Source organism: Pseudomonas sp. P9_35 (genome assembly GCF_034008205.1).
Classification (GTDB): Bacteria; Pseudomonadota; Gammaproteobacteria; order Pseudomonadales; family Pseudomonadaceae; genus Aquipseudomonas; species Aquipseudomonas kilonensis.
Window position 1 is genome coordinate 5,950,001 of record NZ_CP125373.1, and the last position, 230,686, is coordinate 6,180,686.

The 230,686-nt window shown below is 61.2% G+C and carries 195 protein-coding genes, 1 tRNA gene, 1 rRNA gene, 3 pseudogenes and 1 riboswitch (2 of these 201 cut by a window edge); of the genes and pseudogenes, 106 read left to right on the forward strand and 94 right to left on the reverse strand.

All coding sequences use genetic code 11. The features are described from left to right. Both QMK47_RS26540 and tyrS read right to left on the reverse strand, forming a co-directional pair. Positions 1-662 (reverse strand): 16S ribosomal RNA (locus QMK47_RS26540); it reaches 875 nt to the left of the window's first position. Between the two features lie 550 nt (positions 663-1,212). Continuing rightward, positions 1,213-2,412, reverse strand: coding sequence for a tyrosine--tRNA ligase (gene tyrS / locus QMK47_RS26545; RefSeq protein ID WP_253469870.1), 1,200 nt, complete (start codon positions 2,410-2,412; stop codon positions 1,213-1,215). Between the two features lie 212 nt (positions 2,413-2,624). On the opposite strand from tyrS, the gene QMK47_RS26550 reads away from it, so the two are divergent. Continuing rightward, entirely contained in the window at positions 2,625-4,043 is a 1,419-nt protein-coding gene (locus QMK47_RS26550) for a peptidoglycan DD-metalloendopeptidase family protein (protein ID WP_258691277.1), read from the forward strand. A 2-nt stretch (positions 4,044-4,045) separates the two neighbouring features. Further along, positions 4,046-5,137 carry an anhydro-N-acetylmuramic acid kinase gene (locus QMK47_RS26555; protein ID WP_320389532.1) on the forward strand — a complete coding sequence of 364 codons (1,092 nt, stop codon included), beginning with the start codon at positions 4,046-4,048 and terminating at the stop codon, positions 5,135-5,137. Between the two features lie 66 nt (positions 5,138-5,203). Here QMK47_RS26555 and erpA read toward each other — a convergent pair whose 3' ends face one another. Together erpA and argC are read right to left on the reverse strand one after the other, a co-directional pair. Further along, positions 5,204-5,554, reverse strand: a complete 351-nt coding sequence (erpA, locus tag QMK47_RS26560; RefSeq protein ID WP_003206114.1) for an iron-sulfur cluster insertion protein ErpA — start codon at positions 5,552-5,554, stop codon at positions 5,204-5,206. A gap of 148 nt (positions 5,555-5,702) precedes the next feature. Next, a complete protein-coding gene (argC, locus tag QMK47_RS26565) occupies positions 5,703-6,737 on the reverse strand; it encodes an N-acetyl-gamma-glutamyl-phosphate reductase (protein ID WP_320389533.1) in 1,035 nt (344 codons plus the stop codon). A 135-nt stretch (positions 6,738-6,872) separates the two neighbouring features. Here argC and hemJ point away from each other — a divergent pair, with 135 nt between their 5' ends. The 6 genes from hemJ to coq7 all read left to right on the forward strand — a co-directional run bounded on the left by hemJ (position 6,873) and on the right by coq7 (position 11,322). Beyond that, the gene (gene hemJ / locus QMK47_RS26570) at positions 6,873-7,304 is read left to right on the forward strand and encodes a protoporphyrinogen oxidase HemJ (RefSeq protein WP_003206117.1); all 432 of its coding nucleotides are present in this window, start codon (positions 6,873-6,875) and stop codon (positions 7,302-7,304) included. A 35-nt stretch (positions 7,305-7,339) separates the two neighbouring features. Next, entirely contained in the window at positions 7,340-8,308 is a 969-nt protein-coding gene (locus QMK47_RS26575) for an NAD(P)H-dependent flavin oxidoreductase (RefSeq protein ID WP_253469882.1), read from the forward strand. A 51-nt stretch (positions 8,309-8,359) separates the two neighbouring features. Then, positions 8,360-9,328, forward strand: coding sequence for a DUF805 domain-containing protein (locus QMK47_RS26580; protein WP_320389534.1), 969 nt, complete (start codon positions 8,360-8,362; stop codon positions 9,326-9,328). Positions 9,329-9,390: 62 nt separating this feature from the next. Then, positions 9,391-10,179, forward strand: coding sequence for an SDR family NAD(P)-dependent oxidoreductase (locus QMK47_RS26585; RefSeq protein WP_214509833.1), 789 nt, complete (start codon positions 9,391-9,393; stop codon positions 10,177-10,179). An 81-nt stretch (positions 10,180-10,260) separates the two neighbouring features. Next, complete coding sequence (locus QMK47_RS26590; RefSeq protein ID WP_003316306.1) at positions 10,261-10,599, forward strand: histidine triad nucleotide-binding protein; 339 nt, start codon at positions 10,261-10,263, stop codon at positions 10,597-10,599. Positions 10,600-10,674: 75 nt separating this feature from the next. Further along, positions 10,675-11,322, forward strand: coding sequence for a 2-polyprenyl-3-methyl-6-methoxy-1,4-benzoquinone monooxygenase (coq7, locus tag QMK47_RS26595; protein ID WP_014340488.1), 648 nt, complete (start codon positions 10,675-10,677; stop codon positions 11,320-11,322). Between the two features lie 114 nt (positions 11,323-11,436). Here the strand turns inward: coq7 and QMK47_RS26600 are convergent, their stop codons facing one another. Beyond that, positions 11,437-11,859 (reverse strand): OsmC family protein, encoded by a 423-nt coding sequence (locus QMK47_RS26600; protein ID WP_003206127.1) that lies wholly within the window; start codon positions 11,857-11,859, stop codon positions 11,437-11,439. Positions 11,860-12,095: 236 nt separating this feature from the next. Here QMK47_RS26600 and crp point away from each other — a divergent pair, with 236 nt between their 5' ends. After that, positions 12,096-12,740 (forward strand): cAMP-activated global transcriptional regulator CRP, encoded by a 645-nt coding sequence (gene crp, locus QMK47_RS26605; RefSeq protein ID WP_060740379.1) that lies wholly within the window; start codon positions 12,096-12,098, stop codon positions 12,738-12,740. Here the strand turns inward: crp and QMK47_RS26610 are convergent. The 4 genes from QMK47_RS26610 to QMK47_RS26625 are packed head-to-tail and all read right to left on the reverse strand — an operon-like array spanning position 12,737 to position 15,927. Beyond that, the gene (locus QMK47_RS26610; protein WP_253469887.1) at positions 12,737-13,438 is read right to left on the reverse strand and encodes a biotin/lipoate A/B protein ligase family protein; all 702 of its coding nucleotides are present in this window, start codon (positions 13,436-13,438) and stop codon (positions 12,737-12,739) included. The two genes, crp and QMK47_RS26610, sit on opposite strands and share 4 nt — an antisense overlap. A 3-nt stretch (positions 13,439-13,441) precedes the next feature. Next, positions 13,442-14,278, reverse strand: a complete 837-nt coding sequence (gene trpC, locus QMK47_RS26615; protein ID WP_214509835.1) for an indole-3-glycerol phosphate synthase TrpC — start codon at positions 14,276-14,278, stop codon at positions 13,442-13,444. Next, the gene (gene trpD / locus QMK47_RS26620) at positions 14,275-15,324 is read right to left on the reverse strand and encodes an anthranilate phosphoribosyltransferase (RefSeq protein ID WP_253469893.1); all 1,050 of its coding nucleotides are present in this window, start codon (positions 15,322-15,324) and stop codon (positions 14,275-14,277) included. Before trpD ends, trpC begins: the two co-directional genes overlap by 4 nt. 9 nt (positions 15,325-15,333) lie before the next feature. Continuing rightward, entirely contained in the window at positions 15,334-15,927 is a 594-nt protein-coding gene (locus QMK47_RS26625; protein WP_063324125.1) for an aminodeoxychorismate/anthranilate synthase component II, read from the reverse strand. Positions 15,928-16,338: 411 nt separating this feature from the next. Here QMK47_RS26625 and estP point away from each other — a divergent pair, with 411 nt between their 5' ends. Further along, positions 16,339-18,246 carry an esterase EstP gene (estP, locus tag QMK47_RS26630; protein WP_253469897.1) on the forward strand — a complete coding sequence of 636 codons (1,908 nt, stop codon included), beginning with the start codon at positions 16,339-16,341 and terminating at the stop codon, positions 18,244-18,246. A 174-nt stretch (positions 18,247-18,420) separates the two neighbouring features. Here estP and trpE read toward each other — a convergent pair whose 3' ends face one another. From trpE to QMK47_RS26680, 10 genes are all read right to left on the reverse strand, one after another. Further along, positions 18,421-19,902, reverse strand: coding sequence for an anthranilate synthase component I (trpE, locus tag QMK47_RS26635; RefSeq protein WP_253469900.1), 1,482 nt, complete (start codon positions 19,900-19,902; stop codon positions 18,421-18,423). A 70-nt stretch (positions 19,903-19,972) separates the two neighbouring features. Beyond that, positions 19,973-20,791 carry a phosphoglycolate phosphatase gene (locus QMK47_RS26640; protein ID WP_214509839.1) on the reverse strand — a complete coding sequence of 273 codons (819 nt, stop codon included), beginning with the start codon at positions 20,789-20,791 and terminating at the stop codon, positions 19,973-19,975. After that, positions 20,788-21,462, reverse strand: a complete 675-nt coding sequence (gene rpe / locus QMK47_RS26645; protein ID WP_057449607.1) for a ribulose-phosphate 3-epimerase — start codon at positions 21,460-21,462, stop codon at positions 20,788-20,790. Before rpe ends, QMK47_RS26640 begins: the two co-directional genes overlap by 4 nt. Positions 21,463-21,540: 78 nt before the next feature. Continuing rightward, positions 21,541-22,689, reverse strand: a complete 1,149-nt coding sequence (locus QMK47_RS26650; RefSeq protein ID WP_253469902.1) for an iron-containing alcohol dehydrogenase — start codon at positions 22,687-22,689, stop codon at positions 21,541-21,543. A gap of 203 nt (positions 22,690-22,892) precedes the next feature. After that, a complete protein-coding gene (locus QMK47_RS26655) occupies positions 22,893-23,717 on the reverse strand; it encodes an ABC transporter permease (protein ID WP_057449609.1) in 825 nt (274 codons plus the stop codon). A 13-nt stretch (positions 23,718-23,730) separates the two neighbouring features. Then, complete coding sequence (locus QMK47_RS26660) at positions 23,731-24,978, reverse strand: ABC transporter permease (RefSeq protein ID WP_214509842.1); 1,248 nt, start codon at positions 24,976-24,978, stop codon at positions 23,731-23,733. A 204-nt stretch (positions 24,979-25,182) separates the two neighbouring features. Continuing rightward, the gene (locus QMK47_RS26665; RefSeq protein WP_214509843.1) at positions 25,183-26,226 is read right to left on the reverse strand and encodes an ABC transporter substrate-binding protein; all 1,044 of its coding nucleotides are present in this window, start codon (positions 26,224-26,226) and stop codon (positions 25,183-25,185) included. 49 nt (positions 26,227-26,275) lie between these two features. Next, entirely contained in the window at positions 26,276-27,400 is a 1,125-nt protein-coding gene (locus tag QMK47_RS26670) for an ABC transporter ATP-binding protein (protein ID WP_214509844.1), read from the reverse strand. Positions 27,401-27,745: 345 nt separating this feature from the next. Continuing rightward, entirely contained in the window at positions 27,746-28,375 is a 630-nt protein-coding gene (locus tag QMK47_RS26675; protein WP_122566692.1) for a response regulator transcription factor, read from the reverse strand. A 123-nt stretch (positions 28,376-28,498) separates the two neighbouring features. Next, complete coding sequence (locus QMK47_RS26680; protein ID WP_320389535.1) at positions 28,499-30,895, reverse strand: PAS domain S-box protein; 2,397 nt, start codon at positions 30,893-30,895, stop codon at positions 28,499-28,501. Positions 30,896-30,969: 74 nt separating this feature from the next. On the opposite strand from QMK47_RS26680, the gene QMK47_RS26685 reads away from it, so the two are divergent. Further along, the gene (locus tag QMK47_RS26685; RefSeq protein WP_320389536.1) at positions 30,970-31,962 is read left to right on the forward strand and encodes an alpha/beta hydrolase family protein; all 993 of its coding nucleotides are present in this window, start codon (positions 30,970-30,972) and stop codon (positions 31,960-31,962) included. A 216-nt stretch (positions 31,963-32,178) separates the two neighbouring features. Here the strand turns inward: QMK47_RS26685 and QMK47_RS26690 are convergent, their stop codons facing one another. From QMK47_RS26690 to QMK47_RS26700, 3 genes are read right to left on the reverse strand one after another with little or no spacing between them, the layout of a single operon-like run. After that, a complete protein-coding gene (locus tag QMK47_RS26690) occupies positions 32,179-32,946 on the reverse strand; it encodes a TerB family tellurite resistance protein (protein WP_253469910.1) in 768 nt (255 codons plus the stop codon). A 1-nt stretch (position 32,947) separates the two neighbouring features. Further along, the gene (murU, locus tag QMK47_RS26695) at positions 32,948-33,619 is read right to left on the reverse strand and encodes an N-acetylmuramate alpha-1-phosphate uridylyltransferase MurU (protein ID WP_258689539.1); all 672 of its coding nucleotides are present in this window, start codon (positions 33,617-33,619) and stop codon (positions 32,948-32,950) included. Beyond that, the gene (locus QMK47_RS26700; protein WP_320389537.1) at positions 33,616-34,641 is read right to left on the reverse strand and encodes an aminoglycoside phosphotransferase family protein; all 1,026 of its coding nucleotides are present in this window, start codon (positions 34,639-34,641) and stop codon (positions 33,616-33,618) included. Before QMK47_RS26700 ends, murU begins: the two co-directional genes overlap by 4 nt. A gap of 130 nt (positions 34,642-34,771) precedes the next feature. Here QMK47_RS26700 and QMK47_RS26705 point away from each other — a divergent pair, with 130 nt between their 5' ends. The 11 genes from QMK47_RS26705 to QMK47_RS26755 all read left to right on the forward strand — a co-directional run bounded on the left by QMK47_RS26705 (position 34,772) and on the right by QMK47_RS26755 (position 48,831). Continuing rightward, positions 34,772-37,540, forward strand: coding sequence for an LPS-assembly protein LptD (locus QMK47_RS26705; protein WP_253469919.1), 2,769 nt, complete (start codon positions 34,772-34,774; stop codon positions 37,538-37,540). Further along, a complete protein-coding gene (surA, locus tag QMK47_RS26710; RefSeq protein ID WP_152667581.1) occupies positions 37,521-38,837 on the forward strand; it encodes a peptidylprolyl isomerase SurA in 1,317 nt (438 codons plus the stop codon). The genes QMK47_RS26705 and surA overlap by 20 nt, the downstream gene beginning before the upstream one ends. Then, complete coding sequence (gene pdxA / locus QMK47_RS26715; protein ID WP_214509851.1) at positions 38,834-39,823, forward strand: 4-hydroxythreonine-4-phosphate dehydrogenase PdxA; 990 nt, start codon at positions 38,834-38,836, stop codon at positions 39,821-39,823. The genes surA and pdxA overlap by 4 nt, the downstream gene beginning before the upstream one ends. Beyond that, complete coding sequence (rsmA, locus tag QMK47_RS26720; RefSeq protein WP_018607222.1) at positions 39,820-40,638, forward strand: 16S rRNA (adenine(1518)-N(6)/adenine(1519)-N(6))-dimethyltransferase RsmA; 819 nt, start codon at positions 39,820-39,822, stop codon at positions 40,636-40,638. Before pdxA ends, rsmA begins: the two co-directional genes overlap by 4 nt. Positions 40,639-40,753: 115 nt before the next feature. Next, entirely contained in the window at positions 40,754-41,134 is a 381-nt protein-coding gene (gene apaG / locus QMK47_RS26725) for a Co2+/Mg2+ efflux protein ApaG (protein WP_214509852.1), read from the forward strand. Continuing rightward, positions 41,134-42,009: a symmetrical bis(5'-nucleosyl)-tetraphosphatase gene (locus tag QMK47_RS26730; RefSeq protein WP_253469922.1), complete on the forward strand. Its 876-nt coding sequence runs from the start codon at positions 41,134-41,136 to the stop codon at positions 42,007-42,009. The genes apaG and QMK47_RS26730 overlap by 1 nt, the downstream gene beginning before the upstream one ends. A gap of 32 nt (positions 42,010-42,041) precedes the next feature. After that, on the forward strand, positions 42,042-42,371 hold the full coding sequence (glpE, locus tag QMK47_RS26735) for a thiosulfate sulfurtransferase GlpE (RefSeq protein ID WP_253469925.1): 330 nt from the start codon (positions 42,042-42,044) through the stop codon (positions 42,369-42,371). 300 nt (positions 42,372-42,671) lie between these two features. Then, a complete protein-coding gene (locus tag QMK47_RS26740) occupies positions 42,672-44,594 on the forward strand; it encodes a PrkA family serine protein kinase (RefSeq protein ID WP_253469928.1) in 1,923 nt (640 codons plus the stop codon). A gap of 113 nt (positions 44,595-44,707) precedes the next feature. Further along, positions 44,708-45,979, forward strand: coding sequence for a YeaH/YhbH family protein (locus tag QMK47_RS26745; RefSeq protein WP_014340517.1), 1,272 nt, complete (start codon positions 44,708-44,710; stop codon positions 45,977-45,979). Further along, on the forward strand, positions 45,976-47,541 hold the full coding sequence (locus tag QMK47_RS26750) for a SpoVR family protein (protein ID WP_253469931.1): 1,566 nt from the start codon (positions 45,976-45,978) through the stop codon (positions 47,539-47,541). The genes QMK47_RS26745 and QMK47_RS26750 overlap by 4 nt, the downstream gene beginning before the upstream one ends. Positions 47,542-47,604: 63 nt before the next feature. Beyond that, positions 47,605-48,831: a multifunctional CCA addition/repair protein gene (locus QMK47_RS26755; protein ID WP_320389538.1), complete on the forward strand. Its 1,227-nt coding sequence runs from the start codon at positions 47,605-47,607 to the stop codon at positions 48,829-48,831. Positions 48,832-48,982: 151 nt separating this feature from the next. On the opposite strand, the gene folK is transcribed toward QMK47_RS26755, so the two are convergent. Both folK and folB read right to left on the reverse strand, forming a co-directional pair. After that, positions 48,983-49,501 carry a 2-amino-4-hydroxy-6-hydroxymethyldihydropteridine diphosphokinase gene (gene folK, locus QMK47_RS26760; RefSeq protein ID WP_253469937.1) on the reverse strand — a complete coding sequence of 173 codons (519 nt, stop codon included), beginning with the start codon at positions 49,499-49,501 and terminating at the stop codon, positions 48,983-48,985. Beyond that, complete coding sequence (gene folB, locus QMK47_RS26765; protein WP_253469940.1) at positions 49,492-49,845, reverse strand: dihydroneopterin aldolase; 354 nt, start codon at positions 49,843-49,845, stop codon at positions 49,492-49,494. The genes folK and folB overlap by 10 nt, the downstream gene beginning before the upstream one ends. A gap of 74 nt (positions 49,846-49,919) precedes the next feature. Here folB and plsY point away from each other — a divergent pair, with 74 nt between their 5' ends. After that, entirely contained in the window at positions 49,920-50,489 is a 570-nt protein-coding gene (plsY, locus tag QMK47_RS26770; protein WP_249877205.1) for a glycerol-3-phosphate 1-O-acyltransferase PlsY, read from the forward strand. An 8-nt stretch (positions 50,490-50,497) separates the two neighbouring features. Here plsY and tsaD read toward each other — a convergent pair whose 3' ends face one another. Beyond that, a complete protein-coding gene (tsaD, locus tag QMK47_RS26775; protein ID WP_253469943.1) occupies positions 50,498-51,523 on the reverse strand; it encodes a tRNA (adenosine(37)-N6)-threonylcarbamoyltransferase complex transferase subunit TsaD in 1,026 nt (341 codons plus the stop codon). Between the two features lie 199 nt (positions 51,524-51,722). Here tsaD and rpsU point away from each other — a divergent pair, with 199 nt between their 5' ends. The 10 genes and pseudogenes from rpsU to QMK47_RS26825 all read left to right on the forward strand — a co-directional run bounded on the left by rpsU (position 51,723) and on the right by QMK47_RS26825 (position 64,299). Continuing rightward, positions 51,723-51,938, forward strand: coding sequence for a 30S ribosomal protein S21 (gene rpsU / locus QMK47_RS26780; protein WP_002551877.1), 216 nt, complete (start codon positions 51,723-51,725; stop codon positions 51,936-51,938). Positions 51,939-52,417: 479 nt separating this feature from the next. After that, a complete protein-coding gene (dnaG, locus tag QMK47_RS26785) occupies positions 52,418-54,376 on the forward strand; it encodes a DNA primase (protein WP_253469946.1) in 1,959 nt (652 codons plus the stop codon). A gap of 67 nt (positions 54,377-54,443) precedes the next feature. Continuing rightward, positions 54,444-56,291, forward strand: coding sequence for an RNA polymerase sigma factor RpoD (rpoD, locus tag QMK47_RS26790; RefSeq protein ID WP_258689541.1), 1,848 nt, complete (start codon positions 54,444-54,446; stop codon positions 56,289-56,291). A 124-nt stretch (positions 56,292-56,415) separates the two neighbouring features. Beyond that, positions 56,416-60,159, forward strand: coding sequence for a bifunctional diguanylate cyclase/phosphodiesterase (locus QMK47_RS26795; RefSeq protein ID WP_253469949.1), 3,744 nt, complete (start codon positions 56,416-56,418; stop codon positions 60,157-60,159). A gap of 15 nt (positions 60,160-60,174) precedes the next feature. After that, positions 60,175-60,251, forward strand: a tRNA-Ile gene (locus QMK47_RS26800). 321 nt (positions 60,252-60,572) lie between these two features. Further along, on the forward strand, positions 60,573-60,815 hold the full coding sequence (locus tag QMK47_RS26805; RefSeq protein ID WP_214509862.1) for a hypothetical protein: 243 nt from the start codon (positions 60,573-60,575) through the stop codon (positions 60,813-60,815). Positions 60,816-60,882: 67 nt separating this feature from the next. Next, positions 60,883-60,990 (forward strand): annotated as a pseudogene (locus QMK47_RS26810) (DNA-binding protein); the annotation flags it as partial. A 10-nt stretch (positions 60,991-61,000) separates the two neighbouring features. Further along, positions 61,001-61,288, forward strand: a pseudogene (locus tag QMK47_RS26815) (PIN domain-containing protein); the annotation flags it as partial. A 77-nt stretch (positions 61,289-61,365) separates the two neighbouring features. Further along, positions 61,366-63,801, forward strand: coding sequence for a sulfite exporter TauE/SafE family protein (locus tag QMK47_RS26820; RefSeq protein ID WP_413817786.1), 2,436 nt, complete (start codon positions 61,366-61,368; stop codon positions 63,799-63,801). Between the two features lie 36 nt (positions 63,802-63,837). Next, a complete protein-coding gene (locus tag QMK47_RS26825; protein WP_018607342.1) occupies positions 63,838-64,299 on the forward strand; it encodes an Lrp/AsnC family transcriptional regulator in 462 nt (153 codons plus the stop codon). Positions 64,300-64,342: 43 nt separating this feature from the next. Here the strand turns inward: QMK47_RS26825 and QMK47_RS26830 are convergent, their stop codons facing one another. Then, on the reverse strand, positions 64,343-64,657 hold the full coding sequence (locus QMK47_RS26830) for an XRE family transcriptional regulator (protein WP_024616743.1): 315 nt from the start codon (positions 64,655-64,657) through the stop codon (positions 64,343-64,345). Continuing rightward, the gene (locus tag QMK47_RS26835) at positions 64,650-65,015 is read right to left on the reverse strand and encodes a type II toxin-antitoxin system RelE/ParE family toxin (RefSeq protein WP_320389540.1); all 366 of its coding nucleotides are present in this window, start codon (positions 65,013-65,015) and stop codon (positions 64,650-64,652) included. Before QMK47_RS26835 ends, QMK47_RS26830 begins: the two co-directional genes overlap by 8 nt. Before the next feature lie 363 nt (positions 65,016-65,378). On the opposite strand from QMK47_RS26835, the gene QMK47_RS26840 reads away from it, so the two are divergent. The 9 genes from QMK47_RS26840 to QMK47_RS26880 all read left to right on the forward strand — a co-directional run bounded on the left by QMK47_RS26840 (position 65,379) and on the right by QMK47_RS26880 (position 75,796). Beyond that, positions 65,379-67,061: a flavin monoamine oxidase family protein gene (locus tag QMK47_RS26840; protein WP_320389541.1), complete on the forward strand. Its 1,683-nt coding sequence runs from the start codon at positions 65,379-65,381 to the stop codon at positions 67,059-67,061. A gap of 12 nt (positions 67,062-67,073) precedes the next feature. Then, positions 67,074-67,868 carry a carbon-nitrogen hydrolase family protein gene (locus QMK47_RS26845; protein ID WP_258689545.1) on the forward strand — a complete coding sequence of 265 codons (795 nt, stop codon included), beginning with the start codon at positions 67,074-67,076 and terminating at the stop codon, positions 67,866-67,868. Positions 67,869-67,930: 62 nt separating this feature from the next. Continuing rightward, positions 67,931-70,372, forward strand: coding sequence for a pyrroloquinoline quinone biosynthesis protein PqqF (gene pqqF / locus QMK47_RS26850; RefSeq protein ID WP_320389542.1), 2,442 nt, complete (start codon positions 67,931-67,933; stop codon positions 70,370-70,372). 170 nt (positions 70,373-70,542) lie between these two features. Further along, positions 70,543-70,617, forward strand: a complete 75-nt coding sequence (gene pqqA, locus QMK47_RS26855) for a pyrroloquinoline quinone precursor peptide PqqA (protein ID WP_003177660.1) — start codon at positions 70,543-70,545, stop codon at positions 70,615-70,617. An 80-nt stretch (positions 70,618-70,697) separates the two neighbouring features. Further along, on the forward strand, positions 70,698-71,609 hold the full coding sequence (gene pqqB / locus QMK47_RS26860) for a pyrroloquinoline quinone biosynthesis protein PqqB (protein WP_053189961.1): 912 nt from the start codon (positions 70,698-70,700) through the stop codon (positions 71,607-71,609). 226 nt (positions 71,610-71,835) lie between these two features. Next, a complete protein-coding gene (gene pqqC, locus QMK47_RS26865) occupies positions 71,836-72,588 on the forward strand; it encodes a pyrroloquinoline-quinone synthase PqqC (protein WP_253469969.1) in 753 nt (250 codons plus the stop codon). Next, positions 72,585-72,860 carry a pyrroloquinoline quinone biosynthesis peptide chaperone PqqD gene (pqqD, locus tag QMK47_RS26870; protein WP_320389543.1) on the forward strand — a complete coding sequence of 92 codons (276 nt, stop codon included), beginning with the start codon at positions 72,585-72,587 and terminating at the stop codon, positions 72,858-72,860. The genes pqqC and pqqD overlap by 4 nt, the downstream gene beginning before the upstream one ends. Then, positions 72,832-74,001, forward strand: coding sequence for a pyrroloquinoline quinone biosynthesis protein PqqE (pqqE, locus tag QMK47_RS26875; protein ID WP_320389544.1), 1,170 nt, complete (start codon positions 72,832-72,834; stop codon positions 73,999-74,001). Before pqqD ends, pqqE begins: the two co-directional genes overlap by 29 nt. Continuing rightward, positions 73,967-75,796, forward strand: a complete 1,830-nt coding sequence (locus tag QMK47_RS26880) for a S9 family peptidase (protein ID WP_320389545.1) — start codon at positions 73,967-73,969, stop codon at positions 75,794-75,796. The genes pqqE and QMK47_RS26880 overlap by 35 nt, the downstream gene beginning before the upstream one ends. Before the next feature lie 142 nt (positions 75,797-75,938). Here the strand turns inward: QMK47_RS26880 and QMK47_RS26885 are convergent, their stop codons facing one another. The 11 genes from QMK47_RS26885 to bioB all read right to left on the reverse strand — a co-directional run bounded on the left by QMK47_RS26885 (position 75,939) and on the right by bioB (position 89,065). Continuing rightward, a complete protein-coding gene (locus QMK47_RS26885) occupies positions 75,939-76,097 on the reverse strand; it encodes a YqaE/Pmp3 family membrane protein (RefSeq protein ID WP_003177654.1) in 159 nt (52 codons plus the stop codon). A 344-nt stretch (positions 76,098-76,441) separates the two neighbouring features. Further along, positions 76,442-78,220, reverse strand: a complete 1,779-nt coding sequence (locus tag QMK47_RS26890; protein WP_258689550.1) for an acyl-CoA dehydrogenase C-terminal domain-containing protein — start codon at positions 78,218-78,220, stop codon at positions 76,442-76,444. A gap of 217 nt (positions 78,221-78,437) precedes the next feature. Beyond that, the gene (locus QMK47_RS26895; RefSeq protein WP_253469982.1) at positions 78,438-80,234 is read right to left on the reverse strand and encodes an acyl-CoA dehydrogenase C-terminal domain-containing protein; all 1,797 of its coding nucleotides are present in this window, start codon (positions 80,232-80,234) and stop codon (positions 78,438-78,440) included. Positions 80,235-80,325: 91 nt separating this feature from the next. After that, entirely contained in the window at positions 80,326-81,615 is a 1,290-nt protein-coding gene (locus QMK47_RS26900) for a GGDEF domain-containing protein (protein ID WP_253469985.1), read from the reverse strand. A 347-nt stretch (positions 81,616-81,962) separates the two neighbouring features. After that, positions 81,963-83,768, reverse strand: a complete 1,806-nt coding sequence (locus QMK47_RS26905) for a phenylacyl-CoA dehydrogenase (RefSeq protein WP_253469988.1) — start codon at positions 83,766-83,768, stop codon at positions 81,963-81,965. 276 nt (positions 83,769-84,044) lie between these two features. Continuing rightward, positions 84,045-84,341 (reverse strand): pyrroloquinoline quinone biosynthesis protein PqqE, encoded by a 297-nt coding sequence (locus QMK47_RS26910; protein ID WP_214509874.1) that lies wholly within the window; start codon positions 84,339-84,341, stop codon positions 84,045-84,047. Between the two features lie 121 nt (positions 84,342-84,462). Then, positions 84,463-85,143, reverse strand: a complete 681-nt coding sequence (bioD, locus tag QMK47_RS26915; RefSeq protein WP_253469991.1) for a dethiobiotin synthase — start codon at positions 85,141-85,143, stop codon at positions 84,463-84,465. Beyond that, a complete protein-coding gene (gene bioC / locus QMK47_RS26920) occupies positions 85,140-85,952 on the reverse strand; it encodes a malonyl-ACP O-methyltransferase BioC (RefSeq protein WP_320389546.1) in 813 nt (270 codons plus the stop codon). Before bioC ends, bioD begins: the two co-directional genes overlap by 4 nt. Then, on the reverse strand, positions 85,945-86,676 hold the full coding sequence (locus QMK47_RS26925; RefSeq protein ID WP_253469995.1) for an alpha/beta fold hydrolase: 732 nt from the start codon (positions 86,674-86,676) through the stop codon (positions 85,945-85,947). Before QMK47_RS26925 ends, bioC begins: the two co-directional genes overlap by 8 nt. Next, positions 86,669-87,847, reverse strand: a complete 1,179-nt coding sequence (gene bioF, locus QMK47_RS26930) for an 8-amino-7-oxononanoate synthase (protein WP_253469998.1) — start codon at positions 87,845-87,847, stop codon at positions 86,669-86,671. The genes QMK47_RS26925 and bioF overlap by 8 nt, the downstream gene beginning before the upstream one ends. Before the next feature lie 162 nt (positions 87,848-88,009). Next, positions 88,010-89,065, reverse strand: a complete 1,056-nt coding sequence (gene bioB / locus QMK47_RS26935; protein WP_063324077.1) for a biotin synthase BioB — start codon at positions 89,063-89,065, stop codon at positions 88,010-88,012. Positions 89,066-89,155: 90 nt separating this feature from the next. On the opposite strand from bioB, the gene QMK47_RS26940 reads away from it, so the two are divergent. The 5 genes from QMK47_RS26940 (at position 89,156) to rarD (ending at position 94,918) form a co-directional block, all read left to right on the forward strand. Further along, complete coding sequence (locus tag QMK47_RS26940; protein ID WP_258689556.1) at positions 89,156-89,896, forward strand: ComF family protein; 741 nt, start codon at positions 89,156-89,158, stop codon at positions 89,894-89,896. Positions 89,897-89,954: 58 nt separating this feature from the next. After that, positions 89,955-90,719, forward strand: a complete 765-nt coding sequence (locus QMK47_RS26945; protein ID WP_320389547.1) for a TOBE domain-containing protein — start codon at positions 89,955-89,957, stop codon at positions 90,717-90,719. Positions 90,720-90,785: 66 nt separating this feature from the next. Then, complete coding sequence (locus QMK47_RS26950; RefSeq protein WP_214509882.1) at positions 90,786-92,687, forward strand: PhoX family protein; 1,902 nt, start codon at positions 90,786-90,788, stop codon at positions 92,685-92,687. Between the two features lie 163 nt (positions 92,688-92,850). Further along, on the forward strand, positions 92,851-93,825 hold the full coding sequence (locus QMK47_RS26955; protein WP_003206247.1) for a serine/threonine protein kinase: 975 nt from the start codon (positions 92,851-92,853) through the stop codon (positions 93,823-93,825). Positions 93,826-94,030: 205 nt separating this feature from the next. Further along, the gene (gene rarD, locus QMK47_RS26960; RefSeq protein WP_253470010.1) at positions 94,031-94,918 is read left to right on the forward strand and encodes an EamA family transporter RarD; all 888 of its coding nucleotides are present in this window, start codon (positions 94,031-94,033) and stop codon (positions 94,916-94,918) included. Between the two features lie 217 nt (positions 94,919-95,135). Here rarD and QMK47_RS26965 read toward each other — a convergent pair whose 3' ends face one another. Further along, complete coding sequence (locus tag QMK47_RS26965; protein ID WP_253470013.1) at positions 95,136-95,654, reverse strand: glycine cleavage system protein R; 519 nt, start codon at positions 95,652-95,654, stop codon at positions 95,136-95,138. Positions 95,655-96,193: 539 nt separating this feature from the next. Between QMK47_RS26965 and QMK47_RS26970 the strand changes: the two genes are divergently transcribed. After that, positions 96,194-98,371, forward strand: coding sequence for a malate synthase G (locus QMK47_RS26970; protein WP_077507263.1), 2,178 nt, complete (start codon positions 96,194-96,196; stop codon positions 98,369-98,371). Positions 98,372-98,577: 206 nt separating this feature from the next. Here QMK47_RS26970 and QMK47_RS26975 read toward each other — a convergent pair whose 3' ends face one another. Beyond that, positions 98,578-99,024: a response regulator gene (locus QMK47_RS26975; protein WP_003206256.1), complete on the reverse strand. Its 447-nt coding sequence runs from the start codon at positions 99,022-99,024 to the stop codon at positions 98,578-98,580. Positions 99,025-99,282: 258 nt separating this feature from the next. On the opposite strand from QMK47_RS26975, the gene QMK47_RS26980 reads away from it, so the two are divergent. The 9 genes and pseudogenes from QMK47_RS26980 (at position 99,283) to QMK47_RS27020 (ending at position 110,047) form a co-directional block, all read left to right on the forward strand. Further along, complete coding sequence (locus tag QMK47_RS26980; RefSeq protein WP_320390556.1) at positions 99,283-101,217, forward strand: putative nucleotidyltransferase substrate binding domain-containing protein; 1,935 nt, start codon at positions 99,283-99,285, stop codon at positions 101,215-101,217. After that, positions 101,214-101,921: a PolC-type DNA polymerase III gene (locus QMK47_RS26985; RefSeq protein ID WP_253470018.1), complete on the forward strand. Its 708-nt coding sequence runs from the start codon at positions 101,214-101,216 to the stop codon at positions 101,919-101,921. Before QMK47_RS26980 ends, QMK47_RS26985 begins: the two co-directional genes overlap by 4 nt. A gap of 224 nt (positions 101,922-102,145) precedes the next feature. Beyond that, a complete protein-coding gene (locus QMK47_RS26990; RefSeq protein ID WP_053126008.1) occupies positions 102,146-102,664 on the forward strand; it encodes an RNA polymerase sigma factor in 519 nt (172 codons plus the stop codon). Beyond that, positions 102,661-103,635 (forward strand): annotated as a pseudogene (locus tag QMK47_RS26995) (FecR domain-containing protein). Before QMK47_RS26990 ends, QMK47_RS26995 begins: the two are co-directional and overlap by 4 nt. Positions 103,636-103,865: 230 nt before the next feature. Then, positions 103,866-106,304 (forward strand): TonB-dependent siderophore receptor, encoded by a 2,439-nt coding sequence (locus QMK47_RS27000; RefSeq protein WP_253470021.1) that lies wholly within the window; start codon positions 103,866-103,868, stop codon positions 106,302-106,304. A 220-nt stretch (positions 106,305-106,524) separates the two neighbouring features. Further along, a complete protein-coding gene (locus QMK47_RS27005; protein WP_320389548.1) occupies positions 106,525-107,655 on the forward strand; it encodes a PepSY-associated TM helix domain-containing protein in 1,131 nt (376 codons plus the stop codon). Continuing rightward, positions 107,652-107,831 (forward strand): hypothetical protein, encoded by a 180-nt coding sequence (locus QMK47_RS27010; protein WP_253470025.1) that lies wholly within the window; start codon positions 107,652-107,654, stop codon positions 107,829-107,831. The genes QMK47_RS27005 and QMK47_RS27010 overlap by 4 nt, the downstream gene beginning before the upstream one ends. 204 nt (positions 107,832-108,035) lie before the next feature. After that, the gene (locus QMK47_RS27015) at positions 108,036-109,334 is read left to right on the forward strand and encodes an MFS transporter (protein ID WP_253470027.1); all 1,299 of its coding nucleotides are present in this window, start codon (positions 108,036-108,038) and stop codon (positions 109,332-109,334) included. A gap of 83 nt (positions 109,335-109,417) precedes the next feature. After that, entirely contained in the window at positions 109,418-110,047 is a 630-nt protein-coding gene (locus QMK47_RS27020; RefSeq protein ID WP_253470029.1) for a glutathione S-transferase, read from the forward strand. Between the two features lie 183 nt (positions 110,048-110,230). Here QMK47_RS27020 and creD read toward each other — a convergent pair whose 3' ends face one another. The 5 genes from creD to QMK47_RS27045 all read right to left on the reverse strand — a co-directional run bounded on the left by creD (position 110,231) and on the right by QMK47_RS27045 (position 115,479). After that, complete coding sequence (gene creD, locus QMK47_RS27025; protein WP_258689561.1) at positions 110,231-111,604, reverse strand: cell envelope integrity protein CreD; 1,374 nt, start codon at positions 111,602-111,604, stop codon at positions 110,231-110,233. Positions 111,605-111,658: 54 nt separating this feature from the next. After that, positions 111,659-112,633, reverse strand: a complete 975-nt coding sequence (locus tag QMK47_RS27030; protein WP_320389549.1) for an alpha/beta hydrolase — start codon at positions 112,631-112,633, stop codon at positions 111,659-111,661. Between the two features lie 171 nt (positions 112,634-112,804). Continuing rightward, positions 112,805-114,223: a two-component system sensor histidine kinase CreC gene (gene creC, locus QMK47_RS27035; RefSeq protein ID WP_320389550.1), complete on the reverse strand. Its 1,419-nt coding sequence runs from the start codon at positions 114,221-114,223 to the stop codon at positions 112,805-112,807. Next, positions 114,223-114,903: a two-component system response regulator CreB gene (creB, locus tag QMK47_RS27040; protein ID WP_024618700.1), complete on the reverse strand. Its 681-nt coding sequence runs from the start codon at positions 114,901-114,903 to the stop codon at positions 114,223-114,225. The genes creC and creB overlap by 1 nt, the downstream gene beginning before the upstream one ends. Positions 114,904-114,972: 69 nt before the next feature. Next, a complete protein-coding gene (locus QMK47_RS27045) occupies positions 114,973-115,479 on the reverse strand; it encodes an ATP-dependent zinc protease (RefSeq protein WP_024618699.1) in 507 nt (168 codons plus the stop codon). 341 nt (positions 115,480-115,820) lie between these two features. On the opposite strand from QMK47_RS27045, the gene QMK47_RS27050 reads away from it, so the two are divergent. After that, complete coding sequence (locus QMK47_RS27050) at positions 115,821-116,714, forward strand: acyltransferase (RefSeq protein WP_320389551.1); 894 nt, start codon at positions 115,821-115,823, stop codon at positions 116,712-116,714. A gap of 169 nt (positions 116,715-116,883) precedes the next feature. Beyond that, on the forward strand, positions 116,884-117,276 hold the full coding sequence (locus tag QMK47_RS27055) for a DUF3757 domain-containing protein (RefSeq protein WP_258689564.1): 393 nt from the start codon (positions 116,884-116,886) through the stop codon (positions 117,274-117,276). Between the two features lie 37 nt (positions 117,277-117,313). On the opposite strand, the gene QMK47_RS27060 is transcribed toward QMK47_RS27055, so the two are convergent. Continuing rightward, entirely contained in the window at positions 117,314-117,892 is a 579-nt protein-coding gene (locus tag QMK47_RS27060; protein WP_053182592.1) for a DUF2780 domain-containing protein, read from the reverse strand. A gap of 301 nt (positions 117,893-118,193) precedes the next feature. Here QMK47_RS27060 and QMK47_RS27065 point away from each other — a divergent pair, with 301 nt between their 5' ends. The 4 genes from QMK47_RS27065 to QMK47_RS27080 all read left to right on the forward strand — a co-directional run bounded on the left by QMK47_RS27065 (position 118,194) and on the right by QMK47_RS27080 (position 120,473). Next, positions 118,194-118,616: a DUF3757 domain-containing protein gene (locus QMK47_RS27065; protein ID WP_253470040.1), complete on the forward strand. Its 423-nt coding sequence runs from the start codon at positions 118,194-118,196 to the stop codon at positions 118,614-118,616. 105 nt (positions 118,617-118,721) lie between these two features. Beyond that, complete coding sequence (locus tag QMK47_RS27070) at positions 118,722-119,297, forward strand: hypothetical protein (RefSeq protein WP_253478324.1); 576 nt, start codon at positions 118,722-118,724, stop codon at positions 119,295-119,297. A 500-nt stretch (positions 119,298-119,797) separates the two neighbouring features. Further along, positions 119,798-120,070 (forward strand): hypothetical protein, encoded by a 273-nt coding sequence (locus QMK47_RS27075; protein WP_018603560.1) that lies wholly within the window; start codon positions 119,798-119,800, stop codon positions 120,068-120,070. A 190-nt stretch (positions 120,071-120,260) separates the two neighbouring features. Continuing rightward, the gene (locus tag QMK47_RS27080; protein ID WP_024619756.1) at positions 120,261-120,473 is read left to right on the forward strand and encodes a cold-shock protein; all 213 of its coding nucleotides are present in this window, start codon (positions 120,261-120,263) and stop codon (positions 120,471-120,473) included. Positions 120,474-120,481: 8 nt separating this feature from the next. On the opposite strand, the gene QMK47_RS28850 is transcribed toward QMK47_RS27080, so the two are convergent. Beyond that, a complete protein-coding gene (locus QMK47_RS28850) occupies positions 120,482-120,739 on the reverse strand; it encodes a hypothetical protein (RefSeq protein WP_413817788.1) in 258 nt (85 codons plus the stop codon). Between the two features lie 6 nt (positions 120,740-120,745). On the opposite strand from QMK47_RS28850, the gene QMK47_RS28855 reads away from it, so the two are divergent. Further along, positions 120,746-121,612, forward strand: a complete 867-nt coding sequence (locus tag QMK47_RS28855) for an RHS repeat-associated core domain-containing protein (RefSeq protein ID WP_408980876.1) — start codon at positions 120,746-120,748, stop codon at positions 121,610-121,612. 100 nt (positions 121,613-121,712) lie between these two features. Here the strand turns inward: QMK47_RS28855 and fdhA are convergent, their stop codons facing one another. The 8 genes from fdhA to QMK47_RS27125 all read right to left on the reverse strand — a co-directional run bounded on the left by fdhA (position 121,713) and on the right by QMK47_RS27125 (position 131,857). Further along, positions 121,713-122,912, reverse strand: coding sequence for a formaldehyde dehydrogenase, glutathione-independent (gene fdhA / locus QMK47_RS27090; protein WP_003177608.1), 1,200 nt, complete (start codon positions 122,910-122,912; stop codon positions 121,713-121,715). Between the two features lie 181 nt (positions 122,913-123,093). Beyond that, positions 123,094-123,951 carry a formyltetrahydrofolate deformylase gene (gene purU, locus QMK47_RS27095; protein WP_014340578.1) on the reverse strand — a complete coding sequence of 286 codons (858 nt, stop codon included), beginning with the start codon at positions 123,949-123,951 and terminating at the stop codon, positions 123,094-123,096. 224 nt (positions 123,952-124,175) lie between these two features. Beyond that, positions 124,176-124,808, reverse strand: a complete 633-nt coding sequence (locus QMK47_RS27100) for a sarcosine oxidase subunit gamma (RefSeq protein ID WP_253470042.1) — start codon at positions 124,806-124,808, stop codon at positions 124,176-124,178. A gap of 159 nt (positions 124,809-124,967) precedes the next feature. Further along, a complete protein-coding gene (locus QMK47_RS27105; RefSeq protein ID WP_320389552.1) occupies positions 124,968-127,985 on the reverse strand; it encodes a sarcosine oxidase subunit alpha in 3,018 nt (1,005 codons plus the stop codon). Continuing rightward, positions 127,982-128,311, reverse strand: coding sequence for a sarcosine oxidase subunit delta (locus tag QMK47_RS27110; RefSeq protein ID WP_003206305.1), 330 nt, complete (start codon positions 128,309-128,311; stop codon positions 127,982-127,984). The genes QMK47_RS27105 and QMK47_RS27110 overlap by 4 nt, the downstream gene beginning before the upstream one ends. A gap of 14 nt (positions 128,312-128,325) precedes the next feature. Beyond that, positions 128,326-129,576 (reverse strand): sarcosine oxidase subunit beta, encoded by a 1,251-nt coding sequence (locus QMK47_RS27115; RefSeq protein ID WP_003177603.1) that lies wholly within the window; start codon positions 129,574-129,576, stop codon positions 128,326-128,328. Between the two features lie 21 nt (positions 129,577-129,597). Further along, the gene (glyA, locus tag QMK47_RS27120) at positions 129,598-130,851 is read right to left on the reverse strand and encodes a serine hydroxymethyltransferase (RefSeq protein WP_320389553.1); all 1,254 of its coding nucleotides are present in this window, start codon (positions 130,849-130,851) and stop codon (positions 129,598-129,600) included. A gap of 301 nt (positions 130,852-131,152) precedes the next feature. Next, a complete protein-coding gene (locus QMK47_RS27125; RefSeq protein ID WP_320389554.1) occupies positions 131,153-131,857 on the reverse strand; it encodes a TraX family protein in 705 nt (234 codons plus the stop codon). A 194-nt stretch (positions 131,858-132,051) separates the two neighbouring features. Here QMK47_RS27125 and QMK47_RS27130 point away from each other — a divergent pair, with 194 nt between their 5' ends. After that, positions 132,052-133,092, forward strand: coding sequence for a threonine aldolase family protein (locus tag QMK47_RS27130; protein ID WP_046063303.1), 1,041 nt, complete (start codon positions 132,052-132,054; stop codon positions 133,090-133,092). Positions 133,093-133,226: 134 nt separating this feature from the next. Here the strand turns inward: QMK47_RS27130 and gbcB are convergent, their stop codons facing one another. Next, on the reverse strand, positions 133,227-134,327 hold the full coding sequence (gene gbcB / locus QMK47_RS27135; RefSeq protein ID WP_024618931.1) for a glycine-betaine demethylase subunit GbcB: 1,101 nt from the start codon (positions 134,325-134,327) through the stop codon (positions 133,227-133,229). 442 nt (positions 134,328-134,769) lie between these two features. Here gbcB and gbcA point away from each other — a divergent pair, with 442 nt between their 5' ends. Continuing rightward, positions 134,770-136,062 (forward strand): glycine-betaine demethylase subunit GbcA, encoded by a 1,293-nt coding sequence (gene gbcA / locus QMK47_RS27140; RefSeq protein WP_253470047.1) that lies wholly within the window; start codon positions 134,770-134,772, stop codon positions 136,060-136,062. A 102-nt stretch (positions 136,063-136,164) separates the two neighbouring features. Here gbcA and QMK47_RS27145 read toward each other — a convergent pair whose 3' ends face one another. From QMK47_RS27145 to QMK47_RS27185, 9 genes are all read right to left on the reverse strand, one after another. Further along, entirely contained in the window at positions 136,165-137,412 is a 1,248-nt protein-coding gene (locus tag QMK47_RS27145) for a metallophosphoesterase (protein WP_253470050.1), read from the reverse strand. A gap of 27 nt (positions 137,413-137,439) precedes the next feature. After that, positions 137,440-139,308 carry a hypothetical protein gene (locus QMK47_RS27150; RefSeq protein ID WP_320389555.1) on the reverse strand — a complete coding sequence of 623 codons (1,869 nt, stop codon included), beginning with the start codon at positions 139,306-139,308 and terminating at the stop codon, positions 137,440-137,442. A 147-nt stretch (positions 139,309-139,455) separates the two neighbouring features. Continuing rightward, entirely contained in the window at positions 139,456-142,908 is a 3,453-nt protein-coding gene (locus QMK47_RS27155; RefSeq protein ID WP_320389556.1) for a GMC oxidoreductase, read from the reverse strand. Positions 142,909-144,090: 1,182 nt separating this feature from the next. Then, complete coding sequence (locus QMK47_RS27160) at positions 144,091-144,861, reverse strand: electron transfer flavoprotein subunit beta (protein ID WP_253470056.1); 771 nt, start codon at positions 144,859-144,861, stop codon at positions 144,091-144,093. 13 nt (positions 144,862-144,874) lie between these two features. Continuing rightward, the gene (locus QMK47_RS27165) at positions 144,875-146,095 is read right to left on the reverse strand and encodes an electron transfer flavoprotein subunit alpha/FixB family protein (protein ID WP_320389557.1); all 1,221 of its coding nucleotides are present in this window, start codon (positions 146,093-146,095) and stop codon (positions 144,875-144,877) included. Further along, positions 146,095-148,044 (reverse strand): dimethylglycine demethylation protein DgcB, encoded by a 1,950-nt coding sequence (gene dgcB / locus QMK47_RS27170; RefSeq protein WP_320389558.1) that lies wholly within the window; start codon positions 148,042-148,044, stop codon positions 146,095-146,097. Before dgcB ends, QMK47_RS27165 begins: the two co-directional genes overlap by 1 nt. 170 nt (positions 148,045-148,214) lie before the next feature. Further along, the gene (gene dgcA, locus QMK47_RS27175; protein ID WP_014340592.1) at positions 148,215-150,275 is read right to left on the reverse strand and encodes a dimethylglycine demethylation protein DgcA; all 2,061 of its coding nucleotides are present in this window, start codon (positions 150,273-150,275) and stop codon (positions 148,215-148,217) included. Between the two features lie 15 nt (positions 150,276-150,290). Continuing rightward, positions 150,291-150,821, reverse strand: coding sequence for a DUF5943 domain-containing protein (locus tag QMK47_RS27180; protein WP_320389559.1), 531 nt, complete (start codon positions 150,819-150,821; stop codon positions 150,291-150,293). Between the two features lie 79 nt (positions 150,822-150,900). Then, on the reverse strand, positions 150,901-151,878 hold the full coding sequence (locus QMK47_RS27185) for a dipeptidase (RefSeq protein ID WP_014340593.1): 978 nt from the start codon (positions 151,876-151,878) through the stop codon (positions 150,901-150,903). A gap of 235 nt (positions 151,879-152,113) precedes the next feature. Between QMK47_RS27185 and QMK47_RS27190 the strand changes: the two genes are divergently transcribed. Both QMK47_RS27190 and QMK47_RS27195 read left to right on the forward strand, forming a co-directional pair. Continuing rightward, positions 152,114-152,515 carry a lysozyme inhibitor LprI family protein gene (locus QMK47_RS27190; protein ID WP_253470064.1) on the forward strand — a complete coding sequence of 134 codons (402 nt, stop codon included), beginning with the start codon at positions 152,114-152,116 and terminating at the stop codon, positions 152,513-152,515. A 57-nt stretch (positions 152,516-152,572) separates the two neighbouring features. Continuing rightward, on the forward strand, positions 152,573-152,989 hold the full coding sequence (locus tag QMK47_RS27195; RefSeq protein WP_320389560.1) for a DUF3010 family protein: 417 nt from the start codon (positions 152,573-152,575) through the stop codon (positions 152,987-152,989). A 206-nt stretch (positions 152,990-153,195) separates the two neighbouring features. On the opposite strand, the gene QMK47_RS27200 is transcribed toward QMK47_RS27195, so the two are convergent. Together QMK47_RS27200 and QMK47_RS27205 are read right to left on the reverse strand one after the other, a co-directional pair. Further along, on the reverse strand, positions 153,196-154,371 hold the full coding sequence (locus QMK47_RS27200) for an AAA family ATPase (protein ID WP_320389561.1): 1,176 nt from the start codon (positions 154,369-154,371) through the stop codon (positions 153,196-153,198). Between the two features lie 68 nt (positions 154,372-154,439). After that, positions 154,440-155,399, reverse strand: coding sequence for a GlxA family transcriptional regulator (locus QMK47_RS27205; RefSeq protein ID WP_253470070.1), 960 nt, complete (start codon positions 155,397-155,399; stop codon positions 154,440-154,442). 186 nt (positions 155,400-155,585) lie between these two features. On the opposite strand from QMK47_RS27205, the gene QMK47_RS27210 reads away from it, so the two are divergent. The 6 genes from QMK47_RS27210 to QMK47_RS27235 all read left to right on the forward strand — a co-directional run bounded on the left by QMK47_RS27210 (position 155,586) and on the right by QMK47_RS27235 (position 161,255). Beyond that, the gene (locus QMK47_RS27210) at positions 155,586-156,530 is read left to right on the forward strand and encodes a choline ABC transporter substrate-binding protein (RefSeq protein ID WP_013694418.1); all 945 of its coding nucleotides are present in this window, start codon (positions 155,586-155,588) and stop codon (positions 156,528-156,530) included. 227 nt (positions 156,531-156,757) lie between these two features. Further along, a complete protein-coding gene (locus QMK47_RS27215) occupies positions 156,758-157,645 on the forward strand; it encodes a 3-keto-5-aminohexanoate cleavage protein (protein WP_214509921.1) in 888 nt (295 codons plus the stop codon). A 162-nt stretch (positions 157,646-157,807) separates the two neighbouring features. Next, positions 157,808-158,773, forward strand: a complete 966-nt coding sequence (locus QMK47_RS27220) for an L-carnitine dehydrogenase (RefSeq protein ID WP_253470072.1) — start codon at positions 157,808-157,810, stop codon at positions 158,771-158,773. A gap of 179 nt (positions 158,774-158,952) precedes the next feature. Beyond that, a complete protein-coding gene (locus tag QMK47_RS27225) occupies positions 158,953-159,429 on the forward strand; it encodes a thioesterase family protein (protein ID WP_258689582.1) in 477 nt (158 codons plus the stop codon). A 20-nt stretch (positions 159,430-159,449) separates the two neighbouring features. Next, a complete protein-coding gene (locus QMK47_RS27230; RefSeq protein ID WP_320389562.1) occupies positions 159,450-160,610 on the forward strand; it encodes a gamma-butyrobetaine dioxygenase in 1,161 nt (386 codons plus the stop codon). A 381-nt stretch (positions 160,611-160,991) separates the two neighbouring features. After that, positions 160,992-161,255 (forward strand): hypothetical protein, encoded by a 264-nt coding sequence (locus QMK47_RS27235; protein ID WP_018612353.1) that lies wholly within the window; start codon positions 160,992-160,994, stop codon positions 161,253-161,255. A gap of 523 nt (positions 161,256-161,778) precedes the next feature. On the opposite strand, the gene QMK47_RS27240 is transcribed toward QMK47_RS27235, so the two are convergent. Then, positions 161,779-162,882 carry a GlxA family transcriptional regulator gene (locus QMK47_RS27240; protein WP_003177576.1) on the reverse strand — a complete coding sequence of 368 codons (1,104 nt, stop codon included), beginning with the start codon at positions 162,880-162,882 and terminating at the stop codon, positions 161,779-161,781. A gap of 584 nt (positions 162,883-163,466) precedes the next feature. After that, on the reverse strand, positions 163,467-164,843 hold the full coding sequence (locus QMK47_RS27245) for an L-serine ammonia-lyase (RefSeq protein ID WP_214509925.1): 1,377 nt from the start codon (positions 164,841-164,843) through the stop codon (positions 163,467-163,469). Positions 164,844-165,267: 424 nt separating this feature from the next. Between QMK47_RS27245 and QMK47_RS27250 the strand changes: the two genes are divergently transcribed. The 12 genes from QMK47_RS27250 to yccS all read left to right on the forward strand — a co-directional run bounded on the left by QMK47_RS27250 (position 165,268) and on the right by yccS (position 183,120). Continuing rightward, entirely contained in the window at positions 165,268-166,215 is a 948-nt protein-coding gene (locus QMK47_RS27250) for a choline ABC transporter substrate-binding protein (RefSeq protein WP_214509926.1), read from the forward strand. A gap of 71 nt (positions 166,216-166,286) precedes the next feature. Beyond that, on the forward strand, positions 166,287-167,132 hold the full coding sequence (gene choW, locus QMK47_RS27255) for a choline ABC transporter permease subunit (RefSeq protein ID WP_003206355.1): 846 nt from the start codon (positions 166,287-166,289) through the stop codon (positions 167,130-167,132). Next, positions 167,129-168,307: a choline ABC transporter ATP-binding protein gene (gene choV / locus QMK47_RS27260; protein WP_214509927.1), complete on the forward strand. Its 1,179-nt coding sequence runs from the start codon at positions 167,129-167,131 to the stop codon at positions 168,305-168,307. The genes choW and choV overlap by 4 nt, the downstream gene beginning before the upstream one ends. A 358-nt stretch (positions 168,308-168,665) precedes the next feature. After that, complete coding sequence (betI, locus tag QMK47_RS27265; RefSeq protein WP_003206359.1) at positions 168,666-169,286, forward strand: transcriptional regulator BetI; 621 nt, start codon at positions 168,666-168,668, stop codon at positions 169,284-169,286. Positions 169,287-169,366: 80 nt separating this feature from the next. Beyond that, complete coding sequence (gene betB / locus QMK47_RS27270) at positions 169,367-170,839, forward strand: betaine-aldehyde dehydrogenase (RefSeq protein WP_024619087.1); 1,473 nt, start codon at positions 169,367-169,369, stop codon at positions 170,837-170,839. Between the two features lie 219 nt (positions 170,840-171,058). Beyond that, a complete protein-coding gene (betA, locus tag QMK47_RS27275) occupies positions 171,059-172,762 on the forward strand; it encodes a choline dehydrogenase (RefSeq protein ID WP_214509928.1) in 1,704 nt (567 codons plus the stop codon). A 435-nt stretch (positions 172,763-173,197) separates the two neighbouring features. After that, a complete protein-coding gene (locus tag QMK47_RS27280) occupies positions 173,198-174,640 on the forward strand; it encodes a TldD/PmbA family protein (RefSeq protein ID WP_053182646.1) in 1,443 nt (480 codons plus the stop codon). Position 174,641: 1 nt separating this feature from the next. Beyond that, positions 174,642-175,979: a TldD/PmbA family protein gene (locus QMK47_RS27285; protein ID WP_320389563.1), complete on the forward strand. Its 1,338-nt coding sequence runs from the start codon at positions 174,642-174,644 to the stop codon at positions 175,977-175,979. A 218-nt stretch (positions 175,980-176,197) separates the two neighbouring features. Then, a complete protein-coding gene (gene mdtD, locus QMK47_RS27290; protein ID WP_253470082.1) occupies positions 176,198-177,625 on the forward strand; it encodes a multidrug transporter subunit MdtD in 1,428 nt (475 codons plus the stop codon). 320 nt (positions 177,626-177,945) lie between these two features. Then, a complete protein-coding gene (gene dbpA / locus QMK47_RS27295; RefSeq protein WP_232199893.1) occupies positions 177,946-179,283 on the forward strand; it encodes an ATP-dependent RNA helicase DbpA in 1,338 nt (445 codons plus the stop codon). A 179-nt stretch (positions 179,284-179,462) separates the two neighbouring features. Continuing rightward, on the forward strand, positions 179,463-180,641 hold the full coding sequence (locus QMK47_RS27300) for an NAD(P)/FAD-dependent oxidoreductase (RefSeq protein WP_253470088.1): 1,179 nt from the start codon (positions 179,463-179,465) through the stop codon (positions 180,639-180,641). A gap of 295 nt (positions 180,642-180,936) precedes the next feature. After that, positions 180,937-183,120, forward strand: coding sequence for a YccS family putative transporter (gene yccS / locus QMK47_RS27305; RefSeq protein ID WP_253470092.1), 2,184 nt, complete (start codon positions 180,937-180,939; stop codon positions 183,118-183,120). 136 nt (positions 183,121-183,256) lie between these two features. Here yccS and QMK47_RS27310 read toward each other — a convergent pair whose 3' ends face one another. Beyond that, the gene (locus QMK47_RS27310) at positions 183,257-183,994 is read right to left on the reverse strand and encodes a substrate-binding periplasmic protein (protein ID WP_253470094.1); all 738 of its coding nucleotides are present in this window, start codon (positions 183,992-183,994) and stop codon (positions 183,257-183,259) included. 260 nt (positions 183,995-184,254) lie between these two features. Between QMK47_RS27310 and QMK47_RS27315 the strand changes: the two genes are divergently transcribed. Beyond that, positions 184,255-184,707, forward strand: a complete 453-nt coding sequence (locus QMK47_RS27315; RefSeq protein WP_253470097.1) for a GNAT family N-acetyltransferase — start codon at positions 184,255-184,257, stop codon at positions 184,705-184,707. A 107-nt stretch (positions 184,708-184,814) separates the two neighbouring features. Here QMK47_RS27315 and QMK47_RS27320 read toward each other — a convergent pair whose 3' ends face one another. From QMK47_RS27320 to QMK47_RS27330, 3 genes are read right to left on the reverse strand one after another with little or no spacing between them, the layout of a single operon-like run. Continuing rightward, positions 184,815-185,111 carry a winged helix-turn-helix domain-containing protein gene (locus tag QMK47_RS27320; RefSeq protein ID WP_258689590.1) on the reverse strand — a complete coding sequence of 99 codons (297 nt, stop codon included), beginning with the start codon at positions 185,109-185,111 and terminating at the stop codon, positions 184,815-184,817. A 4-nt stretch (positions 185,112-185,115) separates the two neighbouring features. Next, positions 185,116-185,619, reverse strand: a complete 504-nt coding sequence (locus tag QMK47_RS27325; RefSeq protein WP_024619094.1) for a M48 family metallopeptidase — start codon at positions 185,617-185,619, stop codon at positions 185,116-185,118. Positions 185,620-185,660: 41 nt separating this feature from the next. Further along, a complete protein-coding gene (locus tag QMK47_RS27330) occupies positions 185,661-187,784 on the reverse strand; it encodes a putative bifunctional diguanylate cyclase/phosphodiesterase (protein ID WP_320389564.1) in 2,124 nt (707 codons plus the stop codon). A 322-nt stretch (positions 187,785-188,106) separates the two neighbouring features. Here QMK47_RS27330 and QMK47_RS27335 point away from each other — a divergent pair, with 322 nt between their 5' ends. From QMK47_RS27335 to QMK47_RS27350, 4 genes are all read left to right on the forward strand, one after another. Next, positions 188,107-188,772 (forward strand): polysaccharide lyase family 7 protein, encoded by a 666-nt coding sequence (locus QMK47_RS27335; protein WP_253470103.1) that lies wholly within the window; start codon positions 188,107-188,109, stop codon positions 188,770-188,772. A gap of 280 nt (positions 188,773-189,052) precedes the next feature. Continuing rightward, positions 189,053-189,724, forward strand: a complete 672-nt coding sequence (locus QMK47_RS27340) for a polysaccharide lyase family 7 protein (RefSeq protein WP_253470105.1) — start codon at positions 189,053-189,055, stop codon at positions 189,722-189,724. Positions 189,725-190,066: 342 nt separating this feature from the next. Then, on the forward strand, positions 190,067-190,735 hold the full coding sequence (locus QMK47_RS27345) for a polysaccharide lyase family 7 protein (protein ID WP_258689591.1): 669 nt from the start codon (positions 190,067-190,069) through the stop codon (positions 190,733-190,735). 460 nt (positions 190,736-191,195) lie between these two features. After that, complete coding sequence (locus QMK47_RS27350) at positions 191,196-191,480, forward strand: fructose-bisphosphate aldolase (protein WP_258689592.1); 285 nt, start codon at positions 191,196-191,198, stop codon at positions 191,478-191,480. Between the two features lie 956 nt (positions 191,481-192,436). On the opposite strand, the gene fba is transcribed toward QMK47_RS27350, so the two are convergent. The 6 genes from fba to tkt form a co-directional block, all read right to left on the reverse strand. Next, positions 192,437-193,501, reverse strand: coding sequence for a class II fructose-bisphosphate aldolase (gene fba, locus QMK47_RS27355; protein ID WP_003177554.1), 1,065 nt, complete (start codon positions 193,499-193,501; stop codon positions 192,437-192,439). Positions 193,502-193,771: 270 nt separating this feature from the next. After that, positions 193,772-194,104 carry an MliC family protein gene (locus QMK47_RS27360; protein ID WP_320389565.1) on the reverse strand — a complete coding sequence of 111 codons (333 nt, stop codon included), beginning with the start codon at positions 194,102-194,104 and terminating at the stop codon, positions 193,772-193,774. 56 nt (positions 194,105-194,160) lie between these two features. Next, positions 194,161-194,385, reverse strand: a complete 225-nt coding sequence (locus QMK47_RS27365; protein WP_214509942.1) for a hypothetical protein — start codon at positions 194,383-194,385, stop codon at positions 194,161-194,163. A gap of 31 nt (positions 194,386-194,416) precedes the next feature. Further along, a complete protein-coding gene (locus QMK47_RS27370; protein ID WP_320389566.1) occupies positions 194,417-195,580 on the reverse strand; it encodes a phosphoglycerate kinase in 1,164 nt (387 codons plus the stop codon). A 24-nt stretch (positions 195,581-195,604) separates the two neighbouring features. Further along, entirely contained in the window at positions 195,605-196,660 is a 1,056-nt protein-coding gene (gene epd / locus QMK47_RS27375) for an erythrose-4-phosphate dehydrogenase (protein WP_320389567.1), read from the reverse strand. Positions 196,661-196,811: 151 nt separating this feature from the next. Further along, entirely contained in the window at positions 196,812-198,809 is a 1,998-nt protein-coding gene (gene tkt, locus QMK47_RS27380) for a transketolase (RefSeq protein WP_253470115.1), read from the reverse strand. Positions 198,810-199,102: 293 nt separating this feature from the next. On the opposite strand from tkt, the gene QMK47_RS27385 reads away from it, so the two are divergent. Beyond that, the gene (locus QMK47_RS27385; protein ID WP_214509945.1) at positions 199,103-200,098 is read left to right on the forward strand and encodes an ArsR/SmtB family transcription factor; all 996 of its coding nucleotides are present in this window, start codon (positions 199,103-199,105) and stop codon (positions 200,096-200,098) included. Between the two features lie 19 nt (positions 200,099-200,117). After that, complete coding sequence (gene metK, locus QMK47_RS27390; RefSeq protein WP_258689595.1) at positions 200,118-201,308, forward strand: methionine adenosyltransferase; 1,191 nt, start codon at positions 200,118-200,120, stop codon at positions 201,306-201,308. A gap of 254 nt (positions 201,309-201,562) precedes the next feature. Here metK and QMK47_RS27395 read toward each other — a convergent pair whose 3' ends face one another. After that, a complete protein-coding gene (locus tag QMK47_RS27395) occupies positions 201,563-202,183 on the reverse strand; it encodes a LysE family translocator (RefSeq protein WP_014340629.1) in 621 nt (206 codons plus the stop codon). A 206-nt stretch (positions 202,184-202,389) separates the two neighbouring features. Between QMK47_RS27395 and ligB the strand changes: the two genes are divergently transcribed. Next, a complete protein-coding gene (ligB, locus tag QMK47_RS27400; protein ID WP_320389568.1) occupies positions 202,390-204,063 on the forward strand; it encodes an NAD-dependent DNA ligase LigB in 1,674 nt (557 codons plus the stop codon). A 90-nt stretch (positions 204,064-204,153) separates the two neighbouring features. Further along, positions 204,154-204,549 (forward strand): DUF1090 domain-containing protein, encoded by a 396-nt coding sequence (locus QMK47_RS27405; RefSeq protein WP_212797954.1) that lies wholly within the window; start codon positions 204,154-204,156, stop codon positions 204,547-204,549. Between the two features lie 82 nt (positions 204,550-204,631). On the opposite strand, the gene QMK47_RS27410 is transcribed toward QMK47_RS27405, so the two are convergent. Then, the gene (locus QMK47_RS27410) at positions 204,632-205,081 is read right to left on the reverse strand and encodes a c-type cytochrome (protein WP_003206409.1); all 450 of its coding nucleotides are present in this window, start codon (positions 205,079-205,081) and stop codon (positions 204,632-204,634) included. Between the two features lie 125 nt (positions 205,082-205,206). Between QMK47_RS27410 and QMK47_RS27415 the strand changes: the two genes are divergently transcribed. Further along, positions 205,207-206,394, forward strand: a complete 1,188-nt coding sequence (locus QMK47_RS27415) for a murein transglycosylase A (protein WP_214509949.1) — start codon at positions 205,207-205,209, stop codon at positions 206,392-206,394. 136 nt (positions 206,395-206,530) lie between these two features. Here the strand turns inward: QMK47_RS27415 and QMK47_RS27420 are convergent, their stop codons facing one another. Both QMK47_RS27420 and QMK47_RS27425 read right to left on the reverse strand, forming a co-directional pair. Continuing rightward, positions 206,531-206,914, reverse strand: coding sequence for an MAPEG family protein (locus QMK47_RS27420; RefSeq protein ID WP_253470121.1), 384 nt, complete (start codon positions 206,912-206,914; stop codon positions 206,531-206,533). 52 nt (positions 206,915-206,966) lie between these two features. Further along, positions 206,967-207,800, reverse strand: a complete 834-nt coding sequence (locus QMK47_RS27425; protein ID WP_214509951.1) for an EamA family transporter — start codon at positions 207,798-207,800, stop codon at positions 206,967-206,969. A gap of 329 nt (positions 207,801-208,129) precedes the next feature. Between QMK47_RS27425 and QMK47_RS27430 the strand changes: the two genes are divergently transcribed. Next, positions 208,130-209,290: an MFS transporter gene (locus QMK47_RS27430; protein ID WP_320389569.1), complete on the forward strand. Its 1,161-nt coding sequence runs from the start codon at positions 208,130-208,132 to the stop codon at positions 209,288-209,290. Positions 209,291-209,345: 55 nt separating this feature from the next. Here QMK47_RS27430 and QMK47_RS27435 read toward each other — a convergent pair whose 3' ends face one another. Next, the gene (locus tag QMK47_RS27435) at positions 209,346-210,227 is read right to left on the reverse strand and encodes a formate/nitrite transporter family protein (RefSeq protein WP_320389570.1); all 882 of its coding nucleotides are present in this window, start codon (positions 210,225-210,227) and stop codon (positions 209,346-209,348) included. A 189-nt stretch (positions 210,228-210,416) separates the two neighbouring features. Beyond that, positions 210,417-210,818, reverse strand: a complete 402-nt coding sequence (locus QMK47_RS27440; protein ID WP_320389571.1) for an acyl-CoA thioesterase — start codon at positions 210,816-210,818, stop codon at positions 210,417-210,419. Positions 210,819-211,010: 192 nt separating this feature from the next. After that, positions 211,011-211,118: riboswitch (S-adenosyl-L-homocysteine riboswitch) on the forward strand. Between the two features lie 23 nt (positions 211,119-211,141). On the opposite strand from QMK47_RS27440, the gene ahcY reads away from it, so the two are divergent. The 5 genes from ahcY to QMK47_RS27465 all read left to right on the forward strand — a co-directional run bounded on the left by ahcY (position 211,142) and on the right by QMK47_RS27465 (position 217,752). After that, entirely contained in the window at positions 211,142-212,551 is a 1,410-nt protein-coding gene (ahcY, locus tag QMK47_RS27445) for an adenosylhomocysteinase (RefSeq protein WP_258689597.1), read from the forward strand. Between the two features lie 184 nt (positions 212,552-212,735). Next, complete coding sequence (metF, locus tag QMK47_RS27450; RefSeq protein ID WP_018605035.1) at positions 212,736-213,581, forward strand: methylenetetrahydrofolate reductase [NAD(P)H]; 846 nt, start codon at positions 212,736-212,738, stop codon at positions 213,579-213,581. Positions 213,582-213,665: 84 nt separating this feature from the next. Continuing rightward, positions 213,666-214,748: a hypothetical protein gene (locus QMK47_RS27455; RefSeq protein WP_253470132.1), complete on the forward strand. Its 1,083-nt coding sequence runs from the start codon at positions 213,666-213,668 to the stop codon at positions 214,746-214,748. 89 nt (positions 214,749-214,837) lie between these two features. Further along, positions 214,838-215,614, forward strand: coding sequence for a substrate-binding periplasmic protein (locus QMK47_RS27460; RefSeq protein ID WP_408980826.1), 777 nt, complete (start codon positions 214,838-214,840; stop codon positions 215,612-215,614). A gap of 266 nt (positions 215,615-215,880) precedes the next feature. Next, positions 215,881-217,752: a DEAD/DEAH box helicase gene (locus QMK47_RS27465; RefSeq protein WP_253470134.1), complete on the forward strand. Its 1,872-nt coding sequence runs from the start codon at positions 215,881-215,883 to the stop codon at positions 217,750-217,752. Between the two features lie 246 nt (positions 217,753-217,998). Here the strand turns inward: QMK47_RS27465 and QMK47_RS27470 are convergent, their stop codons facing one another. The 4 genes from QMK47_RS27470 to QMK47_RS27485 all read right to left on the reverse strand — a co-directional run bounded on the left by QMK47_RS27470 (position 217,999) and on the right by QMK47_RS27485 (position 222,017). Further along, the gene (locus tag QMK47_RS27470) at positions 217,999-218,595 is read right to left on the reverse strand and encodes a YceI family protein (protein WP_003206427.1); all 597 of its coding nucleotides are present in this window, start codon (positions 218,593-218,595) and stop codon (positions 217,999-218,001) included. Between the two features lie 32 nt (positions 218,596-218,627). Then, positions 218,628-219,179, reverse strand: a complete 552-nt coding sequence (locus tag QMK47_RS27475; protein WP_253470136.1) for a cytochrome b — start codon at positions 219,177-219,179, stop codon at positions 218,628-218,630. Positions 219,180-219,700: 521 nt separating this feature from the next. Continuing rightward, positions 219,701-219,850 carry a hypothetical protein gene (locus QMK47_RS27480; RefSeq protein ID WP_253470139.1) on the reverse strand — a complete coding sequence of 50 codons (150 nt, stop codon included), beginning with the start codon at positions 219,848-219,850 and terminating at the stop codon, positions 219,701-219,703. A gap of 412 nt (positions 219,851-220,262) precedes the next feature. After that, the gene (locus tag QMK47_RS27485; RefSeq protein ID WP_253470140.1) at positions 220,263-222,017 is read right to left on the reverse strand and encodes a flavin monoamine oxidase family protein; all 1,755 of its coding nucleotides are present in this window, start codon (positions 222,015-222,017) and stop codon (positions 220,263-220,265) included. Positions 222,018-222,264: 247 nt separating this feature from the next. Here QMK47_RS27485 and QMK47_RS27490 point away from each other — a divergent pair, with 247 nt between their 5' ends. Together QMK47_RS27490 and QMK47_RS27495 are read left to right on the forward strand one after the other, a co-directional pair. Continuing rightward, a complete protein-coding gene (locus QMK47_RS27490) occupies positions 222,265-223,671 on the forward strand; it encodes an adenosylmethionine--8-amino-7-oxononanoate transaminase (protein WP_253470141.1) in 1,407 nt (468 codons plus the stop codon). A gap of 206 nt (positions 223,672-223,877) precedes the next feature. Next, the gene (locus QMK47_RS27495) at positions 223,878-224,597 is read left to right on the forward strand and encodes a 16S rRNA (uracil(1498)-N(3))-methyltransferase (protein WP_253470142.1); all 720 of its coding nucleotides are present in this window, start codon (positions 223,878-223,880) and stop codon (positions 224,595-224,597) included. A gap of 111 nt (positions 224,598-224,708) precedes the next feature. Here the strand turns inward: QMK47_RS27495 and QMK47_RS27500 are convergent, their stop codons facing one another. Both QMK47_RS27500 and QMK47_RS27505 read right to left on the reverse strand, forming a co-directional pair. Beyond that, entirely contained in the window at positions 224,709-225,611 is a 903-nt protein-coding gene (locus tag QMK47_RS27500; RefSeq protein WP_320389572.1) for a transporter substrate-binding domain-containing protein, read from the reverse strand. A 21-nt stretch (positions 225,612-225,632) separates the two neighbouring features. Further along, on the reverse strand, positions 225,633-226,874 hold the full coding sequence (locus QMK47_RS27505; protein ID WP_253470145.1) for a D-amino acid dehydrogenase: 1,242 nt from the start codon (positions 226,872-226,874) through the stop codon (positions 225,633-225,635). Between the two features lie 105 nt (positions 226,875-226,979). On the opposite strand from QMK47_RS27505, the gene QMK47_RS27510 reads away from it, so the two are divergent. Beyond that, positions 226,980-227,903, forward strand: a complete 924-nt coding sequence (locus QMK47_RS27510; protein ID WP_258689604.1) for a LysR family transcriptional regulator — start codon at positions 226,980-226,982, stop codon at positions 227,901-227,903. On the opposite strand, the gene trhA is transcribed toward QMK47_RS27510, so the two are convergent. Next, positions 227,900-228,517 carry a PAQR family membrane homeostasis protein TrhA gene (trhA, locus tag QMK47_RS27515; protein ID WP_018609564.1) on the reverse strand — a complete coding sequence of 206 codons (618 nt, stop codon included), beginning with the start codon at positions 228,515-228,517 and terminating at the stop codon, positions 227,900-227,902. The genes QMK47_RS27510 and trhA overlap by 4 nt on opposite strands. A gap of 252 nt (positions 228,518-228,769) precedes the next feature. On the opposite strand from trhA, the gene QMK47_RS27520 reads away from it, so the two are divergent. Next, on the forward strand, positions 228,770-229,684 hold the full coding sequence (locus QMK47_RS27520; RefSeq protein WP_014340651.1) for a LysR substrate-binding domain-containing protein: 915 nt from the start codon (positions 228,770-228,772) through the stop codon (positions 229,682-229,684). A 111-nt stretch (positions 229,685-229,795) separates the two neighbouring features. Here QMK47_RS27520 and madM read toward each other — a convergent pair whose 3' ends face one another. Together madM and madL are read right to left on the reverse strand one after the other, a co-directional pair. Next, on the reverse strand, positions 229,796-230,560 hold the full coding sequence (gene madM, locus QMK47_RS27525) for a malonate transporter subunit MadM (protein WP_320389573.1): 765 nt from the start codon (positions 230,558-230,560) through the stop codon (positions 229,796-229,798). Position 230,561: 1 nt separating this feature from the next. After that, on the reverse strand, positions 230,562-230,686 hold the 3' end of the coding sequence (gene madL, locus QMK47_RS27530; RefSeq protein WP_072405887.1) for a malonate transporter subunit MadL. The gene runs 292 nt beyond the window's last position; 125 of the gene's 417 nt are visible here — the last part of the coding sequence; its start codon lies beyond the right edge, outside the window — the gene reads right to left on this strand; the stop codon is at positions 230,562-230,564.

The following is a 230,686-nucleotide window of genomic DNA, read 5'->3' on the forward strand; positions in this document are numbered from 1 at the left end:
CCCTCTACCATACTCTAGCTCGACAGTTTTGAATGCAGTTCCCAGGTTGAGCCCGGGGATTTCACATCCAACTTAACGAACCACCTACGCGCGCTTTACGCCCAGTAATTCCGATTAACGCTTGCACCCTCTGTATTACCGCGGCTGCTGGCACAGAGTTAGCCGGTGCTTATTCTGTCGGTAACGTCAAAACACTAACGTATTAGGTTAATGCCCTTCCTCCCAACTTAAAGTGCTTTACAATCCGAAGACCTTCTTCACACACGCGGCATGGCTGGATCAGGCTTTCGCCCATTGTCCAATATTCCCCACTGCTGCCTCCCGTAGGAGTCTGGACCGTGTCTCAGTTCCAGTGTGACTGATCATCCTCTCAGACCAGTTACGGATCGTCGCCTTGGTGAGCCATTACCCCACCAACTAGCTAATCCGACCTAGGCTCATCTGATAGCGCAAGGCCCGAAGGTCCCCTGCTTTCTCCCGTAGGACGTATGCGGTATTAGCGTCCGTTTCCGAGCGTTATCCCCCACTACCAGGCAGATTCCTAGGCATTACTCACCCGTCCGCCGCTCTCAAGAGGTGCAAGCACCTCTCTACCGCTCGACTTGCATGTGTTAGGCCTGCCGCCAGCGTTCAATCTGAGCCATGATCAAACTCTTCAGTTCAAACATCTTTGGGTTTTGAGAAAACCCTAAACTTGGCTCAGCAATCGTTGGTTACATCTTTGATTTCTCGCGGAGTAACTTGTGATGCTGATAATCTGTTGACTAGCAGTCTGACTCCACAAGCACCCACACGAATTGCTTGATTCAGTTGTTAAAGAGCGGCTGGCTGAGTCTTTCGTCTCAACCGAGGCGCGCATTCTACAGCGCCCCGTGTATCTGTCAAGCGGTTATTTTCAGAAGTTTTCAAAGTTTCCTTTGCAACTTCAACCACTTGCGCTTCCGATCTCTCGTTAGCGGGAGGCGAATTCTACAGCGTTACTCGCTGCTGTCAACACCTCTTTTTCACCGCTTTCGACCGAGAAGATCGAACCGCCGATAGAGCCAAACAACACCGCTCTACCTGCTCCTTCCGGGCCTCGATGAACTGAAGCCCAACACCTTCGAAACCTACTTAACTCATTGAATCTCAAGGAGTTTTCCGTTTCGACTGCGCCGGAAGTGGGGCGAATTATAGACTTCCAGAATCTGCCGTCAACACCTTTTTTCAGCTTTATTCGGATTTCAGCGTAATACGCGCGAAAGCCTTCTTGCCGGCCTGACATACATGAGTAGAACCCAGCACATATATATAGGTGCGATCCACAACCTCACCATCTATACGCACGCCGCCCGAACCCAGGAGATCTCGCGCCACCGCTGCGTTCTTGACCAGGCCTGCTTTATTAAGGACTGCCGCAATCGGCATATCCTCGGCAGCAGTCAACTCGATCTCCGGCAGATCATCCGGCAACTCACCGTCCTTCATGCGATTACCCGCCGCACGATGAGCATTGGCCGCAGCCTCCTCACCGTGGAAACGAGCAACAATCTCTTCGGCCAGCTTGATCTTGATGTCTCGCGGATTGGCCCCCGCCTCGACATCGGCACGGAACGCATTGATCTCATCCATGGATCGGAAGCTCAACAGCTCGAAGTAACGCCACATCAGCACATCAGGAATGGAGACCAGTTTGCTGTACATGACGCCTGGCGCTTCCTGGATACCTACGTAGTTGCCCAGCGACTTGGACATCTTCTTCACGCCATCCAGACCTTCCAGCAATGGCATGGTCAGAATGCACTGCGCCTCCTGACCATAGCCGCGCTGCAACTCACGCCCCATCAACAGGTTGAACTTCTGGTCAGTACCGCCGAGCTCAACGTCCGCGCGCAACGCGACCGAGTCATAACCCTGTACAAGCGGGTAGAGGAACTCATGAATGGCAATTGGCTGATTGGATTTATAGCGCTTGTCGAAATCATCGCGCTCGAGCATACGAGCCACGGTGTATTGAGACGTCAGGCGAATGAAATCCGCCGGCCCCATCTGATCCATCCAAGTGGAGTTGAAAGCCACTTCAGTCCTGGCCGGATCAAGAATCTTGAAAACCTGAGTCTTGTAGGTCTCGGCGTTATCGAGAACCTGCTCACGAGTCAGCGGTGGGCGCGTAGCACTCTTGCCGCTTGGATCACCGATCATCCCGGTGAAGTCACCTATAAGGAAGATGACCTGATGCCCCAGATCCTGGAACTGGCGCAGCTTATTAATAAGCACGGTATGACCCAGGTGCAGATCGGGCGCCGTCGGATCGAAGCCAGCCTTGATACGCAGCGGCTGCCCGCGCTTGAGCTTTTCGATCAGCTCGGACTCGACCAACAGTTCTTCCGCACCACGTTTGATCAGCGCTAGCTGCTCTTCAACCGACTTCATAACAGACCCGTAAGGCTCAGATTCAAAGGGCCCCAACCATACAAGATCGCGCACCAAATACAAGGTTTGCCCGGCGCGCGGACGCCAATCCACAGAACAGAGCGTTCGCGGGCTTGCTTCGCAGGGGTTTTGGTTATATTTTATACAGTTATTTCATCTTCATCATGTCATTCATCTTTTCCAATTCATCTTTTCAAAAGTCAAAATTACTTATGACCACAGAACCGTCTAAAGCGCCACCGCTTTACCCAAAGACCCACCTGCTTGCCGCAAGTGGCATCGCAGCCCTCCTTAGCCTGGCGCTCCTGGTGTTTCCCTCCAGCGATGTTGAAGCCAAAAAGACGACTCTGAGTCTTGAACTGGAAAGCCCTGCTGAACAACTGACACAAGAACAAGACGCCGCCGAAGCCGTTCAAGCCACAAACGAACCGGCCGCCTCTCCTTTTGCGCAGATTGAAAACAGCCCGCAAGACACCGCCGAGGCCGCCACCCAAGTAGAAGCGCCTGTAGCAGAAGAGAAGAAGGGACCAGACCATCGCGAAGTGATTGTTGCCAAGGGCGACACACTTTCCACCCTCTTCGAAAAGGTTGGCCTGCCCTCGACTTCGGTCCATGAAATCCTGGCCAGCGACAAGCAAGCCAAGCAGTTCACTCAACTGCAGCGCGGCCAGAAACTCGAATTCGAACTCAATCCAGACGGACAGCTGACCAACCTGCACACCAAGCTGAGCGACATGGAAAGCATCACCCTGACCAAAAACGACAAGGGTTATGTATTTAACCGCGTCACCGCCAAGCCTACCGTTCGCTCGGCCTACGTTCATGGCGTCATCAACAGCTCATTGTCCCAGTCGGCGGCTCGTGCCGGCCTTTCCCATAGCCTGACCATGGACATGGCCAGTGTATTTGGCTACGACATCGACTTCGCCCAGGACATTCGCCAGGGTGACGAATTCGACATCATCTATGAGCAAAAAGTGGTCAACGGCAAGAGCGTCGGCAACGGTCCGATTCTTTCCGCGCGCTTCACCAACCGCGGCAAGACGTACACCGCAGTGCGCTACACCAACAAGCAAGGCAACAGCAGCTACTACACTGCCGACGGCAACAGCATGCGCAAGGCCTTCATCCGTACACCGGTTGATTTCGCCCGTATCAGCTCGAAGTTCTCCGCCGGTCGCAAGCATCCAATCCTGAACAAGATCCGCGCCCATAAAGGCGTCGACTACGCCGCCCCCCGTGGTACGCCAATCAAGGCTGCTGGCGACGGCAAGGTATTGCTGGCCGGACGTCGTGGCGGTTATGGCAACACCGTGATCATCCAGCACGGCAATACCTATCGCACGCTGTACGGCCATATGCAGGGCTTCGCCAAAGGCGTGAAGACCGGCGGTACTGTCAAGCAAGGGCAGGTGATCGGCTACATCGGCACTACCGGCCTGTCCACCGGCCCACACTTGCATTATGAGTTCCAGGTCAACGGCGTCCACGTCGATCCACTAGGCCAGAAACTGCCGATGGCCGATCCGATCGCCAAGGCCGAGCGCGCGCGCTTCCTGGCCCAAAGCCAACCCCTGATGGCTCGCATGGATCAAGAGAAAGCCACCATGCTGGCCTCGAGCAAGCGTTAAGCATGGCGCTCTATATCGGTGTGATGTCCGGGACCAGCCTGGATGGCTTGGATATCGCACTGATCGAACTGACCCCGGCGATCAAGTTGATCGCCACGCACTACATTCCGATGCCCGCCGTCCTGCGCACCGAATTGCTCGGATTGTGCAGCAGTGGGCCCGATGAAATCGCCCGCTCCGCCATTGCCCAGCAAAGCTGGGCAAAGCTCGCTGCACAGGGTATCCATACCCTGCTCAACGAACAGAAACTCAAGCCTGAAGACATCACGGCGGTCGGCAGCCACGGCCAGACCATCCGCCATGAACCAGCCCGCGGGTTTACCGTACAGATTGGCAATCCGGCCTTGTTGAGTGAGTTGACCGGCATCGCCGTCGTCAGCGATTTCCGCAGCCGCGACGTCGCCGCCGGTGGACAAGGCGCCCCGCTGGTTCCGGCATTTCACGAAGCACTGTTCGGAGAACGAGTCGGTAATCGCGCCGTGCTGAATGTCGGCGGTTTCAGCAATCTCAGCCTGATAGAGCCCGCAAAACCAGTAGCCGGTTTCGACTGTGGCCCAGGCAACGTATTGCTCGATGCCTGGATACACCAACAACGAGGCGAGCATTTCGATCGCGACGGCCAATGGGCTGCCAGCGGGAAGGTCGAACCAGTTTTACTCAAGACACTGCTCAGCGATCCCTTCTTTGTCACCAAGGGTCCGAAAAGTACCGGGCGTGAGGTATTCAACCTGCCTTGGCTGATACAGCATTTGTCGCAGTTGCCAGCCTTCGCCCCGGAAGACGTGCAGGCAACGCTGCTCGAACTGACAGCCCTGACCATCGTCGAATCCCTTCAACATGCCCAGTCCAATACTCAAGAGTTGCTGGTCTGTGGCGGCGGCGCGCACAACCAGACGCTCATGCGGCGCCTGGCTGACTTGCTGCCGGATGCCAAAGTCAGCAGTACGGCGGTGTACGGCGTAGACCCGGATTGGGTTGAAGCCATGGCCTTCGCCTGGCTTGCCCATTGTTGCCTTGAAGGTATTCCCGGCAACCGCCCAAGTGTCACCGGCGCACGCGGGCTACGCGTACTCGGCGCCATCTACCCGGCCTGAATCCAATAATGACGGACACAAAAAAGCCGCAGGGCCCTAAGGCGCTGCGGCTTTTTATTGAAGTACTCAGATCGAGAACGAAGAACCGCACCCACAGGTCGTGGTCGCGTTTGGGTTCTTGATCACGAATCGCGAGCCTTCCAGGCCTTCCTGATAGTCCACCTCGGCACCTGCCAGGTACTGGAAGCTCATCGGATCGACCACCAGGCTGACCCCTTCGCGCTCGACGATGGTGTCGTCGTCGGCCACTTCTTCATCAAAAGTGAAACCGTACTGAAAACCGGAACAACCGCCGCCCGTGACAAACACGCGCAGTTTCAAACGATCATTGCCCTCTTCATCGACCAGGCTCTTCACCTTGTGCGCGGCACCGTGGGTGAATTGCAAAGCCGTGGGGGTGAAGGTTTCGACGCTCATGCTGAATATCTCCCGGCGCTTACGCCGCCATAATGCGTGATGGCAGGCATTATCCGCTTCTCCTAGAAAATCGGTCAACTATTTAGAAGAGCAGCGGCGACTACAAGCCTCAAGCTTGTAGTTGCCAACTGAAAGCGTGTGACTGCCGTTACGGCAACATCCCTGCATGGGACAGCCCCAGGCGCTCATCCAGCCCGAACAGGATGTTCATGTTCTGCACTGCCTGGCCGGACGCGCCCTTGACCAGGTTATCGATGACCGACAACACCACCACCAGATCACCGTCCTGCGGACGATGCACGGCGATCCGGCAAACGTTCGCACCGCGTACGCTGCGGGTTTCCGGATGGCTGCCTGCTGGCATTACGTCGACGAACGGCTCGTTGGCGTAACGCTTTTCAAACAACGCCTGCAGGTCCACCGAACGATCGATGACGGTTGCATAAAGAGTGGAGTGGATACCACGAATCATCGGCGTCAGGTGCGGCACGAAGGTCAGGCCGACCTCCTTGCCCGCGGCCCGACGCAACCCCTGGCGAATTTCCGGCAGGTGACGATGCCCCTTGACCGCGTACGCCTTCATGCTTTCCGACGTTTCGGAGTACAGCGAACCGACACTGGCGCCACGCCCGGCCCCACTGACACCGGACTTGCAGTCGGCAATCAGACGCGAAGCATCGGCAAGACCGGCCTCGAGCAGCGGCAGGAACCCCAGCTGAGTTGCCGTCGGATAGCAACCTGGCACCGCGATCAGTCGGGCCTGCTTGATTTTCTCGCGATTGACTTCCGGCAATCCATAGACTGCCTCGTCGAGCAGATCCGGCGCGCCGTGAGGTTGACCGTACCACTTGGCCCATTCATCGGCGTCCTGCAGGCGGAAGTCCGCCGACAGGTCGATGACCTTGGTCCCGGCGGCCAGCAGTTCACCCGCCAGGGCGTGGGCGACACCGTGGGGCGTGGCGAAGAACACCACATCGCAAGCGCCGAGGGTCTTGATGTCCGGAACACTGAACGCCAGGCCGTCGTAATGACCTCGCAGGTTCGGGTACATGTCGGCGACGGCCAGGCCGGCCTCGGATCGGGAAGTGATGACCACCACCTCAGCTTGCGGATGCTGTGCCAACAGACGCAGCAGTTCGACACCGGTGTACCCCGTGCCGCCGACGATACCGACCTTGACCATAAACCTGCCCTCAACGAACCCACTGGAAAGCCGTCGATGATAGGGGCCGCAGGGCCCGGCGACAACCGCCAAGGTGACGTGCGGACGCTCTAACCTCTACTATCGGGCTACCGTGAATCCTGGGAATAACTAAAAATGCTCTATCTGTGGCTCAAAGCACTTCACATCGTCAGCATGGTCTGCTGGTTCGCCGGCCTGTTCTACCTGCCTCGCCTGTTTGTCTATCACGCCCAAAGCGAGGACAGCGTCAGCAAGGAGCGTTTCAGCGTCATGGAGCGCAAGTTGTATCGCGGCATCATGGGCCCGGCGATGATTGCCACCCTGGTATTCGGCATCTGGCTGCTCAGTCTCAATGCCGGCGCCTACTTCACCCAAGGTGGCTGGATGCACGCCAAGCTGACCCTGGTCGTGCTGCTGATCGGTTACCACCATATGTGCGGCGCCCAGGTAAAACGCTTCGCTCGTGGCGAAAACACCCGCAGCCATGTCTTTTATCGCTGGTTCAATGAAGTGCCGGTCCTGATATTGCTGGCTATCGTAATTCTGGTTGTCGTCCGACCGTTCTAATCTCCAATCAGCGTCCATTATCCGGGGTACTTGCGATGTCGTTGCCCGCTCTGCTTGAACAACGCTTGCGCCTGCCCGTCGTGGCAGCGCCAATGTTCCTGATTTCCAATCCGCAACTGGTGCTGGCCTGCTGCCGTAACGGCATCGTCGGTAGCTTTCCGGCGTTGAACCAGCGCGAAAGCAGTGGCTTCAAGGCCTGGCTGGAGGAAATCGAAGCAGGCCTGGCAACCCTGGAAAATCCGGCACCCTACGCTGTGAACCTGATCGTCCATCACAGCAACCCGCGGCTTCAAGCCGACTTGGCCATCTGCATCGAACACAAGGTGCCGATTGTCATCACCAGCCTTGGCGCGGTGAAGGAGTTGGTGGATGCCGTCCATGCTTATGGCGGACTGGTGTTCCATGATGTGACGACCCGGCGTCATGCCGAGAAAGCCGCCGAAGCCGGTGTCGATGGCTTGATCGCCGTTGCCGCCGGTGCAGGAGGACACGCCGGGACCTGGAGCCCGTTTTCATTGATTGCCGAGATCCGGCAGTTTTTTGATAAGACCTTGCTGCTTGCAGGATGCCTGAACCACGGTCATCAGATTCTGGCCGCACAATTGCTCGGCGCCGATCTGGCCTACTTCGGTACGCGCTTTATCGCTACGAGCGAAAGCCACGCCCCTGACGCTTATAAAGAGATGTTGCTCACATCCAGAGCCGCAGACATCGTGCATACTCCCGCTGTATCCGGAGTGCCGGCCAGTTTCATGCGCCAGAGCCTGGAGAACGCCGGTTTCGATCTGGCCGCTCTGCAGAACAAGGGCGAGGTGGATTTTGGCTCGAAACTCAAACCGCTGAACGATGAAGCCAAGGCCTGGAAAACCGTATGGTCCGCGGGCCAGGGCGTGGGTGAAATCAATGATTTGCCCAGCGTCGATCAGTTGGTGGCACGCCTGGATGAAGAATACCGTCAGGCACATGCCCGGGCGGCGCAGCTTGGCGGGCAATGGCCCCGCTGAAGCAACCCCAAAACAACAGTTACTTAACTTTCAGAGACAAGGATGCCGGGCATGAGCGAAACCCGTTTCAACATCGTATTCGACGGAGGCCTGATGCCGGGCGTCGATACCACCACAGCCAAACTCAACCTCGCCGAACTGTTCAAAAGCGACATCAGCGCCATTGAACGGCTGTTCACCGGGCGCAAGGTTGCCCTTAAAAGCAACCTGTCCCAGAGCGAAGCCCAGCAGTACCTGGAAGCGCTCAACAAGAGCGGAATCGACGCCCGAATCGAAGCCGAACCTGCCGCCCTCCAACTGAGCCTTGGCGAAGTACAGGATTCGCCGCAACAGCCGGGTGGACGCCATCCAGAGTCGATCGTCGACCCCGTCTCGCCGTACGCGCCTCCCCGCGCCGAAGTGGGTGAAGCGCTCGCCGAGTACAGCACGCTAAAACCCTTCAGCTTCGATGGGCGTATCGGGCGTTTGCGCTACCTGGCCTGGACCATGGTGTTGACCCTGGCCATGCTGCCCTTGGTCGGCCTGGGCTTCTGGTTGGCCACGGCCTGGCTGCTGGCTTCCAACTCGATAGCTGCACTGATTGTCGGCGGCCTGCTCGGCGCAGCCGTTGTACTTGCCTTTGCCTTCGTGAGCATCCAGTTCAACGTCCAGCGCCTGCATGACCTCGGCTGGTCGGGGTGGTTGTGGCTGATCAACCTCGTTCCATTCGTGGGCAGCATCTTCCCGTTCATCCTGATCATCGCCCCAGGCAATACCGGTGCAAACCAGTATGGTCCGCCGCCACCGCGCAATACCACGGCAGTCAAACTGCTGGCGTCGCTTTGGCTTGTGATGATCGTCCTGATTTTCCTGGCTACCTTTGCCGGCATCTTCGGAGCCCTCCAGGAGGATTACGACAGCAGCAGCCTGAGCAGCTATGAAAGCAGCGAGTCCAGCAACGAAACCACCGAAGAACCCGCTGTCGAGGCAGCCGAGCCCGCCTCGCCTTCTGTAGACTATGAGGAAGAAGAGGAACAATAAGCGCGCTTCATGCCGGTGACAGCCCAGTCAACTGGCGGCGGGCTGTTGCGATGGAGAACTGCATGACCCGTTACGCACTGATCACTGGCGCTTCCAGCGGCATTGGCCTGGCCATGGCTGAAGCGCTGGCCCGGCGCGGCCGCAACCTGATACTGGTGGCTCGACAGCGTGATCGGCTGGAAAGTATTGCAATCGAACTGACTCAGCGGTTTGGCGTAGAGGTGTTGTTCCGGGCCTGCGACCTGGGAGAACCGCTGAGGCTTTCAGGCTTTCTCCTGGAACTGGAGGAAGGCGAGCGGCAGATTGATCTGCTGGTCAATTGTGCTGGCATCGGCACCAGCGGGCCGTTCCTGGGCCAGGACTGGATGACCGAGCAGGATCTGATCGAAGTCAACATCCTCGCCCTGACACGGCTTTGTCATGCCATCGGTAACAGCATGGCGCTGCTTGGCGGCGGCCAGATCCTCAACGTCGCCTCGACTGCCGCGTTCCGGCCCGGCCCCTGGATGAGTACCTATTACGCCAGCAAGGCCTATGTGCTGCACTTCTCCGAAGCCCTGCGGGTCGAGCTGAAGAAATGCGCGATCAAGGTTTCGGTGCTTTGCCCTGGCCCGACCCGGACCGGCTTCTTTTCCAGGGCGCAGATGGACGAACAGAAACTCATCGACAGCAAGTTGCTGATGAGCCCGGAAGAAGTGGCCCTGTACGCCGTGCGCGCACTGGACCGCAACCGCGCCATCATCATTCCCGGACGCCGCAACCGCTGGCTGGCCGCACTGCCGCGACTGGGGTCGCGATGGCTGGTACGAACCATCGCCGGCATGATCAACAAGGCTTATTGCCCGCGCTGACCCCTTCAAGTTGAATAACCAGGCGCCTCAACCGGAGCCTTCACGCCCCCGACCTCGACGAACCCAACGGAGAAAACAGCTGTGGATACTCTGTTTACCAAGATTATCAACCGGGAAATCCCGGCGAAGATCATTTACGAGGATGACCAGGTATTGGCCTTCCACGACATCGCCCCGCAGGCGCCTGTACATTTTTTGGTCATACCGAAAAAACCGATCCGCACCCTCAATGACCTGACCGAGGAAGACAAAGGCCTGGCTGGACACATTTTGTTCACTGCTCAGCGCCTGGCACTTGAATTGGGCTGTGAAGAAGGTTTTCGCGTGGTGATGAATTGCAATGAACTGGGTGGGCAAACGGTCTATCACATTCATATGCATGTGCTGGGGCAGCGCCAGATGAACTGGCCGCCGGGCTGATACCCCTGACCCAACGCAAATCTTCGGCGGTCGATTGGGTTAAACTGGCCGCTGTGATTTTTCCCGGAGGTAAGCATGACTACCCAACGTCACTACTCGCCGATTGACCGTCTGTTGCTGCAAGCTGATACCGCGATGCGCACGCTGCTGCCCTTCAGTGGCCAGCCGTACCGCCCATCACCGGCTATCGTGCAGCCAGACGCGCAACTGAGTGACGAGCAAACCCGCCACGTCGCCGGACTGATGCGCATCAACCACACCGGCGAAGTCTGTGCCCAGGCGCTGTATCAGGGCCAGGCGCTGACAGCGAAGCTACCGCAAGTGCGTGAGGCAATGGAGCATGCCGCCGAGGAAGAAATCGACCATCTGGTCTGGTGTGAACAACGGATTCGCCAGCTGGGCAGCCATACCAGCGTCCTGAACCCGCTGTTCTATGGGATGTCATTCGGGATCGGCGCCGTTGCCGGGTTGATCAGTGACAAAGTCAGCCTCGGTTTCGTTGCGGCGACCGAGCATCAAGTGTGCAAGCATTTGAATGAACACCTCGAACAACTGCCAGCCGAGGATGAAAAATCCCGGGCGATCCTTGAGCAGATGCGCGTGGATGAGGAACACCACGCCGAGAGTGCGCTTGAGGCCGGTGGCTTCCGTTTTCCGGCCCCGGTGAAGTTCGGCATGAGCCTGCTGGCCAAGGTCATGACCAAAAGCACTTATCGGATTTGACGGCAATTGGGGACTGACTAGCTCATTCCCACGGAAATTAAAAAGGCGACGTCCCCCTAGGGAAGTCGCCTTTTTTCTGTCCGAAAACTTCAATACGGCCCGTCAGCTATCGACTCAACCCAACTCGATGATTTCATAATCGTGGGTGATTTCGACCCCGGCGGCGCCAAGCATGATCGAAGCCGAGCAGTATTTCTCGGCGGACAGCTCAATGGCGCGCTTGACCTGGGCTTCCTTCAGGGCCCGCCCCTTCACCACGAAGTGCATGTGGATCTTGGTAAACACTTTGGGATCTTCAGTGGCGCGCTCTGCCTCCAGGAAAGCTTCGCAGCTTTCGACCGCCTGGCGGGATTTTTTGAGAATGCTGACCACGTCGAAGTTGCTGCAACCGCCCACGCCCAGCAGGAGCATTTCCATCGGCCGAACACCCAGGTTCCGCCCACCGGCCTCTGGCGGGCCGTCCATGACGACCACATGACCACTGCCTGACTCACCGAGGAACATGGCTTCACCAGCCCATTGGATGCGTGCCTTCATCGCCAAGACTCCACTGTTAAAAAAAGGGTCGCCAGCTTAGCACAGCGCTCCGGCATGACCGCTCTGCGTCTTAGGAGACCTGACCTACCAGCACGTAGGTAAATTCTCAAATCAATTAAGGACGCCTCTGTTAAGCTGGCCATACGCCAACTCGCTGGCGCATGGCCAGCTTTTAGCGATAGCCATTCGCGTCTATAAAAAAACCAAATCACTGCGCAGTCTTTCGGGATACAACCATGGTTGCCATTACTCCCACGTTCAAGATCAAGAATCTCGACAAACTCTTGATGCATTGCCAGCGCCGCCGCTATCCAGCCAAACACAACATCATTTGTGCGGGAGATCGTTCCGAGACGCTGTTTTTCATCATCAAGGGGTCGGTCACTATCCTCATAGAAGATGATGACGGTCGGGAAATGATCATCGCCTACCTCAATTCCGGGGATTTTTTCGGCGAGCTGGGGTTATTCGAACAGGCGGGCAAGGAACAGGAACGCAGTGCCTGGGTGCGGACCAAGATTGAATGTGAAGTTGCGGAAATCAGCTACGCAAAATTCCGAGAACTGTCCCTGCAAGACCCAGACATTCTTTACGTTCTCAGCGGACAAATCGCACAGCGCCTGCGCAATACCACCCGCAAGGTCGGCGATCTCGCATTTTTCGATGTCACCGGACGAGTCGCACGCTGCCTGTTGGAACTGTGCAAGCAGCCCGATGCCATGACCCACCCGGACGGCATGCAGATCAAGGTGACCCGCCAAGAGATTGGGCGGATTGTCGGCTGTTCGCGGGAAATGGTCGGTCGCGTTCTCAAGGATCTGGAAGAGCGCAACCTGGTCAGTGTCAAAGGCAAGACCATGGTGGTGTTCGGAACGCGTTAGGCGCCCAGCAGATTGCTCAGCAGCTCCCGGTACAAAGCGTCGAGCCGCTCCAGCGCGTGAGGCGCCGGGAATTTTTCATGCAGGGCAATATGGCTCTCAGCTCGCACTCGCTGCTCCAGGCCGCAAGCCTCATTGAAGCGATTGACTGCCGCGACCATGGACTCGCGCTCGTTCTCCAGCAAAAGCGCGCCATGAACCAGCCCCACCGGACGTTGGCCACCCTTGCTCTGGCGCCAGCGCTGAGCGGTGCCCACCATTTTCCGGCCGTCGAGGTTGACGTTGAAGCGCCCGTCACAAAAAGCCCCTTCCACCTCTCCCAGCGAAGCTACCCCGCCCAACTCGTCCAACAGCTGACAGATGGGATCGCACAACCGGCGATACCCGGTTTCGATACGTCCGTGGTCACCTTCACTGCGCGGTGGTGCGTAGACCAAGGCGATATTGACCGTAGCGGCTGACTGCGGCACCGGTTCGCCGCCCGTTTCGCGCAACAGCACCGGCCAACCGTTGGCGGCCGATACTTCACAGGCGTGTTCAAACCCCGGCAGGCGACTCAAGCGACGCGGCATAACCAGCGCACGGTCGTTGGGCTGCCAGAACAGCAGGCCGAACTCGGCGTCGCCCGCGCAGATGCTGGCCAACAGATCCTGTTCGGCTTGCAGGCCAGCTTCGACGGTGAGGGAAATCACAGGCGACATGGATCAGTCCAGCGTCGAGCCGCTCACCGGCAGACCACGCTCAGGAAAGAACAGTCGCTGCAATTCCGTACCCGGGTTCTCGGCGCGCATGAACGCTTCGCCCACCAGGAACGAGTACACATCGCTGACTTCCATCAGCTCGACATCGGCCCGGTTGAGGATCCCGCTTTCGGTGATGACCAAGCGATCGCGCGGAATGCGCGGCAACAGGTCCAGGGTGGTTTCCAGGCTCACTTCGAAAGTGTGCAGGTTGCGATTGTTCACGCCGACCAGTTTGGTATCGAGGGTTTTCAGGGCTCGCTCCAACTCGTCACCGTCGTGGACTTCCACCAGGACGTCCAGCCCGACGCTTTTGGCAACGGCCGCCAGCTCGGCCATTTTCACGTCGTCCAAGGCGGAAACGATCAACAGTACGCAGTCGGCGCCCAGCGCACGCGCCTCGATGATCTGGTACGGGTCGATCATGAAATCCTTGCGGATCACTGGCAGCTTGCATGCCGCCCGCGCCTGCTTCAGGTAATCGTCGGCCCCTTGGAAAAAGTCGACGTCGGTCAGCACCGAGAGGCAGGTAGCACCGCCCTTCTCGTAGCTTCGCGCGATCTCGGCCGGGACAAAGTGCTCGCGAATCACGCCCTTGCTGGGGGACGCCTTCTTGATTTCGGCAATCACCGCCGGCTGTTTTTTCTTGGCCTGATCGATCAGAGCCTGGGCAAAGCCGCGCGGCGCATCCGCTGAACGCGCCAGGCTTTCCAGCTCGGCCAGACTGACCCGAGCGCTGCGCTCGGCCACTTCCTGGGCCTTGCGAGCCAGAATTTTTTCCAGAACCGTTGGCACGCTCATCCTTCGTTCTCCACTTTGAATACGGCGGTAAATGCACCCAACTCTTCGAGCTTTTCCCTGGCCAGCCCTGTGTGCAGTGCATCATGGGCCAGTTCCACGCCTTGCTTGAGGCTGCTGGCGTGGTCGGCGGCGTACAACGCGGCACCGGCATTGAGCACGATCATCTCGGCGGCTTTCTGGCCATTCTCGGTCTTGCGACGCCCCAGGGCATCACGAATCAGCTCCAGCGACTGGGCCGGGCTGTCGACTGCCAGCCCGTGCAGGCTCTGGCTCTTCATGCCGAGGTCTTCAGGTTCGACCCAATACTCGCTGATCTGATCATTTTTTAGTTCGGCCACGAATGTAGGCGCCGCCAGGCTGAACTCATCCAGCCCATCCTTCGAATGGACCACCAGTACGTGCTTGCTGCCCAGGCGTTGCAAGACTTCAGCCAATGGCCGGCACAACGCCTGGCTGAACACACCGACTACCTGATGTTTCACGCCGGCCGGATTCGTAAGCGGGCCGAGCATGTTGAACAGCGTACGCAGGCCCAGCTCGCGGCGCGGCGCGGCGGCGTGTTTCATGGAGCTGTGATGGTTTTGGGCAAACATGAAGCCGATGCCGACATTATCAATGCAACGGGCCACTTGGATCGGCGTCAGGCTCAGGTAGATACCGGCCGCCTCCAGTACATCGGCGCTGCCACTCTTGCCAGAGACGGCGCGATTGCCGTGTTTGGCCACCGTGCACCCAGCTGCCGCGACGACAAATGCCGAGGCGCTGGAAACGTTGAAAATATTAGCGCCGTCACCACCGGTGCCCGCTACATCCACTACACCGTCCAGCGTCTTGAGTTCGACCTTGTCCGCCAGCTCACGCATCGCCGAAACCGCACCCACGATTTCATCGATGCTCTCACTCTTCATGCGCATGGCCATCATGAACGCGCCGATCTGCGCATCCGAGCATTGGCCGGTCATGATTTCGCGCATCACGTCGCGCATCTCGTCGGTGCTCAGGTCGAGATGGCCGACGATACGGCTCAGGGCTGTCTTGATATCCATGAAAAGTCCTTAGCGCGTGCCGCCGGTTTGTTTGAGAAAGTTGGCGAACAGTTCGTGGCCCTGTTCGGTGAGAATAGACTCGGGATGAAATTGCACACCCTCGATATTCAGCGTCTTGTGGCGCAGCCCCATGATTTCATCGACCGAGCCATCTTCAAACTGGGTCCAGGCGGTCAATTCCAGACAGTCGGGCAGAGTTTCGCGCTTGACCACCAGGGAATGGTAGCGGGTTACGGTAAGCGGATGATTCAGCCCCTCGAACACGCCCTTGTCCTCGTGGAATACCGGGCTAGTCTTACCGTGCATGACTTGTCGGGCACGCACCACGTCGCCGCCGAACGCCTGGCCGATCGACTGATGTCCCAGGCAAACACCGAGGATCGGCAGCTTGCCGGCGAAATACTTGATGGCGTCGATGGAAATGCCCGCTTCGGTCGGCGTGCACGGGCCGGGCGAAACCACGATTCGCTCAGGCTTGAGGGCTTCGATTTCGGCGATGGTCAATTCGTCGTTGCGCACGACCTTGACCTCGGAGCCCAGCTCGCCGAGGTACTGCACAACGTTGTAGGTAAAAGAGTCGTAGTTATCGATCATCAGCAACATGGCGTAAGCAACCTATTGAATTCACTGACTTTAAATACAGCCTTCAGAGAGAGACCCGCACGCTGCTGCGCTTGGCGAGGCAAGTGATGCCCCTGCGAAGCGGCTCTACGAGCGGGTAAAGAAGGCAAATCGGTACAGGTCCGGCGAGGCCGGCGGAGAATGTTCAGGCGCGCCAACGCCAGCGGGCGTGAGCCTTGATCATTTGATCCAGAAGTTTGCTGACAATCGACACAGGGAAAGTCTCGTTCATACGTCCCGGCACAGTAGCTTAGCTGGGCGGAGCACGCAATATGAGCGATCCCGAAGGGCTTTGAAACAATCGCGACGTTCAAGATGGATGGCAAAATGCCGGAAGTTTTTGGTACTGTCGTTTCGTTTTCTAACAAAAATAAGATAAAAACGGACTTCCTCATGATCAAAAAAACGCTGTTCGTACCGATTGCCGGTTGCCTGCTGGCGATGGCCTGCGCCCAGGCGAGCGCCGCCCCCAACCCTTATTCCAAGTTCATCGTGTTCGGCGACAGCCTCAACGACGCTGGCCAGTTTGCCGACCCGAATGGTCCACCCGGCTCGACCGAGCGTTATACCAACCGAACCGGTCCGATCTACACCGACGGCAGCGGCGAGGCCTACTCCGCCAACTCCACCCAGTTGCTCGGTGGGCGCCTGGGTTATTCCGCCGACGAGACCGCCGCTTCCACTTCGGCGGTCCGCGCCAGCGAGGGGCTGGCGGACGGCAACAACTGGGCAGTGGGCGGTTATCGTACCGACCAGATCCTCGAATCGATTACTGGCGTGTCCGACACCGGCGAGCGCAGCCGTCCCGGCTACTTGCAGTCCAATGGCCTGCGCGCCGATCCGAATGCGCTGTATTACATTTCCGGTGGTGGCAACGACTTCCTACAAGGTCGGGTGCTGACCCCCGAACAAGCGAACGCCGCCGCGGACCGCCTGGCCGACAGCGTCCAAGTGCTGCAAACGGCCGGCGCGCGCTATGTGATGGTCTGGTTGTTGCCCGACCTGGGCCTGACCCCGGCCCTCAACGGCGGTCCTTTGCAAGACGCCTTTTCGCAACTGGGCAACCAGTTCAACCAACAACTGATCACACGACTGCAAGGCATCGACGCTGAAATCATTCCATTGAACATTCCGCTTCTGCTGAAGGAAAGCTTCGCCGACCCAGCAAGATTCGGCCTCGCCACCGGTGAGAATCTCACCGCGACCTGCTTCAGCGGCAACGGCTGCACGGAAAACCCCACCTACGGCATCAACAGCGCCACGCCTGATCCCACCAAGCTGATCTACAACGACGCGGTCCATCCGACCGAAACCGGGCAAAAACTGATCGCCGACTACGCCTATTCCCTGCTCGCGGCACCATGGGAGCTGACGCTGTTGCCGGAAATGGCCCACTCGACCCTACGCGCCCATCAGGACGAGTTGCGCAGCCAATGGCAATCGGACTGGGAGAACTGGCAGGCCGTCGGCCAATGGCGAGCCATCGTCGCAGGCGGCGGCCAGCATCTGGACCTGGACAGCCAGAGCGGCGGCGCCAGCGCCGACGGCAGCGGCTACAGCCTGAACATCGGCGGTAGCTATCGCCTCAACGACGCGTGGCGCGTGGGTGTCGCCGCCGGTTTCTATCGCCAGGACATGGAAGCAGGCCATAACGACTCGGACTACAAGCTCAACAGCTACCTGGCGACCGCTTTCGCCCAGTTCCAGCAAAACCGCTGGTGGGCCGATGCAGCGCTGACCGGCGGCAAGCTCGACTATGACAACCTGGAGCGCAAGTTCGACCTGGGCGTCAACGAAGCGCAGGAGAAAGGCGACACGGACGGCCATCTATGGGCATTCAGCACGCGGGTGGGCTACGACATCGCCCAGCCGGGCAGCGAATGGCACCTCTCGCCGTTTGTCAGCGCTGATTATGCGAAGGTGGAAGTCGACGGCTATTCGGAAAAGAGCAGCCGCTCCACAGCCCTGACCTTCGACGACCAGACCCGCGATTCGAAACGCCTGGGCATTGGCTTGCAGGGTAAATACAACATCACCCGCCAGACCCAGGTGTTTGGCGAATATGCCCACGAACGCGAGTACGAAGACGACACGCAAAAGGTCAACATCGCTCTCAACAGCCTGCCGGCCAACGACTTCACACTGGAAGGCTATACGCCACAGAGCCACCTCAATCGCCTGAGCCTGGGGGTCAGCCACAAGTTGACCAACGACTTGGCGCTACGGGGTGGCTATACACTGCGCAAGGATGATGACATGACCCAACAAGGGGTAAGCCTGGGGGTCAGCCTGGATTTCTGAGCGAGAAAACCTGTGGGAGCGAACTTGCTCGCGATAGCGGACTGTCAGTCGACCTATGGGTTGAATATGACGGCCTCATCGCGAGCAAGCTCGCTCCCACATGTTGATCGAGTTGCCTGAACGAACTGTGGCGAGGGAACTTGCTCCCTCGCTACAGTTGTTTGTTCGAGGGCTTCAGTCGTTCGAGGTCTGCTCGGCAAGCGCCACGGCGCGGAACATGGCCCGGCGCTTGTTCAGGGTTTCTTCCCACTCCAGCGCCGGCACCGAGTCGGCGACGATACCGCCGCCGGCCTGTACGTGCAGTTCACCGTTCTTGATGACGGCGGTGCGAATGGCAATGGCGGTGTCCATATTGCCGTTCCAGGCGAAGTAACCCACGGCCCCGCCGTACACGCCCCGCTTGACCGGCTCCAGTTCGTCGATGATTTCCATCGCGCGGATTTTCGGCGCGCCAGACAAGGTGCCCGCCGGCAGGATCGCCCGCAAGGCATCCATCGCCGTCAGCCCGGCCTTCAACTGGCCGGTGACGTTGGAAACGATGTGCATCACGTTGGAGTAGCGCTCGATGACCATCTTCTCGGTGAGCTTCACCGAGCCGATTTCCGAGACCCGCCCGGTGTCGTTGCGCCCCAGGTCAATCAGCATCAAGTGCTCGGCGATTTCCTTGTCGTCTGACAGCAGGTCCTCTTCCAAGGCCCGGTCAGCTTCCTCCGTGGCGCCACGGGGACGAGTGCCGGCGATCGGCCGCACCGTGATCAGGTTGTCTTCGACCCGCACCAGCACTTCCGGCGAACTGCCCACGACATGGAAGTCGCCGAAGTTGAAGAAATACATGTAGGGCGTCGGGTTGAAACAGCGCAGCGCCCGATAGAGATCGATGGGCGCTGCCTTGAAGTCGATGGACATCCGTTGCGACGGCACGACCTGCATGCAGTCACCGGCGAGGATGTACTCCTTGATGGTATCGACGGCCCGTTCGTAATCGTCCTGGGTGAAACTGGAACGAAACACCGGATCGGCCGCCGACTGCTTGCTGAAGTCCAGGCCAGGACGCGGAGCGATCGGCTGACGCAACTTTTCCAACAGTGCTTGCAGGCTTTGTTGACCTTGCTCGTAGGCATCTTCCTGGGACGGATCGGCCAGGACGATGGCGTGCATCTTGCCGGCAAGGTTGTCGAAAACGACGACCGCGTCGGACACCATCAGCAAAATATCCGGCACGCCCAGCGGATCGGGGTTCGGGCAGGTGCCCAGGCGTTTTTCCACGTAGCGCACGCAGTCGTAGCCGAAATAACCCACCAGGCCACCGTTGAAACGCGGCAGGCCGGGGATGGTCGGTACGTTGTAGCGGGCCTTGAAGGTTTCGACGAACGCCAGCGGGTCTTCGACTTCGAGGCTTTCGATTTCGACACCGTCGTGGGTCACGCTGACGCGATGGTCATGGACCCGCAGCACCGTGCGGCACGGCAAGCCGATGATGGAATAACGGCCCCATTTTTCGCCGCCCTGTACCGATTCGAGCAAGTAGGAGTTGGGCTGGTCGGCCAACTTGAGGTAGATCGACAGCGGCGTGTCGAAGTCGGCCAGGGTTTCACAGGCAAGGGGGATGCGGTTGTAGCCGGCAGCGGCTAGACGCAGGAATTCTTCGCGGATCATGGGGTGCCTCGTGGCAAGAGGAGCTGACAGTCAGGTATGCAAACGCGCCGGATAACCGGCCAGGATCATGTCAGGTGCGCCAACGCCAGCGGGCCAGGGCCTTCATGACTTTCATCCAGAGTTTGCGAGTGACCACCACGATGGCGTTTCCAGAAGAGGATTGAACAGCGTCGGGCAACGTTATCTCAGCGGCCGGGTCCAGGCAACCGGGAATTAACAGGCGCAAATCGTCAATCACCAGCGTCGGAAACTCTTCGGCGATTGGCCGGCCGTGGTTGTAGCCGTAACTCAGTGCCACGCACTTGACCCCTGCCGCCTTGGCCGCCAGCACGTCACTGCGCGAGTCGCCGACGAACAAGGATTGAGAGGCCGGGATGTTGGCCATTTTCATCACGAAAAACAGCGCGGCCGGATCCGGTTTTTTCTGCGGCAAGGTATCGCCACCGATGATCCAGCGAAAATAGCGGCCGATTTTCATCTGGTCCAGCAACGGCGCAACGAAGCGCTCCGGCTTGTTGGTAATCAGGGCCATTTCCACGCCCTGCTTTTGCAGCCACTTGAGGGTGGAACGCACGCCGGGGTAGACCACCGTCAGCTGGTGATTGTCTTCGTAGGCTTCATTGAACAACTCCAGCGCCCGCTCGACCTCGGCATCATCGACACCTTGGGCGTCGATGTCATTGGCCAGGGCCCGGCGCACCAGCATCGGCGCGCCATTGCCGACCCAGTGGCGCACCGAATCGAGGCCGGCAGGCGGGCGTCCAAGCTTGAGCAGCATCGTGTCCACCGCCGCCGCGAGGTCCGGGACCGAATCGACCAATGTGCCATCAAGGTCGAACATCACCAGACGCGGCAAACTGCCGGGGAACAGCTGCTCGAAGCCGCTCATGGGCGCGCCAGGGCCAGTTCGGCGCGCATTTGTGCAATCACCTCTTCGTAGTTCGGTGCGTTGAAGATCGCCGAACCCGCGACGAACGTATCGGCGCCGGCCGCGGCGATTTCACGGATATTCTTCACGTTCACGCCACCGTCGATTTCCAGGCGAATATCACGGCCCGAGGCATCGATCAGCGCACGGGCTTCGCGCAGCTTGTCGAGCGTGCCCGGGATGAACTTCTGCCCACCGAAGCCTGGGTTGACGCTCATCAGCAGGATCATGTCGACCTTGTCCATCACGTACTTGAGCACGTCCAGGGGCGTTGCCGGGTTGAACACCAGGCCGGCCTTGCAACCGCCTTCGCGGATCAACTGCAGGGAACGGTCGATGTGCTGCGTGGCTTCAGGGTGGAAAGTGATGTAGGTAGCGCCGGCTTCGATGAAGTCACCGACGATGCGGTCCACCGGGCTGACCATCAGGTGCGCATCGATCGGCGCGGTGACGCCGTACTTGCGCAGCGCCGCGCAAACCATCGGGCCGATGGTCAGGTTGGGCACGTAGTGGTTGTCCATGACATCGAAGTGCACGATGTCGGCCCCGGCGGCCAGAACGTTGTCCACTTCCTCGCCCAGGCGGGCGAAGTCGGCAGAGAGAATCGACGGAGCAATAGCGAAGGGCTGCATGACGCACCTGTTTTGAGCGAAATCACGATGGCGCGCATTGTATACCTCAAGATTTGGCGCGCCCACCGTGGCAATCGATCAATACGCCGCGCGGTAGATCTTCTCGATATCGGCGGCGCTCAGTTTGCGTGGATTGTTGCGCATTAGCCGTTCTATTCCCGCCGCTTCCACCGCCATGGACGGAATCACGTCCTCGGTCACGCCCAGGCTGCTGAGGCCCTTGGGTATTTCCACGGCGGCGCACAACGCAACCATGGCCTCCACGGCTTCGTCGGCCGCTTCAAGATCGCTCAGGTGAGCGGTCTTGAGGCCCATGGCCTCGGCGATGTCACGCATGCGCTCGACACAGGCCATCTTGTTCCAGGTCATGACGTACGGCAGCAACAAAGCATTGGCGACGCCGTGGGACACGTGAAAACGCCCGCCCAACGGATAGGCCATCGCATGCACCGCCCCGACCCCGGCATTGCCGAACGCCATGCCGGCCATCAGGCTGGCCGTGGCCATGTCTTCCCGGGCTTGCAGGTGAGCCGGGTTGGCATAGGCCTTGGGCAGCGCGCGGCTGATCAGCTTGATTGCGCCGATGGCCAGGGCATCGGTGATGGGCGAAGCATTGAGCGACAGGTAGGCCTCGATGGCGTGTGCCAGCGCATCAACGCCACTGGCAGCCGTGACGCCGCGCGGGCAGGTGAGGGTCATTTGCGGACTGACCAGCGCCACATCCGGCAACAGATAATCGCTGACGATACCTTTTTTCAGCTGCGCAGCCTTGTCGGAGAGAATCGCCACGTTGGTGACTTCCGAACCAGTACCGGCCGTGGTGGGGATGGCAATCATGGGCGGGCCTTTGCGCGGCACCTGATCGACACCGAACATATCCTGCAGCTCGCCGTGGTAACCGGCATAGACGCCCACGCACTTGGCAATGTCGATGGCACTGCCACCACCGAGACCGATCAGGCCATCATGACCACCGTCGCGATAGGCTTGCATGCAGTCCTCGACAATGGCGATTTCCGGGTCCGGCATGACCCGGTCGAAAATTTCGTAGTCCCGTCCGCCCAGATGTTGCAGGGCCAGTTCCACGGTGCCGGACTTGACCAACGCCGCATCGGTCACGATCAGCGGGTTGTCGACGTCCAGGCGCGTCAACTCCGCGGCCAGTTGCTCGATGGCAGCGGCGCCGGTGATCAGTTTATGGGCGATTTTGAATGAGGAAAGACTCATGTGCGCGGCCTCTTATTCGAGTATGAGCTGGCACAAGGATAGCTCGGTATTGAGGGTTGTCTGCCATTCAGCGCATGAATACACCTCAGCCCCCCTGTGGGAGCGAGCTTGCTCGCGATGAGGCCATCACATCCAACATTGATGCTGGCTGACACACCGCTATCGCGAGCAAGCTCGCTCCCACACTGGTTTTGCATGGGTCGTCAGACTTGGGTCGTACGCAGCTTCTCGCTACGCCCACGCAACCACTCCAGGGTCAGCAACAGGATCACCGAGAAGGCAATCAGCAGCGTCGCCGCCGCCGCGATGGTGGGGCTGAGGTTTTCGCGAATGCCACTGAACATCTGCCGTGGCAAGGTTGCCTGCTCGGGGCCGGCCAGGAACAGGGTCACCACCACTTCATCGAACGACGTCGCGAAAGCGAACAGTGCCCCGGAGATCACGCCCGGGGCGATCAACGGCAGCGTCACCCGACGAAACGCCGTCAGTGGCGAAGCCCCAAGGCTGGCAGCGGCCCGAACCAGGTTGTGGTTGAACCCCTGCAGGGTCGCCGACACAGTGATGATCACGAACGGTACACCCAGCACGGCGTGGACCACGATCAGCGAGAAGAAGCTGTTGCCCAACCCCAGCGGTGCGAAAAACAGGTAACTGGCCACGCCAATGATCACCACAGGCACCACCATCGGCGAAATCACCAGGGCCATCACCAACGCCTTGCCTGGGAAGTCACCCCGGGTCAGGCCGATGGCCGCGAGCGTGCCGAAGACCATCGCCAGCAACGTCGCCGCCGGGGCGACGATGATGCTGTTTTTCAGCGCTCGCATCCATTCGGCCGAGGCGAAGAAATCGTGGTACCACTGCAGCGAAAAGCCCTGCAACGGGTAGACCAGGAAGCTGCCGGAGTTGAACGACAGTGGAATGATCACCAGCACCGGCAGGATCAGGAACAACAGAATCAGCCCGCAGAGTGTGCGCAAGCAGTAGAACCACACCCGCTCGACGGGGGACATGTAAGGACTCACCATTTTCGATCTCCCCTTAGCTCAGGCGCAGGCGACTGGCGCCCACCAGCCAGCTGTAAATCAGATAAAGCACGATGGTCGCCAGCAACAGCAGCCCGCCGAGCGCCGTGGCCATGCCCCAGTTGATGCTGGTGTTGGTGTAGAACGCGACGAAGTAGCTGACCATCTGATCGTTCGGGCTGCCCAGCAGCGCCGGCGTGATGTAGTAGCCGATGGCAAGGATGAACACCAACAGGCAACCGGCACCGACCCCGGCATAGGTCTGCGGGAAGTACACCCGCCAGAAACTGGCGAACGGGTGGCAGCCCAGGGAAATCGCCGCACGCATATAGGTTGGCGAGATGCCCTTCATCACGCTGTAGATCGGCAGGATCATGAACGGCAGCAGGATGTGGACCATGGAGATGTATACGCCGGTGCGGTTGAACACCAGCTCCAGGGGCTTATCGATGACGCCCATGGCCATCAGCGCACTGTTGATCAGGCCACCGGACTGCAGCAACACGATCCATGCGGCGACGCGTACCAGGATCGAGGTCCAGAACGGCAGCAGCACCAGGATCATCAGCAGGTTGCTCTGGCGCGATGGCAGGTTCGCCAGCAGGTAGGCCAACGGATAGGCCAGCACTAGGCAGATCGCGGTGATCACCAGGCCCATCCAGAAGGTACGGGCAAAGATGTCGAGGTAGATCGCCTGGTCAGGGGTGGCCGTGGCCAGTTCGCCGAGGTCATCGATGCGGTGATCGACGGCCGCCAGCAGGTAATATGGGGTGACGTTGCTGGTGTTGCGGCGGATCACCTGCCAGTACGCTGGGTCCCCCCAACGCTCATCGAGGTTTTCCAAGGCTTCTTTATAGGAAGCCGGCTCGGTGGCAAACGGCAACGCCCGAGCGGTCTTGGTCAGCAGGCTGCGATAGCCGGCCAGTTCCATGTTCAGGCGCTTGGACAAGTCGCCCAGGGTCTGATTCTTGCGGGCGTCGGCCAGGTCTTCGCTGGCAGCCTTGTACACTGGCTCGCCCGGCAAACCACGTCCGTCCCAGGCAGCGACGGCGGCGACAGTGCGCGGCATCGCGCTCACCACTTCCGGGTTGCTGACGCTTTTGAACAGCAGCGCCACGATCGGTACCAGGAACACCAGCAACAGAAACAGCACCAGCGGCGCGATCAAGGCCTGGGCCTTCCAGCGGTTGATCCGCTCGGCGTGCTTGAGCCGTTGCTTGAGGGTGGGGCTGGTGCCCGCGTTCAGTGGAACGGCGATGGCCATGGCGAACTCCGCAAATCTTTTTGATCGTTACAGGGGCGGCGGGCCGCCTCTGTTCTTTTGAAACACCCGGGTCGATGAAAGAACCTGTGGGAGCGAGCTTGCTCGCGATGGCTGCGGCACATTCAAGATTGATGTGCCTGACAGACCGCTATCGCGAGCAAGCTCGCTCCCACATGGATCTCATCCGGTTTCAGACCGTCGGGGTTACTTCGCAGCCCAGGAGTTGAAGCGCTGCTCCAGTTGCTCACCGTTGTCAGCCCAGAAGCTGACGTCGATCTGCACCTGGTTGGCGATGTTTTCCGGGGTGGTCGGCATGTCCTTCAGGACATCCTTGGCCAGCAACGGTACAGCCTGGGTGTTGGCCGGACCGTAGGCGATGTTTTCCGAGTAGGTCTTCTGCTGCTGCGGCGCCACCGAGAAGGCGATGAATTTCTTCGCAGCTTCGGCGCGGGTCTTGTCCAGGCCGCGTGGGATGGCCCAAGCGTCGAAGTCGTAGATGCCGCCGTTCCACACCACTTTCAGGTTGCTTTCTTTCTGTACCGCGGCGATCCGGCCGTTGTAGGCCGAGCTCATGACCACGTCACCTGAGGCCAGGTACTGCGGCGGCTGGGCACCGGCTTCCCACCACTGGATGTTCGGCTTGAGCTCATCGAGCTTCTTGAAGGCGCGATCCTGGCCATCTTTGCCAGCCAGCACTTTGTAGACGTCTTTCGGCGCTACGCCATCAGCCATCAAGGCGAATTCCAGGGTGTACTTGGCGCCCTTGCGCAGGCCGCGTTTGCCCGGGAATTGCTTGGTGTCCCAGAAGTCCGCCCAGCTGGTCGGCGCGGTCTTCAGTTTGTCGGCGTTGTAGGCCAGCACGGTCGACCACACGAAGAAGCCCACGCCGCAAGGCTGGATGGCGCCCTTGACGTAGTCTTCGCTCTTGCCGAACAGCTTCGGATCGAGTTGTTCGAACATGTCTTCGTCACAACCACGGGACAGTTCCGGGGACTCGACTTCTACCAAATCCCAGGAAACGCTCTTGGTATCGACCATGGCCTTGACCTTGGCCATTTCGCCGTTGTACTCGCCAGCCACGATCTTGCCATTGCCGGCCGCTTCCCACGGTGCGTAGAAGGCTTTGACCTGAGCCGCCTTGTTCGCCCCGCCGAAAGACACCACGGTCAGGTCCGGGCCCGCCGCCATCGCGCTTGCCGCACCCATCATGCCCAGTGTCAGGGCTGTGAACTTCAGGGATCTCAACATTTATTGTTCTCTCCACGTGCAGGGTTGGTGTTGGTACAGCAGGGGGCGATCAATTCGCCTCTAGAAGGGGATCGAGCGCACGCACATGCTCGACTTGCCAGCCAAGCGGAACCACGTCCCCGACGGCGAGCGCGGGATCGAGCTCGGCAATCGGCTGTTTCACGAAGAAGTCGGTCTTGCCGCAGACTTCCAGGCGAACCCGGACGTGGTCGCCCAGATAGATGAATTCCGCCACCCTCCCTGAGAAGCGGTTGACACATTGTTCGCTGACGCCGTTGAGGCTCACCCGTTCCGGACGGATCGACAGGGTCACCGGCTCGCCGGGCTGGCCGACGTTCACCGCCAGGGCCTCGACCTTCTCGCCACGCCCCAGCTCCACCAGGCAACGGTCGCCGGTGTGACTGTGCAGACGACCGTTGAGACGGTTGTTTTCGCCGATGAAGTTGGCGACGAAGGTGTTTTTCGGCTCTTCATACAGTGTGCGCGGTGGGGCGATCTGCTGGATCTCGCCCTGGTGGAATACCGCCACGCGGTCGGACATGGTCAGGGCTTCGCCCTGGTCGTGAGTCACGTAGACCACCGTCACGCCCAGGCGCTGGTGCAGGTGTTTGATTTCCATCTGCATGTGCTCGCGCAATTGCTTGTCCAGCGCACCCAGGGGTTCGTCCATCAGCACCAATTGCGGCTCGAACACCAGCGCCCGGGCCAAGGCCACCCGTTGTTGCTGGCCGCCGGACAATTGCGCCGGGTAGCGTTGGGCGAAGCTGTCCAGCTGGACCATGCTCAAGACGCGCTTGACCCGATCACTCACGTCGCTCTTGTTCAGGCCACGCACCGTCAGCGGGAACGCCAGGTTCTCGGCGACGGTCATGTGCGGGAACAAGGCGTAGTTCTGGAACACCATGCCGATGTCGCGCTTGTGCGGCGGCACATTGTTGATCGAGCGCCCGGCCAGCAGGATCTCGCCGGCGGTGGGGGTTTCAAACCCGGCGAGCATCATCAGGCTGGTGGTCTTGCCGGAGCCGGAAGGCCCGAGCAGGGTCAGGAACTCGCCTTTGCGAATATCCAGGTTGAGGTCTTTGACGATCAGGTTCTCGCCGTCGTAGCTCTTTTGCACACCACGAAAGCTGACCAGCACATCACTGGCCCCCGCGCTTGAATCGACCTGGCTCATACCCGCACCTTTTGTTTTGATGACTGCTTGTGAGTCAAGCCTAGTGGAGCCTGGGGCCTGCGCAAATCGGGACGCAGGAGAGAATCACCTCAGCCGGATGGAAGAGTCGGGGTAGGGATTGCCCTACAGGGATGGCGGGATTGGGTAAATGCAGTGGCGCGTTTTAAGCGGCAAGCAGCAAGTAGGGGCAAAAAGCGCTGTTGGGGCGTGTCGCAAATGGATATGCCAACACGAAACCCTGTGGGAGCGAGCTTGCTCGCGATAGCGGAGTGTCAGCCAACATCAATACTGAATGTGCTGCCGCCATCGCGAGCAAGCTCGCTCCCACAGCGGGAGTGGTGAAGCTCAGAGCAACTTGTGCTCCATCGCATATTTCACCAGCTCCGCCAACGAAGTGATGTTGAGCTTCTGCATCAGCCGTGCCTTGTGGGTGCTGATGGTCTTGCTGCTCAGGGCCAGTTGCTGGGCGATATCGTTGACGTTGGCGCCCTGGGCCAGGCGTTCGAAGACTGAGAATTCACGCTCGGACAGCAGCGAGTGCAGCGGTCGTGCGTCGGTCAGGCCGACTTCGAAGACCATGCGGTCGGCCAGGTCCGGGTCGATATAGCGTCCGCCGGCGGCGACCTTGCGAATCGCCATGAGCAGCAGGGCCGGATCACTGTCCTTGGTCGCGTAGCCGGCGGCACCGACTTTCAGGGCGCGGGCAGCCATTTGCGCTTCGTCATGCATCGACAGCACCAGGATGGCCGGCGGATTGTTCAGCGCCCGGATCCGTGGGATCGCCTCCAGGCCGTTGACGCCGGGCATGGAGATATCCAGCAGCACTACTTCGCAGGGCACATGCCGCAAGGTTTCGAGCAACTGCTCACCATTGCTCGCCTCCCCTACCACCACCAGATCCTTGGCCAGGCCGATCAGCTGCTTGATGCCTTCACGGACGATGGTGTGGTCTTCGGCTACCAGTACACGGATCACATTGTTCTCCAGATTCAGGATCTCATCGCGAGCAAGCTCGCTCCCACAGGGTGTATGTGTACATCTGAATCAATGTGGGAGCGAGCTTGCTCGCGATTGGGCCCGTCCAGGCAACCCACCCCATCAGGCCTCACGCAACGGCACCCGCACCGACAGGGTCGTCCCCTCCCCCGGCTCACTCTCCAGGGTCAACTGCCCGCCCATGATCAATACCCGTTCACGCATGCCGACCAGGCCAAAGGAGGTTGGCCGACCCGTATCGGCAATAAATCCTACACCGTCGTCGCTGACGGTCAGGCACAATTCGTCGCCCTCCTGAACCAGCGTCAGCTCTACAGTATGCGCTTGGGCATGGCGCATCACGTTGGTCAGCGCTTCCTGGAGAATCCGGAACAGGCCAATGGCCTTGGCGTCGCTCAGGGCCGGCAGGTTGTCCGGCACCTGCACCAGGCATGGGATCTGCGTACGCGCCTCGAAACGCCGAGCCTGCCATTCGATGGCCGAGGCAATGCCAGCATCCAGGATCGGCGGGCGCAGCGCCGTCGCCACGTCCCGCACCAGCTGGAACAACTGGGCAATCAGGCGCTTCATGCTATTAAGCCGCTCATGCAGGCCCGGGTCGAGTTGCGCGTAGGCCAATTCACACATGGATGTTTCTAGCTTCAACACCGTCAGCATCTGGCCCAACTCGTCGTGGACCTCCCGGGCAATGCGCGCCTTTTCCTCTTCCCGCACGCTTTCCAGGTGCGCCGACAACTCGCGCAACTGTTCCCGGGAGCTGGCCAGCTCCAGTTCGATGCGCTTGCTTTCGGTGATGTCCCAGACGATTCCGTCCCAGACGTAGGCGCCATCTTCGAGACGACGGGTGATCGCCTTGATCTCGGCCCAGCGCTCCAAGCCTTCACGGGTCAGGATGCGGCCCTGCCATGACCAGTCACTGTCGGTGTCCAGCGCCTGGTCCTGAGTGCGGTGGTAATCGGCCTTGTCCTGCGGGTGCACCAGGCTGCGCAGCCCGGTGTCGCTGCGGGCCAGGGTTGCAGGGGAATAACCCACCAGGCTTTCGCTGCCTTCGCTGATGTAGGCAAAGTCGATCTGGCCACTCACCGGCGCCCGCTCCAGGCGAAAGACCAGACCCGGCACGTTGGCGGCGATGCCTTGCAACCGCGCTTCGCTTTCGCGTAGCGCCGCCAGCGCACGTCGGCGTTCGGTCACGTCGTTGAGATAGACCACCAGGTATTCGGCGTCGCGAAAACGCAGGAAGCTCAGGGAAACGTCAGCCGGCAAGATGCTGCCATCGGCTCGCACGCATTCGGTTTCGAAACTCTGCGGCCCATCTTCACTGGCCCGGGCACGCTTCCACAGGTTCAGCCAGCGATCCATGTGCAAGCCCGGCTCGAAGTCGATCAACGGGCGGTCGATGATGGCGCCCGAGGCATAACCGAGCATGGTTTCAGCCGCTCGGTTGGCATAACGCACGTGGCTGTCCCAATTGACCCAGAGGATGCCGACCGTACTTTGATCGATGGAAAACTGCGTCAGGCGCAAGGCTTCTTCGCTGGCAGTACGCTGGGCGATGTCCTCCCTCGCGGCACGCAGACGACGCTCCAGCGCGCGTTGCTGGCGGCGCTGCCAGAACACGATGGCGACGCTGCTGAGCAGCAGGGCCAGAATCAATAGGGTCAAGTTCTGCCAGAAGCCCGGGGTCTCGGTCAGACGTGGATATTTTGGCTTGAGCCAACGGCTGTGCAGTTGCTCCAGCTCCTTGGCCGGGATCGCCTGCAAACCGCTGTCGATGATTTCGGCCAGTTCCGGCCAGTCCCGGCGCGTGGCAACCCGCAGCAACTGCGGCAGGCCGATGTCGCCCACCACCGCCAGCTCGGCGAATTCGGGCTCGACCATCAACCGCCCGAGCTGTGCCTCATCGACCACCGCGTATCGGGCCTGCTGGGTCAACAGCAATTGCAGGGCCTCGCGCTCCATCGGCACACCTTGCAGATTCAGCGTCGGGTAGTTGCTGCGCAGGTAATCGGCCGTCGCGCTGGGCATGCGCACCGCGACCCGAGCCTGGCTGTCGAGTTTCTCCAACTCCACCCCTTCGGCGCCCTTCTGCGCGCCGACGATCAGTTGCGGCACGCGCATATAGGGATCGGAAAACTGCCAGAGCTTGAGCCCGCCCGGGGATTGGGTCAGGCCCGGAGCAACGTCCACCTCACCGGCACGCACCGCTGCTTCCAGTTGTGCCAGGTCCTGGAAATTGCGCCAGGTGAGCTCGACGTTCAACGCCTTGCCCAGCCATTGCATCAACTCGACGTTAGTGCCGGACAAACGCTGCAGGCGCCGGTCGTATTGGGCATAGGGCGCCTGCAATACCAGGCCGACCCGCCATTGCGGATGTTGCACCAACCACTGGCGCTGGCCTGCATTCAATTGCACCCCATGCGCCGACGGCGCGGGCGCGGCCCACGCCATCAAGGGAAGCCATAAACAGCCGATAACCCACAGGCAGCAAAAACGCATCATCGAAGTCTCATGCACTGACAAATACTGACCAACCCATTAGGCTGCCGGAAATACTTCTGGTCATGGAATATCCGATGCCCTCTGTTTATCGCCTGGCGTTGCCAGCATTGTGCCTGTCGCTGATCCTGCCAAGTGCCTTTTCCGTACAGGCCAGCGAAACGGCGCCCGCCGTGCAGCAACCTGCCGAGGAAAAACCCGTCGAGCGCCAACCCTTGCTCGAGCGTAGCCAGGAAGAAGCGACCGCACTTGAACGAACCGTCCCAGCCCAGGAACAACAACAGTTACAGACCGGCAGCGATGCCTTCCTGGCGCTGTGGAAACCGGCCAATACCGGCGATCCCAGGGGCGCAGTCATCATAATCCCCGGTGCTGGCGAAACAGCTGACTGGCCTCAAGTTATCGGCCCTTTGCGGAAAAAGTTGCCCGATGTCGAATGGAGCAGCCTGAGTATCACCCTGCCGGACTTGCAAAGCGACGTCATTGCACCGCGCGTAGTGGAAGCACCGCCCGCGACCAAGCCGGCCGACACCGCTGCCGCAGCACCGGACGCCACCACGGCGGCGCCGATCGAACAGGTCGCAGGCGGCGAAGCCGATGCGGCAGATCCAGTCGTCGCCCAAACCGATGAAGAACATGCCAAGGCCGACGCCGAGCGTATCTTCGCCCGTATCGATGCAGCCCTGGCCTACACCGAACAGCAAAGCGCACGCCGCATCGTGCTGCTGGGCCATGGCACTGGCGCCTATTGGGCTGCACGTTACCTGAGTGAAAAGCAGCCCTCGCAGGTCGAACGTTTCGTGATGGTGGCCGCCCAGACTCCAACCACCGCCAAGCCGGCCCTGGCCGAACTGACCTCGACCTTGAAACTGGCGACCGCCGACATTTTCTACATGGACAAGCCGCTGGATAGAAACGCGGCGCTGGAGCGCTTGCAGGCGAGCAAACGCTTGAAAGGCTCGACCTTCAGCCAGGTGTCCCTCAAGGCCCTGCCGAACCCGTCGGCGGAGCAGGAGCAGCTGTTTCGTCGGGTTCGGGGCTGGTTGAATCCGCAGAAGGCAGGGGAGTAAGGGCTGGCTCAACGTTGTGTTTCGGTGCCATCCACCGTGGCGAGGGAGCTTGCTCCCGCTGGACCGCGCTGTAGGAGCTGCCGAGCGAAGCGAGGCTGCGATCTTTCCAAGACCAGTTGAATATCAAGCGAAAGATCAAGATCAAAAGATCGCAGCCTTCGGCAGCTCCTACCGCAGCCGAGCGGGAGCAAGCTCCCTCGCCACAGGGTCAGTGGGCTAGCGAAAATCCCGTCGCTCGCGAATCAACCGATAGGCGTTATGCAATTCTCGGGTTTTGTCGGTGGCTTCACGCACCTGCAAGGGCGTTGCCCCGCTGCCGGCAATCTTGTCCGGGTGATGACGACTGAGCAGGCGTCGGTAAGCGCGCTTGATCTGTGACGGTTCGCTGGTGGCCGAAACCCCCAGCAAGCGCAAGGCTTCCTGATAGGTCACCCCACTGTTGGGCCGCGACAGTTTCTGCGGCTCGTAATCAGCCGCCAGCGCCTGGACCTGTTGCGGTGTCCAGCCCAACCATCGCCCCCACTGGGCCACCAGTTCTCGCTCGCTGATACCGGCGCGCCCATCGGCCCAGACCATCCGCCAACACGCGCGCAATACCCCTTCAGCCGCATGCGGCTGGACAGCCAGGCGGCGCATGTAACCGCGCAAGCGATCGTTCCCGGACTTGCCCCGGTTGAACGCTGCGATCGCCCGGCGTTGCGCCGGCTCGCTCAAGTCCAGCGCACGCATTTCCTGGCGAGCCTGCTGGATGTGGCCATCGACCACGCGGCCATCGCTTTTCGCCAGCCGCCCCAGCAATACAAACAACAATTCATCATTGCGTAACGCCGGGCGTCCACCCAGGCGCTCACGTACCTGCGCCCAGCCCTGCAGGTTCATGCGTCGATCCAGCGCCTGTCCCAACAATGCCCCAAGCATGGCCCCCGGAATGCTGGCTATGGCAAAGCCCGCCCCGGCTCCAATCAGAGTCCCTGGCCACCACATATCAACCGCTCGCTTCTATCAAGGTTTCGACCTGCGCCAAACGTTCATGGGTGCCGACATCGACCCAATGCCCTTTGAGGTGCTCGCCACTGACGCGCCCCTCGGCCATGGCCGCGCGCAACAGCGGTGCAAGCTTGAACGCACCGTCCGAGCAACCGTCGAACAACCGCGGATGCAGGACGGCAATGCCGCTATAGGTCAGGTTGTCGGCAGGCGCGTGCCTATCGTGAACCTTTCCGTCGACCAGGACGAAATCGCCGTCTGGGTGATGCTCGGGATTATCGACGAGCACCAGGTGCGCCAACCCTTCGAGCGGCCGGCGCAAAGCGTTGAAGTCGTAGTCGGTCCAGACATCGCCGTTCACCACCACAAACGCTTCATCGCCCAGCAGCGGCAAGGCCCGGAAGATTCCACCGCCGGTTTCCAGCGGCTCGCCTTCAGGGGAAAACCGAATGCTCACGCCAAACCGTGAACCATCCCCCAGGTGATCTTCGATCTGCTGACCGAGCCAGGCGTGATTGATCACGATCTCGGTGAATCCGGCCCTGGCCAGCGCCCGCAAGTGGTATTCGATCAAGGGAACACCACCGACGCGAATCAACGGCTTTGGCGTGGTAAGGGTCAAGGGCCGCATGCGTTCGCCCTTGCCCGCCGCCAGAATCATCGCCTTCATGCCGTTGCTCCGGCCGATTGCCGCAGGCTGCCCAGAAGCTCATCGAGCGGTGCCAGCTCCGGACGACGGGCAATGACCGCTTCTATATAAGCAAAGAATCGCGGCACATCGCCGAGGTAGCGTGGCTTGCCATCACGATGACAAATGCGCGCGAAGATCCCGATGACCTTGAGATGACGCTGCACGCCCATCAAATCGCTGGCGCGCAGGAAGTCCTCGAGGTCCGGCTGAACGGGAATGCCGAGGGCGCCGGCCTGCTGCCAGTAACTCTCCAGCCAGCCGCGCACGCGCGCCTCGGGCCAACTGAGGAAGGCGTCCTTGAACAGGCAGGTCACATCGTAGGTGACGGGACCATAGACGGCATCCTGAAAGTCCAGCACGCCGGGGTTCGGCACGCTGAGCATCAGGTTGCGAGGCATGTAGTCCCGGTGCACCAGAACTTTGGGCTGGGCCAGGGCGCTGTCGATCAGCAGCTCACTGGCCTGTTGCCAGAGTTGCTGCTGGGCCGAATCCAACTCGATACCCAGCTCGCGCTTGACGTACCACTCGGGGAACAATTCCAGCTCCCGACGCAGCAGCGCGACATCGTAGCTCGGCAGCGGCGCAACCATTGGCAATTGCTGGAAAGCCAACAAGGCTTGCAGGGCATCGCGGAATAAATCGTCGGCATTTTCGCCGCTGATCACGTCCAGATAGGTCTGATTGCCCAAGTCATTGAGCAAAAGAAAGCCGCGATCGAGGTCTTCGGCATAAATTTTTGGCACGTTAATGCCGGATTTCGCCAGTAAAAAAGCAATATCCACGAAGGGTTTGCAGTTTTCCTGGGGCGGTGGCGCATCCATTACGATCAAACTGCGACCCTCGCCTTCCCAGCGGAAATAACGCCGGAAACTCGCGTCACTGCTGGCGGCGGTCAACGTGGCCGGGGGTACGACGCCCCAGCCCTGTTGAGTGAAAAGGATCGGCAGTTGTTCATCGAGCCAAACTTTCAGGTGTTGCAAGCGTACATCTTGGTCGGGCATTGCAAGGGTCTCCGACGGCGCTAGCCGTCAAGCGGGTCATGCTTTATTATCCAGCATCTTTTTCAGACCATCGAGAGGCGTGCGGCCCACACCGCGGGCAGATGGCACGCAGGAAGCCCGGACTAATAAGATGGCATTGAAATCCCCCGCGTTTCGTAAAAAATTTCCGTTGCTGGTCACCGGCAGTCTGCTGGCCCTGCAACCCCTGGCCTCTTCATTCGTCGTCGCGGCGCAGCAGTATGACTGCTCCGTCTCCGCTTCGGGTGCCTGGGACTGTGCGCCCAAGACACCGGCCGCCGCGTTGCCGCCGCGTCCCGTGCATGATGGCAGTGCGGTTTCCGACAGCGGCGCCGCTGCGGCCGACAGCAGCTCGGGCGAGGAAGCCGGCGAAAAGCCGATGCTCGTTACCGAAGCCAAGGGCCGTGGCCTGAAGTCACGCAGTGCAGACTACAGTCACCTCGATTGGGTTCCACGGGAGAACCTCACCCCGGCGCAATTGGCTGAAACCGGCCCTTACTGCTCGGGTGCCTATATCGAGCCAACCCGTCCTGGCATGAACGACAAGACGGCCAAGAGCGACGCTCCTACCTTCCTCGGCGCCAAGGCTTCACGCTATCAGCAGGAAGAACAGGTGGCGACCCTGGCCGGCGATGTGGTCATGCGCCAGGGCAGCATGCAGGTCGAGGCCGACGAGGCCAGCCTGTACCAGGCCGAGAACCGTGGTGAGCTGAGCGGCAACGTGCGGGTTCGCGACAACGGCGCACTGATCGTCGGCGACCATGCCGATGTACAGCTGGACACCGGCGAAGCCAAGGTCGACAACGCCGAATACGTCATGCACAAATCGCGCATCCGTGGTAACGCGCTGTACGCCAAGCGCGCCGAGAACGCGATCATCCGCCTCAAGGACGGTACGTACACCACGTGCGAACCGAACAGCAACGCCTGGACGCTCAAGGGCAACAACATCACCCTGAACCCGGCCACCGGCTTCGGTACCGCGACCAACGTGACGCTGCGGGTCAAGGACATTCCAGTCCTGTACACGCCTTACATTTACTTCCCGATCGACGACCGTCGCCAGTCCGGCTTCCTGCCGCCGACCATCGGCAGCGGCAGCGATACCGGCTTCCTGCTGGTTACCCCGTACTACTTCAACCTGGCACCGAACTACGATGCCACGTTGTACCCGCGATACATGGGCAAGCGTGGCCTGTTGATGGAAGGCGAGTTCCGCTACCTGACCAAGTCCAGCGAAGGTCAGTTCGGCGCGGCGTACCTCAACGACGAAGACGATGAGCGCAGCGGGCAGACCGACTACGACAAGACGCGCTACATGTACAACTGGCAGCACAAGGGCGGTCTCGATTCGCGCGTGCTGACGGAAGTCGACTACACCAAGATCAGCGATCCTTACTATTTCCAGGATCTGCAGACCGATCAGATCGGTGTCGAGTCCAGGGACTTCGTGAACCAGCAAGGTGTAGTCAGCTATCGCGGCGATAATTATGTCGCCCGCTTGAATGCCCAGGCTTACCAGATGGCGACGATTTCGAAGATCACGCCCTATAATCGCCTGCCCCAGATCACCTTCAATGGCTCCCTGCCCGAACATCCGTATGGCCTGGATTTCGCGTACAAGACAGAGTTGGTGCGATTTGATCGTGATTTGCGGACCGGTAACTACACCGACGAAGACGGTAATACTGAGCCCTTCCTCGATACTCGCGTCGCAGGCTTGGCACGGGCCAACGGCGACCGCATGAACCTGGCGCCAGTTATCAGCCTGCCGATGACCGCGTCCTACGGCTATATCAAGCCATCCCTCAAGTACCAGTACACCCAATACGATTTGGATCTGGATGGTAGGGGCAAGAGCGCCGTTGGGAACAGCTACGACAGCACGCCAAACCGCAGTGTTCCTATCGCCAGCGTCGACAGCGGCCTGTACTTCGATCGCAACACACAATGGTTCGGTACCAACTATCGCCAGACCCTGGAACCACGCCTGTTCTACCTCTATGTACCGGAGAAGGATCAGAGCGATATCCCAGTCTTCGATACCAGCGAATCGACTTTCAGCTATTCCTCGCTGTTCCGCGACAACCGCTTCACCGGCTCCGACCGTGTCGGGGACGAAAACAAGCTGTCCCTGGGCGTAACCAGCCGCTGGATTGAAGACAACGGCTTCGAACGCCAACGTGTCGCCGTTGGCCAGGCGTTCTATTTCAAGGATCGCAAGGTCCAACTGCCTGGCATCGACTTCGAGACCCGCGAAGACGCCAAGTCGGACGTCTCTCCATACGCGCTGGAATACGAATACCGCTGGAACCGCGACTGGCGCACCACCGCCACCTACAACTGGGATCCGGACACCCGCAGCCCTCGTTCGGGCAGCGCGATGTTCCACTACCAGCCGGAAGACAACCCGAACAAGGTCATCAACGCCGGTTATCGCTATCGCAACGACCAGGTCCGTTACGACGAGACCACTGGTCAATGGCAAGTGGGGGGTGGCGACTACGGCAGGCCGGGTGATCCGAACTACGTGAAGGACTACTACAAGATCAAGCAGCACGACTTCTCGGTCATCTGGCCGATCGTGCCGCAGTGGAACGCAATCAGCCGCTGGCAGTATGACTACAACCGCAACCGCACCCTGGAAGCCTTCGGTGGTTTCGAATATGACAACTGCTGCTGGAAACTGCGCCTGATCAACCGTTACTGGGTCGACTATGAAGAGTTCAGTCAAGCCGCCCCGGAAAACGAAAAAGGCGACCACGGCGTCTTCCTCCAAATTGTTCTGAAGGGACTCGGCGGCCTTACTGGCGCCAAGGTAGAGAGCTTCCTCGACAAAGGCATCCAAGGTTATCGTGAACGTGAAGACCAAGCTTTCTGATTGTCTGCGCCCGCTGATGCTGGGCGCGCTGTTCCTGGGTACCGCGGCCAACGCCGCGGTACAGTCCATCGATAAAGTGGTGGCCATCGTCGACAACGACGTGGTCATGCAGAGCCAGCTGGACCAGCGCGTCCATGAAGTGCAGCAAACCATCGCCAAGCGCGGCGGTGGCCAGCCGCCACCAGGCGTACTGGACCAGCAAGTGCTCGAACGCCTGATCGTCGAAAACCTGCAGTTGCAGATTGGCGAACGCTCCGGCATTCGCATTACCGATGAAGAACTGAACCAGGCCGTTGGCACCATTGCCCAGCGCAACAACATGAGCATCGACCAGTTCCGGGCCGCCCTGGCTCGCGACGGCCTCTCCTACGAGGACGCCCGCGATCAGATCCGCCGCGAAATGGTCATCAGCCGTGTGCGTCAGCGCCGTGTGGCCGAACGCATCCAGGTGTCGGAGCAGGAAGTGAAGAACTTCCTCGCTTCCGACCTGGGCAAGATGCAGCTTTCCGAAGAACTGCACTTGGCGAACATCCTGATTCCGACGCCGGAAAGCGCCAACTCCGAAGCGATCCAGAGCGCTTATCGCCAGGCAATGGATGTCTACCAGCAGCTCAAGCAAGGCGCTGATTTCGGTCAGATGGCCATTGCCAAGTCGGGCAGCGACAACGCCCTGGAAGGCGGTGACATGGGCTGGCGCAAGCCCGCTCAACTGCCGCCTCCGTTCGACCGCGAACTGAGCGCCATGGCCGTGGGCGACATCACCCAACCAGCGCGTACGCCAGGCGGCTTCATCATCCTGAAAGTGCTGGAGAAGCGCGGTGGTGGAACCCAGGTCCGTGACGAAGTGCATGTTCGCCACATCCTGATCAAGCCAAGCGAGATTCGCAGCGAAGCCGAGACCAAGCGCCTGGCGGAGAAACTCTACGACCGCATCGAAGCGGGTGAAGACTTTGCTGAACTGGCGAAAAATTTCTCGGAAGACCCGGGCTCTGCCCTCAACGGCGGCGACCTGAATTGGGTTGACCCCAATGCACTGGTTCCCGAGTTCCGCCAGGTCATGGCCGACACGCCGCAAGGCCAGCTGTCCAAACCGTTCAAGAGCCCTTATGGCTGGCACGTGCTGGAAGTCCTTGGCCGCCGCGCCACTGACAGCACCACCCAGGCTCGCGAACAGCAGGCAATGACTGTCTTGCGCAACCGCAAATACGACGAAGAGCTGCAAACCTGGCTGCGTCAGATTCGCGACGAAGCCTACGTTGAAATCAAACTTCCTGGTGCAGACCAGGCAGCGCAGTGAAACCCAAGCGTTTCGCGCTGACTCCCGGCGAACCAGCCGGCATCGGTCCCGACCTGTGCCTGCTGCTCGCCTCGCAAGCCCAGCCACATCCCCTGATAGCCATCACCAGTCGCGACCTGCTCCTTGAGCGGGCCGCGCAACTGGGGGTGGTCGTCAACCTGTTGCCCGTGACACCGCAGGCCTGGCCGGACGTCCCGGCGCCCGCCAACAGCCTGTATGTCTGGGATACGCCCCTGGGCGCTCCGGTCGTCACAGGGCAGTTGGACAAGACCAACGCCGCGTTCGTCCTGCAAACCCTGACCCGCGCAGGCGAAGGCTGCCTGGACGGGTCGTTCGCAGGCATGATCACCGCACCGGTGCACAAGGGTGTGATCAACGAGTCCGGGATTGCCTTTTCCGGGCACACCGAGTTCCTGGCTGAGCTGACCCACACCGAGCAAGTAGTGATGATGCTCGCCACCCGTGGCCTGCGAGTGGCCCTGGTGACCACTCACCTGCCCTTGCGGGACATCGCCGACGCCATCACCCCGGAACGCCTGGAGCGGGTCACGCGCATCCTGCACGCCGACCTGCAGGAAAAATTCGGCATCGCCCGGCCACGCATCCTCGTCTGTGGGCTCAACCCCCATGCCGGTGAAGGCGGACACCTGGGCCGTGAAGAAATCGACATCATCGAACCCACCTTGGAGCGCTTGCGCAGCGAGGGCATGGACCTGCGTGGCCCGCTGCCTGCCGACACTCTGTTTACCCCAAAATATCTGGAGCACTGCGACGCGGTGCTGGCGATGTACCACGACCAGGGCCTGCCCGTGCTGAAGTACAAAGGTTTCGGCGCGGCGGTCAACGTGACGCTGGGCCTGCCGATCATCCGCACCTCCGTGGACCATGGCACTGCCCTGGACCTGGCCGGCAGCGGCAAGATCGATACCGGCAGCCTGCAAGTCGCGCTGGAAACCGCCTACCAGATGGCCGAGACCCATTTATGACCGAGCAATACCAACACCGCGCGCGCAAGCGTTTCGGCCAGAACTTCCTGCATGACGCCGGCGTGATCGATCGCATCCTGCGCTCGATCCGGGCCAAGCCCGACGACCGCCTGCTGGAAATCGGCCCGGGCCAGGGCGCCCTGACCGAGGGTCTGCTCGATAGCGGCGCGCAACTCGATGTGGTGGAACTGGACAAGGACCTGGTCCCGATCCTCAACCAGCAGTTCGCCGGCAGGAGCAATTTCAGCCTGCACCAGGGCGACGCGCTGAAGTTCGACTTCAATAGCCTGAACGCCGCGCCGAACAGCCTGCGGGTGGTGGGAAACCTGCCGTACAACATCTCCACGCCGCTGATCTTCCACCTGCTGAGCAACGCCGGCCTGATCCGCGACATGCACTTCATGCTGCAAAAGGAAGTGGTCGAGCGCCTCGCCGCCGGCCCTGGCGGTGGTGACTGGGGTCGCCTGTCGATCATGGTCCAGTACCATTGCCGGGTCGAACACCTGTTCAACGTAGGCCCGGGTGCGTTCAACCCGCCGCCGAAAGTCGACTCGGCCATTGTCCGCCTGGTACCCCATGCCGTCCTGCCGCACCCGGCCAAGGATCATCGCCTGCTGGAGCGGGTGGTACGTGAAGCGTTCAACCAGCGTCGCAAGACCTTGCGCAACACCTTGAAACTATTGCTCAGCAGCACCGAAATCGAAGCCGCCGGCGTCGATGGCAGCCTGCGCCCAGAGCAGTTGGACCTGGCTGCGTTCGTGCGCCTGGCCGACAAACTCAGTGAACAGGTCGCCCCGCAAGTCGACGCCAACTGAACGGGTGACGATCGCTATCGGGCAGTACGCCAGTCTGGTCTACTACCCGATACTTGGCCTAGACTGATCCCTTGAGTCGCGCCCGCGTCCCGCTTCGTTTTTAAGGCCTTTTTGCATGTCCGATCCTCGTTACCAGGTCGACGTCAGCGTCACCACCCGTTTTCTGGCAGAACAGTCGCAACCCGAGCATGACCGCTTCGCTTTCGCCTACAGCATTACCGTGCGCAATAACGGCTCCTTGCCGGCCAGGCTGCTGTCACGGCATTGGATCATCACCGACGGCGATGGCCATGTCGAAGAAGTGCGTGGCGAAGGTGTGGTCGGCCAGCAGCCGTTGATCGAGGCAGGCAAAAGCCACAGCTACAGCAGCGGCACGGTGATGACGAGCAAGGTCGGCACCATGCAGGGCACCTACCAGATGCTGGCCGAGGACGGCAAACGCTTCGACGCCGTCATCAAGCCCTTTCGCCTGGCCGTGCCCGGAGCCCTGCACTAATGGCCACGTATGCGGTCGGCGACCTGCAAGGCTGCCTCGACCCGCTCAAATGCTTGCTGGAGCGCGTTGCTTTCGATCCTCAAAAAGACACGCTGTGGCTGGTGGGCGACCTGGTCAACCGTGGCCCGCAATCCCTCGAGACCTTGCGCTTTCTCTACAGCATTCGTCAGTCGCTGGTGTGCGTGCTCGGTAACCACGACCTGCATCTGCTGGCTGCCTGGCAGAACATCGAGCGCCTGAAAAAGTCCGACACCTTGAGCGAAATCCTCGACGCACCCGATTGCGTTGAATTGCTGGAGTGGTTGCGCCAGCAGAAGCTCATGCACTACGACGAGGCGCGCAACCTTGCACTGGTCCATGCCGGCATCCCGCCCCAGTGGTCCCTGCGCAAGGCGCTCAAGTGCGCTGGCGAAGTCGAACAGGCATTGCGCGACGACAACCTGTTCGCCCCCTACCTGGATGGCATGTACGGCAACGAGCCGGTCAAGTGGGACAACGACCTCACTGGCAGCGCTCGTCTTCGCGTCATCACCAATTATTTCACGCGCATGCGCTTCTGCACCCGCGACGGCAAGCTCGATCTCAAGGGCAAGGAAGGCATCGAGACGGCGCCGCCCGGCTACGCCCCCTGGTTCAAGCACAGTGAGCGCAAGACCCGTAACCTAAAGATCATTTTCGGGCACTGGGCGGCACTGGGCGGACAATCCGACGAACCTGGCGTCTTCGCCCTCGATACCGGTTGCGTATGGGGCAGCGCCATGACCCTGATGAACGTCGACACTGGCGAGCAACTGCATTGCGATTGCGATGAACAGGGCCACGCCAAAACCTATCACCCGACCACTGCACCATTGCCGGCCGGCACTGCCGTTTGACCGGCGTTGCGCTTCAGCTACAGGAGCCCCTCATGAGCGAATTCAAACGCATCCCCCCGGAACAGGCCAAGGCCCTGCGCGAGCAAGGCGCGGTCGTCGTCGATGTCCGCGACCCAGCCACTTTTGCGGCTTCGCATATCAGTGGCTCCCGGCATCTGGACAACCATTCCATCGCCGACTTCATCCGTGCCGCCGACCTCGATGCGCCTACGGTCGTGGTCTGCTATCACGGCAACTCCAGCCAGAGCGCGGCCGCCTATCTGGTCAGCCAGGGCTTCAGCGACGTCTACAGCCTGGACGGCGGTTTTGAATTGTGGCGTGCGACTTTTCCTTCAGAAACAGCGCAAGACAATCACGAATAATTTTTTATGCCGCCCAAGCCCGCGTGAACCGTGGGCTTGAGCGATGGCAGACGAACGGTCTGCCATAACTAATTACGTATTCCACCTTTACCTCCGCGATTCCGAACTATCCTTAGCCTCAGGCCATCCAAAACAGGGGAGAGCCGGTACACCGGCGCGCGGGTCATCGGGAGTCAGCTTTCAAGAGCCTGCATTCTTGAAAGCATTCTGGGGGGTAAAACGGCAACTGGGTTCCCAGCGGCTGTCCAGCATCGACTGATTGATCCGACACCGGCTCCACGTATCGAGCGAGGTGACGTCATGAGCATTTTTAGCCACTTCCAGCAACGTTTCGAGTCCACGCGGCAGGAGGAATACTCGCTGCAGGAATACCTCGAACTCTGCAAGCAGGACCGCAGTGCCTATGTATCGGCTGCGGAGCGTCTGTTGCTGGCAATCGGAGAACCGGAGCTGCTGGATACCTCGACCAACTCGAGGCTCTCGCGAATCTTTTCCAACAAGGTGATTCGCCGCTATCCGGCCTTTGCGGACTTCCACGGGATGGAAGAATGCATCGAACAAATCGTGTCCTATTTCCGCCACGCCGCCCAAGGCCTGGAAGAGAAGAAACAAATCCTTTATCTGCTCGGCCCCGTGGGTGGTGGTAAATCGTCCCTGGCCGAGAAGCTCAAGCAACTGATCGAAAAAGTGCCCTTCTACGCCATCAAGGGCTCGCCGGTGTTCGAATCGCCTCTAGGGCTTTTCAACGCCACTGAAGATGGCGCGATCCTCGAGGAAGACTTCGGCATTCCACGCCGCTATCTCAATACCATCATGTCGCCATGGGCAACCAAGCGCCTGGCCGAGTTCGGCGGTGACATCAGCCAGTTCAAGGTGGTCAAGCTCTATCCATCGATCCTCAACCAGATCGCGGTGGCCAAGACCGAACCGGGTGACGAAAACAACCAGGATATTTCCGCCCTGGTGGGCAAGGTCGATATCCGTAAACTGGAAGAATTCCCACAGAACGACGCCGACGCCTACAGCTATTCGGGTGCGCTGTGCCGGGCCAACCAGGGCCTGATGGAATTCGTCGAAATGTTCAAGGCGCCCATCAAGGTGCTGCACCCGCTGCTGACCGCCACTCAGGAAGGCAACTACAACAGCACCGAGGGCCTGGGGGCCATTCCGTTCACCGGCATCCTGCTGGCCCACTCCAACGAATCGGAATGGCATACCTTCCGCAACAACAAGAACAACGAGGCCTTCATCGACCGAATCTACATCGTCAAGGTGCCGTACTGCCTGCGAGTGAGCGATGAGGTGAAGATCTACGACAAGCTGCTGTTCAACAGTTCGCTGTCCAAGGCTCATTGCGCACCCGACACCCTGAAGATGCTTGCCCAGTTCACGGTACTGTCGCGCCTCAAGGAGCCGGAAAACTCCAACATCTATTCGAAGATGCGCGTGTACGACGGTGAAAACCTCAAGGACACCGATCCGAAGGCCAAGTCGATCCAGGAATACCGCGACAACGCGGGGGTCGATGAAGGGATGAACGGGCTGTCCACACGTTTCGCGTTCAAGATCCTGTCCAAGGTCTTCAACTTCGACCCCCACGAGATCGCGGCCAACCCGGTTCACCTGCTGTATGTGCTGGAACAGCAGATCGAGCAGGAGCAATTCCAGGCCGAAACCCGCGAGCGCTACCTGCGTTTCCTCAAGGAATACCTGGCCCCGCGCTACATCGAGTTCATCGGCAAGGAAATCCAGACGGCGTACCTGGAGTCCTACAGCGAGTACGGCCAGAACATCTTCGACCGCTACGTGCTGTACGCAGACTTCTGGATCCAGGACCAGGAATACCGCGACCCGGAAACCGGCGAAATACTCAATCGCGTGGCCCTCAACGAGGAACTGGAAAAAATCGAGAAACCGGCGGGCATCAGCAATCCGAAGGACTTCCGCAACGAGATCGTCAACTTCGTATTGCGCGCCCGGGCCAACAACAACGGCAAGAACCCAACCTGGCTCAGCTATGAAAAGCTGCGGGTGGTCATCGAGAAGAAAATGTTCTCCAACACCGAAGACCTGCTGCCAGTCATCAGCTTCAACGCCAAGGCCAGCAAGGAGGACCAGCAAAAACACAACGATTTCGTCACACGCATGGTCGAACGTGGCTACACCGACAAACAGGTACGACTGCTCTCCGAGTGGTATCTGCGGGTCCGGAAATCGCAGTAAGCAGCGGCAAGCTTCTAGCTACAGCCTGCAAGGGAACGGCGTTGAGCCCATGGCTCGACGCCACGCTCCTTGCAGCTTGAGGCTTACGACTTGAAGCTCCCCCGGAGGGGCCTATGAGCTATGTGATCGACCGACGCCTTAATGGCAAGAACAAGAGCACGGTGAACCGCCAGCGGTTTCTGCGGCGTTACCGTGACCACATCAAGAAGGCCGTCGAAGAGGCGGTCAGCCGTCGTTCCATTACCGACATGGAACACGGCGAACAGATCAGTATCCCCGGTCGCGACATCGACGAGCCGGTGCTTCACCATGGTCGCGGTGGCAAACAGACCGTCGTGCACCCCGGCAACAAGGAATTCACCAGTGGCGAGCACATCCCCCGTCCCCAGGGCGGAGGCGCCGGCAAGGGCCCCGGCAAGGCCGGCAACTCCGGCGAAGGCATGGATGAGTTCGTGTTCCAGATCACCCAGGAGGAATTCCTGGAGTTCATGTTCGAGGACCTGGAGCTGCCAAATCTGGTCAAGCGCAACCTGACCGGTACCGACACCTTCAAGACCGTGCGTGCCGGTATCAGCAACGAAGGCAATCCGTCACGCATCAACATTATCCGCACCCTTCGCTCAGCCCACGCCCGGCGTATCGCGCTGTCGGGCAGCAGTCGCGCAAAACTACGCGAGGCCAAGGAAGAACTGGCCCGCCTGAAACGCGAAGAACCCGACAATTTTGGCGACATTCAGGACCTTGAAGCGGAAATCGAGAAACTCAGCGCCCGCATCCATCGCGTACCGTTCCTCGACACGTTCGACCTCAAGTACAACCTGCTGGTGAAACAGCCAAACCCCAGCTCCAAGGCGGTGATGTTCTGCCTGATGGACGTCTCCGGTTCCATGACCCAGGCCACCAAGGACATCGCCAAGCGCTTCTTCATCCTGTTGTACCTGTTCCTGAAACGGAACTACGACAAGATCGATGTAGTGTTCATCCGCCATCACACCAGCGCCCGGGAAGTGGACGAAGAGGAATTCTTCTATTCCAGGGAAACCGGCGGCACCATCGTCTCCAGCGCCCTGAAGCTGATGCAGGAGATCATGGCCGAGCGCTACCCCGCCAACGAATGGAACATCTATGCAGCCCAGGCGTCGGACGGTGACAACTGGAACGACGATTCGCCGATCTGCCGTGACATCCTGATCAACCAGATCATGCCGTTCGTCCAGTACTACACCTACGTGGAAATTACTCCACGCGAACACCAGGCCTTGTGGTACGAATACGAACGGATTGCCGAAGCTTTTTCCGACACATTTGCCCAACAGCAATTGGTCTCGGCCGGGGATATCTACCCGGTCTTCCGTGAACTCTTCCAGCGCAGGTTAGTGACATGACCGCCAAAAAAGAGCAGAAGCGCCAGCCTATTTCCACCGGCTCCGAATGGACATTCGAGCTGATCAAGGCCTACGACCGCGAAATCAGCCGTATCGCGGACCGTTATGCCCTCGACACCTACCCGAACCAGATCGAGGTGATCACCGCCGAGCAGATGATGGACGCCTACGCGTCGGTCGGCATGCCGCTGGGCTATCACCACTGGTCCTACGGCAAGCACTTCCTCAGCACCGAGAAATCCTACAGCCGGGGCCAGATGGGGTTGGCCTATGAGATCGTCATCAACTCCGATCCTTGCATCGCCTACCTGATGGAAGAAAACACCATCTGCATGCAGGCCCTGGTGGTGGCGCATGCTTGCTATGGGCACAACAGCTTCTTCAAGGGCAACTACCTGTTCCGCACCTGGACCGATGCCAGCTCGATCATCGATTACCTGGTGTTCGCCAAGCAGTACATCATGCAATGCGAGGAACGCCATGGTATCGACGCGGTGGAGGACCTGCTGGACTCCTGCCACGCCCTGATGAACTACGGCGTGGACCGCTACAAGCGGCCGTATCCGATTTCCGCCGAAGAAGAACGTCGGCGCCAAAAGGATCGCGAAGAGCACCTGCAAAAACAGATCAACGATCTGTGGCGCACCATTCCCAAAGGTGCGGACAAGTACAACGAAAAAGACAATGCCCGGTTCCCTGCCGAGCCCCAGGAAAACATTCTCTACTTCATTGAAAAACATGCGCCGCTGCTGGAGCCGTGGCAGCGGGAAATCGTGCGCATCGTGCGCAAGATCGCCCAGTACTTCTATCCACAGCGCCAAACCCAAGTGATGAACGAAGGCTGGGCCACGTTCTGGCACTACACGCTGATGAATGATCTGTACGACGAAGGCCTGGTCACCGACGGCTTCATGATGGAGTTCCTGACGTCCCACACCAGCGTGGTATTCCAACCTGGCTTCGACAGCCCGTACTACAGCGGTATCAACCCCTACGCACTGGGTTTCGCCATGTACCGCGATATCCGGCGCATGTGCGAAAACCCTACCGAAGAAGATCGTCACTGGTTCCCGGAAATCGCCGGTTCGGACTGGTTGTCCGCCATTAAATTCGCCATGAGCAGCTTCAAGGACGAAAGCTTCATCCTGCAGTACCTCTCGCCCAAGGTGATCCGCGACCTGAAACTGTTCAGCATCCTCGATGACGATCAGAAAGATGACCTGGTGGTACCTGCCATTCACGATGAGGGCGGCTATCGCATCATTCGCGAAACCCTGGCGGCGCAGTACAACCTGGGCAATCGCGAGCCCAATGTGCAGATCTACAGCATCGACCGCCGCGGGGATCGCTCGCTGACCCTGCGGCACCAGGCGCACAACCGCAAACCACTGGGCGACTCCACCGACGAAGTGCTCAAGCACTTGCATCGCCTCTGGGGTTTCGACATCCACTTGGAAACCCTGCAAGGCGACCAGGTGATGAAAACCCATCACGTGCCACCCAGAGGCGAACAAGCCGAAGGAGACTACGGTCGCCTGGACCTGGCCGTCATTCATCTTTGAGCCCGTTTTCACCTCCGGACGTCCGACGCAAAGGTTATCCTGTCGGACCAACGGAGGTTTTTTATGCAGATCTATAAAGTCGGCGGCGCCGTTCGCGACCGCCTGCTAGGCATTCCCGTCACCGACATCGATCGGGTCGTGGTGGGTGCCACCGCCGAGGAAATGCTCGCCAAGGGGTTCCGCCCGGTGGGGGCCGATTTTCCGGTATTCCTACACCCGAAGAGCGGCGAGGAGTACGCCCTCGCCCGCACCGAACGCAAGAGCGGCCGAGGCTATGGCGGCTTCGTGTTCCATGCCAGCCCTGAAGTGACCCTGGAGGAGGATCTGGTTCGCCGGGACCTGACGATCAACGCCATGGCCGAAGATGACCACGGCAACCTGACCGATCCGTACCATGGCCAACGCGACTTGGAAGCCCGGGTACTACGCCACGTTTCCCCCGCTTTCGCCGAAGATCCCCTTCGAGTCCTGCGAGTTGCCCGCTTCGCCGCGCGTTATGCTTCGCTGGGTTTCAAGGTGGCGGACGAAACCCTTGAACTGATGCGCCAACTCAGCGATTCCGGCGAGCTGGAAGCTCTGACGGCCGAGCGCAGCTGGAAAGAAATTTCCCGCGCCCTCATGGAAAAACAGCCACAGGTATTTATCCAGGTCTTGCGCGACTGCACGGCCCTCAAGGTCCTGATGCCAGAGGTCGATGCGCTGTTTGGCGTGCCCCAGCCTGAGGCCCATCACCCGGAAATCGACACAGGCATCCATACCCTGAGCGTGCTGGAACAAGCCGCCCTGCACCAACAACCGCTGACAGTCCGCTGGGCCTGCCTGCTCCATGACCTGGGCAAAGGCCTGACGCCCCAACACGAATGGCCGCGGCACATCGCCCATGAGCACACAGGGCTGAAGCTGATCAAAGCGGTCAACGAACGCTTCAAGGCGCCCCGCGACTGTCAGGAATTGGCGTTACTGGTTGGCCAATACCACACCCATGGTCATCGCGCGCTTGAGCTCAAGGCATCCACTTTGCTTGAGCTGCTGCAGAGCTTCGATGTGTACCGTCGACCTCAGCGCTTCGAGGAATTCATCGCAGCCTGTGAGATGGATGCGCGGGGACGCAAAGGGCTTGAAGAGCGAAGTTATCCACAGGCTGATTATTTGCGGGACGCAGCGGCAGCGGCCCGCGCAGTGGCGGTGCAGCCCTTGCTGGAGAAGGGCTTCAAGGGACCGGAGCTGGGTGAGGCGATCAAGCGCGAGCGCCTCAGGGCTTTGAAGGCCTACAAGGAAGCGGCAAGCTGACGGAATCTTGGATCAGCTTGCATTTGTGTTGGATGTTCCGTCGTCATCGCGAGCAAGCTCGCTCCCACATTAGGATTTCAGTGAGCACATCTCTAGTGTTCAACCGAGATCCACTGTGGGAGCGAGCTTGCTCGCGATAGTGACAGGCGCTTCAGCGCAGATTCGATGGCGTAAGCTGCTGGCCTCGCCATTCGAAAGCCACCGGCGCCAGCACCTGGTCGATCTGCGATTCTTCCCACAAAGTGGCGAAGCTTTTGCCCACGCCTGGGTGAATCCGATCTGGAGCGATCAACGACAAAGGCCACAGGACGAAGGCGTTCTTGAGGATTTCCGCACGCGGCAAGATCAACCCATCGAAGTTGCCGACCTGTTCGCCATACAACAACACGTCGATATCCAGCGGCAGCCCCTTGCGGTCCGGCGCATAGCGACCGTTGTCCGCCTCGATGAACTTGAGACGACGATCCAGCTCCATCAGCGGCAGATCGGTGAAGGCCGAGACGACGAAATTGAAGAATGGCCCGCTCTTGATACCCACCGGCTGGCTCTCGAACACGGCCGAACAGCGGATGTCCACCAGGAAACCGGCCAAGGCTTCAAGACCGGCGCACAGATGGGTTTCGCGCTCGATATTGCTGCCGAGCCCGAGAAAAACCTGAGTCAGCGACATCCGCGCTCGATCTCCACACCCACGCCGCTGGCCGCCGGTACGGCGCCAGGCTTGGTTAATTTCAGACGCAGCCAGGTGATCTTGAACTCATCCATGAGCTCCTGGGCCAGTCGCTCGGCAAAGGTCTCGACCAATTGGAACTGCGCCCGTTCGGCAAATGCCTGGATGCGCGACGATACGCTGGCGTAGTCGAGCGCCAGGGTCAGGTCGTCGCCCGCGGCGGCCGGGCGGTTGTCCCAGGCGAAGCTCAGGTCAAGCCGCAGGCACTGTCGGATGCCTCGCTCCCAGTCGTAGGCCCCGATTACCGTGTCGACTTCCAGGCCCTCGATAAACACTCTGTCCAAGCACTCTTCTCCGCAGCACGACAAGGGCGCAATGCGCCGTTAGAATCAGGGCGTCCTCGCCCGGAATAGTTAGCATGTTTTGGTTACTGGCGATTCTCGCCTACCTGCTCGGCTCGCTGTCCTTCGCCATTTTGCTCAGCCGCCTGACCGGTCGCCCGGATCCGCGAATGAGTGGCTCAGGCAATGCCGGCGCCACCAACATGCTGCGCCTGGCCGGACGCAAACTTGCCATCCTGACCCTGCTGGGCGACCTCTGCAAAGGCCTTGTCCCGGTATTGATCGCCAGCCTCGCAGGGCTCTCGTTGCAGCAACAGGCCTGGATTGGCGTCTGCGCCGTCATCGGCCATCTATTCCCGCTGTACTTTCGCTTTCGTGGCGGCAAGGGTGTCGCAACCGCCGCCGGCATGCTGCTGGGCCTGTACCCGCCCGCCGCCCTGCTGGCTGCCTGTGCCTGGCTGCTGACGTTCTACCTGACCCGCACCAGCTCCCTGGCCGCGCTGATCGCCACGCCGCTGACCCTGCCGTTGCTGGCCTGGCAGGAACCGGCGGCCTTGCTGCCCATGACCGCGCTGGTTGCGCTGATCGTCTGGCGTCACCGGGGCAATCTACGCGACCTGTTCGCCGGGCGCGAACGGCATTTTTAAATGACGCTTCACAGGGGCGCCAACTGCTCCATCGGCCAGCGCGCCTGTACGCTGATCGCCAGGCTTTCGTGCTGGCCGGCCTGCAAGCGCTGGCAACCGGCAAAGGCAATCATCGCGCCGTTATCTGTACAGAACTCCGGCCGGGCGTAGTAAACGTCGCCCTTCATGTCGCCGAGCATTTTCTCCAGCGATGTCCGCAAGGCCTTGTTCGCGCTCACGCCGCCTGCGATCACCAGGCGCTTGAGCCCGGCCTGCTTGAGGGCGCGCTTGCACTTGATGGTCAAAGTCTCCACCACGGCCTGCTGGAACGCCAGCGAGATGTCGCAACGGGTTTGCTCGCTGTCGTCCCCGGCGCTGACGCACTGCTGCCAAGTGTTCAGGGCGAAGGTCTTCAACCCGCTGAAACTGAAATCCAGGCCGGGACGGTCGCACATTGGCCGCGGGAACACGAAACGCCCATCGACCCCTTGCGTCGCAAGCCGGGAGATTTCCGGCCCGCCGGGATAATTGAGGCCCATCATTTTTGCAGTTTTGTCGAACGCTTCGCCGGCAGCATCATCGAGCGTCTCGCCGAGCAACTCGTATTGGCCGATGCCATCGACCCGAATGAGCTGCGTATGGCCGCCCGATACCAACAAAGCGACGAACGGGAATTGCGGCGGTTGCGACTCCAGCATCGGCGCCAGCAGGTGGCCTTCCATGTGATGCACGCCCAGGGCCGGAATCCCCCAGGCAAAGGCCAGCGCCTGGGCACAGGAGGCGCCCACCAGCAACGCGCCCACCAGGCCCGGGCCAGCGGTGTAGGCGATGCCGTCGATCTCGGTCGGCACGCAGCCAGCTTCGGCCAGGACCTGGCGGATCAAGGGCAGCATGCGCTTGACGTGATCGCGGGAGGCAAGCTCGGGCACCACCCCGCCATAGGCGCGGTGCAGGTCGATCTGGCTGAACAGCGCATCGGCCAGCAGGCCGCGCTCACTGTCGTAAAGTGCGACACCAGTTTCGTCGCAGGAGGTTTCTAATCCCAGTACTAGCATGGGTTTGCGCCTTGTAGAGGCTGAATTCGAAGGCGCGCATAATAGTCGCCGCGTTGTGCCCCGACCAGCGGTTTTCGATCAGAGGCTTTGCATTCCGAGCGTTGAGGGGTTAACATCCGCAACCCTTAAAAACCGACGTCTTCAAGTGCTCTTTTGCCGCGAGGATGTTGCCCCCGGTAATGAATGAAGGTAGCTCTGGATGCCAGCCGTCAAAGTAAAAGAGAACGAACCCTTCGACGTAGCTCTGCGTCGTTTCAAGCGCTCCTGCGAAAAAGCCGGTGTTCTGGCTGAAGTTCGTAGCCGCGAATTCTACGAGAAGCCGACTTCTGAGCGTAAGCGCAAGGCAGCAGCCGCTGTTAAGCGTCACGCCAAGAAAGTTCAGCGCGAACAGCGCCGCGCCGTACGTCTGTACTAATACACAGACGTTCGTAGCAAGCTTCTGCCAAGCCCGGCCTTCAAGCCGGGCTTATGGCATTTGCGGAATAACGCTTGATGCTTCACCGTCAAAGCCGCAGACGCGACCAAGACAACCTGCTTCACCGCGTCAGACCTGGCTCTTTTGCCAGCGGTGCACGTCTTTCCTGACGAGCCTTCCAAGGCTACCGACGAGCACACCCTGATTCCTCTAACGACGATCAGCCCAAGGCACCTGCCTGCGTGTCCGCTTCATGAGCTATCCGAGGCCTGAACAGCCGTTACCGGACTCAGCGCAACACATTCAAACAGTCGAATACTGATAGTTATTAACGTCAGTGGATTATCGGCAGATACACTTCCCGACAGCGATGATGCAGACGACCCGGTCGAGCCACCGATTTAGCGTGCCTCAAACCCAGACCCGGTTACGCCTGCCGATTTCGGGTCCATATTTCGCGCAGTGATGATGAGAACGCCATGGCCGGGCTGATTCCCCAGAGCTTTATTGACGACCTCCTGAACCGCACCGACATCGTCGACGTGGTCAGCTCTCGCCTGCAAATGAAGAAAGCGGGCAAGAACTACACGGCCTGCTGCCCGTTCCATAAAGAAAAAACGCCTTCTTTCAGCGTCAGCCCCGACAAGCAGTTCTATTATTGCTTCGGCTGCGGCGCTGGCGGCAATGCCCTCGGCTTCATCATGGACCACGACAACCTGGACTTCCCCCAGGCCGTCGAAGAACTGGCCAAAGCCGCTGGCATGGAAATACCCCGGGAGGAAAGCGGTCGACAGCACAAGCCACGCCAACCGACCGATTCTCCGCTTTACCCACTGCTGACGGCGGCGGCGGATTTTTATCGCCTGGCCCTCAAAAGCCATCCGGCACGCAAGGCTGCGGTGGATTATCTCAAGGGCCGCGGCCTGACCGGCGAAATCGCCCGGGACTTCGGCCTCGGCTTCGCCCCGCCCGGTTGGGACAATCTGTACAAGCACCTAAGCAGCGATACGCTGCAACAGCGCGCCATGATCGACGCCGGCCTGCTGATTGAAAATGCCGAAACCGGCAAGCGCTACGACCGCTTCCGCGACCGGGTCATGTTTCCGATCCGCGACACACGCGGACGGATCATCGCCTTTGGTGGCCGAGTGCTGGGCGACGACAAGCCAAAATACCTGAACTCCCCGGAAACCCCGGTGTTCCATAAGGGCCAGGAACTCTACGGCCTGTACGAAGCGCGCAAGAACAACCGCAACCTCGATGAAATCATCGTCGTCGAAGGCTACATGGACGTTATTGCCCTGGCCCAGCAAGGCCTGCGCAACGCCGTGGCAACCCTGGGCACAGCCACCAGCGAAGAGCACATGAAGCGCCTGTTTCGCGTCGTGCCCAACGTGCTGTTCTGCTTCGACGGCGACCAGGCCGGCCGTAACGCCGCCTGGCGCGCACTGGAGGCTACCCTGCCGTGCCTGCAGGACGGACGCCGGGCACGCTTCCTGTTCCTACCCGAGGGCGAGGACCCGGACACCCTGGTGCGCTCCGAAGGTACCGATGCGTTTCGTGCGCGGATCAACCAGCATGCACAACCGTTGGCCGACTATTTTTTCCAGCAATTGACCGAAGAAGCCGATCCACGCTCCCTCGAAGGCAAGGCCCACATGGCCACCCTCGCGGCACCGCTGATCGACAAGGTGCCCGGCGCCAACCTGCGCACACTCATGCGCCAGCGCCTGACCGAAATCACCGGCCTGAACAGCGAAGCGGTCAATCAACTGGTGCACAGCGCCCCCCAGGAAGCGCCACCGGCTTATGACCCGGGCATCGATTACGACGCGATGCCGGATTTCGCCGACTATCATCAACCCCAACAGGATTACGCCCCCCAGCAGGAATGGACACCGAAAAAACCCGGCAGTGGCGGCAAGAAATGGGACAAGAAACCCTGGGACAAGAACGGCAAGCGCGGCGATCGCGACCAGCCACGTGCCCCGCGCGTGCCGGCCGCCGTCGAACCACCAACACTGGCCGCCTTGCGCACTTTGCTGCATCACCCGCAACTGGCGGAAAAAGTAGAGGACGCCGGGCACTTCGCCGCCGAGGACCACAGCAATACGCAATTGCTGGTTGCACTCCTTGAAGCCGTGCAGAAGAACCCCAAGCTAAACTCTTTCCAGTTGATTGCGCGGTGGCATGGCACCGAGCAGGGGCGCCTGTTGAAGGCCCTGGCCGAGAAGGAATGGCTGATTGAGGGAGACAACCTTGAACAACAGTTTTTCGACACCATTACTAGCTTGTCCGCCCGCCAACGCGAGCGAAACCTGGAACAACTTTTGCGAAAAGCTCGCCAGAGCGAGTTGACCAGCGAAGAGAAAAACCAATTGCGCGACTTACTCAGCCGCAATGTTTGCGCATCAAACCCGACCTCAACTGGCGCGTGAGGTCACAGCTCAGGTATAATCCTCGGCTTGTTTTTTGCCCGCCAAGACCTTCAGTGGATAGGGTGTTATGTCCGGAAAAGCGCAACAGCAGTCTCGTATCAAAGAGTTGATCCTATTGGGTCGTGAGCAGGGCTACCTGACTTACGCGGAGGTCAACGACCACCTGCCGGAGGATATTTCAGATCCGGAACAGGTGGAAGACATCATCCGCATGATCAACGACATGGGGATCAACGTATTCGAGGTTGCTCCAGATAAGGATGCCCTTATGCTGGCCGACGCCGATACCGACGAGGCGGCCGCTGAAGAAGCGGCCGCAGCGTTGGCAGCGGTCGAGACCGACATTGGTCGCACCACCGACCCCGTGCGCATGTACATGCGTGAAATGGGTACGGTAGAGCTCCTCACGCGTGAAGGCGAAATCGAAATCGCCAAGCGTATTGAAGAAGGCATCCGTGAGGTGATGGGCGCAATCGCGCACTTCCCTGGCACGGTTGACCATATTCTCTCCGAGTACACCCGCGTCACCACCGAAGGTGGCCGCCTGTCCGACGTCTTGAGCGGTTATATCGATCCGGACGACGGCATTGCGCCGCCTGCCGCCGAAGTGCCGCCACCGATCGACGCGAAAGCCGCCAAGGCCGACGACGACACCGATGACGACGACGCCGAAGCGAGCGACGACGAGGAAGAAGCCGAAAGCGGTCCGGATCCGGTCATCGCAGCACAGCGTTTCGGCGCTGTGGCCGACCAGATGGAAATCACCCGCAAGGCGCTGAAAAAGCACGGCCGCAACAACAAGCAGGCGATTGCCGAGCTGTTGGCACTGGCCGAGCTGTTCATGCCGATCAAGCTGGTACCGAAGCAATTCGAAGGCCTGGTCGAGCGTGTTCGCAGTGCCCTGGATCGCCTGCGCCAGCAAGAGCGCGCGATCATGCAGCTTTGCGTGCGTGATGCCCGCATGCCGCGTGCCGATTTCCTGCGCCAGTTCCCTGGCAACGAAGTCGACGAAAGCTGGACCGATGCACTGGCCAAGGGCAAGAGCAAATACGCCGAAGCCATTGGTCGCCTGCAACCGGACATCATTCGTTGCCAGCAAAAGCTGACCGCGCTGGAAACCGAAACCGGTTTGACGATCGCCGAAATCAAGGACATCAACCGTCGCATGTCGATCGGCGAGGCCAAGGCCCGTCGCGCGAAGAAAGAGATGGTCGAAGCGAACTTGCGCCTGGTGATCTCCATCGCCAAGAAGTACACCAACCGCGGCCTGCAATTCCTCGACCTGATCCAGGAAGGCAACATCGGCCTGATGAAGGCGGTGGACAAGTTCGAATACCGTCGCGGCTACAAGTTCTCGACTTATGCCACCTGGTGGATCCGTCAGGCGATCACTCGCTCGATCGCCGACCAGGCCCGCACCATCCGTATCCCGGTGCACATGATCGAGACGATCAACAAGCTCAACCGTATTTCCCGGCAGATGCTGCAGGAAATGGGTCGCGAACCGACGCCGGAAGAGCTGGGCGAACGCATGGAAATGCCTGAGGACAAGATCCGCAAGGTATTGAAGATCGCCAAAGAGCCGATCTCCATGGAAACCCCGATCGGTGATGACGAAGACTCCCATCTGGGTGACTTCATCGAAGACTCCACCATGCAGTCTCCGATCGATGTCGCCACTGTCGAGAGTCTCAAGGAAGCGACTCGCGAAGTACTCTCCGGCCTCACTGCCCGTGAAGCCAAGGTACTGCGCATGCGCTTCGGCATCGACATGAATACCGACCACACCCTTGAGGAAGTCGGTAAGCAGTTCGATGTAACCCGTGAGCGGATTCGTCAGATCGAAGCCAAGGCGTTGCGCAAACTGCGCCACCCGACGCGAAGCGAGCATCTGCGCTCCTTCCTCGACGAGTGACCTTCAAAACCCCCGGCCCTGCCGGGGGTTTTGTTATGTGCAGATAAAATCCCTTTCATTACAGCCCTCCCCGCCCTGTCCGTCTACACTCGAATCATCCTCCCCAAGCCATGTCGAGACAGTGATGCCCAGACTGACGGCCGCGCTTTTGCTGTCATTGATGACCTGGACCGCAACAGCTGGCGCGTTGACGCTCACCGACGAGGAGCTCCGCTGGCTCAAGGACCACCCTGACCTGCGCCTGGGTGTCGATGCCTCATGGCCGCCGTTTGAGTTTCGTGACGACCAGGGCCGCTATCAGGGCCTGGCTGCCGACTACGTCGACATCATTCGTGAGCGGCTGGCCATCAAGCTCACCCCCATAGAGCCGGTTAGCTGGACCGCCGTGCTGGAGCAGGTTGGACAGGGCAAGATCGACCTTTTGCCGGGCATCATGTCCACGCCGGAACGCCAGAATTACCTGGCGTTTACCCGGCCTTACCTGGATTTCCCCATTGTCATCCTGGCCCATCGCGGTGGCGCCCAGCCGCACAACCTCAAGGAACTGTACGGGCTGAAAATCGCCGTGGTGGAGAACTATGCCCCCCATGAACTGCTGCGCAACCACCATCCCGACCTGAACCTCGTGGCGCTGCCCAACGTCAGTTCAGCCCTTCAAGCCCTGGCAACCGACGAGGTAGACGCGGTAGTCGGCGATCTGGCCTCCAGTGTCTGGAGCCTGCGCCAACTCAAGCTCGAAGGTCTTTATGTCAGCGGGGAAACGCCTTATCGCTATCAATTGGCAATGGCCGTCCCTCCAGATAGCAAGATACTGGTAAGCATCCTGGACAAGGTCATGGCGGACATGAGCCCGGCCGAAGTCGACGAGATCCAGCAGAAGTGGGTCGGCAATGTGCATGACTACCGCCAGCTCTGGTCAGATTTGCTGCTTTACGGCCTGCCTGCGTTGCTGCTCCTGGTCGGCATACTGGCGGTGGTGATTCGCATCAACCGCCGACTCAGCTCGGAAATCGCCCGGCGGGTCGAGCTGGAACAGGAGCTGCGCAGCAGCGAATACCATTACCGTGGACTGGTGGAGAGCCTGTCGGCCATCGCCTGGGAGGCTAGGGTCAGCGACTTCACCTACAGCTACGTGTCGCCCCACGCCGAAGACTTGCTGGGCTATCCCCTTTCCCATTGGCTGATCCCAGGCTTCTGGCGCAACATCATTCATCCGGCCGACCTGATCCGTGCCCAGACCTACTGCGATCATGAAGTGCTGGCGGGTCGCGACCACTGCATCGATTATCGCGTGATCACTGCCGATGGCCGCTGCCTGTGGGTGCGCGATATTGTCAGCCTGATCGAACACGGGCACGAACCGGTGATGCGTGGGCTGATGATCGACATCAGCGAAGCCAAGCGCACCGAGGAAGCACTGCGCCTTTCGGAGCAGAAGTTTGCCTCGGTGTTCCGCCAGTGCCCGGACATCCTGGTGATTGCACGGTTGTTGGACGGTTGCCTGCTGGAGGTCAACAAGGCCTTCGAAGAGCAGATCGGCTTGAGCGCCGCCGAGGTGGTGGGACACAGCGCAACCGAACTGGATATCTGGGGCATCCAGGGCGTGGGGCCGGGCCTGTTGCAGCGCTTGCAGGCCGGCAGCATTCGCAACCTGGAAATGCCCTTCCGCCGTAGCAATGGCCAGGTGTTCACCGGGCTGATCTCCGCCGAGCCCTTCGACCTCGACACGACGCCAGCCCTGGTCGTGGTGGTACGGGACATCAGCCAGCTCAAGGAAACCCAGCAGCAATTGCAGACATCCGAAGAGAAGTTTGCCAAGGCGTTCCACGCCTCGCCCGATGGCCTGCTGCTGTCCCGGCAAAGCGACGGTCTGCTGATCGAAGTCAACGAAGGTTTCAGCCGCATTACCGGCTTCAACAGTGCCCTGTCGGTGGACCGCTCTACCCTGGACCTGGGCATCTGGGTCAACCTCAACGAGCGAAAGCAGATGCTCGACCTGCTGAAGCGGGACGGCTTTGTCAGGGACTTCAGCTGCCACATCCGTCGCAACGACGGGCAAATCCGGCTCTGCGAAGTCTCCAGTCGCCCGCTGCCCATCGGCAACGAAGACTGCATGCTGACCATCGCCCGGGACATCACCGAACGCCATCTCATGCAGGAGAAACTGCAACAGGCCGCCACCGTATTCGAAAGCACTGCCGAAGGCGTGCTGATCACCGATACGCAACAGCACATCAGCGCAGTGAACCGAGCCTTCACCGAAATCACCGGCTACAGCGAAACCGAAGCCTTGGGCCATACACCTCGGTTGTTGGCTTCCGGCCTGCACGACAGCGCATTTTACGCCGCGATGTGGCACCAGTTGACGGCCGAAGGGCACTGGCAAGGAGAGATCTCCAACCGGCGCAAGAACGGCGAGCTGTACCCCAGCTGGCTGACCATCAGCGCGGTGCGCAATCGGGACCGACAGATCACCCATTTCGTCGCGGTCTTCGCCGATATCTCCAGCCTCAAGCACGCTCAGGCCCGGCTCGATTACCAGGCCCACCACGACCCGCTGACAGGCCTGCCGAATCGCACGCTGTTCGAAAGCCGCTTGCTGGCAGCCCTCAATGGCCAGCAGGAAAACGGTGGCCAGGGCGCCGTGCTGTTCCTGGACCTGGACCGCTTCAAGCACATCAATGACAGCCTCGGGCACCCGGTCGGCGACCTGTTGCTCAAGGGCATTGCCGTACGCTTGCGCGAGCAGTTGCGCGACATCGACACCGTGGCACGCCTGGGCGGCGACGAGTTCATTATCCTGCTGCCGGGCCTGCAACAGCCCAGCGATGCCGAGCACATTGCCCAAAAACTGTTGAACTGCTTTGCCGCTCCGTTCCAAGCCGGCGAGCACGAGTTTTTCATCAGTGCCAGCATCGGCACCAGCCTCTACCCGCAGGACGGTTGCGACGTCGCCACGCTGGTGAAGAATGCCGACGCGGCGATGTACCGTTCCAAGGCCAAGGGACGCAACCGGGTGGAAAGCTACACCCGCGACCTCACCGCCCAGGCCAGCGAGCGAGTGGCCCTGGAGCACGAGCTGCGTCGGGCGATTGAACGCAACGAGTTGTCATTATCTTTCCAACCCAAAATCAGCCTCGTCGACAACCAACTGGTGGGTGCCGAAGCATTGATCCGCTGGACGCACCCCACGTTTGGCGACGTGCCGCCGGAACGCTTCATCCCCTTGGCGGAAGAAAACGGCATGATCCTGCAAATCGGCGACTGGGTGCTGGAGCGCGCCTGCCGGCAGTTGTGCGAATGGAACGACACCTACGACAGCCTCGGCCCCCTTTCGGTCAATCTGGCCGGGGCCCAGCTGCGCCAACCCAATCTACTGGGGCGTATCGAACAACTGCTGCGCGAGCACCAGCTCGAGCCTGGCTTATTGCAACTGGAAATTACCGAAAACTTCATCATGAGCCAGGCCGAAGAGGCCCTGACGGTGCTGCACCAGCTGAAAAAACTCGGCGTGCAATTGGCCATCGACGACTTCGGCACAGGCTATTCCTCCCTGAGTTACCTCAAGCGCCTGCCACTGGACATCCTCAAGATCGACCAATCCTTCGTCCGCGGCCTGCCCGATGACCCCCACGACGCGGCCATCGTACGGGCAATCATCGCCCTGGGCCGCAGCATGCAATTCACCATCATCGCCGAGGGCGTCGAAACCCTGGCCCAGCAGCAATTCCTGACCGAAGAAGGTTGCGAACAGATCCAGGGCTACATCGTCAGCCTGCCCCTGTGCGCCGATGAGTTTGCCGCAACGTTTCTTCGTATGACCGTTTCGGATTTTTCGGATAGCACAGCCGAGAAACCGTCGTTATAATCCGCGGCCTACTGAGGGCCTATAGCTCAGTTGGTTAGAGCAGAGGACTCATAATCCTTTGGTCCACGGTTCGAGTCCGTGTGGGCCCACCATACTCAAAGCCGCGCATTGCGCGGCTTTCGTGTTTCTGGATGGACCACCACAGATACAGTCGCTTGGACCTATCGGAAGTCACCGACGTCTACAAGCATCACGCGAAATACTTCTGGGCTTCTGCACGCGGTGAGCGCACCGAGGGGCATCCCGACTATCATCCGCCGCCTTCAGGCTCGTGAGAGACTGGTACCTCAAAGGGGCCCTGCCGAGCCTGCATGCAGGTGACGTGCTGGCCAGCATCGAGGGAGAGGTCCATGGCGGGATTGGCCCACAGCGCTCTGTCGTGACGCTGGTCATCAAGGTCTGAGGAACTGCACATGCCCTACATCATGCAAACTGTCGTCCTTCTGGTGCTGGGCGCGATCCTCGTTCAGTTTCTGAAACCATACCCGCTGCGCAAGTGGCTGGGTTTGGCGCTGCTGGCAACGGGCTTGGTCAGCATCTTCAAGGTTGGTGAGCAGCAGGTGCTGGGCTTTGACCTGGAGCTGCTAGCACTGCTGGCCGTGCCGCTGGGCGTTGTGCTTTTCCTGACGCGGCGGCGGTTCACGGAGGAGGACTGAAGCCCAGGCACGATTTCTCGGTGCCGTCTCTGACCCAAAATCGTAAGGGACAACAGTCGATCAACAGCGCATGGCTGATCTAATGGCGTACAAGGAACAGCGTGACCAAGCGAGACGTGCGGCCATGGACGAACTGGCTGCACAAGCCCAGGAGTTAGGGATGGGTTACGAATGAGGCATTCGGCGTGCTTGCTGCAGCCATCAAATGCAACGCATCTGTCATCGTCAATTTTAACCTTAAGGACTTTCCAAAGAGCGCTCTCGAAGCATTTGATATCGAGCCTTTGCACCCTGACGATTTTGTTGCCGACCTTTGGGATATAGACCAGGCGGCTGTTCTCGAAGCAGCACAGCGGCAGCGCTCGTCCTTGAAAAATCCGTCGCACAGTGCGCGGCAATACCTCGACAAGCTACTCCAACAAAAGCTCCCCGAAACTGTAAAGTTGCTCTCCAAATTTGAATTCCTGATTTGACGATTGCTGCCAAGGACTTGAGGCTACAACGATGAATTAACATCTCATCCCACGTCCGTACCTGTTACTCAACCTCTATCACCGAGACGCCCATCATCGCCAGCCCCAGCCTCCCCCGACTGTTTCTTGAACTGTTCTGGCAACTCGGCATCCTGCTGGTGCCGGCCTTTTTCGTCACCGTGCTGCCGCCCCCATTGGCTTTGCTGGCGGTGGTGTTCCTTGGGCTGCTGATGGGCCTTGCCGCTCGCCTGGGCTTTTTGGCGATGGGCCGAGGCATCGCCCGGTTGACGGTCGGCGCCGTGTTTGGCCTGGGTTTCAGCCTGGGCCGGGCGTTGCCTGAGTGGTGGGGCATTTTGGTGGCGATTGTCGGCATCATCGTAGGGCTCGCCTGCGTCAGTAGCTGGGAACGACGCCTTGGGTTGGCGCCCGTTTCCAGCAAAGGACCGAGCGCCTGGGGCGGAAGCGAACCGCAACTGACCCCTGAAGGCGAGCCGATCCGGGTGTTCAACCACAGCGAAATCGCCATGGGTGGCCCTACCTATTGCGATTATTTGTTCCCCGACGGTGTGCTCCTGCAAGGCCTTGGCTCTTCGGCCGTGTTCTCCAGCGACGGGCGTTATTTCGCCGCACCGGTACCGTCCCGGCAGGCATGGGGACTGGTAGTCCTCGACCGTCAGCAACGCCTGCTGTACCGCTGCGCCGACAGCGAGCTTTGGGAGTTGGACGCTTTTGACCTCGACCGCTTGAGTGGACGCCATAGCCCACTGGTGGATAACAGCGTTCGCGAAACCCGGCTCGATGAGCTGCTGCAAACCGCCAGCGTCACCCATCTGGTGCCTGTCGCCGACCTGTGGCTGGAAGCCGATTGTCATCCTGAGCAAACCTTCGAACGACGCTCCGCTGATGGCCAGCAATGCCTGCTGGGCAATCTTTCATTACCTTCGACCTTCCGTGACCAGGCCCAGCCATTGGAGCCCCTGCTTTCGCCGCGTTATGCCATCAACGTCAACGGAGCACCGTCCGGCCTGCTGATGGCAGCAGACGCACCGTTGGTATGGAGCGCCGATCAACGCGCCCTGGTGTGCCTGGCCCAACAGCAAAGCGGTCACGAGGAAGGCGACCGGTATTGGTTATGGCAGCTCGACACCGGCTGGCGCGCCCTGCCCTCGCCGTGGGTGAAGAGTGCTGCTGAACCGTCCTTCTACTGGCATGAGTTGCTGAGCCTCGACGCGCACCATGTGCATATCGGCGCGTACCTCGACTATCCGCGACCGGGTTCCGGCCGGTATGGCTACCGTCTGGACAGCATCCACAGCGATACCGAAACCCAGGCCGGTCATGACGCCCAGGGTCGCGTACAGGTTGCTGAGTTCAAACTGACCCGCACGGCCATTGTGATGCCATTGGACAGCCGGGGCCTGCGCGGTGACTCGTACATCGAGACGCAGCCGCTGCTGGGTGGCGCATGCGCCCAGCTCATCTGGCTTTGCGACAATCACGAGGGGCTTGGCGGTTATCGCTGCCAGATCGGTGATTGGCACTTGCCAGGCAGTTGGCTGCTGGATCATCGCGTCTCTGACTGCGGGCGTTACCTGGCACTGCTGCCCTTTGCAGACTCAACGACAGTGACCACCCATGCGGTCATTGCAGATGTGAAGGATCGACGCCTGCTGGAAGGCCCCTCCATGTGGGTGGAACGGATACTCGACTTTCGGGATGGCCGCTTGAGTCTGGCAGTGGTGGCCGGTCGTCTTGACCACGACCTGGACAGCAGCGCACTGCAACGCTTCAACATCCCTGCGCCGCCGATCGGCAGCGACCCGTCGTTCTTTCATCCCAGCGAGCAATCCCGGCTGTTCTACAACACCGTGGACCTGCAGGTGACAAACTCACAACTGCACAGCGTTGCCCCCTGGCGCCTGGTGGATCGTCCGCAAGTGGCCAACGCCGACGGTGACTTCATCCAGCCCGCCCCCGACCGTCAGGATGCCGGCTGGCTGTTCGGCAGCGAAACGGAATATGCCGACAGTTGGGTGCGTGCGCAGACGCCCCGGCTCGGAGGCCATCTGCTGACAGCCTCAGGCTGCGCGTTGGTCGACCTGGCACCGTCGATGACCTGGTCGACGGATAGCCGCTACCTGGCCCTGACCTGCATGGCAACCGATGTGACAGAACAGTGTGGAAGTTATCGAGGCTGGCAATTGCTGCTCCTGGATGTCCAGGAACACACGTTGCGGGTGCATCGGCAGTGGCTGGGCAACCGGCCGCTGTTTGAAAGCTTCGACGCCGAGCAGCTGCATGTACGGTGTTTCGAGCGCGATTGGGAAGCGCAAGACAACGACGACCCAGGTTCAGTGCAGTCGTTCTCGCTGGATCTCTTGTTGCAGTTGCCCACCGAACAGCTGGTTTGCCAGGACGGTTTCTGGTTCAGGGCTTCACAGGTACACCTGGCCCCCGCCTGGCGCGCACTGGCTTTGCCTGCCATTGGCTATTTCGCACGTGAGAGCCTGTAACATGCTCGCCATCGAATGCCTGCGCCGGAGCCCACTTTGACTGATACCCGCCCTCCCGTCCTCGACGAAATCGACCGGCAGCTGATCGCGGCGCTGCAAATCAACGCCCGGGAAAGCGTCGCCATGCTCGCCCGGCAACTGGGTATCGCCCGCACGACCGTGACCTCGCGGCTGGCACGCCTGGAAAAGACCAAGGTGATTACCGGGTATGGCGTGCGCCTGGGGCAACGAGTGATTGACGGTGGCTTGCAGGCTTACGTCGGCATCAAGGTCCAGCCGCGTTCCGGCAAGGACGTGCTGCGGCGCCTGAGCGCCATGGCCCAGGTACAGCAGCTGTGCGCGGTCAGCGGTGAGTTCGACTATGTCGCCTGGTTGCGCACGGACTCGCCGGAACAGCTGGACCAGTTGCTGGACCAGATCGGCAGCGTGGACGGCGTGGAAAAGACCACCACCTCGATCATCCTCAGCAGCAAAATCGATCGAGGCCAGCCAGTCTAAGCCCTGCGCCACTTAGCCTGTGGCCCTCAGGGAACAACGCAAGTTATGGTGTCGGATGGGAGAAATTTTCGATCCTGACCTGCCCCTCCGGAAAGGTCGCGATAATCTCCAATTCCCCCCCCATGGCCCGGATGTAGTTGCGCAATGTGCTGATGTACATGTCCGTACGGCGCTCCATTTTCGAGACTGCCGCCTGGTTGATATGCAGTGCCTTGGCCAAAGCCTCCTGGCTCAACTCCTGCGCCTGACGCAACTCGTGCAACGGCATTTCTGCACGCAACTGCTGATACAGAGCCTGTGCACGAGCCTGGGAGTCAGGCGAACGACGCGCCATCAAATCGGAAAATTTCTTAGCCATGGTCAAAGCCCTCTCTCTTCAATACTTCCAAATGTTCGTCATAGAGGCGTTCGGCCAAAGGCACATAGTCCTGATACCAACGGTCCTGGCCGGTTTTACCTCCCCCGATCAGCAGGATGGCGCAGCGTCGTGGATCAAACGCATAGAGCACACGATAAGGCCTACCTGCATGTTGCACCCGTAACTCACGAAGGTTGCCATGACGCGAACCTTTGATATCACTGGTGTGAGGAAAGCCCAGATACGGCCCGGTATCGCCGAGCAGCATCACCGAGACCTGTACCGAGTCTTGCTCTGACTCACTGAGACGGTCCCACCACAACTCAAATTCGTCAGTGTATTCAACGTCCCATTTCATACAAATATGCCATCCAGGATATATAACCTCAAGGGAATAACCATAGGAGTTTCGGCGGGTATCTGTTGCTGTTGATCGCGCGGACAATTGTCAGGGAGCGTTTCTGTGGGAGCGAGCTTGCTCGCGATGGCGTCAATCCAGTCAACACCGTCATGGACTGACATACTGCTATCGCGAGCAAGCTCTCTCCCACAGGGGACTGGTTTCGTCATTATGCTTTATGAATAGATCAAGATGACTGATATGCGCTCAAAACGACGACACATTGTGTCTTATTAACGTGTTCCACCCTCCCTAGAATGGCTGGCATCTTTCCTATACTCAGACACGAACACCGCGTCGAGTCGCCCACCAAGGTCAGCCATGAACAAGAACAATCGCCACCCAGCAGACGGCAAGAAGCCCATCACCATTTTCGGGCCGGACTTTCCTTTCGCCTTTGACGACTGGATCGAGCATCCGGCTGGCCTGGGCAGCATTCCCGCCCACAACCACGGTACCGAAGTGGCGATTGTCGGGGCCGGAATCGCCGGTCTGGTGGCGGCGTACGAGCTGATGAAGCTGGGTCTCAAACCCGTGGTCTACGAGGCGTCGAAGATGGGTGGGCGCCTGCGCTCACAAGCGTTCAATGGCGCCGAAGGGGTGATCGCCGAGCTGGGCGGCATGCGTTTTCCGGTGTCATCCACCGCGTTCTACCATTACGTCGACAAGCTGGGCCTGGAGACCAAACCGTTTCCCAACCCGCTGACCCCGGCGTCCGGCAGCACGGTCATCGACCTGGAAGGCCAGACCTACTACGCACAAAAACTGGCCGACCTTCCCGCACTGTTCCAGGAAGTCGCCGACGCCTGGGCCGATGCGCTGGAGGATGGCTCACGCTTCGGCGACATCCAGCAGGCGATCCGCGACCGCGACGTGCCACGCCTCAAGGAGCTGTGGAACACCCTGGTGCCCCTGTGGGACGACCGCACCTTCTACGACTTTGTCGCCACCTCCAAGGCCTTCGCCAAGCTCTCTTTCCAGCACCGCGAAGTGTTCGGCCAGGTCGGTTTCGGTACGGGCGGCTGGGATTCGGACTTCCCCAATTCGATGCTGGAAATCTTCCGTGTCGTGATGACCAACTGTGACGACCACCAGCACCTGGTGGTCGGCGGCGTCGAGCAGGTGCCCCACGGTATCTGGAACCACATGCCGGAACGCTGCGTGCACTGGCCGCAAGGGACCAGCCTGAATTCGTTGCACCTGGGCGCCCCACGCAGCGGCGTGAAGCGCATCGCCCGCGCGGCTGATGGCCGGTTCAGCGTGACCGACGTCTGGGACAACACCCGCGAGTACGCCGCCGTGCTGGTCACCTGCCAGAGCTGGCTGCTGACCACCCAGATCGAATGTGAAGAAGCGCTGTTCTCGCAAAAAATGTGGATGGCCCTGGACCGCACCCGCTACATGCAATCGTCGAAGACCTTCGTGATGGTCGACCGGCCATTCTGGAAGGACAAGGACCCGGAGACCGGCCGCGACCTGATGAGCATGACCCTGACCGACCGCCTGACCCGTGGCACCTATCTGTTCGACAACGGGGACGACAAGCCAGGGGTGATTTGCCTGTCGTATTCCTGGATGAGCGACGCGCTGAAAATGCTCCCGCACCCGGTGGAAAAACGCGTGAAGCTGGCCCTCGATGCCCTGAAGAAAATCTATCCCAAGGTGGACATCGCCGCCCGGATCATCGGCGATCCGATCACCGTGTCCTGGGAGGCCGACCCGCATTTCCTCGGCGCGTTCAAGGGCGCCCTGCCCGGCCACTATCGCTACAACCAGCGCATGTATGCGCATTTCATGCAGGACGACATGCCGGCCGAACAACGCGGGATCTTTATCGCCGGCGATGACGTCTCATGGACACCGGCCTGGGTCGAAGGCGCGGTACAGACCTCACTCAATGCCGTGTGGGGAATCATGAAGCACTTCGGCGGTGAAACTCACGCCGAGAACCCGGGTCCAGGTGATGTGTTCAATGAGATCGGTCCGATCGCCCTGCCCGAATAAAAGGAGTTATTGATGCGTGTAGCCCTCTACCAATGCCCGCCGCTGCCACTGGATCCGGCCGGCAACCTGCAACGCCTACACCAGGTGGCGTTGGAGGCCAGGGGCGCCGATGTGCTGGTGCTGCCGGAGATGTTCATGACCGGCTACAACATCGGCGTCGACGCGGTGAATGTATTGGCCGAGGTCTACAACGGCGAGTGGGCGCAACAGATCGCCCGCATTGCCAAGGCCGCCGGCCTGGCGATTGTCTATGGCTACCCTGAGCGCGGCGAAGACGGGCAGATCTACAACGCAGTTCAGCTGATCGACGCCCAGGGCGAGCGCCTGGCCAACTACCGCAAGAGCCACCTGTTCGGCGATCTCGATCACGCCATGTTCAGCGCCGGCGACGCCGCATTGCCCATCGTCGAGCTCAACGGCTGGAAGCTCGGCCTCCTGATCTGCTACGACCTGGAGTTTCCGGAAAATGCCCGACGCCTGGTCCTGGCCGGTGCCGAGCTGATCCTGGTGCCGACCGCCAACATGCAACCCTACGAATTCATCGCCGACGTCACCGTGCGGGCCCGGGCCATCGAGAACCAGTGTTTCGTGGCATACGCCAACTACTGCGGCCACGAAGGTGAATTGCAGTATTGCGGCCAAAGCAGCATCGCCGCACCGAATGGCAGCCGCCCGGCCCTTGCGGGGCTGGATGAGGCCTTGATCGTCGGAGAACTGGATCGACAACTGATGGACGATTCCCGCGCGGCCTACAACTACCTGCACGATCGCCGCCCTGAGCTTTACGGCGACCTGCACAAACACTGATTGAGGATTGAGAACGCGGCCTAATCCGCTAGCATGAGCGCATCTTTGTTCTGGAAGCGCTCATGCCGGCCCCCGACTCCCTCCGCCCCCACACTGAAACCCTGGCCAACGGCTTGCGGGTGACATTGCGTCACGTCCCAGGCCTCAAGCGTAGCGCTGCAGTGCTGCGAGTCGCGGCTGGCAGCCATGACGCGCCCCTGGCCTGGCCGGGATTGGCGCACTTGCTCGAGCATCTGTTCTTCCTCGGCACCGAGCGTTTTCCCGCTGGGGAGAACCTGATGGCCTACGTGCAGCGCCACGGCGGCCAGGTCAATGCGCGCACCAGCGAACGCACCACGGATTTTTTCTTCGAATTGCCACCTGCAACCTTCGCCGACGGACTGGAACGGCTGGGGGACATGCTCGCTCACCCACGCCTGGATGAGGCCGATCAGTTGCGCGAACGGGAAGTGCTGCACGCCGAGTTCATCGCCTGGTCCCAGGATGCTGCAGCCCAGCGACAGCTTGCCTTGCATGACGGCCTGTCGGAGACCCATCCGCTGCGGGGTTTTCATGCCGGCAATCGCGATAGCCTGGCGGTGACGCAAGCCGAATTCCAAAGCGCATTGCACGACTTCTATCGCCGCTTTTACCAGAGCGGCCAGATGACCCTGAGCCTGGTCGGCCCGCAGAGCATCGACGCCTTGAAAGCGCTGGCTGAACAGTTCGACAGCCACATACCTGCCGGCGAAGCGCTTGCCAGGCCGGCACCACCAAGGTTGATGGCATCGTCCCAGACGAGTTATCAACAGGCCCGCGAGGGTTGCCTTGATCTGCTGTTCGCCTTCGAAGACTTGCCCGCTGCCTCGCCTCAAGCCCTGGATTTTCTGTGTACGTGGCTGAACTCCAGCAAACCGGGCGGCTTGTTCGCCACGTTGCGTCAGCGCGACCTGGCTGACAGCCTCAAGGCCACCGCGCTGTATGAGTTTGCCGGGCAGGCGCTGCTGCACATCGAATTCAAGCACGCCAACGCTCCGGCAGCGGCGCAAATCCAAGCATTGCTGCACGACTGGCTGGGGTTCTTTGTCGCCCAGGACGACTGGGCGCCGTTGCGCGAGGAGTTCACCGCACTGTTGCAGCGCCGGCAAGAGACAGGATCGGCCTTGCAGGTGGCCCGCTGGGACGGTGAAGGACGTCACGGGCCGCTGTTGGCAAACGACCTGGTGAAGCTCAGGGAAATCCTCAAGCAACTGCACCCGGCCGATAACGTCGCGGGACAATGGCAACTGCCCGCGCCCAATCCGTTCCTGCAAACGCCAAGCGAAGCGCCCCGCGCCGGGCTGATACGCGGCCAGACCAGCGCCCACCGCGGCTTGCGAACCTTCGCCCAGGACCGCTCCCGGGGTCGTCGGGAACGCTCGCCCATGCAGTTCAGCCAGGCGCTGCCTGACAATGGTCGTGAAGGCGCGGTGTACCTGCGCTGGCAACTGACGACCCAGGCACCGCTGGACTTTCAATCCAGGCTCGACCGGCACCTGCAGGATATGCGGGAGGATGCTCGCCAGGCCGGTGTGGACGTCAGCTTCGAGCCCTCCGGTCATCAATGGCTGCTGAAACTGGTTGGCTTACAGGTGCCGATACCGTTGGTGCTCGAACACGTTCTGACGAAGCTTGCGCAACCGCTGCCAATGGCCCTGGCCAGTCACGAAACCCCGCCGATGCCGATTCGGCATCTGTTGAAGGCGCTGCCAGATCACTGCCGCCACAACCGCCAAGCGTCAGCGTTGCCAATGCCCGAAAGCGACCAAAGCGTGTGGACAACGGCCCGATGGGACGGGCTGTCCATCGGCCTGTCGGCGGCCACCCAAGGAGCGTTGGGCCCTGCGTTGGCCCGAGTGCCGGGCATTGCCGGCGATGAAGCCAGCCTGGCGCCGGCACCTCGCGGGCAACGCCTCTGGCATACGCTCCAGACTCACGGCGAAGAACCGGCCGTGTTGCTGTTTTGCCCGACAGCCACCCCGACACTGGCCGACGAAGCCGCCTGGCGATTGCTGGCACAGCTGTGCCAGACGCCGTTCTACCAGCGCCTGCGCGTCGAGTTGCAGTTGGGTTATGCGGTGTTCAGTGGGTTGAAGCAGATCGACGGGCAAACGGGGATGTTGTTCGGCGTCCAATCGCCCAGCCTTTCGGCGACGCAACTGAGCGCCCACATCGAACAGTTTCTGGCCGGGTTACCGACGTTGCTCCAGCAACTCGATGATGTCTCCCTGACCGGCCAGCAGCAGGCGCTTGCCGCCCAACTCCAGGGCACCGCCCTGCCCTGCGCCCAGGCCGCCGAACTGCTCTGGCAGGGCAAGTTGGCCGGCCACCCGTCGGATTATCTTGAGCAACTGTCCGCTGCCATCGTGTACCTGGATCGCACGCAGCTACAAATGGCCGCCCAACGTCTGATCGAGGCTGAAGGGGGATGGTATTGCCTGAGCAACGGAGCCTTCCCGGGAGAGCGCTGGCAAGCGCCCCAGTGATCATTGCAGGGGCCGTAATGAGCTTTCTTCGAGAATCGCGGCGAACGAAGATGTCAGATTTAGTAACATAGGCGCCTAAGCATCTGAACATCTCCGAACGGAGGTGGACTATATGTATAGGTCTCAACCGTTCTATCTAACGAAAGCATCCCAACCAAAGGAGTATTCCCATGTCCTGGTCCAAACCCGCATATATCGACCTGCGTATCGGTTTCGAAGTCACCATGTACTTCGCCAGCCGTTGAATGCTGCAGGCGGTTAAGCACGCAGCACTACGCCTCGGCCAGCCGAGGCGTTTTTATTTCGGTTTGCAGATGGAGCAGCCATGTTCGTCCAGATTCTAGGTTCTGCCGCCGGTGGCGGTTTCCCCCAGTGGAACTGCAACTGCGCCAATTGCGCAGGTTTTCGCGACGGCAGCCTGCGGGCCCAGGCGCGCACCCAATCGTCCATCGCCCTGTCCGATGACGGTGTGAACTGGGTGCTGTGCAACGCCTCCCCGGACATTCGCGCCCAGCTCCAGGCGTTCGCCCCGATGCAGCCGGGCCGGGCCCTGCGCGACACCGGCATTGGCGCGATCATCCTGATGGACAGCCAGATCGACCACACCACCGGCCTGCTCAGCCTGCGTGAAGGTTGCCCGCATCAAGTCTGGTGCACCGACATGGTCCATGAAGACTTGAGCACCGGCTTTCCGCTGTTCAACATGTTGACCCACTGGAACGGCGGGTTGAGCTGGAATCGCATCGAACTCGACCAGAGCTTCACCATCGCCGCCTGCCCGAACCTGCGCTTCACCCCACTGCCCCTGCGCAGCGCCGCACCGCCCTATTCACCGCATCGCTTCGACCCGCACCCGGGCGACAATATCGGGCTGATCGTCGAAGACCTGCGCACGGGTGGCAAACTGTTCTATGCCCCGGGCCTGGGCAAGGTCGACGAGTCGTTGTTGGCGATCATGGCCGGCAGCGATTGTCTGCTGGTGGACGGTACGATGTGGGACGACGATGAAATGCAGCGCCGTGGCGTCGGCACCCGCACTGGCCGGGAAATGGGCCACCTGGCCCAGAATGGCCCCGGCGGTATGCTGGAAGTACTGGAACAAGTGCCTGGGCCGCGCAAAGTCCTTATCCATATCAACAACACCAACCCGATCCTGGACGAAGATTCGCCCGAGCGGGCTGAACTTGTACGTCGAAAGATTGAAGTGTCCTACGACGGAATGAGTATTGAGTTGTAAGAAGGGCGGAACGATTGTGGGGGTGAAGTTGTGGTGTGTCAGCCAGGCATGATCCAGCTGGACAGGCCCCATCGCGAGCAAGCTCGCTCCCACACTGGTTTTGCTGTGAATCAGATATCCAATGCAACTCGAACTACTGTGGGAGCGAGCTTGCTCCGGGCGGCGATCCGACGATGGGGCTAGCCCTGACGCCACAGAACCCACGGGCATTTCCCGGAGAACCAAAATGACTGACACCCCCCTGTCCCCCGCCGAGTTCGAAGCCGCCCTGCGTGCCAAGGGCGCGTATTACCACATCCATCACCCGTATCACGTGGCGATGTATGAAGGCCGCGCGACTCGCGAGCAGATCCAGGGCTGGGTCGCGAACCGTTTCTACTATCAAGTGAACATCCCGCTCAAGGACGCCGCGATCCTGGCCAACTGCCCTGACCGGGAGATCCGCCGCGAGTGGATCCAGCGCCTGCTCGACCATGACGGCGCTCCCGGCGAAGACGGCGGCATCGAAGCCTGGTTGCGGCTGGGCCAGGCGGTGGGCCTGGACCCCGATCAACTGCGCTCCCAGGAGTTGGTGCTGCCCGGTGTGCGTTTCGCCGTGGATGCCTATGTCAACTTCGCCCGCCGGGCCTGCTGGCAGGAAGCCGCCAGCAGCTCGTTGACCGAACTGTTCGCCCCACAGATCCACCAGTCGCGCCTGGACAGTTGGCCCCAGCATTACCCCTGGATCGACCCGACCGGCTATGAGTACTTCCGCACCCGCCTGGGCCAGGCCCGGCGTGATGTAGAACATGGCCTGGCGATCACTTTGCAGCACTACACCACCCGCCAAGGTCAGGAGCGCATGCTGGAGATTCTCCAGTTCAAGCTGGACATCCTCTGGAGCATGCTCGATGCCATGAGCATGGCCTACGAATTGAACCGCCCGCCCTATCACAGCGTGACCGGGCAACGGGTGTGGCACAAAGGGATCACCTTATGAGTTTCGACCGCAGCAAAACCCCGCGCTGGCGCCCCGGCTATCGTTTCCAGTACGAACCGGCCCAGAAAGGCCACGTGCTGCTCTATCCTGAAGGCATGATCAAGCTGAACGACAGCGCTGCGCTGATCGGTGGCCTGATCGATGGTGAACGGGATGTCGCGGCCATCATCGGCGAGTTGGCGAAGCAGTTTTCCGACGTGCCGGAACTCGGTGACGACATCGAGCAATTCATGGAGGTCGCCCGTGCACAGCACTGGATCGAACTTGCCTGAGAGCACCGGTCTGCCGCCCAAGCCTGAAGTCGGCTTGCCGCTGTGGTTGCTGGCGGAGCTGACCTATCGTTGCCCGCTGCAATGCCCGTACTGCTCCAACCCGCTGGACTTTGCCGAGCAAGGCAAGGAGCTGAGCACCGAGCAATGGTTCAAGGTCTTTCGCGAAGCCCGCGAGATGGGCGCCGCACAGCTGGGTTTTTCCGGCGGCGAGCCGTTGGTGCGCCAGGACCTCGCCGAGTTGATCGGCGAGGCGCGCAAGCTGGGTTTCTATACCAACCTGATCACCTCTGGCATCGGCTTGACCGAACAGAAAATCAGCGACTTCAAAAAGGCCGGCCTGGACCATATCCAGATCAGCTTCCAGGCCAGCGACGAACAGGTGAACAACCTCCTGGCCGGCTCGAAGAAAGCCTTCGCGCAAAAACTGGAAATGGCCCGGGCGGTGAAGGCCCACGGCTATCCGATGGTGCTGAACTTCGTGACCCATCGGCACAACATCGACAAGATCGATCGCATCATCGAGCTGTGCATCGCCCTGGAAGCCGACTTCGTCGAGCTCGCCACATGCCAGTTCTACGGCTGGGCGCAGCTCAACCGCGTCGGCCTGCTGCCCACCCGGGAGCAACTGGTACGCGCCGAGCGTGTCACCAACGAATACCGCGCCAAGCTGCAAGCGCAAGGCAATCCCTGCAAGCTGATCTTCGTCACGCCGGACTACTATGAAGAACGCCCCAAGGGCTGCATGAACGGCTGGGGCAGCATTTTCCTCACCGTCACGCCGGACGGCACGGCATTGCCCTGTCACGGTGCCCGCCAGCTGCCGGTGCAATTTCCCAACGTGCGCGACCACAGCATGCAGCACATCTGGTACGAGTCGTTCGGCTTCAACCGCTTCCGCGGTTATGACTGGATGCCCGAGCCGTGCCGCTCCTGCGATGAAAAGGAAAAGGACTTCGGCGGCTGCCGCTGCCAGGCGTTCATGCTCACAGGCGACGCCAGCAACGCCGACCCGGTGTGCAGCAAGTCCGAACATCACGGGGTGATTCTCAAGGCGCGGGAAGACGCCGAGCACGCCACGCAAACCATCGAACAATTGGCCTTTCGCAATGAACGAAACTCGCGCCTCATCACCAAAGGCTGAGCCTTTCAGCGCCGCCCAGGCCGTTGCCGCCGGCACCGACTTCGCCGAACTGCAGCTCGGGCCTTTGGGCCTGTTCTGGAATGAATACCGCCCCGCAGACGGTGCCTGCCGGATCTGGCATTGGCAAGACGCCATGCCTCGCTGCCTGACACCGGACGGGTTCAGCGCGCGCAGCCGGGTCTATGAATATGGCGGTGGATCATTCTGCCTGAGCCATGACGGTGTGCTGTTCGTCAATGAGGCCGACCAGCAGCTGTACCACCAGTCCCTGAACGACGAACGCCCCGTAGCGCTGACCTCGGGTGACTGCCGTTATGGGGATCTGAGCTTCGCCGACGGCCAGGTATTGGCGGTGGAAGAACAGGCCAACCAGCATCGCCTGGTGTCGATCGGGCTGGTGGGTCATCAGCGACATCTGTTGGCCGAAGGTGCAGATTTCTACGCATCACCCACCGTGAGCCCGGACGGTCAGCGGCTCGCCTGGATAGAGTGGAGCCGTCCGCATCAACCCTGGACCGCAACGCGCTTGATGCTGGCCGAGCGCAACGCTACGGGTTGGGGTGCGCCGCGCTGTGTCGCGGGCAACGGTGAAGAAGAGTCCATCCAGCAACCGCGCTTCGATGCGGCCAGTCGTCTTTATTGCCTGACTGATCGCGGTGGTTATTGGCAGCCTTGGCTGGAGTCGGCCCAGGGCCTGGAACCGCTGCCTGCCGCCCAAGCCGATCACGCCCCAGCGCCGTGGCAACTGGGCGGCTGCACCTGGTTGCCGCTGGGCGAACACAGGTATCTGGCCAGTTGGACCGAAGCGGGTTTCGGGCGCCTGGGCCTGTGCCACGGTGACGATACCGATGAGGACTTCACCGGCACCTACACCCGCTTTCGTAGCCTGGCGCTGGATGAGCGGTTCATCTACGCCGTTGCAGCCTCGCCGACCCGCCCATCGGCGGTCATTACCATTGAGCGGCATAACCACGAAGTGGCCGTGCTGGCCGGCGGCGTCACGCCCTTGCCCGTCGAACAGATCAGCCGTCCTCGCACCCTGCGCTATCCATCCGCGTCAGGCGAGGCCCACGGGTTCTTTTACCCGGCCATGAACGCACCCGCAAAGCCGCCCTTGGTGGTGTTCATTCACGGCGGCCCCACCTCGGCCTGTTATCCCTTGTTCGACCCGCGTATCCAGTATTGGACCCAACGTGGCTTTGCCGTCGCCGATCTCAACTACCGCGGCAGCAGCGGCTATGGCCGGGCCTATCGGCAGGCGTTGCATCTGAATTGGGGCGTGGTGGATGTCGAGGACGCCTGCGCGGTGGTCGCGTATCTGGACGAACAAGGCCTGGTCGATGGCCGACGTGCGTTCATTCGCGGTGGCAGTGCCGGTGGCTACACGACCCTCTGTGCCCTGGCATTCCATGATGTATTCCGGGCCGGCGCCAGCCTCTATGGCGTGAGCGATCCTGTCGCCCTGGCCCGTGCTACGCACAAGTTCGAAGGTGATTATCTGGACTGGCTGATCGGCGATCCGCAACAGGACGTCGAACGCTACCACGCCCGCACCCCACTGCTGCACGCCGGGAACATCCATGTGCCGGTGATCTTTTTCCAGGGCGAGCTGGACGTGGTGGTCGTACCGCAGCAAACCCGCGACATGGTCAGTGCTTTACAGGCCAACGGCGTGGCGGTCGAGGCGCACTACTATCCCGATGAGCGCCACGGTTTTCGCAAGGCCGCGAACCAGGCCCATGCGCTGGAGCATGAGTGGTTGTTCTATCGCAAGGTGATGGATGGCCCCACATAAGGAGATGCCAAACCAATGTGGGAGCGAGCCTGCTCGCGATAGCAATGGTCCAGTCAACATCCCTATAGACTGATACACCGCTATCGCGAGCAGGCTCGCTCCCACAGGGCTCCCAACAAATCTTTAAATTCGCGCCAGGTTCTCAGCGCTTGGCGATGATGTACACCGCATGCACGATGCCAGGGATATAACCCAGCAGCGTCAGCAGGATATTCAGCCAGAAAGCCCCGCCGAAGCCGACCTGCAGGAACACCCCCAGTGGCGGCAGCAGGATGGCGATAATGATGCGAATGAAATCCATGGATGACTCCTGATCGACGATGGCCAAATTGCCATATAGCTCATTGACCCCAGGCCGCTCGCCAGGGTTCAGTGAAACGCAACCAGAAGCAGCCCCGATGGAGGGCGCCTGCCAGGAACAAAAAACGCAGGCAAAAGAAAACCCCGCCGAAGCGGGGCTTTGCAGACTGTTTCCCTGACATCCATTTCACTCTGCCGTCCTGGCAGAATCCTACGTGTCCTTGTTGTTACTTTGCGCGTCCTGCGCTACATCCATGGAAGCTAGATTAGCCCTGGATCCAATTCGCCGATAGGGGGAAAACGCCAGCACGATGTGTAAGCTAATGCTTACACATCGTCATGATTTCAGAACTGGCCGGCTTCCAGCAGGAACAGCGACTCGCTGCCCGCCTTGACCGAAGCGCTCAAGGAATGAATACGCGGCAGCAGGCGGGCGAAATAGAACCGCGCCGTGCCCAGTTTGCTCGCGTAGAAATCATCCTGGCTTTCTTTGCCCAAGGCCGCCCTGGCCATCAGCGCCCACATGTAGGCATATGCGGTGTAGCCAAACGCCTGGAGATACTCCACCGAGGCCGCGCCGATTTCATTCGGGTTGCTTTTCGCCCGGTCCAACAGCCAGTCGGTCAACTCGTCCAGCGAGTCGACAGCGCTGTTCAACGGCTTGATGAACTCCGCCAGATCGCTGTTCGCGGTGGCCGTGAAGTGACGGATTTCATCGGCAAACAACTTGTAGAACGCACCACCGCTGCCGACGATCTTGCGCCCCACCAGGTCCAGCGCCTGGATACCGTTGGTGCCTTCGTAGATCTGGGTGATACGCACATCGCGCACCAGTTGCTCCTGGCCCCATTCACGAATGTAACCGTGGCCGCCGAACACCTGTTGACCATGGACGGTGGTTTCCAGGCCCAGGTCGGTGAGGAAGGCCTTCGCCACCGGTGTCAGCAATGCCACCAGGTCTTCGGCGCGCTTGCGCGTGACTGGGTCTTCGCTGAACTTGGCGGTATCCAGTTGCATCGCCACGTAGGTGGAAAATGCCCGGCCGCCTTCGTTCGAGGCCTTCATGGTCAACAGCATCCGACGCACGTCGGGGTGGACGATGATCGGGTCAGCGACCTTGTCCTTGTTCTGCGCACCGGTTGGCGAGCGGCTTTGCAGGCGGTCACGGGCATATTCGATGGCGTTCTGGTAGGAACGCTCACCGGAGGCCAGGCCCTGGATACCGACGCCCAGGCGCTCGTAGTTCATCATGGTGAACATCGCCGCCAGGCCCTTGTTCGGCTCGCCCACCAGATAACCCACGGCTTCGTCGAAGTTCATCACGCAGGTGGCGGATGCCTGGATGCCCATCTTGTGTTCGATCGAGCCGCAGTTGGCCGCGTTGCGCGCGCCCAGGCTGCCGTCGGCATTGACCATGAACTTGGGCACCAGGAACAGCGAGATGCCCTTGGGGCCTGCCGGCGCGTCCGGCAGTTTCGCCAGCACCAGGTGAATGATGTTCTCGGTGAGGTCGTGTTCGCCGCCAGTGATGAAAATCTTCGTGCCGCTGACCTTGTAGGAACCGTCGGCCTGGGGTTCGGCCTTGGTGCGGATGATCCCCAGGTCCGTACCGGCGTGGGGCTCGGTCAGGCACATGGAACCGGCCCAGACGCCGGCGTACATGTTCGGCAGGTATGCCGCTTTCAGTTCTTCGCTGGCGTGGGCATTGATCGACAGGCAGGCGCCGGCGGTCAGCATCGGGTACAAACCGAAGGACAGGCTGGCGGAGTTGACCATTTCCTCGACCTGGGCCGAAACGGCCTTGGGCATGCCCATGCCACCGTACACCGGGTCACCGCCGACACCGACCCAACCACCTTCAGCGTAAGTCTTGTAGGCCTGTGGGAAACCTGCCGGCGTGGTGACGGCGCCGTCGGCCCAGTGGCAACCTTCTTCGTCAGCGGCGCGGCTGAGGGGCGCGATGCTTTTGCTGGTGACTTTGCCGGCTTCTTCAAGGATCGCTTCGACCGTTTCGGCATCCACGGTGTCGGCCAGCGCCGGCAATTGGGCCCAGAGTTTCGCGACCTCGAACACTTCATTGAGGACGAAGCGCATATCGCGCAGGGGCGCTTTGTAGTCAGCCATGGCAAACCTCGCAGGATCTAAACAGTTGGTTCGTAAAAGACGGTTTTCGCAATGGACTGAGTGTACCTCAACAACTTTTGCGACACATAGGGTCAACTCATGACTGTTTTGTTATTTTTAGTCACCATGAAAGATCGCAGGCTTCGCCAGCTCCTACAGAGAATACGCATTTCAATGTAGGAGCTGGCGAAGCCTGCGATCTTTGGCATTCCCTCTATCAAAGCGCAAACAACTCCGCCGGCAGCTTCATCAGGCAATCACTCCCCGCCTCGACGGCAGCCCGATGGGCGGTCGTGCGCGGCAACAGGCGCTTGAAGTAAAACTCACACGTCGCCAACTTGCCCCGGCAGAAATCCCCATCACCCTGGCCACTGTCGAGTTGCGCCTGGGCCACCAAGGCCATGCGCAACCACAGGTAGGCCAGGATGATGTAGCCGCTGTACATCAGGTAATCCACGGAGGCGGCCCCCACTTCATCGGGATTCTTCATGGCAGCCATGCCGACCCGGGTGGTCAGTTCGCCCCACTGCTGGTTGAGCCCGTCGAGTTGCTCGACGTAATCCTTGAGCTGCGGATGTCCGGCATTCGCGGCGCAGAATTTGTGGACGATCCGGGTAAAACCGCGCAACAACTTGCCCTGGCTGCCCAGCACCTTGCGCCCCAGCAGATCCAGGGCCTGGATGCCATTGGTGCCCTCGTAGATCGGCGCGATGCGGCAATCTCGCACCAACTGCTCCATGCCCCACTCACGAATGAAGCCGTGACCGCCAAACACTTGCATGCCGTGGTTGGTCACCTCCAGCCCGGTGTCGGTCATGAAGGCCTTGCAGATCGGGGTGAGGAACGCCAGCAGGTCCTCGGCCTCCTGGCGGGCGGTTTCGTCCGGGCTCAGGTGCGCGGTATCGAGCAATTGCGCGGTGAAATACGTCAGCGCCCGATTGCCTTCGTTGAAGGCTTTCATGGTCAGCAACATCCTGCGTACATCGGGATGGACGATGATCGGGTCGGCGACCTTTTCCGGCGCCTTGGGGCCGGTCAGCGCGCGCATCTGCAAACGGTCGTTGGCGTATTTGATGGCGCCCTGGAAGCTCGCCTCGCCCAGACACAGGCCCTGCATGCCGGTGCCGAGCCGGGCGTGGTTCATCATGGTGAACATGCAATTGAGGCCCTTGTTCGGCTCGCCGATCAGGAACCCCTTGGCCCCGTCGAAATTCAGCACGCAGGTGGCCGATGCCTTGATGCCCATCTTGTGTTCGATCGAACCACAGGACACGCCATTGCGCGGCCCGGCCTCACCCCTGGCGTCGGGCAGGAACTTGGGCACGATGAACAACGAGATGCCTTTGGTCCCGGCGGGGGCGTCCGGCAACTTGGCCAGCACCAGGTGGATGATGTTATCGCTCATGTCGTGTTCGCCGGCGGAAATGAAGATCTTGCTGCCGGAGATCGCATGGCTGCCGTCGGCCTGGGGCACGGCGCGGGTCTTGATGATGCCCAGGTCGGTGCCACAGTGGGCTTCGGTCAGGCACATGGTGCCGGTCCACTGGCCGGCGGTGAGTTTACTCAGGTAGGTCTGTTTCTGTTCTGCCGTGCCGTGGGCATGGATCGCCGACATGGCGCCGTGAGTCAGGCCCGGGTACATGCCCCAGGACGTGTTGCTGGAGCCGATCATCTCGCTGATGACCAGGCCCAGGGAGCTGGGCAGGCCCTGGCCGCCATACGCCGGGTCCGCCGCCAGCCCATGCCAGCCGCCCTCCACGTATTGTGCGAAAGCCTGCTTGAAGCCTGTCGGCGTGGTGACTACGCCGTTGTCGAAATGGCAACCTTCTTCGTCACCGGAGCGATTGAGCGGCGCCAGCACGTTCTCACAGAACCTGGCACCTTCTTCGAGGATCGCGCTAACCATGTCCGGGCTGGCATCGCTGGCGCCCAGTTCGGCATAACGGCCATGGAAATCGAAGACGTGATCGATCAGAAAGCGCATGTCACGCAGCGGGGCTTTGTACTCGGGCATGGTGGTTTTCTCCGGTAGCAGATCGTTGCAACCTACTGCCGGCCACCCAGGCTCACAATCACAGTCCAGACGCTGAATGCGCCGTCATCACTCAACCCGCGGCGGCTTCCATGCGCACCGCGCCGCGGCGGTTCTGGCCGAAGGCAACCACACAGTTACGCCCCGCGCCCTTGGCGTTATACAGCGCCTGGTCGGCGGACTTGAGCACTTCTTCAGGCGTGCGTTGCTCGAGGCGCTCCGCGACGCCGATGCTGACCGTCACCGAGACGCTGGACGCACCGGCGCCAGAACGGCGCTGACGGCCTTGTTGGTCGTCCTGGGGACGACTGTCGGGGTTGCGCAGTTGGATGGCGTACGTCTCGATGGACTGGCGGATGACTTCCAAATGGGGCATGCACTCGTCGATGGTCTTGCCTGCGAACACCAGGGCAAATTCCTCACCGCCGTAGCGATACGCCCTACCGCCACCGCCGATTTTCGATAATTTGCTGGCCACCAGGCGCAGGACCTGGTCACCCACATCGTGGCCGTGGGTGTCGTTGAATTTCTTGAAGTGGTCCACATCGCTCATCGCCAACACATAGTTGCGCCCCAGGCGCTGCATGCGTTCGTTCAGTGCCCGACGGCCTGGCAGGCCGGTGAGTTCGTCACGGAAGGCCATTTGATAGGCCTCATGGGCGACCGCCGCGGCGATCATCAACATCACCTGGCTGCACATGATGTTCAGGGTGAACGGCAGGATGAAGGTTTTCGGCAACATCCAGAACAACCCCAGCACCCCCACCAATTGCGCAGCATGCAGTGGCCGGGGGTTGCGCCAATATTGCCAGGCCAGCAGCAGGAACGCGGCGGCGAACATCGGGTAAGACAATTGGATCAAGCTCATCCAGGCGCCGTGCAACGCCGGCCAGCGGATCTCCGAAAGCCACAACAGCAAGGCTTGGGGAAAACTCTGCTCCAGGGCCAGCGCCACGCTGCCAAAGACCAGCAACACCGCGAACCGCGCCACCATGTCCTGAAACAAGTGCGTGCGCTCCTGCCACGCGGCGAACACCCCGAACAACAGCGGCAACAACAAGCAAACGAGATGGAACACCACCGCCGCGTCTTCGCGCACCTTGCCGTTATCGCGATAGAAGTCAGTCTGGGTGTCCAGCAGGAAATAGGCGATGTACACCGTGACCATCAGGAACAGTTCACGTTGACGTCGGTAGACCGCGCAATACGCCCCGCCCAGCAACAACACCAACGTGGGGAGCACGTTGAACAGCGAGGTGAAGAAAACGTTGAGATCCTTGACGTAGGCAGCCGCAAGCCCCGCCAGCAACAGCAGCAATGACGGTAGGAAATGGCTGAAACGTACAGCGGAAGAACGCGGCAAGGGTAAAGCTCCGACCCGGCTAATCAAAGATGGCATTGTGCCCGCAACAGGAGCAGTAAGGCACGCGAGATATGACAGATGTCACACTGCCATCGCTGTAACGGCAGAGGGGGCGGTTTTCTTAGGGTCGAGTTGGATGAATATTGTTTCAGGATCCTAGTTGATCCCTGCGGGAGCGAGCTTGCTCGCGATAGCGGTGCGTCAGCCATGAAGGTGCTGACTGAACAAACGCCATCGCGAGCAAGCTCGCTCCCACAAGGGCCTGCGGTGGATACAGATTTTGTGGCAGACATGAAAAAGCCGCTGCTCCCGAAGAAGCAGCGGCTTTTGGAAGAACCGCGTGAGGCTTAGTAGCCCAGCGCGAAGTCCTCTTCCTTCATGTCCATCAGGTTGTTGGCGCCCGACAGCATGGTTGCCACGTGGGTACGGGTACGCGGCAGGATGCGCTGGAAGTAGAAGCGCGCGGTCTGCAGCTTGGCGGTGTAGAAGGCTTCTTCAGTGGTGCCGGCTGCGAGTTTTTCCGCCGCAAGGCGCGCCATGTCGGCCCAGAAATAGGCCAGGCAGGCGTAACCGGAGTACATCAGGTAGTCCACCGATGCCGCGCCGACTTCTTCGCGATCCTTCATGGCCGCCATACCGACCTTCATGGTCAGCTCGCCCCATTCCTTGTTCAGCGCAACCAGGGGTTCTACGAACTCCTTGATCGCGTCGTTGCCTTCGTTGCCCTGGCAGAACTTGTGGACGATCTTGGTGAAGCCCTTGAGTGCCTCGCCCTGGGTCATCAGCACTTTACGGCCCAGCAAGTCGAGGGCCTGGATGCCGGTGGTGCCTTCGTACAGCATCGAGATACGGCTGTCGCGAACGTTCTGCTCCATGCCCCACTCGGCGATGAAGCCGTGGCCGCCATAGATCTGCACGCCGTGGTTGGCCGATTCGAAGCCGACTTCGGTCATGAAGGCCTTGGCGATCGGCGTCATGAATGCCAGCAGTGCATCGGCCTTTTTCTTCTCTTCTTCATCCACGCCGTACTTGACGATGTCGACCTGCTTGGCGGTGAAGTAGACCATCGCTCGGTTACCCTCGGCGAAAGCCTTCATGGTCAGCAGCATGCGACGCACGTCAGGGTGAACGATGATCGGGTCAGCGGCCTTGTCTGGCGCTTTCGGGCCAGTCAGGGAACGCATTTGCAAACGATCGCGGGCATATTTCAGGCCGCCCTGGAAACCGATCTCGGCGTGGGCCAGGCCTTGCAGTGCGGTACCCAGGCGTGCGGTGTTCATGAAGGTGAACATGCAGTTCAGGCCTTTGTTCGCCGGGCCGATCAGGTAACCGGTGGCCGCGTCGAAGTTCATCACGCAGGTGGCGTTGCCGTGGATGCCCATCTTGTGTTCCAGGGAACCGCAGCTCACCGCGTTGCGCTGGCCGATGGAGCCGTCGGCGTTAGGCAGGAACTTGGGAACGATGAACAGCGAAATGCCCTTGGTGCCAGCCGGTGCGTCCGGCAGGCGCGCCAGCACAATGTGGACGATGTTGTCGGCCATGTCGTGTTCGCCGGCCGAAATGAAGATCTTCGTACCGGAAACCTTGTAGGAACCGTCGGCCTGAGGCTCGGCCTTGGTGCGCAGCATGCCCAGGTCGGTGCCGCAGTGTGGTTCGGTCAGGCACATGGTGCCGGTCCATTCGCCGGAAACCAGCTTGGTCAGGTAAGCCTCTTGCTGTTCGGGCGTACCGTGCTCGGAAATCGTGTTCATCGCGCCATGGGACAGGCCCGGGTACATGCCCCACGACCAGTTGGCTTCACCGACCATCTCGCTGACCGCCAGGCCCAGGGATTCCGGCAGGCCTTGACCACCGTGCTCGACGTCGTGGGCCAGGCTTGGCCAGCCGCCTTCGACGAATTGCTTGTAGGCTTCCTTGAAACCCGTCGGGGTCTTCACCCCGGACTCGCTCCAGGTGCAACCTTCGATGTCGCCCACGCGGTTCAGCGGCGCCAGCACCTGCTCACAAAACTTGGCGCCTTCTTCGAGAATGGCGTCAACCATGTCCGGAGTTGCGTCCTGGCAAGCCGGAAGGCTCTGATAATGCGCTTCATAGCCAAGCAGTTCGTCACGAACGAAGCGAATATCACGCAAGGGGGCCTTGTAGTCAGGCATAGCGATAAACCTCTGCTGATGTAACCGGGAATGAACGACCGCGTGGATTTGTTGTAGCGGTCAAACAGTTGTTTGAAACATACGTTTACGCCCAAATCTTGTCAAGCGCCGATCTTTTGCCGTTCGTCATCAGCCTGAGAAAAATGTCGGACACGGGAAATCCATCGCTCTGAAGAATCCGCGATGCGCGTAGGAAAAGATTAGTTGAGCAATAAGACGTTAGAGACAAGAACGCCGCGAATAATCGCGGCGTTTTCGTAAATCTGAAGGGCAGGATCAGGCGAAGGTATCGATCAACGTACCAAGCATTTCGTCGGATGCCTTGGCGACGTTAACACCCAGTTGCACCTGGAACTTGCCTTGGGACAGTTCAACCATGTTACTGGCCAGGTCCGACTGCTGACTACGATCCACTGACCGCAGGCGATCAACCTGGACTTCGGACGACTGGCTGGTGACCGAACGCTCGATCGTATTGTTGGCGATCTGGCTGGAGGCCTGATCGACACGGTTCTGCCCTGTCTGAATCGTGCTCAGACCGGCATAGAACGCGGTACTTCCTGAGATTTCCATGGCAGAGCTCGTCTTCTTGAAGGGTCGACAATGGCCATTGAAGCAGAACCCCAAGGAAAAGGCCCGACAAAAACACTAATGGCACAGTGCCTTGTCATAGTGAAAACCTTCCCTTGGATGATTAATCCAGCAGATCCAGGTGCAGATGCGCGGCCACGATATCGGCAGTGATGCCTTTGACCCTCGGTACTCGCCCCAGGCAAGGCGCCGGGAGGCGTTCGGCCAGGGTGGCGAGGTTTTCTTCCAGGCGCGAGGTCTTGGGGTCGATGATATTCGCCACCCAACCGGCCAGTTGCAGGCCGTCCCGGGCGATGGCCTCGGCGGTCAGCAGCGCATGGCTGATGCACCCCAGGCGCACGCCCACCACCAGGATCACCGGCAGGCCCAGGGCCATTGCCAGGTCCGAAAGATTATCCTGATTGGCCAACGGCACACGCCAGCCGCCCGCGCCCTCTATCAAGGTGAAATCGGCCTCCAGGGCCAGCACCTCACGCATCGGCCCCAGCAAGGATTGCACCGTCAGCGCCACGCCGGCTTCCCGGGCGGCCAGGTGCGGCGCGATGGCCGGCTCGAATGCCAGCGGATTGACCTGGGCATACTCAAGCGGCACCGAGCACTCGGCCAGCAGCGCCAGGGCATCGGCATTGCGCAGGCCCTTGGGCGTGACCTCGCAACCGGAGGCCACGGGCTTGCCGGCGGCGGTGCTCATACCGGCCTGTCGCGCGGCGTGCAGCAGGCCTGCCGCGACGGTGGTCTTGCCCACGTCGGTGTCAGTGCCGGCAATGAAATAGGCCTGGCTCATAGCGGTTTCTCCAAAACGGCGTAGACCACCTGGTAAGTCGCCGGCAGTCCCTGCGCCTGACGAAACTGCTCGTAGGCTTCAACCAGCGCCAGGATCCGCGCCCTGCCGGTCAAGCCGCCGGGGCGACCGGGGTTCAGATTGTGGGCGCCCAAGGCTTTCAATTCGTGAGTCAGACTGCGCACGTCGGGGTAATGCAACACATGGGGACGGTTTTCCAGACTGACGACATTCAGCCCACTGTCCGTGCAAAGGTGTTGATACGTCTCGAACCCACGGAAACGGTTGACGTGTACCAAGCCATCCACCTGACGCCAACTGTCGCGCAATTCGTACAAAGTGCCTACGCAGAGGCTGGTGAAGGCAAACACCCCACCCGGTTTCAACACACGATGGGCCTCGCTCAGCACCGCGGCAAAATCCGCACACCACTGCACCGCCAGGCTGGAGAACACCAGGTCACAGCTCGCCGCTTGCAAAGGCAACCGCTCAGCATCACCAGCGACAAAATGTGCCGCGCCACCTTGGGGACGCGCATGGTTGAGCATGCCTTCGGCGATATCCAGTGCCAGTCCGTTTGTCTCACCGAAACGCGCGCCCAGCGCCCGGGTGAAATAACCGGTGCCGCAGCCCAGGTCCAACCAACGTTGCGGCATGAATGAGGACGGCAAGCGCCCGAGCAATTGCTGGCCCACGTCGCGTTGCAGTTCGGCCACGCTGTCGTAACTGGTCGCTGCACGGGAAAACGAAGCCGCTACCTGGCGCTTGTCAGGCAAGGCACCGGGCAATGGGGGAAGAGACAAATCAGTCATCACCGGACTCATGCAAAAAAGCCTGGATCGCCGCCGCGACACCGTGCGGGTCTTCCAGAAGGAATCCGTGGCCGGCCTGTTCGATCAGGCCGATTTCGACATCCGGCAACAAGACCAGCAATTCACCCGCGGCTTCGGCCGGTACCAGGGCGTCAAGCCCGGCAAACAAATGCAGTTGCGGGCCGCGAAAGCGCTGCAACGCGGCGCGTGTGTCCAGTTGCGCCAGCACTTCAAGCCCAGCCATCAAGACCTCGGGTGAAGTACTCGGCGCCCCGGCCAACAACAACCGCGACAACCCGCGTGGGTCGCTGCAACCCTGGGCACACAACAAACTGAAGCGCTTGAGGGTCTGGCGTGGGTCGGCCGCACAGCCGGCGAGAAAACCATCGAAGGTTTCTCCATCCATCGCGCTCGGCCATTTCTCATGGGCGACAAAGGACGGATTGCTCGCCAGGGTCAGCAAGCCGCAGCAGCGCTCACCCCGACGCGCCGCCAGCGCCGAAGCCAGCATGCCGCCCAGGGACCAACCGCCCAGCCAGGCGTCCTGGGGCACGGTGGCGTCCAATTCTTCGAGCCACTCATCCGGATCGTTCGATAGCAGCGCCGGCAAGGGTTCGATTTCCACCCGCAAGTGTTCGTCGAGCCCTTGCAACGCCGCCGCCAGCGGCTCCAGCGGTGAAACTCCCAAGCCCCAGCCCGGCAGCAATATCAGTCGATCACGCATCGCTTGGCTCCGGTCCCAACAGGGCAAAACACTCGGCCAGTGCATTCAACAACAGCTGCACCTGAGCCTCGCTGTGGGCGGCGGTCAGGGTCACGCGCAAACGGGCGCTGCCGGCCGGTACGGTGGGTGGGCGGATCGCCGTAACCATCAGCCCGCGCTCACGCAGCATTTGCGACAAACGCATGGCCCGTCCCGCATCGCCAATCAGGATCGGCTGGATCGGCGTGAAGCTGTCCATCAATTGCAGGCCGATCTGCTCGGCGCCGTGGCGGAACTGACGAATCAGTACCTGCAAGTGCTCGCGCCGCCAATGCTCGCTGCGCAGCAGCTCAAGGCTCTTGAGCGTGGCGCAGGCCAGGGCCGGCGGTTGGCTGGTGGTGTAGATGTAGGGGCGAGCGAACTGGATCAGGCTTTCGATCAGTTCTTCACTGCCGGCGACAAAAGCCCCGGCGGTGCCAAAGGCCTTGCCCAGGGTGCCCACCAGCACCGGCACGTCATCCTGGCTCAAGCCAAAATGCTCGACGATACCGCCGCCATGGGCCCCCAGTGGACCGAAGCCGTGGGCATCGTCGACCATCAGCCAGGCGCCCTTGGCCTTGGCTTCACGAGCCAGGGCCGGCAGGTCGGCAATGTCGCCGTCCATGCTGAACACGCCGTCGGTGACCACCAGGGTATTGCCGGTGGCTTTCTCCAGGCGGCTGGCCAAACTCTGGGCATCGTTGTGCAGGTAACGGTTGAAACGCGCACCGGACAACAGCCCGGCATCGAGCAGCGAAGCATGGTTGAGGCGGTCTTCCAGCACCGTGTCGCCCTGCCCCACCAGCGCGGTGACCGCGCCGAGGTTGGCCATGTAGCCGGTGGTGAACAGCAACGCCCGTGGACGGCCGGTCAGGTCGGCCAAGGCTTCCTCCAGGGCGTGATGAGGACTGCTGTGGCCGATCACCAAATGGGAGGCGCCACCACCGACACCCCAACGGAGCGCCCCGGCGCGCCAGGCTTCGATCACTTGCGGGTGATTGGCCAGGCCCAGGTAATCGTTGTTGCAGAACGCCAGCAACGGCTGGCCGTCCACCACCACTTCCGGGCCCTGCGGGCTTTCGAGCAGCGGGCGCTGGCGATAGAGGTTGTCGGCACGACGGGCAGCCAGGCGTGCGGCGAGATCGAAGGGCATGCAGGCCTCAACTGTTTAAAGACTGGCCAAAGCCCCTTGTGGGAGCGAGCTTGCTCGCGATGAGGCCATTACATTCAACATTTCTGTCGGCTGTTATACCGTCATCGCGAGCAAGCTCGCTCCCACAGGGTCTTGCATTCCAATCCGGGAATCGGTGAGTGGTCAAACAGCGGCGTTATAGAACTGCTCGCTGCTCTTCTGCTCCACCAGCGCCTGTTCAATCGCCGCCTGGTGCACTTCGTCGGCATGTTCTTCGCGGGCTTCGGGCTGGATGCCCAGGCGTGCGAACAACTGCATGTCCTTGTCGGCTTGCGGGTTGGCGGTGGTCAACAGCTTGTCGCCGTAGAAAATCGAGTTCGCACCGGCCAGGAACGCCAGGGACTGCATTTGCTCGTTCATCGCTTCACGGCCGGCGGACAGGCGCACATGGGACTGGGGCATCATGATCCGCGCCACGGCGAGCATGCGGATGAAATCGAATGGATCGACGTCCTCGGCATTCTCCAACGGCGTGCCGGCGACTTTGACCAACATGTTGATCGGCACCGATTCCGGGTGCTCCGGCAGGTTCGCCAGTTGGATCAGCAGGTTCGCGCGGTCGTCCAGGGACTCGCCCATGCCGAGGATGCCGCCGGAGCAGATCTTCATCCCCGAATCACGTACATAGGCCAGGGTTTGCAGGCGCTCGCTGTAGGTGCGGGTGGTGATGATGCTGCCGTAGAACTCCGGCGAGGTGTCAAGGTTGTGGTTGTAGTAGTCCAGGCCGGCCTGGGCCAGCGCTTCGGTCTGTTCCTGGTCGAGGCGGCCCAGGGTCATGCAGGTTTCCAGCCCCATGGCCTTCACACCCTTGACCATTTCCAGCACATACGGCATGTCCTTGGCCGACGGATGCTTCCAGGCCGCGCCCATGCAGAAACGGGTCGAACCGATGGCCTTGGCCCGTGCAGCCTCTTCGAGGACCTTCTGCACTTCGAGCAATTTCTCTTTATCCAGGCCGGTGTTGTAGTGACCGGACTGCGGACAATATTTGCAATCTTCCGGGCACGCGCCGGTCTTGATCGACAGCAACGTGGAAACCTGGACGCGGTTGGCGTCGAAGTGCGCGCGGTGCACGGTCTGCGCCTGGAACAGCAGGTCATTGAATGGCTGGACGAAGAGTGCTTTGACTTCGGCCAAAGACCAGTCATGACGCAGGTTGGCAGTGGTGCTGGCGCTCATGGGCATTTCCTTGATTATGCTTGGCTGGCGCCTGGGGCATGGAATACCCACAGGCGCGACACGGATGTTCGGCATATTTAAGGAAGAGTCATGCGCTGTCAACCACGATACAAAGGACCGGTTTACATCTGGTTAAAAAATAAACAATTTTGCCTGCTGTGCGGCGAAAGCACCGATACGCCGCAGCCTATCTGCACCCCCTGTGAAAGCGAGCTGCCCTGGCTCGGTGATCAATGCAGCGTCTGCGCCTTGCCGCTGCCCATGGCCGGATTGCGGTGCGGACAATGCACCTCGCGACCGCCGGCCTTCGAACGGGTCCTGGCGCCCTGGGCCTACGACTTCCCGGTGGACAGCCTGATCACCCGTTTCAAGCATCAGGCGAAATGGCCCCTGGGCCGGCTGCTGGGCGAACTGCTGGCGCAGTCGCTGCAACATCATTTCGACGAAGGGCTGGAACGGCCCGACGCACTGGTACCGGTGCCACTGGCGACCCGCCGTTTGCGCCAGCGCGGTTTCAACCAGGCAGCGCTGCTGGCCCGCTGGCTCAGTGGGCCGTTGGCGATCCCTTGCGAAGAGAACCTGCTGCGACGCACCCAGGACACCCCCGCCCAACAGGCCCTCGATGCCAGGGCTCGGCGGCGAAACCTGCGCCAGGCCTTTGCCCTCGCGCCCCAGGCTGCGTTGCACAACCGTCACTTGGCGTTGGTCGACGACGTGCTCACCACGGGCGCCACCGCCCAGGCACTGGCTGCCCTGCTGCTCGACGCCGGCGCTGCGCGGGTCGATGTGTACTGCCTGGCGCGCACGCCGAAACCCGGAGAGTCGGCTTGACGGGCCGCGCCCAAGGCGCCAACGTCCGCTCATCGACCTTTGCACGCAGTTTTCCGTCATGTCCTTGCCCACGCTTCTGACCCAGCACATCGTTCGGCGACCACAACGCATCGCCCTGCTACAGCACATCGCCGAACAAGGCTCGATCACCCGCGCCGCCAAGAGCGCGGGCCTGAGCTACAAGGCGGCGTGGGATGCCATCGATGAGTTGAACAACCTGGCGGACCAACCGTTGGTGGAGCGCAGTGTTGGCGGCAAGGGCGGTGGCGGCGCCAAGTTGTCGGAGGAAGGCCAACGCGTGCTGCGTCTGTATCTGCGCCTGCAAGCACTGCAGACGCAACTGCTGGAAGCAAGCGAGGACGCCAGCGACCTGGGCCTGCTCAGTCGCCTGATGCTGCGCACCAGCGCCCGTAATCAATTGCATGGCAAGGTCCTGGGCATCGAGGCCCAGGGGCACAACGACCGGGTACGCCTGGAGCTGGCCCGGGGCCTGGTCATCGAAGCCCAGATCACCCACGACAGCACGCTGCGCCTGGAGCTGGATGTCGGCACCGACGTGGTGGCGCTGATCAAGGCTGGCTGGCTGGAATTGCACCCTGTCGAGCAAGCGGAAAAACCGGGTATCAATACGCTGCGCGGCATGATCGAACAGGTCGACGCCGCAAAAGACGGCCCCAGCGAAGTGCGCATCAGCCTGCCCAACGGTCAGACGCTGTGCGCCCTGGCCGACCCGCGTCAGTTGCTGAAGCAGAATCTGGAAGCCGGCTCCCCCGTACAAGTGACGTTTTCAGCGACAAATGTACTGCTCGGCACACCGCTGTAGCGTGCTGCAACAAAAGCTTCATCGACCCGCTTTAAGGTGACTGCCAAAACCAGCAGGGAGCCTGAGATGAGCCTATTAGAAGAAAACCAATCCACCGACCTGGAAAAGATCGTCGGCCTGAGCCGGCGCAGCTTCATCAGCGCCGGCGCCCTGTGCGGTGCGGCGATGTTCCTGGGCGGCAACCTGCTGAGCCGCAGCGTCCTGGCCGCCGCCGTGAGCGAAGGCAACAACCGCCTGCTGGGTTTCAACAGCATCGCCGCCGCCACGGCCGACACCATCACGTTGCCGCCAGGCTACAAATCCTCGGTGCTGATCAGTTGGGGCCAGCCGCTGCAGAAAAATGCACCGGCCTTCGACCCCAGTGGCAACGGCACCGCCCGCGCACAGGAAGTGCAGTTCGGCGACAACAACGACGGCATGAGCCTGTTCCCGTTCCCCGGCGACAACAACCGGGCGCTGATGGCGATCAACAACGAATACACCAACTACCGCTACCTCTTCCCCCACGGCGGCCAGCCGCAATCGGCCGAAGACGTGCACAAGGCCCAGGCCAGCGAAGGGGTGTCAGTGATCGAGGTCCAGCGTCGTCGCGGCCAGTGGCAGTTCGTCCAGGAATCGCGCTACAACCGCAGGATCCACGGCAACACGCCGATTCGCCTGCGCGGCCCGGCCGCCGGTCACGACCTGCTGAAAACCAGTGCCGACAAGAGCGGCAAGAAAGTATTGGGCACGTTCCAGAACTGCGCTAACGGCATGACGCCATGGGGCACGTACCTGACCTGCGAAGAAAACTTCACCGACTGCTTCGGCAGCAGCAAGTCCGACTTGCAGTTCGATGAAGCGCAAAAGCGCTATGGCGCCACCGTCACCAGCCGCGAGATCAACTGGCACCTGTACGATCCGCGCTTCGACCTGGCAAAGAACCCCAACGAGCTCAATCGCCACGGCTGGGTGGTGGAAATCGACCCGTTCGATCCGCAATCCACACCGGTGAAACGCACCGCCCTGGGCCGTTTCAAACACGAAAACGCCGCCCTGGCGCAGACCAATGACGGTCGCGCCGTGGTGTACATGGGCGATGATGAACGCGGTGAGTTCATCTACAAATTCGTCAGCCGCGAGCGCATCAACCCGCGCAATGCCCAGGCCAACCGCAACCTGCTGGACCATGGCACCTTGTACGTGGCGCGCTTCGATGCCGGCGACGGCAACCCGGACCACCCCAAAGGCAAGGGCCAGTGGATCGAGTTGACCCACGGCAAGAACGGCCTCGACGCCAGCAGCGGCTTTGCCGACCAGGCCGAAGTGCTGATCCATGCGCGCCTGGCCGCCAGTGCCGTGGGCGCCACCCGCATGGACCGCCCTGAGTGGATCGTGGTCAGCCCGAAAGACGGTCAGGTCTATTGCACCCTGACCAACAACTCCAAGCGTGGCGAAGACGGCCAACCGGTAGACGGGCCAAACCCTCGGGCCAAGAACGTCTACGGGCAGATCCTGCGCTGGCGCACCGACCGCGACGACCACGCGTCAAAGACCTTCGACTGGGACCTGTTCGTGGTCGCCGGCAACCCGACGGTACACGCCGGCACGCCGAAAGCCGGGTCGTCCAACATCACCCCACAGAACATGTTCAACAGCCCCGATGGCCTGGGCTTCGACAAGGCTGGCCGGTTGTGGATCCTCACCGACGGTGACTCCAGCAACGCTGGGGACTTCGCCGGCATGGGCAACAACCAGATGCTCTGCGCCGACCCCAACAGTGGCGAAATCCGCCGCTTCATGGTCGGGCCGGTGGGCTGCGAAGTGACCGGGATCAGTTTCGCGCCAGACCAGAAGGCCTTGTTCGTCGGGATCCAGCATCCAGGGGAAAACGGCGGCTCGACCTTCCCTGAACACTTGCCCAACGGCAAGCCACGGTCTTCGGTGATGGTGATTACCCGTGAGGATGGCGGGGTCATCGGCGCCTGATCGGGCCCCATCGCGAGCAAGCTCGCTCCCACAGTGGATCCGACTATCCGTGTGGGAGCGAGCTTGCTCGCGATAGCTTCAGCACAGCCACCACCTATCTGCCTCTGTCTGCGCTACCATGCTGGGCCGGACGCGGCAGCCCTGCCGCTGCGCAGGAGTCAGCATGTCCCATCCGTTTGAAACCCTCACGCCCGACCTGGTACTCGATGCCGTTGAAAGCATCGGTTTCCTCAGCGACGCCCGCGTGTTGGCCCTCAACAGCTATGAGAACCGCGTCTATCAGGTCGGCATCGAAGATTCCGAGCCGCTGATCGCCAAGTTCTATCGGCCCCAGCGCTGGACCAACGAAGCGATCCTGGAAGAGCACAGCTTTACCTTCGAACTGGCCGAATACGAAGTGCCCGTGGTCGCGCCGCTGATCCACAACGGCACCAGCCTGCACGAACACGCCGGGTTTCGTTTCACCCTGTTCCCTCGTCGCGGCGGCCGTGCACCGGAGCCGGGCAACCTCGATCAGCTCTATCGCCTGGGACAATTGCTCGGGCGCCTGCACGCAGTCGGGGCAACCCGTCCGTTCGAACATCGTGAAGCCCTGGGCGTGAAGAACTTCGGCCACGATTCACTGGCCACCGTGCTGGCAAGCGGCTTCGTCCCTCGTAGCCTGCTGCCGGCCTACGAGTCGGTCGCCCGGGACCTGCTCAAGCGCGTCGAAGAGGTCTACGCCGCCACGCCCCACCAGAACATCCGCATGCACGGCGATTGCCACCCGGGCAACATGATGTGCCGCGACGAGGTGTTCCACATCGTCGACCTGGACGACTGCCGCATGGGCCCAGCGGTGCAGGACTTGTGGATGATGCTCGCCGGCGATCGCCAGGAATGCCTGGGGCAATTGTCGGAACTGATGGACGGCTACCGTGAGTTCCACGACTTCGACCCGCGTGAACTGGCGCTGATCGAGCCACTGCGGGCACTGCGCCTGATGCACTACAGCGCCTGGCTGGCGCGGCGTTGGGACGACCCGGCGTTCCCGCGCAGCTTCCCGTGGTTCGGCAGCGAACGCTATTGGGGCGACCAGGTGCTGGCATTGCGCGAGCAATTGGCAGCGCTCAATGAAGAGCCGTTGAAGCTGTTCTGACCCTACTGCTGGTCCCCCTGTGGGAGCGAGCTTGCTCGCGATGGCGATCGAACATTCGACACCTCTGTCGACTGACACACCGCTATCGCGAGCAAGCTCGCTCCCACACAAGGTTTGCGGTGAAACCCTTACAAAGGTTCACAGCACAACCAGACAAATCTCCTTACAATCACTCCTTTGTTAGCTGCCTAAGCAAGGATTCTGCATGCAAGCCGCCAACCCGCGTCGCGGGTACATCCTGGGCCTGAGTGCCTACATCATCTGGGGTCTGTTCCCGATCTACTTCAAGGCCATCGCCAGCGTGCCGTCGGTGGAAATCATCATCCACCGGGTACTGTGGTCGGCCTTGTTCGGCGCGGCGTTGCTGATGGTCTGGAAACACCCGGGCTGGTGGCGCGAACTGCGGGACAACCCACAGCGCCTGGCGATCCTCGCCCTGAGCGGGACACTGATCGCAGCCAACTGGCTGACCTACGTCTGGGCGGTGAACAACGAACGCATGCTCGAAGCCAGCCTGGGTTACTACATCAACCCGCTCGTGAACGTATTGCTGGGCATGTTGATCCTCGGCGAGCGCCTGCGCCGCATGCAATGGCTGGCGGTGGGGTTGGCGGCGGTCGGTGTGGCGCAGCAGGTCTGGCAAGTGGGCAGCCTGCCGTGGGTGTCACTGGTGCTGGCGCTGACCTTCGGCTTCTACGGGTTGATCCGCAAGCAGGCACCGGTCAAGGCATTGCCGGGGCTGGTGGTGGAAACCTGGATGCTGGTGCCGATCGCCATCGCCTGGTTGCTGTTCAATCCCACGGCCACCAGTGCCCAGGCGGCATTCTGGACCACCTCCGAAGCCTGGTGGCTGGTGGCGGCCGGCCCCGTGACGCTGGTGCCATTGGTGTGTTTCAACGCCGCAACACGGCATTTGCCCTACACCACCATCGGTTTTCTCCAGTACATCGCGCCGACGCTGGTGCTGCTGCTCGCCGTGACGCTGTTCGGTGAGCACCTGTCGTCCAGCACACTGGTGGCGTTCCTGTTTATCTGGGCCGGGCTGGCGGTGTACAGCGTCGATGCCGTGATCAGCATGCGTCGGCGCAGCTGATCAAAAAACGCACAAACCTCTACAGGCCACGTCTGGCGTGGCCTGCGCTTATCCTTCCCAAGGTTATCCACAGCGTGATCCCCGCCGTTTGTGCACAAGCCCTTGAAAACTGGTGATTTTTTGATCATCGACCGCTAAGCTCCGGCGAGCCTGGGCTGGAGCCGGGTCTCTACAGGTTATCCACAGGCAGGCGCAGTTTTTCCTTGGATAACCTGCGTCACGCTTCGTCGCTGAGATTGAGTTCCACCATCAACTCATCGGCCAGGGTCTCCAGGCGTTCCTGCAACGTCTCCAGCGACAGGGTCAACGGCACTCCCAGGATCGCTTCGGCGTGGAACAGCAGCTCGCTGCTCATCGGCGCCGGCCGGACGTAGGTCACCAGACGCTCGACATTGACGCCCTGCTCGCTCAACAGCCGGGTGATATCCCGCACGATGCCGGGACGGTCGTTGCCCACCAACTCCATGGTGATGGGTTTCCAGGTGCAGGACTCCTCAAGGGCGCTTTCAGCGATCAACACGCGGATGTCGTGAGTCGATAGCCCCTGCAAGGCTTCGATCAGTTCCTCATGGACCTCGGCGGGGGCGCCGATTCGCAGGATCCCGGCAAACTGCCCAGCCAGGCGCGACATGCGGCTTTCCAGCCAGTTACCACCATGCTCGGCGATGCAATCGGCAATGCGCTCGACCTGCCCGGGCTTGTCCGGGGCGAAAACAGTGATGACGAGGTGGTCCATGGCGCAGTCCTCTTGTTGTGGAACGGACAGTATAGGCAGCTGATCTGCGAGCAGACTGTGGACCTGGGAATTTATACCTCACCCCTGTGGGAGCAAAGCTTGCTCGCGATGAAAACAACTCGATCCCTCTGAAGCCGAGGCGCCTGTATCGCGAGCAAGCTCTGCTCCCACAGGATGAAACCAGGCATATCGTGTACAAACCTTAAGATTTATCTGGAACAATCCATCTATTTTTTGAGAACATTCCGTGTCCCGACGTGACCGTAACACTTTAGTCGGTCGCGGAACGACGCAATTAGTCTAATTTTCACAACCGCAATTGATCATGTAGTATGCCGCAGCGAGCACTACATAACGTTGTACCGATGTCTGCTTAAGGCGCAGTCGCATCCCTGAAAAGCCCCGTCAGCAAGGCTTGCCACCCAGCCGCCAGCGATGGCATGTACTGGTTCCGGGGTTTGTGCTTTAAATGGCCCGAGGCTTCATTGTCAAAATCGAAGAGCTGAAAAGCGAAATAGCTGAGCAGAGTGAGGCAAGCAATGACTGAACACGTTCAAGTCGGTGGCCTGCAGGTCGCCAAAGTCCTGTTCGACTTCGTGAATAACGAAGCCATTCCCGGAACCGGCCTCACCGCCGACGCGTTCTGGGCCGGTGCCGACAAGGTCATCCACGACCTGGCGCCGAAGAACAAAGCCCTACTCGCCAAACGCGATGATTTCCAGGCGCGGATCGATGCCTGGCACCAGGCCCGTGCCGGCCAGGCCCACGACGCCGTGGCTTACAAAGCCTTCCTGCAAGACATTGGATACCTGCTGCCAGAAGCGGCGGATTTCCAGGCTACGACCCAAAACGTCGATGACGAAATCGCCCGCATGGCCGGCCCGCAGTTGGTGGTGCCGGTGATGAACGCCCGCTTCGCCCTCAACGCATCGAACGCCCGCTGGGGTTCGCTGTATGACGCGCTGTACGGCACCGATGCCATCAGCGAAGCCGATGGCGCGGAAAAAGGCAAAGGCTACAACAAGGTCCGCGGCGACAAGGTCATCGCCTTCGCCCGTGCCTTCCTCGACGAAGCCGCGCCCCTGGCGGCCGGCTCCCATGTCGACTCCACCGCTTACAAAATCGTCGACGGCAAACTGGTGGTCACCCTCAAGGGCGGCAGCAACAGCGGCCTGCGTGACGATGCCCAGTTGATCGGCTTCCAGGGCGATGCCTCGGCACCGACCACCGTGCTGTTGAAACACAACGGCCTGCACTTCGAAATCCAGATCGATGCCAGCACCCCGGTTGGCCAGACCGACGCCGCCGGCGTCAAAGACATCCTGATGGAAGCTGCGCTGACCACCATCATGGACTGCGAAGACTCGGTCGCCGCCGTCGATGCCGATGACAAAGTGGTGATCTACCGCAACTGGCTCGGCCTGATGAAAGGCGACCTGGCTGAAGAGGTCGCCAAAGGCGGCCAGACGTTCACCCGCACCATGAACCCCGACCGTGTCTACACCGCCGTCGACGGTTCGAGCGTGACCCTGCACGGCCGCTCGCTGTTGTTCGTGCGTAACGTCGGCCACCTGATGACCATCGACGCGATCCTGGACAAGCACGGCAACGAAGTGCCGGAAGGCATCCTCGACGGCCTGATCACCAGCCTGGCAGCGATCCACAGCCTCAACGGCAACACCAGCCGTCGCAACAGCCGCACCGGCTCGGTGTACATCGTCAAGCCGAAGATGCACGGCCCGGAAGAAGCCGCGTTCACCAACGAGCTGTTCGGTCGCGTCGAGGACGTGCTGAACCTGCCGCGCAACACCCTCAAGGTCGGGATCATGGACGAGGAGCGCCGTACCACGGTCAACCTCAAGGCCTGCATCAAGGCCGCCAGCGAGCGCGTGGTGTTCATCAACACCGGCTTCCTCGACCGTACCGGCGACGAAATCCACACCTCCATGGAAGCCGGCCCGATGGTGCGCAAGGCCGACATGAAAGCCGAGAAGTGGATCGGCGCGTATGAGAACTGGAACGTCGACATCGGTTTGAGCACCGGCCTGCAAGGCCGTGCGCAAATCGGCAAGGGCATGTGGGCGATGCCGGACCTGATGGCGGCGATGCTCGAACAGAAAATCGCTCATCCGCTGGCCGGCGCCAACACCGCATGGGTTCCCTCGCCGACCGCCGCGGCCCTGCACGCGCTGCATTACCACAAGGTCGACGTGTTCGCCCGCCAGGCCGAGCTGGCCAAGCGCGCGCGTGCATCGGTGGACGACATCCTGACCATCCCGCTGGCCGTCAACCCGAACTGGACACCGGAGCAGATCAAGAATGAACTGGACAACAATGCCCAGGGTATCCTTGGCTACGTGGTGCGCTGGATCGACCAGGGCGTGGGCTGCTCCAAGGTGCCGGACATCAACGACATCGGCCTGATGGAAGACCGTGCGACGCTGCGTATCTCCAGCCAGCACATCGCCAACTGGCTGCGCCATGGCATCGTCACCCAAGACCAGGTGATGGAAAGCCTCAAGCGCATGGCGCCGGTGGTCGACCGCCAGAACGCCAGCGACCCGCTGTACCGTCCGCTGGCACCAGACTTCGACCGCAACATCGCCTTCCAGGCGGCGGTCGAGTTGGTGATCGAAGGCACGAAGCAGCCTAACGGCTACACCGAGCCGGTGCTGCACCGTCGTCGTCGTGAGTTCAAGGCAGCCAATGGGTTGTGATTGAGCGGTAGGCGCGGCACAAAAAAAGCCCTGATCGAACGATCAGGGCTTTTTCATTGCAAAATCACCAAGCCCTGGCTGATGCTTGAGTCATTGCGGCAAGGGATTTATCTGTGGGAGCAAGGCTTGCCCGCGATGAAGACAGCGCGGTCCTTGGTGAACCGAGGCGCCTGCATCGCGGGCAAGCCTTGCTCCCACAGACGATCTTAAAGATCCATCCCCAACTCATGCTTGACCAACCCCAGCAGCTTGTCGGTATCGATCGGCTTGAGCAAAAAGTCCACCACGCTCAGGTGCATGGCTTCGATGGCGTCCTTCACGTCGGCATCGCCCGACACGATGATGATCGGCAGCGCCGCCCGCGGAGACTCGCGCACCAGGCGAATCAGTTCCAGGCCATCGACATTGCCCATCCGCAGGTCGGTGATCAACAGGCCAATCGATGGCTTGGTTTCCAGCATCTTGAGTGCCGTTTCACCACTGGCGGCGGTCATGCAGTGAATCCCGTCCAACGCCAGGATCTCCGACAGCAGCTCACGAGCGTCCTTGTCGTCATCGACGATCAAGACGCGCTGCGGCGGCAGGTCAGGTTCCAGCATGACGGCACTCAGCGCCTCGCGCTCGGCGTCACTCAAAATATCGTGGTCGGACATGGTGCTCTCTACGTTCTTTAAATCGATCCCCTGGCACAGTGGTCAGACATCGTTCTGCGGCGCTTCAATGTGCACTTCGTCGGATTTTTTTCCAAGAACATTTAATGAAGATTTTTCTGACACTTGGCGTAGGATTTTTCCGTAAGCCCACCCCTAGGCGGCGACCTAGACTTACGTCCAATGGGCACTCCGCGCTGAGGGGCCGACCATGGGAGAACAGATCGACCACAACAATTCAAAAAAGACTGCGTAATGGTTATGAAAAAAGCGGACGCCTTCACCCAGGCAGGGAAAACCGCGGTGTTGCAAAACATCCAGGGGACACTGCAGTTTCTCCAGCGCTTCCCACCGTTCAACCAGATGGAAAACGCCCACCTGGCCTATCTGGTGGAGCAATGCCTGCTGCGTTTTTATGCGCCGGGCGAAACCATCATCAAACCAGCCGACGGCCCGGTGGAGCACTTCTACGTCGTCAAGCAAGGCCGGGTGGTGGGCGAGCGTCCGCATACGGCCAAGGGTGGTACCGAGACCACCTTCGAAATCACCACCGGCGAATGTTTCCCCCTCGCCGCGCTGCTGGGCGAACGAGCCACGCGCACCGAGCACCGGGCCGGCGAAGACACGTTCTGCCTGCAGTTGAACAAACTGGCCTTCATCAAGCTGTTCGCCCTGTCCGGCCCGTTTCGCGACTTCGCCCTGCGTGGGGTCAGCAGCCTGCTCGACCAGGTCAACCAACAGGTCCAGCAAAAGTCGGCGCAAACCCTGGGCACCCAGTACTCCCTCAACACCCGGCTGGGCGAACTAGCGATGCGCCATCCAGTCAGTTGCAGCCCGGACACGCCGCTGCGCGAAGCCGTGAAGCTGATGCACGACCAGCAGGTCGGCAGCATCGTGGTGGTGAATGAACAGAAAGCCCCGGTGGGAATTTTCACCTTGCGCGACCTGCGGCAGGTAGTGGCCGATGGGTCCGGGGATTTTTCCCAAGCCATCGTAGGACACATGACTCAGGCACCGTTTTTCCTCTCGCCGGACCACAGCGCCTTCGACGCGGCCATCGCCATGACCGAACGGCACATCGCCCACGTCTGCCTGGTCAAGGACCAACGCCTGTGTGGCGTGGTGTCGGAGCGCGATCTGTTTTCCTTGCAGCGCGTCGACCTGGTGCACCTGGCCCGGACCATCCGCAACGCGCCCAGGGTGGAAAACCTCGTGGCCCTGCGCGGCGAGATCGGGCAACTGGTGGAGCGCATGCTGGCCCACGGCGCGTCGTCGACCCAGATCACCCACATCATCACCCTGCTCAACGATCACACCGTGTGCCGGGTCATCGAGCTGACCCTGATCGACAGAGGTGACCCAGGCGTGCCGTTCAGTTGGCTGTGCTTTGGCAGTGAAGGCCGGCGCGAACAAACCCTGCACACCGACCAGGACAACGGCATTTTGTTCGAGGCCCGGGACGCCGCCCATGCCGCGCAGATCCGCGGCCTGCTGCTACCCATCGCCCAGCAGATCAACCAGAGCCTGGCCTTGTGCGGCTTCACCTTGTGCAAGGGCAACATCATGGCCGGCAACCCCGAGCTGTGCCTGTCCCGCGCTGAATGGGCCCGGCGTTTTTCGGCTTTCATTCGCGAAGCAACCCCGGAAAACCTGCTGGGCTCGAGCATCTATTTCGACCTGCGGGTGGTCTGGGGCGATGAGCAAGGTTGCGAGCAGTTGCGCCGGCAGGTCCTCGATCAAGTGGCCGACAATCGTTTGTTCCAGCGCATGATGGCCGACAACGCGCTGCGTCATCGCCCGCCCGTGGGGCGTTTCAGGGATTTCGTACTGAGTCGCAAGAGCGGCGAAAAGGCCACCCTCGACCTGAAAGTGCAAGGCCTGACGCCCTTCGTCGACGGCGCTCGTCTGCTGGCGCTGGCCAACGGCATCGAAGCCAACAATACCCTGGAACGCTTGCGGCAATTGGTCGAAAAGCAAGTGATCGAACCGCTCGATGGCGCAGCCTACGAAGAGGCCTATCACTTCATCCAACAGACCCGCATGCAGCAACACCAATTGCAAACCCGCGAGAACCTGCCCTATTCCAACCGCGTCGACCCCGACAGCCTCAACCATCTGGACCGACGCATCCTGCGCGAATCCCTGCGCCAGGCCCAACGCCTGCAAAGCAGCCTGACCGTGAGGTATCAGCTGTGAGCATTTTTTCCTGGTTGCGCCCAGCCCAGCCAATGTTGTCCGAAGACATGCAAAGGCGCCTGGAACGCCTGCCGACGGCTTCGGCCTTGGGTGAAGGCGAGCTGCGGGAACAACGCTGGGTCGTGCTGGACCTGGAAACCACCGGGTTGAACCTGAACAAGGACCAGGTGCTGTCCATCGGCGCGGTGGTCATCGAAGACGGCGCCATCGACTTCAGCCAGCAGTTCGAACGCACCCTGCAATGCGATAAGCAGAAACTCGGGCCCAGTGTGCTGATCCATGGCCTGGCGCCCAGCGCCATTGCCGCCGGCAGCGACCCGGCCGAGGCGCTGCTGGCGTTCATGGAGTTCGTCGGCGACAGTCCGCTGCTGGCCTTTCATGCGCCGTTCGATTCCCACATGCTCGGGCGTGCGTTGAAAGACTACCTGGGTTATCGCCTGCAGCATTCATTTCTCGACGTGGCGGACCTGGCCCCGATGCTTTGCCCCCAGGCCAACCTGCGCAAGTCGGGCCTGGACGAGTGGATCGACTGGTTCAAGCTGCAAGTCTTCGACCGCCACAACGCCAGTGCCGATGCCCTGGCCACGGCAGAACTGGCGCTGATCCTGTTCAGCCGCGCCCGCCAGCAACAGATCCTGAGCCCGCTTGACCTGCAACAACGCCTGAGCCAGTGGAAACGGCGACAGCAGGCGCCTTCGCTCTAAATCCTCTGCTCCGAGGGTGGTTTACCTGTGGGAGCAAGGCTTGCCCGCGATGGCATCGCCTGGTTTGACAGCCAAACCGAGTCGCCTGCATCGCGGGCAAGCCTTGCTCCCACAGATTCATTAGACCCACAGATCGGGTCCCGACCAGCGCCAATTGCTTTCCCGCCTCCGCCTCTGCCACAATCGCGAACAATTCTCGTTACTTAAAACGTCGGTGATGCTTGGTGTCGTCAGTCCCCAGTCCTCATAGTGATTTGGTTGGTGCGTTGTACCGCGACCATCGCGCTTGGCTATTGGCCTGGCTGCGACGCAACGTGGCGTGTGCGCACCGGGCCGAGGACCTGAGCCAGGACACTTTCGTGCGCTTGCTGGGTCGCGAGGAGCTGAAGGCGCCCCGCGAGCCACGGGCGTTTCTGGTGGCCATCGCCAAGGGCCTGCTGTTCGATTATTTCCGTCGAGCGGCATTGGAGCAGGCCTACCTCACCGAACTGATGCTGATCCCCGAGGCCGAGCAGCCCTCGGTGGAAGAACAGCAAATCATCCTCGAAGACCTCAAGGCCATCGATCGCCTGCTCGGCAAACTGTCGAGCAAGGCCCGCGCAGCCTTCCTCTATAACCGCCTCGACGGCCTCGGCCACGCCGAAATTGCCGAGCGCCTGGGGGTTTCGGTGCCACGCGTACGGCAGTACCTGGCCCAAGGCATCCGACAGTGCTACATCGCACTTTATGGTGAGCCGACATGAGCCTGGCCCATGCCAAACCGGTCTCGGCCAGCGTGCTGGATGCTGCCATTGCCTGGCAGTTGTCCCTGGACTCGAGCAGTGCCCAGGAGCGTGAAGCCTTCGCCCAATGACATGCCGCCGACGAAGAACACGCCCGGGCCTGGCGGCAGCTGGGCATGCTTGACCAGCGCTTCAGTGTGGCCAACGGACCGGCGCGCGCCGCGTTGCTGCAATCGCGGGTGAGCATTCGCCGCCGGCTACGCAAGGTCAGCAGCGGCCTGGCCAGCGTTATCGCGGTCATCGGCCTGGCGCTGTTTGCCGGCGATCGTTACCTGCCGCTGGATTACTGGCTGGCCGATCAGCGCACCGCGACAGGCGAACAGCGCACCCTGCGCTTGGCCGACGGCACGCTGATCAACCTCAACACCCACAGTGCCCTGGACGTGCGTTTCGATGACAAGCAGCGCCGCATCGTCCTGCAGGAAGGCGAGATCCTGGTGGAAACCGGTCACGACGACCCGCGCCCGTTCATCGTCGAGACCCGTGAAGGCAGCCTGCGCGCCTTGGGCACACGGTTCCTGGTCAAGCGTGAAGACGAAGGCACGCGCCTGAGCGTGTTGAAATCCGCTGTGGCCGCGCATCCGCAGGCCACGGACAAGGAACAGATCCTGCGCGAAGGCCAACAAGTGCTGATGCGCCGCGACGGACTCGGGCCGACCATTGCCCTGAACCCCGGCGCCGATGCCTGGACCCGCGGCATGCTGGTGGTGGACAACGCGCGCCTTGAAGACCTGGTCCACGAACTGGGGCGTTACCGGCATGGCTACTTGGGGGTTGTGCCACAAGTGGCAGACCTGCGCATCACCGGCAGTTTCCCGCTGCACGACACCGACCTGGCCTTGACCGCCCTGCTGCCGACCTTGCCGGTGCAGGTCGAGCATCACACGCGGTGGTGGGTGGTGGTGGGGCCACGGGCTGAAGCCAAGCCCTGACGACGTTGTGTCAGTGATGGACTCATCGCGAGCAAGCTCGCTCCCACATTGATCGGGTGGGCCACGAGTCATCCTGTGGGAGCGAGCTTGCTCGCGATGAGGCCACTCGCCCCACCACAAATCCACCACCAGCAAAACGAATCTAAATTATTTTCATCCACCCCTATCACTTTCCAATTTTCATCCGGCACCCAGGCAATTGAGAAATATTTCCATTCAGGAGCCGCCGTATGTCCCGCCCGCTAGACACCCTGTTGCGCCCCAGCCTGTTGGCAATCGCCATTGCCTTCGCCACTCCCTTCGCCAGCGGCCCGCTACTGGCCGCCGAACAGGCCTCGAGCGTGCGCACCTACAACCTGCCTGCCGCACCACTGGCCAGCACCCTGAACCAGATCGCCAGCCAGGCCGGTCTCGCCCTGAGCCTGAATCCGTCCCTGGCCTCGGGCAAGACCTCGGCCCCGGTCCAGGGCCAGTTCGACGCCACGGGCGCATTGCGCGAGGCCTTGCGCGGTACTGGTCTGCAACTGGAGCAAAGCGGCGCCGGCACCTACAGCCTGGTGGCGGTGCCTGAAGGCGTCATGGCCTTGCCGGAAACCAGCGTGATCGGTGCAGGCCTCAGCGAAACCGCGTGGGGCCCGACCGAGGGCTACGTCGCCACCCGCACCGCCGCCGGGACCAAGACGGATACGCCGATTGTCGAACTGCCGCGTTCAGTCTCGGTGGTCACGCGCCAGCAGATGGAAGACCGTTCGGTCCTCAACCTCAATGACGCCCTGCGCTACACCGCCGGTGTGCAGAGCAGCGGCTACGGCTCGGATTCGCGCAACGACTGGCTGTTGGTCCGTGGCTTCATACCGACCCAATTCCTCGATGGCCTGCCGCTGCCCAAGGGCAACTACATCACCCCGAAAATCGAGCCCTGGAACCTTGAGCGCATCGCCGTGCTGCGTGGCCCGGCCTCTTCGGTCTACGGCCAGACGCCCCCGGGCGGCATGCTGGACATGGTCAGCCGTCGGCCACAGGTCGAAAGCAGCAATGAAGTCGAGTTGCAGGCCGGCAGCTACGAACACAAACAGATCAATTTCGACAGCACCGGCAAGGTCGATGACGAAGGCCAGTTCCTCTATCGGCTCAGCGGCACCGTGCGCGACAGCAATTCCCAGGTCGATCACATCCCGGACAAGCGCTACAACCTCGCGCCAAGCCTGACCTGGAACATCAACGACGACACCCGCCTGACCTTCCTGTCCCAGTACACCCGTGACGACACCGGCATCACCGGGCAGTTCTTGCCGTTGCAGGGCACCAAGCTCTCCTCGCCAGCGGGCAAGATTTCCCACCACAAGAACCTCGGCGACCCGGACTGGGAATTCTACGACCGTACCTACTACGCCCTCGGCTATGCGTTTGAACATCGCCTCAACGACACCTGGCAGTTCCGCCAGAACCTGCGCTACACCAAGAGCGACCTGGAAACCCAAGGCATTTCCGCTGGCGGGCAATTCTGGCCGGCGGGGCCTGAGGAAGCGGTGAGCGCCGATGGCACCGTCAAGCGCAGTGCCAGCGTCATTGACGAAGACATCAGCCAGTTCGCCGTGGACAACAATTTCCAGGCCGATTTCCAGACCGGTACCCTCAGCCACACCCTGCTGCTGGGCCTGGACCACCAGCGCTCCAACAGCAATTCGCGCTGGCTGTGGGGCTCGACCGGCGTGCCGACCAGCAACATCCACAACCCGATCTACGGACAGGATTTCTCCAACGTCCAGTACTTCACCATGTACGACTACAACCAGAAAACCAACCAGACCGGCCTGTACGTCCAGGACCAGATCGCCCTGGATAACTGGCGCCTGACCCTCGGTGGTCGTGAAGACTGGATTCATACCGGCACCGAGTTCCACAACCAGAACAATGTCACCAACACCCAGCGCGACAAGAAATTCAGCGGCAACGCGGCGTTGAGCTACGTCTTCGACAACGGTGTGACGCCCTACATTTCCTTCGCCCAGTCGTTCCAGGCAGCAGCGGGTTCAACCGTCAACAGCACCGAAGCGTTCAAACCCACCGAAGGCGAACAATACGAAGCGGGTATCAAGTACCAGCCACCCGGCACCAAGACCCTGCTGACCGCTGCGGTGTTCGACCTGACCCAGAAAAACAACTCCGTCACCGAAAACAACGTCACCCGCCAGGTGGGCGAAGTCCAGGTACGTGGCCTGGAACTGGAAGCCTCGGGCGACGTGACCGACAACCTCAAGCTCATCGGTTCCTACACCTACAACGACAGCGAAATCACCAAGGGCACGGCGGCGGAAAAAGGCAAGCGCATGGCCCAGGTCCCGCGCAACCAGGCCACCGCCTGGGCGGACTACACCTGGCATAACGGCCCGCTGGATGGCTTTGGTGTCGGCGCCGGTGTGCGTTATGTCGGCGACACCTACGGCAACACCACCAACACCGACTGGGGTCATGTCGGGTCCTACACCGTGTACGACGCCTCGGCCCATTACGACCTGGGCCGTCTGAACAAGACCCTCAAGGGGGTCACGGTGGCGGTGGACGCGAAGAACCTCTTCAACAAGGACTATCTGTCCACTTGCGACGGCTTCTACTGCTACTACGGCGACCAACGCAACGTCGTCGCCAGCGTGAATTACAAATGGTAAACGGTTGGCATTTGCATAAACCTTTTGAGGGCGCTCAGTTGGCAAAGCTGTTCATGTAAGGAAAACCGTGGCGAGGGAGCTTGCTCCCGCTGGGCTGCGTAGCAGCCCCAAAAGCTTGGGATCGCTGCGCAATCCAGCGGGAGCAAGCTCCCTCGCCACAATGGCTGTCCCCAATGAACAGCGATATAGCCCCAGTGGCCCTCTTGCATCCGGATCGCTCATGAAAAGCAAAACCATCCGCCGCTGGTCCTTCGTCCACACCTGGACCAGCCTGATCTGCACGGTGTTCCTGCTGATGCTGGCGATCACCGGGCTGCCGTTGATCTTCCACCATGAAATCGAACACCTGCTGGGCGATGCCCCGCAGCTTCGGGAAATGCCCGCCGAGACGCCGCCGCTGGACCTGCAGCAACTGGTGGAAAAAGCCAAGGCCCATCGCCCGGGTGAAGTGGTCCAGTATTTTGGCTGGGACGATGACGATCCCAACGGCGTCATCACCATCATGGCGCCGACACCGGGCACCGAACCCAATTCCTCCCACACCTTCATGCTCGATGGGCGTACCGGCGAGGCCCTGGAAATGCCCTCGGCCAATGGCGGTTTCATGATGGTGATGCTGCGCCTGCACGTGGACCTGTTCGCCGGGCTGCCGGGCAAGTTGCTGCTGGCATTCATGGGGCTGCTGTTCGTGATTGCCATCGTCTCCGGGGTGGTCCTGTACCTGCCGTTCATGCGCCGCTTGAAGTTCGCCACGGTGCGCCAGGACAAATCCACGCGCCTGCGCTGGCTCGACCTGCACAACCTGATCGGCGTGGTCACACTGGTCTGGGCGCTGACCGTGGGCGTCACTGGCGTGATCGCCGCGTGCGCCGACCTGATCATCGCCGCGTGGCGCAACGACAGCCTCAGCGCCATGGTCGAACCCTACCGCGACGCCCCGCCGCTGACCCAACTGGCGCCGGCCACCCGGCTGCTGGACATCGCCAAGGACGTCGCGCCGGGCATGGAGCCGAGTTTCATCGCCTTCCCCGGCACGCTGTTCTCCAGCGAGCACCACTACAGCGTCTTCATGAAGGGTGACACCCACCTGACCTCGCACCTGCTCACGCCGGTGCTGATCGATGCCACTACCCTGGACGTCACCGCCGTCGCCGAACGGCCGTGGTACATGGACGTCATGAGCCTGTCCCTGCCGCTGCACTTCGGCGACTACGGTGGCCGGCCGATGCAGATCTTCTGGGCGACTCTCGATGTACTGACCATCATCGTCCTCGGCAGCGGCGTTTACCTGTGGCTGGTGCGACGCAAAGCGGCCAAGCGTGCGACCGTTGGTGCGCAGGTCCTCTCGTGAGGCCTCGGCAATCGAGTTTCTGGAAGGTGTTTGGTATTCCCGTGGTGATCGGCGTTCTTTGCGCCGCCGGGCTCTTCAGTGCATTGCTGGGTGACGGTGTGTGGGACGCCGTCAGTTGGCTGGGGTTGGGCATCCCCTCCGTGTTGGCGGTGTGGGGACTGATCCCTCGCCGCTGAGTCATCCGGGCGCGCATTTGCCAAAGTGAGCGCCCGCCCTCCTCGTCATACGACAACTGCAGACACGCCGGTTGTTTCAGACCGCCCAGCCTTTGACATATTTGTTGACAAATTATTCCTTGCCCTCCTATAAAGGCGCATGTTGTACGACAACCTACAACACAACATGCGACACCAAATCCAAAAATAATTGATGGTGAAGTGATGAAAATCAAAGGCATCCGCTGGTGGATGGTTGGCCTGGTCACGGCCGGCCTGATGGTCAACTACCTGGCTCGCAATACCCTCTCGGTGGCCGCTCCCACCCTGATGAGCGAAATGAACATCTCCACCGAGCAGTATTCCCACATCGTCGTGGCCTGGCAGATCTGCTACGCGTTGATGCAACCGGTGGCCGGCTACATCATCGACGCCATCGGCACCAAGATGGGTTTCGCCATTTTCGCGTTCGCCTGGTCCATCGCCTGTGCCGCAGCGGCCATGGCATCGGGCTGGCAGGGCCTGGCATTTTTCCGCGGGCTGCTTGGCCTGACGGAAGCCGCCGGGCTGCCGGCTGCGGTAAAGACCTCTACCGAATGGTTCCCGGCCAAGGAACGCTCGGTGGCCATCGGCTGGTTCAACATCGGTTCCTCAATCGGCGCCGTGCTGGCTCCGCCGCTCGTGGTCTGGGCGATCCTGAACAGTGGTTGGGAGCTGGCGTTCCTGATCGTTGGCGGCCTGGGCGTGGCCTGGACGTTTCTCTGGCTGATCTTCTACAAGCATCCGCGCGACCAGAAGCTCCTGGGCGACACCGAGCGTGATTACATTCTCAGCGGCCAGGAAGCGCACTTCCAAGACCCGACGCCGAAGAAAGGCAGCTGGAAACGCATCATCGCCAGCCGCAACTTCTACGCCATCGCCAGCGCCCGGATCCTCTCCGAGCCGGCCTGGCAAACGTTCAACGCCTGGATCCCGCTGTACCTGATGACCGAGCGGCACATGAACATCAAGGAGATCGCAATGTTCGCCTGGCTGCCGTTCCTGGCCGCCGACCTGGGTTGCGTGCTGGGCGGTTACCTGAGCCCGTTCTTCCATAAATACTGCAAGGTGTCGCTGTTTACCTCGCGCAAAATGGTCCTGCTGTTCGGGGCGTCCTGCATGATCGGCCCAGCCTGCATCGGCCTGGTCGCCAGCCCTTACACCGCCATCGCCCTGCTGTGCGTCGGCGGTTTTGCCCACCAGACCCTGTCCGGCGCGCTGTACGCCATCACGTCCGATTCGTTCGGCAAGAATGAAGTCGCCACCGCCACCGGCATGGGCGGGATGTTCGGTTACCTGGGCGCCGCCGCCTTCACGCTGCTGTTCGGCGTCATGGTGACCAAGATCGGCTACAGCCCACTGTTCGTGCTGCTGGCAATCTTCGATATCATCGCCGCATTCATCGTCTGGACTGTCGCCCGGGAACTCAAGCACCAACCGGCAACGCCGTCGTCCGAGCCGCAAGCATTGCAACCGGCCGTCTGAGGCACCTTGCGGCCGGGCCCCTTCGGCTCGGTCGCACGAAAGCGCTATGCTGCGCAGCAAGCCCCACTGATCGAGACGTTGCCATGTCCACCCCCAGCATGACGCTGTTCCACAACCCCGCTTCGCCCTTCGTTCGCAAGGTCCTGGTGCTGCTGCACGAAACCGGCCAGCAAGACCGCGTGGCGTTGCAGCTCAGCCAGCTCTCGCCGGTCAAGCCGGACCGGGCGCTGATCGATGACAACCCGTTGAGCAAGATCCCGGCCCTGCGCCTGGCCAACGGGACGGTGATCCATGACAGCCGCGTCATCCTCGACTACCTCGATCACCAGCACGTCGGCAACCCGCTGATCCCCCGGGACGGTGCAGCACGCTGGCGGCGCCTGACACTGGCCTCCTTGGCCGATGGGATCATGGATGCGGCCGTGATGATCCGCTACGAAACCGCGCTACGCCCTGTGGAAAAACACTGGGACGAATGGCTCGATGCGCAACGGGACAAGATTCGCCGGGCCCTGGGCATGCTCGAAGCCGAAGCGATTGCCGAGCTGGCCTGCCACTTCGACGTGGCCTCCATCAGCGCGGCCTGTGCCTTGGGCTACCTCGACCTGCGCCATCCGGACCTGGAATGGCGCAAGGCCAATCCGCAACTGGCGGCGTGGTTTGCCGAGGTCAGTCTGCGGCCTTCGATGATTGAGACGGTGCCCAGGGTTTAGCTTTGCGTTAGCTGTGCCGGCCTTATCGCGAGCAAGCTCGCTCCCACAGGGGACCGTGGCGCTCTTTGTGGGAGCGAGCTTGCTCGCGATGGCAGCGCACCGGATCCAAAGGAAACAACCCAGCAATGCGCATCACCAACACGTCCCGCACCCGCTGATCCTCACGCAACCCCAGCGACCGGCTCATTTCACCTCTCCCAGATCAAAGCTCATCGCCGCCGCCGGCTTCGCGCCAACCCCGTACCAGTCCAGCTTGCGGGTCAGCACCATGAACACGCCCAGCAGGCCGAACAGCAACAGCGAGCCCATCAACAGCGCGTAGTCCTCGGCGCTCAACAGGCCGTAGAGCAAACCGTACAAGCCCGCCAGCCCTGCCGAGAATCCCAGGCCGTGGCTCACGCTGCGCAACACATGGCAGACATAGAACCCGATCAGCAATACACAGGCACTGGCCGACACCAAGTACGCCAGGGTGAAACCGATGTGCTCCGACAGCGACAACAGCAGCAGGTAAAAGAATGCCAGCGCCACGCCCACCAAGGCGTACTGGACCGGGTGCACCGCCAGGCTCTTGAGTACCTCGAAAAGGAAGAAGCCGGCGAAGGTCAGGGCGACAAACAGCAGCGCATATTTGATCGCCCGGTCGCTCTTGAGGTACTGGTCCACCGGGTCGATGAAGCTCACCCCGAAGGCCCGGCTGCGGAACGCTTCACAGCTATCGCTCGGTTCGCAGGCTTGCAGCGTTTCCAGGAGGTTGGTGGAGAAAAACGACGTCTGCCAGTCGGCACTGAAACCCTGCTCATTGATTTCACGATTGGTGGGCAAGTAGTTGCCGATGAAGCTCGGATGCGGCCAGTCAGCCGACAGGTGCACCTTGGTGGATTTGCCCACTGGCAGAATCTGGAACTCGCCAGTGCCTTGCAGGCGCAGGTCGAAACCGAAGGTCAACTCAGGGCCGCCCTGGGCGGTGATCATCGGCAGCGGCACATGCACACCCTGCCCCAGCCAGCCGAGCCGCGAGCCAGGCAGGAAGTCGACGGTCTGCTGGTTGAGTGTCAGGGTCAGCGCATTCTCGATGCCACGAATATCGCTGATGCCGACGCTCAGGTATGGCTCGTCGAAGCGGTAATCGGCAAAATCCTTAGCAGCAACACCGTAGCGCTCAGGCACCTTGAAGCGGCCATCGATCCGGTTATCGGCATGGAACAAGCGCGCTTCGTAGATGCCCCGGGCACGGGTTTCGGTGCGGATCTGGCCGTCGAGTTCAAACTGCTCCGGTAAAAAATACAACTCACCCGCTCGCTCGACGGTTTCCAGGAAACGCACGCCGGTCTTCTCGTTGGTATTCCAGACCTTCACGCTCTTGCGAAACGGCACCACGATCATCGGCCCGATCAGTTGCTGGTTGTAGCTGGAGCTGCGGGCGATGTCCTGCAGCACACCGTCACGCAGTTCCTGGCGCTCATCAATGAGCCCGTTGATCATCAACAACGGGATCATCAACAAGAGAATCAATAGGGCGATCATGCCCAGTTTTATGGCGAGACTGCGGTTCATGTGGGGCTCTCCCTGTTCGAATGAGGGAGAGTCTGGGGTGGCTGTGTGTTGGGCTTATGGAGCGATTGTGGAGATTGTGTGGAGACAGCCATCGTCGTGTCGAGCACGAACGCCGGCATCCGCCACGTCCACGGCCTGGAAAGCTTCGCGCAGGGAATCCTCCATCAGCTGCCAGGCCTCCTCGGCTGACTCGTCCGGTCCCAGGTGGGTGAACATATGGTCGCAGCCTTCAAACATTCGTTGGCGCACCGGCACGCCGGCCTGGCGCAACTTCTCGGCGTAGGCCTCGCCTTCGGCACGCAAGATATCGTATTGCGCCGTGATCACCGTGGCAGCCGGCATCCCCGCCAGCGCCTCGACCGGCGCCAACAGGGGTGAGGCCAACGGATCGAGCGCCTGTGCCGGATCGCTCAGGTAGCAGCTGTTGAAGAAGCGCATCAGGCGGGCATTGAGCAGTGGCCGGGCACTGGTGGACGTTTTCAAGGCGGGGTCCTGGTGCAGATCCAGCGCCGCATAGTCGATCAACTGATGCACCACCTTCAACGCCTGGTGCCCGCGCGCCAGGCCCGCCACGGCGGCGGCCAGATTACCGCCGGCGCTATGGCCGCCGACTGCGAAACGCTGAGGATCGATACCCAGCGTTTCGGCTTCGCTGGCCAGCCATTCGAGCACCGCGAAGCACTGCCGCGGGCCTGCGGGGAAGGCGTGCTCCGGCGCCAGCACATAGTCGAGATTGACCACCAGGCAGTTCAGGTTATGGGCCAGTCGACGGCAATAGCTGTCGTCGTGTTCGGGCGTCCCGGCGACAAAGCCACCGCCATGGAAATTCAAGTACACCGGCAGCTTTGCCGAGGACTGCGAATGGGGCCAGTAAAACAGCGCCCGCGCAGCCCCCCAAGGCGTCGGGATGGTTTGCTCGACAACGGCGCGCAACGGAAACAACGCAGCGTCGTAGGTAAACTTCGCCTTCATTCTCTTGGCGAAGGCGCGCAACAACTTGGCCTGCAGTTTTTGCCAGAGGCTCACCATGCTCATGCTCCCGGTTGTGTATCCACGAATAGGACCAGCCGACCGAAAGTCATCTCGCCGTAAGGCATGGCTTGCTGACAGGTCTACAAAATTGTTCGCCGGTGCTGAGGGGAAATTAAACCTAAAAAATGGTTATGTAAATTAATCAATAACAAGATTAATCAAATTCCCTCAAGGCAACCTCAGCACCACCTCAACCCCACCCTCGACATTGCCAATACTGAATTGCCCCCCATGCAACTGCACCACTTCTTCCACGAAGTTGAGCCCCAGGCCAGTGCTCTTGCGGCCGCTGTCCGGGCGCGGCAGGGAGTAGAAACGCTCGCTCAGGCGTGGCAGTGCGTAGTCGGGAATCGGCGCGGCCTGATTGAACAGGCGGACCTCGACGCGATTCCCGTTGCGCTCGGCGCTGATACGCAGCCGACCGTTGACGGGGGTGAAGTCCAGGGCGTTTTCCAGCAGATTGCCCAAGGCCTGGCGCAACAGGAACGGCTCACCGGTCAGCGTCAGGTCGGTAGCGATGCGCTGCTCAACCGTCAACTGGCGACTTTCAATCCAGCCGCCACGCGCTTCCAGCAGCTCGTCCATCAACGCCGCCAGCGGCACCGCGACTTCTTCTTCCAACCCCTGGCGCTGCTCGATCTGGGCCAGGTTGAGCAAGCGTTCGATCAATTGCTGCATTCGCACGCTTTCGTTGTCGATGTTACTGACGAAGCGCTGGTGCTGGGCCGCGGGCATGTCGCTTTGCAGCAGTTCGGCGGCGCCACGAATCGCCGCCAGCGGGCTCTTGAGTTCGTGGGTGAGCGTGTGCACGTAACGCTCGACGTAGGCCTTGCCCTCCAGTTGCGTGCGCATGCGCTCCACGGCACCGGCCAGTTGCTCGAACTCGCCACCACGATAATGCGGCACCTCCACCCGACGCCCCTGGCTGACCGCCTGGGCGTAGATCGTCAAACGCCGCAGTGCCGCGCTGAGCCACCAGGACAACAAGCCGCCCAGCAACAAGCCCAGGGCGACCAAGCCGGCGCCATAGATCAACAGGCGCCGCTCGGTGCGATCGACATAAGGCTGCAAGGAGCTGTTGGGCTTGGCGACGGTGACGACCCCAATGATGCGGCCGTTGTCGCGAATCGGCGCGCCGACGTGCATCACCGAAGACGTCGGATCATCGGCAATGCTGCGAGTCGAGCGAGCGCCGTAGTGGCCGCGCAGGGTCAGGTAAACGTCGTTCCAGCGCGAATAATCCTGGCCCACCGCCACGCCACTGGAGTCGAGCACCACGATGCCGTTGGCATCGGTGACATAGATGCGATGGCTGACCTGGTTTTTCGGCAAGCCCCAGATCGTCGCCGCCGGCTGGCGCTCGCCGTAGGCCTTGAGCAACTGCGGCCAGCGATTCTGGTTGAGGGTGCCGGCCTTGAAATCGTCCCGCAGGATCTCGGCCATCAGGTTGGCGGTGTCCACCAGGGTTTCTTCGGTGGACTGGCGCACGCCGGGGCGGATCTCCTCCATGACCGTGTTGAGCACGAAGTAACCGGTCAAGGCGATAAACAGCACATACACCAGGAAAATCCGGATCCCCAGCGACATCAGCTGTGCCCCGGGCTGTAGCTGTAGCCCAAGCCCCGATGCGTCTGGATCGGCTCGGCCTCGGCCCGGACCAGGCGCAACTTGGCGCGCACGCTCTTGATGTGGCTGTCGATGCTGCGCTCGTAGCCGGCATCGCTGGCCACGCCCAGGGCATCGAGCAGTTGCTCACGGCTGAAGACCCGCTCGGGTTGCTCCAGCAGACAATTGAGCAGGCGGAACTCGTGACGGGTGAGGTTCAGCGGTGTGCCGCGATAGTTGATCTGCACGCGATCGGCATCAACCTGAAACAACGCCGTGCCCACCTCCGCCGCCGGCCGCGGCGCCACGCGCTTGAGGATCGCCCGGACCCTGGCCGCCACTTCGCGGGGGCTGAAAGGCTTGACCACGTAATCGTCGGCGCCGATCTCCAGGCCCACGATCCGGTCGATCTCGCCATCCCGGGCTGTCAGAAAGATGACCGGAACGTCGCTGAAACGTCTGAGATTTTTACAAGTCTCGAATCCGCTGATATCCGGCAGGCCCACATCGAGAATGATCAGGTCCGCCGGGGTGTTTTTCTGGTGTTCGAGGGCGGCTGCGCCAAGGCTCAGCCAAGTGGTGTCAAACCCCTCCCCTTGCAGGGCAAACACCAGCGTATCGGCGATGGCGGCTTCGTCTTCGACAATCAGGATATGAGGCATGACTTGCGGGCCCGGCAGTAAAGTTGCCGGAACGGTGCCGCAAGCCTTGGGGTACGTCAATCAGGGAAATCAGCAGTCCGGCTTATCCGCCGTAAACCGCCGCGCCGGGTTCACCGCCGCCCCGAACTCACGCAACGCCTTCGCGCCAATCAGCAACGGGTAATTGAAACTGCTGCGATCGGTCAGGTTGACCTCGACCGTGCGCTTGACGTTACCCAGGCACAACTCCAGATCGACCACCGGGCGCTTGGTGGGCGCGATCTTTTCGTCGTCCTCTTCATCTTCCTCGGAACGGGTCTTGATCTTGCTGATGCGCGCGATCTTGTGCTCATAGACCTTGTTGCTCGCATCCTTGGTCGCCAGGCGGAACCGCACCCAGTCATCACCGTCACGGGTGAAGGTTTCGATGTCCTTGGCCGACAGCGAGGCGGTCAGGGCGCCGGTGTCCATCTTGGCCTTGAGCACTTCGCCACCGATTTCCGGCAGCGCAATGTATTCGTAGCGCCCGTACAGGGTTGGCTCGGCGGCCAGCACTGGAAGAGCCACCAGGGAAAGCAGGGCTAGAAGGGATTTCATGCAATAGGGCTTCCATTGTGGGAGTGGGGTTTTAGACCGTGGCCAACGAATTCGTTCGGTTAAACATCCCTGTGGCGAGGGAGCTTGCTCCCGCTCGGCCCTTGTAGGAGCTGTCGAGTGAAACGAGGCTGCGATCTTTCCAAAGACACTTGAGTCCGAAGCGAAAGATCAAAAGATCGCAGCCTTCGGCAGCTCCTACACAGCCGAGCGAGAGCAGTCTCTGACCACAAAAAGCACTCCCAACCTACCCTAGCCCAAGTGAAACTTTCGTCCACACCGATTTGGCCTGCCGCCCGAAGCTTGCTTATCATGGCCCGCCCACCTGTTTGCAAGAGTCATCTATGCGCCGCCTGCTCACCGGCTGTTTCGTCACGCTGCTGTTATTGCTCAACACCCTGGTGCTGTTCGGGCCGCTGATGGTGTTCGCCGTGCTCAAACTGATCCTGCCCGGGCGCTTTCGCGACTATGCCTCGTGGGCGGTGATGTGGATCGCCGAGACCTGGGCCGAGATCGACAAGCTGATCTTTGCCCTGTGCATCCCCACCCACTGGGACATCCGCGGCGGCGCGGACCTGCGTGGCGATACGTCTTACCTGGTGATCAGCAATCACCAATCCTGGGTAGACATCCCCGCCCTCGTCCAGACCCTCAACCGGCGTACGCCGTTCTTCAAGTTCTTCCTCAAGAAAGAACTGATCTGGGTGCCATTCCTGGGGCTGGCCTGGTGGGCCTTGGATTACCCGTTCATGAAGCGCTACACCAAGGCGTTCCTGGCAAAAAACCCGGAACTGGCCGGCAAGGACCTGGAAATCACCAAGGCCGCCTGCGAGCTGTTCAAGCGTCAACCGGTCACCGTGGTCAACTACCTCGAAGGCACCCGCTTCACCGCCGCCAAAAGCCAACAACAGCAATCCCCCTTCACCCACCTGCTCAAGCCCAAGGCCGGTGGCGTGGCGTTCGTGCTGGCGGCCATGGGCGAACAGCTGGACGCGGTGCTGGACGTGACAGTGGTCTATCCGCAGCAACGCATCCCCGGGTTCTGGGACTTGATCAGCGGCGCGGTGCCCAGGGTCATCATCGACATCCAGACCCGCGAGCTGGACCCTACGCTCTGGCAGGGCGACTACGAAAACGACCCGGAGTTTCGCCAGCAGGTGCAGGATTGGGTTAATCAGCTCTGGACTGAAAAGGACCGACGCATCGCCCAATTGCGCAACGAAAGGAGTGGAACCTAACAGTTCTGATAGTAGGCAGCGGCTGAAAAAGCTCCGATGCTGAAGGCTCGGCTTTTGGACCTGGCATTTTTTTATTCCAAATCAGCATAAAAAACTGTCAACCCTGACAGTACCCCTCGCCAGACCCAGCCGTAACCATGTCGCCGGGACATAACACGGAAGCAAACACATGCGAAACTTCATGACGGGCGGCGGCGGAATAATTCTGCTGATGATCGGCCATGTCCACGCCGGAGAAGTCACTTGTCCGGCCGTGGCACAACTCCATGACAACACTGCGACGATAGAAATGCAGGATGATCCCGAATGGCAAAGCCAGAGCCTCGTGCAGGAGCTCAACCCGGCGGCGCTGCCCTTCAACGACGCCGAGTTCGCGATCCATGGACCCGACGAAGATGAGCAGGTACCGAGGAGGGTGACCATCACCTGCAATTACGGCGAGAACAATCTCACGCTGGATTATCAGCCGATGTCTTTACCCTCGGCCGCCAACCGTTGCGCCAGCCGGGGCACCGACACCTGCAGACGAGTGAACACCGACTATTTCAGCTTGAGATTCTGATGGTTGCGTGGCGGATTTTCGATGTCGCCACACCTCATCAAACACCCGCACTACTCCCCCAAATCCCCCCCAGATTCTGCAGCAACGAACCCGCCACGCCCTGTTGACCGAGGTACTGCAAGATGATCGGGGCAAACTGGCCGATCATGCCGCTGTCCATGCCCAGCGCACTGAAGGCATTGTTCAGGTCGCCGGTGTCCTTGACGTTGCCCAGCAAGCCGTCGAGCAGTGCATTCTTGTCCGACCCGCCGCCGAGCAAACCGCCCAGGCCATTGAGCCCACCGATGGCGCTGTTCCCAGCGATCTGATCCAGGCCCGGGACACTTTTGCTCAACTCGGAAAACTGCGGCTCGCTGAGTCGGTTCTTCGCCAGCCCCAGCATCGCACCGGCACCGCCGATGGCCTGTTCCGGCGTGATCTTGAGTTCCGATCCCAAGGTGTTGAGCAGGCCGGCGGCTTTCGGCGCGGCGGCCACGGCGCCCTCACCCTGCTCGCCTTGGTTGCCCTGCATCGCCGACACCACATTGGCTGCATCACTGAGGCTGAACTGCGCGAAGGCTGGGCTGGCAGCCAGCGTCAACAGGCAAGACAGAGCAAAACCACGTGAAACCTTCATCCGGGACTTCCTCTTGAGCATGAAAAAGCCGCTCATAGAGAGCGGCGTAAAGCGTGCGTTGGACTGGTGTGGACGCAGATTGTTCCTAAACGTATTACAGGAATGGCCGATAGCCATTACAGAAAATTCTTCCAAGGCCGTCAGAAGTTTCTGAATCAACGAAAACTGCGCTTTTTTATATAGCTAAAAGTTACCAAACATCCATATACAGTTCTAAATTGACATAAAGAACTGCCCACCTTGACAGTAGCCCGCCCGACCAAAGCCGTGAATCGTTGATCTGAGCCCTGGAGCCTGGCACATGAAAAAAATACTGGCTGGAGGCGCGGCGTTGCTTTTGCTGATCATCGGCCAAGCCCATGCCGGTGAAATAACCTGCCCTGCCGTCACTGACATCCATAGAAACATTGAATCGGTGGAGGATGTTTTCTTCGTCGATGTACAGGACGACCACGAATGGGAGAGCGAAAGCCTCGTGGACGTGGTCGACCCGGAATCGTTGCAGTTCGAAGGTGCCGAGTACGTTATTCATGAAGCCGACGAGGACAGGCAGGCAACCACAAGGGCGACCATCACGTGCAGGTACGGGGACATAAATCTGAATATGGAGTATCAGCAGATCCTGGAACCGGCCTTTTCAGGGTGGGTGAACAATCGCTGCGAAAGCCCGAACACCAGAATGTGCAGGTTAATGGACGGAGACTACTTCAACCTGTTTCTTTGATCGGGAATGGCAACCGCGTCACTGTTCCTGCACAGCGTTTCAAGGCGCCCTGCCATCGCCCGCACCGTTACCGTACAGTGCGGCTTTCTCCAGCAGAGTTTGCCCATGAACGTAAAAATCGGCGGCGCCACCCTCGCCGTTATCCTGACGGGCATGCTCATTGTCCTGGGCGTCAACGAATGCCAGCGCGGCCCACTGAATCCGGAGCTGGCCGACGGCACCAGCGAAGAACAAAAGACCTGGCTGACCATCGAACACCGCATCAAGCGCTCCGACCCGACGCTTACCGATGTGACCCGCGACCAGCAAACGCTGACGGTGCTTTACCGTCCAGGTGCTTGCGCGGATGACTGCGAGCCCTGGGTGCCGCACCTGCTGCGCGTTGTCGGCCATGGCCTGGCAGCGCTCAACGGCGCGCCAGGGGGCAAGCAGTACACGCAAGTGACGGTCAAGGCGCGGATCCTTGCCGATGATGATGTGGAACTGGTCTATGACATGCCAGGGTTCGACGCCATCAAGACCCAACAAGGCGGCTACGAGACCTTTGCCAGCATGCCCCGCAGCCTGAAATTCAGCAGCGACGCCCTGGCCCAGGCGCAGGACTATTGCCAAGGTCCTAGCGCCAAAGGGTTCTACCCTGAATTTTGCGAACGGGTCGAGACTGCAACGGCCCATCGCTAACCGTGGCGAGGGCACTTGGACCCTGTAGGAGCTGGCGAAGCCTGCGATCTTTTGATCTTTTGATCTTTCGCTTGAGACTCAAGTGTCTGGGGAAAGATCGCAGCCTCGTTTCACTCGGCAGCTCCTACACAGTGTCCACAACCCGACGCGTGCAATTTCTGGCCACAACCGGCGCTCGATCACCGTCGACTAAAAATCTTACAACTACTTGGGAAATCACCCGCAACAGCGAGCCTTGCCCAAGCCAATCCGCGATGCCTATAGTTGTCCCGTCGTCCACATGGCGACTCGGGTTTGGCGACTCGATAAACTGCAGTCAGAAGCCCTGCTTTTTGGCACGGGCTTTTGCACTCGCAAAACTGCTTAATGGCAGTTGTGCGCGGGAGACTCTCGGGTCTGCCGATTTGCAGTTTTCGGTTCGCCAACCCGCGTACAGCTGCCACCCATTCGTTTGGCGACGAGTGAGTGGCGGCCCCCACTAAACTGCTGAGATCTACCCAATGAACCGATACATGCCCCTCACCGGCGTCGACTGCTCCCCCGCCGCCCTGCTCATCGATACCCAAGCCCCCCTCGACGTCCTCCACGAAACCGCCGCCTACCGCATCCGCGCCGTGACCCAACTGTTGGAAAACATCGCCTTTCGCGAAGAGCTCAGTTCCGACGCCGTCGTCCTCCACGATTTCGCCCTGCTCCTGGCGATTCCGTTGCGCGATGGCTGTGATGTGCTGGACGTGATCGGCCGGCGCTTGCAGGCACAAGCCATGGCCTGACCGCGGCGCCAGTCATCCGACTATCAACGCGCAAGCCGTTATTTCCTCTCGGCATTGCCTACTGTCAACCTTGACAGTAGGCAACTGTTCATTCGGGTTCTAACCTGCAGCCGTGACAACGACAAACAAGGCTCTGGGCAAACCACAGTCCCTGTGCCTTTCTTCATTCGGGCAAGCAGGAAGAATAAAAATGAGCGACCGAATCAAAGGAACCGTGAAGTGGTTTAACGATGCAAAGGGCTATGGCTTCATCACTTGCGGCAAAGGAGGCAAGGAATTGTTCGTTCATTACTCGGCGATCGCCGGCGAGGGTTATAAAACTTTGAAACAGAAGCAAACAGTCTTCTTTGAAATCGAGAAGAGTGACAAAGGCATGCAAGCCATGAGAGTGACGCCGGATTAACCCTCGGCTCACGCAGGAGTCAATTCATGTCGGCAAACCACAAAACGCTGCTCTGCCGTTACCACTATGACCCACTGGATCGCCTGGCCGATTGCACGCCATCGGCCCAGGCCCACACCCAGCGCTTCTACCTGAAGGAGCGCCTGACCAGCGAGATCCAGGGCTCGGTACAGCGCTCGATTTTCCAGCAGGGCGATCAACTCCTGGCGCAACAACAGCGCCAGGATGGCGTCATCGAAAGCACCTTGCTCGCCACCGATCAGCAACGCTCGGTGCTGCACGCGCTCGATGCCACACAGCCTCATCCCCTCGCCTACACACCCTACGGCCATCGCCCGGCGGAAAACGGCTTACTCAGCCTGCTCGGCTTCAACGGCGAACGGCCGGATCCGGTGACGGGGCATTATTTGTTGGGTAATGGGTATCGGGCGTTCAATCCGGTATTGATGCGGTTTAACAGCCCGGACAGTTTGAGTCCGTTTGGGGACGGGGGCGTGAATGCTTATACGTACTGTGTTGGAGATCCGGTAAATCGGGTGGATCCGACGGGGCACTTACCGGCATGGTTTAAATCCATTGGGAGGGCACTGGGATTCATACAGCCATCGTCGCGAGTAGCGCGTGCTGATCGGGCCTATAACCTTGCAGTGCAAGAGACAGCAGGACAAGGCATCTCAGGGTTCCCAACCAACGGAGTTCCCAATAGACCACTTACGCCCCCTCCTTCTCCCATCGCATCAAAGAGCCCGAACGATTTAACTGCTGCATGGACAACTAGAGAAACGATAGCAGTACATCACTCGCCTTCTGCCTCCCGTCGCGGCTCGCATTCCTACTACTTAGACGGGGGTGAGACATCGGACATTCCGTTTGCTTCAGGCCCCCCATCACCGGAACTCTCTCGGCCGCGCGCTTCTTCACAACACTCATGGTGGGACCCCTTCACAGCAAGGAGAGCTCGTAGAGCTGCTGAAGGTCATAGACCAGCTGTTGTTATGGATGACAATGATCCAGGGCTAACTGCTCTTAGACATCGATTTGGCGTTGTGCCTCCCGGTTACGATGATACTCCGCCACCACCTTACGATGCTCCACCGTCTTACGAGGAGGTGTCGCGCAACAGAGTTCGACGAACTTAAGCAGCCAATACTTACATCCTCGCATCACCCACGCTTTACGCTGAGCTGAATAAAAAGGGCGACATCACAGTCGCCCTTTCCCCGTCTTGCCCTTTACCGCTTACGCCGCACTGAACAACTTATGCGGATCAATCACAAACTTCTTCGGCACGCCCGCATCGAACTCACCGTAACCCTTCGGCGCGTCATCCAGGCTGATCACCTGTACGCCAACGATTTCAGCAATGTTGATACGGTCCCACATGATCGCCTGCATCAGTTGGCGGTTGTACTTCATCACTGGGGTCTGGCCGGTGTGGAAGCTGTGGGATTTGGCCCAGCCCAGGCCGAAGCGGATGCTCAGGCTGCCCATTTTCGCCGCCGCATCGACAGCACCCGGGTCTTCGGTGACATAGAGGCCAGGGATGCCGATTTTGCCGGCCACGCGGACCACGCCCATCAATGAGTTGAGCACGGTGGCCGGGGCTTCGTGCTTGACGCCGTCATGGCCGTGGCCGCGGGCTTCGAAGCCGACGCAGTCGACGGCGCAATCCACCTCTGGCTCGCCCAACAGTGCGGCGATTTGCTCGTGCAGCGGGGTGTCGGTGGACAGGTCGACAATTTCGAAGCCTTGAGCCTTGGCGTGGGCCAGGCGGATGGAGTTGACGTCACCAATGATCACCACGGCCGCGCCCAGCAGGCGGGCGGAAGCGGCGGCCGCCAGGCCAACCGGGCCGGCACCGGCGATGTAGACGGTGCTGCCAGGGCCAACACCGGCGGTGACTGCGCCGTGGTAGCCGGTGGGCAGGATGTCGGACAGGCAGGTCAGATCGCGGATTTTCTCCATGGCCTTGTCGCGGTCCGGCAGTTTCAGCAGGTTGAAGTCGGCGTACGGCACCAGTACGTATTCAGCCTGGCCGCCAGTCCAGTCGCCCATGTCCACGTAACCGTAGGCACCGCCGGCACGGGCCGGGTTGACGGTCAGGCAGACGCCAGTGTGTTGCTCTTTGCAGGAACGGCAGCGCCCGCAAGCCACGTTGAACGGCACCGACACCAGATCACCGATTTTCAGGTTCTCGACGTCGCTGCCCTTTTCGATCACTTCACCGGTGATTTCGTGACCCAGGACCAGGCCGGTCTGGGCGGTGGTACGGCCGCGCACCATGTGCTGGTCGGAGCCGCAGATGTTGGTGGAGACCACGCGCAGGATGACACCGTGCTCAATCTTCCTGCCGCGCGGGTCCTGCATTTTTGGATAGTCGATTTTCTGTACTTCGACCTTGCCGTTGCCGAGATACACGACACCACGATTACCAGACATGCTTTCACCTCGCTGTTGTTTTTGTGGAACTGCGTTGCCCAGGCAGGCAGCGCGTTGATTGCTCGGGTTAGTGCTTGTGTCTTGTTTCTTTTGTTGTCTTCAAGGGCCTCTTCGCGAGCAAGCTCGCTCCCACAGTTGATCGCGTACTCCCTGTGGGAGCGAGCTTGCTCGCGATGTCGGCCTAAAGAACGACAGTGCGATTGGCGTTCAAGAACACCCTTCGCTCGATGTGATACCCCACGGCCCGGGCCAGGGTGAGCCCTTCAATATCGCGGCCCTTGGCGATCAGGTCTTCGGGATAGTGGCTGTGGTCCACCACTTCCACGCCCTGGGCGATGATCGGGCCTTCGTCCAGGTCGTTGTTGATGTAGTGCGCCGTGGCGCCCACCAGCTTCACGCCTTTGTTGTAGGCCTGGTGATACGGCTTGGCGCCCTTGAAGCCCGGCAGCAGCGAGTGATGGATGTTGATCGCCTTGCCGTCGAGCTTGCGGCACAACTCCGGCGACAGCACTTGCATGTAGCGCGCAAGGATCACCAGCTCGGCACCGGTGTCTTCGATCACCTGCCACACCTGCCGTTCCTGGGAGGGCTTGTCGTTCGGGTCCAGGGGGAAATGGTAGTAGGGAATCTGGTGCCAGTCGGCCAGCGGCTTGAGATCGGGGTGGTTGGACACAACGGCCACCACGTCCATGGACAACTGGCCGATGCGCTGGCGGTAGAGCAAGTCGTTGAGGCAGTGATCGGCCTTGGAGACCATGATCACCACTTTGGGCCGGTAGTTGGGCGGCGTCAGTTCGAAAACCATGCCGAAGGCTTCGGCACGCTCGGCCAGGCCGGAACGGAAATTCTGCTCGTCAAAACCGTCGGGTTGACGAAACTCCACGCGAATGAAGAAGCGCCCCGAAAGCCGGTCGTCGAAGGAGTGGTGCTCGGTGACGTAGCAGCCCTGCTCGAACAGAAAGCGGGTCACCGCGTCCACCGTGCCGAGCACGCTGGGGCAGTCGGCAGTCAAGATCCATGTGTCTGGGGCGCGGCTCATTGCGGTGACTCCTGTTCAAAATTAACTGGGCGACATAGAACCCTGTGGCGAGGGAGCTTGCTCCCGCTGGGCTCTGTAGGAGCTGTCGAGTGAAACGAGGCTGCGATCTTTCCAAAGACACTTGAATCCCAAGCGAAAGATCAAAAGATCGCAGCCTTCGGCAGCTCCTACAGAGCCGAGCGGGAGCAAGCTCCCTCGCCACAACAGCATTCCAAGACCAAGAATCAGGCCTGCACGCTCAAGCCATACTCAGCCGCGGCATCCTGCAACCACAGCCACCAGTAATCCGAGAAGCTGCGGCGGATCACCAGTTCCCAGGTGTCTTCGCCCGTGTGGCGGATCACCAGTTGCGACTTGGCGAACACCGTGCCCACGGCCTTGCCCACCGGGAAGTTGCTTGGGTGAACGTCGTAGCTGGTGGATTTCATCAGCACGTCGCGCACATTCGGGCCGGACAGTTCGAGGATCTGCTGGCCACCGCTGACGTTGACGATCTGGATGTGCAGGTCGCCCAGGGCTTCACGCAGTTTTTTCTCGGCGGCAAACTCTTCGCCGGTGGGTACCACCAGCAGCCACTCGTCCGGGCCAAGCCATTGCAGGCTGGTTTCACCCTTGACGATGACGGTCAGGGCGCCTGGCAATTCCAGGCCCAGGGCCTTGTGCACGCCGGCGGCGAACGCCGGGTCGTGACCGTCGCCACGAAGGGTCAGGTGGCCCAGGAGTTTTTTCTCGCGCACGGTCACGCCGGCGTTCTTGCGGCCCTTGCCCACCAGGCTGGCGAGGTCGGCATGGTGCAGCGACGACTCGGCCTTGGCCCCGGTGGTTGGGCGTTGTGGGTACACGTTGACTGCGGTCATATGGAGCACCTGTCTGAATGCTTGTTCGACCTGCCGGTGCGTGGCGCTGTGGGAGCAAGGCTTGCCCGCGATGAACGATAACTCGGTCTGATGGCTACCGTGTCGCCTGCATCGCGAGCAAGCTTTGCTCCCACACGCCCCCACCACAGGGCTTAAATGTTAGATATTCTGCCGATCCCCCTTCGGATCGAAGAACACCGAAGAAACAATCTCTGCCTCGATCACGCTGCCGTCGGCCAATGGCGCGAACACGCGCTCGCCCATCCGCTTGAGGCCGCCCTTGACCACACCCATGGCAAATGAATAACCCAGGGAGTTGTGGGCATAGCTGGAGGTCACGTGGCCAACCATGGTCATCGGGATCGCCTGCTTGGTGTTGAACACCAGTTGCGCGCCCTCCGGCAGCCAGACATTCGGGTCGATCGGCTTGAGGCCCACCAGTTGCTTGCGCTCTTCACGCACGCAATCTTCGCGATTCATGCCGCGCCAGCCGATCCACGAGAACGGCTTGGTCCGTCCTACGCACCAGCCCATGTTCAGGTCGTCCGGGGTCATCGAGCTGTCAGTGTCCTGACCGACAATGATGAAGCCCTTCTCGGCCCGCAATACGTGCATGGTCTCGGTGCCATACGGGGTCAGGTTGTACTTCTTCCCGGCCTCGACGATCTGCTCGAGCACGCCCATGGCGTAGTCGGCCTGCACGTTGATTTCGTACGACAGTTCACCGGTGAACGAAATGCGGAACACCCGCGCCGGTACGCCGCCCACCAGGCCTTCCTTCCAGGTCATGAACGGGAAAGCGTCCTTGTCCAGGTCGATGTCGGTGACGTCGCTCAGCAGCTTGCGGCTGTTGGGGCCCGACAGGGTCATGGTTGCCCAATGGTCGGTGACCGAGGTGAAGTACACCTTCAGGTCCGGCCATTCGGTCTGGTGATAGATTTCCAGCCATTGCAGCACGCGCGCCGCGCCGCCGGTGGTGGTGGTCATCAGGAAGTGGTTGTCCGCCAGACAGGCCGTTACGCCGTCGTCGAAGACCATACCGTCTTCCTTGCACATCAGGCCGTAGCGGGCCTTGCCCACGTCGAGCTTGGTCCAGGCGTTGGTGTAGACGCGGTTGAGGAACTCGCGAGCATCCGGACCCTGGATGTCGATCTTGCCCAGGGTCGAGGCGTCCAGCAGGCCAACGCTGTCACGCACGGCCTTGCATTCGCGCTTGACCGCGGCATGCATGTCTTCGCCGCTCTTCGGGAAGTACCAAGGACGCTTCCACTGGCCGACGTCTTCGAACTCGGCGCCGCTTTTCACATGCCAGGCATGCAGCGCGGTGAAGCGCACCGGCTCGAAGATGTGCCCGCAGTGCCGGCCCGCCACCGCGCCGAAAGTCACCGGCGTGTAGTTCGGACGGAACATGGTGGTGCCCATCTGCGGGATGCTCACGTTCAGCGAACGGGCCGCGATGGCCAGGCCGTTGACGTTGCCCAGTTTGCCCTGGTCGGTACCGAAGCCCAGTGCGGTGTAGCGCTTGACGTGTTCCACCGATTCGAAGCCTTCGCGGGTGGCGAGTTCGATGGCGGCGGCAGTGACGTCGTTCTGCAGGTCGACGAATTGCTTCGGTGCCCGTGCAGTGGATTTTTCGTGAGGCACCTGGAACAGCGCCAGGGTCGGCTCTTCGTGACGGCTCAGGGCCTTGGGCAACACACCCTCCACCGCTTTGAAGCCGGCTTCGCTGGCCGCGCGCACGCCGCCTTCAAAACCGTCAGCCAAGCTATCACCGAGGCTGTAGACACCATTCACACCACCGACGCAGACACGCTTTTGCGGTGCTTCGCCCGGTACGAAACCGAGGATGTCTTCACGCCAGATCGGCTTGCCACCCAGGTGCGAAGCCAGGTGAACCACCGGGCTGTAGCCGCCGGAGCTGGCCACCAGGTCGCAGTCCAGCCATTCGCCGGGGCTGGTGACTTTGTGGGCACGGACGTCGATCGCGGCAACACGTGCCCCGGTGACGCGCTTGCTGCCACGGGCCTCGATCACGGCGCTGCCGGTGAGGATGCGAATGCCCTTGGCGCGGGCTTCTTCCACCAGCGCACCACGCGGGTTGCTGCGCGCATCGGCGACAGCCACCACTTGCAGGCCGGCGTCGAACCAGTCCAGGGCCACGCGATAGGCGTGGTCGTTGTTGGTGCTCAGCACCAGTTTCTTGCCCGGTGCCACGCCGTAGCGACGCACGTAGGTGGACACCGCACCGGCCAGCATGTTGCCCGGCACGTCGTTGTTGCCATAGACCAGCGGGCGCTCGCAGGCGCCGGTCGCCAGGACCACGCGCTTGGCGCGGACGCGGTTGATGCGCTGGCGGACCTGGCCGATCGGTGCGCGGTCGCCGAGGTGGTCGGTGAGGCGCTCGTGGATGGTCAGGAAGTTATGGTCGTGGTAACCGTTCACCGTGGCGCGAGGCAACAGCAACACTTGCGGCATCGATTGCAGTTCAGCCACCGCAGCAGCGACCCATTCGGTCGCCGGCTTGCCGTCCAGGCTCTCGCGGGATTCGAGCAGGCTACCGCCGAACTCTTCCTGCTCATCGGCCAGGATAACGCGCGCACCGCTGCGGGCCGCGGCCAGTGCGGCGGCCAGGCCAGCGGGGCCTGCGCCGACGATCAGCACGTCGCAGTGACGGTTCATGTAGTCGTAGGTGTCCGGATCGTTCTCGGTCGGCGAGCGACCTAGCCCTGCGGCCTTGCGGATGTACTTCTCGTAGGTCATCCAGAACGATTGCGGGTACATGAAGGTTTTGTAGTAGAAGCCCGGCGGCATCAGCTTGCCGCCGACCTTGCCGAGAATGCCCATCATGTCGTTGTTCACGTTCGGCCAGCCGTTGGTGCTGGTGGCGACCAGCCCCTGGTACAGCGCCTGTTGCGTGGCGCGCACGTTAGGGATTTGCGTGGCTTCGGTGGCACCGATCTGCAGCACCGCGTTCGGCTCTTCGGCACCGGCGGCGAAGATGCCGCGCGGACGCGAATACTTGAAGCTGCGGCCGATGATGTCGACACCGTTGGCCAGCAGCGCGGCGGCCAGGGAATCGCCTTCGAAGCCTTTGTAGGTCTGGCCGTTGAAGGTGAAGCTCAGCGCTTTGTTGCGGTCGATCCGTCCGCCGTTGGACAGGCGATTGATCTGGCTCATACCTTCTCTCCCAGAGCCTGTGCGGCCGCTTTCGGACTGTCAGCCTTGTCGGTGAATTGCGGCTTTTGGCCGATCTTGTAGGTTTCGAGAATCTCGTAGGTCACGGTGTCGCGAGTCACGTTGAAGTACTGGCGGCAACCGGCGACGTGATCCCACAGCTCATGGTGCAACCCGCGTGGGTTGTCACGGAAGAACATGTAGTCGCCCCACTGTTCGTCGGTGCAGGCATTCGGATCCAGTGGACGCGGGATATGCGCCTGGCCGGATGCATGGAATTCCTCTTCGGAGCGCAGTTCGCCGCAGTGAGGACAGAAGATGTGCAACATAGGGATTTCTCCTGTTAGTGGGCGACGGCAGCAGCGCCGTGTTCGTCGATCAGTGCGCCGTTGTGGAAACGGTCGATGGAAAACGGCGCGGCCAGCGGGTGCATTTCACCCTTGGCCAGGCTTGCAGCGAAGACGTTGCCCGAGCCCGGGGTGGCCTTGAAGCCGCCAGTGCCCCAACCGCAGTTGAAGAACATGTTCGGCACCGGGGTCTTGGAGATGATCGGGCAGGCGTCCGGCGTGGTGTCGACGATGCCGCCCCACTGGCGGTTCATGCGTACGCGGGACAACACCGGGAACATCTCGACGATGGCCTGGACCGTGTGTTCGATCACCGGGTACGAGCCACGCTGGCCGTAGCCGTTGTAGCCGTCGATACCGGCACCGATCACCAGGTCGCCCTTGTCGGACTGGCTGATGTAGCCGTGCACGGCGTTGGACATGATCACGCTGTCGATGATCGGCTTGATCGGCTCGGACACCAGCGCTTGCAGCGGGTGGGATTCGATCGGCAGGCGGAAGCCCGCGAGCTTGGCCATGTGCCCGGAGTTACCGGCCGTCACCACGCCGACGCGCTTGGCACCGATGAAGCCCTTGTTGGTTTCCACGCCGATGCATACGCCGTTTTCCTTGCGGAAACCGATCACTTCGGTCTGTTGGATCAGGTCCACGCCCAACGCGTCCGCCGCCCGGGCAAAGCCCCAGGCCACGGCATCGTGACGGGCCACGCCGCCGCGACGCTGGACGGTGGCGCCCATCACCGGGTAGCGGGTGTTTTTCGAGCAATCCAGGTACGGGATCTCGTCGGCCACTTGCTTGGCGTTGAGCAGCTCGCCGTCCACGCCGTTGAGGCGGTTGGCGCTGACGCGACGCTCGGAATCACGGATGTCCTGCAGGGTGTGGCACAGGTTGTAGACGCCACGCTGGGAGAACATCACGTTGTAGTTCAGGTCCTGGGACAGGCCTTCCCAGAGTTTCATCGCGTGTTCGTACAGGTGGGCCGATTCGTCCCACAGGTAGTTGGAGCGCACGATGGTGGTGTTGCGCGCGGTGTTACCGCCGCCCAGCCAGCCCTTCTCGACCACGGCCACGTTGGTGATGCCGTGTTCCTTGGCCAGGTAGTAGGCGGTCGCCAGGCCATGCCCGCCACCGCCGACGATGACCACGTCGTAGACCTTTTTCGGGGTCGGCGTGCGCCACATCCGCTGCCAGTTTTCGTGATGGCTGAGAGAGTGTTTGAAGAGGCCGAAGCCCGAATAGCGTTGCATAGTCATTACTCCAAAACCGACTCAGCGATAAACCGGGAAGTCCGCGCACAGGGCCGCCACTTGCTGCGCGACATTGGCCTCGACATCGGCATCGCCGAGGTTGTCGAGAATGTCGCAGATCCAGCCGGCCAGCGTGACGCACTGGGTCACCTTGAAACCACGCGTGGTCACCGCTGGGGTGCCAATGCGCAGGCCCGAGGTCACGAACGGCGATTGCGGGTCGTTCGGCACGGCGTTCTTGTTGACGGTGATGTGGGCACGGCCCAGGACAGCATCGGCGTCCTTGCCGGTCAGGCCCTGACGGATCAGGCTGACCAGGAACAGGTGGTTATCGGTGCCACCGGACACTACATCGTAGCCACGCTTGATGAACACGCCAGCCATGGCCTGGGCGTTATCGATCACTTGCTGCTGGTAAGCCTTGAAGCCAGGCTCCGCCGCTTCCTTGAAGCACACCGCCTTGCCGGCGATCACGTGCATCAACGGGCCGCCCTGGGCGCCGGGGAATACCGCGGCGTTGAGCTTTTTCTCGATCTCTTCGTTGGCCTTGGCCAGGATCAGGCCGCCACGTGGACCGCGCAGGGTCTTGTGGGTGGTGGTGGTGACCACGTCGGCGTAAGGCAGTGGATTAGGGTACAGACCGGCGGCGACCAGACCGGCAACGTGGGCCATGTCGACGAACAGCAGGGCACCGACCTTGTCGGCGATCTGGCGGAAACGTGGGAAGTCCAGGGTCTTGGAGTAAGCGGAGAAACCGGCAACGATCATCTTCGGCTTGTGCTCGACCGCCAGGCGCTCGACTTCGTCGTAGTCGATCAGGCCGGTGGTGGTGTCGATGCCGTATTGCACCGCGTTGTAGAGCTTGCCCGAGGACGACACCTTGGCACCGTGGGTCAAGTGACCGCCGTGGGCCAGGCTCATGCCCAGGATGGTGTCGCCGGCCTGCAGCAGGGCCAGGTACACGGCGCTGTTGGCCGAAGAACCGGAGTGCGGCTGGACGTTGGCGTAATCGGCACCGAACAACTGCTTGGCGCGCTCGATGGCCAGGGCTTCGACTTTGTCGACGTGCTCGCAGCCACCGTAGTAGCGCTTGCCTGGATAGCCTTCGGCGTACTTGTTGGTCAGGCCGCTGCCCTGGGCCTCCATCACGCGCTTGCTGGTGTAGTTTTCTGACGCGATCAGTTCGATGTGATCTTCCTGGCGTTGCTCTTCGGCGTTCATCGCCGCCAGCAGTGCATCATCGTAGCCTTGGATTTGGTCTTGCTTGCTGAACATCGCGTCTCTCCCAGCGGCGGCGGTGCGCCTTTCGTCTCGGTGAGGCACGGACCATTCGGTCGTGCCCTTTGGATGCGATGGTATGGCTGGCGCAGGCATGTCAAATGCCTATGGACGCCACGCAAAGGTGCGTTTACGACATGGGATCAAAGAGTCGGAGAGCAAGGCCTGCGCGATAGCACTGTGGGAGCAAAGCTTGCTCGCGATCCAGGCGCCTCGGTCCACGGGAGACCGCGGCGCTTTCATCGCGGGCAAGCCTTGCTCCCACAGGCTTTGCTCCCAAGATGCTGCTCCCATAGGGTTACGCGACGATCTGGCGAACCGCGAGCAACAGTAGGAAATGCGCGGGATAAAGGCCATACGCCCAGCGCCGCATCGCCGGTGGATGAAAACGACCAGCCTGTCGCAAAAGCATCAGCCCAAGCCATGGCGCGATCAGGCAGGCCACCAATCCCCAAAGCGCCACCCCATTCCCCAGCCACGCCGAGCCATACAACACCCGCCATTGATTGGCCGCCACGCAGATCAGCCCCGGCAACAAAGCCATGTACAAGGGACGCTTGAAGACCAGCAACATCGCCAGCGGCAGCAGCACACCAAAGAAACCGAACATCAGTTGCGGCGAAAACAGCGCCGCCAGCAGCAACACCGTCACCGCCTGGCATCGTGCCTCCAGGGTGGGTGTCTGCCAACCGCGCGCCACCAGCAAGCCCAGGACCAGGGTTGGCATCACATTCAGGGTGGTGGGATCAGGGATGAACAAGCGGTAGGGGATTTCGCTGACGGCACTGAATAGCAGCAACCAACCCAGGTAACGCCACGGGACGGTGCTGGCGTCGTTGCGCGCCAGGTTCGCCGCCATCGCCAGGCAGAACCAGGGAAACGCCAGGCGTCCCGGTACATATAGCCAATCGACGGAGAAACCGACATATCGCAGATGATCGAGCACCATCGCCAACAGAGCCAGCCACTTGAGCAGGTCCAGCGCCCCGTCGCGCCGGCTCATGTGTAAAACGGCTCGATGAGTTTGATACTTTCCGACAGAAACATCCGGTGTGTTCCCCCGCTAATCTTGGGTAAAGTGCGCACCAACATTGACACGGCGCTGTGGACCCAAACACGCCGAACCATGGAGCGCCCCACCCGGGCATTCCGCCAGGGATCTCTTTACCCAGGACTCTCTATTCAAGGAGCAAGGCCATGACCGACAAGAGTCAACAGTTTGCCAGCGACAACTATTCCGGCATTTGCCCCGAAGCCTGGGCGGCCATGGAAGAAGCCAACCAGGGTCACCAACGCGCCTACGGCGACGACGAGTGGACCCACCGCGCGGCGGACGATTTCCGGGCCTTGTTCGAAACCGACTGCGAAGTGTTCTTCGCGTTCAACGGCACGGCGGCCAACTCGTTGGCGTTGTCCTCACTGTGCCAGAGTTACCACAGCGTGATCTGCTCGGAAACCGCCCACGTCGAAACCGACGAATGCGGCGCACCGGAGTTCTTCTCCAACGGTTCCAAGCTGCTGGTGGCTCGCACCGAAAACGGCAAGCTGACCCCCGAGTCGATCCGTGAGATCGCCCTCAAGCGCCAGGACATCCACTACCCCAAGCCCCGGGTCGTGACCCTGACCCAGGCCACGGAAGTCGGCAGTGTCTACACCCCGGAAGAAATCCGCGCCATCAGTGTCACCTGCAAGGAACTGGGGCTGAACCTGCACATGGACGGCGCGCGGTTTTCCAACGCCTGCGCCTTCCTCGGCTGCTCCCCGGCCGACCTGACCTGGAAGGCCGGCGTGGACGTGTTGTGCTTTGGCGGCACGAAAAACGGCATGGCGGTGGGTGAAGCGATCCTGTTCTTCAACCATGATCTGGCCGAAGACTTCGACTATCGCTGCAAACAGGCCGGGCAACTGGCTTCGAAGATGCGCTTCCTGTCCGCGCCCTGGGTCGGCTTGCTGCAAAACCAGGCCTGGCTCAAGCACGCCCGCCACGCCAACCACTGCGCCCAATTGCTGGCAGAGCTGGTCAGCGACATTCCCGGCGTGGAACTGATGTTCCCGGTCCAGGCCAACGGCGTGTTCCTGCAACTCTCGGAACCGGCCATCGCCGCGCTGACCGCCAAGGGCTGGCGTTTCTACACGTTCATTGGCAAAGGCGGCGCACGCTTCATGTGCTCGTGGGATACCGAAGAAGCGCGGGTGCGGGAATTGGCGGCGGATATTCGGGAAGTGATGGGCGCCTGAACCGGCGACCGGATATCCTGTAGGAGCTGTCGAGCGAAGCGAGGCTGCGATCTTTCCAAGCCTGATTGAATCTCAAGCGAAAGATCAAAAGATCGCAGCCTCGCTTTGCTCGACAGCTCCTACAGATGGGTAGATCAGAAATCGATCCGCACATCCCCCTTCGGCACGCTGCAGCACGACAGGATATACCCCTCGGCTTCGTCGTCCTCGGTGATCCCGCCGTTGTGGTCCATTTCCACTTCCCCGCCCAGCTTCAGCACCTTGCAGGTACCGCAGATGCCCATGCCGCAGGCCTTGGGGATCATCATGCCGAGCTTGGCAGCCGCGGCGTGCACGGTTTCGCCCGGCCCCACGCGAATGCTCTTGCCCGAGGAGGTGAACTCCACCAGATGCAGGTCCGCTGCGTCGACTTGCGGGGCGTCGGCCGCTTGTTCGGCCTGTTCCACGGCGTCGGCGCGGGCTTCCGGTGGTGTGGCGCCGAAGGATTCCTCGTGATAACGCTTCATGTCGTAGCCGGCCGCTTCCAGCAGGCGCTTGACCGCGGTCATGTATGGGGTCGGGCCGCAGCAGAACACCTCGCGCTCGAGGAAGTCGGGCACCATCAATTCCAGCATCTTGTGGTTCAGATAACCGCGATAGCCGGCCCAGGGCTCGCCCAGGCCATGTTTTTCGCAGATCAGGTGCAAGCTGAAGTTGTCGATCCGCGACGCCATGTGCTCCAGCTCGCGGTGGTAGATGATGTCCTTGGGCGAGCGGGCGCTGTGGATAAAGGTCATGTCGACATTGGCGTTGGTGTCGTAGTACCAGCGCGCCATGGACATCACCGGGGTAATCCCGACGCCGCCGCTGAGGTAGAGCACCTTGGGGCTGGAGAAGTCGATGGCGTTGAACAACCCCACCGGCCCGTGTACCGCCAGCTCCTGGCCTTCATGCAGGGTGTCGTGCAGCCAGTTGGAAACCTTGCCCCCCGGCACGCGCTTGATGGTCACCGAGAAACTGTAGGGCACCGACGGCGAGCTGGAGATGGTGTAGGAGCGCATGATCGGCTGGCCTTCGATTTCCAGCTCCAGGGTGACGAACTGCCCAGGCTTGAAAAAGAACAGGATCGGCTGGTCGGCCATGAAGCAGAAGGTGCGCACATCCCAGGTTTCCTGGATGACTTTGACGCAACGTACGATATGTCGGCCATTGGCCCAGGTCTGGGTCGTGACCGGGTTCAGGAAGTTATTGGACATGCTGATCTCCACGGCCGACTGTCGGCCTTCATGAGGGCGATTGTGCGCAGGCGCCTGGGTGACCATTTACCTATCTGCGACATTCACATACTTATCGCGACCAGCCCCCAACTACCGGGGCTTGCGCGTCGGGAACAGATTGGGCCATGTCGCCCATGGATAAGGTTGCGCCCCTGCGCGGCCCCACACTCGCCCCAACAGATAAACAAAGTTTTCTGCCTTGCGTAGCACAACCTGTAGCCGATGTGACGGGTTGGGGTGAGGCAAGTCCGGATGCAGGAAATGCTGAGCCAAGGCGCCGTGACGAGTCATAGCCCGCTATGGCGAGGAGCGGCAACGCAGGATCAGGATTTCCTGCGCCGGAATTGACCATCCCAACCCGTTACATCGGCTACCAAGTCATTTTCACCGGCTCCGCTTAGAGGGCCACGAGGATAAAACGATGGACACCACTACCCTGAGCCTGGGCGATCCGCTGGAACCCGCACGCAAGGCCACCGCGCAAATGCTGCAAGAGCGCGAGCGCACCTTTTCGCTGCCGCAGCCGTTCTACTCCGATGAGCGCCTGTTTGATATCGATATGCAGGAAATCTTCCAGAAAGAATGGTTGATCGCCGGCATGACCTGCGAAATCCCGGCCAAGGGCAACTACCTGACCCTGCAAATCGGCAAGAACCCGATCATCGTGATTCGCGGTGCCGAGGGCGTGGTGCACGCGTTCCATAACGTCTGCCGCCACCGCGGTTCGCGGCTGTGCACCAGCGACAAGGGCAAGGTCGCCAAACTGGTCTGCCACTACCACCAGTGGACCTACGAGCTGGACGGTCGCCTGCTGTTCGCCGGCACCGAGATGGGCGCCGACTTCGACATGAAGCAGTACGGCCTCAAGCCTGTGAACGTGAAGACCGCAGGTGGCTACATCTTCATCAGCCTGGCCGAGAACCCGCCGGCCATCGATGACTTCCTGTCGACGCTGAACCATTACATGGAACCGTACGACATGGAGAACACCAAGGTGGCGGTGCAAACCACCTTGATGGAAAAGGCCAACTGGAAACTGGTGCTGGAAAACAACCGCGAGTGCTACCACTGCAACGCCTCGCACCCTGAATTGCTCAAGACCCTGCTGGAATGGGACGACGTCACCGACCCGCGGGCCGACCAGGCCTTCAAGGACCATGTGGCCGCTTCCGCCGCCGCCTGGGACGCCGAGAAGATCCCTTACGCCCACGCCAGCTTCGGCCTGCGTAACCGTATCGTGCGCATGCCGCTGCTCAAGGGCACCGTATCGATGACCATGGATGGCAAGCAAGGCTGCGCCAAGCTGATGGGTCGCATCAAGAACCCGGACCTGGGCTCGATGCGCATCCTGCACCTGCCGCACTCGTGGAACCACTGCATGGGCGACCACATCATCGTGTTCACCGTGTGGCCGATCAGCGCCCAGGAAACCATGGTCACCACCAAGTGGCTGGTGCACAAGGACGCGGTCGAAGGCGTGGACTACGACGTGGCGCGCATGCGCGAAGTCTGGGACGCCACTAACGACCAGGACCGTCGCCTGGCCGAAGAAAACCAGCGCGGCATCAACTCCACCGCCTACCAGCCAGGCCCGTACTCCAAGACTTATGAGTTCGGCGTGGTGAACTTCGTGGATTGGTACAGCGAGCGCTTGCTCAACAACCTGGGGGCCGAACCGGCGCCGTACCTCAAGGGCGTTCCGGTCCAGGGCTAAGTCAGAAGCATCGCGAGCAAGCTCGCTCCCACAGGTTTTGTGAACGACACTAAACCCCTGTGGGAGCGAGCTTGCTCGCGATAGCGGCCTGACACTCACCGACTACTTGGAAGAAGACCACCGCACACTGCCATCCTCCCCATAAAACGTCTCGACAATCTCCTCCCCCTTCAGCCGCACCTTCACATACCCGTTCAACACCCGCAGCGGATACGCCTCGTCACCCGCCAATTGCGTTTCCGACCACAGCACCCGGGCATGCCCATTCAACTCACTGGTAGTACCGTAGGGAATCGCCCCGTGCCCGGCGCAGCGCGCATGCAATCCGCCTTGCGGTGCGTAGCAGATGCCGTTGTGCAAATGCCCCCAATACCAATAATCCGGCTCGCGTCCCAAGGCATCGCACACCGGTTGGTAAAGCGCCGTCTTGTTGTGCCCGGAAATATCAAAACCCTGGTGATGACTGAGCACCATGAGTTTCTTGCGTTTGGGCAGGGTTTTCATCCACTCGATCTGCTGGGTGTTGAGGGTGCCGTCCATGTACAGGTTCATGGCGTCCGAGGCGTAGGCACTGTCCAGGCCGACCACCAGCCAGTCGTCGTTGTACAAGGCAAAGTAGCTGGTGCCCTGCTGCACCGGGAAACGCTTGGACAATTCCTTGAAATAGCCGTGGGCACCGCTGTACATCTCATGGTTGGAATTGAGGGTGAACGCGCCATGCCTGCCCTGGGGCCAGCCGACCATGTCGACGTCTTCCTGGGAATGGGTGCCGGCGTAATACACGTCGCCCAGATGGATGGTGAAATCGGCCAGGGCCAGCTCCATCTGGTTGGCCACCGCCACGGCCGGGGCATGACTGTCGAACGGCCCGGTGCCCCAGTCACCAGCAATCGCCAACACCACGTCGTTGTCCATTTTCACCAACGCCGGGTTGGTAGCGAACGGCGCGTGGTGGCGCAGGTTTTCGATCCACTTGAGCAGCGCCTCGCTCCACAACAGGTCCAGCAGTTCCCATTTGCGGCAGCCGAGCAAGGTGCCGTCCTTGAGTACCCGGGTCGGCAACTCGTCCACGCTTTGCGGCAGGGGCGTGGCGTTGCCGATCTTGAGGATCGACAAGCCGTGGGACAACTCCCACGGCACGGCCGGTTCGTCGTCCGGCAGCTCGCCATGCTTGATCACATATTGTGCCTGGTCATGACCCCGCTGCAGCAACTTGACGATGGCCTCGAACTCTTCAGGCTCGAGCTCGTTGACGAGCTTCTGCCAGGACATCTCCAGCCGCGTGACCAACCCGTGCAAACGGACCTTGAGCTTGTCGAACTCATGTTCCCAATGGTGCAGTAATGACATGTGAACGCTCCTTCGCAATGCCCTGGGCTACAGGGTTTTCATGAATTCGATCAAGGCCCGTTTGTCGACGTCCGACAGCTGCGTGCCATACAGGTGGCCACTGTTGTGGTTGCCTTCCAGGCGGGTGTCATATTTGAAATCGGCCGACGCCTTCATCTGCGCGCCTCGGGTGATGAAGCCGACCTTCTCCTGGTCGTAGATGTCGGAGCCGGTGTAGAACACCTGCGGACGCTGCTCCGGCGGTTGCAGCAAATCCCACAGGGTCGGCACCGAACCGTTGTGCAGGTACGGCGCGCGCAGCCAGACGCCGTCGGTGGGGGTGTTGCTGTAGCTCTGGGTCTTGCGGTAGGCGCCAAAGTCGAACGGCGGTTTCTTGAAGCCGTGGAACGCCGCCACCAGGCCGGTGGTGAAGGAGTTCAGGCGATGGGGATCGGTGCCCAACTGGTCGATGTTGGTGGTGACCTGGCCGGTGTCGCTGCGACCGAAATCATGGCAGCCGGCGCAGTTTTTCTCCCAGATCGGTTTGCCCTGGGCGACTTTCCCTTGGTCCAGGGCGAACGGCCAGGCCGGTGCCTTGTGGCCCAACAGCCAGTTGGTCACCCGGTTGAAACTCGGCGGCAGCACCGACTCCGGCGTCGCACCCACGGCCATGGCTGCTGCGTAGTTGCGTTCGTGGATCTTGTTGTTATTGCCGTCCCAATGCAGGTACATGGACTCGCGCGGTTTCTGGTTCCAGACCTGCGGCAGGTCCACGGTGCCGATGGTGGAGTCATCCGGGAAGCCGAACACCACCATTTTGGTCGGGTTGAAGGTGTCGGTCCGCCCTGGCCCCTGGGCCGGACGCAGCTTCTGCCAGGCGTACGCCTGCTTCTGCTTGAGCAGCGCGCTCTTGGCCATCGGGATGATCAGGTAACGGTTGTACAGCTTCTCGAAAAAGCCCAGTTGGAACTTGCTGTTAATCGCCGCCATCACCGCATCGGGGGTGAATTTCGGGTCGCTGGCACACTCGTAGGCGAACCACTGGAAGGCCTGCAGTTGCAGGGTATTGGCCGGCGCGCTAGCGACCGGAACCGCTACGTCACTGGCATTGGCCCGATAGGAGCCGGTGTGACACAGGGCACAGTTGGGTTCCACCGTAGGGTAACCGAGCTGCCGCTTGGCCATGCCGATGGGCAGGTCTTTGCCGTTTTCATAGAGAAAACCGAACACCTCGTAACCGCCCGGCTTGGGCAGTTTTTCCGGGCACATCTGCGGCAACACGGCGAACAGGTAGTAGGGAATCCGCGCCTCGATGCCCAGGCCAATGGCGGCGTATTTGTAATGGTCTTCATCGGAGGCGAAGTCCGGTTGCGGCACTTCCCGGATCATCTGGTACCAGGTCTGGTAGCCGATGAAACCCAGCAGCAATACCACCACCAACGTGCCGACCTTGAAGCCGTGGCTCTGCCAGCGCCGCGTCCAGCCGGCGCGCCATTCCCGCCAGCCCGCGCAGAGCAAGGCCAGCGGACGATTGGCCACCGGGCAACCGAGGTACAACAGCACGCCCAGGATCAGGAACATGCTCAGGTCGCCCATCAACATCGGCACGAACAGCTGGCCCTGGTTGTTGGTGTTGATCAGGTAGATCCAGAACACCACCGCCACCAGCCGCGACAGCACGCACAACCACGAATGCACGACGAAACGCGGCGCGTTGAACCCCGAGGGCATGTAGAACAGGCTGATCCCCACCAGCAACATGCCGGCGTTCTCCAGCCAGGGATCGGACAATACGGGGGGCAGGCCGATCATGGACGTCAGCAACGCCGGCGCGAACAGCGCCGGGATCGCGAAGAACATGTTCATGACAATCCCGACCCAGATGATGCGTTGGAACCAGCGGATGTAAGTGTTCATGGCATCCTTTTTCCTTATTCCTGACTCACGAGATGCGGCGCTCTGGTGATCGCCATCGCGAGCAAGCTCGCTCCCACACTGGATCAGCGGTATATAGCCCCCCTGTGGGAGCGAGCTTGCTCGCGATGCAGTCGACTCGGTCTTGAGTCAGCCCAACGCCGTCTTCTCCAGGTGCTCAAGGATGATCGGATACACATCCACCACCGCATCCTTGCCGAACATGCAGTCGATGTGGCCGTACCCCGGCACTTCGTGACGGCTGAACAACTGCGGGCCGTGCATCTCGCACAGTCGCTCGTAGGTCTTGAGGGTGCTTTGCGGCAGGTAGCACTGGTTGTCGGCGCCGCTGATGAAGCAGATCGGCAATTTCAACCGATCGAAATGCGGCATATAGACGTCGTTGCCCTTGAAGTCCACCAGGTGCCCCTTGCGCACGATCAGCGCCAGGTGCTCGAAGGTCTGGATGTTCGACTCGCCGAACAACTCATGCAGGTTGTCGTGCAGGGTTTCGTTGAGGGTGTCGTGGCGGTACAGCGACGCATACATGAACGTGATGCGATGGCAGACCGGGTTGGTGCAATAGCCCTGGGCCTCGATCCGGGCATAGCCGTTGAGGGCCTTGTCGTAGAGTTTGTTGAACCAGCTTTCCTTGGTGTCGGCGTAGGCCGTGAGGGACTTGATGCCGATGGCATCGAGCATCCCCGGCAAATGCAAACCGGCCTTCAGCCCAGTAGCAGTGGCAACCACCGTGTCGGCGGCGATCTGCGAGCAGACCACCGAACGCACGCCCTGCAAGCCCGCCAGCATCGACATGAAGAAGGTCGTCGCGCCGTAGCAATGCACCACGCACTGCACGTCACGGGCCAGGGTCGCTTGCTGGATCTGCTCGATGGCGGCCTTGAAATCGTACTGGGCCACCTGGTCGCCGTTCCATTCATTTTTGCTGGCCGGCAGCAGGATGCTCACCCGCAAATCCAACAGCCAGACGTCGTATTCGTGCTTGCAGAGGTATTCCAGCAGGTTGGTATGAATGGTGTCAGTGGAGAAAATATTCGAGCCCACGCCCAGGCCATGAACCAACATCACCGGGCCTTTGGTGCCGGCCTGGTAACGGGTCAGGCGCAGCTCCACGTTGTCTTCGGTCTGGAAGAAATGCACCACCGGGGGCGGCGCATCCAACGGCCGTTTCAACCGGGGCGGCGCGTCCGGGTTGAAGTAGACGTCGCCGGCGAAGACACCGCCGTAGCTCTCCCACAAGATGCCGGCAAAGAACTTGCCGAACCGCGCCAGCGCCTCCACGCGCTCACGTTCATTGCGGGCATTGAGCACTTTCATGGTGGTCATTTGCTTGGCGAAGTCCGCCGGCAGAATGTGCATCACCCCCGAACCGATCACCGCGCCGGTCTTGTCTGACCCTCGATAGAGCGTGACGTACAGGGTGCTGGTGTCAGGCCAGATGTTCAGCACACCGTTGTCCTCGGGCACGGTCTTGAAGGCGCTGAAGTAATAGTCGCTGCCGTCTTCGGCGGTCAGCTTCATGTCGTAGTTCATGTGCCGCACGCCAACCTGCCCCTGATACTGCTCGAACAGGTTGAATACCCCATTGCTGGCGATCAGCGGCTGCGACGAGAGCGACGGTGCGTCGAGGGTCCCCACCAGGGTTGCCGCATGCTCCGGCTCCTTGATCAGACGGTTGAGGTCGGCGGCGGTGATGGTCAGGGTGAATTCGATGGACGAGTTGTCGGCCTTGCCACGCTTGGCCGCCGCTTCATACAGGCTGAGATCGGTGCCCTGGGGCTGGATGAAGGCTGTGGAAAAGTAGCCCTTCATGGTTTCGGTGAACTGCACGCCGAGGGTCGGCGCCGCCACGGCTTTGCGCGGGGCCGAAGGCAGCGTGTAGTCGATGATCCAGCCGCGGTCGGCCGCCAGCAGCCCCATGTTGCGCTCGCTCACCGCCGAGATGGTCAGCAACGGGTTGACCGCCAGCGACGTCGGGATCACCGCGCCGTCGGTCACGTACAGGCCCGGGTAGACATCGGTGCCGCTGGCGCCACTGAACACCTGGCCCTTGTGGTTGACCACGCCTTGGGTCGCATCCTCGCCCATCACGCAACCGCCGAGGGGATGGACCGAGACGATGCTGTGCTTGAGCAGCTTGGTCCAGATCGGGTTCTCGACCCAGATCCCGCCCAGGGCCTTGGTGCTCTGGTGCAGCCGCTCGTTGCCGAGGGTGACGTTCTCCTGTTCGCCGACGCCGGGCCAGTCGATGCGCAACTGATCCTTGCTGTCGAGCAGCATGCGCCCCTTGGCGTTGTCATGGCTCATGATCAAGTAGGTCTGCATGTTATGCAGCGCGCCGTAGTAGGGACCGCGCAAAAAGCTCTCGGCTTCGCGCCCCTTGTACTTGAGGCTGGCGCCGAAGCCGGTGTCGGTGGGCACGCCTATCACTTCGGCAAACGCCGCCATGCTCGGCACCATGGCCCGACCGAGGGCGCCGGGAATCGAACCTTCCTCAATGACCATGCGGCTGCGCCAGTCGCCCTCGGTGCGCATGTCGATGACCGAGGTGATGCATGGCCCCACCGGTTCCAGTTCCTTGGCCGAATGGGCGCCGAAGCCGATGCCGTTGATGGTCTGGTCGCAGTTGTGACCGAAGCCGAGGATGTCGCCGTTGCCGCTCATGTGCTCGCCCAATTGGCTGGACATCGACAGGCCCTTGTCCCGCGAGCGCAACATGATTTCGGTGGAGCCCAGGGTGCCGGCAGACACCACCACGATGTCGGCGCGCACGAACAGGGTCGGCGCCGAGAACATCTCGCGACCGCTGTCCAGGTATTGGAAGTGCACGATCCAGCCATCGCCGTCGCGCTCCAGGTGCCGCACCTCGGCCTGGCAGAAAATCTCCGCGCCGTGGTTCCAGGCATCCGGCAGGTAGTTCATCAGCGTGGTGTTCTTGGCCTTGTTGTTACAGCCCGAGACGCAATCGCCACAACCATTGCACGGCAGCTGTTCGACGCCGACGTGGTTGAGGTTGTTGGGCAGCTTGTCGAAAGTCACGTTGATCGGCGGCTTGTAGAAATGCGCGCCTTGCTTGAGGTAATCGGCGGACTTCTTGTGCGCGTCGAGCTTGGGCAGGTTCGGTTCCGACGCGGGGTAAGGGTTGGGCTTGAGCATCTCCCGGGCCCGGGCGTAGCCGTCCTTGAGCAGCGTGTCCTGGTGCTCACGGACCGCCTGCGGCCAGCGCGGGTCCTCGAACACGCCAGGCTCCGGCTCCAGCGCAACGTTGGCATTGATCAGCGACGTGCCGCCCAGGCCACAACCGACCACCACGTTCTGCTGGGCGTTGACGTGCAGGTCGAACAGCCCGGTGCGCGAACCGATGTGGCCGTCCGGGTCATGGACTTGCAGTTCCTCGGTGGCCGCGAGCAGGGTGTTGGGGTATTCGCCGGGCTGGATCTCCCGGCCACGCTCCAGCAGGCACACCTTGCGCCCGGCCCGGGACAGGCGCGAGGCAGCAATGCCGCCCCCGTAGCCCGAACCGATGACGATCACGTCGTAGTGCTCCTGGATATCACTGATGGGGGTCGAGATCCGTGTCATGTTCAAGTCCTCTCAGGCAGATAGGGCAACTCTGCGGTTGCCTGCAAATCGACAGGCGCACAAACGCCTGGCCACCGTCCCTTGCAGGGTCCGGCGGCAGTCAGCGGTGCTACAGGGGAAAAACCAGGCGCTATAGACGCGCACGCTGATTGACGGCGCGACGATGGGTGCGTTTGTGCAACGAGGTGGGAGGTGTCGGGACGCAGGTCACCGATGATTGCGGGTGTGAGCGGGGGTCCTTGCTATCCATCATGTGTTCTCCCTGAACCTGATGTGGATAAAGTGGCGATGTCCTTGTGCCATGGAGTGAAGACAGCCCACAGACCCTCGTCAAGGGTGTGACTTAGAACTGTATGAAATTTGATCTATCGCCATTTGCGCTATGCCCGCCGTGGCTTGCAGCGTTTGGCGAACAAGTTATCCACATGACCACCCACAGCAAATGGGGACAAGTAGGTGTATGTCCGGCATTTTTTCACCGGCAAAGTGAATAAAAACCGTGACTTATGAACAATGACGGTTTTACCGGCCTATCGGCTGTTTTTTGATCAAAGACCTGTAAGTCATGCCTGGCAAGGCGTGTGGCGGTAAGCGAACACCTTATCCACAGAAGCGCCAACAGTGTTTGGGGGTAATTTTGACGATTCTGTGGAAAACCCTTTGGACGGCTTGTAAATCGAGGTTTTCCGAAGATTTTCCTGATAAAAGAGGCTGTTTGATCAGTTTACGATCAACTCGCTGAACGCCCCGGTTCGTATGGCTTGCAGCGTAGAGCGAACATCTTATCCACAGAAGCGCCAACAGAGATTGGGGGCAAGTTTCGGCTGAAGCGAATAACTACTCACAAGCAAAAGCCAATAAAAACCGTGAGTTAGACTGATTATTTTTTGAACGCAGGGCTGGAGGGCCTGATTTGCATGGGGTGCAGAGAGGGGCGAACAGGTTATCCACAGAAGCGCGCACAGGGATTGTGGGTAACACAGAGCAACTGTGGGAGTGAGCTTGCTCGCGATGACGGATTATCAGCCACCATCCTTGCTAACTGACAGACTGCCATCGCGAGCAAGCTCGCTCCCACAATGATTGGGTGTAAGCACAAAATTCACACACACCGCCAATCCCCTGTGGGAGCGAGCTTGCTCGCGATGGCGGTAGGTCGGTTGACGATGATGCAGGGCAGATCTAGCGAACCACCCCTTCCTCCACCAACAGCTTGAGAATCGCCTCGGCCCCCGCCTCCGGGCTCACGCCCTTGAGCACTTGCCCGCCTCCGCCGCTGGCCTTGGCCGTGGCGGCTTTCATGCGGTCGGCGCCGCTCTTGGCCTTGATCACTTTCAAGCGTTTGGGCCGTGGCTTGGCCGGTTGCAGGGTTGCCACCGCCAGCAAGGTGTCGTCGATCACTTCGACCTCCTCGCCATGCAATGCCCCCCGCCGAGCCGGGCCGTAGGCGCTTTGCCGAGGTTTTGGCGCGGCGTTATCCACAGTGGCCAGGAACGGCAGGCGCACTTTGAGACGTCGCCGTTGGCCGCGCGGCAAGGCTTGCAGCACCAGGGCCACACCGCTGTCGATGGATTCGACCTGGGCCAGCCCCACCACCAGCGGCCAACCGAGACTCTCGGCCAGCAGGAACGGCAGCATGCCCGAGCCTTCACCGGTTTCCGCCTGGCTACCGGTGAGCACCACTTGGGCGCCGGCATCACGCAGGTAATCGGTCAGGGCCGGCAGGGCGTCGGCGCCGACGGGGTTTTCCAGCACGTGCAATTCATCCAGGCCCATGCCCAGGTAGGCGCGCAGGGCCGGTTCGGCCACGTCGCCGGCGTGCAGCACTTGCAGGTCGCTGCCGGCCAGTTGCAGGCCCAGCTCCACGGCCCTAGCGTCCTGTTCGGCGCGCCGAGGCCGACCGGAAGTGGGGTGGGCGCCGATGGACACGAGGCTGATCACTTGGGTACTCATCAACTTATCCTTCTTAAGCCGCATCACGCTTGGCTTCGTTGCGGTAAGCCTCTACCGCCGCGATCAAGGCCTGGAGAATCGCCGCGCTGTCACCGATCACCGACAGGTCCGCCCGTTTGATCATGTCGCAACCCGGATCGAGGTTGATCGCCACCACCTTGTCGCAGGCGCCAATGCCCTGCAGGTGCTGGATCGCCCCGGAAATCCCCACGGCCACGTAGACCCGCGCCGTAACCCAGGTACCGGACGCACCGACCTGGCGATCGCGGGCCATGAAGCCGTCGTCCACCGCCACCCGCGACGCGCCTTCAGTAGCGCCCAGGGCCGCTGCGGTCTGGTGGAACAGTGCCCAGTCCTTGACCCCGTTGCCGCCGGAGAAAATGAATTCGGCCTCGGCCATCGGGATCGCGCCCGGGTCCACCGCCACCGCGCCGAGGTCTTCGATGCGCGACAAGCTGCGGGCCACGCTTGTGGATAACTCCACCGGCAAGGCTTCGTGGCGGGTTTCGCTGACCGGTTCAGCGCATTCGGCCGCTGCCAGGATCAAGCGCGCCAATGGCCGGGCCAGGTCTTGCAGGCCCGCACCAGCGCGGCCGATGCACTCTTCTCCCTTGACCTGCCAGACCCGCGTGGCCGGACGTTCGCCCAGGGCCGCGGCCAAACGCCGGCCCAGTTCGCCGCTACCGGTGCGGCTGTCAGGCAACAGCCAATGGCGTGGGCTGAACTGGTTATCCACAGCCCGCAGGCCTTGCACCCGTTGTTCCGGTGCATAACCGCTGAATTCCTCGCCATCGAGCACCAGCAAGCGGTCGACACCGGCCGTGGCGAAGGCGTTTTCCTTGTGTTCGCCGAAAACCACCGCCAGCACCGCACCTTCCGCGCCTGCAAGCTGATGGGCCAGGCCCAGCAGATCGCGGTCGTGGCTGCTCAAGCGGCCACCGACCATGTCCGGCACCACACTGATGTAGAACGCCGGTTGCGGCACCTGATGCAGCGGCAGTTGCACTTCAGCGGCGGCGGTACGCTTGGTCGCGCCACCCTGCTGGGCGCCGCTGCGGTCGATGCGCTTGATACCGTTGGGGCCGATGAAACCGACGCCATGGACATTCTTGCGGATGATGCCGTTGGGGCCCATCCAGCTATGCTGCACCGGTTGCATGGCCGCGTGCAGCGGGTGCAGGCGGTTGCGGGCGATCCACTCGGCGCGAGGGTCGCGGCGGATGATGTCGCTCATTAATGCACCTCCGCAGGTTCACGTTTGGCTGGGGCTACAGGCTTGCTCGGGGCCGCGTCTTCCAGCAGCGCGTCGGCCACCAGTTCGGCGATGTCCTTGATCATCGGCCGCGGCTCGACCACGCCTTCCAGCATCGCGGTGCACTGTGGACAACCCACGGCCACCAGTTCGGCGCCGGTTTCGCGGATGTCTTCCATGCGCATGTCAGGGATCCGCTGCTTGCCCGGGATGTCGGTGATCGGCGCACCGCCGCCACCGCCGCAGCAACGCGAACGGAAACCGGAACGCTGCATCTCCTTGACCTCGATACCCAGCGCACGCAGCACCTGGCGCGGCGCCTCGTATTCGCCGTTGTAGCGGCCCAGGTAGCATGGGTCGTGATAAGTCACGCTGTCGCCCTTGTGCTGGCCGAGGTTCAGCGCCCCGGCGTCGATGATTTCCGCCATATAGGTGCTGTGGTGCTGCACCAGGTAGTTGCCATCGAAGGCGCCGTATTCGTTTTTCAGTACGTGGAAACTGTGGGGGTCGCAGGTGACGATGCGGTTGAAGCTGTATTTGGCCAGGGTCTGGATGTTGCGTTTGGCCAACAGCTGGAACGTCGCCTCATCACCCAGGCGCCGGGCCACGTCGCCGCTGTCACGCTCTTCGAGGCCGAGCACGGCGAAGTCGATCTTCGCCGCCTTGAGCACTTTGACGAAGGCGCGCAGGGTGCGCTGGTTGCGCATGTCGAAGGCACCGTCGCCGACCCAGAACAGGACGTCGGTGGATTTCTTCTCGCTGAGCAGATTGAGGTTCAAGTCCGCCGCCCAGTTCATCCGCCCGCCCGGGGCGAAGCCGCCAGGGTTGTCGGTGGCGATGAGGTTTTCCAGCACTTCGGCACCCTTGTTCGGCGTGGCGCCTTTTTCCAAGGTCAGGTGGCGGCGCATGTCGACGATGGCGTCGACGTGCTCGATCATCATCGGGCACTCCTCGACGCACGCGCGGCAGGTGGTGCAGGACCACAGGGTCTCAGCGTCTACCAGGCCGTTGACGATTGGCTGATGGGGATTACCAGCATGTTCGCCCACCGGTTTACCCGGATACGGGCTGCCGGCGAATTTCGCATCGGTGCCGCCGGCCAGGCCGACGACCATGTCCTGGATGAGTTTTTTCGGGTTCAGCGGCTGGCCGGCAGCGAACGCCGGGCAGGCCGCTTCGCACTTGCCGCACTGCACGCAGGCATCGAAGCCCAGCAGTTGGTTCCAGGTGAAATCCTTGGGTTTTTCCACGCCCAGCGGTGCGCTAGGGTCGTTCAAGTCCAACGGTTTCAGACCGGTGGAACGACCGCCACCAAAGCGCTCGGCTCGGCGGTGCCAGGCCAGGTGCAGGGCACCGGCGAAGGCATGTTTCATCGGCCCGCCCCAGGTCATGCCGAAAAACAATTCCGACACACCCCACAGCACGCCGACACCCAGGATCGCCGCCACCAGCCAACCGCCGAAGTTTTCCGGGAGGATGCCCGCCACCGGCAGGGTCACCAGGAAGAACGACGCCGAGAAGGCCAACAGGCTTTTCGGCAGGCGCATCCAGGGGCCCTTGGACAAACGGGCCGGCGGATTGCGCCGACGCAAGTACATAAAGATCGCGCCAACGAACATCACCGCCGACATCAGCAGCAAGGCGTAACCGAGGATGCGGTTGTGCAGGCCAAAACCGTGTACCAAAATCGCCAACACAATCGATGCCACCGCACCACCGGCAGTTGCGACGTGGGTATTGGCAATGTATTTGTCCCGCGCCACCACATGGTGCAAATCCACCATATAGCGCTTGGGCATGGCGAAGAGACCGCCGATCAGGTCGACCTTGGCCGGTCGTCCGCGGCGCCACATGTTCACCCGCCGCAAGGCGCCAAGGACCGCGAGGCCCAGGGCAGCAAACAGCAGGATGGGAAGAAGGGTGTTCAACATAGGTGTTGCTCCCAAAGACCACAGGTCTTGCAGGCCAAACTAGCTGGATGCCTTGCCCGATTCCTGTGGGAGCAAGGCTTGCCCGCGATGCGATCGACTCGGTCAGTCAGATCCTCCGTGTCGCATTTATCGCGGGCAAGCCTTGCTCCCACAGGGTTATCCACAAGCCGTTAGAAATCCTTGCACAACCGCAGGGCGTCGTAGATGGCCGCGTGGGTATTACGCTGGGCCACGCAGTCGCCGATGCGGAACAGCAGGTAGCCATCGCCGCTCTGCTCCAGGCACGGCTGAGGCTTGATCGCGAACAGGGCTTCGACGTCGATCTGGCCCTTGTTGCGCGAACCTTCCTTGAGCGCGTAGTAGATTTCCTCGTCCGGCCGCACGCCGTTTTCCACCACCACCTGGTCCACCACGCGTTCTTCCTTGGCACCGGTGTATTCGTTCTCCAGTACCGCCACCAGCTTGTCGCCTTCGCGGTAGACCTTCTCCAGCATCATGTCCCCGGTCATGATCACTTCCTTGGGGTACATGCTGCGGTAGTAGGTGGGGAACGACGTCCCACCAATGGCTACGCCCGGCTTGATGTCGTCGGTGACGATCTCGACCTGGCTGCCCTTGTCAGCGAGGAAGTCGGCCACCGACATGCCGGTGAACTCGCAAATGGTGTCGTAGACCAATACGTTCTTGCCCGGTGCAACCTTGCCGTCGAGCACGTCCCAGCTGCTGACCACCAGCCCTTCGGCGGCGCCCCAGTGCTCGTTCTGCTCCAGGAACGGATGGCCGCCGACGGCCAGCACCACCACGTCCGGACGCAGGTCCATGATGGTTGCCGCATCAGCCGCCACGCCCAGGCGCAGGTCGACTTTCAACCGCGCCAGCTCCAGTTGGAACCAGCGGGTGATACCAGCAATCTGGTCCCGTTGCGGGGCTTTCGAGGCCGTGGTGATCTGCCCACCGATGAATTCTTTCTTCTCGAACAGGGTCACATCGTGCCCACGTTCCGCGGCCACACGCGCCGCTTCCATCCCCGCCGGGCCGGCACCAACGACGACCACCTTGCGTTTCGGCCCGGTGGACTTCTCGATGATGTGCGGCACGCCCATGTATTCACGGGACGTCGCGGCGTTCTGGATGCACAGCACGTCCAGGCCTTGGTACTGGCGGTCGATGCAATAGTTGGCGCCGACGCACTGCTTGATCTGGTCGATCTGGCCCATCTTGATCTTGGCGATCAGGTGCGGGTCAGCGATGTGGGCGCGGGTCATGCCGACCATGTCGACGTAACCGCCCTCCAGAATCCGCGTAGCCTGGTTCGGGTCCTTGATGTTCTGCGCGTGCAGCACCGGAACCTTGACCACTTCCTTGATACCGGCGGCCAAGTGCAGGAATGGCTCCGGTGGATAACTCATGTTCGGGATGACGTTGGCCAGGGTGTTGTGGGTGTCGCAACCCGAGCCCACCACGCCGATGAAATCCAGCATGCCGGTGTCATCGTAGTACTTGGCGATCTGCTTCATGTCCTCGTGGGACAAGCCGTCCGGGTGGAATTCGTCACCGCACAGGCGCATGCCCACGCAGAAATCGTCGCCCACTTCGGCGCGCACGGCCTTCAACACTTCCAGGCCGAACTTCATGCGGCCTTCGAAGGTGCCGCCCCATTCGTCGGTACGCTTGTTGACCCGCGGGCTCCAGAACTGGTCGATCATGTGCTGGTGCACGGCGGACAGCTCGACGCCGTCCAGGCCACCGGCCTTGGCGCGTTTGGCGGCGCTGGCGTAGTTGCCGATCACCCGCCAGATCTCTTCCGGCTCGATGGTCTTGCAGGTGGCGCGGTGCACTGGCTCACGCACGCCGGACGGCGACATCAGGGTCGGCCAGTTGAAACCGTCCCAACGCGAGCGACGGCCCATGTGGGTAATCTGGATCATGATCTTGGCGCCATGCTTGTGCATGGCGTCGGCCAGGTTCTGGAAGTGCGGAATGATGCGGTCGGTAGACAGGTTCACCGAACTCCACCACTCCTGCGGGCTATCGATGGCGACCACGGACGAACCACCGCAGATCGCCAGGCCGATGCCGCCCTTGGCCTTCTCTTCGTAATACTTCACGTACCGGTCGGTGGTCATGCCGCCGTCGGTGGCGTAGACCTCGGCGTGCGCGGTGCTGAGCACGCGGTTGCGGATGGTCAGCTTGCCGATCTGGATCGGCTGGAACATTGCTTCAAAAGCCATGGTGCGATCCTCGACTTACAACGGCTTGACGATGAACAGGCCGTCGTCGTGGCCTTCTTCGGAACCGCCGTAGACCTGCTCGGCCACAGTGCGGATCTTGCTGCCGCGAGCGGCGAGGATCTGGTCCATGGCGCCGGCGAACCAGCCGGTGAACATGTAGTCGACCTTGCGCCCGACCTTGCCGTACACATAGACGAACGCCGAGTGTTCGAGCTTGACGCTGGCGGTGCCTTTGTCCAGGTCGATGTCCTGGACCTTGAACAGCCCCCAGCCACGCTGCGACAGGCGCTTCATGTAGTGCTCGAACACCGCGACGCCTTCCAGGCCATGGCATTCGGCTTCTTTTTCACACCAGTGCCAGGCGGATTTGTAGCCGGCCTTGTAGAGAATCTCGGCGTAGGCGTCGGCGCCCAGCACTTCTTCGATGCCCATGTGGTTGTTGACGAAAAAGTGCCGTGGCACGTACAGCATCGGCAGGGCGTCGGAGGTCCAGACACCGGTTTCGCTGTCGACTTCGATAGGCAGTTGCGGGGCGATCTTGGCCATGAAAACTTGACTCCGGAAATTCGTGGTATTGCCTGCGGCGCAGAGGGCCGCAGGTAGAGGATTGGCGGTGCGGCGGCGGTTATTCGCCCCAGACGTCTTTCAAGACATTGACCCAGTTTTCACCCATGATCTTGCGCACTACCCGCTCAGGATGGCCGCGCTTGAGCAGCGTCTCGGTGAGGTTCGGGAACTCGCCCACGGTGCGGATGCCCAGGGGGTTGATGATCTTGCCGAAGCTGGTCAGGCGACGGGCGTAGCCCTTGTCGTGAGTCAGCATTTCGAAGAAGTCCTGGCCGTGGCCCTGGGTGAAGTCGGTGCCGATGCCGATGGCGTCTTCACCGACGATGTTCATGGTGTACTCGATGGCTTCGGCGTAGTCGTCGATGGTCGAATCGATGCCCTTGGCCAGGAACGGCGCGAACATGGTCACGCCGACGAAACCGCCGTGGTCGGCAATGAACTTCAGCTCTTCATCGGACTTGTTGCGCGGGTGTTCTTTCAGGCCGGACGGCAGGCAGTGGGAGTAGCACACCGGTTTCTTCGATTCGAGGATGACCTCTTCGGAGGTCTTGGAACCGACGTGGGACAGGTCGCACATGATGCCAACCCGGTTCATCTCGGCGACGATTTCGCGACCGAAGCCCGACAGGCCGCCGTCGCGTTCGTAGCAACCGGTGCCGACCAGGTTCTGGGTGTTGTAGCACATCTGCACCACACCCACGCCCAACTGCTTGAAGATCTCGACGTAGCCGAGCTGGTCTTCGAAGGCATGGGCGTTCTGGAAACCGAAGATGATGCCGGTCTTGCCCTGTTCCTTGGCGCGACGGATGTCGGCGGTGGTTTTCACCGGGATCACCAGGTCGCTGTTCTCACGGATCAGTTTCTGGCTGGCGGCGATGTTGTTGATGGTGGCCTGGAAACCTTCCCACACCGACACGGTGCAGTTGGCTGCGGTCAGGCCGCCCTTGCGCATGTCTTCGAACAGGTCGCGGTTCCACTTGGCAATGATCAGCCCGTCGATAACGATGCTGTCGGCGTGCAATTCGGCTGGGCTCATCAGGCAGTCCCCTTTTGTCAGCGATTCATGCGCCGAATCGTGTGCCGGCGCTTTGGGGCCAGCATATGCCTGAGGGCCGTGGCGACCCGGTGCAAAAACGACAGGGGAATTGCCGAAAGCGTCAATCCGCGACAAAGGGCTATGGTCGACCCACCCTGCCCGTCTGTTCTTTAGCCGACGCTTACGCCAGAATCCGCTGCATCACTGGTTTTCACTGGACTTGAGCGGCAACGCGATGAAATCACTCTTCCTGGCTTTGGCACTGATCAGCACCGTCGCGCATGCGACCGAAGACACCGAACCCAACCCCTGCGACGAAGTTGAAAACGACGTCCAGACCCTGGCCTGCTCGACCTACGGCAAAACCGCCGCCGAACAATTGCTGGGCGAAAACCTGCAAAGCCTCAACGAGCGCCTGCAAACCCGCTACGCCAACGACAAGGCCCAGCTCAACGACATCACCACCAAGGTCAAGGCCGCCCAACAACTGTGGCAAAAACAGCGCGAGGCCGACTGCGCCATCGCCGCCTTCCCGGCCAAACCCGGCAGCGAAGCCTACAAAATCGCCGAAAACGACTGCATGGCCCAGGTGAGCGATGATCGGTCGGAGTTTTTGGAGTCGATTGGGCAGGAGTGATGCTTCAGAAGCCGTTTAGCGCGGTAAGCTGCTTGCATCATTGGTAAAGGGATTCACATGAAAACGTGCGGCATCGAAATCAAAGGCAGCGAAGCAATCATCGCCGTTGCCTCGCTGGATCAACAGGTGCTGAGCCATGTCGCGCTGAACACCAAGAAAATCGCCCTGGACGACGATGACGAAGCCGCCAACGTCAAGGCCTTCGCCGCCCAGGTGCGGGCGTTTGTGGTTGAGAATGGCATCGAACGCATCGCCATCAAGAGGCGCAGCAAGAAAGGCGAGTTCGCCGGTGGGCCGACGACGTTCAAGATCGAAGGGGTCTTCCAGTTGCTGGACGGTTGCGAGGTGACGCTGCTGTCGCCGCAGACCATCAATGCGCAGAGCAAGAAACATGACTTCGCCCTGCCGGCGACGCTGAACAAGTATCAGCATGAGGCGTACAAGGCGGCGTGTTCGGCGTTGATGAAGAAATAGACCTTTTACAGCCGAACACAATACCTGTGGCGAGGGAGCTTGCTCCCGCTCGGCTCTGTAGGAGCTGGCGAAGCCTGCGATCTTTTGATCTTTCACTTGGGACTCAAGTGTCTGGGGAAAGATCGCAGCCTCGCTTCGCTCGACAGCTCCTACAAGACGCCACCCAGCGAGAGCAAGCTCCCTCGCCACAGGATGTATTCCCAGGTTCAATGTTGCTTGCGATACCCCTTCAACCAATCCGCAAACGCCTTGTCCTCCAGCGCATAACCACCCCGGTTGGACTTCCACACCAATTCCTTTTCACGCAGCGCGTCGATGCAGGCTTGGATGGTCTGGGTACCGGGCACGACTTCGCTTCCCATAGCCCTCAGCGCCTTGCCCACCGCCTCCAGCGTTGAATCGGTGAAGGGCGCGAAGGGCTCGTTGTTTTGCGAGCGCTCGGCCATGACCTGCAGCACCGCGCGTTGCGGCACCGTCAGGGCGTTCCAGGCGCTCTCGAACTCGGTCCAGACGCCAGCGCGCAGCATTTCGGCGCTGCTGCGCAGCAACTCACCCAAATGGCTTGCCTCACCCAGTTCCAGGGCAATTTCGCCGATGACGCTGCGCAACATCTCCGGACGGCGCCCCACCAACTCAAACGCCTGGTCGAGGTCATCGGCATTGAACTGGTTGGTCTGGGCCAGGTGTGCGTTCAAATGAGCGGTGTAGGCTTGGGTGAAAGCTTTGCCCAGCAAAGGGAACGGCGTGATGCTGGACCCGTAGAACGGTTGGTTGCGGCTCAATACCAAGTGCGCGAGCTTGTCGCGATTGGAGCCGGTGAACACCAGCCGCAGGCCGCTGGCATCGCCCACACGTCCCTGGTTGAGCTGGTCACGGGCAGCCTTGAGGGCGAACATCGCGTTGACCCCGGCCTCGGTGGTCAAGGCATGCTGGGCTTCGTCGATCACCAGCACCACGGTTTTATCCGCGGCACGGTGCAACAGCTCCAGCGCCTGGGTCAGCGTCGCCCCTTCGGGCAGTTGCGGCTGGCTGAAATCCCAGGACAACGTGCGCAAGAAGCTGAGTTTGTCGATGCCCATGGATTTGGCGAGCTTGCGGATGCCCTTTTCATAAGGCACCAGTGCCCCGGCGATGGCCGAGGCGATCAGCTCGGCAGGGTCCTTCTCCTTGTTGGCCCAAAGGTCGACGTAGACCGCGAGCCAACCACGGGTTTCGCATTCAGGTATCAAGTCTTCGCGCAGGAAAGTACTTTTTCCGGTGCGTCTCGGAGCGGCCAGGAACAGGCCTGAGGTGTAATCCTGGATCCCGGCGCCGGCCAGCCCATCGACAATATTGCGGGCCAGATCGGGGCGCCGGAAAACAAAACCGGGGTGCTTGGACATGGTTTTATACTCAATTATGGCGACAGGTATAATTTATAGTCGCGAGTATAATTGAGTATAAAAGCCTGTCAAACCAGCTCCCGCCCATCCCCCTGCCGCCGCCGATCCTCCCGCGGGCAGCGCTCGAACCGTGCCCGATAGCTGCGGGTGAAGTACGACGGCGACTCAAAACCGCAGGCGATGCTTACTTCCAGCACGCTCATGTCGGTCTGGCGCAGCAGTTGCCGGGCCTTTTCCAGGCGCAGGCGCAGGTAGAAGTTGCTCGGGGTATCGTTCAGGTGCAGGCGGAACAGGCGTTCGAGCTGGCGACGGGTGACGTTGATCGATTCGGCCAGCGCCAAGGTGCTCAGGGGCGGTTCGCTGTGGGTTTCCATCTCGCCGATGACGTGCACCAGCTTCTTGTTGCGAATGCCATAGCGATTGGCGATTTCCATGCGCTGGTGATCTTTGCGCGGGCGGATGCGGCCGAGCACGAACTGCTCGCTGACCTGGATCGCCAGCTCCGAACCGTAGGCCTGGCCGATCAGGTCCAACATCAGGTCGATGGAAGCAGTGCCGCCCGCGCAAGTGATGCGACGACGGTCGATCTCGAACAGTTCCTGGGTCACGCTGAGTTGCGGATAAGACTCCTTGAACGCCTCGATCGCTTCCCAATGCAAGGTCACGCGGTGCCCTTCCAATAGCCCCGCCTCGGCCAACACCACACTGCCGGTGTCGATACCGCCCAAGGTCACGCCTTCGTTGTCCAGCCGATGCAGCCAGCGCTCCAGTGCCGGGGTGGCGAATTTCAGCGGCTCGAACCCCGCCACCACCCAGAGGGTCGTGCCCTTCTTCAGCGGCTCCAGTGCGGCATCGGCGTTGACCGACATGCCATTGCTCGCCAGCACCGGCCCGCCATCGACACTCAGCACATGCCAGCGGTAAAGCTCGCCCCGAAAACGATTGGCAACCCGCAACGGCTCGATGGCCGAAATGAAACCGATGGCCGAAAAACCCGGCATCAACAAAAAGTAGAAATCCTGGGACATGGAGCGCACTCGGTTGGCGGGTTGCGTGCGGACCTTGATACGCCAGTTGCAACGCCCATTCAAGAGTCGCTGCAGTGCAAGAGCACGTCGCCGCTGTGCGTTTTGCCAGGCGCCGGGCTGCGTAACTTGGCATCACCGGTACGCAGATGCCGGACCCCATAACAATAAGCTGCCGAGGAACCCGACATGAAACGACTGATCAGCTCCTGTGTACTTGCACTTTGCGGCACCACTTTGCTCAATGGCGCCGCCATGGCTGCCGAGCCCGCCGCGTGCCAGAACGTGCGCCTGGGCGTGGTCAACTGGACCGACGTCATCGCCACCAGCGCCCTGACCCAAGTGATGCTCGACGGCCTCGGCTACAAGACCAAGCAAACCAGCGCCTCCCAGCAAATCATCTTCGCCGGCATCCGCGACCAGCGCCTGGATCTGTTCCTGGGCTATTGGAACCCGTTGATGACCCAGACCATCACCCCGTTCGTCGAGGCCAAACAGGTCAAGGTGCTGGAACAGCCGAGCCTCAAGGACGCCCGCGCCACCCTGGCCGTGCCAACCTACCTGGCCGACAAGGGCCTGAAGACCTTCGCCGACATCGCCAAATTCGAAAAAGAGCTGGGCGGCAAGATCTACGGCATCGAGCCCGGCTCCGGCGCCAATACCCAGATCAAGGCGATGATCGCCAAGAACCAGTTCGGCCTGGGCAAATTCCAACTGGTGGAGTCCAGCGAAGCCGGCATGCTCGCCGCCGTGGACCGCGCCGTGCGGCGCAAGGAAGCCGTGGTGTTCTTCGGCTGGGCGCCGCACCCGATGAACGTCAACGTGCAAATGACCTACCTCACCGGCAGCGACGACGCCCTCGGCCCGAACGAAGGCATGGCCACCGTGTGGACCGTCACCGCGCCGGACTACGCCCAACAATGCCCGAACGTCGGTCGCTTGCTGAGCAACCTGACGTTCAGCGCCGAGGATGAGAGCCGGATGATGCAGCCGTTGCTCGATCACAAGGACCCGCTCGAATCGGCCCGGCAATGGCTCAAGGATCATCCGCAAGACAAGCAGCGCTGGCTCGAAGGCGTCACCACCTTCGACGGCAAGCCCGCCGCCGACAACCTGAAACTGACCAGTAACTGAACAACCGTTATCCATCTGCGCAGCACTTGTGGCCTGTACGGTTAATTCGAGCACTCAAATTCGAGTGTCAGGACTTGCCAGGCAAGGCGCCATGACGAGTCGTAGCCCGCTACGGCGAGGAATGGCAACGCAGTCTGGCAAGTTCTGGCGCCGAAGTTGAGTGCTCGAATTAGCCACACAGGCCACTAACTGCGCAGTGACTTACCACGCCTGAAGGAATCCGCACCATGAACCACGACGTCATCATCACCTGCGCACTCACCGGTGCTGGCGACACGACCGCCAAGAGCCCTCACGTACCGGTCACCCCGAAACAGATCGCCGCCGCTGCCATCGAGGCGGCGAAGGCCGGGGCCACGGTGGTCCATTGCCACGTCCGCGACCCGCAGACCGGCAAGTTCAGCCGCGACGTGGCGCTGTACCGCGAAGTGATGGAGCGCATCCGTGAGGCGGACGTGGACATCATCGTCAACCTCACCGCCGGCATGGGCGGCGACCTGGAGATCGGTGCGGGCGAACGGCCGATGGAGTTCGGTCCCAACACCGACCTGGTCGGTCCGCTGACCCGCCTGGCCCACGTCGAAGAGCTGTTGCCGGAAATCTGCACGCTGGATTGCGGCACCCTGAACTTCGGCGACGGCGACACCATTTACGTCTCCACCCCGGCGCAACTGCGGGCCGGCGCCAAGCGCATCACTGAGCTGGGGGTCAAGGCCGAGCTGGAGATCTTCGACACCGGTCACCTGTGGTTCGCCAAGCAACTGATCAAGGAAGGCCTGCTGGACAACCCGCTGTTCCAACTCTGCCTGGGCATCCCGTGGGGCGCACCGGCCGACACCACCACCATGAAAGCCATGGTCGACAACCTGCCGGCGGATGCGGTGTGGGCCGGCTTCGGCATCGGCCGCATGCAAATGCCGATGGCCGCCCAGGCGGTGCTGTTGGGGGGCAACGTGCGGGTCGGGCTGGAAGACAACCTCTGGCTGGACAAAGGCGTACTCGCTACCAACGGTCAGTTGGTGGAGCGGGCTGGCGAAATCCTCAGCCGCCTCGGTGCGCGGGTGCTCACCCCGGCTGAAGGTCGCAAGAAAATGGGCCTGGTCCAGCGCGGCTAAACCGACATCCACCTTCCCCTATTGGGGGGCACAACCTGTGGGAGCAAGGCTTGCCCGCGATAACGGTATGTCAGTCGACATCCCCGTTGAATCTACTGCCGCCATCGCGGGCAAGCCTTGCTCCCACAGGAGATCACCGAACTATTTTTTCAGGAAATCACCATGAGTTTTATCACCGACATCAAGACCTTCGCCGCCCTGGGCAGCGGTGTGATCGGCAGCGGCTGGGTCAGCCGGGCCCTGGCCCATGGCCTGGACGTCGTCGCCTGGGACCCGGCGCCGGGTGCCGAGGCAGCGTTGCGCAAACGTGTCGCCAACGCCTGGGGTGCCCTGGAGAAACAAGGCCTGGCACCCGGCGCTTCGCAGGATCGGCTGCGCTTTGTCGCGACCATCGAGGAGTGTGTGCGCGACGCCGACTTCATCCAGGAAAGCGCCCCCGAGCGCCTGGAACTGAAACTCGAATTGCACGGCCAGATCAGCGCCGCTGCCAAGCCGAACGCGTTGATCGGTTCCAGTACCTCGGGGCTGCTGCCGAGCGAATTCTACGAAGGCGCCACCCATCCGGAGCGCTGCGTGGTCGGGCACCCGTTCAACCCGGTCTACCTGTTGCCGCTGGTGGAAGTGGTCGGCGGCAAAGACACCGCGCCCGAAGCCGTGCAGGCAGCGATGCAGGTGTACGAATCCCTCGGCATGCGGCCGCTGCACGTACGCAAGGAAGTGCCCGGCTTCATTGCCGACCGCCTGCTCGAAGCGCTGTGGCGCGAAGCCCTGCACCTGGTCAACGACGGGGTGGCGACCACCGGGGAAATCGACGATGCGATCCGCTTTGGCGCCGGCTTGCGCTGGTCGTTCATGGGCACGTTCCTGACCTACACCCTGGCCGGCGGCGATGCCGGGATGCGGCACTTCATGGCCCAGTTCGGCCCGGCGCTGCAACTGCCGTGGACCTACCTGCCAGCGCCAGAGCTGACCGAAAAGCTGATCGACGATGTGGTGGACGGCACGAGCGCGCAATTGGGCAGCCACAGCATTTCGGCCCTGGAACGCTATCGTGATGATTGCCTGCTGGCGGTGCTGGAGGCGGTGAAGACCACCAAGGCCAAGCACGGCATGGCCTTTAACGAGTAAACACCGCCCCTGTGGCGAGGGAGCTTGCTCCCGCTCGGCCGCGAAGCGGTCGTAAAACCAGTGAATGCCATTTGACTGATACACCGCATACCACCGGTTTTGGGACTGCTTCGCAGTCCAGCGGGAGCAAGCTCCCTCGCCACAATTGTGTACGTCAGCTACGACCTGTGGAGTCCAGTATGCCCACCCTAACCACCTACCAAACCCGCATCCTCCCCGAATGGGTCGATTACAACGGCCACCTGCGCGATGCCTTCTACCTGCTGATCTTCAGCTACGCCACCGACGCGCTGATGGACCGGCTCGGCCTGGACAGCCAGAACCGCGAAGCCAGCGGCCACTCGTTGTTCACCCTCGAACTGCACCTGAACTACCTGCACGAAGTGAAGCTCGACGCCCAGGTCGAGGTGCACACGCACATCATCGGCCACGACGCCAAACGCCTGCACCTCTATCACAGCCTGCACCTGGTAGGCGGTGATAAAGAGCTGGCCGGCAATGAACAGATGCTACTGCACGTCGACCTGGCCGGCCCGCGCTCGGTGCCGTTCACCGAACAGGCCCTGGGCCGGCTCAGCGCCCTGCTCGACGAACAATCCGACCTGCCGCCGCCGCTGTACATCGGCCGGATCATCGCCCTGCCTCTGCCCCGATAAGCCGCGAACAGGAGATCGCCATGAACACCGCCGCCTTTGCCGACTTCCGCCGTTACCCCCTGATCTCCCCATTGACCGCCGCCACACCGTTGGTCGACCGGATCCAAGTGACGTGGGCCGATGGCCGGGCCAGCCCCTTTCATCACCCGTGGTTGCGGGACAACTGCCCTTGCCCTCAATGCGTCTACAGCGTCACCCGCGAGCAGGTGCTGGAAATCGTCGACGTCCCTGAAGACATTGCCCCCGGCGCAACCTACCTCGACGACGAAGGTTGCCTGTGCGTGGACTGGCAGGACGGTCACCGGAGCCGTTTCGACCCAGGCTGGTTGCGCGCCCACGCCTACGATGATCAGTCTCGAGCCGAGCGCCTGGCGAACAAGCCCCGGCGCCAACTGTGGCGACGCGACCTGCAATTGCCAGTGTTCGACTACCCGGCGCTGATGGCCGATGCCGATGCGTTGTTGCAATGGTTGCTGGCGGTGCGCGACATCGGCCTGACCCAGGTGCGCGGCGTACCCACCGAACCCGGTTCGCTGGAACGGGTTGCCCAGCGCATTTCCTTCATTCGCGAGAGCAACTTCGGCGTGCTGTTCAACGTGCAGTCCAAAGCCGATGCCGACAGTAACGCCTACACCGCTTTCAACCTGCCGTTGCACAGTGATTTGCCGACCCGGGAATTGCAGCCGGGGCTGCAATTCCTGCATTGCCTGGTGAATGACGCCGACGGCGGCGAGAGCATTTTTGTCGACGGGTTTGCCATTGCCCAAGCGCTGCGCCAGGAAGACCCCGAGGCCTTCGACGCGCTGTGCCGGATCCCGGTGGAGTTTCGCAACAAGGACCGTCGCAGCGACTACCGCTGCCTGGCGCCCATCATCGCGCTGGACGCCCTCGACCAGGTTTCGGAAATCCGCATGGCGAACTTCCTGCGTGGGCCGTTCGACACCTCGGTCGAGCAGATGCCCAGGCTTTACCGCGCCTACCGCCGCTTCATTGCCCTGACCCGCGAGCCACAATTTCGCCTGGTACAGCGTCTCGAACCCGGCCAGCTCTGGTGCTTCGACAACCGCCGCACCCTCCACGCCCGCAATGCCTTCGACCCGGCCTCCGGGGCCCGGCATTTCCAGGGGTGCTATGTGGATCGGGATGAGTTGTTGTCGCGGATTCTGGTGTTGCAGCGCTAGACCGCGTCATCGTTCATCACGAGCAAGCTCGCTCCCACATTAGATTTTGTGAACGACACAGAACCCCTGTGGGAGCGAGCTTGCTCGCGATGACAATCCACCAGACACCCAAGCTTTCCCTGATTCACAGGCAAAAAAATCCCCGATCAAGCCGTGACAGGATCGGGGCAGGTTGCGTTACTGGAGGAGCTGTCGCGCGAGGGTGACCAAACCATCGTGATTCAGCTTGAGGTCAGTGTGCCCAGTCCAGCCCCGTGCAAGTTAGCCGAAAACGACGCCTCCATAGTCATTCATGACATTGCGACCATTTGCCCTTGCCGCCGCTTCGGGTGGCTACCAGAATCGAGACACGACCCCAATCCCTGAACAAGGAAAAGCGTCATGATGTACGCCGATTTGATCGACCAGGAAGACCTGCTGGGCCATCTCAAGGCCCTGGGCCTGCAAATACCCAGTGGCTCCACCGCCGAGCAGGCGTGCGAGTGCGCCGTGCGGGGGCTGGACACCGTCCGTGCCAATGATTTGCGGCGGATGGTCAAGGAGATGTACACCAGCAGCGCCACTATCCTGCCGGCCGTGCGCCAGGCGATTGATAAGCAGCTGTTGCCGGCGTTGATGCAATACCAGCAGAACCATAGCGCCTGACAGAACCAATGGTTCCCACAGGATTTGTGTCGTTCACGAAACCTGTGGGAGCGAGCTTGCTCGCGATGGCGGCCTGACTGAGTACATATCCGTTGCTGCGGTAACGGCGGCTTATGGTTCCGCTCTTACAGCGGGTCACTTTCGAAAAGCGCGAAAGTAACCAAAGCGCTTCTGCCCCACCACTCGGTGCCTCGCCTAGGCTCGGCATGCCCGAACGCAGGCATTGCTCCGTGGGCCCGCCGCGAAGGGCCATCCATGGCCCAGCGCGGCTAACCCGGCATCCATGCCGGGTTGCCCACTCCACAATGCCTGCGTTCGGCCAGCGTGGTTAACGGGGCGCCGAGATCAACGTCCACCGCGAGGCGGCCTAGTAGCCGACCTAGCTCTCCCCGTCGTACACCCATCAGATCTGTTTGAGCAGGACCTGTGGGAGCAAAGCTTGCTCGCGAGGCGGCCTGACAGCCGGCCTGTCTCTCCATCCAACTGTGGGAGCGAGCTTGCTCGCGATGAAGGCGCTACGGTCTCAGAGTCTCACACTGGCAAACGTCGACTCATTACGCGCCTGGCTCAGCGCCGACAGCGGGCCGGACAATGGCGACAGCACCAGCGCCTGCGGCAGCGGCATCATCGCCACCTGTTGTGTGGTGTTGGAGCCGACGCGTTCGTCACGCGGCGGAATGCCGAAGTATTCGCGGTAGCACTTGGAGAAGTGCGGGGTGGAGACGAAGCCGCACACCGAGGCCACTTCGATGATCGACATCGGCGTCTGCTTGAGCAGTTGCCGTGCACGGATCAACCGCAGCTTGAGGTAATAGCGCGACGGCGAGCAGTGCAGGTACTTCTGGAACAACCGCTCCAGCTGACGCCGGGACACGGCGACGTACACCGCCAGTTCGTCCAGGTCGATCGGTTCTTCGAGGTTGGCCTCCATCAGCGCGACGATTTCCTGCAACTTCGGCTGGTTGGTGCCGAGCATGTGCTTGAGCGGCACACGCTGGTGATCCTGTTCGTTGCGGATACGCTCGTAGACAAACATTTCCGAGATCGCTGCCGACAGTTCACGACCGTGATCGCGGCTGATCAGGTGCAGCATCATGTCCAGCGGCGCGGTGCCGCCGGAGCTGGTGAAGCGGTTACGGTCGAGGGTGAACAAGCGGGTACTCATCGATACCCGCGGGAAAGCTTCCTGCATTGCCGCCAGGCATTCCCAGTGCACGCTGCAATCGAAGCCGTCCAGCAGGCCGGCGCAGGCCAGGGCCCAACTGCCGGTACAAACCGCGCCGAGGCGACGGGATTGGCGGGCCTGGCTCTGCAGCCACGACACGTGTTCGCGGGTCACGGTACGCTGGATGCCGATGCCGCCACAGACGATGACAGTATCCAGGGCCGGCGCCTTGTGCATGGAGGCGTCGGGGGTGATCTGCAAGCCGTCGCTGGCCCAGACCTGGCCGCCATCGACCGTAAGGGTGGTCCAGCGATACAGCTCGCGACCGGACAGTTGGTTGGCCATGCGTAGCGGTTCCACCGCGGACGCCAGGGAAATCAGCGTGAAATTGTCCAGCAGCAAAAAGCCGATGGATTGAGGCGCACGGTTCTGGGGTTGGGCCCCGGAGTTGGACGTCGTCATCGCGGTATCTCCTCACACAAAGCGGGTGATGGCCTCAGGCGGAGGCTCTTTTTATTGGTTATTGCCCTCGTTCTCACAAAGGAGCTGGGCTTTACAGCAATAGAGCAATTGCCATGCCTAAAATTGAATACGCGTTCAATAAATCCTGAAAACGACATCACGACCTGTCTATATAAGGCGTGCATCGAGTACGGGTTATAAGCGCCATCAATGGCGGCAGGCACCTGTCACAGCGGGCCGTGAGCAGTTCGGTAGCACTTGTGGGAACTGGGCTGCGCCGCTTGCGCAACGAGTATCACCACAGGTGCGGATGACGGACGGTCGAGCGCGATTCAGTGGTTGGCTCGACAACGGGGCTCTTGTCTGTTTGCGACGCGCTAAAAGGTGGCGCGTTTGCAGATTGGTGTTCATTTTGTGAGCGGTTTTCGCTCTTGTGGGTAAAGGGAATCATCTGTGGGAGCAAAGCTTGCTCGCGATGGCTGTATGCCAGTCGACATCCATGTTGAATCTAATGCCGCCATCGCGGGCAAGCCTTACTCCCACAGAGAAATCCCCTTGCTACCAAAGGGGTGCGCAAATGCGACTCAGCACTCCACCGCACTGACCGCCAAGCCGCCGCGCGAGGTCTCTTTGTATTTGTCATGCATGTCGGCACCGGTATCACGCATGGTGCGGATCACCCGGTCCAGGGAGATGAAATGCTGGCCGTCCCCGCGCAGGGCCATTTGGGCAGCATTGATGGCCTTGACTGCGGCGATCGCATTGCGCTCGATGCACGGCACCTGCACCAGGCCGCCCACTGGGTCGCACGTCAGGCCGAGGTTGTGTTCCAGGCCGATTTCCGCCGCGTTGCACAGTTGCTCCGGCGTGGCCCCGAGGATCTCCGCCAGGCCTGCCGCCGCCATGGCGCAGGCCGATCCCACTTCGCCCTGGCAACCGACTTCGGCGCCAGAAATCGATGCGTTCTTCTTGCACAGGATCCCGACGGCCGCCGCACCGAGGAAATAATCCACGACGTTGGCGTCGGTGACCGCTTCGCTGAATTTCATGAAGTAATGCAGTACCGCCGGAATGATCCCCGCCGCGCCATTGGTCGGCGCCGTGACCATGCGCCCGCCGGCGGCGTTCTCTTCGTTGACCGCCAGGGCGAACAGGTTGACCCACTCCATGGCGCTGAGGGTCGAGCCGATGACATTGGGTTTGTTCAGTTCTTGCAGGCTGCGGTGCAACTTGGCCGCCCGCCGACGCACATTCAAACCGCCCGGCAGGATGCCTTCGTGCTTGAGGCCCTGCTCGACGCAATCCTGCATGGCCCGCCAGAGTTTCATCAGGCCGCTGCGGATCTCGTCTTCCGAACGCCAGACCTTTTCGTTGGCCATCATCAACTCGGCCACCCGCAGGTTGTGGCTGCGGCACAACTGGAGCAACTCTTCGGCGCTGGAAAAATCGTAAGGCAGTTCGGTGCGATCCAGGTCCACCACACCGCTGGCGGCCTGGGCCTGGTCGACGACGAAACCACCGCCGACCGAGTAATAGGTGTCACGGTGCAGCTCGCCGTTCGCGGTCTCGGCCACCAGCGTCATGGCGTTGGGGTGGAATGGCAGGTTTTCGTCGATCAGGCGCATGTCCCGGGACCAGATGAACGGTACCGACAGGCGACCGTCGAGCAGCAGGGTCTGGGTTTCGCGCAGTCGCTCGATGCGCACACCAATCTGCGACGGATCGATCGCGTCCGGCCACTCGCCCATCAAGCCCATGATCACCGCGTTATCGCTGCCATGGCCGATGCCAGTGGCTGAAAGCGAACCGTAGAGCTGAACTTCCACCCGCGCGACTTGTTCCAAAAGTCCTCGCTCACGCAAACCTTGCACGAACAATGCGGCGGCCCGCATCGGGCCCACGGTGTGTGAGCTGGACGGGCCGATACCGATTTTGAACAGGTCGAACACGCTGATTGCCATTGCCGAAAACCTCCAGAACAGGCACATCCGGGCGCAGGAGCGTCCGGTGACGGAGCTGCTACGCTCAACGCCGGGATGGCCGCATCATCCGGTTTTTGCCTTGGAGTCCGACGTCTGACACCGACGCAATCATGCCCAGCAACGCCGCCCCGTCCTGGCCCCTGTTTTGCGCCGTTTTTCTGCGTATCAGAGGCCCGTCAGGGGCGGAAAAAATCTGTAAACGACGTCACCGACACTGGATGCGACCCTCCCTGTACTGGATACGACCCACCCTGTAGGCGTCAGATTTGCACTGGTACATGATCGGTTACGGCTCGTTTGCAAGGCCGCGTGTCAGAGAGTGCCCACGCGCCACCAACCGCAACATCCAATAAGCGCGGTTGTCCTGACCGGACACCGCCGATAAAACACCAGGAGTCCACCCATGAAAGGTTCCACATCGTTGTTGTTGGCCGCCATGCTGAGTCTTCCGATGCTGGCCAACGCTGCTGAACCCCAACAGTGCAGCACCGTCAACTTCTCCGATGTCGGCTGGACCGACATCACCGTGACCACCGCCACCACCAGCGTGGTGCTCGACGCCCTCGGCTACAAGACCAAGACCACCATGATTTCCGTGCCGGTGACCTACAAGTCCCTGGCCGACGGCAAGAACATGGACGTGTTCCTCGGCAACTGGATGCCGACCATGGAAAACGACATCAAGGCCTACCGCGAAGCCGGCACCGTGGAAACCCTGCGCACCAACCTCAAGGGCGCCAAGTACACCCTCGCCGTGCCTCAGGCGTTGTATGACAAAGGCCTGCACGACTTCGCCGACATCCCCAAATTCAAGAAAGAGCTGGACGGCAAGATCTACGGGATCGAACCCGGCAACGACGGCAACCGCCTGATCCAGAGCATGATCGAAAAGAACGCCTTCGGCCTGAAGGACGCAGGCTTCAAAGTCGTAGAGTCGAGTGAAGCCGGCATGCTCTCGCAGGTCGACCGCGCCTCCAAGCGTGGCACCGACGTGGTGTTCCTCGGCTGGGCGCCACACCCGATGAACACCCGCTTCAAGATCCAGTACCTGACCGGCGGCGACGACTTCTTCGGCCCCGACTTCGGTGCCGCAACCGTGGCGACCAACACCCGCAAGGGCTACAGCCAGGAATGCAGCAACGTTGGCCAGCTGTTGAAAAACCTGGAGTTCACCGTCGACATGGAAAGCACGCTGATGGGCAACGTGCTCGACGACAAGATGAAGCCAGAGGCTGCCGCCAAGGCCTGGCTGAAGAAAAACCCACAGGTACTCGATACCTGGTTGGCTGGCGTGACCACCATTGACGGTAAACCTGGCCTGGACGCCGTGAAAGCCAAGCTTGCGCAGTAACTGCTTATGTTATGCCGGGCGGGTTCGCTCGCCCGGGCTGTTTATTCCCTTGCATGCGGACGTTCACTACCATGCTCATTGATCAGAAAATACCCTTAGGCCAGTACATTGCCGGCTTCGTCGAATGGTTGACGCAACACGGCGCCAGCACCTTCGACGCAATCGCACTGTTCCTGGAAACGATGATTCACGGCGTGACGTTTGCGCTGACCTGGTTCAATCCCCTGGCCTTGATCGGCCTCATTGCGCTATTGGCGCACTTCATCCAGCGCAAATGGGGCCTGACCGTATTCGTCATTGCGTCCTTCCTGCTGATCCTCAACCTGGGTTACTGGCAAGAGACCATGGAAACCCTCGCCCAGGTGCTGTTCGCGACCCTGGTTTGCGTACTGATCGGCGTGCCGCTGGGCATTGTTGCCGCGCACAAGCCGATGTTCTACACCCTGATGCGTCCGGTACTCGATCTGATGCAGACCGTACCGACCTTCGTCTACCTCATTCCTACCCTGACCCTATTCGGGCTGGGTGTGGTCCCAGGCCTGATCTCCACGGTGGTGTTCGCGATTGCCGCGCCCATCCGCCTGACCTACCTGGGCATCCGCGACGTACCGGACGAACTGATGGACGCCGGCAAAGCCTTCGGCTGCTCCCGTCGCCAGCTCCTGTCGCGCATTGAACTGCCCCATGCGATGCCGAGCATCGCCGCCGGTATCACCCAGTGCATCATGCTGTCGTTGTCGATGGTGGTGATCGCCGCACTGGTGGGCGCCGATGGCCTGGGCAAACCCGTGGTCAACGCACTGAACACCGCCGATATCGCCCTGGGCTTCGAAGCCGGCCTGGCGATCGTCCTGCTGGCAATCATGCTCGACCGAATCTGCAAACAACCCGACGCCAAAGTAGGGGGTGACGCATGAGCATAATCCGCTTCGACCAGGTCGACGTGATCTTCTCCAAGGATCCACGCGAAGCCCTCAAGCTGCTCGACCAAGGCATGACCCGCAACGAAATCCTGAAGAAAACCGGGCAAATCGTCGGCGTGGAAAAAGCCAGCCTGGACATCGAGAAAGGCGAAATCTGTGTCTTGATGGGCCTGTCCGGCTCCGGCAAATCCAGCCTGTTGCGCTGCATCAATGGCTTGAACACCGTCAGCCGCGGCAAGCTGTTCGTCGAACACGAAGGCCGGCAGATCGACATCGCCTCCTGCACCCCCGCCGAACTGAAGATGATGCGCACCCAGCGCATCGCCATGGTGTTCCAGAAGTTCGCCCTGATGCCTTGGCTGACGGTGCGCGAGAACATCAGCTTCGGCCTGGAAATGCAGGGCCGTCCTGAGAAAGAACGCCGCAAGCTGGTGGATGAGAAGCTGGAGCTGGTGGGCCTGACCCAATGGCGCAACAAGAAGCCCGACGAATTGTCCGGCGGCATGCAGCAACGGGTCGGCCTGGCTCGCGCCCTGGCGATGGACGCCGACATCCTGCTGATGGACGAACCCTTCTCGGCCCTCGACCCGCTGATCCGCCAGGGCCTGCAGGACGAACTGCTGGAGCTGCAACGCAAGCTGAGCAAGACCATCGTGTTCGTCAGCCACGACCTCGACGAAGCCCTGAAGCTGGGCAGCCGTATCGCGATCATGAAAGACGGCCGGATCATCCAGTACAGCAAGCCGGAAGAAATCGTGCTGAACCCGGCGGACGACTACGTGCGCACTTTCGTCGCCCACACCAACCCGCTCAACGTCCTGTGCGGTCGCAGCCTGATGCGCACCCTGGACAACTGCAAGCGCATCAACGGTTCGGTGTGCCTGGACCCGGGCGGCGACTCCTGGCTCGACCTGGCCGAAGGCAACACCATCAAGGGCGCCCGGCAGAACGGCGCGGCGCTGGACCTGCAAAACTGGGTGCCGGGCCAAGCCGTCGAAGAGCTGGGCCGGCGTCCGACCCTGGTGGACTCCAACATCGGCATGCGCGACGCATTGCAGATTCGCTACCAGACCGGCAACAAACTGGTGCTCCACGATAACCAGCAAGTCGTCGGGATCCTGGGCGACAGCGAGCTGTACCACGCACTGCTGGGCAAGAACCTGGGCTAAGCCCACGTCAGCAAAAACGCCGCGAGATGAACGCGGCGTTTTTGTTTGGGCCAATCTCAAGCGCAATGCAGGCCTCTGTGGCCTCTGTGGCCTCTGTGGCCTCTGTGGCCTCTGTGGCCTCTGTGGCCTCTGTGGCGAGGGAGCTCGCTGCATCGCCTCATTTCAACCAATCGACGGGTGGGCAGCCAATCGACGAGTGTTATAAAGACATCCCCAAAAGTCCTCGCCCCGACAAACAGCGACGACTTGTCATAGAACTTATTTTTTGTTGATTGAACGTTCAATCAAAACAAAATAGACTGGCTTTCGTTCCGGCAGACGACATTCGTGCGCCGGATGGCCTAAGGAGATGTGCTAGATGCCCAAGGTCGGTATGCAACCCATCCGCCGCCAACAACTGATCGAAGCCACGTTGCAAGCGGTCGATCAAGTCGGCATGGGGGACGCCAGCATTGCGCTGATCGCCCGTTTGGCCGGTGTCTCCAACGGCATCATCAGTCACTACTTTCAGGACAAGAATGGCCTGATCGCGGCCACGGCCCAGTACCTGATGACTGTCCTGAGCGAGAACGTCACCGCGCGCCGCCAGGCACTGGAGGACACAAGCCCCCGGGCTCACCTCAAGGTGATCATCGAAGGCAACTTCGACGCCAGCCAGGTCAATGGCCCGGCAATGAAAACCTGGCTGGCCTTCTGGGCCACCAGCATGCACCACCCGTCTTTGCACAGGTTGCAGCGGATCAACGATCACCGTCTGTATTCCAACCTGTGTAGCCAGTTCCGCCGCGTGTTGCCCGTTGATCAGGCGCGCAGCGCAGCAAGGGGCCTGGCCGCGTTGATTGACGGTTTGTGGCTGCGCGGAGCGCTGTCGGGAGACGCGTTCGATACCGCCCAGGCGCACCAGATCGCGTACGAATACATGGATTTCCAACTGGCCAAGGCAGGGGCACCAGAGCACACAGAACCGCTCGACTCCTGAACCGCCGCCGAACCGCGTAGTCAGCTATAAACGACACGCTCCGGTGGTCAGCCAACCACTTATGCACTTGCGAGGACTTTATGGCCCGTTTCGAACTGCAAAAACTCTACATCGATGGCGCGTACAGCGATGCCAGCGGCGACGCCACTTTCGAAGCCATCAACCCTGCCAACGGTGAAGTCCTTGCCCAAGTGCAGCGTGCGACGTTCGAGGACGTCGAGCGCGCCGTGGTCAGTGCCGAAAAGGGCCAGAAGGTCTGGGCTGCCATGACCGCCATGCAGCGTTCGCGCATCCTGCGTCGCGCCGTGGACATCCTGCGCGAGCGCAACGATGAGTTGGCTGCCCTGGAAACCCTGGACACCGGCAAGGCCTACTCCGAAACCCGCTACGTCGACATCGTCACCGGCGCCGACGTGCTGGAATACTACGCCGGCCTGGTACCTGCCATCGAAGGCGAGCAGGTTCCGCTGCGCACCACTTCATTCGTCTACACCCGTCGCGAGCCCCTGGGCGTAGTGGCCGGCATCGGCGCCTGGAACTACCCGATCCAGATCGCCCTGTGGAAATCCGCCCCGGCCCTGGCGGCCGGTAACGCGATGATCTTCAAGCCGAGCGAAGTCACCTCGCTGACCACCCTGAAACTGGCCGAGATCTACACCGAGGCCGGCGTTCCAGCGGGTGTGTTCAACGTCCTGACCGGCAGCGGTCGTGAAGTCGGCACCTGGCTGACCGAGCACCCACGCATCGAGAAAATCTCCTTTACCGGCGGCACCGACACCGGCAAGAAAGTCATGGCCAGCGCCTCGAGCTCTTCGCTCAAGGACGTGACCATGGAACTGGGCGGCAAGTCGCCGCTGATCATCTTCGACGACGCCGACCTGGATCGCGCCGCCGACACCGCGATGATGGCCAACTTCTATAGCTCCGGCCAGGTCTGCACCAACGGCACCCGCGTGTTCGTGCCAAGCCACCTCAAGGCCGCCTTCGAAGCCAAGATCGCCGAGCGTGTGGCGCGCATCCGTATCGGTAATCCTCAGGACGAAAACACCAACTTCGGCCCGCTGGTGAGCTTCGCCCACATGGAAAGCGTGCTGGGCTACATCGAGAAAGGCAAAGCCGAAGGCGCGCGCCTGCTGTGCGGCGGCAGTCGCCTGACCGACGGCGAATTGGCCAAGGGCGCGTTCGTCGCCCCGACCGTGTTCACCGACTGCACCGACGAGATGACCATCGTGCGTGAAGAAATCTTCGGCCCGGTGATGAGCATCCTCACCTATGACACCGAAGAAGAAGTGATCCGCCGCGCCAACGACACCGACTTCGGCCTGGCCGCTGGCGTCGTCACCCGCGACCTGAACCGCGCCCACCGCGTGATCCACCAGCTCGAAGCCGGTATCTGCTGGATCAACGCCTGGGGTGAGTCGGCGGCTGAAATGCCGGTCGGTGGCTACAAGCAATCGGGCGTGGGCCGGGAGAACGGCATCAGCTCGCTGAACAACTTCACACGCATCAAATCGGTACAGGTCGAGTTGGGCGATTACACGTCGGTGTTCTGATCTGGCACCGAACCTGAGGTTGGGGCTTTTGTGGCGAGGGAGCTTGCTCCCGCTGGGCTGCGAAGCGGCCCCAACTTCAAGTCCCAGACCATTCAGACAGAACACGGTCGCCCTGTTTGCGACTGCTGCGCAGTCGAGCGGGAGCAAGCTCCCTCGCCACAGGGAATGTGGCACCCGACGACCGCGACCTGAACCCAATTCCAGAAGAGGGTGCATTTCATGTCCCAAGAATTCGATTACATCATCATCGGCGCCGGTTCGGCCGGTAATACCCTGGCCACCCGCCTGACCGAAGACGAAGGCGTCACCGTCCTGCTGCTCGAAGCCGGCGGCCCGGACTATCGCCTGGACTTCCGCACACAAATGCCCGCCGCCCTGGCATTCCCGCTGCAAGGCCGGCGCTACAACTGGGCCTACGAGACCGACCCGGAGCCACACATGGATGGCCGCCGCATGGAATGCGGTCGCGGCAAGGGCCTGGGTGGTTCTTCGCTGATCAACGGCATGTGCTACATCCGCGGCAACGCCCTGGACTATGACAACTGGGCCAAGCTGCCGGGCCTGGAAGACTGGGCCTACCTCGATTGCCTGCCGTATTTCCGTAAAGCCGAAACCCGTGACATCGGCCCGAACGACTACCACGGCGGCGACGGCCCGGTCAGCGTGACCACGCCCAAGGCCGGCAACAACCCGCTGTTCCACGCCATGGTCGAAGCCGGCGTACAGGCCGGTTATCCGCGTACAGAAGACCTCAACGGCTACCAGCAGGAAGGTTTCGGCCCGATGGACCGCACCGTCACGCCCAACGGCCGTCGGGCCAGCACCGCGCGCGGTTACCTGGACATCGCCAAGAAGCGCTCGACCCTGACCATCGTCACCCACGCCCTGACCGACAAGATCATCTTCGAAGGCAAACGCGCGGTCGGCGTGCGTTACCTGGTGGGCGCCGCCGAAGAGCGCGTCGAAGCCCGGGCGCGCAAGGAAGTGCTGCTGTGCTCCGGCGCCATCGCCTCGCCGCAGATCCTCCAGCGTTCCGGTGTCGGCCCCGCCAAATTGCTGGAAAGCCTCGACATCCCGGTGGTTCACGATCTGCCGGGCGTCGGCGAAAACCTGCAGGATCACCTCGAGCTGTACCTGCAATACGCCTGCACCCAACCGGTTTCGCTGTACCCGTCACTGCTCTGGTACAACCAGCCGGCCATCGGTGCCGAGTGGCTGTTCAACGGCACCGGGATCGGCGCCAGCAACCAGTTCGAGGCCGGCGGTTTCATCCGCACCCGTCCGGAATTCGATTGGCCGAACATCCAGTATCACTTCCTGCCGGTGGCGATTAACTACAACGGCAGCAATGGCGTGAAGGAACACGGTTTCCAGGCGCACATGGGTTCCATGCGCTCGCCAAGCCGCGGCCGGATCCAGGCCAAGTCCAAGGACCCACGCCAGTACCCGAGCATCCTGTTCAACTACATGGCGACCGAGCAGGACTGGCAGGAATTTCGCGATGGCATCCGCCTGACCCGCGAGATCATGCAGCAGCCAGCGCTCGATCCGTTCCGTGGCCGTGAGATCAGCCCGGGCATCGAGGTGCAGACGGACGAGCAGTTGGACCAGTTCATCCGCGAGCATGCCGAAACCGCGTTCCACCCCTCCTGCTCGTGCAAGATGGGCACCGACGACATGGCCGTGGTGGATGGCGAAGGCCGCGTGCATGGCATGCAAGGGTTGCGCGTGGTGGATGCCTCGATCATGCCGATCATCACCACCGGCAACCTGAACGCGCCGACGATCATGATCGCCGAGAAAATCGCCGACAAGATCCGCGGCCGCAAGCCCCTGCCACGCAGCACCGCGCCGTACTTCGTGGCCGGCGATGCGCCGGTGCGCGGCAAGCCAATGCGTGAAGTGGGGCCTAGCGCCCAGTAAGACTCAGGACCGCGGCGCGACCTTCGCGAGCAGGCTCGCTCCCACATTTGGATCTGCAGCGGACACACATTTTGTGACCACTAAGATCCCTTGTGGGAGCGAGCCTGCTCGCGAAGGGGTCAGACCATTCAACATCTTCGCTGACTGCCACACCGCCATCGCGAGCAAGCTCGCTCCCACAGGGATTGGCGGCGGACACACATTTTGTGACCACCAAAGACCCACAGTGAGAGCTCCCACTGGGTTTGGTGGTGAACACAGATTTTGTGCCCACCAAAGATCCACTGTGGGAGCGAGCTTGCTCGCGATCGCGTCCACCCTGACGCCCCCAAATTCCTATCTGCCTTGATCCCTCCCCCGCCCCAGGCCTACTCTAGAGCCGCCGCGTCAACACGCCGCACCTCGCCGCACCGCCACTCCAGACAAGGAGGTTCCATGTTCGACTTCCACCCCCAGCTCAAGCAGCGTTTTGCTGCCTTGCGCACGGGCGCTGAATTCTTTTCCCTGCGTTACGTGCGCGAGTCCGGCCAGCACCTGTCGGTGCGCAAGAATGTCGCCGAACCGCCCAGCCTGGGCCGTGATGAAGGGGCGATGCTCACCGTGCGGGTCAACGGGGTCGAGGCGTATGCCGCTACCAACGACCTGTCCCAGGCCGGCCTGCAAGCGGCACTGGAACGCGCCGAGCAACATGCTCGTGGGCTCAAGCCCCACGCCCTGTTGGACCTGCGCGAGCAAGCGGTGTCCAGCGACCGCGCCGATTACTTCTCGCCGAATTTCGACCAGGCCTTCCCGCCACTGAGCGATTGCTACCAATTGCTCGGCGACGAGTCAGCCGCAGTGCCTCAGGACGAGCGCCTGGTGAACTGGCAAGCCAGCATCGGCCTGACCCAGGTCGAGCAGATCTACCTCAACAGTGCCGGCGCTGAACTGCGCCAGGCCCAACGCTTCATCTACCCGGCCCTGGAAGTCACCGCCTTCGACGGCAACGACAGCCAGACCCGCACCCTGGGCCGGGAAAATTTCGGCCAGCAAGGCAGCTTCGATGTAATCAGCCGCAGCGGCTTGATCGGTGCCGGGCGGAAAATCGCTGACCAGGCCCTGCAATTGCTGCTGGCACCGAACACCCCGCAAGGCCCCCGTGACCTGCTGCTGATGCCTGACCAGATGATGTTGCAGATCCACGAATCCATCGGTCACCCGCTGGAACTGGACCGCATCCTCGGGGACGAGCGCAATTACGCCGGCACCAGCTTCGTCAAGGCCAGCGATTTCGGCCACCTGCAATACGGCTCCAGCCTGTTGAACGTGACCTTCGATCCGGACATTCCCGAAGAACTGGCGAGCTACAGCCATGACGACGATGGCAGCGCCGCCAGCAAACAGTTCCTGATTCGTGAAGGCCTGTTGCTGCGTCCACTGGGCGGCGCACTGTCACAGTTCCGTGCTGGCCTGGACGGTGTCGCCAACAGCCGCGCCTGCGGCTGGAATCGCCCGCCCATCGACCGCATGGCGAACCTGAACATCGAACCTGGCGACCAGTCCCTGGAACAACTGATCCAAGGCACCGAGCACGGCGTGCTGATGCGCACCAACCGCTCCTGGTCCATCGACGACGCCCGCAACAAATTCCAGTTCGGCTGCGAGTGGGGCCAGTTGATCGAGAACGGCGAGCTCAAGGGCGTGGTGAAGAACCCCAACTACCGGGGTATTTCCGCGCAATTCTGGAAGAGCCTGCGCGCCGTGGGCGATGCCAGTACCTCCCGGGTCCTGGGCACGCCGAACTGCGGCAAGGGCGAACCGAACCAGGTCATCCGCGTCGGCCATGCGTCGCCGGCCTGTGTGTTCAGCAACGTTGATGTGTTTGGGGGGGATGCCTGATATGAGCACCGTCAATAATCAGGCCGAGGCATTCAAGGTGTTGGTCGACTGGCTGCGCGATGCGCTGCATGAGCAGGAACAGTTCACCTTGGGTTATGCCGCCGAGTCCTCGGCCTTCGTGCGTTTCAACCACGCCAAGGTGCGCCAGGCCGGGCAGGTGCAGCAGGCCAATGTCAGTTTCAAATTGATCGACGACGGACGCCACGCCGACTTGCAGATCACCTTGTCCGGCGATACCGAGACCGACCTGCAACGCCTGTCCGAAGGCCTGCAACAGCTGCGCGAAACCTTGCCGCTGCTGCCCTGCGATCCGTACCTGCTGCTCAATCCCGACCATTGGCAAAGCCATAACGTGCAGGACCATCCGCTGCCGGACACCGAGCAGGCCGTGGCTGAAATCACCCGCGCCGCCGAGGGCCTGGACCTGGTGGGGTTCTATGCGGCCGGGCCCATCAGCCGGGGTTTCGCCAGTTCGTCAGGAGCGTTCGGCTGGCATCAGGCCAACAGCTTCAACTTCGATTTCAGCCTGTTCCATGAAAACGGCCAGGCAGTGAAAGCCAGCTATGCCGGGCATGCGTGGAGCAGCGAAGGGTTTGCCCGGCGCTTCGAGCAGGCCCGCGAGCAACTGGCGTTTCTCGGCCTGCCGTTGCGCACGTTGCCGCCTGGCGAATACCGTGCCTACCTGGCACCGGCCGCCCTGGAAGAGATCATGGGCATGCTCAGTTGGGGCGGGTTCTCGGCCCGGGCGATTGCCAGCAAGCAGAGCCCGTTGCAGAAGTTCTACGCCAACGAAGCAAGCCTGAGCCCCAACGTGTGGCTGAGCGAACAGGTCAGCGGCTCCTTGAGCCCGGCGTTTTCCGACGAAGGTTATCCCCGCGATGACCTGGGGCTGATCGCCAAGGGCACGGCCAATGCGCAGTTGGTCAACTCCCGCAGCGCCGCCGAATACGGCCTCGCCGCCAACGGCGCCAGCAGCTACGAATACCCCACGGCGCTGGACATGCAGGGCGGGCAACTGGAGCACAAATACATCCTCGAAGAACTTGGCACCGGGCTGTACATCAGCAACCTCTGGTACCTGAACTACTCGGACCAACCGGCCGCCCGCCTGACCGGCATGACCCGCTTCGCCACGTTCTGGGTCGAGAACGGCCAGATCGTGGCGCCGGTCAGTACCATGCGCTTCGACGACAGCGTCTACAGCCTGCTCGGCTCGCAACTCGAAGGCCTGACCCGAGAGCGGGAACTGCTGCTCTCGGCCAGCACCTACAGCCAGCGGGCCACGGCCTCGATGTTGTTGCCAGGGGCGCTGGTCAAGCGGTTGACCTTGACGCTGTAACACCAGGAAGGTGGCTTCATCCCCTGTGGCGAGGGAGCTTGCTCCCGCTGGGTCTGTAGGAGCTGACGAGCGGAGCGAGGCTGCGATCTTTTCGCTGTCGATTGAGTCTGGAGCGAAAGATCAAAAGATCGCAGCCTTCGGCAGCTCCTACAACGCAGCCGAGCGGGAGCAAGCTCCCTCGCCACAAGTAATTGTTCACTTTTCATACAAGAGGTCCCATGCCCAACCGCGCACCGCTCGACGCCGTCACCGCCCGCTGGCTTCCGTGGGTGGTGGCGATTGCCTTCTTCATGCAGTCCCTGGACGGGACCATCCTCAACACCGCCCTGCCCGCCATGGCCGGTGATCTGGCGGAAAACCCGCTGCGCATGCAGGGCGTGATCATTGCCTACATGCTCACCGTGGCGTTGCTGATCCCGGCCTCGGGCTGGATCGCCGACCGCTTCGGCACCAAGAAGATTTTCTTCGGGGCGATCCTGCTGTTCAGCTTCGGCTCGTTGCTGTGTGCCTTGTCCAGTTCGTTGAGCATGCTGATTGGCGCCCGGGTCATCCAGGGCCTGGGCGGTGCGCTGATGCTGCCGGTGGGCAGGCTGGTGGTGCTGCGGGCGTATCCGCGCTCGGAACTGGTGCGGATCATGGGCTTCATCACCATCCCCGGCCTGCTCGGCCCGCTGATCGGGCCGACCATGGGTGGCTGGATGGTCGAGTACCTGACCTGGCACTGGATCTTCATCATCAACCTGCCGGTGGGCGTGATCGGCTGTTATGCCGTGTGGAAGTTCATCCCCGACCTGCGGGGCAGCGAGCGCACGCGGTTCGACGGGGTGGGGTTCCTGCTGTTCGGCGCGGCGATGGTGCTGATCACCATCGCCATGGAAGGCCTGGGTGAACTGCACCTGCCGCACCTGCGCGTGATGTTGTTGCTGTTCGGCGGCATGGCCTGCCTGGCGGCCTATTGGCTGCGGGCCGGGCACGTCGAAAACGCGCTGTTCCCGCCGTCACTGTTCAAGACCCGCACCTTCGCCGTGGGCATTCTCGGCAACCTGTTCGCGCGCCTGGGCAGCGGCGCCCTGCCGTTCCTGGTGCCGTTGCTGCTGCAAGTCGCCCTGGGCTATTCACCGTCCCAGGCCGGGATGAGCATGCTGCCACTGGCGGCGGCGGCCATGGTCGCCAAGTCCGTGGCCCGGCCGCTGATCGAACGCCTGGGCTATCGCATCGTCCTGACCGGCAACACCCTGGCCCTGGGCCTGATGCTGGCAAGCATGGGCCTGGTCAGCGAACAGACGCCGTACTGGCTGCTGCTGGCGCAACTGGCGGTGCTGGGCGCGATCAACTCGCTGCAATTCACCGCGATGAACACCGTGACCCTGATCGACCTGGACGACGCCAGCGCCAGCAGCGGCAACAGCCTGCTTTCGGTGGTGGCGCAGCTGTCCCTGAGCCTCGGCGTGGCCTGCGCCGGCGCCCTGCTCGGCGGCTTTACCGCCCAGGTGGGCAACGATGGGGTGGAGACTGTACTGGGAGCGTTCCAGCTGACGTTCGTGACGGTGGGGATCATGGCGATGCTGGCGGCGACGATTTTTTCCCAGTTGTCGAAGCAGGATGGGCGGCGGGTCAAGCGGCCGGATGAGCATATCGAGCACTAGATAGGACTCGGGCGGTTTTAAGGCCTCAGGGCTTTTGTGGCGAGGGAGCTTGCTCCCGCTCGGCTGCGCAGCAGTCGCAATCCAGGCGATGCGAACTTTCAGGTACACCGTGTTGGCCGGTTTGGGGTCGCTTCGCGCCCCAGCGGGAGCAAGCTCCCTCGCCACAGGGAATTCGCCCACTTCAGAACTGCGCCACAGCTCGTCCAGAACTTTCGAAGAAAGTGGCACGAGGCTGCTACACTGCGCGACATTTTGTTTTGCAGGCCAGTCCCGTGACCACCATTGCCACCGCTTTTAATACTTTGCCGCTGTCCGCCGCCATGCTGGCTAACCTCGAATCACTCGGTTATGCCCAGATGACGCCGATCCAGGCGCAAAGCTTGCCGGTGATCCTCAAGGGCATGGACCTGATCGCCCAGGCCAAGACCGGCAGCGGCAAGACCGCCGCCTTCGGCATCGGCCTGCTGAACCCGATCAACCCACGCTTCTTCGGTTGCCAGGCGCTGGTGATGTGCCCGACCCGTGAGCTGGCCGACCAGGTCGCCAAGGAAATCCGTCGCCTGGCCCGCGCCGAAGACAACATCAAGGTCCTGACCCTGTGCGGCGGCGTGTCCTTCGGCCCGCAGATCGCCTCCCTGGAACACGGCGCCCACATCATCGTCGGCACCCCTGGACGCATCCAGCAGCACCTGCGCAAGGGCTCGCTGGTCCTGGACGGCCTCAACACGCTGATCCTCGACGAAGCCGACCGCATGCTCGACATGGGTTTCTACGACGCCATCGAAGACATCATCCAGCAGACCCCGGAACGCCGCCAGACGCTGCTGTTCTCCGCCACCTACCCGGTGGGCATCAAGCAACTGTCGTCCAAGTTCATGCGTAACCCGCAGCAAGTGAAGGCCGAGGCGTTCCACTCCGACGCGCAGATCGAGCAGCGCTTCTACGAGATCTCCCCCGAGGAGCGCATGGACGCAGTGGTCAAGGTCCTCGCGCATTTCCGCCCAGCCTCCTGCGTGGCGTTCTGCTTCACCAAGCAGCAGGTCCAGGAAACCGTCGATCACCTGACGTCCAAGGGCATCTCGGCCGTCGGCCTGCACGGCGACCTGGAACAGCGCGACCGCGACCAGGTACTGGCCATGTTCGCCAACCGCAGCACCTCGGTGCTGGTCGCCACTGACGTGGCGGCCCGCGGCCTGGACATCGATGCTCTGGACATGGTGATCAACGTCGAACTGGCCCGGGACTCGGAAATCCACATCCACCGCGTCGGCCGCACTGGCCGCGCCGGTGAGAAAGGCATCGCCATCAGCCTGGTGGCGCCATCCGAAGCCCACCGCGCCCAAGCCATCGAGCAACTGCAGAAGTCGCCGCTGAGCTGGGACCAACTGGACAACCTCAAGTCCCAAGGCGGCGGCCCGCTGTTGCCGGCCATGAGCACCCTGTGCATCGGTGCCGGGCGCAAGGACAAGGTCCGCCCCGGTGACATCCTCGGCGCCCTGACCGGCGAGGCCGGCATCCCTGGCGCCCAGGTCGGCAAAATCGCGATCTTCGATTTCCAGGCCTACGTGGCCGTGGAACGCGGCATCGCCAAACAGGCCCTGCAACGCCTGAACGATGGCAAGATCAAGGGCCGCTCGTTGCGGGTGCGGATCCTGTAACCGATCGCCTGACGAACAGAGATCAAACTGTGGGAGCGAGCTGTGTGGGAGCAAGGCTTGCCCGCGATGAAAACGCCGCGGTCTCTTGAGGACCGCAGCGCCTGGATCGCGAGCAAGCTTTGCTCCCACACAGCTCGCTCCCACATTCAGTTATGTGGGAAAGCTGAGAGGACACCGTTTTGCGCTCTACCGAAGTCGTGATCATTGGCGCTGGCGCCGCGGGGTTGATGTGCGCGCTGACCGCGGCCGCGCGCGGGCGGCAGGTGATGTTGCTGGACCACGCCAACAAGGCCGGCAAGAAAATCCTCATGTCGGGCGGTGGGCGCTGCAATTTCACCAACATGTACACCGAGCCAGGCAATTTCCTCTCGCAGAACCCGCACTTCTGCAAATCGGCCCTGGCCCGCTACACCCAATGGGACTTCATTGCCCTGGTGGCCAAGCACGGCGTGCCCTATCACGAGAAAAAGCTCGGCCAGTTGTTCTGCGATAACAAATCCAGCGACATCCTCGGCCTGCTCTTGGATGAATGCGACCAGGCCGGCGTCAGCCTGCACCTGGACACCTCGATTACGCAGATCGAAAAAGCCGACGGCGGCTACCTGCTGCAAACCACCCTCGGCGCCATCGCCTGCCAGTCCCTGGTGATCGCCACGGGCGGGCTGTCGATCCCGACCCTGGGGGCGACCGGCTTCGGTTATCAGGTGGCAAAACAGTTTGGCCATGAACTGCTGCCGACCCGCGCCGGCCTGGTGCCGTTCACCATCACCGACCAGCTCAAGACCCTCTGCACCGAACTCTCGGGCACCTCGGTCGATTGCCTGGTGAGCTGCAACGAGCAGAGCTTTCGCGAGAACATCCTGTTCACCCACCGCGGCCTGAGCGGTCCGGCGATCCTGCAGATTTCCTCGTTCTGGGAATCGGGGGACACGGTGCAGATCAACCTGTTGCCCGACCACGACGTGCCGCAATGGCTGCAACAGCAACAGGCCGAACGCCCCAATAGCGAGCTCAAGACGTTGCTGGGCGAGTTGTTCACCAAGAAAATGGCCAACCTGCTGGCCGACACCTGGTTCGTCTCCAAACCCATGAAGCAGTACACCCATGCGGAGCTGGCAGATATCGCCGAGAAACTGGCGAGCTGGAACGTCGTCCCCGCCGGCACCGAAGGCTACCGCACCGCCGAAGTCACCCTGGGCGGCGTCGATACCCGGGAAGTCTCGTCCAAGACCATGGAATCGCTGAAAAGCCCTGGCCTGTATTTCATCGGCGAAGTGCTCGACGTCACCGGGCACCTGGGCGGGTTCAACTTCCAGTGGGCGTGGGCGTCGGGGTATGCGGCGGCGCAGTACGTCTGACCCCGCCCCATGTTGTACCTGCTTTTGTGGCGAGGGAGCTTGCTCCCGCTCGCTCTGTAGGAGCTGCCGAAGGCTGCGATCTTTTGACCTTTCGCTTGGGATTCAAGCGTCAGGGGAAAGATCGCAGCCTCGCTCCGCTCGACAGCTCCTACAGCCATCGCGAGCAAGCTCGCTCCCACAGGGGTTCAGCGGTATACGCCGGAACACTTTTTGCTGTCAGATGTGATCGCCGCCATTGCGTCGGCGTCATTACTGCCTCAATTTAGCGTCATTGCCCGTCAGGCCTGTGCACTTCATGTCAGCGAACTCGTTTAGCCAGTCTTTGCGTCGCCTTTGGGCGTTGGATAAGTTCAGTTATAGCGTGCGGGTCTTCATCGCCCTCACCGGCAGCATGGGGCTGTGCTGGTACCTGGACGAAATGGTGCTGCTGATTCCCTTGTTCCTGGGCATCATCGCCAGCGCCCTGGCCGAGACGGACGACAGTTGGCAGGGCCGCCTCAACGCGTTGGCCGTGACCCTGGTGTGTTTCACCGTCGCGGCGCTGTCGGTGGAATTATTGTTCCCCTACCCCGTCCTGTTCATCATCGCCCTGGCCCTGGCGGCCTTTGGCCTGACCATGCTTGGCGCCCTGGGTGAGCGCTATGGCGCCATCGCCTCGGCCACGCTGATTCTGTCGGTCTACACCATGATCGGCGTGGACCAGCGCGGCGGCGCCGTCAACGATTTCTGGCATGAACCCCTGCTGCTGGTCGCCGGTGCCGCGTGGTACGGCTTGCTGTCGGTGTTGTGGCAGGCGTTGTTTTCCAACCAACCGGTGCAACAAAGCCTGGCGCGGCTGTTTCGCGAGCTGGGGCGCTACCTGAAACTCAAATCGTCGCTCCTGGAGCCGATCCGCCAACTGGACGTCGAAGCCCGCCGCCTGGAACTGGCCCAGCAAAATGGCCGGGTGGTCGCTGCGCTCAACAGCGCCAAGGAAATCATCCTGCACCGCGTGGGCAATGGCCGCCCCGGCTCGAAAGTCAGCCGCTACCTGAAACTGTACTTCCTGGCCCAGGACATCCACGAACGCGCCAGCTCATCTCACTATCCCTACAATGCCCTGGCCGAGGCCTTCTTTCACAGCGATGTGCTGTTCCGCTGCCAGCGCCTGCTGCGCCAGCAAGGCAAGGCCTGCCAGGCACTGGCCGAGTCGATCCAACTGCGCCAGCCGTTCGTCTACGACCACACCTTTGCCGAGGCCCTCGACGACCTGCACGCGTCCCTCGAACACCTGCGCATCCAGAGCAACCCGGCCTGGCGTGGCTTGCTGCGTTCGTTGCGGGCACTGTCGGTGAACCTTGCCACCATGGACCGCCTGCTCAGCGACGCGAGCAACCCCGACACCCTGGCCGACGCCACCGACAGCAGCCTGCTCGACCGCTCGCCGCGCAACCTCAAGGATGTCTGGCTGCGCTTGCGCACCCAGCTCACGCCCACTTCGCTGCTGTTCCGGCATGCCCTGCGCTTGCCCTTGGCCCTGGCCGTGGGCTACGCCATGGTGCACCTGATCCACCCGTCCCAGGGCTATTGGATCATCCTCACCACACTGTTCGTGTGCCAGCCCAACTACGGCGCCACCCGGCGCAAGCTCGGCCAGCGGATCATCGGCACCGCCATCGGCCTGACGGTGGCCTGGGCGCTGTTCGATCTGTTTCCCAATCCGCTGGTGCAATCGAGCTTCGCCATTGCCGCCGGGGTAGTGTTCTTTACCAACCGCACGACCCGCTACACCCTGGCGACAGCGGCGATCACCATCATGGTGCTGTTCTGCTTCAACCAGGTGGGCGACGGCTACGGGCTGCTGTTGCCGCGGCTGTTCGATACCTTGCTCGGCAGCCTGATTGCCGGGCTGGCGGTCTTCCTGTTCCTGCCCGACTGGCAGGGCCGTCGGCTGAATAAAGTGCTGGCCAATACGCTGACCTGCAACAGCATCTACCTGCGCCAGATCATGCAGCAGTACGCCGCCGGCAAAAGCGACGACCTGGCCTATCGCCTGGCCCGACGCAACGCCCACAACGCCGATGCCGCGTTGTCCACCACCCTGGCCAACATGCTGATGGAGCCGGGGCATTTCCGTAAGGAAGCCGATGTGGGGTTCCGCTTCCTGGTGTTGTCCCACACCCTGCTCAGCTACCTGTCGGGCCTGGGCGCCCACCGCGGCACCGAACTGCCGGCGCAGGTACGCGAGCAACTGATCGATGGCGCGGGAGTGAAGCTGGCGGCGAGCATCGACGAGATCGCCCAGGGCCTGGCGAGTAAAACGCCGATTGTGCTCCAAAGCGACGAGGAGGAAGCCCTGGCCAACGAGCTTGAGCAGATGCCCGATGAAATTGACGAAGGACAGCGGTTGGTGCAGACACAGCTGGGGTTGATCTGCCGTCAGCTCGGTCCGTTGCGGACCTTGGCAGCACATCTGATCAAGGACACTGGCGAGGCTTGAGGGTTGTGGTGTTTACACCATCGCCATCGCGAGCAAGCTCGCTCCCACAGGGGGTTTCTTGTGTACACAGACTTTGTGGTTACAGCAGGTCCAATGTGGGAGCGAGCTTGCTCGCGATGAGGCCGGCCCAGGCCCCCTACATCCCGTGGGCCTTCAATAACCGCGCATAACTCCCATCCGCCTTCATCGCCGCGATCTCCCGGTCAAACCCCGCCACGATCTGCTCATGCTCCGGGTTCTTCAAGCTGACCAGGATGTGCAAGCTGTTTTCACTCAATGCCTTGGGCAAAAACTCCACGGCGTTACGCACCTTGGCGGATTCGCGGGCCAGGTAATAGCGGGCGACGTACTCGTCTTCCAGGGTCAACTTCACACGATCGGCAGCCAGCATGCGCACCGCCATCGCAAAGTTATGCACAGGGACTTTCTGCATTTGCAGGTCTTCGTCGAAGTCCTTGGAGTAGGCGTAGCCGCGAACCACGGCGATGGGATAGGCACGCAGCTGTTGCAGGTTGTCAAACTGGATCTCTTCGTCCTTGCGCTTGATGAAACGCACACGGTTGAGCAGATACTCGGCCGAGAACTGGCCGATGTGAGTGCGCTCCTCGCTGTACCAGGTGTTGACCAGCACGTCATAGCGGCCCTCGCCGATGCCCAGCATCGCCCGGGCCCAGGGCACCTGTTCGAAGTCCGTGGCATAGCCGGCCCGCGCCAGGGCCGTGCTGACGATATCGGTCGCCAGGCCACCATTGATCAAGGTGGAATCGGTAAAGGGCGGCCAGCCATCGGCGACCAGACGCAGCTTTTGCGCACAGGCCTCATAGCTCAGTAACAGCAACCCGATCAATGCAAGAGCTCGATGCAATCGCGGCATGCCAAACGTCCTTGACGGGTTCAAAGCCCGGTTTGTTTTTAGCCGACACTCAACAGGCATCCTCAGACACCCGGTTCTAACATTAGCTCATTGGAACCGCTGCGCAGCGCTGTCACGAAGATTACACAAAGACGACAACGCCGCGACAGAGGAATGATGGCGTTTTGGCCTTTATCGCAGATTTTCCAGCCGACCGAGAAAAAGACTTCCGGGCCAAGCACGCTTAATATCGGCATCAGGTTCTTCAGGAAATTCAAAAAATGGACATCGAGTGGGTCTGTAAACATCACAGTGACCTGAGCAAGGAACAGCTGTATGCCATCCTCAAATTGCGTGCCGAAGTGTTCGTTGTCGAGCAGAACTGCGCCTACCCGGATGTTGACGGCCTGGACCTTGAAGGCGACACGTGCCATTTGATGGCCTGGCAGGACAACCACCTGGTGGCCTACCTGCGCCTGCTCGACCCGCACTCGCAAAACAGTGACGTGGTGATCGGGCGCGTGATCATCGCGCCCCACGCACGCGGCCAGGGGCTGGGTCACACGTTGATGGAACAGGCGCTCAAGCAGGCCGAGAAATATTGGCCCGGTACGTCGATCTCATTGTCGGCCCAGGCGCATTTGCAGGGGTATTACGGGCGGTACGGGTTTGAAGTGGTGGGTGTGGAATATCTGGAAGATGGGATTCCGCACATTGGCATGCATCGGCCCTGAGGACGCCATCGCGAGCAAGCTCGCTCCCACAGGGATCTTCAGCGAACAACGATCAAATGTGGGAGCGAGCTTGCTCGCGATGGGGCCAGCCCAGGCAAAGCCAATACTCAGGGATACTCAAGCACCGCCTTGATCTGCGGCAAATTCCCCTCGATCCACCCCCGATCGATCGCCCCCCAATCGCGAATCCGATAACGCCCGGCATGGTTGCGTGCGCCGTCCTCTTGCTCGAACTCACAAACGATATCCAGGTCAGCCAGCGCGGCAATGGTGTCCTGGGCGGTGCGCCGGGGCATGCCGGTGGTTTCGGTGAGGGCCGGGACGTTGCTGGCGATACCGCTGTCGATCAGGTAAGCCACGTACAAGCGACGGTAGAAGCTGGTCTTGGTCTTGCTGACATCCATTCGGTCATTCCTTGTGGGGTTGCAGATCCCGCCAGGTCAGGTACACCCGCAGGTCGAATTCCAACTGGTGATACCCCGGCAGCATGTGCTCGCAGAGTTGGTAGAAGGCCTTGTTGTGGTCCGACTCCTTGAAGTGCGCCAGCTCGTGCACCACGATCATGTTCAGGAACTCGGGCGCCGCGTCCTTGAACAACGCAGCGATGCGGATTTCTTTCTTGGCCTTGAGCTTGCCACCCTGCACCCGCGACACCGCGGTATGCAGGCCGAGGGCGCGGTGGGTCAGGTCCAGGCGACTGTCGAACAACACCTTGTCGATGGCTGGCGCGTTACGCAGGTATTGCTGCTTGAGGTCCAGCGCATAACCGTACAGGGCTTTGTCGCTCTGGATCGGATGTCGGCCCGGGTAGCGCTGCTGCAGGTAATCGCCCAGTCGGTCCTGGGCAATCAATTGCTGCACTTGGGCTTGCAGGGCGGCGGGATAGGCCTGGAGGTATTTGAGCGCGGTCATCAAGGGCAACACAGTCACAAGAGGCCGCCAGTGTAGCGAATTCAAGCCTGCACCGCGCTCCAGTCGAACGGCGTGGCGAAGGCATTGGTGTCTTCGGCCATCAAGGGCCGCGCCACGAGGAACCCCTGCACGTACTCACAGCCATGGGCCTGCAGCCACTCATATTGCTCGCGGGTTTCCACCCCTTCGGCAATCACCCGCAAGCCCAGTTGCGTACACAGGTCGATCACCGAGGCGGCCAACGCGGCATCCCGGGGCGATCCTGGTATGCGGGCGATCAAATGCCGATCGAGCTTGAGGGTATCGAGCTCAAGGTCGCGCAGATGCGCCAGTGAACAGGGCCCCGAACCAAAGTCATCCAATGCAACCCGCACCCCGAGGTGACGCAGCAGTCGCAATTGCTTTTGGGTTTCATCGGGGTTGCGCATCAGCGCATCCTCAGTCACCTCGACCTCCAGTTGCCGGGGCTTCAAGGCATGACGCTCCAGGACCTGGCGCAACTCGGTCACCAGGTTGGGCATGCCGAACTGGGTACTGCTCAGGCTTACCCCCAACACCAGGTCGTCAGCGAACAAGCGCTCCCAGACTTTGCGCTGGGCGGCGCTGCGATGATAAATCCAGCTGCCCAGGCGACTGATCAACCGCGCCTCTTCCAGCAAGGGCAGGAACAGGCCCGGCGGAACATCACCGACGCTGGGGTGCTGCCAGCGCAACAGCGCTTCGAACCCGCGGATCCGCCCGTCGATGATGCTTACCTGCGGCTGGTAGACCATATTGAAATCGCGGTTCTCGATGGCCGAGCGCACGCTCTCTTCCAGCATCAGCCGTGAACGGGCTCGACCGTTCATTTCATGATCGTAAAAACGGTATTGCTGGCGGCCGGCACGCTTGGCTTCGTACATGGCGATGTCGGACGCCCGCAGCAATCCATCGAGATTGGCGCCGCAATCGGGGTACGTCGCGATGCCGATGCTGGCCCCAAGGGCCACGTCCATGCCTTCGATCTGCTGGCAGATGGCGACGCGCTCGATAAGTTTCTCGGCGATCTTGGCCGCCTGCTCGGGGAACTCCAGGTCCAGCAGCGCCGTGAACTCGTCCCCGCCCAAGCGCGCCAGGATATCGAATGGGCGCAGGCAGGCCTTCAACTGTTCCGACACCCAGCGCAATACCCGGTCCCCGGCATCGTGCCCCAGCGAGTCATTGACCCGCTTGAAACCATCGAGGTCCAGGTACAGCAACACCCAGTTGCTTTCCAGGCGCTCGCTGCGCATCAACAGGTTTTCGGCGGTCTGGTAGAACCCCCGACGGTTGAGCAAACCGGTCAGCGGGTCCGTGACGGCCTGGTATTCGAGTTGTTGGTGCAAGTGGCGAACCACGGACATGTCCTGGAGCGTCACCACCATCGCCTTCTGCTCCGACGGCAACGGCGCACAGGACAAGGCCACCGACACCTGCTGGCCGGGCGCCGTGCGCAGGACCGCGTCATGCAATCGCCAGGTTTCACCCCGACGATAGGCGTTGTGGATATCGGAATCGAGCCACTCGGGAATGTGCGGTTTCTGCAGGAAGTCCAGGAATGGCATGCCCTGCAATTGCTCGGCGGTGGCATTGAGCAAGCGGCAGGTAGAAGGGTTGGCGAAGCGGATACAGCCATTCTCATCCACCACCAGGATGCCTTCGGCGGCGTTGTCCAGCACCGAGGCATTAAAGGCCCTGGCCGCTTCGAGATCCTGGCTCAGGCGCTGCAAGGCCCGGCGATTGCGCTGGTGCTCGAGCAACGCCTGGACCTTGGGCTTGAGGATTTGCGGATCGAAGGGTTTGAACAGGTAATCCACGGCGCCACTGGCGTAGCCCTTGATCACCGCATCCTGGGATTGCTCGTTGGCCGTCAGGAAAATGATCGGCGTGAGCCGCGTGCGCTGGCTGCCGCGCATCAGGCGCGCCACTTCGAAACCGTCCATGTCAGGCATCTGCACATCCAGCAGAACCAGGTCGATATCGTGTTCGAGCAGCAGGTTAAGCGCCTCGACCCCCGAGGACGCGGTCATGACTCGCCAATCCTGACGCTGCAACAAGGCTCGCATGCTGAGCAGGTTTTCAGGGTAGTCATCAACAATCAAAAGGACAGAGCTGTCTTCGCCGAGCGGTGGTTGCGCGCATTCCATGCTGCTTCTCTTATCGGGCGCCACGTCCGTTTTTACGTAGCAAAGCGGACAAATACTGTCCCCCCACTCTAGACCGGGATTGTCAAAAGCAGTAGGTGTCAACGCGCCATCATCCAGACAAAGCCCGAAATAGCCGACTAACGGTCACCCTCCTCGGGCACAGAAACTGCAATGACACCCTCGACGGACAATTGACGTCAACCACCCGCCGAAAAGTTGCCAGGCAGTTTCTTCCGTCACTTACCCATACGCCCGAAAAGACCGGCCTAGAGCCTTGGTTCGTGGTGTGCGGCTTTTTCATCGAGTGACATAGGATCCCATCATGATCGATCTCTCAACCTGGAACCTGAGCATCCCCGAAGGCAGCCCTCCGGCCACCATCGAAACCTCTCAACTCGTGCAAGGATTCCAGGACCAGTATTTCCATTCCGATTCCGGCACGGTTTTTTTCTGGGCACCGGTAACCGGCGCCACGACCACCAATGCTATTTATCCGCGCAGTGAACTTCGTGAAACCTACAGCAACGGCACCTTGCGCAATTGGCTGTACCCGGCCGCGGACAACAAGCTGGCTGCCACCCTGGCCGTCAGCCAGGTGCCCAGCACCGGCAAGGTGGTGATTGGTCAGATCCATGCCAAGGACAGCACCAGCCCCCTGGTGAAGCTGGAATACCAATATAAAACCTACAGCTCCACCGGCAACATTGTCGCCAAGGTGCGCATGCGCCCGGACGACGAAGCAGGCCAGGTCATTACCATCGCCACGGGCATCAAGCTGAATCAATCCTTCTCTTACCTGATCCATCTCAGCCCCGCCGGCGTCCTGACCATCAATAGCACGGGTTACCAGTGGAGCTCCCCCATCAGCTCCACCTGGAGCGACAAGCCGCTGTACTTCAAGGCGGGCGTGTATGTGCAGGACAACACCGGTTATCCCACCGAAGGCGGGACCGTGACGTTCAGCCTGCTGGATATCGATCACATCTAGGCGCTTTGCGTGGTGCCAGGGTAGCAACGCAACGCTGCCAGCCAAGCAAGACACTATCGATACGCCATAGTTCAGTGCGAGCCGAAACTACCGACTAACGGTTATTCATCCAGGCATAAATGCTGCAACTGACATGTTCGACGGACAATTGACGTCAAACATCCGCCGGATGGCTGTTCAAAAAAACCCTTCCTGCGTGATCAACACACTCCAAATGCTCGGAGTAGAGCCTCCCGCTTTGGTACTCAGCACTTTTACGCCCGTTACGCAGGATCCGACCATGATCGATCTCAACACCTGGAACTTGAGCATTCCCGAAGGCAGCCCCGCCATCACCATCGAAACGCCTCGACTGGCCCAAGGGTTCAAGGATGAATATTTCCACTCCGACACCGGCACGCTGCTCTTCTGGGCGCCGGTGACCGGCACCAAGACTGCAAACGCGATCTACCCACGCAGCGAACTGCGGGAAACCTACAGCGACGGCACCCTGCGCAACTGGTTGTACCCAGCGGCGGACAACACCCTGCGTGCCGCCATCAGCGTCAACCAGGTGCCCAGCTCCGGCAAGATCGTGATCGGTCAGATCCACACCAAAGACAGCACCAGTCCGATGGTGAAACTGGAGTACCAGTACAAAACCTATAGCTCCACCGGCAACATCGTCGCCAAGGTGCGCATGCGCCCCGACGACGAAACCGGTCAAGTCATCACCATCGCCACCGGCGTGAAGCTCAACCAGAGCTTTACCTACATGATCCACCTCAGCCCGAAGGGGGCACTGGGCATCAGCGCGGCGGGCTACAACTGGAGAACCACTGTCGACCCTACCTGGAAGGTCAAACCGCTGTATTTCAAAGCGGGCGTGTACGTGCAGGACAACACCGGCTACACCACCGAAGGCGGCAAAGTGACGTTCAGCGCGCTGGAAATCAAACACACGACGCTTTGATCGAAAATCTGCTCAGCCGCAACAGCAGCACGGAACGCTGCTATCGGCGCCCCTCCTTAGAAGGCATCCGGTTCAGGGTGCTTTTTTTGCCCTGTACCTGGCAAAGCTGCCAAATTGCCATCGCGCAATGGTTCCGAGAAAAAACCAGGCAGCCGACCAATGGTTGTTTATCTCGGGCACAAAACCGGAAAACACCACTCTGACGGTCTGCTGACGCCAACCCTCCGCCGGACGACCGCGCCAAAAACTCGTCCGCGCCCCCCTTATGGCCTCAGCAAAAGCGCGTCTTAGAGCCTCCGGCTGTGGCGTAAATCATTTCTTCTTCTCAGAAAGGATCCGAACATGGTCGATCTTGCAACCTGGAACCTGAGCATCCCCGAAGGCAGCCCGCCGAAAACCATCGAAACCCCTCGACTGGTGGATGGGTTCCAGGACAAATATTTCAACTCCGAAGGCAGCACGGTGTATTTCTGGTCGCCGGTGACCGGCACCAAGACTGAAAACGCGATCTACCCGCGCAGCGAATTGCGAGAGACCTATAAAGACGGCACCTTGCGCAACTGGCTGTACCCCGACGCCGACAACCAATTGCGGGCGAACCTGGTCGTCAACCAGGTGCCCAGTAGCGGCAAGATCGTGATCGGTCAGATCCATGCCAAGGACAGCAGCAAGCCCTTGGTGAAGCTGGAATACCAATACAAGGATGCCACCAGCACGGGGGACATCGTCGCCAAGGTGCGCATGCGCCCCGATGACGACGAAGGCCGGGTCATCACCGTCGCCACCGGCGTGAAACTCAATCAGTCCTTCAGTTACCGGATCCACCTTGATCGTACCGGCGACCTGGGCATTACGGCGGCGGGTCGTAGCTGGTACACCACCATCAGCTCCACTTGGCGGGTCAAGCCGTTGTACTTCAAGGCCGGGGTGTACGTGCAGGACAACAGTGGCTACACCAGTGAAGGCGGGAAAGTGAAGTTCAGCGTGCTGGATATCGATCACAACACTTAAAAGTGCTTCCGAAAATCTCGTAGGATTTTGCTCCCCGTGGCGAGGGAGCTTGCTCCCGCTGGGCTGCGAAGCAGCCCCTCTTTTCGTCAGACCCACCGCATGTGCCGACTTTACGGCGGCTGCGCCCCCGAGCGGGAGCAAGCTCCCTCGCCACAGGGGGGCGGTGCGTCCTACAGGTCGATTTTGGTCTCGAAAATCTCCTCTATAGTTCGGCTTGTCTGCTGGCTTTGGTCAGTAGGCAGGGGTTTCGCAGCCCACTGACAGAACAGAGACTTTGCACCGTCAAATGAAAATTCAGGCAAACTCGCCTGCGTTCATTTTATGGCGGTTGCGTGCGGGAGACCTTCGGGTCTGCCGGGTTTGGTCTCTATCTCGGTCTGCGAACCCGCGCGCAACTGCCACCCATTTGTTTCGCAGCAAGAGGGTGGCGATCGATTTTTATTAATAGAGCCCAAACCTTATGACGACGACTCAATCACTTAGCCGCTTCACCCCTCTCACTCCAATCGCCACCACCCAACCTGTGCTGTTCATTGACAAAACCGTCCCGCTAACAGAGCTTCACGCCTGCGCCAGCGAACGCCTACACGCCACCCTCGACTATCTGACACTCATGGCCTGCGCCACCCTGCGCGATTCGGCCGCCAGCGATTTCAATACCCTCACCAACGTCGCCCGGATTCTGGTCCAGGATGTCACCGACGTGTTCGGCGTCATCGAACAACGCGGCCTCGAAGACCAATAAAGCCCTCCCAGTGGGAGATGATCCCCTGTGGGAGCGAGCTTGCTCGCGATAGCGCTGGGTCAGTGATAGGGATGTTGGCTGACACAGCGCTATCAGGATCTGTGTGCATATCCGTTTTTTTGTAACGGCCACTTATGGTTCCGCTCTTACAGCGGGTCACTTTCGAAAAGCCCGGAAGCCGGCCCAGTCGAAAGTAACCAAAGCGCTCCTGCCCCACCACTCGGCACCTCGCTTAGGCTCGGTGTGCCCTCACTCCGGCATTGCTCCGTGGGCCCGCCGCGAAGGGCCATCCATGGCCCAGCGCGGCTACCTCGGCATCCATGCCGAGGTGCCCACTACGCAATGCCTGCGTTCGGCCAGCGTGGTTAACGGGGCGCCGAGATCAACGTCCATCGCGAGGCGGCCTGGTAGCCGACCTGGCTCTTGCGGTCGTACACCCATCAGCTCTGCTTGAGCAGGACCTGTGGGAGCAAAGCTTGCTCGCGAGGCGGTCGGTACATTCAACATCTTCATCGACTGAACCACCGCCTTCGCGAGCAAGCTTTGCTCCCACACATACCTGTTCCCACAGGGGAAACGCGGTCTCACCAAGAGCCAGGTCGGCTATAAGGCCGCCTCGGCGTGGACGTTGATCTCGGGCGCCCCGTTAACCACGATGGCCGAACGCAGGCATTGCGCAGTGGGCATCCCGGCATGGATGCCGGGATAGCCGCGCTGGGCCATGGATGGCCCTTCGCGGCGGGCCCACGGAGCAATGCCGGAGTGAGGGCATGCCGAGCCCTAGCGAGGCACCGAGTGGTGGGGCAAAAGCGTTTTGCTTACTTTTGCGCTTCTCAAAAGTGAGCCGCCGTAAGGGCGGAACCATAAGCAGCCGTTACCCAAAAAACGGATATACCCCCAAATCCCAAACATAAAAAAACCCGCATCACTGCGGGTTTTCTCACAACGCTAAAACATCAATTAACCTTAGCGTTCAACTCACCTTTCAAATACCGCTGATACATAGCCTCCAGAGAGATCGGCTTGATCTTGGAAGCATTACCCGCAGTACCAAACGCCTCATAACGCGCAATACACACATCACGCATCGCCGTCACGGTCGCACCGAAGAACTTACGCGGATCAAACTCGCTCGGGTTGGTCGCCATCAAACGACGCATGGCACCAGTAGAAGCCAGACGCAGATCGGTATCGATGTTGACCTTGCGTACGCCGTACTTGATGCCTTCGACGATTTCCTCAACCGGCACGCCGTAGGTTTCCTTGATGTCGCCACCGTACTGGTTGATGATCGCCAGCCACTCTTGTGGAACCGAGGAAGAACCGTGCATCACCAGGTGGGTGTTCGGGATGCGCTTGTGGATTTCCTTGATGCGGTCGATCGCCAGCACGTCGCCGGTTGGCGGCTTGGTGAACTTGTAGGCGCCGTGGCTGGTGCCGATGGCGATGGCCAGGGCGTCGACCTGGGTCTTCTTGACGAAGTCCGCCGCTTCTTCCGGATCGGTCAGCATCTGGCTGTGGTCCAGCACGCCTTCGGCGCCGATGCCGTCTTCTTCACCGGCCATGCCGGTTTCCAACGAACCCAGGCAACCCAGTTCGCCTTCCACCGACACGCCGCAGGCGTGGGCCATGGCGACGGTCTGCTGGGTGACGCGTACGTTGTACTCGTAGTCGGTCGGGGTCTTGCCGTCTTCGCCGAGGGAACCGTCCATCATCACCGAGCTGAAGCCCAGCTGGATGGAACGCTGGCAGACGTCCGGGCTGGTGCCGTGGTCCTGGTGCATGCACACCGGGATGTGCGGGAATTCTTCGATCGCAGCCAGGATCAGGTGACGCAGGAACGGCGCGCCAGCGTATTTGCGGGCACCGGCCGAAGCCTGGACGATCACCGGAGAGTCAGTCTTGTCAGCGGCTTCCATGATGGCGCGCATCTGCTCAAGGTTGTTGACGTTAAAGGCTGGAACGCCGTAGCCGAACTCGGCTGCGTGGTCCAGCATCTGACGCATGCTGATAAGTGCCATTGTGTCTCTCTCCCGGTCGAGGGTCGTTAATCGTGCCAGCCTGCCGGAGCGGCGGCGGCTATTCAAGTCATTGCGGATCGGGGGTCGGTCCCGGTCTGCGTGTTCGGTATCGCTAAACCCAGATACTGACGCAATCCCTGTGGGAGCGAGCTTGCTCGCGATGAGGGCGGCACATGCAACATCACTGTCGCCTGCTACACCGCTATCGCGAGCAAGCTCGCTCCCACATGGGTTCTGTTCCAGCCTCTGGATCCGTGTGGATCAATCTTGTCACTCGGCCTTGCAGCCGCGCCCAATCAAATCATTGGTGGCGACCCAATAAACCAGGCCTTCCTCACCCTTGACGTGAAACGCCAGCATGTCATCGCTGTACAGTGAACCTTCAGCACCCGGTTCAAGCTTGAGGCGATAAACCTTATCGGCGCCGCCCAGGCGTGCATCGACTTCCTTGTGGGCGGTGTCGGTGTAGCGCCAGAGCACCTTGGCCTCGCTGTCACAGGTCCAGGTCGTCCAACCTTCAACAGGTTCGGACGTGTGCAAAAAGTCCAACTGCGCACAACCGCCCAGCAATGCCAACGCCACGACGGCGATCAAGCCTTTCATCCGTGTTCCTCGACGGACGGCACACGCCGCCAGCCATGAGTTAAGAGTCAGACCCGTCAAGGACAACCATGTTCCTTGGTCGGGGTTTGCGTCTCGTATTTGTCCAGGCCGTCCGGTCCGGAACGCTTGTTCAGCACCGGGTTGGTCTCGGCCTGCCAGTCGGCCTGATAACAACCGTCTTCAGGCGCCGGCGTGCCGGGTTGCGAGGCCGGAGCCTGCGGGCCGCTTGAGCAGGCCACCAGCATCGTCGCCGCCAACAGCAACGGGATCGTCTTGACCATCAGAACACTCCTTTGCCTGGTCAATGCAGCTTCAGGCCTTGGCCCGGCTTTCCAGGACTTCCACGGCTGGCAACACTTTGCCTTCGACGAACTCGAGGAATGCGCCACCGCCAGTAGAAATGTAGGAGATCTGCTCGGCCACGCCATATTTGTCGATGGCCGCCAGGGTGTCGCCGCCACCGGCGATGGAGAACGCAGCGCTGTCGGCAATGGCCTGGGCCAGCACCTTGGTGCCGTTGCCGAACTGGTCGAACTCGAACACGCCGACCGGGCCGTTCCACAGGATGGTCTTGGAAGATTTCAGCAGTTCGGCGAAGTTGGCTGCGGTTTGCGGGCCGATGTCGAGGATCATGTCGTCCTCGGCTACGTCATCGATCAGCTTGACGGTGGCAGTGGCGCTTTCTGCGAACTCCTTGGCCACGACCACGTCCACTGGCAACGGTACGCTGACCTTGGCGGCGATTTCCCGAGCGGTGTTCAGCAGGTCCGGTTCGTACAGGGATTTACCGACCGGGTAACCCGCAGCGGCGAGGAAGGTGTTGGCGATGCCGCCACCGACGATCAACTGGTTGCAGACCTGGCTCAGGCTGTTGAGCACGTCCAGCTTGGTGGAGACCTTGGAGCCGGCAACGATGGCGGCCATCGGCTGGGCCGGGGAGCCCAGGGCCTTGCCCAGTGCGTCCAGCTCGGCAGCCAGCAACGGGCCTGCGGCGGCGACTTTGGCGAACTTCGCCACGCCGTGGGTCGAGCCCTCGGCACGGTGGGCGGTGCCGAACGCGTCCATCACGAACACGTCGCACAGGGCGGCGTATTGCTGGGCCAGTTCGTCGGCGTTCTTTTTCTCGCCCTTGTTGAAGCGCACGTTTTCAAACAGCACGACATCGCCGGCTTTCACGTCCACGCCGCCCAGGTAGTCAGCGACCAATGGCACTTCACGGCCCAGGGCACGGCTCAGGTAATCGGCCACAGGCTTGAGGCTGTTTTCCGCCGAGAACTCGCCTTCGGTCGGACGGCCCAGGTGGGAGCAGACCATCACGGCCGCGCCTTTTTCCAGGGCCAGCTTGATGGTCGGCAGCGAGGCCAGGATGCGCGCGTCGCTGGTGACAACACCGTCCTTGACGGGGACGTTGAGGTCTTCGCGGATCAGTACGCGCTTACCTTGCAGATCGAGGTCGGACATCTTCAACACGGTCATGGGTCGCAATTCCTGGGTAACTGTTTAGAGAGCAGGTTTTTTAGAAGCGGTTTGCAGGTAATGCTCGGCAACGTCCAGCATTCGGTTGGCAAACCCCCATTCGTTGTCGAACCAGGCCAGGATGTTCACAAGCCGAGGCCCGGAAACACGGGTCTGGCTGGCATCGACGATGGCCGAATGTGGGTCATGGTTAAAATCACAACTGGCATGAGGCAACTCGGTGTAGGCCAGAAGGCCTTTGAGCGGACCGCTGGTGGCGGCTTCGCGCAGGATCCGGTTGACCTCGGTGGCGTCGGTATCGCTCACGGTCTGCATCGTAATGTCGAGGCAGGACACGTTGACCGTCGGCACCCGCACGGCTTTGGCCTGAATTCGCCCCGCAAGTTCCGGCAACAGCCGTTCGATGCCGCGCGCCAGACCAGTGGACACCGGAATCACCGATTGGAACGCCGAACGGGTGCGGCGCAAGTCCTCATGGTGGTAAGCGTCGATCACCGGCTGGTCGTTCATCGCCGAGTGAATGGTGGTGATCGACACGTATTCCAGGCCAATGGCCTGGTCCAGCAGGCGCAACAGCGGCACGCCGCAGTTGGTGGTGCAGGACGCGTTGGACACCAGCAGCTCTTCGCCGGTCAGGCAATCCTGGTTCACGCCGTAGACGATGGTGGCGTCCACGTCCGCTTCACTGGCCATCGGCTGGGAGAACAACACCCGTGGCGCGCCGGCAGCGAGAAAACGCTGGCCGTCTTCGCGGGTGTGGTAGGCGCCGGAGCACTCGAGCACCAGATCGACATCCAGGGATGCCCAATCGATGCCTTCGGGGGTGGCGCTGCGCAAGACCTTCACGCAGTCGCCATTAATATGCAGACAATCGCCCTCGACCCGCACTTCGCCGGGAAACCGGCCGTGGGTGGAGTCAAAGCGTGTCAGGTATTCGATGCTGGCCATGTCGGCCAGGTCATTGATCGCCACAATCTCGAAACCGGCCTCGGCCCCTCGCTCGAACAACGCACGCAAGACGCAACGACCTATCCGGCCGTAGCCGTTGAGTGCAACTTTGTAGGGACGCGGTTGGGGCATGGGGTTCTCGATTAGCGGGGTGAATCCTTCAATCCTGCATGGCCTGGGCCATCGCTATCGCGAGCAAGCTCGCTCCCACATGGGATTGCATTCCAAATGTGGGAGCGAGCTTGCTCGCGATGGCGTCAGCCCAGGCGACGCAACTTTCGGATCAGTCTTCCAGCAACTCTTCAGCCTGACCCAGGATGTTTTCCAGGGTGAAACCGAATTCCTCGAACAGCGCCGGCGCAGGCGCCGATTCGCCGTAGGTGGTCATGCCGATCACGCGACCTTCCAGGCCCACGTACTTGTACCAGTAATCGGCGTGAGCAGCCTCGATGGCGATCCGCGCACTGACCTGCAGCGGCAACACCGCTTGCTTGTAGCCGGCATCCTGGGCATCGAACACGCTGGTGCAAGGCATGGACACTACGCGCACGTTGCGGCCCTGCTCGGTCAGCTTGTCGTAGGCCTGGACGGCCAGGCCGACTTCGGAACCGGTGGCGATCAGGATCAGCTCAGGCTCGCCGATGCAGTCCTTGAGCACATAGCCGCCACGAGCGATGTCGCCGATCTGGTCGGCATCGCGGTTCTGGTGCTGCAGGTTCTGGCGGGAGAAGATCAGCGCCGATGGACCGTCGTTGCGCTCGATGGCGTGTTTCCAGGCCACCGCCGATTCCACGGCATCGCATGGGCGCCAGGTGTCCAGGTTCGGCGTGCAACGCAGGCTCGCCAGTTGCTCGATCGGCTGGTGAGTCGGGCCGTCTTCGCCCAGGCCGATGGAGTCGTGGGTGAACACATACAGGATGCGTTTTTTCATCAGCGCCGACATGCGCACGGCGTTGCGGGCGTATTCCATGAACATCAGGAAGGTCGCGCCGTAAGGCACCAGGCCGCCGTGCAACGCCACGCCGTTCATGATCGCGCTCATGCCGAACTCGCGAACGCCGTAGTACATGTAGTTGCCGCTGGCATCTTCAGCGCTGACGCCTTTGCAGCCTTTCCACAAGGTCAGGTTGGAACCGGCCAGGTCGGCCGAACCGCCCAGCAGTTCCGGCAACAATGGGCCGAAGGCGTTCAGGGTGTTCTGGCTGGCCTTGCGGCTGGCGATGGTTTCGCCCTTGGCGGCGACTTCAGCGATGTACGCCGAGGCTTTTTCGGCGAAGTCGGCCGGCAGCTCGCCGCTGAGGCGACGCACCAGCTCATTGGCCAGCTCAGGGAATTCGGCGGAATACGCGGCGAAACGCTGATCCCATTCGGCTTCGACCGCGCGACCTTTTTCCTTGGCATCCCACTCGGCATAAATGTTGGCCGGGATTTCGAACGGGCCATGGTTCCACTTCAACGCGGCGCGGGTCAGGGCGATTTCCTCGGCACCCAGTGGCGCGCCGTGGCAGTCTTCCTTGCCTTGTTTGTTCGGCGAGCCGAAACCGATGGTGGTCTTGCAGCAGATCAGGGTCGGCTGGGCGCTTTTGCGGGCGGTCTCGATGGCGGTCTTGATCTCTTCCGGATCGTGGCCGTCGACGTTGCGGATCACCAGCCAGTTGTAGGCTTCGAAACGCTTGGGAGTGTCGTCGGTGAACCAGCCTTCGACTTCGCCATCAATGGAGATGCCGTTGTCGTCATAGAAGGCGATCAGCTTGTCCAGGCCCAGGGTGCCGGCCAGGGAGGCGACTTCATGGGAAATGCCTTCCATCATGCAGCCATCACCCAGGAATACGTAGGTGTGGTGATCGACGACGTTATGGCCGGGGCGGTTGAATTGCGCCGCCAGGACTTTTTCTGCCAGTGCAAAACCTACGGCGTTGGCCAAACCCTGGCCCAATGGACCGGTGGTGGTTTCCACGCCTGGGGTGTAGCCGTATTCCGGGTGGCCCGGGGTGCGGCTGTGCAGTTGACGGAAGTTCTTCAGGTCATCGATCGACAGGTCGTAGCCGGTCAGGTGCAGCAGCGAGTAGATCAACATCGAGCCGTGACCGTTGGACAGTACGAAACGGTCACGGTCGGCGAAGGCTGGGTTGCTCGGGCTGTGCTTGAGGTAGTCGCGCCAAAGCACCTCGGCGATATCCGCCATACCCATGGGGGCACCGGGATGGCCGCTGTTGGCTTTCTGCACGGCATCCATGCTGAGGGCACGAATGGCATTGGCACGCTCACGACGGCTGGGCATCGCTGTTCTCCTGCGGGTATTGAATCGAGAATGAATAAAAATGGAACTGAAAAAAGGCGAGCATTTTCCCTCACCCACCCGCCTCGGGGCAATGACAGATAGTCATCCTTGGGCGTTTTTCCGGTGGATAAAGTCGCATTAGCCAGGTGAAACCTTTCCGCTGATGGCTTGTAGAGTCAAGCACAGGTTGGGAAGTGCCATTTATCCAGCAATATCAAAACTTTTTGATATTGAACTTGCGATGATCCAAACCCCTCACTAGACTGCCCCACTATGAAACAGACTGCCGCACTATGAACTTACCTGCGCCGTCCATTCGCCATGACGACTGCGATGAACTGGCGGCCCTTTGCAAGGCCGGCGGCGATCCGTTGCGGCTCAATGTATTGCGCGCCCTGGCCAACGACTCGTTCGGCGTGCTGGAACTGGCGCAGATCTTCGGCATCGGCCAGTCCGGCATGAGCCACCACCTCAAGGTCCTGGCCCAGGCTGACCTGGTGGCGACCCGCCGGGAAGGCAACGCCATTTTCTATCGCCGCGCCCTGCCCCACACCGACCTGCTGGGCGGCAAGCTGCACGCCGCGCTGCTGGACGAAGTGGACGCGCTGAACCTGCCGACGGACGTGCAGGCTCGCATCGCCCAGGTACACGGGCAACGGGCCGCCGCCAGCCAGGACTTTTTCGCCCGGGTCGCCGAGAAATTCCGCGCCCAGCAAGACCTGATCGCCGGACTGCCGCAATACCGCGAAAGCGTCGTGGCGCTGCTCGATAAACTAGGCTTCGAAGCCACGGCCACGGCGATCGAAGTCGGCCCCGGCGATGGCGCCTTTCTGCCGGAGCTGGCGCGACGCTTCAGCCAGGTGACGGCGCTGGACAACAGCCCGGCCATGCTTGAGCTGGCGCGCCAGGTGTGTGAACGCGAGGCCCTGGCTAACGTCAGCCTGCAACTGGCCGACGCCCTGGATGGCATGAGCCTGCAGGCCGACTGCGTAGTATTGAACATGGTGCTTCATCATTTCGCCGCGCCGGCCGATGCACTCAGGCACATGGCCGCCCTGCTGCAACCGGGCGGCAGCCTGCTGGTGACGGAGTTATGCAGTCACAACCAGAGCTGGGCCAGGGAGGCCTGTGGCGATCTCTGGCTCGGCTTCGAACAGGACGACCTGGCCCGCTGGGCCACCGCTGCGGGCCTCGTGCCCGGGGAAAGCCTCTATGTAGGCTTACGTAATGGTTTCCAGATCCAGGTTCGCCACTTTCAGCGGCCGACTGGCGACACTCACCAACGGTAACTTGTAGGAAAACATCGAGATGAGCGAATACTCCCTTTTCACCTCCGAGTCCGTGTCTGAAGGGCATCCGGACAAAATCGCCGACCAGATTTCTGATGCGGTGCTGGACGCCATCATTGCTGAAGACAAGTTCGCCCGCGTGGCGTGCGAGACTCTGGTGAAAACGGGCGTGGCGATCATCGCCGGCGAAGTCACTACTTCGGCCTGGGTCGACCTGGAACAGATCGTCCGCGACGTGATCCTGGGCATTGGCTACAACAGCTCCGACGTCGGCTTCGACGGCGCGACCTGCGGCGTGATGAACATCATCGGCAAGCAGTCCCCCGACATCAACCAAGGCGTTGACCGGGCCAAGCCGGAAGACCAGGGTGCCGGCGACCAGGGCCTGATGTTCGGCTACGCCAGCAACGAGACCGACGTGCTGATGCCGGCCCCGATCACCTTCTCGCACCAGTTGGTTCAACGCCAGGCCGAGGCCCGTAAATCCGGCCTGCTGCCTTGGCTGCGCCCGGACGCCAAGTCCCAGGTGACCTGCCGTTACGAAGGCGGCAAGGTGGTGGGTATCGATGCCGTCGTCCTGTCGACCCAGCACAACCCTGATGTGTCCTACAAAGACCTGCGCGAAGGCGTGATGGAACTGATCGTCAAGCACGTGCTGCCTGCCGAGTTGCTGTCCAAGGACACCCAGTTCCACATCAACCCGACCGGCCAGTTCATCATCGGCGGCCCGGTGGGCGACTGCGGCCTGACCGGTCGCAAGATCATCGTCGACAGCTACGGCGGCATGGCCCGTCATGGCGGCGGCGCGTTCTCCGGCAAGGACCCATCGAAGGTTGACCGTTCGGCGGCCTACGCCGGCCGCTATGTCGCCAAGAACATCGTCGCCGCCGGCCTGGCCGAGCGCTGCGAGATCCAGGTGTCCTACGCCATTGGCGTGGCCCAGCCTACGTCGATCTCGCTGAATACCTTCGGCACCGGCAAGATCGGCGATGACAAGATCATCAACCTGGTCCGTGAAGTGTTCGACCTGCGTCCATACGCCATCACCACCATGCTCGACCTGCTGCACCCGATGTACCAGGAGACCGCCGCCTATGGCCACTTCGGTCGTACGCCGCAGACCAAGACCGTGGGTGACGATACCTTCACCACCTTCACCTGGGAAAAAACCGACCGCGCCGACTCCCTGCGCGCCGCTGCCGGCCTGTAATACCGGAGGGTAAAGAAAAGCCCCTGGCGACTCGGTCGCCAGGGGCTTTTTCATGCCTTTGTGTTTTCATGCTTTTGTGGCGAGGGAGCTTGCTCCCGCTGGGCTCTGTAGGAGCTGCCGAAGGCTGCGATCTTTTGATCTTTCGCTTGAGACTCAAGTGTCCGGAGAAAGATCGCAGCCTCGTTGCACTCGACAGCTCCTACAACGCAACCCAGCGGGAGCAAGCTCCCTCGCCACTGGGCTGGTCATCGAATTCAAGCCCGCCGTGCCACCAGCAAAAACGAAGCCGCACTGGCGAGCAGCCCCGCACACATCCGATTGAACAGGCGCTTGCCACTAGGCCGGGCGAACAGCCGTCGCGCGTAAATGCCCATGTAGCAATACAAGCCGATGGCGATGCACTCCAGTGCCAGGAACAAACCACCCAGCACGGCGAATTGTTGAGTGACGGTGCCTGTACGGTCGACGAATTGCGGCAGGAACGCGGTAAACAACAGGATCGCCTTCGGATTGCCGATCGCCACCAGGAACTCCTGGCGCGCCAGGCCGGCCCGGCTCATCGACGCGACCGCGGCTTCACTGCCGGCCTCGGGCTGGGCCCGCCACAATTGCACCGCCAAATAGAACAGGTAACCGGCACCGACGAGCTTGATCCCCAGGAACAGCAACTCCGAGGTGTGCAGCACCGCGGTAAGCCCCACCGCTGCCAGGGCGATCATGATCGCAAATGCCAGCAATCGACCAATGCCGCCACTGCACGCCCGGACGAAGCCATAACGTGAGGCGTTACTGATGGACAGCAGGTTGTTCGGCCCCGGCGCCATGTTCAGCGCAAAGCAGGCCGGGATGAAAACAGCGAGCGTCGACAGTTCCATCGGGAGCATTCCAGGCAGCGGCGAATCGAAAGCCCATTCTGCGCCGGCCGTTGCCGAGGACAAGGCACAGTTGCGCGGCTAAATCGCCCCGCACTGTACCGCCGCGATTTTGCCACCAGGCTCCGCAAAATCCGGTAACGCTCCGGGCCTCGCAACTTCCGGGACGGTGGCTAGCCTTCAGTACTCAACCCAGCAAGGATGCTTCGATGCCACCGTTTTTGTATGCACTCGCCTGTCTTGTCTTCATTGCCATTCCTGCGCTCGCCGCGCTCTGTCCCGACTGGCCCGCTGAACGCGCCCGGGCCGAGATCGCCGCGCTGCAACAGCAAATCGACACCTGGGACGACAGCTATCACCGCCTCGGCCAATCGCTGGTGGCCGACGAACTGTATGATCAGTCCCGCGCACAGTTGGGCCAATGGCGCAGTTGCTTCAACCTCGCGGCGCCCGACGATCCCCTGGGCTCAGCGGGCGGAAAACTGCCGCACCCCGTCGTCCATACCGGCCTGGAAAAATTGAAGGATGCCGAGGCTGTGGGGACCTGGCTGCACGGTCGAGAGGACGTCTGGGTCCAGCCGAAGGTCGACGGCGTGGCGGTAACCCTGGTCTACCGCAAGGGTCACCTGCATCAGGCAATCAGCCGTGGCGATGGCGTCCAAGGGCACGACTGGACCACGAATGCGCGCAAGATCGCCGCCATCCCGCATCGACTCCGCCAGCCTGTGGACCTTGTCGTTCAGGGCGAGCTGTACTGGCGCCTGCTGGATCATGTCCAAGCCAACAATGGCAGTGTGAACGCCCGGGGCACCATGGCGGGTTTGATGGCACGCGGCAGCTTGACGGTGCACGATGGGATATATATCGGCCTGTTTGTCTGGGAGTGGCCTGACGGACCGGACACCCTGCCCGAGCGAATGGCCGCTCTGAGGGAGTTGGGTTTCGCCGACACCCTCGACTACAACCAACCTGTGCGGACATTGGCCGATGCCGAGCAGTGGCGCGATCACTGGTACCGCACACCGCTGCCATTCGCCAGCGACGGGATCGTCCTGCGCCTGAGCCGCCGCCCACCCGCCGACCGCTGGCAAGCCAGGGCGCCATTCTGGAGCGTCGCCTGGAAATACCCGTATGCCCAGGCGCTGGCCGAAGTGCGCAAGGTGCACTTCAAAGTCGGTCGTACCGGGCGCATCACGCCCGTACTGGAGCTTGAACGCATCCGGCTCGACGACCGGTGGATTCGCCGGGTAAGTGTCAGTTCCCTCCAGCGTTGGGAGGAGATGGACATTCGTCCCGGCGACCGGGTCGCCATCAGCCTGGCCGGGCTGACCATCCCACGGCTCGACAGCGTCGTGCTGCGCAGCGTCGAGCGGCAGGACCTCAACGCCCCTGCGCAAACCGATTACCACTTCTTGAGTTGCTGGCAACCGACAGCCGGCTGTGAAAGCCAGTTCCTCGCACGACTGGGCTGGCTCAGCGGCAAACAAGGGCTTGCCCTGCCCCACGTCGGCCCGGGCACCTGGGAAAAGCTGCTGGCCGCCGGACGACTCGACGGATTGCTGGATTGGATGACCCTCGATGCCGCCGAGCTTGCTAACATTGCCGGCTTCGGCGAACACAGCAGCACCCGCCTGCTCGCCAGCCTGCACAGCGCCCGGCAACGCCCTTTCGCGCAATGGCTCAAGGCCCTGGGCCTGCCGCCCGCTGGTGAGGCCCGGCTGGAAGGGCCGTGGCAGGTGCTGGCCGAGCGCAGCACCGAACAATGGCAAGCCGAGGCCGGCATCGGACCGGGACGCGCCGCGCAACTGAGCGCATTTTTTCGCGACCCGCAGGTGCTGGCCTTGAGTGACGTATTACGCACTGCCGGGGTCGACGGTTTTTAATCCGGGCCCTGTGCGGTTGAACCCAAGGGGCAAGCATGCGTTCCAACAGCGCATCTGTACCGACCGCTCGCGATTTTTTACGGAGTTGCTATGAATTTCCTGTCCCCCGTTGCCCTGCTGGTCTTATGCAGTGCCATGGCCGCCCCCTTGATGGCGGACGAGCAAACCCCGGAGCTCACCGGTTGCGCGGCCAAGCGCCAGGGCATCATCAACCAGATCGAACTGGCCAAGTCCCGTGGCAACCAGGACCAGCAGGCAGGCCTGGAAACCGCGTTGGACGAAGTCACCAGCCATTGCACCGATGCGTCCTTGCGCAAGGAGCGTGAAAACAAGGTGCTCGATGCCAAGCACGAGGTCAGTCGGCGTCAGGCCGACCTGGAAAAGGCCATGAAGAAAGGCGACGCCGAGCGGATCAACAAACGCAAGGACAAGCTGGCAACCTCCCGCAAGGAGCTGCAGGAAGCGGTGGACGAGCTGGACAAGTGAACCTTGAAAAGATCGCAGCCCCCTACAGGTTGAATACGATTCCCCGTAGGTGCTGGCAAAGCCTGCGATCTTTCAAGACATGTCAATGATCGCGAAACTCCTTATGACACGCACTGCACGCATCCTCGACCTTTTGCACCGCCGGCCCCAAGTAACTGGCCTTGTAGGGTTGGACGTTGCTGGCGGTCACCAACTCACCGGTGGCGGCTTCAAGGTTGCGGGCCATTTCCTGGAAACGCGCCTGCTTTTGCCAGACTTCATCCCGGGCGCTGGTGTGGTCTTGCTCGCGCACTTGCGGGAAGTGTTTCCACGGCTCATGAGAGAGTTGATCCAGTTGCGCCGCGCCTTCGGCAAATCGTGGACCATCGAACGGGACTCGCCCACGCAACATGCCGCCCAACTCTTCGTTGGTCTTGAGCATCTGCTTGAAGATCGCCTTGCGCTGGCCAAGGGGAGAATTGGGATCGACGCCACCACAGGCGGACAACATCAGGCAGGCCAGTACGGCCATGGAAAATCGTTTTACAAACATCTTGGCCTCGGGGCAGGAAACGGCAGTTAGTATCCTCGGGTCATCGGTAAAGACCAATGGCCCTATCAACAATACGGGTTGTTCGAGCGCCTGACAGCGTTCGAATGACTGCAAAGGAAATCTTCATGAACAGCTGCATCAAGACCTGGCACAAAGGCCTGGCATTGACCCTACCGCTGATCGCACTGTTGGCCGGTTGTAATCGCGGCGAAAAGGTCGAAGAACCTCAGACCCACGCCCTCGCCACCTATGTCAGCGCACCGTGGGAGGCGTTGCCGTCGGTGTCCGATGCAGACCTGCTGGCCGGTTTCGGCTCCTGGCGCAGTGCCTGCACCCGGCTCAAGGCCGATGCGACCTGGGGCCCGACCTGCGCGGCAGCGGCCAATGTGCCGCAAACCGCACAGGATGTACGCAATTTCCTGAAACAGAACCTGGACGTCTATGGCCTGCGCTCGGGAGACAACAGCCCCAACGGCCTGATCACCGGCTACTACGAGCCGGTCTACCCCGGCAGCCTCACCCAGACCGCCACGGCGAATATCCCGGTCTACGGTGTGCCGGAGGACATGATCATTGTGTCGCTGGACAGCATTTACCCTGAACTCAAGGGCAAACGCCTGCGTGGCCGCCTCGAAGGTCGAGTGCTCAAGCCCTACGACGACGCGGCCACCATCGAAACCAACGGCGTAAAGGCACCGGTCATCGCCTGGCTGACCGACCCCATGAACCTGCAATTCCTGCAAATCCAGGGTTCGGGACGCATTCGACTCGCCGATGGCCGCCAGCTGCGCATCGGTTATGCCGACCAGAACGGCCACCCTTACCGTCCCATCGGGCGCTGGCTGGTTGAACAGGGCGAACTGAAGAAAGAAGACGTGACCATGGGCGCCATCAGTGCCTGGGCCAAGGCCAACCCGAACCGTATTCCCGAATTGCTGGGCAGCAACCCCAGCTACGTATTCTTCAACCGTAACCCCGACAGCAACGAAGGCCCGCGAGGCTCGCTGAATGTACCGCTGACAGCCGGCTACAGCGTGGCGGTGGACCGAAAGGTGATTCCGCTGGGCAGCCTGCTCTGGCTATCCACCACCCGACCCGACGGCAGCACCTTGAACCGGCCCGTCGCCGCCCAGGACACTGGCGGTGCAATTGCCGGCGAAGTGCGGGCGGACCTGTTCTGGGGCACGGGCGAGGCGGCCGGGCAACTGGCCGGGGACATGAAGCAACAGGGGCAGATCTGGATGCTCTGGCCCAAGGGCATGGCGTTGCCGCAAGTGCCACAGGTGGCGAATGCGGTTACCGCCAATCCCTAGGATCCCAATCGCGAGCAAGCTCGCTCCCACTTTGGATCGGGTGTGTACACAAAATATGTATTCACCCAGATCAACTGTGGGAGCGAGCTTGCTCGCGAAGAGGCCCGCACAGACGCCAGAAATTCACCAGCCAGATTCAGACCGAAACAAAGAAGAAACTCAAGACCAACCCCACCCCCACGAACCACACCAGCGAACGCAGGATCGCCCAGTCAGCCAGATAGCAAATGATGTAGAGCAGGCGACTGGTGATGAACAGCACCGCCAGCACATTGATGGTCACCAGCTCGGCATTGCCGGCCAGGTGCGCGACGATCACCGCGGCGGCAAAAAACGGGCTGATTTCAAAGCTGTTCAGTTGCGCAGCGTATGCCCGCCGGGGAGCGCCTTCGAGTGTTTCCAGAAAGTCCCGAGGGTCGTGGTTATCTGCCAACCTGTATCGTCCACCAATCTTGGCAATGGCGATGCACAGATAAGGCAGGAGAAAGGCAATCAAAATACACCACAGGGCAACCGTCATTGACGCAGTTCCTTCTTTGAGTTTTATAGAAAATCGCGAGTTCGGGCGCCGGTCAGAACTTCATCACCAGCATGCCAACCAACACCAGCCCGCAGGCTAAGAGCCGCGGCAAGCCGAAAGGTTCTTTCAAGTAACGCATGCCGAACAGCACCACCAGGATCACGCTGATCTCCCGCAGCGCCGCCGCTTCGGCGATCGAGCCCAGTTGCATGGCCCACAGCACCAGAGCGTAGCTGAACAATACGCAGAATCCGACCGCCAACCCCAACCGCCACTGCTCACGCCAGAACCGCATGAAGGCCGGCCGCTTGCTCACCAGCGCCAGCAACGGGAACGGCCAGGCACTGAGCAGCGTGACCCAGACCAAGTAATCCAGCGGATGGGACCAGCGCCGCAGAGCGTGACCGTCGATAAAGGTGTAGCAACCGATGCACAGGCCGATCAGCGCCACCACCGGCAGCATCGACCAGGGCAGCCGCTCGCCACCACCGCCCTGCCACAACAGGCAAAGCATGCCGAACGGGATCAGCAAAATGCCGATGACCTGCTGGGTCGTCAGGGCTTCACCGGCGAACATAAATGTCAGCGCCAGCACCACCAGCGGCGACAGGCCGCGCATCAGCGGATAGACCAACCCCAGGTCACCGACCCGATACGCCTGGATCAGCAAATAGCGATAGAGCAACTCGAACGCCGCCGACGCCAGGATCCACGGCCAGATCTCCAACGGAGGCAAGGCCACGAAACCCAGTGCCAACGCGACGAACAGCAAGGCGACGCTGTCCATGCATGCCACCACCAGCAAGCGCTCGCCACTGAACTTGATCAGCGTATTCCATGCCGCATGCAACAGCGCCGCGACCAACACCAAGGCCGTTGCAAGCACGGCACGCTCCTTGTCTTGTCCCCCGCCCCGTAGGAGCCGTAGGAGCTGTCGAGTGCAACGAGGCTGCGATCTTTTGATCTTTCACTCCAGACTCAATTGTCGGTGGAAAGATCGCAGCCTCGTTTGCACTCGACAGCTCCTACAGCTCCTACGCTCGGTAAGGCTCATGAACTGATTCGCTATCGTTTATACTGCAAACCGACCACGCCGCACTCAGTTGCGCATACACCTATTCCAATAATCTCGCTGTTGCCCCGCTCATTCGAATGGGGGCGCCGGCATGCGTATGCCTGATCAGAGCGTCAAGACTACAGACAGAGACCTTGCGCATGCCACTCGCCTTGCTTGCTTTGGCCGTCGCCGCTTTCGGCATCGGCACGACTGAATTCGTCATCATGGGCCTGTTACCCGATGTCGCCCGGGACCTGGCCGTGAGCATTCCCCAGGCCGGGCTGCTGATCACTGGCTACGCCCTGGGCGTGGTGTTCGGCGCGCCGATCCTGGCGATTGGCACCGCCAACATGCCGCGCAAGGCCACGCTGCTGGGCATGACCCTGATGTTCATCCTCGGCAACGTGCTCTGCGCCCTGGCGCCGAACTACGCCACGCTGATGGCCGCCCGGGTCATTACTGCACTGTGCCACGGAGCGTTCTTTGGCATCGGTTCGGTGGTGGCGGCCGGGTTGGTGGCGCCGAACAAACGGGCCCAGGCGATTGCCATGATGTTCACCGGCCTGACCCTGGCAAACGTGCTGGGCGTACCGTTGGGCACGGCTTTGGGGCAATTCGCCGGTTGGCGTTCGACGTTCTGGGCGGTATCGGTGATCGGCGTGATCGCCGCCATCGCCCAATGGGTCTGGCTGCCCAGGGAAATCCCCATGGAGAGGGCCAACCTGGCCAGCGAATTCAAGGTGCTGGGCAAGGTCAACGTGTTGCTGGCCCTGGGCATGAGCGTACTGGCCTCCACCAGTTTGTTCAGCGTGTTCACCTACATCGCGCCGATCCTGCAGGACATCACCGGTGTCAGCCCCCACGGCATCACCGTCATGCTGCTGTTGTTCGGTGTCGGCCTGACAGCGGGCAGTTTCCTCGGCGGGCGCCTGGCGGACCGGCGCCTGCTGCCTGCGCTGGTGGGCATGGCCCTGGCCGTGGTGCTGGTGCTGGCCGCGTTCAGCCAGACCAGCCAGTCGGTGATTCCGGCGGCGATCACCCTGGTGCTGTGGGGGATCTTCGCCTTCGCCCTGTGCCCGATCCTGCAACTGCTGATCATCGACCAGGCCCACGAAGCACCGAACGTCGGCTCCACACTCAACCAGAGTGCATTCAACCTGGGCAACGCGGCCGGGGCCTGGATGGGTGGGTTGGTGGTGGCCAGTGGTGCCGACCTGGCGGATTTGCCATGGACCGGAGCAGCGGTCGGCGGCCTCACGGTATTGACCGCCTTGTTCTTCATTCATCGCCAACGACGCTTGGCCGCAGTCGCTGTTTGAAGGCCTGGGCAATCAACCCTGCCCGTGAGCGGGGCGCCTGGTAACAGGTTCGCGCCTACTCCGAGTCGCTGCGCCGTGCTGGCGTAGCGGATGATTTATCCTTGGGCAGGCCGACTTCGCTGCGAATCTGCGCATGGCTGATCAACGCAAAGATAAAACTCCCGCCAACGATATTGCCTGCCAACGTCGGCCCGGCGAACACCATCCAGAAGTCCTCCCAGGACAACTGGCCAGCGAACACCAGGTAGGACACCTCGGCTGAACCGACGACGATGTGGGTGAAATCCCCGAGCGCCATGAGGTAGGTGATCAGAATGATGATCCACATCTTGGCGCTTTCCATGGACGGGATCATCCAGACCATGGTGGCGATCATCCAGCCGGAAATGATGCCCTTGGCGAACATCTGGCCGGTGTCGTTTTCCATGACCTTGCGGCCGATCTCCAGGAAAGCCTGGTCGGTGCGCTGATCGAAGATCGGCAAGTGCAACATCACGTAGGCCACCAGCAAGGTGCCGCACAGGTTGCCCACCAGCACCACGCCCCAGAGCCGCAACAGCCGGCCGAAGTTGCCCAGCGTGGGTTTGCTCATGATCGGCAGCACGGCGGTCAGGGTGTTTTCGGTGAACAGTTGCTGGCGGGCCAGGATCACCGCGAGAAAGCCGGCGCAGTAACCGAAACTGGCGATCACCTTGAAGCCTTCGTGGTCCGGCAGCCGGGAGTTGAGCAACCCCATCGCCATCAGCGACAGGCCCATGGTCAAACCCGCCGCCAGGGCCGACCACCAGAGCGCGGCGATACTGCGCTCCAGCTCCTGATTGCCCTGGGTGCGGATGATTTCGTGCAGCACCGCAGCCCGCGGTGGCTGGTTGCGGTCGACTTCGCGCTGTTCCTGGGCTGAAAGGTCAGGGGTCTTGCCTTCTTCATGGGTGTCCATACAGCTCCTGAACCGGTGGCGTGATGTACCTACGACACGCGGCGATCAGCGCTGTTCAGTTACCTCAGCCTCAAACCGCTATCGCGAGCAAGCTCGCTCCCACAGGGGGACGGCGGTGAACACAAATCCCGTGATCACCCCGAAATCAATGTGGGAGCGAGCTTGCTCGCGATAGCAGCGCCGCCGATCTCACTCGACGACAGCATCCTTGAACTGATCCTTGACGTATGTGATCTCGGTCCGCCCGTGAGGCGCGGGCAGGCCGTCTTCGCCGAGGTTGACGAAGACCATCTTCTCCACGGTCAGGATGCTCTTGCGGGTGATTTTGTTGCGCACCTCGCAGGTCAGGGTAATGGAAGTACGGCCAAACTCGGTGGCGGTGATGCCCAACTCGATGATGTCGCCCTGGCGCGAAGCGCTGACGAAATTGATTTCCGAGATGTACTTGGTGACGACGCGCTGGTTACCCAGCTGGACGATGGCGTAGATCGCCGCCTCCTCGTCGATCCAGCACAACAGGCTGCCGCCGAACAGCGTGCCGTTGGGATTGAGGTCTTCGGGCTTGACCCATTTGCGGGTGTGGAAATTCATGATCACTCCTGAGTGTCTGGCCGTTGGATTGCTGCATCATGGCAGACCGCACGGTCAGGCTCTACGTCGCGGCCCCTATAACGGTCATCGACAATTTCGATTTGCCGACAGAAACCCTTTTGGAAGATCCGATTAGCCCGTTATAATCGCCACCGCTTTACCTCGGTCCACCCTTTGGACCGTTCCCGCCACCTGTCCGAGGGGCGCTGCAGCAGGCTCGACCTGTCAGGCTCGGATGGGGCGTTGTTTGTACGGGGGCTCCCCGCACGGACACTAAACGCACAACGGCGCCCATTCGCATACATTACGAATGGAGACTCTTCATGAGCGCTGTTATCACGCCTGCCGATTTTACCGACTACAAAGTCGCCGACATGTCCCTGGCTGCCTGGGGCCGTCGCGAAATCATCATCGCCGAATCCGAAATGCCAGCCCTGATGGGCCTGCGCCGCAAGTACTCTGGCGAACAGCCATTGAAGGGCGCAAAAATCCTCGGCTGCATCCACATGACCATCCAGACCGCCGTGCTGATCGAAACCCTGGTTGCCCTGGGTGCCGAAGTGCGCTGGTCGTCCTGCAACATCTTCTCGACCCAGGACCAGGCCGCGGCCGCCATCGCCGCCGCCGGCATCCCGGTATTCGCCTGGAAAGGCGAGACCGAGCAAGAGTACGAGTGGTGCCTGGAGCAGACCATCCTCAAGGATGGCCAGCCGTGGGACACCAACATGATCCTCGACGACGGCGGCGACCTGACCGAGCTGCTGCACAAAAAGTACGCAGCCGTGCTGGAAAACGTCCACGGCGTGACCGAAGAGACCACCACTGGCGTGCATCGCCTGCTGGACATGCTGGCCAAGGGCGAACTGAAGATCCCGGCCATCAACGTCAACGACTCGGTGACCAAGAGCAAGAACGACAACAAGTACGGCTGCCGTCACAGCCTCAACGACGCCATCAAGCGCGGCACCGACCACCTGTTGTCGGGCAAGCAGGCACTGGTGATCGGCTACGGCGACGTGGGCAAGGGCTCGGCCCAGTCCCTGCGTCAGGAAGGCATGATCGTCAAGGTGTCCGAAGTCGATCCGATCTGCGCCATGCAGGCCTGCATGGACGGTTTCGAACTGGTTTCGCCGTTCATCGACGGGATCAACGACGGCACCGAAGCTAGCATCGACAAGGCTCTGCTGGGCAAGATCGACCTGATCGTGACCACCACCGGCAACGTCAACGTCTGCGATGCCAACATGCTCAAGGCCCTGAAGAAGCGCGCCGTGGTCTGCAACATCGGCCACTTCGACAATGAAATCGACACCGCTTTCATGCGCAAGAACTGGGCATGGGAAGAAGTGAAGCCGCAGGTCCACAAGGTGCATCGCACCGGCACTGGCAGCTTCGATCCACAGAACGACGACTACCTGATCCTGCTGGCTGAAGGCCGCCTGGTTAACCTGGGCAACGCCACCGGCCACCCAAGCCGCATCATGGACGGCTCGTTCGCCAACCAGGTCCTGGCCCAGATCTTCCTGTTCGGCCAGAAATACGCCGACCTGTCGCCAGCCCAGAAAGCCGAGCGCCTGACCGTGGAAGTACTGCCCAAGAAACTCGACGAAGAAGTGGCCCTGGAAATGGTCCGCGGTTTCGGCGGCGTGGTCACCAAACTGACCAAGCAACAGGCTGAGTACATCGGCGTCACCGTCGAAGGCCCGTTCAAGCCGCACGCTTACCGCTACTGATCGGCGCTGCTCCCCCTGCGGGAGCGGGCTCTCTTGTGGGAGCGAGCTTGCTCGCGATGCAGACACCTCGACTCAGCTGTCAGACCGAGGCAATGCCAATCGCGAGCAAGCTCGCTCCCACACAAGCCCGCCTCTCAAGGCTTGTGCAGGCCTCTCCGGCTTACGAGTTTCCAAGGATATGACCATGTCCCAAGACCGTCGCTACAGCTTCGAGTTCTTCCCGACGAAGACCGATGCTGGGCATGAAAAACTGATCGCCACTGCCCGTCAGTTGGCCAGCTACAACCCCGACTTCTTCTCCTGCACCTATGGCGCCGGCGGCTCGACCCGTGACCGCACCCTGAACACCGTGTTGCAGCTTGAAAGCGAAGTCAAAGTCCCGGCCGCCCCTCACCTGTCTTGCGTGGGTGACAGCAAGGACGACCTGCGAAGCCTGCTGACCCAGTACAAGGCCGCCGGCATCAAGCGCATCGTTGCCCTGCGCGGCGACCTGCCGTCAGGCATGGGCATGGCCAGCGGCGAGCTGCGCCACGCCAACGAACTGGTAGAGTTCATTCGTGAAGAAACCGGCGATCACTTCCACATCGAAGTGGCTGCGTATCCGGAAATGCACCCACAGGCGCGCAATTTCGAAGACGATCTGCGCAACTTCGTGCGCAAGGCCAACGCTGGCGCCAGCAGCGCGATCACCCAGTACTTCTTCAACGCCGACAGTTATTTCTACTTCGTCGAGCGCATACGCCAGTTGGGCGTCGACATTCCTGTGGTGCCGGGGATCATGCCGATCACCAACTACAGCAAGCTGGCGCGCTTCTCCGACGCGTGCGGTGCAGAAATCCCACGCTGGATCCGCAAGCAGTTGGAAGCCTACGGCGACGACTCCTCCAGCATCCAAAGCTTTGGCGAGGAAGTCATCACGCAAATGTGTGAGCGTTTGTTACAAGGTGGTGCACCGGGGCTGCATTTCTATACCCTTAACCAGGCCGAACCCAGCCTCGCGGTATGGAACAACCTCAAGCTGCCGCGCTGAATGACTTAATGCGGTGGTACAAAGAGGCCTTGGCGAAAACCAAGGCCTTTTTTTTAAGCAAGGAAATCCGGAGGATTGCAATAGATGCCTAATGGTCACAGGCTAACGACCCCACAACTCATTTACCTGGTCTACGGGGCCGAAACCTATCACCAGGAAGCATTGTTCAGCATCGCCAGCGCGGTGGCCGGCCTGCGCAAGACGCCGGACGAAGCATTGGATATCCAGGTATTCACCGACAATCCCACGCCGTACGAAGGGCTGCCAGTGCGTTTGCGCCCGTTGGACAACGAGACCCGCCAGGCCTGGATCGAACCCTACGGTTATCATTTCCGCGCCAAGCATGTGGTGATGCAGAAAGTCCTTGAAGAAGCCGAAGTGGCGCTGCTGATCGACACCGACACTTTTTTCCACTGCTCGCCCCTCGAACTGTTCCGCCGTGTGCAGCCTGGCACGCTGCTGTGCAACGCCTTCGGCATGAATTATGGCGCCAACAAGGATGCCGGTCTGTACCAGACACTGGCCGACACACTGCGCCAGCGGCAATTGGCAGACGACGACATGCCCTTGTTGAACTCGGGGGTCATTGGGCTCAACTGCGCCGATGCGTCAGTCCTGGATCGCTCGATCGCCCTGATGGATGAACTGTATCCATTGGCGCAGGGTGCCTACACACTCGAAGAGTTCTGCCTTTCGGTGGCCGCCTATCGCTCGGTGCAGGTGCGCGAATGCCCGGATCTGATCCATCATTACTGGAGCCGCAAGCAACTGTTCCGCGCCAAGACCAAAGCCTGGCTCGACAAACACCGTGACGCGCCGGTCTGCCAACAGGCTCTGGATGAAACCGGCCAAGTGACTGCGACGCTGCCCCGGCCGCCGGGCCTCCAGCGCCTGGCCTACAAGTTCATCACCCTGGCACTGCCCAGCCATAAACGCCAATTCATGCGCGAGATCCTCTACGGCTGCTATCGCCACACCAACCAGTTCGATCAAGCCTGCGCCCCGGTCTGGTGGGAAAAGGCCCTGGAGAACGTCGAACAGCGGCTGAAAAAACCATTGCACGACCATGAGCTCAAGCGCTGGTTCAATCATCCACTGATTCGCCTGGTACTGGGCCAGCGCCGCGAAGCCATCTACGAGCACCTGATGCAGGCGAAGGGCAATTAGTGGCCTGTGTGGTTAGTTCGTTAGTTGCCACTAGGGCGCAGGCCAGAGCGCTCTAGCTATTTGATGAGCTCTCGTCGTAACCTCAGGCCATGCCCGTCATTGTCCAGCTGCTGACCGCCCTTCTTCTCTTGTGCCTGAGCATGGTTGCCCGGGCCGAGAAGTTGCGCATTGTCACCGAACCCTGGGCCCCGTATGTCTACGAAGAAAACGGCAAGATGCTGGGCCTGGACTACGAAACCACGGCCATCGTCTTCAAGCGCCTGGGTATCGACGTGGAATGGCAGTTCCTGCCGTGGAAGCGTTGCCTGGTGATGCTGGAGCAGGGATTGGCGGACGGTGCGCTGGACATTTTCCACAGCGATGAACGCGATTCCATGCTGCTTTACCCCAGCGAACCGCTGTCGGACGTAGAGTTCGTGATGTTCTACGCCAATGCCCGGCCCCATCCGTTTCGCACACTTGATGACCTGGGCGGCCTGACCGTCGGCACCTCACCCGGTTATCTCTACAGCCAGGCCTTCAGTGAGTCGACCCTGTTCACCCGGGAAACGGCGCCCACCCACGAAGCCAATTTCGGCAAGTTGCAGCTGGGACGCATCGACCTGCTCATCACCGACCGCAGGGTGGGCCGATATGTACTCGAACAAATGCAGTTGGGCGACCAGATCACCGAAAACCCGACGGTCGTGAGCCGCCAAAGCCAATACCTGGCGGTGCGGCGCAACGCCGGGATGGATTTGCTGGTGCAACGCTTCAGTGCCGAACTCAAGCGTTTCAAGCGCGAACCCGCCTATGCCGAACTGAGCGCCCGCTACGGTGCCGGCCCAGTGGCCAAGGTCATCTCGCCGGACCTGGGTCAACGTTGAAATAAACCGTTGAGCAGCAGGAAAGCGGCGCACGGCGTTTGCTCTGTTATACTCCGGCCTTCCCGCCAGGCTCACGCCCGGACGCCCGGCCTTGCAAAAGGCATCCCGACACCGCTACAGCGCCGCCTACGGCCCGCGCGAGCCTTGTCCGGATCCGCCTTCGAGGCCCGGCAGGACCGGACGGGATGACGTCTTTTTGTTGAACGTCATTCGCGCCAGGCAAGACTATCCCATTGGGCCAGGCCCTCACTAAAACAGGATTACTCATGTCCTTTGCTTCCCTCGGTCTCTCCGAGGCTTTAGTCGGCGCCATCGAAGCCGCCGGCTATACCCAGCCTACCCCGGTGCAACAGCGGGCCATTCCCGCCGTGTTGCAAGGTCGTGACCTGATGGTCGCGGCGCAGACAGGTACTGGTAAAACCGGCGGTTTCGCCCTTCCGATCCTGGAGCGGTTGTTCCCCAACGGTCACCCAGACAAGTCCCAGCGTCATGGTCCGCGCCAACCGCGCGTACTGGTCCTGACCCCAACCCGCGAACTGGCGGCCCAGGTACACGAGAGCTTCAAGGTCTACGCTCGCGACCTGAAGTTCGTCAGCGCCTGCATTTTTGGCGGCGTGGGCATGAACCCCCAAGTCCAGGCCATGTCCCGTGGCGTCGATGTACTGGTTGCCTGCCCCGGCCGCCTGCTGGACCTGGCCGGCCAGGGCAGCGTCGATTTGTCCCACGTGGAAATCCTCGTGCTGGACGAAGCCGACCGCATGCTCGACATGGGCTTTGTCCATGACGTGAAGAAAGTCCTCGCTCGCCTGCCCGCCAAGCGTCAGAACCTGCTGTTTTCGGCGACGTTCTCCAAGGACATCACCGACCTGGCTGGCAAGCTGCTGCACAACCCGGAGCGCATCGAAGTCACGCCACCGAACACCACGGTCGAGCGCATCGAGCAACGCGTCTTCCGCCTGCCGGCCAGCCACAAGCGCGCCCTGCTGGCGCACCTGATTACCGCCGGCGCCTGGGAACAGGTCCTGGTGTTCACCCGCACCAAGCACGGCGCCAATCGCCTGGCCGAGTACCTGGACAAGCACGGCCTGCCGGCTGTGGCGATCCACGGTAACAAGAGCCAGAACGCCCGCACCAAAGCCCTCGCCGACTTCAAGGCCGGCGAAGTGCGCATCCTCGTGGCCACCGACATCGCGGCCCGTGGCCTGGACATCGACCAGCTGCCTCACGTGGTCAACTTCGAACTGCCGAACGTCGATGAAGACTACGTGCACCGTATCGGCCGCACCGGCCGGGCCGGTCGCTCGGGCGAAGCGATCTCGCTGGTCGCACCGGACGAAGAAAAACTGCTCAAAAGCATCGAGCGCATGACCAAGCAGAAAATTGCCGACGGCGACCTGATGGGCTTCGATGCCAGCACCATCGAGGCCGAGAAGCCTGAAGTGCGCGAACGTCCGGACGTGCGCAATCCGCGCAATGCCCGTGGCCCACGCGGCGACGGTCCGAATGGCGGCGGTGGTGGTGGTGGCGGCCGCAAAGACAAAGGCAAGGACAAGGGCAAGGAAAAATCGGCCAGCAACAGCAATGGCCGCGGCGAACGCCCAGCCCGCGAACAGAAGCCCCGCGAAGGCACGCCAGCCCGTGAACAGCAGCGTCCAGCCCCGCGCGCCGCAGCCGATCGTGCCCCGGACGAGTTCCTGGATGACGACGTCGACAACTTCGGTAACCGCGTCGACTACGTGCCACAGCAGAAACCGGCCCAGGGCCGTGGTCGTCGCCCGGGTGCCCCGGCACAGGGTGCAACTGCAGGCGCGCCGCGCAGTGGCCAGCCACAAGGCCGCCAGAATGGTCCGCGCAACAGCAACGGCTCGTCTACCGGCACGCCACCGGCCAAGCGCAGCGGCCCACGCAACGGTGCCCCGCGTGACGGCCAGGCTCGTCGCGATGACACCCGCCCGCGCCGCCCGGCCCATGACGACCAGCCTCGTCAGGAACCCGCCGTGCAGAACCCGCGCGGCAGCCAGCCGAAGATCATGCACAAGGAGTCGAAAGCCGATCGCTTCCCGACGCCTGAACAGCTGGATCAACTGCCAAGCCGTCCACGGGGCGAAAAACCGGCATTGCTGACGCGCAATCGCTGAGTTTTTCCAAGCCTTGAAAAATGCCCCGGGTCTCGCGACCTGGGGCTTTTTTTTGGGTGATACCGATCTAACCCCGTGGGAGCGAGCCTGCTCGCGATAGCGTTGGGTCAGTCAATATCTGTATGGCTGATCCGGCGCAATCGCGAGCAAGCTCGCTCCCACAGAGGATCTGTGTGTTGCCGGAATCCGCGCAATAAAAAACGCCCCTGATCGCAAGACCAGGGGCGTTTTTTGTCACTGCGAAGGTTACTTCGCTTTGACACCTTCAAACGAGATGTACAGCTCAACGGCGTCGGATTGTGGGCCCAGGTCCATCATCTTGCCGAAGTCGGAACGCTTGATGCTGGTGGTGCCCTCGAAGCCAGCACGGTAGCCGCCCCATGGATCCTTGCCTTCGCCCAGGAACGTGGCCTTGACCACGATTGGCTTGGTCACGCCGTGCAGCGTCAGGTCACCCGTCACGTCTGCAGTGTCTTTACCATCAGCGTTCTTGCCGGTGGACTTGACGCTGGTGGACACGAACTTGGCATCGGCGAACTTGCCTACGTCCAGGAAGTCCTTGCTGGCGATGTGCTTGTCGCGCTCGGCGTGGTTGGTGAACACACTGGCGGTACGTACGTTGAACTCGATCTTGCTGGCCTCAGGCTTGGCGGCGTCAAAGCTGAACTTGCCGTCGATGTCCTTGAAGGTACCGGTGATGTAGCTATAGCCCAGGTGGCTGATCTTGAAGTCGACGAAGGCGTGCTGGCCTTCCTTGTCAACCACGTAGTCAGCAGCCATGGCCTGGCCGGCTGACAACAGGGCAGAACCGATTGCCAGGGCGGCGAGCGTCTTTTTCAACATGCTTTCTATTCCTTTGGAGTCGAGGTTGAACATCAGGCTTGGCGCCCCAGCATTCGCTTGAGGGTCGCGTCACGGTCGATAAAGTGGTGTTTCAATGCTGCCAACGCATGAAGGCCGGAGAAAATTACCAACGCCCACGCCAGGTAGAGGTGAATCTGGCCAGCGACGTCTGCCTGATCGGGCAGTCCGGACACCAGCGCGGGTACTTCAAACAAACCAAACACCGGGATCCCGACACCGTCTGCGGTGGAAATCAGGTAACCGGCAATCATCACGGCGAACAACCCGAGATACAGTGCGCTATGACCGAGCTTGGCGCCGACGCGGGTCAGGCGGCCATAGGTTGGCAGGGTCGGTGGCGGCGGGCTGACAACGCGCCAGATCACCCGCAGCAGCATGACCGCCAGTAGCACCAGGCCAATGCTCTTGTGCAGGTCCGGTGCGTCTTTGCGCCAGGTGCTGTAGTAATCCAGGCCAACCATCCACAGGCCCAGGGCAAACAACCCATAGACCGCCAGCGCAACACCCCAGTGCAAAGCGATACTGACCCAGCCATAGCGAGAAGAAGAGTTGCGTAGCTGCATTGCTCATTTCCTGTAAAAACTGCGATCAAGACTAGCGAGTTATCTATCGATTTAAAGCGGAAAATTTCGCTTTGAAATATCGAGAAATACGATCATCAGTCTGGAGGGGGTGGGTTAAGGAAAGATTAAAGGGGAAACGGTGGGTGATGGCGAGGGGGTCAGGCAGCCTTTAGGGGCCTGCATGGACCTCATCGCGAGCAGGCTCGCTCCCACAGGAGACCACGCTGGGGCTGTCACCGCCGCCCAACTATTTTTGCCATGCAATATATATGTATCGCCATTTCCACTTTTACCCTTGATCAAATGAGCACTCAACAACTCATTGAACAAGGTGAACAAAATGGCTGTTCGTTATACCCCTTTCAAAGCTAGCGGCTCGCCGCAACTACCGCCTAATCAAACAATGTCCCCGGGGCAATATCTAAAATCCAGCAATGGGCGGTTCCGATTGAGCGGGTCAAAACTTTATTTGAGAACTTTGAAATTAAAACTTGGTCGTTTTCGCTGCCGCCTCTCTAGAGTCACTTATTGACGCACTCAGGCCGGTAAGGATCCATGTCGCATCTATAAACTAATTGAGGATCGTGCTTTTTCAGCACCATACGGCCATCAGCAGTGCAACCACTGACACCGAATACTGCCAATAGCATTAAAGCCGCTATCAATTTCATGTTAACTCCAGCTTTCACGAGGTGGAAATTTTGAATTATTAGTTTACCGAGCACTCAGGCCTATATGGATCGATGGAGCATTTGTGTGCTAGCTGCGGATCTATTTTTGGAATCATCGGAATCGTCAAAGGATCTCGGCATTCGCCATACACACATCCATATATCGAAGCCAATACGACCACTGCCATTAGTATTTTCATACGCGCTCCTGTTTTTGGAGGAGCCTAGATTTGTGGCTTGGTGCGGGCTATCGCCTGCTTCCGGTTAAAGGGTGGGAAGTTTCCGATATATCGCCAAGACGTGTAGGACGTAGCGCTTATTAAGCGATGCCGGGCTTTGAGTGGCGCCGCCGGTACGCTTGATGCTGGATAAAAAAACGCGGCCCTTGAGCCGCGTTCTTTCCACCTGATCGTTACTGAGCCTTCGTCTCAGTCGCCGCCGGCGTTGTCGCTGCCGGCTTGGCCGCCGGTTTCTTCGCCGGAGTGGCTTTCTTCACTGGCGCTTTTTTAGCCGGGGTCTTGGCCGCTGGTTTTTTCGCCGCTGGTTTGGCCGCTGCTTTCTTGGCTGGCTCAACCTTTGCCGGGGCTGGTGCAGGTGGTTCCACCGGTGCCGGCGCAGGAGCGGGTGCAGGTGCTGGAGCCGGCGCTACCGGTTCCGGTGCCTTGACCGGCTCTGGCTTCTTGTCATCGTCCGAGCCACCAAACAGGTTGCTGAAGAAGTTGCCCTTCTTCGCCGCCACTGCACCAGCCGCCGCCGTTGCAGCAGGCGCGACCTTAGGAGGTTCAAACGACTTGCCCGCCGCCAGGTCTTCAACCTGGCTGGCGGCCCGCTGGCCGCTGCGCAGCGCGCCTTCCAGGGTGCCCGGATACAGGGTGTCGGTGTGTTCACCGGCAAAGGCTACGCGCTGCAGTGGCTTTTCCCACAGGCGCCAGTACTTGCTGATCTGGCCCGGGCCAAAGGCCAGGTACGCGCCACCCATGGACGGGTCGGTGCTGTAGCGGCGGATTTCGTAGCCGGTGAACGCGCCACGGGCCTGTGGATAAAACGCGTGCAGGCGGATCAGTACCTGATCGACCATCTGCTTGTCGCCGAAGGCCTGCATCACCCGGGCGTTGTCGCCGGACAGGTTGATGACCACGTTGGCACCGCCCTTCAAGGCCGGTTCGATCCACATCATGCCCAGGCCGGCATTGCTGTAGATCTCACCCGACATGCGCGCCTTGCTGTCCCAGACCGGGGTCTTGAACTTGAGCATGATCTGGTCGCGCCAGCCGTAGTTGGTGCCCTTGATCGCGCCTTGATGCTGGGCGTCCAGGGCCGGGGTCAACTGGATCTTGTTCAGGGCCCGCAGGGGCACGGCCAGCACCACGTAGTCAGCCTGGTAGCCAACGGCGCCAACCTTGACGGTCACCCCGTCCTTGTCCTGGGAGATGGCCGACACGGGCGAATTGGTCTTGATGGTTTTCAGTTGCTTGACGAACGCCTGGGCCAGGACCTGGCTGCCGCCGAGCAGGCGCGAGGCCCGCAGGTCACGGTCGGACACGCCGCGATAGACGCGGTTCTGCTGGGCGAAATACAGCAGCGACAGACGCGAAGGTTCGTCATAGCGGGTGCGAATCTCTTGGTTCACCAACTGCCGCGCCGTGGCCGGCAGTTGCAGACGGTCGAGCCAGTTGGACACAGTGATCTGGTCCAGCGCATGCAGCGTGCTGGTCGCCGCCGGGTTCTGCGGGTCTTCGATGGAGCGCGCCAGGTCGTCCAGGGTGGTTTCGTAGCGCTTGAGGGCTTCGGCGGTGGCCGGCTGTTTGGTCGCCAGGTCCGCGGCGGTGAAGTAGGTGCCGTCGATCAGATAGCTGGGGGTACGCACGAACTCCGGCGCCGGCGTGGTGCCCAGCTTGAATGTGGAGACGTATTTGTTCAGCACCGGCTGGGTCTTCTCGTTGCCGATCCACTCGCTGGTGGCCATGCCCGAACGACCGCCCAGGTCCGGCTTGGCTTCCAGCAGCGTCACGGCCCAGCCTTTGTTCTGCAACTCGTAGGCTGCGGTGAGCCCCGCCAGGCCGCCGCCAATCACGATGGCCGTCGGTTGTTTGTCCTTGGCCAGCGCCGAAACGCTGAACAGCCCTATCATCACCAGCGCACAGGCGCGCAGCCAACCAGCAGACATTCAACGAACTCCGGATTAAAACGTAGGAAATTTCAGTTTTCGAGCCAGGCGGCTCTCGGTTTTTCGAGCCAGTCGGCTCAGGGAACGGCGAAGAATACGTCAGCCATCAAAACGCCGCCAGCGACGTCTATCGCCTCGTTCAAAGTAGTGGGAATGACACAATGGGTTGTCCCCAGGGCCGCCATTGCATAGGCTTGCGCGATTGTTTTGCCCGCGCCCGCCGCGAGCCGCCTCGAGGAGACTGTAAATGGGCCTGAATAACCAGTGGATGCAACGCGACCTCGCGGTGCTATGGCATCCCTGCACCCAGATGAAAGACCACGAACAGCTGCCGCTGATCCCCATCAAGCGCGGTGAAGGCGTGTGGCTGGAAGATTTCGAAGGCAAGCGCTATCTCGATGCCGTCAGCTCCTGGTGGGTCAACGTGTTTGGCCACGCCAATCCGCGCATCAACCAGCGTATCAAGGACCAGGTCGATCAGTTGGAGCATGTGATTCTCGCCGGCTTCAGCCACCAGCCGGTGATCGAGCTGTCCGAGCGCCTGGTGAAGATGACGCCCGAAGGCCTGACCCGGTGTTTCTACTCCGATAACGGCTCGTCCTGCATCGAAGTGGCGATGAAGATGAGCTTCCACTACTGGATCAATCGCGGCCGGCCGGACAAGAAGCGCTTCGTCACCCTGAGCAACAGTTACCACGGCGAAACCATCGCGGCGATGTCGGTGGGCGATGTGCCGTTGTTCACTGAAACCTACAAGGCGTTGCTGCTGGACACGATCAAGGTGCCGAGCCCCGACTGCTACCACCGCCCTGAAGGCATGGGTTGGGAAGAACATTCGCGCAACATGTTCGCGGCCATGGAACAGACCCTGGCCGAGCACCACGACACGGTGGCGGCAGTGATCGTCGAACCGCTGATCCAGGGCGCCGGCGGCATGCGCATGTACCACCCGGTGTACCTGAAGTTGCTGCGCGAGGCCTGCGATCGCTATGGCGTGCACCTGATCCACGACGAAATCGCCGTCGGCTTTGGCCGTACCGGGACGATGTTCGCCTGTGAGCAGGCCGGCATCACGCCAGATTTCCTCTGCCTGTCCAAGGCCCTGACCGGCGGTTACCTGCCGCTGGCCGTATGCGTGACCACCGACGAGGTCTACAGCGCGTTCTACGACGACTACCCGACCCTGCGCGCCTTCCTGCACTCCCACAGCTACACCGGCAACCCGCTGGCCTGCGCGGCGGCCCTGGCGACGCTGGATATCTTCGAAGAAGACAACGTCATCGAAAACAACCAGGCCCTGGCCCAGCGCATGGCGAGCGCCACCGCGCACCTGGCCGATCACCCGAACGTCGCCGAAGTGCGCCAGACCGGCATGGTGCTGGCCATCGAGATGGTCAAGGACAAGGCCAGCAAAACCGCTTATCCGTGGCAGGAACGGCGCGGCCTGAGCGTGTTCCAGCATGCCTTGGAGCGCGGTGCCTTGCTGCGTCCGCTGGGCAGCGTGGTGTATTTCCTGCCGCCGTATGTCATTACCCCCGAGCAGATCGATTTCCTGGCCGAAGTGGCCAGCGAAGGCATCGACATTGCCACCCGGGACAAGGTCAGCGTGGCGGTGCCGAAGGACTTCCACCCGGGTTATCGCGATCCGGGCTGAATCCCGGCTTTCTGTTGAAACACTGTTGTGGTGAGGGGATTTAGCGAAACGTCGCACCGCACCGCGGGACTCTGTAGGAGCTGGCGAAGCCTGCGATCTTTTGATCTTTCGCTTGAGACTCAAGTGTTTGGGGAAAGATCGCAGCCTCGTTGCACTCGTCAGCTCCTACACAGCTCCTACACATTTAACTTTTCCAGAGATTCAGCATGAGACTGTCCCGCTTCTTCATCGACGCGCCCCTGAGCCTCGGCGACCACGAACTGCCTGAAGCCCAGGCCCACTACATCGGCCGGGTGCTGCGCATGGCCGAGGGCGATGCGGTGCAGGTGTTCGATGGCTCGGGCCAGGAGTTTCGCGGCACCCTGGCCGAGGTCGGCAAGAAACGCGTGCGGGTGCAATTGGACGAGCAGTTCGCCGGACAGCCTGAATCGCCGCTGCGCATTCACCTCGGCCAAGGCCTGTCCCGAGGCGAGCGCATGGATTGGGCGATCCAGAAAGCCACGGAGCTGGGCGTCAACGAGATCACGCCGATTTTCAGCGAACGCTGCGAAGTGCGTCTCAAGGACGAGCGCGCCGACAAGCGCCTGCTGCACTGGCGCCAGGTGGCAATCAGCGCCTGCGAGCAATGCGGGCGCTCGAGCGTGCCGATCATCCACCCGCCCCTGCTGCTGGCCGACTGGCTGAAGCAGACCGAGGCCGCGCTCAAACTGGTGCTGCATCCGGTGGCCGAGCCGCTGGTCAGCCATGACAAACCGTCGACGCTGGCGTTCCTGATTGGTCCTGAAGGCGGTTTGTCGGACGCCGAAGTCGAACAGGCCAAGACCGCCGGCTACCACGCCGCCCGCCTCGGCCCTCGCGTGCTGCGCACCGAAACCGCGCCGGTGGTGGCACTGGCGGTGGCGCAGCAGTTGTGGGGGGATTTCTGAAGTCGGATATAAACCCCATGTGGGAGCGAGCTTGCTCGCGATAGCAGTGGGTCAGTCAACATCGATGCTGACTGATCCGGCGCTTTCGCGAGCAAGCTCGCTCCCACAGGCCTACTGCACCGGCTCGCTAGTGGGCTTGGCAATGATCGCCTTCAACTCGCTGGTCATCGGGAATTCCAGGTTCAGGCCCTTGGGTGGGATCGGTTTCTGGAACCAACGGTCGTAAATGTCGTTGATCTCTCCCGACTTATACAAATCGGCCAGGGTCGCGTTGACCAGCGCCAGGAATTGCGGGTCGTCCTTGCGCACCATGCAGCTGTAGATTTCCCGCGATTGCTCTTGCCCCACCACCACCCATTTGTGCGGGTCGCGAGCCTTGGCCCGTTCGCCGTATAGCAACGCATCATCCATGTAGAACGCCGCCGCCCGGCCTGTCTCGAGCATCTGGAAGGATTCGCCGTGGTCCTTGGCGCTGATGATGAACATGTCGGCCTTGTTGTCCTGGTTGTAGCTTTTCAGGAAGCGTTCATTGGTGGTGCCGGCGGTGGTCACCACGTTCTTGCCGCGCAGGTCGGCGAAGCTGTGGATACCGCTGTCCTTGGCCGTCAGCAACTGGCCCTTCACGTAGATGAAGCCGTAGGAAAACGCCACTTGCTTCTGCCGCTCGGCCGTCACCCCGGTAGAGCCGCACTCCAGGTCCACGGTGCCGTTCTGCACCAGTGGAATGCGGGTCTGGGACGTGACCAGGTTGTACTTCACGTTCAGTTGCGGCAACGCCAGTTGGGTCTTGATGCGCTCGACAACCTTGCCCGCCAGTTCCACCGAGTAACCCATCGGTTGGCCGCTGCTGTCACCGACGTAGGAAAACGGTACCGAAGCATCGCGATAGCCCAGGGTAATGCTCCGGGTGCTGGCGATCTTGCCCAGTGTGCCAACCGGGGGGGCTTCATTGGCATGGGCCTGGACGCTTAACAACAGGCTCAGGGTGCAGCCGATCAACGTGATTTTTTGCATTGTTATTCTCCGTTGGGTGGGTCAGGCGGCGCGGGGCGTCAGGCCCTGCAAGTCGATGGAAGGCGTGTGCTGGCCGATCAGCTCGCTGAGCAAGCGAGCGCTGCCACACGCCAGGGTAAAGCCCAAGGCCCCATGGCCGAGGTTGAGCCACAGGTTACGGTAGCCGGTGGCGCCGATCAGCGGCACGCCGCTGGGGGTCGCCGGGCGCATGCCGGCCCATTCGACGGCACGCGAATAATCCCCACCCAGAGGGAAGGTTTCCAAGGCCTGGCGCTTGATCAGGGCCAGGCGCTTGGGGTCCGGCGCCGGGTCGAAACCGACGATGTCCACCATCGCCGCAACGCGCAGTTGTTCGCCGATGCGCGCGTAGACGACCTTGCGGTCATAGTCGGTGATGCTCAACTGCGGTGCCCGATGCCGTGGGCCAATGGGCGCGGTCAAGCTGTAGCCCTTGAGCGGATACAGCGGCATCCGCACGCCGGGCAATGCGAGCGCTGCGCTGCGGTGGCCGGCGGCAATCACCAGTTGCTCCACCGGCAGCCGCTGCCCGTCCAGCACAATGGCCTGCACCGCACCGTCGGCGTGCTCGATGCCGCTGACCGGGTGCCCCAACAGGAACTCGCAACGCCCCGAAGCCCGCAAACGTGCCGCCAATTGCTGGCAGAAGGCATGGCAATCGGCGACTTCCTCAGCCGGCGTGTAGATCCCGCCCACGTACGGCACGCCGGCCAGCGCCGGTTCCAGGCTCGCGCACTCGATGGGGCCAAGCACCTGCTGGTGGGCACTGTCCAACAACCCCTGCCGCGCACGCTGGAAATGCCTCGCGTCGCGAAATGTCACCAGCTTGCCGTTGCGCCGCCAGTTGAAACCGTCGAGGCGGTCTTGCTCGCGCCAGTCCTGCAAGGTGGCCTGGCTCAACAGTGCCAGGCGCAACAGGTGGGCGCCGTTACGCCGGTTGACCGAGCTCCGGCAGGCGCCGATGAACGCGGCCATCCAGCGCCACTGCGCCGGATCAAGGCGCGGTCGCAACTTGAGCGGCGAATCACCGCGCAGCATCCAGCCCAGCGCCTGCCAGGGCACCCCGGCGTCCGCCAGCGGGGTGACGTAGCGATAAGACAACTGGCCACCGTTGGCGAAACTGGTTTCGCTGCCCAAGGTCTCCCGGGCCTCCACCAAGGTTACCTCGACGCCGTCGCGCACCAGCGCATAAGCCGTCGCCAGCCCGACCACGCCACCACCGATGATGCAAACCCGCTGAGCCATGTCCATCTCACGTCCGTTTTCAGTGGCTTGAGGTTAGGGCCAGGTGACAGGCCTCGAACAATGAATAAAGATGGACTCCCTATAAACAAAGGTTATGGGCTCGCCATGCGTCTTCGCCATATCGAGATCTTCCAGGCCATCCGCCAGGCCGGCTCCATCAGCGGTGCGGCCCAACTGCTGCACGTTTCGCAACCGGCGGTGACCAAAGTGTTGCAGCATGCCGAGCAGCAATTGGGGTTTGCGTTGTTTCTGCGGGTACGCGGCAAGTTGCAGGCCACGCCCGAAGCGCTGGAACTGGAGCGCGAAGTCGATAAGGTCAGCGAGAGCCTGCAAGGTGTCCGGCGCCTCGCCCAGAGCCTGCGGCGCGAGCCGGGTCACAGCCTGCGGATCGGCGCGACACCGGCCCTGGCCCTGTCGCTGCTGCCGGCGGCGGTTCATCAATGGACGCAGCGCTATCCGGACATCGTCTGCGAGTTGTCCAGCGCCCACAGCCGCGAACTGGTGCAGAACCTGTTGATGCGCGAAATCGACGTCGCCCTGACCCTGCAACCGCCCGATCATCCGGGACTCAAGGCCCAGGCCCTTGCCTGCGGTGTGCTGGTGGCCCTGGCGCCAAGCGGGCATTGGACCGAAGCACAGGTGGGCCAGCCGATGCCGTTGCAGGCACTGGCCGGTGCACCGTTGATCGGCCTGTCCAGCGCCGACCCGCTCTCGGCCAGGCTGGACAGCTATCTCAAGGCCGTGGAACCGCCGCCGCGCATCAGCATCGCTGTACAGACGTATTCACTGGCCCGGGCCATGGTCGAGTCTGGTGCCGGGCTGGCGGTGATCGACCCGTTCACGGCCCTCGGCGCCTCGAGCACCCGCACGGCCATCCGACCGTTGTCGCCACCGCTGCCCATTTCCCTGTATGCCGTGACCCGGGCCAACGAGGCCCCGGTGCACACCCTCGGCGCGTTGCTGGAGATTTTCGCCAGCCAGGCCCAGGCACAACTGGATCGCCTGTTCGCGGTGGCTGAACGTGGTTAGAGCACGTAGAACAGGATTGCCACGAAGTGCAGCAAGCTGCCGGCAATGACAAACAGGTGCCAGATACCGTGGGCGTGGCGCAGCCGATGGTCGAGGGCGAAGAAGATAATGCCCACGGTGTACAACACGCCGCCCGAGGCCAGCCAGGCAAACCCGGCGCTGCCCAGGGCCGCCAGCAGCGGCTTGACCGCCACCAGCACGATCCAGCCCATCACCGCGTAGATGACGATCGACAGGATCCGCGCTTCGGAGCGCGGCTTGATCTCCTGCAGTATCCCGATCAGCGCCAGCCCCCAGACGATCCCGAACAAGGTCCAGCCCCACGGCCCGCGCAGCGTCACCAGACAGAATGGCGTATAGCTGCCGGCGATCAGCAGGTAGATCGAAAAGTGATCGACCTTCTGCATGATTGCTTTTTTGCGCCCGCGCACGCTGTGGTAAACCGTCGAAGCGCTGTACAGCACCAGCAGGGTGAAGCCGTAGATCGCCACGCTGACGATCTTCCACGGATCGCCCGCCATCCCGGCAATCACCAGCAACCACACCGCCCCGATAAAAGCCGCCACCGCCCCGACCAAGTGCGTCCAGGCGTTGAGTCGTTCCCCGTGATACATCCAGTCCCACCTCACATTCCAGAACAGACGCCAAGGCTCAGGCCTGGCGCTTTAAAGTGCAATGTTTTGCTTGCTGTGAAAGCAAGGCTAATGATCGTTCCCACGCTCCGCGTGGGAATGCAGCCGGGGATGCTCCGCGTCCCGAAGCGGACGCAGAGCGTCCATTGAGGCATTCCCACGCAGAGCGTGGGAACGATCACATCCCAAGGCCGATTGGGGCACAATCGGGCCATACGAATAAGAGTCCGTCCCATGCTGATCGACGAAGAATTGACCCTGAAGAAACTCGAGGTGTTCCTGGCCTTCATGCGCACCGGCAACCTGGCGCGGGCGGCAGCCGAGTTGCAGACCAGCAATGTCAGTGTGCACCGGGCCATTCACTCGCTGGAGAGCGCCCTGCGCTGCCCGTTGTTCAAGCACGAAGGCCGCAACCTCACGCCGCTGGAAAGCGCTTACGTGCTCGAAGAGCGGGCGCAGAAGCTGATCCAGGACGTGGTCGAAAGCGTACGCCTGACCCGCGAAGCCGCTGGCTTCTCCGCCGAACGCTTCAAGCTCGGCTCGCTGTATTCGTTGACGGTCAAGACCGTGCCACAACTGATCATGGGCCTGAAAATCCGTCGCAGCGAGCTCAATATCGACCTGATCCTGGGCTCGAATATCGACCTGCTGTACAAGCTCAAGAACATGGAGGTGGACGCGATCCTGATCTCCCTGGACGACAGCGTGAACGACCCGGACTGCGAGCATATCGAGCTGTTTTCCGACGACATCTTCCTCGCCACGCCGGCCGATTCACCCTTTGCCCAGCGCAGCGAGGTCGATCTGGCCGAGGTGCGTGACGAGACGTTCATCACCCTGACCCAGGGTTTTGCCACGCACCAGGACGGTATCCGAGTGTTCAAGCAGGCGGGGTTCGAGCCGAAGGTGGCGATGCAGGTCAACGACATCTTCACCCTGCTGAGCATGGTCAGCTCCGGGGTGGGCTATGCGTTGCTGCCGGGACGAATTGCGGCGGTGTATGAAAACCGGGTGAAATTGATCCCGTTGCAGGAAAGGTATCGGCTACAACAGCGCATTGGCGTGGTGTTCCTGAAAGCCAAGGAGCGTGATCCGAATCTGCTGGCGCTGCTGGCTGAGTGCCGGATGTATGCCAATCGCCAGGCGTGAGACCGTGTTGCCTTCATCGCGAGCAAGCTCGCTCCCACAGGGACACGCGGTCAACTGTGGGAGCGAGCTTGCTCGCGATGGGCTCGGCCCGCTCAGCGCCGTTGCGCAGGCTTAGCCGACAATCCCACGCACAATGAAGTACAGCAACGAAGGCCCCAGCAAGCACCCAAGCCCGGTGTGGAACGTCGCCGTCAACGCGCCATACGGCACCAGCCGCCGGTCCGTCGCGGCCAGGCCGGCCGTCACGCCACTCACGGTTCCGGCCAGGCCGCCGAATACCATGGCCGAGCGCGGGTTATCCAGGCCCATCCAGCGCGCTGCCATGGGGGTACCGACCATCACGATGATCGCCTTGATCAAGCCGGTGGCAATCGACAACGCCATCACATCGGACGTGGCGCCAATCGCGGCCCCGGTCACAGGCCCGACGATATAAGTCACTGCACCCGCGCCGATGGTGGTCATGCTCACCGCGTCGCGATAGCCGAACAGCCAGGCGATGCTCGCTCCGACAATGAATGGCAACACCGTGCCCAGCAGCAGCGCGATGACGCCAATCAGCCCAGCCTTTCTCGCTTCGGTGGCCTGCACTTCGAAGGCCGTGGCGACGATGGCGAAATCCCGCAACATCGCCCCGCCCATCAAGCCGATGCCGGAGAACAGGGACAGGTCCGCCAGGCCTTTTTGCCCGCCGGTCAGGGTGCCGCCCACCCAGGCCAATACCAGGCCGATGACAATGGCAATCGCCGAACCGTGGATCCGTCCATAGGTCAGGCGCTTGGACAGTATCACCGACACCCACATGATCACGCCCACGAACGCGAACGCCGTGATCAACCCGTTATTTCCCAGGCCTTTCTCGATGAGATCCCACATATCAGCGGCCTCCTGCTGGCGTGCCCAGCGGGGTCAGTTCCGCCGGCTCATCAGGCAAGGGTTCGCCTTTGTGGGTCCGGCTGATCAGCGCGATGGTGCAACCGCACAGCACCACCGAACCGATGG

Bases quoted from the DNA above. Each gene is read 5' to 3' on its own strand.
- tyrS (WP_253469870.1), bottom strand. From the start codon at position 2,412: ATGAAGTCGGTTGAAGAGCAGCTAGCGCTGATCAAACGTGGTGCGGAA.
- QMK47_RS26550 (WP_258691277.1), top strand. From the start codon at position 2,625: ATGACCACAGAACCGTCTAAAGCGCCACCGCTTTACCCAAAGACCCAC.
- QMK47_RS26555 (WP_320389532.1), top strand. From the start codon at position 4,046: ATGGCGCTCTATATCGGTGTGATGTCCGGGACCAGCCTGGATGGCTTG.
- erpA (WP_003206114.1), bottom strand. From the start codon at position 5,554: ATGAGCGTCGAAACCTTCACCCCCACGGCTTTGCAATTCACCCACGGT.
- argC (WP_320389533.1), bottom strand. From the start codon at position 6,737: ATGGTCAAGGTCGGTATCGTCGGCGGCACGGGGTACACCGGTGTCGAA.
- hemJ (WP_003206117.1), top strand. From the start codon at position 6,873: ATGCTCTATCTGTGGCTCAAAGCACTTCACATCGTCAGCATGGTCTGC.
- QMK47_RS26575 (WP_253469882.1), top strand. From the start codon at position 7,340: ATGTCGTTGCCCGCTCTGCTTGAACAACGCTTGCGCCTGCCCGTCGTG.
- QMK47_RS26580 (WP_320389534.1), top strand. From the start codon at position 8,360: ATGAGCGAAACCCGTTTCAACATCGTATTCGACGGAGGCCTGATGCCG.
- QMK47_RS26585 (WP_214509833.1), top strand. From the start codon at position 9,391: ATGACCCGTTACGCACTGATCACTGGCGCTTCCAGCGGCATTGGCCTG.
- coq7 (WP_014340488.1), top strand. From the start codon at position 10,675: ATGACTACCCAACGTCACTACTCGCCGATTGACCGTCTGTTGCTGCAA.
- QMK47_RS26600 (WP_003206127.1), bottom strand. From the start codon at position 11,859: ATGAAGGCACGCATCCAATGGGCTGGTGAAGCCATGTTCCTCGGTGAG.
- crp (WP_060740379.1), top strand. From the start codon at position 12,096: ATGGTTGCCATTACTCCCACGTTCAAGATCAAGAATCTCGACAAACTC.
- QMK47_RS26610 (WP_253469887.1), bottom strand. From the start codon at position 13,438: ATGTCGCCTGTGATTTCCCTCACCGTCGAAGCTGGCCTGCAAGCCGAA.
- trpC (WP_214509835.1), bottom strand. From the start codon at position 14,278: ATGAGCGTGCCAACGGTTCTGGAAAAAATTCTGGCTCGCAAGGCCCAG.
- trpD (WP_253469893.1), bottom strand. From the start codon at position 15,324: ATGGATATCAAGACAGCCCTGAGCCGTATCGTCGGCCATCTCGACCTG.
- QMK47_RS26625 (WP_063324125.1), bottom strand. From the start codon at position 15,927: ATGTTGCTGATGATCGATAACTACGACTCTTTTACCTACAACGTTGTG.
- estP (WP_253469897.1), top strand. From the start codon at position 16,339: ATGATCAAAAAAACGCTGTTCGTACCGATTGCCGGTTGCCTGCTGGCG.
- trpE (WP_253469900.1), bottom strand. From the start codon at position 19,902: ATGATCCGCGAAGAATTCCTGCGTCTAGCCGCTGCCGGCTACAACCGC.
- QMK47_RS26640 (WP_214509839.1), bottom strand. From the start codon at position 20,791: ATGAGCGGCTTCGAGCAGCTGTTCCCCGGCAGTTTGCCGCGTCTGGTG.
- rpe (WP_057449607.1), bottom strand. From the start codon at position 21,462: ATGCAGCCCTTCGCTATTGCTCCGTCGATTCTCTCTGCCGACTTCGCC.
- QMK47_RS26650 (WP_253469902.1), bottom strand. From the start codon at position 22,689: ATGAGTCTTTCCTCATTCAAAATCGCCCATAAACTGATCACCGGCGCC.
- QMK47_RS26655 (WP_057449609.1), bottom strand. From the start codon at position 23,717: ATGGTGAGTCCTTACATGTCCCCCGTCGAGCGGGTGTGGTTCTACTGC.
- QMK47_RS26660 (WP_214509842.1), bottom strand. From the start codon at position 24,978: ATGGCCATCGCCGTTCCACTGAACGCGGGCACCAGCCCCACCCTCAAG.
- QMK47_RS26665 (WP_214509843.1), bottom strand. From the start codon at position 26,226: ATGTTGAGATCCCTGAAGTTCACAGCCCTGACACTGGGCATGATGGGT.
- QMK47_RS26670 (WP_214509844.1), bottom strand. From the start codon at position 27,400: ATGAGCCAGGTCGATTCAAGCGCGGGGGCCAGTGATGTGCTGGTCAGC.
- QMK47_RS26680 (WP_320389535.1), bottom strand. From the start codon at position 30,895: ATGATGCGTTTTTGCTGCCTGTGGGTTATCGGCTGTTTATGGCTTCCC.
- QMK47_RS26685 (WP_320389536.1), top strand. From the start codon at position 30,970: ATGCCCTCTGTTTATCGCCTGGCGTTGCCAGCATTGTGCCTGTCGCTG.
- QMK47_RS26690 (WP_253469910.1), bottom strand. From the start codon at position 32,946: ATGTGGTGGCCAGGGACTCTGATTGGAGCCGGGGCGGGCTTTGCCATA.
- murU (WP_258689539.1), bottom strand. From the start codon at position 33,619: ATGAAGGCGATGATTCTGGCGGCGGGCAAGGGCGAACGCATGCGGCCC.
- QMK47_RS26700 (WP_320389537.1), bottom strand. From the start codon at position 34,641: ATGCCCGACCAAGATGTACGCTTGCAACACCTGAAAGTTTGGCTCGAT.
- QMK47_RS26705 (WP_253469919.1), top strand. From the start codon at position 34,772: ATGGCATTGAAATCCCCCGCGTTTCGTAAAAAATTTCCGTTGCTGGTC.
- rsmA (WP_018607222.1), top strand. From the start codon at position 39,820: ATGACCGAGCAATACCAACACCGCGCGCGCAAGCGTTTCGGCCAGAAC.
- apaG (WP_214509852.1), top strand. From the start codon at position 40,754: ATGTCCGATCCTCGTTACCAGGTCGACGTCAGCGTCACCACCCGTTTT.
- QMK47_RS26730 (WP_253469922.1), top strand. From the start codon at position 41,134: ATGGCCACGTATGCGGTCGGCGACCTGCAAGGCTGCCTCGACCCGCTC.
- glpE (WP_253469925.1), top strand. From the start codon at position 42,042: ATGAGCGAATTCAAACGCATCCCCCCGGAACAGGCCAAGGCCCTGCGC.
- QMK47_RS26740 (WP_253469928.1), top strand. From the start codon at position 42,672: ATGAGCATTTTTAGCCACTTCCAGCAACGTTTCGAGTCCACGCGGCAG.
- QMK47_RS26745 (WP_014340517.1), top strand. From the start codon at position 44,708: ATGAGCTATGTGATCGACCGACGCCTTAATGGCAAGAACAAGAGCACG.
- QMK47_RS26750 (WP_253469931.1), top strand. From the start codon at position 45,976: ATGACCGCCAAAAAAGAGCAGAAGCGCCAGCCTATTTCCACCGGCTCC.
- QMK47_RS26755 (WP_320389538.1), top strand. From the start codon at position 47,605: ATGCAGATCTATAAAGTCGGCGGCGCCGTTCGCGACCGCCTGCTAGGC.
- folK (WP_253469937.1), bottom strand. From the start codon at position 49,501: ATGTCGCTGACTCAGGTTTTTCTCGGGCTCGGCAGCAATATCGAGCGC.
- plsY (WP_249877205.1), top strand. From the start codon at position 49,920: ATGTTTTGGTTACTGGCGATTCTCGCCTACCTGCTCGGCTCGCTGTCC.
- tsaD (WP_253469943.1), bottom strand. From the start codon at position 51,523: ATGCTAGTACTGGGATTAGAAACCTCCTGCGACGAAACTGGTGTCGCA.
- rpsU (WP_002551877.1), top strand. From the start codon at position 51,723: ATGCCAGCCGTCAAAGTAAAAGAGAACGAACCCTTCGACGTAGCTCTG.
- dnaG (WP_253469946.1), top strand. From the start codon at position 52,418: ATGGCCGGGCTGATTCCCCAGAGCTTTATTGACGACCTCCTGAACCGC.
- rpoD (WP_258689541.1), top strand. From the start codon at position 54,444: ATGTCCGGAAAAGCGCAACAGCAGTCTCGTATCAAAGAGTTGATCCTA.
- QMK47_RS26795 (WP_253469949.1), top strand. From the start codon at position 56,416: ATGCCCAGACTGACGGCCGCGCTTTTGCTGTCATTGATGACCTGGACC.
- QMK47_RS26805 (WP_214509862.1), top strand. From the start codon at position 60,573: ATGCCCTACATCATGCAAACTGTCGTCCTTCTGGTGCTGGGCGCGATC.
- QMK47_RS26830 (WP_024616743.1), bottom strand. From the start codon at position 64,657: ATGGCTAAGAAATTTTCCGATTTGATGGCGCGTCGTTCGCCTGACTCC.
- QMK47_RS26835 (WP_320389540.1), bottom strand. From the start codon at position 65,015: ATGAAATGGGACGTTGAATACACTGACGAATTTGAGTTGTGGTGGGAC.
- QMK47_RS26840 (WP_320389541.1), top strand. From the start codon at position 65,379: ATGAACAAGAACAATCGCCACCCAGCAGACGGCAAGAAGCCCATCACC.
- QMK47_RS26845 (WP_258689545.1), top strand. From the start codon at position 67,074: ATGCGTGTAGCCCTCTACCAATGCCCGCCGCTGCCACTGGATCCGGCC.
- pqqF (WP_320389542.1), top strand. From the start codon at position 67,931: ATGCCGGCCCCCGACTCCCTCCGCCCCCACACTGAAACCCTGGCCAAC.
- pqqB (WP_053189961.1), top strand. From the start codon at position 70,698: ATGTTCGTCCAGATTCTAGGTTCTGCCGCCGGTGGCGGTTTCCCCCAG.
- pqqC (WP_253469969.1), top strand. From the start codon at position 71,836: ATGACTGACACCCCCCTGTCCCCCGCCGAGTTCGAAGCCGCCCTGCGT.
- pqqD (WP_320389543.1), top strand. From the start codon at position 72,585: ATGAGTTTCGACCGCAGCAAAACCCCGCGCTGGCGCCCCGGCTATCGT.
- QMK47_RS26880 (WP_320389545.1), top strand. From the start codon at position 73,967: ATGAACGAAACTCGCGCCTCATCACCAAAGGCTGAGCCTTTCAGCGCC.
- QMK47_RS26885 (WP_003177654.1), bottom strand. From the start codon at position 76,097: ATGGATTTCATTCGCATCATTATCGCCATCCTGCTGCCGCCACTGGGG.
- QMK47_RS26890 (WP_258689550.1), bottom strand. From the start codon at position 78,220: ATGGCTGACTACAAAGCGCCCCTGCGCGATATGCGCTTCGTCCTCAAT.
- QMK47_RS26895 (WP_253469982.1), bottom strand. From the start codon at position 80,234: ATGCCCGAGTACAAAGCCCCGCTGCGTGACATGCGCTTTCTGATCGAT.
- QMK47_RS26905 (WP_253469988.1), bottom strand. From the start codon at position 83,768: ATGCCTGACTACAAGGCCCCCTTGCGTGATATTCGCTTCGTTCGTGAC.
- QMK47_RS26910 (WP_214509874.1), bottom strand. From the start codon at position 84,341: ATGGAAATCTCAGGAAGTACCGCGTTCTATGCCGGTCTGAGCACGATT.
- bioD (WP_253469991.1), bottom strand. From the start codon at position 85,143: ATGAGCCAGGCCTATTTCATTGCCGGCACTGACACCGACGTGGGCAAG.
- bioC (WP_320389546.1), bottom strand. From the start codon at position 85,952: ATGACTGATTTGTCTCTTCCCCCATTGCCCGGTGCCTTGCCTGACAAG.
- QMK47_RS26925 (WP_253469995.1), bottom strand. From the start codon at position 86,676: ATGCGTGATCGACTGATATTGCTGCCGGGCTGGGGCTTGGGAGTTTCA.
- bioF (WP_253469998.1), bottom strand. From the start codon at position 87,847: ATGCCCTTCGATCTCGCCGCACGCCTGGCTGCCCGTCGTGCCGACAAC.
- bioB (WP_063324077.1), bottom strand. From the start codon at position 89,065: ATGAGCGCCAGCACCACTGCCAACCTGCGTCATGACTGGTCTTTGGCC.
- QMK47_RS26940 (WP_258689556.1), top strand. From the start codon at position 89,156: ATGCGCTGTCAACCACGATACAAAGGACCGGTTTACATCTGGTTAAAA.
- QMK47_RS26945 (WP_320389547.1), top strand. From the start codon at position 89,955: ATGTCCTTGCCCACGCTTCTGACCCAGCACATCGTTCGGCGACCACAA.
- QMK47_RS26950 (WP_214509882.1), top strand. From the start codon at position 90,786: ATGAGCCTATTAGAAGAAAACCAATCCACCGACCTGGAAAAGATCGTC.
- QMK47_RS26955 (WP_003206247.1), top strand. From the start codon at position 92,851: ATGTCCCATCCGTTTGAAACCCTCACGCCCGACCTGGTACTCGATGCC.
- rarD (WP_253470010.1), top strand. From the start codon at position 94,031: ATGCAAGCCGCCAACCCGCGTCGCGGGTACATCCTGGGCCTGAGTGCC.
- QMK47_RS26965 (WP_253470013.1), bottom strand. From the start codon at position 95,654: ATGGACCACCTCGTCATCACTGTTTTCGCCCCGGACAAGCCCGGGCAG.
- QMK47_RS26970 (WP_077507263.1), top strand. From the start codon at position 96,194: ATGACTGAACACGTTCAAGTCGGTGGCCTGCAGGTCGCCAAAGTCCTG.
- QMK47_RS26975 (WP_003206256.1), bottom strand. From the start codon at position 99,024: ATGTCCGACCACGATATTTTGAGTGACGCCGAGCGCGAGGCGCTGAGT.
- QMK47_RS26980 (WP_320390556.1), top strand. From the start codon at position 99,283: ATGAAAAAAGCGGACGCCTTCACCCAGGCAGGGAAAACCGCGGTGTTG.
- QMK47_RS27000 (WP_253470021.1), top strand. From the start codon at position 103,866: ATGTCCCGCCCGCTAGACACCCTGTTGCGCCCCAGCCTGTTGGCAATC.
- QMK47_RS27005 (WP_320389548.1), top strand. From the start codon at position 106,525: ATGAAAAGCAAAACCATCCGCCGCTGGTCCTTCGTCCACACCTGGACC.
- QMK47_RS27015 (WP_253470027.1), top strand. From the start codon at position 108,036: ATGAAAATCAAAGGCATCCGCTGGTGGATGGTTGGCCTGGTCACGGCC.
- QMK47_RS27020 (WP_253470029.1), top strand. From the start codon at position 109,418: ATGTCCACCCCCAGCATGACGCTGTTCCACAACCCCGCTTCGCCCTTC.
- creD (WP_258689561.1), bottom strand. From the start codon at position 111,604: ATGAACCGCAGTCTCGCCATAAAACTGGGCATGATCGCCCTATTGATT.
- QMK47_RS27030 (WP_320389549.1), bottom strand. From the start codon at position 112,633: ATGGTGAGCCTCTGGCAAAAACTGCAGGCCAAGTTGTTGCGCGCCTTC.
- creC (WP_320389550.1), bottom strand. From the start codon at position 114,223: ATGTCGCTGGGGATCCGGATTTTCCTGGTGTATGTGCTGTTTATCGCC.
- creB (WP_024618700.1), bottom strand. From the start codon at position 114,903: ATGCCTCATATCCTGATTGTCGAAGACGAAGCCGCCATCGCCGATACG.
- QMK47_RS27045 (WP_024618699.1), bottom strand. From the start codon at position 115,479: ATGAAATCCCTTCTAGCCCTGCTTTCCCTGGTGGCTCTTCCAGTGCTG.
- QMK47_RS27050 (WP_320389551.1), top strand. From the start codon at position 115,821: ATGCGCCGCCTGCTCACCGGCTGTTTCGTCACGCTGCTGTTATTGCTC.
- QMK47_RS27055 (WP_258689564.1), top strand. From the start codon at position 116,884: ATGCGAAACTTCATGACGGGCGGCGGCGGAATAATTCTGCTGATGATC.
- QMK47_RS27060 (WP_053182592.1), bottom strand. From the start codon at position 117,892: ATGAAGGTTTCACGTGGTTTTGCTCTGTCTTGCCTGTTGACGCTGGCT.
- QMK47_RS27065 (WP_253470040.1), top strand. From the start codon at position 118,194: ATGAAAAAAATACTGGCTGGAGGCGCGGCGTTGCTTTTGCTGATCATC.
- QMK47_RS27070 (WP_253478324.1), top strand. From the start codon at position 118,722: ATGAACGTAAAAATCGGCGGCGCCACCCTCGCCGTTATCCTGACGGGC.
- QMK47_RS27075 (WP_018603560.1), top strand. From the start codon at position 119,798: ATGAACCGATACATGCCCCTCACCGGCGTCGACTGCTCCCCCGCCGCC.
- QMK47_RS27080 (WP_024619756.1), top strand. From the start codon at position 120,261: ATGAGCGACCGAATCAAAGGAACCGTGAAGTGGTTTAACGATGCAAAG.
- fdhA (WP_003177608.1), bottom strand. From the start codon at position 122,912: ATGTCTGGTAATCGTGGTGTCGTGTATCTCGGCAACGGCAAGGTCGAA.
- purU (WP_014340578.1), bottom strand. From the start codon at position 123,951: ATGAGCCGCGCCCCAGACACATGGATCTTGACTGCCGACTGCCCCAGC.
- QMK47_RS27100 (WP_253470042.1), bottom strand. From the start codon at position 124,808: ATGACCGCAGTCAACGTGTACCCACAACGCCCAACCACCGGGGCCAAG.
- QMK47_RS27105 (WP_320389552.1), bottom strand. From the start codon at position 127,985: ATGAGCCAGATCAATCGCCTGTCCAACGGCGGACGGATCGACCGCAAC.
- QMK47_RS27110 (WP_003206305.1), bottom strand. From the start codon at position 128,311: ATGTTGCACATCTTCTGTCCTCACTGCGGCGAACTGCGCTCCGAAGAG.
- QMK47_RS27115 (WP_003177603.1), bottom strand. From the start codon at position 129,576: ATGCAACGCTATTCGGGCTTCGGCCTCTTCAAACACTCTCTCAGCCAT.
- glyA (WP_320389553.1), bottom strand. From the start codon at position 130,851: ATGTTCAGCAAGCAAGACCAAATCCAAGGCTACGATGATGCACTGCTG.
- QMK47_RS27125 (WP_320389554.1), bottom strand. From the start codon at position 131,857: ATGAGCCGGCGCGACGGGGCGCTGGACCTGCTCAAGTGGCTGGCTCTG.
- QMK47_RS27130 (WP_046063303.1), top strand. From the start codon at position 132,052: ATGACCGACAAGAGTCAACAGTTTGCCAGCGACAACTATTCCGGCATT.
- gbcB (WP_024618931.1), bottom strand. From the start codon at position 134,327: ATGTCCAATAACTTCCTGAACCCGGTCACGACCCAGACCTGGGCCAAT.
- gbcA (WP_253470047.1), top strand. From the start codon at position 134,770: ATGGACACCACTACCCTGAGCCTGGGCGATCCGCTGGAACCCGCACGC.
- QMK47_RS27145 (WP_253470050.1), bottom strand. From the start codon at position 137,412: ATGTCATTACTGCACCATTGGGAACATGAGTTCGACAAGCTCAAGGTC.
- QMK47_RS27150 (WP_320389555.1), bottom strand. From the start codon at position 139,308: ATGAACACTTACATCCGCTGGTTCCAACGCATCATCTGGGTCGGGATT.
- QMK47_RS27155 (WP_320389556.1), bottom strand. From the start codon at position 142,908: ATGACACGGATCTCGACCCCCATCAGTGATATCCAGGAGCACTACGAC.
- QMK47_RS27160 (WP_253470056.1), bottom strand. From the start codon at position 144,861: ATGAGTACCCAAGTGATCAGCCTCGTGTCCATCGGCGCCCACCCCACT.
- QMK47_RS27165 (WP_320389557.1), bottom strand. From the start codon at position 146,095: ATGAGCGACATCATCCGCCGCGACCCTCGCGCCGAGTGGATCGCCCGC.
- dgcB (WP_320389558.1), bottom strand. From the start codon at position 148,044: ATGTTGAACACCCTTCTTCCCATCCTGCTGTTTGCTGCCCTGGGCCTC.
- dgcA (WP_014340592.1), bottom strand. From the start codon at position 150,275: ATGGCTTTTGAAGCAATGTTCCAGCCGATCCAGATCGGCAAGCTGACC.
- QMK47_RS27180 (WP_320389559.1), bottom strand. From the start codon at position 150,821: ATGGCCAAGATCGCCCCGCAACTGCCTATCGAAGTCGACAGCGAAACC.
- QMK47_RS27185 (WP_014340593.1), bottom strand. From the start codon at position 151,878: ATGAGCCCAGCCGAATTGCACGCCGACAGCATCGTTATCGACGGGCTG.
- QMK47_RS27190 (WP_253470064.1), top strand. From the start codon at position 152,114: ATGAAATCACTCTTCCTGGCTTTGGCACTGATCAGCACCGTCGCGCAT.
- QMK47_RS27195 (WP_320389560.1), top strand. From the start codon at position 152,573: ATGAAAACGTGCGGCATCGAAATCAAAGGCAGCGAAGCAATCATCGCC.
- QMK47_RS27200 (WP_320389561.1), bottom strand. From the start codon at position 154,371: ATGTCCAAGCACCCCGGTTTTGTTTTCCGGCGCCCCGATCTGGCCCGC.
- QMK47_RS27205 (WP_253470070.1), bottom strand. From the start codon at position 155,399: ATGTCCCAGGATTTCTACTTTTTGTTGATGCCGGGTTTTTCGGCCATC.
- QMK47_RS27210 (WP_013694418.1), top strand. From the start codon at position 155,586: ATGAAACGACTGATCAGCTCCTGTGTACTTGCACTTTGCGGCACCACT.
- QMK47_RS27215 (WP_214509921.1), top strand. From the start codon at position 156,758: ATGAACCACGACGTCATCATCACCTGCGCACTCACCGGTGCTGGCGAC.
- QMK47_RS27220 (WP_253470072.1), top strand. From the start codon at position 157,808: ATGAGTTTTATCACCGACATCAAGACCTTCGCCGCCCTGGGCAGCGGT.
- QMK47_RS27225 (WP_258689582.1), top strand. From the start codon at position 158,953: ATGCCCACCCTAACCACCTACCAAACCCGCATCCTCCCCGAATGGGTC.
- QMK47_RS27230 (WP_320389562.1), top strand. From the start codon at position 159,450: ATGAACACCGCCGCCTTTGCCGACTTCCGCCGTTACCCCCTGATCTCC.
- QMK47_RS27235 (WP_018612353.1), top strand. From the start codon at position 160,992: ATGATGTACGCCGATTTGATCGACCAGGAAGACCTGCTGGGCCATCTC.
- QMK47_RS27240 (WP_003177576.1), bottom strand. From the start codon at position 162,882: ATGACGACGTCCAACTCCGGGGCCCAACCCCAGAACCGTGCGCCTCAA.
- QMK47_RS27245 (WP_214509925.1), bottom strand. From the start codon at position 164,843: ATGGCAATCAGCGTGTTCGACCTGTTCAAAATCGGTATCGGCCCGTCC.
- QMK47_RS27250 (WP_214509926.1), top strand. From the start codon at position 165,268: ATGAAAGGTTCCACATCGTTGTTGTTGGCCGCCATGCTGAGTCTTCCG.
- choW (WP_003206355.1), top strand. From the start codon at position 166,287: ATGCTCATTGATCAGAAAATACCCTTAGGCCAGTACATTGCCGGCTTC.
- choV (WP_214509927.1), top strand. From the start codon at position 167,129: ATGAGCATAATCCGCTTCGACCAGGTCGACGTGATCTTCTCCAAGGAT.
- betI (WP_003206359.1), top strand. From the start codon at position 168,666: ATGCCCAAGGTCGGTATGCAACCCATCCGCCGCCAACAACTGATCGAA.
- betB (WP_024619087.1), top strand. From the start codon at position 169,367: ATGGCCCGTTTCGAACTGCAAAAACTCTACATCGATGGCGCGTACAGC.
- betA (WP_214509928.1), top strand. From the start codon at position 171,059: ATGTCCCAAGAATTCGATTACATCATCATCGGCGCCGGTTCGGCCGGT.
- QMK47_RS27280 (WP_053182646.1), top strand. From the start codon at position 173,198: ATGTTCGACTTCCACCCCCAGCTCAAGCAGCGTTTTGCTGCCTTGCGC.
- QMK47_RS27285 (WP_320389563.1), top strand. From the start codon at position 174,642: ATGAGCACCGTCAATAATCAGGCCGAGGCATTCAAGGTGTTGGTCGAC.
- mdtD (WP_253470082.1), top strand. From the start codon at position 176,198: ATGCCCAACCGCGCACCGCTCGACGCCGTCACCGCCCGCTGGCTTCCG.
- dbpA (WP_232199893.1), top strand. From the start codon at position 177,946: ATGCTGGCTAACCTCGAATCACTCGGTTATGCCCAGATGACGCCGATC.
- yccS (WP_253470092.1), top strand. From the start codon at position 180,937: ATGTCAGCGAACTCGTTTAGCCAGTCTTTGCGTCGCCTTTGGGCGTTG.
- QMK47_RS27310 (WP_253470094.1), bottom strand. From the start codon at position 183,994: ATGCCGCGATTGCATCGAGCTCTTGCATTGATCGGGTTGCTGTTACTG.
- QMK47_RS27315 (WP_253470097.1), top strand. From the start codon at position 184,255: ATGGACATCGAGTGGGTCTGTAAACATCACAGTGACCTGAGCAAGGAA.
- QMK47_RS27320 (WP_258689590.1), bottom strand. From the start codon at position 185,111: ATGGATGTCAGCAAGACCAAGACCAGCTTCTACCGTCGCTTGTACGTG.
- QMK47_RS27325 (WP_024619094.1), bottom strand. From the start codon at position 185,619: ATGACCGCGCTCAAATACCTCCAGGCCTATCCCGCCGCCCTGCAAGCC.
- QMK47_RS27330 (WP_320389564.1), bottom strand. From the start codon at position 187,784: ATGGAATGCGCGCAACCACCGCTCGGCGAAGACAGCTCTGTCCTTTTG.
- QMK47_RS27335 (WP_253470103.1), top strand. From the start codon at position 188,107: ATGATCGATCTCTCAACCTGGAACCTGAGCATCCCCGAAGGCAGCCCT.
- QMK47_RS27340 (WP_253470105.1), top strand. From the start codon at position 189,053: ATGATCGATCTCAACACCTGGAACTTGAGCATTCCCGAAGGCAGCCCC.
- QMK47_RS27345 (WP_258689591.1), top strand. From the start codon at position 190,067: ATGGTCGATCTTGCAACCTGGAACCTGAGCATCCCCGAAGGCAGCCCG.
- QMK47_RS27350 (WP_258689592.1), top strand. From the start codon at position 191,196: ATGACGACGACTCAATCACTTAGCCGCTTCACCCCTCTCACTCCAATC.
- fba (WP_003177554.1), bottom strand. From the start codon at position 193,501: ATGGCACTTATCAGCATGCGTCAGATGCTGGACCACGCAGCCGAGTTC.
- QMK47_RS27360 (WP_320389565.1), bottom strand. From the start codon at position 194,104: ATGAAAGGCTTGATCGCCGTCGTGGCGTTGGCATTGCTGGGCGGTTGT.
- QMK47_RS27365 (WP_214509942.1), bottom strand. From the start codon at position 194,385: ATGGTCAAGACGATCCCGTTGCTGTTGGCGGCGACGATGCTGGTGGCC.
- QMK47_RS27370 (WP_320389566.1), bottom strand. From the start codon at position 195,580: ATGACCGTGTTGAAGATGTCCGACCTCGATCTGCAAGGTAAGCGCGTA.
- epd (WP_320389567.1), bottom strand. From the start codon at position 196,660: ATGCCCCAACCGCGTCCCTACAAAGTTGCACTCAACGGCTACGGCCGG.
- tkt (WP_253470115.1), bottom strand. From the start codon at position 198,809: ATGCCCAGCCGTCGTGAGCGTGCCAATGCCATTCGTGCCCTCAGCATG.
- QMK47_RS27385 (WP_214509945.1), top strand. From the start codon at position 199,103: ATGAACTTACCTGCGCCGTCCATTCGCCATGACGACTGCGATGAACTG.
- metK (WP_258689595.1), top strand. From the start codon at position 200,118: ATGAGCGAATACTCCCTTTTCACCTCCGAGTCCGTGTCTGAAGGGCAT.
- QMK47_RS27395 (WP_014340629.1), bottom strand. From the start codon at position 202,183: ATGGAACTGTCGACGCTCGCTGTTTTCATCCCGGCCTGCTTTGCGCTG.
- ligB (WP_320389568.1), top strand. From the start codon at position 202,390: ATGCCACCGTTTTTGTATGCACTCGCCTGTCTTGTCTTCATTGCCATT.
- QMK47_RS27405 (WP_212797954.1), top strand. From the start codon at position 204,154: ATGAATTTCCTGTCCCCCGTTGCCCTGCTGGTCTTATGCAGTGCCATG.
- QMK47_RS27410 (WP_003206409.1), bottom strand. From the start codon at position 205,081: ATGTTTGTAAAACGATTTTCCATGGCCGTACTGGCCTGCCTGATGTTG.
- QMK47_RS27415 (WP_214509949.1), top strand. From the start codon at position 205,207: ATGAACAGCTGCATCAAGACCTGGCACAAAGGCCTGGCATTGACCCTA.
- QMK47_RS27420 (WP_253470121.1), bottom strand. From the start codon at position 206,914: ATGACGGTTGCCCTGTGGTGTATTTTGATTGCCTTTCTCCTGCCTTAT.
- QMK47_RS27430 (WP_320389569.1), top strand. From the start codon at position 208,130: ATGCCACTCGCCTTGCTTGCTTTGGCCGTCGCCGCTTTCGGCATCGGC.
- QMK47_RS27435 (WP_320389570.1), bottom strand. From the start codon at position 210,227: ATGGACACCCATGAAGAAGGCAAGACCCCTGACCTTTCAGCCCAGGAA.
- QMK47_RS27440 (WP_320389571.1), bottom strand. From the start codon at position 210,818: ATGAATTTCCACACCCGCAAATGGGTCAAGCCCGAAGACCTCAATCCC.
- ahcY (WP_258689597.1), top strand. From the start codon at position 211,142: ATGAGCGCTGTTATCACGCCTGCCGATTTTACCGACTACAAAGTCGCC.
- metF (WP_018605035.1), top strand. From the start codon at position 212,736: ATGTCCCAAGACCGTCGCTACAGCTTCGAGTTCTTCCCGACGAAGACC.
- QMK47_RS27455 (WP_253470132.1), top strand. From the start codon at position 213,666: ATGCCTAATGGTCACAGGCTAACGACCCCACAACTCATTTACCTGGTC.
- QMK47_RS27460 (WP_408980826.1), top strand. From the start codon at position 214,838: ATGCCCGTCATTGTCCAGCTGCTGACCGCCCTTCTTCTCTTGTGCCTG.
- QMK47_RS27465 (WP_253470134.1), top strand. From the start codon at position 215,881: ATGTCCTTTGCTTCCCTCGGTCTCTCCGAGGCTTTAGTCGGCGCCATC.
- QMK47_RS27470 (WP_003206427.1), bottom strand. From the start codon at position 218,595: ATGTTGAAAAAGACGCTCGCCGCCCTGGCAATCGGTTCTGCCCTGTTG.
- QMK47_RS27475 (WP_253470136.1), bottom strand. From the start codon at position 219,179: ATGCAGCTACGCAACTCTTCTTCTCGCTATGGCTGGGTCAGTATCGCT.
- QMK47_RS27480 (WP_253470139.1), bottom strand. From the start codon at position 219,850: ATGAAATTGATAGCGGCTTTAATGCTATTGGCAGTATTCGGTGTCAGT.
- QMK47_RS27485 (WP_253470140.1), bottom strand. From the start codon at position 222,017: ATGTCTGCTGGTTGGCTGCGCGCCTGTGCGCTGGTGATGATAGGGCTG.
- QMK47_RS27490 (WP_253470141.1), top strand. From the start codon at position 222,265: ATGGGCCTGAATAACCAGTGGATGCAACGCGACCTCGCGGTGCTATGG.
- QMK47_RS27495 (WP_253470142.1), top strand. From the start codon at position 223,878: ATGAGACTGTCCCGCTTCTTCATCGACGCGCCCCTGAGCCTCGGCGAC.
- QMK47_RS27500 (WP_320389572.1), bottom strand. From the start codon at position 225,611: ATGCAAAAAATCACGTTGATCGGCTGCACCCTGAGCCTGTTGTTAAGC.
- QMK47_RS27505 (WP_253470145.1), bottom strand. From the start codon at position 226,874: ATGGCTCAGCGGGTTTGCATCATCGGTGGTGGCGTGGTCGGGCTGGCG.
- QMK47_RS27510 (WP_258689604.1), top strand. From the start codon at position 226,980: ATGCGTCTTCGCCATATCGAGATCTTCCAGGCCATCCGCCAGGCCGGC.
- trhA (WP_018609564.1), bottom strand. From the start codon at position 228,517: ATGTATCACGGGGAACGACTCAACGCCTGGACGCACTTGGTCGGGGCG.
- QMK47_RS27520 (WP_014340651.1), top strand. From the start codon at position 228,770: ATGCTGATCGACGAAGAATTGACCCTGAAGAAACTCGAGGTGTTCCTG.
- madM (WP_320389573.1), bottom strand. From the start codon at position 230,560: ATGTGGGATCTCATCGAGAAAGGCCTGGGAAATAACGGGTTGATCACG.